Annotated in this window: 200 protein-coding genes, 4 tRNA genes, 1 pseudogene and 1 riboswitch (2 of these 206 only partly in view); of the genes and pseudogenes, 100 read left to right on the forward strand and 105 right to left on the reverse strand. The window is 41.3% G+C overall.

The annotated features are described in order from the left end of the window. Window positions 1-137, reverse strand: the 5' portion of a protein-coding gene (gene lexA / locus LY624_RS16240; RefSeq protein WP_062568348.1) for a transcriptional repressor LexA. Its footprint begins 481 nt before the window's first position; the window shows 137 of its 618 coding nt (coding positions 1-137); the start codon lies at window positions 135-137; its stop codon lies beyond the left edge, outside the window. A gap of 161 nt (window positions 138-298) precedes the next feature. Here lexA and LY624_RS16245 point away from each other — a divergent pair, with 161 nt between their 5' ends. Then, a complete protein-coding gene (locus LY624_RS16245) occupies window positions 299-739 on the forward strand; it encodes a PaaI family thioesterase (RefSeq protein ID WP_062568349.1) in 441 nt (146 codons plus the stop codon). Window positions 740-744: 5 nt separating this feature from the next. On the opposite strand, the gene LY624_RS16250 is transcribed toward LY624_RS16245, so the two are convergent. Next, entirely contained in the window at window positions 745-1,125 is a 381-nt protein-coding gene (locus LY624_RS16250; RefSeq protein WP_062568350.1) for a hypothetical protein, read from the reverse strand. A 157-nt stretch (window positions 1,126-1,282) separates the two neighbouring features. Between LY624_RS16250 and LY624_RS16255 the strand changes: the two genes are divergently transcribed. From LY624_RS16255 to LY624_RS16270, 4 genes are all read left to right on the forward strand, one after another. Continuing rightward, window positions 1,283-2,002 (forward strand): hypothetical protein, encoded by a 720-nt coding sequence (locus tag LY624_RS16255; protein WP_341803482.1) that lies wholly within the window; start codon window positions 1,283-1,285, stop codon window positions 2,000-2,002. 150 nt (window positions 2,003-2,152) lie between these two features. Further along, entirely contained in the window at window positions 2,153-2,791 is a 639-nt protein-coding gene (locus LY624_RS16260; RefSeq protein ID WP_062568352.1) for an endonuclease, read from the forward strand. 112 nt (window positions 2,792-2,903) lie between these two features. Continuing rightward, window positions 2,904-4,529: a S41 family peptidase gene (locus LY624_RS16265; protein ID WP_341803483.1), complete on the forward strand. Its 1,626-nt coding sequence runs from the start codon at window positions 2,904-2,906 to the stop codon at window positions 4,527-4,529. Beyond that, a complete protein-coding gene (locus LY624_RS16270; RefSeq protein WP_130149187.1) occupies window positions 4,522-4,896 on the forward strand; it encodes a hypothetical protein in 375 nt (124 codons plus the stop codon). The genes LY624_RS16265 and LY624_RS16270 overlap by 8 nt, the downstream gene beginning before the upstream one ends. Window positions 4,897-4,929: 33 nt before the next feature. Here LY624_RS16270 and hmpA read toward each other — a convergent pair whose 3' ends face one another. Together hmpA and LY624_RS16280 are read right to left on the reverse strand one after the other, a co-directional pair. Further along, entirely contained in the window at window positions 4,930-6,093 is a 1,164-nt protein-coding gene (gene hmpA, locus LY624_RS16275) for an NO-inducible flavohemoprotein (protein ID WP_341803484.1), read from the reverse strand. 29 nt (window positions 6,094-6,122) lie between these two features. Continuing rightward, on the reverse strand, window positions 6,123-7,355 hold the full coding sequence (locus tag LY624_RS16280) for an NnrS family protein (protein WP_341803485.1): 1,233 nt from the start codon (window positions 7,353-7,355) through the stop codon (window positions 6,123-6,125). Window positions 7,356-7,511: 156 nt separating this feature from the next. On the opposite strand from LY624_RS16280, the gene norR reads away from it, so the two are divergent. After that, window positions 7,512-9,074, forward strand: coding sequence for a nitric oxide reductase transcriptional regulator NorR (gene norR / locus LY624_RS16285; protein ID WP_341803486.1), 1,563 nt, complete (start codon window positions 7,512-7,514; stop codon window positions 9,072-9,074). Here the strand turns inward: norR and LY624_RS16290 are convergent, their stop codons facing one another. Next, the gene (locus tag LY624_RS16290) at window positions 9,075-9,968 is read right to left on the reverse strand and encodes a LysR family transcriptional regulator (RefSeq protein ID WP_341803487.1); all 894 of its coding nucleotides are present in this window, start codon (window positions 9,966-9,968) and stop codon (window positions 9,075-9,077) included. Window positions 9,969-10,082: 114 nt separating this feature from the next. Here LY624_RS16290 and LY624_RS16295 point away from each other — a divergent pair, with 114 nt between their 5' ends. After that, a complete protein-coding gene (locus LY624_RS16295) occupies window positions 10,083-10,652 on the forward strand; it encodes an NADPH-dependent FMN reductase (RefSeq protein ID WP_341803488.1) in 570 nt (189 codons plus the stop codon). 17 nt (window positions 10,653-10,669) lie between these two features. On the opposite strand, the gene LY624_RS16300 is transcribed toward LY624_RS16295, so the two are convergent. Further along, window positions 10,670-11,116, reverse strand: coding sequence for a tellurite resistance TerB family protein (locus tag LY624_RS16300; RefSeq protein ID WP_130149208.1), 447 nt, complete (start codon window positions 11,114-11,116; stop codon window positions 10,670-10,672). A 136-nt stretch (window positions 11,117-11,252) separates the two neighbouring features. Here LY624_RS16300 and LY624_RS16305 point away from each other — a divergent pair, with 136 nt between their 5' ends. After that, entirely contained in the window at window positions 11,253-11,618 is a 366-nt protein-coding gene (locus tag LY624_RS16305) for a hypothetical protein (RefSeq protein WP_341803489.1), read from the forward strand. 2 nt (window positions 11,619-11,620) lie between these two features. On the opposite strand, the gene LY624_RS16310 is transcribed toward LY624_RS16305, so the two are convergent. The 7 genes from LY624_RS16310 to fabR all read right to left on the reverse strand — a co-directional run bounded on the left by LY624_RS16310 (window position 11,621) and on the right by fabR (window position 19,073). Then, window positions 11,621-12,214 carry a hypothetical protein gene (locus tag LY624_RS16310; RefSeq protein WP_341803490.1) on the reverse strand — a complete coding sequence of 198 codons (594 nt, stop codon included), beginning with the start codon at window positions 12,212-12,214 and terminating at the stop codon, window positions 11,621-11,623. Window positions 12,215-12,306: 92 nt separating this feature from the next. Next, window positions 12,307-13,293, reverse strand: coding sequence for a hypothetical protein (locus LY624_RS16315; RefSeq protein WP_341803491.1), 987 nt, complete (start codon window positions 13,291-13,293; stop codon window positions 12,307-12,309). A 111-nt stretch (window positions 13,294-13,404) separates the two neighbouring features. Further along, on the reverse strand, window positions 13,405-14,004 hold the full coding sequence (leuD, locus tag LY624_RS16320; RefSeq protein ID WP_130149196.1) for a 3-isopropylmalate dehydratase small subunit: 600 nt from the start codon (window positions 14,002-14,004) through the stop codon (window positions 13,405-13,407). After that, window positions 14,004-15,404 (reverse strand): 3-isopropylmalate dehydratase large subunit, encoded by a 1,401-nt coding sequence (gene leuC, locus LY624_RS16325; RefSeq protein ID WP_341803492.1) that lies wholly within the window; start codon window positions 15,402-15,404, stop codon window positions 14,004-14,006. The genes leuD and leuC overlap by 1 nt, the downstream gene beginning before the upstream one ends. Before the next feature lie 59 nt (window positions 15,405-15,463). After that, window positions 15,464-16,540 (reverse strand): 3-isopropylmalate dehydrogenase, encoded by a 1,077-nt coding sequence (gene leuB / locus LY624_RS16330; protein ID WP_063702500.1) that lies wholly within the window; start codon window positions 16,538-16,540, stop codon window positions 15,464-15,466. Then, entirely contained in the window at window positions 16,537-18,084 is a 1,548-nt protein-coding gene (leuA, locus tag LY624_RS16335) for a 2-isopropylmalate synthase (RefSeq protein WP_130149199.1), read from the reverse strand. Before leuA ends, leuB begins: the two co-directional genes overlap by 4 nt. Before the next feature lie 362 nt (window positions 18,085-18,446). Beyond that, window positions 18,447-19,073, reverse strand: a complete 627-nt coding sequence (fabR, locus tag LY624_RS16340; protein ID WP_062568368.1) for an HTH-type transcriptional repressor FabR — start codon at window positions 19,071-19,073, stop codon at window positions 18,447-18,449. 116 nt (window positions 19,074-19,189) lie between these two features. Here fabR and LY624_RS16345 point away from each other — a divergent pair, with 116 nt between their 5' ends. Together LY624_RS16345 and sthA are read left to right on the forward strand one after the other, a co-directional pair. Further along, entirely contained in the window at window positions 19,190-20,323 is a 1,134-nt protein-coding gene (locus tag LY624_RS16345) for an acyl-CoA desaturase (RefSeq protein WP_062568369.1), read from the forward strand. A gap of 13 nt (window positions 20,324-20,336) precedes the next feature. Then, a complete protein-coding gene (gene sthA, locus LY624_RS16350) occupies window positions 20,337-21,767 on the forward strand; it encodes a Si-specific NAD(P)(+) transhydrogenase (RefSeq protein WP_237120363.1) in 1,431 nt (476 codons plus the stop codon). Between the two features lie 50 nt (window positions 21,768-21,817). On the opposite strand, the gene hemE is transcribed toward sthA, so the two are convergent. Further along, window positions 21,818-22,882, reverse strand: a complete 1,065-nt coding sequence (gene hemE, locus LY624_RS16355) for a uroporphyrinogen decarboxylase (protein WP_054562901.1) — start codon at window positions 22,880-22,882, stop codon at window positions 21,818-21,820. A gap of 608 nt (window positions 22,883-23,490) precedes the next feature. Between hemE and LY624_RS16360 the strand changes: the two genes are divergently transcribed. Together LY624_RS16360 and LY624_RS16365 are read left to right on the forward strand one after the other, a co-directional pair. Beyond that, window positions 23,491-23,961 carry an Rsd/AlgQ family anti-sigma factor gene (locus LY624_RS16360; RefSeq protein WP_062568372.1) on the forward strand — a complete coding sequence of 157 codons (471 nt, stop codon included), beginning with the start codon at window positions 23,491-23,493 and terminating at the stop codon, window positions 23,959-23,961. A gap of 146 nt (window positions 23,962-24,107) precedes the next feature. After that, window positions 24,108-25,154, forward strand: coding sequence for a S66 peptidase family protein (locus LY624_RS16365; RefSeq protein ID WP_341803493.1), 1,047 nt, complete (start codon window positions 24,108-24,110; stop codon window positions 25,152-25,154). 54 nt (window positions 25,155-25,208) lie between these two features. Here the strand turns inward: LY624_RS16365 and fkpA are convergent, their stop codons facing one another. Beyond that, complete coding sequence (gene fkpA, locus LY624_RS16370) at window positions 25,209-25,964, reverse strand: FKBP-type peptidyl-prolyl cis-trans isomerase (RefSeq protein ID WP_062568374.1); 756 nt, start codon at window positions 25,962-25,964, stop codon at window positions 25,209-25,211. Between the two features lie 203 nt (window positions 25,965-26,167). On the opposite strand from fkpA, the gene LY624_RS16375 reads away from it, so the two are divergent. Together LY624_RS16375 and LY624_RS16380 are read left to right on the forward strand one after the other, a co-directional pair. Beyond that, window positions 26,168-27,166 (forward strand): WD40 repeat domain-containing protein, encoded by a 999-nt coding sequence (locus tag LY624_RS16375; protein WP_062568375.1) that lies wholly within the window; start codon window positions 26,168-26,170, stop codon window positions 27,164-27,166. After that, the gene (locus LY624_RS16380) at window positions 27,153-27,365 is read left to right on the forward strand and encodes a SlyX family protein (protein ID WP_062568376.1); all 213 of its coding nucleotides are present in this window, start codon (window positions 27,153-27,155) and stop codon (window positions 27,363-27,365) included. Before LY624_RS16375 ends, LY624_RS16380 begins: the two co-directional genes overlap by 14 nt. Before the next feature lie 19 nt (window positions 27,366-27,384). On the opposite strand, the gene LY624_RS16385 is transcribed toward LY624_RS16380, so the two are convergent. Beyond that, window positions 27,385-27,588, reverse strand: coding sequence for a YheV family putative zinc ribbon protein (locus tag LY624_RS16385; protein ID WP_062568377.1), 204 nt, complete (start codon window positions 27,586-27,588; stop codon window positions 27,385-27,387). Window positions 27,589-27,717: 129 nt separating this feature from the next. Between LY624_RS16385 and LY624_RS16390 the strand changes: the two genes are divergently transcribed. The 7 genes from LY624_RS16390 (at window position 27,718) to LY624_RS16420 (ending at window position 34,048) form a co-directional block, all read left to right on the forward strand. Next, the gene (locus LY624_RS16390) at window positions 27,718-29,637 is read left to right on the forward strand and encodes an ATP-binding cassette domain-containing protein (protein ID WP_341803494.1); all 1,920 of its coding nucleotides are present in this window, start codon (window positions 27,718-27,720) and stop codon (window positions 29,635-29,637) included. Further along, window positions 29,624-30,040 carry a TIGR02444 family protein gene (locus tag LY624_RS16395; protein ID WP_341803495.1) on the forward strand — a complete coding sequence of 139 codons (417 nt, stop codon included), beginning with the start codon at window positions 29,624-29,626 and terminating at the stop codon, window positions 30,038-30,040. Before LY624_RS16390 ends, LY624_RS16395 begins: the two co-directional genes overlap by 14 nt. 237 nt (window positions 30,041-30,277) lie before the next feature. Further along, complete coding sequence (locus LY624_RS16400) at window positions 30,278-30,418, forward strand: DUF3149 domain-containing protein (protein WP_074989877.1); 141 nt, start codon at window positions 30,278-30,280, stop codon at window positions 30,416-30,418. 142 nt (window positions 30,419-30,560) lie between these two features. Beyond that, the gene (locus tag LY624_RS16405; protein WP_237120369.1) at window positions 30,561-31,541 is read left to right on the forward strand and encodes a hydrolase; all 981 of its coding nucleotides are present in this window, start codon (window positions 30,561-30,563) and stop codon (window positions 31,539-31,541) included. Then, window positions 31,538-31,795 (forward strand): YheU family protein, encoded by a 258-nt coding sequence (locus LY624_RS16410; protein ID WP_341803496.1) that lies wholly within the window; start codon window positions 31,538-31,540, stop codon window positions 31,793-31,795. Before LY624_RS16405 ends, LY624_RS16410 begins: the two co-directional genes overlap by 4 nt. Before the next feature lie 59 nt (window positions 31,796-31,854). Beyond that, window positions 31,855-33,048, forward strand: a complete 1,194-nt coding sequence (locus LY624_RS16415) for a dipeptidase (protein ID WP_062568382.1) — start codon at window positions 31,855-31,857, stop codon at window positions 33,046-33,048. Window positions 33,049-33,172: 124 nt separating this feature from the next. Beyond that, window positions 33,173-34,048, forward strand: coding sequence for a hypothetical protein (locus LY624_RS16420; RefSeq protein WP_341803497.1), 876 nt, complete (start codon window positions 33,173-33,175; stop codon window positions 34,046-34,048). 77 nt (window positions 34,049-34,125) lie between these two features. Here LY624_RS16420 and tuf read toward each other — a convergent pair whose 3' ends face one another. The 8 genes from tuf to murB all read right to left on the reverse strand — a co-directional run bounded on the left by tuf (window position 34,126) and on the right by murB (window position 38,666). Beyond that, complete coding sequence (tuf, locus tag LY624_RS16425) at window positions 34,126-35,310, reverse strand: elongation factor Tu (RefSeq protein WP_062567544.1); 1,185 nt, start codon at window positions 35,308-35,310, stop codon at window positions 34,126-34,128. 136 nt (window positions 35,311-35,446) lie between these two features. Next, window positions 35,447-35,522: transfer RNA gene (locus LY624_RS16430), tRNA-Thr, on the reverse strand. Between the two features lie 12 nt (window positions 35,523-35,534). Beyond that, a tRNA-Gly gene (locus LY624_RS16435) sits at window positions 35,535-35,609 on the reverse strand. Window positions 35,610-35,653: 44 nt separating this feature from the next. Then, window positions 35,654-35,738: transfer RNA gene (locus LY624_RS16440), tRNA-Tyr, on the reverse strand. A gap of 40 nt (window positions 35,739-35,778) precedes the next feature. Next, window positions 35,779-35,854 (reverse strand) — tRNA-Thr (locus LY624_RS16445). A 117-nt stretch (window positions 35,855-35,971) separates the two neighbouring features. Further along, entirely contained in the window at window positions 35,972-36,670 is a 699-nt protein-coding gene (locus LY624_RS16450; RefSeq protein ID WP_130150986.1) for a type III pantothenate kinase, read from the reverse strand. Continuing rightward, window positions 36,667-37,659, reverse strand: coding sequence for a bifunctional biotin--[acetyl-CoA-carboxylase] ligase/biotin operon repressor BirA (gene birA, locus LY624_RS16455; RefSeq protein WP_341803498.1), 993 nt, complete (start codon window positions 37,657-37,659; stop codon window positions 36,667-36,669). The genes LY624_RS16450 and birA overlap by 4 nt, the downstream gene beginning before the upstream one ends. Continuing rightward, window positions 37,656-38,666: a UDP-N-acetylmuramate dehydrogenase gene (murB, locus tag LY624_RS16460; RefSeq protein WP_341803499.1), complete on the reverse strand. Its 1,011-nt coding sequence runs from the start codon at window positions 38,664-38,666 to the stop codon at window positions 37,656-37,658. The genes birA and murB overlap by 4 nt, the downstream gene beginning before the upstream one ends. Before the next feature lie 145 nt (window positions 38,667-38,811). On the opposite strand from murB, the gene LY624_RS16465 reads away from it, so the two are divergent. Next, window positions 38,812-40,656 carry a M1 family metallopeptidase gene (locus LY624_RS16465; protein WP_341803500.1) on the forward strand — a complete coding sequence of 615 codons (1,845 nt, stop codon included), beginning with the start codon at window positions 38,812-38,814 and terminating at the stop codon, window positions 40,654-40,656. Window positions 40,657-40,710: 54 nt separating this feature from the next. Here the strand turns inward: LY624_RS16465 and LY624_RS16470 are convergent, their stop codons facing one another. Beyond that, entirely contained in the window at window positions 40,711-41,328 is a 618-nt protein-coding gene (locus LY624_RS16470) for a DUF2057 domain-containing protein (protein WP_341803501.1), read from the reverse strand. 104 nt (window positions 41,329-41,432) lie between these two features. Between LY624_RS16470 and LY624_RS16475 the strand changes: the two genes are divergently transcribed. The 4 genes from LY624_RS16475 to LY624_RS16490 all read left to right on the forward strand — a co-directional run bounded on the left by LY624_RS16475 (window position 41,433) and on the right by LY624_RS16490 (window position 45,316). Continuing rightward, window positions 41,433-41,804, forward strand: coding sequence for a histidine triad nucleotide-binding protein (locus LY624_RS16475; protein WP_062567538.1), 372 nt, complete (start codon window positions 41,433-41,435; stop codon window positions 41,802-41,804). A 230-nt stretch (window positions 41,805-42,034) separates the two neighbouring features. Next, window positions 42,035-42,691: a helix-turn-helix transcriptional regulator gene (locus LY624_RS16480; protein ID WP_062567537.1), complete on the forward strand. Its 657-nt coding sequence runs from the start codon at window positions 42,035-42,037 to the stop codon at window positions 42,689-42,691. Window positions 42,692-42,800: 109 nt separating this feature from the next. Continuing rightward, window positions 42,801-44,957, forward strand: a complete 2,157-nt coding sequence (locus tag LY624_RS16485; protein WP_341803502.1) for an ATP-binding protein — start codon at window positions 42,801-42,803, stop codon at window positions 44,955-44,957. Window positions 44,958-45,052: 95 nt separating this feature from the next. Next, on the forward strand, window positions 45,053-45,316 hold the full coding sequence (locus tag LY624_RS16490; protein WP_193987982.1) for a hypothetical protein: 264 nt from the start codon (window positions 45,053-45,055) through the stop codon (window positions 45,314-45,316). Window positions 45,317-45,379: 63 nt separating this feature from the next. Here LY624_RS16490 and LY624_RS16495 read toward each other — a convergent pair whose 3' ends face one another. Genes LY624_RS16495 through LY624_RS16505 form a run of 3 tightly spaced genes read right to left on the reverse strand, consistent with a single transcriptional unit; the run spans window position 45,380 to window position 48,773 of the window. Beyond that, window positions 45,380-46,813 (reverse strand): mannose-1-phosphate guanylyltransferase/mannose-6-phosphate isomerase, encoded by a 1,434-nt coding sequence (locus LY624_RS16495; RefSeq protein ID WP_341803503.1) that lies wholly within the window; start codon window positions 46,811-46,813, stop codon window positions 45,380-45,382. 56 nt (window positions 46,814-46,869) lie between these two features. Further along, window positions 46,870-47,643, reverse strand: a complete 774-nt coding sequence (locus LY624_RS16500; protein WP_341803504.1) for an amidohydrolase — start codon at window positions 47,641-47,643, stop codon at window positions 46,870-46,872. Further along, window positions 47,631-48,773, reverse strand: coding sequence for a methionine aminotransferase (locus LY624_RS16505; RefSeq protein ID WP_341803505.1), 1,143 nt, complete (start codon window positions 48,771-48,773; stop codon window positions 47,631-47,633). Before LY624_RS16505 ends, LY624_RS16500 begins: the two co-directional genes overlap by 13 nt. A gap of 99 nt (window positions 48,774-48,872) precedes the next feature. Between LY624_RS16505 and LY624_RS16510 the strand changes: the two genes are divergently transcribed. Genes LY624_RS16510 through LY624_RS16525 form a run of 4 tightly spaced genes read left to right on the forward strand, consistent with a single transcriptional unit; the run spans window position 48,873 to window position 51,067 of the window. Next, window positions 48,873-49,502 (forward strand): methylthioribulose 1-phosphate dehydratase, encoded by a 630-nt coding sequence (locus tag LY624_RS16510; protein ID WP_130150976.1) that lies wholly within the window; start codon window positions 48,873-48,875, stop codon window positions 49,500-49,502. Beyond that, entirely contained in the window at window positions 49,499-50,185 is a 687-nt protein-coding gene (mtnC, locus tag LY624_RS16515; protein ID WP_341803506.1) for an acireductone synthase, read from the forward strand. Before LY624_RS16510 ends, mtnC begins: the two co-directional genes overlap by 4 nt. Next, on the forward strand, window positions 50,182-50,724 hold the full coding sequence (locus tag LY624_RS16520; protein WP_130150974.1) for a 1,2-dihydroxy-3-keto-5-methylthiopentene dioxygenase: 543 nt from the start codon (window positions 50,182-50,184) through the stop codon (window positions 50,722-50,724). The genes mtnC and LY624_RS16520 overlap by 4 nt, the downstream gene beginning before the upstream one ends. A 1-nt stretch (window position 50,725) precedes the next feature. Then, complete coding sequence (locus tag LY624_RS16525) at window positions 50,726-51,067, forward strand: gamma-glutamylcyclotransferase family protein (protein ID WP_341803507.1); 342 nt, start codon at window positions 50,726-50,728, stop codon at window positions 51,065-51,067. Between the two features lie 40 nt (window positions 51,068-51,107). On the opposite strand, the gene mtnA is transcribed toward LY624_RS16525, so the two are convergent. Continuing rightward, window positions 51,108-52,133 (reverse strand): S-methyl-5-thioribose-1-phosphate isomerase, encoded by a 1,026-nt coding sequence (mtnA, locus tag LY624_RS16530; RefSeq protein WP_341803508.1) that lies wholly within the window; start codon window positions 52,131-52,133, stop codon window positions 51,108-51,110. A 132-nt stretch (window positions 52,134-52,265) separates the two neighbouring features. Between mtnA and mtnK the strand changes: the two genes are divergently transcribed. Continuing rightward, window positions 52,266-53,483 (forward strand): S-methyl-5-thioribose kinase, encoded by a 1,218-nt coding sequence (gene mtnK / locus LY624_RS16535; protein WP_130150971.1) that lies wholly within the window; start codon window positions 52,266-52,268, stop codon window positions 53,481-53,483. A gap of 28 nt (window positions 53,484-53,511) precedes the next feature. On the opposite strand, the gene LY624_RS16540 is transcribed toward mtnK, so the two are convergent. Both LY624_RS16540 and LY624_RS16545 read right to left on the reverse strand, forming a co-directional pair. Beyond that, the gene (locus LY624_RS16540; RefSeq protein ID WP_130150970.1) at window positions 53,512-54,993 is read right to left on the reverse strand and encodes an FMN-binding glutamate synthase family protein; all 1,482 of its coding nucleotides are present in this window, start codon (window positions 54,991-54,993) and stop codon (window positions 53,512-53,514) included. 111 nt (window positions 54,994-55,104) lie between these two features. Then, entirely contained in the window at window positions 55,105-56,880 is a 1,776-nt protein-coding gene (locus LY624_RS16545) for a DUF885 domain-containing protein (protein ID WP_341804419.1), read from the reverse strand. A gap of 401 nt (window positions 56,881-57,281) precedes the next feature. On the opposite strand from LY624_RS16545, the gene LY624_RS16550 reads away from it, so the two are divergent. The 11 genes from LY624_RS16550 to hemB all read left to right on the forward strand — a co-directional run bounded on the left by LY624_RS16550 (window position 57,282) and on the right by hemB (window position 67,016). Further along, window positions 57,282-58,268, forward strand: coding sequence for a GGDEF domain-containing protein (locus LY624_RS16550; protein WP_062567552.1), 987 nt, complete (start codon window positions 57,282-57,284; stop codon window positions 58,266-58,268). 114 nt (window positions 58,269-58,382) lie between these two features. Then, window positions 58,383-59,138: a bifunctional demethylmenaquinone methyltransferase/2-methoxy-6-polyprenyl-1,4-benzoquinol methylase UbiE gene (gene ubiE, locus LY624_RS16555; protein WP_341803509.1), complete on the forward strand. Its 756-nt coding sequence runs from the start codon at window positions 58,383-58,385 to the stop codon at window positions 59,136-59,138. Between the two features lie 11 nt (window positions 59,139-59,149). Next, complete coding sequence (locus LY624_RS16560) at window positions 59,150-59,755, forward strand: ubiquinone biosynthesis accessory factor UbiJ (protein WP_341803510.1); 606 nt, start codon at window positions 59,150-59,152, stop codon at window positions 59,753-59,755. 17 nt (window positions 59,756-59,772) lie between these two features. Continuing rightward, window positions 59,773-61,374, forward strand: a complete 1,602-nt coding sequence (gene ubiB, locus LY624_RS16565; RefSeq protein ID WP_341803511.1) for a ubiquinone biosynthesis regulatory protein kinase UbiB — start codon at window positions 59,773-59,775, stop codon at window positions 61,372-61,374. A 78-nt stretch (window positions 61,375-61,452) separates the two neighbouring features. Further along, window positions 61,453-61,692 (forward strand): Sec-independent protein translocase subunit TatA, encoded by a 240-nt coding sequence (gene tatA / locus LY624_RS16570; protein WP_341803512.1) that lies wholly within the window; start codon window positions 61,453-61,455, stop codon window positions 61,690-61,692. A gap of 5 nt (window positions 61,693-61,697) precedes the next feature. Continuing rightward, window positions 61,698-62,030: a Sec-independent protein translocase protein TatB gene (tatB, locus tag LY624_RS16575; RefSeq protein WP_341803513.1), complete on the forward strand. Its 333-nt coding sequence runs from the start codon at window positions 61,698-61,700 to the stop codon at window positions 62,028-62,030. Between the two features lie 50 nt (window positions 62,031-62,080). Beyond that, window positions 62,081-62,821: a twin-arginine translocase subunit TatC gene (gene tatC, locus LY624_RS16580; RefSeq protein ID WP_130150963.1), complete on the forward strand. Its 741-nt coding sequence runs from the start codon at window positions 62,081-62,083 to the stop codon at window positions 62,819-62,821. A 1-nt stretch (window position 62,822) separates the two neighbouring features. Next, complete coding sequence (locus tag LY624_RS16585; RefSeq protein ID WP_341803514.1) at window positions 62,823-63,359, forward strand: hypothetical protein; 537 nt, start codon at window positions 62,823-62,825, stop codon at window positions 63,357-63,359. Further along, entirely contained in the window at window positions 63,359-64,141 is a 783-nt protein-coding gene (locus tag LY624_RS16590; RefSeq protein ID WP_341803515.1) for a TatD family hydrolase, read from the forward strand. The genes LY624_RS16585 and LY624_RS16590 overlap by 1 nt, the downstream gene beginning before the upstream one ends. A gap of 1 nt (window position 64,142) precedes the next feature. Continuing rightward, window positions 64,143-65,990, forward strand: coding sequence for a sensor domain-containing diguanylate cyclase (locus LY624_RS16595; protein WP_341803516.1), 1,848 nt, complete (start codon window positions 64,143-64,145; stop codon window positions 65,988-65,990). A gap of 12 nt (window positions 65,991-66,002) precedes the next feature. Beyond that, window positions 66,003-67,016 (forward strand): porphobilinogen synthase, encoded by a 1,014-nt coding sequence (gene hemB / locus LY624_RS16600; RefSeq protein WP_062567514.1) that lies wholly within the window; start codon window positions 66,003-66,005, stop codon window positions 67,014-67,016. A gap of 92 nt (window positions 67,017-67,108) precedes the next feature. Here the strand turns inward: hemB and fusA are convergent, their stop codons facing one another. The 12 genes from fusA to LY624_RS16660 all read right to left on the reverse strand — a co-directional run bounded on the left by fusA (window position 67,109) and on the right by LY624_RS16660 (window position 80,927). After that, window positions 67,109-69,196 (reverse strand): elongation factor G, encoded by a 2,088-nt coding sequence (fusA, locus tag LY624_RS16605; protein ID WP_130150958.1) that lies wholly within the window; start codon window positions 69,194-69,196, stop codon window positions 67,109-67,111. Between the two features lie 210 nt (window positions 69,197-69,406). Further along, window positions 69,407-70,135 (reverse strand): response regulator, encoded by a 729-nt coding sequence (locus LY624_RS16610; RefSeq protein ID WP_130150957.1) that lies wholly within the window; start codon window positions 70,133-70,135, stop codon window positions 69,407-69,409. Window positions 70,136-70,172: 37 nt separating this feature from the next. Further along, window positions 70,173-71,795: a sensor histidine kinase gene (locus tag LY624_RS16615; protein ID WP_341803517.1), complete on the reverse strand. Its 1,623-nt coding sequence runs from the start codon at window positions 71,793-71,795 to the stop codon at window positions 70,173-70,175. A gap of 14 nt (window positions 71,796-71,809) precedes the next feature. Next, window positions 71,810-73,348: a tripartite tricarboxylate transporter permease gene (locus LY624_RS16620; protein WP_130150955.1), complete on the reverse strand. Its 1,539-nt coding sequence runs from the start codon at window positions 73,346-73,348 to the stop codon at window positions 71,810-71,812. Between the two features lie 3 nt (window positions 73,349-73,351). Beyond that, complete coding sequence (locus tag LY624_RS16625; protein ID WP_130150954.1) at window positions 73,352-73,816, reverse strand: tripartite tricarboxylate transporter TctB family protein; 465 nt, start codon at window positions 73,814-73,816, stop codon at window positions 73,352-73,354. A 13-nt stretch (window positions 73,817-73,829) separates the two neighbouring features. Next, window positions 73,830-74,795, reverse strand: a complete 966-nt coding sequence (locus LY624_RS16630; protein WP_130150990.1) for a Bug family tripartite tricarboxylate transporter substrate binding protein — start codon at window positions 74,793-74,795, stop codon at window positions 73,830-73,832. Between the two features lie 18 nt (window positions 74,796-74,813). Next, window positions 74,814-76,055: an OprO/OprP family phosphate-selective porin gene (locus LY624_RS16635; RefSeq protein WP_237120251.1), complete on the reverse strand. Its 1,242-nt coding sequence runs from the start codon at window positions 76,053-76,055 to the stop codon at window positions 74,814-74,816. A 219-nt stretch (window positions 76,056-76,274) separates the two neighbouring features. Beyond that, complete coding sequence (locus LY624_RS16640) at window positions 76,275-76,934, reverse strand: CoA transferase subunit B (protein ID WP_130150952.1); 660 nt, start codon at window positions 76,932-76,934, stop codon at window positions 76,275-76,277. An 11-nt stretch (window positions 76,935-76,945) separates the two neighbouring features. Beyond that, window positions 76,946-77,653 (reverse strand): CoA transferase subunit A, encoded by a 708-nt coding sequence (locus tag LY624_RS16645; protein ID WP_054552327.1) that lies wholly within the window; start codon window positions 77,651-77,653, stop codon window positions 76,946-76,948. A gap of 9 nt (window positions 77,654-77,662) precedes the next feature. Continuing rightward, window positions 77,663-78,424 (reverse strand): 3-hydroxybutyrate dehydrogenase, encoded by a 762-nt coding sequence (locus LY624_RS16650; protein ID WP_130150951.1) that lies wholly within the window; start codon window positions 78,422-78,424, stop codon window positions 77,663-77,665. Between the two features lie 4 nt (window positions 78,425-78,428). Next, window positions 78,429-79,616, reverse strand: a complete 1,188-nt coding sequence (locus LY624_RS16655) for an E22 family MetX-like putative esterase (RefSeq protein ID WP_130150950.1) — start codon at window positions 79,614-79,616, stop codon at window positions 78,429-78,431. Between the two features lie 9 nt (window positions 79,617-79,625). Then, window positions 79,626-80,927, reverse strand: coding sequence for a GntP family permease (locus LY624_RS16660; protein WP_054552324.1), 1,302 nt, complete (start codon window positions 80,925-80,927; stop codon window positions 79,626-79,628). 295 nt (window positions 80,928-81,222) lie between these two features. Between LY624_RS16660 and LY624_RS16665 the strand changes: the two genes are divergently transcribed. The 7 genes from LY624_RS16665 to LY624_RS16695 all read left to right on the forward strand — a co-directional run bounded on the left by LY624_RS16665 (window position 81,223) and on the right by LY624_RS16695 (window position 91,637). Then, complete coding sequence (locus LY624_RS16665) at window positions 81,223-83,514, forward strand: TonB-dependent receptor (RefSeq protein ID WP_341803518.1); 2,292 nt, start codon at window positions 81,223-81,225, stop codon at window positions 83,512-83,514. Between the two features lie 112 nt (window positions 83,515-83,626). Further along, window positions 83,627-84,289 carry a response regulator transcription factor gene (locus LY624_RS16670; RefSeq protein WP_130150948.1) on the forward strand — a complete coding sequence of 221 codons (663 nt, stop codon included), beginning with the start codon at window positions 83,627-83,629 and terminating at the stop codon, window positions 84,287-84,289. Between the two features lie 153 nt (window positions 84,290-84,442). Continuing rightward, complete coding sequence (locus tag LY624_RS16675) at window positions 84,443-85,720, forward strand: efflux RND transporter periplasmic adaptor subunit (protein WP_341803519.1); 1,278 nt, start codon at window positions 84,443-84,445, stop codon at window positions 85,718-85,720. Next, entirely contained in the window at window positions 85,717-86,469 is a 753-nt protein-coding gene (locus LY624_RS16680) for an ABC transporter ATP-binding protein (protein WP_341803520.1), read from the forward strand. Before LY624_RS16675 ends, LY624_RS16680 begins: the two co-directional genes overlap by 4 nt. Further along, the gene (locus LY624_RS16685; protein ID WP_341803521.1) at window positions 86,469-88,919 is read left to right on the forward strand and encodes an ABC transporter permease; all 2,451 of its coding nucleotides are present in this window, start codon (window positions 86,469-86,471) and stop codon (window positions 88,917-88,919) included. Before LY624_RS16680 ends, LY624_RS16685 begins: the two co-directional genes overlap by 1 nt. Before the next feature lie 63 nt (window positions 88,920-88,982). After that, window positions 88,983-90,359: a sigma-54-dependent transcriptional regulator gene (locus LY624_RS16690; protein WP_341803522.1), complete on the forward strand. Its 1,377-nt coding sequence runs from the start codon at window positions 88,983-88,985 to the stop codon at window positions 90,357-90,359. Further along, the gene (locus LY624_RS16695) at window positions 90,360-91,637 is read left to right on the forward strand and encodes a sensor histidine kinase (RefSeq protein WP_341803523.1); all 1,278 of its coding nucleotides are present in this window, start codon (window positions 90,360-90,362) and stop codon (window positions 91,635-91,637) included. On the opposite strand, the gene LY624_RS16700 is transcribed toward LY624_RS16695, so the two are convergent. Both LY624_RS16700 and ylqF read right to left on the reverse strand, forming a co-directional pair. Then, entirely contained in the window at window positions 91,638-95,090 is a 3,453-nt protein-coding gene (locus LY624_RS16700) for a PAS domain-containing hybrid sensor histidine kinase/response regulator (protein ID WP_341803524.1), read from the reverse strand. It abuts the gene before it with no gap. A 736-nt stretch (window positions 95,091-95,826) separates the two neighbouring features. Beyond that, complete coding sequence (ylqF, locus tag LY624_RS16705) at window positions 95,827-96,771, reverse strand: ribosome biogenesis GTPase YlqF (RefSeq protein WP_341803525.1); 945 nt, start codon at window positions 96,769-96,771, stop codon at window positions 95,827-95,829. A gap of 92 nt (window positions 96,772-96,863) precedes the next feature. On the opposite strand from ylqF, the gene LY624_RS16710 reads away from it, so the two are divergent. Then, the gene (locus tag LY624_RS16710) at window positions 96,864-97,400 is read left to right on the forward strand and encodes a YaeQ family protein (protein ID WP_130150940.1); all 537 of its coding nucleotides are present in this window, start codon (window positions 96,864-96,866) and stop codon (window positions 97,398-97,400) included. An 8-nt stretch (window positions 97,401-97,408) separates the two neighbouring features. Continuing rightward, window positions 97,409-98,011 carry a DUF7379 domain-containing protein gene (locus LY624_RS16715; protein WP_237120242.1) on the forward strand — a complete coding sequence of 201 codons (603 nt, stop codon included), beginning with the start codon at window positions 97,409-97,411 and terminating at the stop codon, window positions 98,009-98,011. Between the two features lie 7 nt (window positions 98,012-98,018). On the opposite strand, the gene LY624_RS16720 is transcribed toward LY624_RS16715, so the two are convergent. Then, on the reverse strand, window positions 98,019-98,228 hold the full coding sequence (locus LY624_RS16720; RefSeq protein ID WP_130150938.1) for a hypothetical protein: 210 nt from the start codon (window positions 98,226-98,228) through the stop codon (window positions 98,019-98,021). Window positions 98,229-98,600: 372 nt separating this feature from the next. On the opposite strand from LY624_RS16720, the gene LY624_RS16725 reads away from it, so the two are divergent. Next, the gene (locus tag LY624_RS16725; protein ID WP_062567494.1) at window positions 98,601-99,074 is read left to right on the forward strand and encodes a Dps family protein; all 474 of its coding nucleotides are present in this window, start codon (window positions 98,601-98,603) and stop codon (window positions 99,072-99,074) included. Between the two features lie 448 nt (window positions 99,075-99,522). Here LY624_RS16725 and LY624_RS16730 read toward each other — a convergent pair whose 3' ends face one another. Further along, window positions 99,523-102,453, reverse strand: a complete 2,931-nt coding sequence (locus tag LY624_RS16730) for a TonB-dependent receptor domain-containing protein (protein ID WP_341803526.1) — start codon at window positions 102,451-102,453, stop codon at window positions 99,523-99,525. A 216-nt stretch (window positions 102,454-102,669) separates the two neighbouring features. On the opposite strand from LY624_RS16730, the gene LY624_RS16735 reads away from it, so the two are divergent. Beyond that, complete coding sequence (locus LY624_RS16735) at window positions 102,670-103,401, forward strand: LytR/AlgR family response regulator transcription factor (protein WP_341803527.1); 732 nt, start codon at window positions 102,670-102,672, stop codon at window positions 103,399-103,401. Window positions 103,402-103,464: 63 nt separating this feature from the next. On the opposite strand, the gene LY624_RS16740 is transcribed toward LY624_RS16735, so the two are convergent. From LY624_RS16740 to LY624_RS16760, 5 genes are all read right to left on the reverse strand, one after another. Beyond that, complete coding sequence (locus tag LY624_RS16740; RefSeq protein WP_062567492.1) at window positions 103,465-103,875, reverse strand: hypothetical protein; 411 nt, start codon at window positions 103,873-103,875, stop codon at window positions 103,465-103,467. Window positions 103,876-103,931: 56 nt separating this feature from the next. Continuing rightward, window positions 103,932-106,007 (reverse strand): S9 family peptidase, encoded by a 2,076-nt coding sequence (locus tag LY624_RS16745; protein WP_341803528.1) that lies wholly within the window; start codon window positions 106,005-106,007, stop codon window positions 103,932-103,934. A 109-nt stretch (window positions 106,008-106,116) separates the two neighbouring features. Continuing rightward, window positions 106,117-106,686 carry a chitin-binding protein gene (locus tag LY624_RS16750; protein ID WP_237115283.1) on the reverse strand — a complete coding sequence of 190 codons (570 nt, stop codon included), beginning with the start codon at window positions 106,684-106,686 and terminating at the stop codon, window positions 106,117-106,119. A gap of 113 nt (window positions 106,687-106,799) precedes the next feature. Next, window positions 106,800-106,890, reverse strand: a riboswitch (cyclic di-GMP riboswitch). Window positions 106,891-107,013: 123 nt separating this feature from the next. Further along, a complete protein-coding gene (locus LY624_RS16755; RefSeq protein ID WP_341803529.1) occupies window positions 107,014-110,151 on the reverse strand; it encodes an efflux RND transporter permease subunit in 3,138 nt (1,045 codons plus the stop codon). A gap of 9 nt (window positions 110,152-110,160) precedes the next feature. Beyond that, a complete protein-coding gene (locus tag LY624_RS16760; protein WP_341803530.1) occupies window positions 110,161-111,336 on the reverse strand; it encodes an efflux RND transporter periplasmic adaptor subunit in 1,176 nt (391 codons plus the stop codon). A gap of 254 nt (window positions 111,337-111,590) precedes the next feature. Between LY624_RS16760 and LY624_RS16765 the strand changes: the two genes are divergently transcribed. Then, window positions 111,591-114,101: a zinc-dependent metalloprotease gene (locus tag LY624_RS16765; protein WP_341803531.1), complete on the forward strand. Its 2,511-nt coding sequence runs from the start codon at window positions 111,591-111,593 to the stop codon at window positions 114,099-114,101. A 50-nt stretch (window positions 114,102-114,151) separates the two neighbouring features. Here the strand turns inward: LY624_RS16765 and LY624_RS16770 are convergent, their stop codons facing one another. Beyond that, the gene (locus tag LY624_RS16770; RefSeq protein WP_341803532.1) at window positions 114,152-114,766 is read right to left on the reverse strand and encodes a hypothetical protein; all 615 of its coding nucleotides are present in this window, start codon (window positions 114,764-114,766) and stop codon (window positions 114,152-114,154) included. A gap of 271 nt (window positions 114,767-115,037) precedes the next feature. Here LY624_RS16770 and LY624_RS16775 point away from each other — a divergent pair, with 271 nt between their 5' ends. After that, complete coding sequence (locus LY624_RS16775; RefSeq protein ID WP_341803533.1) at window positions 115,038-116,177, forward strand: tetratricopeptide repeat protein; 1,140 nt, start codon at window positions 115,038-115,040, stop codon at window positions 116,175-116,177. Window position 116,178: 1 nt separating this feature from the next. On the opposite strand, the gene LY624_RS16780 is transcribed toward LY624_RS16775, so the two are convergent. The 5 genes from LY624_RS16780 to LY624_RS16800 form a co-directional block, all read right to left on the reverse strand. Next, the gene (locus tag LY624_RS16780; RefSeq protein WP_341803534.1) at window positions 116,179-119,001 is read right to left on the reverse strand and encodes a TolB family protein; all 2,823 of its coding nucleotides are present in this window, start codon (window positions 118,999-119,001) and stop codon (window positions 116,179-116,181) included. 77 nt (window positions 119,002-119,078) lie between these two features. Then, window positions 119,079-119,321, reverse strand: coding sequence for a hypothetical protein (locus LY624_RS16785; protein ID WP_130150926.1), 243 nt, complete (start codon window positions 119,319-119,321; stop codon window positions 119,079-119,081). 79 nt (window positions 119,322-119,400) lie between these two features. After that, window positions 119,401-120,933: a PH domain-containing protein gene (locus tag LY624_RS16790; protein ID WP_130150925.1), complete on the reverse strand. Its 1,533-nt coding sequence runs from the start codon at window positions 120,931-120,933 to the stop codon at window positions 119,401-119,403. Beyond that, window positions 120,926-121,459: a PH domain-containing protein gene (locus LY624_RS16795; protein ID WP_130150924.1), complete on the reverse strand. Its 534-nt coding sequence runs from the start codon at window positions 121,457-121,459 to the stop codon at window positions 120,926-120,928. The genes LY624_RS16790 and LY624_RS16795 overlap by 8 nt, the downstream gene beginning before the upstream one ends. Window positions 121,460-121,513: 54 nt before the next feature. Beyond that, window positions 121,514-122,365: a D-hexose-6-phosphate mutarotase gene (locus tag LY624_RS16800; RefSeq protein ID WP_130150923.1), complete on the reverse strand. Its 852-nt coding sequence runs from the start codon at window positions 122,363-122,365 to the stop codon at window positions 121,514-121,516. Window positions 122,366-122,695: 330 nt separating this feature from the next. Between LY624_RS16800 and LY624_RS16805 the strand changes: the two genes are divergently transcribed. The 10 genes and pseudogenes from LY624_RS16805 (at window position 122,696) to LY624_RS16850 (ending at window position 132,285) form a co-directional block, all read left to right on the forward strand. Continuing rightward, a complete protein-coding gene (locus LY624_RS16805) occupies window positions 122,696-123,184 on the forward strand; it encodes a MarR family winged helix-turn-helix transcriptional regulator (RefSeq protein ID WP_130150922.1) in 489 nt (162 codons plus the stop codon). A 102-nt stretch (window positions 123,185-123,286) separates the two neighbouring features. Continuing rightward, the gene (locus LY624_RS16810) at window positions 123,287-124,612 is read left to right on the forward strand and encodes a porin (RefSeq protein ID WP_341803535.1); all 1,326 of its coding nucleotides are present in this window, start codon (window positions 123,287-123,289) and stop codon (window positions 124,610-124,612) included. A 148-nt stretch (window positions 124,613-124,760) separates the two neighbouring features. After that, window positions 124,761-125,240 carry an RNA polymerase sigma factor gene (locus LY624_RS16815; RefSeq protein ID WP_341803536.1) on the forward strand — a complete coding sequence of 160 codons (480 nt, stop codon included), beginning with the start codon at window positions 124,761-124,763 and terminating at the stop codon, window positions 125,238-125,240. An 11-nt stretch (window positions 125,241-125,251) separates the two neighbouring features. Then, window positions 125,252-126,190, forward strand: a complete 939-nt coding sequence (locus LY624_RS16820; protein WP_341803537.1) for a FecR family protein — start codon at window positions 125,252-125,254, stop codon at window positions 126,188-126,190. A 79-nt stretch (window positions 126,191-126,269) separates the two neighbouring features. Continuing rightward, a complete protein-coding gene (locus tag LY624_RS16825; RefSeq protein WP_341803538.1) occupies window positions 126,270-128,903 on the forward strand; it encodes a TonB-dependent receptor in 2,634 nt (877 codons plus the stop codon). Between the two features lie 76 nt (window positions 128,904-128,979). After that, a complete protein-coding gene (locus LY624_RS16830) occupies window positions 128,980-129,570 on the forward strand; it encodes a biliverdin-producing heme oxygenase (RefSeq protein ID WP_341803539.1) in 591 nt (196 codons plus the stop codon). A gap of 146 nt (window positions 129,571-129,716) precedes the next feature. Beyond that, window positions 129,717-130,097: pseudogene (locus tag LY624_RS16835) on the forward strand (YbaN family protein); the annotation flags it as partial. A 203-nt stretch (window positions 130,098-130,300) separates the two neighbouring features. Further along, window positions 130,301-130,933 carry a PepSY-associated TM helix domain-containing protein gene (locus tag LY624_RS16840; protein WP_341803540.1) on the forward strand — a complete coding sequence of 211 codons (633 nt, stop codon included), beginning with the start codon at window positions 130,301-130,303 and terminating at the stop codon, window positions 130,931-130,933. Beyond that, window positions 130,933-131,433 (forward strand): DUF2271 domain-containing protein, encoded by a 501-nt coding sequence (locus LY624_RS16845; protein ID WP_341803541.1) that lies wholly within the window; start codon window positions 130,933-130,935, stop codon window positions 131,431-131,433. Before LY624_RS16840 ends, LY624_RS16845 begins: the two co-directional genes overlap by 1 nt. Before the next feature lie 9 nt (window positions 131,434-131,442). After that, the gene (locus LY624_RS16850) at window positions 131,443-132,285 is read left to right on the forward strand and encodes a DUF4198 domain-containing protein (protein WP_063700888.1); all 843 of its coding nucleotides are present in this window, start codon (window positions 131,443-131,445) and stop codon (window positions 132,283-132,285) included. Between the two features lie 26 nt (window positions 132,286-132,311). Here the strand turns inward: LY624_RS16850 and LY624_RS16855 are convergent, their stop codons facing one another. After that, a complete protein-coding gene (locus LY624_RS16855) occupies window positions 132,312-132,848 on the reverse strand; it encodes a hypothetical protein (protein WP_341803542.1) in 537 nt (178 codons plus the stop codon). Window positions 132,849-132,976: 128 nt separating this feature from the next. On the opposite strand from LY624_RS16855, the gene LY624_RS16860 reads away from it, so the two are divergent. Genes LY624_RS16860 through LY624_RS16870 form a run of 3 tightly spaced genes read left to right on the forward strand, consistent with a single transcriptional unit; the run spans window position 132,977 to window position 135,270 of the window. Further along, on the forward strand, window positions 132,977-133,402 hold the full coding sequence (locus LY624_RS16860; RefSeq protein WP_341803543.1) for a DoxX family protein: 426 nt from the start codon (window positions 132,977-132,979) through the stop codon (window positions 133,400-133,402). A gap of 59 nt (window positions 133,403-133,461) precedes the next feature. Further along, window positions 133,462-134,328: a pirin family protein gene (locus LY624_RS16865; protein WP_341803544.1), complete on the forward strand. Its 867-nt coding sequence runs from the start codon at window positions 133,462-133,464 to the stop codon at window positions 134,326-134,328. A 54-nt stretch (window positions 134,329-134,382) separates the two neighbouring features. Then, entirely contained in the window at window positions 134,383-135,270 is an 888-nt protein-coding gene (locus LY624_RS16870) for a LysR family transcriptional regulator (protein WP_341803545.1), read from the forward strand. On the opposite strand, the gene LY624_RS16875 is transcribed toward LY624_RS16870, so the two are convergent. The 4 genes from LY624_RS16875 to LY624_RS16890 form a co-directional block, all read right to left on the reverse strand. After that, window positions 135,265-136,149 carry an SMP-30/gluconolactonase/LRE family protein gene (locus LY624_RS16875; protein ID WP_341803546.1) on the reverse strand — a complete coding sequence of 295 codons (885 nt, stop codon included), beginning with the start codon at window positions 136,147-136,149 and terminating at the stop codon, window positions 135,265-135,267. The genes LY624_RS16870 and LY624_RS16875 overlap by 6 nt on opposite strands. A 27-nt stretch (window positions 136,150-136,176) precedes the next feature. Continuing rightward, window positions 136,177-136,884, reverse strand: a complete 708-nt coding sequence (locus LY624_RS16880) for a sulfite exporter TauE/SafE family protein (protein WP_130150908.1) — start codon at window positions 136,882-136,884, stop codon at window positions 136,177-136,179. A 128-nt stretch (window positions 136,885-137,012) separates the two neighbouring features. Continuing rightward, window positions 137,013-137,792, reverse strand: coding sequence for an SDR family NAD(P)-dependent oxidoreductase (locus tag LY624_RS16885; protein WP_105173867.1), 780 nt, complete (start codon window positions 137,790-137,792; stop codon window positions 137,013-137,015). A 45-nt stretch (window positions 137,793-137,837) separates the two neighbouring features. Continuing rightward, window positions 137,838-138,560, reverse strand: coding sequence for a FadR/GntR family transcriptional regulator (locus tag LY624_RS16890; RefSeq protein ID WP_130150906.1), 723 nt, complete (start codon window positions 138,558-138,560; stop codon window positions 137,838-137,840). 260 nt (window positions 138,561-138,820) lie between these two features. On the opposite strand from LY624_RS16890, the gene LY624_RS16895 reads away from it, so the two are divergent. Next, window positions 138,821-140,449 (forward strand): sodium:solute symporter, encoded by a 1,629-nt coding sequence (locus LY624_RS16895; RefSeq protein WP_237120223.1) that lies wholly within the window; start codon window positions 138,821-138,823, stop codon window positions 140,447-140,449. 43 nt (window positions 140,450-140,492) lie between these two features. Here the strand turns inward: LY624_RS16895 and LY624_RS16900 are convergent, their stop codons facing one another. After that, a complete protein-coding gene (locus tag LY624_RS16900) occupies window positions 140,493-141,521 on the reverse strand; it encodes a glycoside hydrolase family 43 protein (protein ID WP_341803547.1) in 1,029 nt (342 codons plus the stop codon). Window positions 141,522-141,654: 133 nt separating this feature from the next. Here LY624_RS16900 and LY624_RS16905 point away from each other — a divergent pair, with 133 nt between their 5' ends. Beyond that, window positions 141,655-142,629: an arabinan endo-1,5-alpha-L-arabinosidase gene (locus LY624_RS16905; RefSeq protein ID WP_445936745.1), complete on the forward strand. Its 975-nt coding sequence runs from the start codon at window positions 141,655-141,657 to the stop codon at window positions 142,627-142,629. An 82-nt stretch (window positions 142,630-142,711) separates the two neighbouring features. Here LY624_RS16905 and LY624_RS16910 read toward each other — a convergent pair whose 3' ends face one another. The 4 genes from LY624_RS16910 to LY624_RS16925 all read right to left on the reverse strand — a co-directional run bounded on the left by LY624_RS16910 (window position 142,712) and on the right by LY624_RS16925 (window position 150,114). After that, window positions 142,712-143,137 (reverse strand): FKBP-type peptidyl-prolyl cis-trans isomerase, encoded by a 426-nt coding sequence (locus LY624_RS16910; protein WP_341803549.1) that lies wholly within the window; start codon window positions 143,135-143,137, stop codon window positions 142,712-142,714. A 10-nt stretch (window positions 143,138-143,147) separates the two neighbouring features. Continuing rightward, window positions 143,148-145,592 (reverse strand): glycoside hydrolase family 127 protein, encoded by a 2,445-nt coding sequence (locus tag LY624_RS16915; protein WP_341803550.1) that lies wholly within the window; start codon window positions 145,590-145,592, stop codon window positions 143,148-143,150. A gap of 77 nt (window positions 145,593-145,669) precedes the next feature. Beyond that, window positions 145,670-147,007: an MFS transporter gene (locus LY624_RS16920; protein ID WP_062567467.1), complete on the reverse strand. Its 1,338-nt coding sequence runs from the start codon at window positions 147,005-147,007 to the stop codon at window positions 145,670-145,672. 269 nt (window positions 147,008-147,276) lie between these two features. After that, window positions 147,277-150,114 carry a TonB-dependent receptor gene (locus tag LY624_RS16925; protein ID WP_341803551.1) on the reverse strand — a complete coding sequence of 946 codons (2,838 nt, stop codon included), beginning with the start codon at window positions 150,112-150,114 and terminating at the stop codon, window positions 147,277-147,279. A gap of 597 nt (window positions 150,115-150,711) precedes the next feature. Here LY624_RS16925 and LY624_RS16930 point away from each other — a divergent pair. The 3 genes from LY624_RS16930 (at window position 150,712) to LY624_RS16940 (ending at window position 156,000) form a co-directional block, all read left to right on the forward strand. Continuing rightward, window positions 150,712-151,674 carry a glycoside hydrolase family 43 protein gene (locus tag LY624_RS16930; protein WP_054562986.1) on the forward strand — a complete coding sequence of 321 codons (963 nt, stop codon included), beginning with the start codon at window positions 150,712-150,714 and terminating at the stop codon, window positions 151,672-151,674. A 342-nt stretch (window positions 151,675-152,016) separates the two neighbouring features. Next, window positions 152,017-155,439, forward strand: coding sequence for a LamG-like jellyroll fold domain-containing protein (locus LY624_RS16935; protein WP_341803552.1), 3,423 nt, complete (start codon window positions 152,017-152,019; stop codon window positions 155,437-155,439). Window positions 155,440-155,583: 144 nt separating this feature from the next. Beyond that, window positions 155,584-156,000 carry a hypothetical protein gene (locus LY624_RS16940; protein ID WP_062567461.1) on the forward strand — a complete coding sequence of 139 codons (417 nt, stop codon included), beginning with the start codon at window positions 155,584-155,586 and terminating at the stop codon, window positions 155,998-156,000. 67 nt (window positions 156,001-156,067) lie between these two features. On the opposite strand, the gene LY624_RS16945 is transcribed toward LY624_RS16940, so the two are convergent. The 6 genes from LY624_RS16945 to LY624_RS16970 form a co-directional block, all read right to left on the reverse strand. Beyond that, window positions 156,068-158,014 carry an RICIN domain-containing protein gene (locus LY624_RS16945; RefSeq protein ID WP_341803553.1) on the reverse strand — a complete coding sequence of 649 codons (1,947 nt, stop codon included), beginning with the start codon at window positions 158,012-158,014 and terminating at the stop codon, window positions 156,068-156,070. Between the two features lie 12 nt (window positions 158,015-158,026). Continuing rightward, a complete protein-coding gene (locus LY624_RS16950; protein ID WP_341803554.1) occupies window positions 158,027-159,238 on the reverse strand; it encodes an aldose epimerase family protein in 1,212 nt (403 codons plus the stop codon). A gap of 71 nt (window positions 159,239-159,309) precedes the next feature. After that, window positions 159,310-159,894, reverse strand: a complete 585-nt coding sequence (locus LY624_RS16955) for an HAD family hydrolase (RefSeq protein WP_138599120.1) — start codon at window positions 159,892-159,894, stop codon at window positions 159,310-159,312. A 136-nt stretch (window positions 159,895-160,030) separates the two neighbouring features. Next, window positions 160,031-161,530: an L-arabinose isomerase gene (gene araA / locus LY624_RS16960; RefSeq protein WP_055198523.1), complete on the reverse strand. Its 1,500-nt coding sequence runs from the start codon at window positions 161,528-161,530 to the stop codon at window positions 160,031-160,033. A 23-nt stretch (window positions 161,531-161,553) separates the two neighbouring features. Beyond that, window positions 161,554-162,249: an L-ribulose-5-phosphate 4-epimerase gene (locus LY624_RS16965; RefSeq protein ID WP_063528078.1), complete on the reverse strand. Its 696-nt coding sequence runs from the start codon at window positions 162,247-162,249 to the stop codon at window positions 161,554-161,556. Further along, the gene (locus LY624_RS16970) at window positions 162,246-163,898 is read right to left on the reverse strand and encodes a ribulokinase (protein ID WP_063700831.1); all 1,653 of its coding nucleotides are present in this window, start codon (window positions 163,896-163,898) and stop codon (window positions 162,246-162,248) included. The genes LY624_RS16965 and LY624_RS16970 overlap by 4 nt, the downstream gene beginning before the upstream one ends. Before the next feature lie 231 nt (window positions 163,899-164,129). Between LY624_RS16970 and tal the strand changes: the two genes are divergently transcribed. Beyond that, a complete protein-coding gene (tal, locus tag LY624_RS16975) occupies window positions 164,130-165,083 on the forward strand; it encodes a transaldolase (protein WP_341803555.1) in 954 nt (317 codons plus the stop codon). A gap of 123 nt (window positions 165,084-165,206) precedes the next feature. Here tal and tkt read toward each other — a convergent pair whose 3' ends face one another. From tkt to LY624_RS16995, 4 genes are all read right to left on the reverse strand, one after another. Then, entirely contained in the window at window positions 165,207-167,207 is a 2,001-nt protein-coding gene (gene tkt, locus LY624_RS16980) for a transketolase (protein ID WP_341803556.1), read from the reverse strand. Window positions 167,208-167,353: 146 nt separating this feature from the next. Further along, a complete protein-coding gene (locus LY624_RS16985) occupies window positions 167,354-167,716 on the reverse strand; it encodes a hypothetical protein (protein ID WP_237120208.1) in 363 nt (120 codons plus the stop codon). A gap of 195 nt (window positions 167,717-167,911) precedes the next feature. Then, the gene (locus LY624_RS16990) at window positions 167,912-169,057 is read right to left on the reverse strand and encodes a DUF1624 domain-containing protein (protein WP_341803557.1); all 1,146 of its coding nucleotides are present in this window, start codon (window positions 169,055-169,057) and stop codon (window positions 167,912-167,914) included. After that, a complete protein-coding gene (locus LY624_RS16995) occupies window positions 169,047-171,128 on the reverse strand; it encodes a TonB-dependent siderophore receptor (protein WP_341803558.1) in 2,082 nt (693 codons plus the stop codon). Before LY624_RS16995 ends, LY624_RS16990 begins: the two co-directional genes overlap by 11 nt. A 292-nt stretch (window positions 171,129-171,420) precedes the next feature. Here LY624_RS16995 and LY624_RS17000 point away from each other — a divergent pair, with 292 nt between their 5' ends. Then, entirely contained in the window at window positions 171,421-171,666 is a 246-nt protein-coding gene (locus LY624_RS17000) for a DUF3297 family protein (RefSeq protein WP_130150987.1), read from the forward strand. Window positions 171,667-171,714: 48 nt separating this feature from the next. Here LY624_RS17000 and LY624_RS17005 read toward each other — a convergent pair whose 3' ends face one another. From LY624_RS17005 to LY624_RS17015, 3 genes are read right to left on the reverse strand one after another with little or no spacing between them, the layout of a single operon-like run. After that, window positions 171,715-172,125 (reverse strand): MerC domain-containing protein, encoded by a 411-nt coding sequence (locus tag LY624_RS17005; RefSeq protein WP_237120205.1) that lies wholly within the window; start codon window positions 172,123-172,125, stop codon window positions 171,715-171,717. 44 nt (window positions 172,126-172,169) lie between these two features. After that, a complete protein-coding gene (locus LY624_RS17010) occupies window positions 172,170-172,637 on the reverse strand; it encodes a Fur family transcriptional regulator (RefSeq protein ID WP_341803559.1) in 468 nt (155 codons plus the stop codon). After that, entirely contained in the window at window positions 172,634-173,140 is a 507-nt protein-coding gene (locus LY624_RS17015; protein WP_341803560.1) for a ZrgA family zinc uptake protein, read from the reverse strand. The genes LY624_RS17010 and LY624_RS17015 overlap by 4 nt, the downstream gene beginning before the upstream one ends. A gap of 135 nt (window positions 173,141-173,275) precedes the next feature. Between LY624_RS17015 and LY624_RS17020 the strand changes: the two genes are divergently transcribed. From LY624_RS17020 to LY624_RS17065, 10 genes are all read left to right on the forward strand, one after another. After that, window positions 173,276-175,687 (forward strand): TonB-dependent receptor, encoded by a 2,412-nt coding sequence (locus LY624_RS17020; RefSeq protein ID WP_341803561.1) that lies wholly within the window; start codon window positions 173,276-173,278, stop codon window positions 175,685-175,687. A gap of 27 nt (window positions 175,688-175,714) precedes the next feature. After that, on the forward strand, window positions 175,715-177,097 hold the full coding sequence (locus tag LY624_RS17025) for a 5-methyltetrahydrofolate--homocysteine methyltransferase (RefSeq protein ID WP_341803562.1): 1,383 nt from the start codon (window positions 175,715-175,717) through the stop codon (window positions 177,095-177,097). Window positions 177,098-177,248: 151 nt separating this feature from the next. Further along, window positions 177,249-180,464 (forward strand): S41 family peptidase, encoded by a 3,216-nt coding sequence (locus LY624_RS17030; protein WP_341803563.1) that lies wholly within the window; start codon window positions 177,249-177,251, stop codon window positions 180,462-180,464. 210 nt (window positions 180,465-180,674) lie between these two features. After that, complete coding sequence (locus LY624_RS17035) at window positions 180,675-181,238, forward strand: diguanylate cyclase (RefSeq protein WP_130150880.1); 564 nt, start codon at window positions 180,675-180,677, stop codon at window positions 181,236-181,238. After that, window positions 181,235-182,344 (forward strand): beta-ketoacyl-ACP synthase III, encoded by a 1,110-nt coding sequence (locus tag LY624_RS17040; protein WP_130150879.1) that lies wholly within the window; start codon window positions 181,235-181,237, stop codon window positions 182,342-182,344. Before LY624_RS17035 ends, LY624_RS17040 begins: the two co-directional genes overlap by 4 nt. Window position 182,345: 1 nt before the next feature. Next, window positions 182,346-183,032, forward strand: coding sequence for an iron-containing redox enzyme family protein (locus LY624_RS17045; RefSeq protein ID WP_341803564.1), 687 nt, complete (start codon window positions 182,346-182,348; stop codon window positions 183,030-183,032). Beyond that, window positions 183,022-183,846 carry a DUF6999 family protein gene (locus tag LY624_RS17050; protein ID WP_341803565.1) on the forward strand — a complete coding sequence of 275 codons (825 nt, stop codon included), beginning with the start codon at window positions 183,022-183,024 and terminating at the stop codon, window positions 183,844-183,846. The genes LY624_RS17045 and LY624_RS17050 overlap by 11 nt, the downstream gene beginning before the upstream one ends. Before the next feature lie 336 nt (window positions 183,847-184,182). After that, window positions 184,183-184,431: a hypothetical protein gene (locus LY624_RS17055; RefSeq protein ID WP_341803566.1), complete on the forward strand. Its 249-nt coding sequence runs from the start codon at window positions 184,183-184,185 to the stop codon at window positions 184,429-184,431. A 16-nt stretch (window positions 184,432-184,447) separates the two neighbouring features. Beyond that, window positions 184,448-184,831, forward strand: coding sequence for a hypothetical protein (locus tag LY624_RS17060; RefSeq protein ID WP_341803567.1), 384 nt, complete (start codon window positions 184,448-184,450; stop codon window positions 184,829-184,831). 232 nt (window positions 184,832-185,063) lie between these two features. Next, a complete protein-coding gene (locus tag LY624_RS17065) occupies window positions 185,064-185,252 on the forward strand; it encodes a hypothetical protein (RefSeq protein WP_341803568.1) in 189 nt (62 codons plus the stop codon). Here the strand turns inward: LY624_RS17065 and LY624_RS17070 are convergent, their stop codons facing one another. Together LY624_RS17070 and LY624_RS17075 are read right to left on the reverse strand one after the other, a co-directional pair. Beyond that, on the reverse strand, window positions 185,253-186,431 hold the full coding sequence (locus LY624_RS17070) for an alpha/beta hydrolase-fold protein (protein ID WP_341803569.1): 1,179 nt from the start codon (window positions 186,429-186,431) through the stop codon (window positions 185,253-185,255). Window positions 186,432-186,517: 86 nt separating this feature from the next. After that, window positions 186,518-187,030, reverse strand: coding sequence for a MarR family winged helix-turn-helix transcriptional regulator (locus LY624_RS17075; RefSeq protein ID WP_341803570.1), 513 nt, complete (start codon window positions 187,028-187,030; stop codon window positions 186,518-186,520). 101 nt (window positions 187,031-187,131) lie between these two features. Between LY624_RS17075 and LY624_RS17080 the strand changes: the two genes are divergently transcribed. Further along, window positions 187,132-188,013, forward strand: coding sequence for a haloalkane dehalogenase (locus tag LY624_RS17080; RefSeq protein WP_130150873.1), 882 nt, complete (start codon window positions 187,132-187,134; stop codon window positions 188,011-188,013). A gap of 729 nt (window positions 188,014-188,742) precedes the next feature. On the opposite strand, the gene LY624_RS17085 is transcribed toward LY624_RS17080, so the two are convergent. The 14 genes from LY624_RS17085 to LY624_RS17150 all read right to left on the reverse strand — a co-directional run bounded on the left by LY624_RS17085 (window position 188,743) and on the right by LY624_RS17150 (window position 205,409). After that, window positions 188,743-189,981 carry a type II toxin-antitoxin system HipA family toxin gene (locus tag LY624_RS17085; RefSeq protein ID WP_341803571.1) on the reverse strand — a complete coding sequence of 413 codons (1,239 nt, stop codon included), beginning with the start codon at window positions 189,979-189,981 and terminating at the stop codon, window positions 188,743-188,745. After that, on the reverse strand, window positions 189,971-190,366 hold the full coding sequence (locus tag LY624_RS17090; protein ID WP_341803572.1) for a helix-turn-helix transcriptional regulator: 396 nt from the start codon (window positions 190,364-190,366) through the stop codon (window positions 189,971-189,973). Before LY624_RS17090 ends, LY624_RS17085 begins: the two co-directional genes overlap by 11 nt. 239 nt (window positions 190,367-190,605) lie before the next feature. Beyond that, window positions 190,606-190,746 (reverse strand): hypothetical protein, encoded by a 141-nt coding sequence (locus tag LY624_RS17095; protein WP_341803573.1) that lies wholly within the window; start codon window positions 190,744-190,746, stop codon window positions 190,606-190,608. A gap of 300 nt (window positions 190,747-191,046) precedes the next feature. Beyond that, the gene (locus tag LY624_RS17100; protein WP_341803574.1) at window positions 191,047-191,760 is read right to left on the reverse strand and encodes a hypothetical protein; all 714 of its coding nucleotides are present in this window, start codon (window positions 191,758-191,760) and stop codon (window positions 191,047-191,049) included. Beyond that, on the reverse strand, window positions 191,757-191,999 hold the full coding sequence (locus LY624_RS17105; protein ID WP_341803575.1) for a hypothetical protein: 243 nt from the start codon (window positions 191,997-191,999) through the stop codon (window positions 191,757-191,759). The genes LY624_RS17100 and LY624_RS17105 overlap by 4 nt, the downstream gene beginning before the upstream one ends. Window positions 192,000-192,071: 72 nt before the next feature. Then, complete coding sequence (locus tag LY624_RS17110; protein ID WP_341803576.1) at window positions 192,072-193,673, reverse strand: N-6 DNA methylase; 1,602 nt, start codon at window positions 193,671-193,673, stop codon at window positions 192,072-192,074. 142 nt (window positions 193,674-193,815) lie between these two features. Continuing rightward, window positions 193,816-194,403: an HNH endonuclease gene (locus LY624_RS17115; protein WP_341803577.1), complete on the reverse strand. Its 588-nt coding sequence runs from the start codon at window positions 194,401-194,403 to the stop codon at window positions 193,816-193,818. Continuing rightward, entirely contained in the window at window positions 194,396-195,061 is a 666-nt protein-coding gene (locus LY624_RS17120; RefSeq protein ID WP_341803578.1) for a hypothetical protein, read from the reverse strand. Before LY624_RS17120 ends, LY624_RS17115 begins: the two co-directional genes overlap by 8 nt. Window positions 195,062-195,065: 4 nt before the next feature. Continuing rightward, window positions 195,066-197,558 carry a sensor histidine kinase gene (locus LY624_RS17125; RefSeq protein WP_341803579.1) on the reverse strand — a complete coding sequence of 831 codons (2,493 nt, stop codon included), beginning with the start codon at window positions 197,556-197,558 and terminating at the stop codon, window positions 195,066-195,068. A gap of 160 nt (window positions 197,559-197,718) precedes the next feature. Beyond that, complete coding sequence (locus LY624_RS17130) at window positions 197,719-199,344, reverse strand: Tn7-like element transposition protein TnsE (RefSeq protein WP_341803580.1); 1,626 nt, start codon at window positions 199,342-199,344, stop codon at window positions 197,719-197,721. Beyond that, window positions 199,331-200,845, reverse strand: a complete 1,515-nt coding sequence (locus LY624_RS17135; RefSeq protein ID WP_341803581.1) for a TnsD family Tn7-like transposition protein — start codon at window positions 200,843-200,845, stop codon at window positions 199,331-199,333. Before LY624_RS17135 ends, LY624_RS17130 begins: the two co-directional genes overlap by 14 nt. A 1-nt stretch (window position 200,846) precedes the next feature. Further along, window positions 200,847-202,517, reverse strand: coding sequence for an AAA family ATPase (locus LY624_RS17140; RefSeq protein WP_341803582.1), 1,671 nt, complete (start codon window positions 202,515-202,517; stop codon window positions 200,847-200,849). Next, window positions 202,514-204,598, reverse strand: coding sequence for a Mu transposase C-terminal domain-containing protein (locus LY624_RS17145; protein ID WP_341803583.1), 2,085 nt, complete (start codon window positions 204,596-204,598; stop codon window positions 202,514-202,516). Before LY624_RS17145 ends, LY624_RS17140 begins: the two co-directional genes overlap by 4 nt. Then, on the reverse strand, window positions 204,582-205,409 hold the full coding sequence (locus tag LY624_RS17150) for a TnsA endonuclease C-terminal domain-containing protein (protein ID WP_341803584.1): 828 nt from the start codon (window positions 205,407-205,409) through the stop codon (window positions 204,582-204,584). The genes LY624_RS17145 and LY624_RS17150 overlap by 17 nt, the downstream gene beginning before the upstream one ends. A 167-nt stretch (window positions 205,410-205,576) precedes the next feature. On the opposite strand from LY624_RS17150, the gene LY624_RS17155 reads away from it, so the two are divergent. After that, window positions 205,577-205,786: a hypothetical protein gene (locus LY624_RS17155; RefSeq protein ID WP_341803585.1), complete on the forward strand. Its 210-nt coding sequence runs from the start codon at window positions 205,577-205,579 to the stop codon at window positions 205,784-205,786. A gap of 143 nt (window positions 205,787-205,929) precedes the next feature. Here LY624_RS17155 and glmS read toward each other — a convergent pair whose 3' ends face one another. From glmS to LY624_RS17180, 5 genes are all read right to left on the reverse strand, one after another. Beyond that, a complete protein-coding gene (gene glmS / locus LY624_RS17160) occupies window positions 205,930-207,750 on the reverse strand; it encodes a glutamine--fructose-6-phosphate transaminase (isomerizing) (protein ID WP_341803586.1) in 1,821 nt (606 codons plus the stop codon). 95 nt (window positions 207,751-207,845) lie between these two features. Continuing rightward, complete coding sequence (locus LY624_RS17165; RefSeq protein ID WP_341803587.1) at window positions 207,846-208,616, reverse strand: DeoR/GlpR family DNA-binding transcription regulator; 771 nt, start codon at window positions 208,614-208,616, stop codon at window positions 207,846-207,848. A 164-nt stretch (window positions 208,617-208,780) separates the two neighbouring features. Beyond that, on the reverse strand, window positions 208,781-209,425 hold the full coding sequence (locus LY624_RS17170; RefSeq protein ID WP_341803588.1) for a helix-turn-helix domain-containing protein: 645 nt from the start codon (window positions 209,423-209,425) through the stop codon (window positions 208,781-208,783). Window positions 209,426-209,438: 13 nt separating this feature from the next. Continuing rightward, window positions 209,439-209,609 (reverse strand): hypothetical protein, encoded by a 171-nt coding sequence (locus LY624_RS17175; RefSeq protein ID WP_341803589.1) that lies wholly within the window; start codon window positions 209,607-209,609, stop codon window positions 209,439-209,441. A 120-nt stretch (window positions 209,610-209,729) separates the two neighbouring features. Beyond that, window positions 209,730-211,784: a winged helix-turn-helix domain-containing protein gene (locus LY624_RS17180; protein ID WP_341803590.1), complete on the reverse strand. Its 2,055-nt coding sequence runs from the start codon at window positions 211,782-211,784 to the stop codon at window positions 209,730-209,732. Between the two features lie 204 nt (window positions 211,785-211,988). Here LY624_RS17180 and LY624_RS17185 point away from each other — a divergent pair, with 204 nt between their 5' ends. From LY624_RS17185 to LY624_RS17240, 12 genes are all read left to right on the forward strand, one after another. After that, on the forward strand, window positions 211,989-212,183 hold the full coding sequence (locus LY624_RS17185) for a hypothetical protein (RefSeq protein ID WP_130150869.1): 195 nt from the start codon (window positions 211,989-211,991) through the stop codon (window positions 212,181-212,183). Next, complete coding sequence (locus LY624_RS17190) at window positions 212,183-213,313, forward strand: hypothetical protein (protein ID WP_341803591.1); 1,131 nt, start codon at window positions 212,183-212,185, stop codon at window positions 213,311-213,313. The genes LY624_RS17185 and LY624_RS17190 overlap by 1 nt, the downstream gene beginning before the upstream one ends. Window positions 213,314-213,381: 68 nt before the next feature. Continuing rightward, window positions 213,382-213,570, forward strand: a complete 189-nt coding sequence (locus LY624_RS17195) for a hypothetical protein (RefSeq protein WP_130150867.1) — start codon at window positions 213,382-213,384, stop codon at window positions 213,568-213,570. Window positions 213,571-213,634: 64 nt separating this feature from the next. After that, window positions 213,635-214,669 carry a radical SAM protein gene (locus LY624_RS17200; RefSeq protein WP_130150866.1) on the forward strand — a complete coding sequence of 345 codons (1,035 nt, stop codon included), beginning with the start codon at window positions 213,635-213,637 and terminating at the stop codon, window positions 214,667-214,669. A 3-nt stretch (window positions 214,670-214,672) separates the two neighbouring features. Next, window positions 214,673-215,368 (forward strand): hypothetical protein, encoded by a 696-nt coding sequence (locus LY624_RS17205; RefSeq protein WP_130150865.1) that lies wholly within the window; start codon window positions 214,673-214,675, stop codon window positions 215,366-215,368. Between the two features lie 10 nt (window positions 215,369-215,378). Further along, window positions 215,379-217,493 (forward strand): peptidase domain-containing ABC transporter, encoded by a 2,115-nt coding sequence (locus tag LY624_RS17210; RefSeq protein WP_341803592.1) that lies wholly within the window; start codon window positions 215,379-215,381, stop codon window positions 217,491-217,493. 33 nt (window positions 217,494-217,526) lie between these two features. Beyond that, window positions 217,527-218,753 carry an efflux RND transporter periplasmic adaptor subunit gene (locus LY624_RS17215; RefSeq protein WP_237120182.1) on the forward strand — a complete coding sequence of 409 codons (1,227 nt, stop codon included), beginning with the start codon at window positions 217,527-217,529 and terminating at the stop codon, window positions 218,751-218,753. Window positions 218,754-218,757: 4 nt separating this feature from the next. Continuing rightward, the gene (locus LY624_RS17220; protein ID WP_130150862.1) at window positions 218,758-219,486 is read left to right on the forward strand and encodes an ABC transporter ATP-binding protein; all 729 of its coding nucleotides are present in this window, start codon (window positions 218,758-218,760) and stop codon (window positions 219,484-219,486) included. After that, a complete protein-coding gene (locus tag LY624_RS17225; RefSeq protein WP_341803593.1) occupies window positions 219,480-221,870 on the forward strand; it encodes an ABC transporter permease in 2,391 nt (796 codons plus the stop codon). Before LY624_RS17220 ends, LY624_RS17225 begins: the two co-directional genes overlap by 7 nt. Further along, the gene (locus tag LY624_RS17230) at window positions 221,863-224,235 is read left to right on the forward strand and encodes an alpha/beta hydrolase family protein (RefSeq protein ID WP_130150860.1); all 2,373 of its coding nucleotides are present in this window, start codon (window positions 221,863-221,865) and stop codon (window positions 224,233-224,235) included. The genes LY624_RS17225 and LY624_RS17230 overlap by 8 nt, the downstream gene beginning before the upstream one ends. A gap of 224 nt (window positions 224,236-224,459) precedes the next feature. Then, window positions 224,460-225,356, forward strand: a complete 897-nt coding sequence (locus LY624_RS17235; protein WP_130150859.1) for a pepsin/retropepsin-like aspartic protease family protein — start codon at window positions 224,460-224,462, stop codon at window positions 225,354-225,356. Between the two features lie 3 nt (window positions 225,357-225,359). After that, entirely contained in the window at window positions 225,360-225,890 is a 531-nt protein-coding gene (locus LY624_RS17240; protein WP_130150858.1) for a sugar O-acetyltransferase, read from the forward strand. A gap of 117 nt (window positions 225,891-226,007) precedes the next feature. Here the strand turns inward: LY624_RS17240 and LY624_RS17245 are convergent, their stop codons facing one another. Genes LY624_RS17245 through LY624_RS17255 form a run of 3 tightly spaced genes read right to left on the reverse strand, consistent with a single transcriptional unit; the run spans window position 226,008 to window position 230,372 of the window. Next, window positions 226,008-228,404 carry an ABC transporter permease gene (locus tag LY624_RS17245; RefSeq protein ID WP_341803594.1) on the reverse strand — a complete coding sequence of 799 codons (2,397 nt, stop codon included), beginning with the start codon at window positions 228,402-228,404 and terminating at the stop codon, window positions 226,008-226,010. A gap of 1 nt (window position 228,405) precedes the next feature. Continuing rightward, complete coding sequence (locus tag LY624_RS17250; RefSeq protein ID WP_063528939.1) at window positions 228,406-229,107, reverse strand: ABC transporter ATP-binding protein; 702 nt, start codon at window positions 229,105-229,107, stop codon at window positions 228,406-228,408. Between the two features lie 11 nt (window positions 229,108-229,118). Continuing rightward, window positions 229,119-230,372, reverse strand: a complete 1,254-nt coding sequence (locus LY624_RS17255) for an efflux RND transporter periplasmic adaptor subunit (RefSeq protein ID WP_341803595.1) — start codon at window positions 230,370-230,372, stop codon at window positions 229,119-229,121. A gap of 230 nt (window positions 230,373-230,602) precedes the next feature. On the opposite strand from LY624_RS17255, the gene LY624_RS17260 reads away from it, so the two are divergent. After that, window positions 230,603-230,686, forward strand: the 5' end (the start) of a protein-coding gene (locus tag LY624_RS17260) for a sigma-54-dependent transcriptional regulator (RefSeq protein ID WP_341803596.1). 1,320 nt of this gene lie beyond the right edge of the window; the window shows 84 of its 1,404 coding nt (coding positions 1-84); its start codon is at window positions 230,603-230,605; the stop codon falls past the right edge of the window.

Raw genomic sequence — 230,686 nt, forward strand, 5'->3', positions numbered from 1 at the left:
TGTTCTTCAGCAGCATTGGCACTTTTAAAACCAAGCGTTTGAGCTATTTCGGCACGAGTTGGCGGCATGCCCGTATCTTTAATAAATACTTTAATAAGTTCTAATATTTGCGATTGGCGTTTCGTTAATGGGCGCATACAACTGGTTTTCCATACAGTACATTTAACTGTGAGTATATACAGTTATCTGAAAATCGCAAATTTAAATTAGCCACCTCATTTTGCTACAAAACTAACATTGAACAGCACAGTTATATGCAATATGGTAGTAGCTTTAATTAGCTTGCTAAGGAAATACCATGAGCATTTGGCACCAGCCAATCACTTTAGAGCAATGCCAGCAATTTGCACAAGGCATTACAGGTGAAGGAACTTTAATGAAAACCATGGGCATTGAAATAACCGAAATTGGTGATGACTACCTAGTTGCCACCATGCCCGCTATACCAGCCCACCATAATCCAATGGGGATGGTACACGGAGGCGCAAATGTTGTGCTAGCTGAGACTGTGGCCAGTTATGCGGCAAATTTTGTTGTTGACTTCGAAAAGTTTTATTGTGTCGGCCAAGAGATAAATGCCAATCACCTCAAAGCATCACGCAAAGGCGTACTTACAGCAATTACACGCCCTATTCATCTAGGGAAAAGAACATCGGTTTGGGAAATTAAAATTAGTAATGCGGCAGGTGAACTGTGCTGCGTATCACGTATGACCGCAGCAGTGGTAGAACGAAGATAGCGAGCTTAGCTCTGAACTGGGTAAATGGTAATTTCGATCCCTGCGCCAATGGCTGAAATACGTAATAAGGTATCTGCGTGCAGGGCTTGATTAAAACATTTTGGCGAGTCACCTGACTCAAAACCAATATCAAATGTTCGTTTTGAACACGAAAGCCACTGTTTCAATGCATTGCGTGAACATGACTCAATTAATTCGCATAATTGATTAATTGCTTTATCTGGCGTGCTAATGTCGGCTGTTGCTTCAATACGAGCAAGTTGACGATATTCATCTTTGTCATAATGTAAGACCATGGCGTTTTTCTTTAAATCAGCCACCAGTGCACTTATATCGTGTTTTGATTCAAGCTCCAAGTCTACATTTAAAAATTGAATTTCCGACATACCTTCGTTTTACCCTCTATTAATAGCGATTGGAACTTTAACGCAGTTTTGTCTATATACCAAATCTAGAATACAGTTAATGCGACATTATGCCGCATTGGCAGCCTAATTTAAGCTTTTACAATAGCACCTATACAAAAATAACAAGTGGTTTTCTATGAATAAACGTATGTTCAAATATGCCCGCAAAGTGCATAAATGGTTAGGTTACTTGCTCGCCATACAAATCTTTTTTTGGCTGCTGGGTGGCTTGGTAATGAGCGCCATTCCACTTGAAAAAGTACATGGCAAACACTTAGCTAAACGCAGCCTCAGTAATCCATTTAAAGTACATGATTACATGGCATCAATTGATGCAATAACAGCTCAGTTTGAGCAAATTAGTGATATAAAATACAGCCACTTACTCACAAAACCCACTATTGAAATTGCCACTTTAAACGGTACATTTACCTTTGATGGTATAACGGGTGAAGTAATGGCTAGGCCAAGTGAATCTGAGATTATTGAAAATGCTAAAGCACACCTACTCATTAGTGCAAAGACCTCTCAAGTACAGCTTTTAGCAAAAGGACCCAGAGAAATTGCATACAAAGCGAATGTTTGGCAAGTCAGCTTTGATGACTGGCTGACAACTACCCTGTATTTAGATAGCGCTACAGGTAAGGTCATTACAGTACGCAGCACTATTTGGCGTATTTTCGACTTTTTCTGGATGTTGCATATTATGGATTACGACGAGCGCGAGGACTTTAATAACCCCTTACTTATAAGCTTTGCAGCCACCAGCGTACTGTTTTGTCTTTCTGGCATTTTATTATTACTACAAAACCTACGTATAAAACGCCGTAAGTCAATTTCAATTATCAGTAAATAATCCTACCAGCATCGGCACCACTGTTTTGGTGCCTTGCTTATAACTTGTCGAAGTTTGAATTGTCCGGACTGATTATCTCGATAACAATCAAACTCTTTTTCTTTTAGAGCTATCACTCTACAATAGCAAATCCTGTAGTTCACACATGTGATGGATATGCGTTTATTTTTCTCTTTACTATTTTGCCTTGGGGTTTGTTTTACTGCCTCTGCGGAGCAATTTTCTAGCTTTTCTAGTGCCAAAAAATATCTAATAAAGACCTTACCAAACGACACCAAGAGCCTATATTGTGATTGTGATATAAAACGTGAAGGTAAAAAGTTAGTGCCTGATCCAACGCGATGCGGCTACCTGCCGCGAAATGCTGTCACTCGTTCTGGTAAACAAAATATACGGGCACACCGTATTGAGTGGGAGCATATTGTACCTGCTTGGGAGTTTGGTCATCAACTGCAGTGCTGGCAAGAAGGTGGTAGAAAAAATTGCCGAAAAGTGAGTAAAAAATTTCGTCAAATGGAAGCTGACATAAATAACTTAGCACCAGCCATCGGTGAAATTAATGCTGATCGCTCTAACTATCGTTTTGGTATGGTAGCCAATAACATCAAACAGTACGGAGCATGTCCTGTTAAGGTTGACTTTAAACAGCGTGTTGTTGAACCGCCAGTTTATGCTCGAAAGCGCATTGCAGATACTTACTTCTATATGCAAAAAACCTATGGACTCGCTATTTCAAACAAACAACAGAAGCTCTTTGAAGCATGGCAAAAACTTGAACCTGCAGACTGACATGATGCGCTGAAAATTTATACACTTATTTACACTATTTAGATCGCCCTTTATTGTCATCGCGTATACTTACTGATACTTTTTCAACAACTGTTTACAGGAAAGTAATCTCATGTTTAAAAGTAACAAACTCGCGCAGGCGACTTTTTTTCTCTTTTCAAGCCTTTATTTAACGGCTTGCGGTGGGGGCAGTTCGTTAGACTCTGACACAGATACAGTAACTCCACCTCCCGCTAACTCTTCCACTGTTTGGACAGCCGGTACATTTGCGCCATCCAGCGAGTTTAAAGATCAATGCGCCGTCCCTCGCACAGGAAATGATCCATTCAATGAAAATCAGCCTTACCCCGACACTGCTGGTTCTGAGTTTACAGAAAAAATGTGGTTACGCTCATGGAGTGATGAAACATACCTTTGGTACGATGAAATCGAAGACAACAACCCTAATGACTTTAGCTCAGTTGCAGCCTACTACGCTCAACTGAAAACATTTCAAACGACAGACTCAGGCGCTAACAAAGACAACTTTCATTTTAGTCAGCCAACTGAAGATTTCTTCAAAGAGTCGCAATCTGGTGTTGTATCGGGCTACGGAATTAACTGGGCTTTTCTTAGTAACACACCACCTCGAATACTACGCATTGCCTATTTAGAGGATGGCTCACCTGCCGCCAATGCGGGTTTACAACGCGGTGATACGGTTTTATCGGCGGATAATATAAGTATTAACGACAACACCGAAGCTGGCATTGAAATTTTGAATGAAGTACTGTTCAACCCCACAGCTGGCAGCACCCATAACCTTAAACTACGAAGCAATGATGGTACTGAAAAATCAATCAATGTGGTAGCAGGTAATATAACCCAAACCCCTGTGCAAAATGTGAATACACTGATCACTGAAAATGGCACCAAAGTTGGTTATATGCAGTTTAATAGTCACATAAGCATCGCCCAGCCTGAGCTTATTAATGCTGTTAATAAGTTCAAAACCGATATGATCGATGAGCTTGTGATTGACTTTAGATACAACGGTGGTGGCGTATTGGCTCTTTCTGCACAACTTGCTTACATGGTTGCAGGCCCTGCCAATAGTAGAGGTTTTGACTATTATCAAACCATTAGAAACGACAAACAACCCAATGATACGCCCTTTCCATTTATTGACTTTGAAATTGATTATTCAACTTTTCAAGCGACTAACAACACACTCCCCGATTTAAACTTATCAAAAGTGTATGTGCTTAGCACTGAAGGAACTTGCTCGGCATCAGAAGCATTTATTAATGGGCTCAAAGGCATCAACGCAGAGGTTATTCTAATTGGTGATAAGACTTGTGGTAAACCGTACGGGTTTAATCCAACTCATAACTGTGCAACAACCTACTTTACTATTCAATTTTCAGGAGTGAATGAAAAGGGGTTCGGTGAATATTCAGATGGCTTAAAACCGACTCCTACTCCGCAGTTTGACGCCGACGTGCAAGGTTGTCTGGCTGCAGACGATTTTAACCATCAGTTGGGCGATAAAAACGAAGATTTATTATCTACAGCACTTTTCCATATCGCGAATAATCGCTGCCCTATTTCAACTCAAACAGCAAAAATCAAACAGCCCAACATCTCAGTCAATGCGTTAGCGGATACAGGCTTACCACTCGTTCCTAAACAACCGCTATATAAAGAGAATATGGACTTAACACGCCCCTTACCAACAAAAGGAAATAGCGATGAGTAAAAAATACCTCTTTATTTCATCATTGCTGATGAGTTTAACTGCGTGTCAAAGTACCCAAGCAAAACAACCGCTAGATGCGACGTTAACTCGCATCAACCCAGGCGTGATTACCGAGTTACAACAGGCCATTCAATCAGCTAAAGGGGGGGCTTTAGTGACCTTAGCTGATGATGTGTTCACCAAAAGTGCTGTGCTTTTAATTGATCATGGTACAGGTAAAGGACCTGATGGATTGCCAATAATGGGCGCTCATTCAATTCCTTCTGAGAAGTTTCTGTTGCAAAAAGCAGGCGAGCAATGCCTGCTTTACTACCCCAAAAAAGAGCGCCGTATTCCACTTCCTAATGTAGAGTGCGAAGTTAACTAACAATCAGGCGCAGCACAGGCTGCGCCCTTATCATTATAGGCTTTGATGAGGGCCAAACACCTCATAGTGAATGCGCTCACTTGCAACCCCAATACTTAGCAGCTGCTCTTTTATCATTGCCATAAAGGCGATTGGACCACACAGGTAAAAGTCACCTTTGCTAATTGGTAAGCTATCAGCGATGTGATTTACATCCATCAAGCCCGCAAAATCTCCCCCCTTGCCATCTTTTAACCACGTAACACAATGCAATGAAGCGTGCGCTTGTTGTTGCTTTATTAAATACTCTTTAAAGGCAAACTGCGCCTCACTGTCGCAAGCATGTAGGTAATGGATTGACTGATTAGGTTGATTACCTAATAGTGTTTCTAGCATCGCCATCATTGGGGTTTGACCAACACCCGCTGAAATCAATACGACAGGCGAGTCGATTTCGCGAAGTACAAAGTCGCCTGCTGGAGGATAAACTTCAATTACCTCGCCTTCGCGCAAGCTATGTAAATGGTAGGAGACTAAACCTTCTTGCTTTACGCTAATACGGTAGTTTTCGCCATTACTTTGCTGCGAAATAGAGTATTGGCGAATTTGAGTATTATCACTGTTTTCAGGTTTAACTTTAATACCCAAATATTGCCCAGGTAGATGTGACACCACCGCTTTACCGTCACAAGGAGTCAGAGTAAAACTACAAATATGCTCTGACTCGATATGCTTATGTGAAATAGTAAATAAACGTGTACCAAACCAACCCCCTTGGGCTTGCTTAGTTTTGTTGTATAGTGCCATTTCTTCTGTAATACAGACATCTGCAAGCAGTGCATACGCTTCTCGCCATGCATATTCAACCTCAGCGGTAAACTGCTCAGGCAGCAACTCCTTAAGCGTTGCAATTAAGTGACTACCTACAATCGGATAGTGCTCAGGTAAAATGTGATAACTAGTATGCTTATGATTTATACGCGCTAAAGCGTCTTTCAAAACAGCAAGATTATCAATATTTGTAGCATAGGCAGCTAACGCATTAAACAACGCAAATTGCTGAGAGCCTGATTGCTGATGGGTCATATTAAAAATATTTTTTAACTCTGGATTATAACTAAACATACGATCATAAAAGTATTCAGTAACCTGAGGGCCCGCCTCTGCTAGCAACGGTACTGTACTTTTAACAATCTCGATCGTTTTTTCAGACAACATATAGTTTCCTCTATTTATAAAGGGAGTAATTAACCCACGCGGCCATCTACACGACGTTTAACTAAAATGGGCACGCAATGAAATAAGAACAATAAAAAGCCAGCTATCCACAGCATTGCACTCAGTTGCCATGCCAAGTGGTGACCTATCAAAGATACAAGGAGAGCGCGTATAATCGCAGCAACGGCAATACACACAAATGCTAAGGTAATGATAAATGGCACTTTTAGGGGGCGGCCGGTATGACCATGAGACACACGAACCATCATAGCTAAGATCATTAAGCCAATCGTACCTACGGTGATAAAATGCAGCGCATCTTTAAATAAAATGAACGAACTATAGTTGCTCAGTGCAATTAGGAGTAAACCTATGCTCAAAGCCCAATATGAAAGGTGTAGTGACCATAACAGAGGTACTTTTAGTATCCCCTTTTGCCACCAAGCGACACTGCGATAAAAATGCAAACAAGCAAGCCAAGCAAAAACCCAACCTACGCTCATTTGATTAAAGAATAATTGACTAAAGAAGAACCAAGCAATAGCAAATAAAGAACTTACAACAACCAGTTTATCAAACCTTGGTAGGCGAACTTGCTCGGTAAGATTCAACCCTCGCGCGGTGAAAAATGGCACAACACGGCCTGCAACAATACCAACCAATAAAGTCATCACAATCACCGCGGTATCCGCAACACTGAGCGCAAAGAGCATATTTTCAGCAATCACCAATGCCAAAAAAATAATATTAAGAGCACATAGCATGGAGGCAATAGTGATAAACACGTAATTCTGCTTACTACTTGCTTTGAGCAACATATTACTAAGGGTAATAATGCCGGCTAACCACCATATAAGCTGAAACACTCCCACCACATATAAATTAAAATTCGCTGTTATTATGGCAGGTAAAAAGAAACTCAAACGTGCTAATAACCACACACCTGTCATTAGACAAAGCTTGCTGCCACTGACACTAGGAACACCAGTCCAGGTTTGCGCTGCTGTCAGTAAAAACCCCATAGCAACAACACCTGAAAAACCAAATAGCATTTCATGGGCATGCCAAAGCGTAGCTGGTACAGTTAAATGCCAGTTGGCATAACCGCTTAGCATGAGTAACCAATAACTCATAGAACCCACGGCTAATACACCAGCAACCAAAAAGTAAGGCCTAAACGCCAATGCCCAAATAGGCCATTGACTGACTTGATGAGCCTTTACTTTTTTTGGCATTGGCTCTGTTAAATTAATGACTTTCATTACCACTCTCAGCGTTTAATTTCCCCAGCTATTGCACAGTTCAAGCCAAAAATAAAAGCCATTAAATATCAGTCAATTATATTTAACCGCTTGATAAAAAAGTCAAAATGACACACCATTAAAAACATCAATAAAACACATTCAGGTCAAATTGACATGGCGATCAAAAAATCCCTTCTTGATGTTGCTCTTGCCCTTACCAAAGCAAGCAGTGTTGATTACAATTTCAACTATTTATTGAATTGCATTAATGATTGGCTTGAATGTGATGCAGTTGCCTTATTATTGAAACAAGGTGATGTGTTAAAACCTGTAGCCCTACATGGATTGTCGGACGATACGTTAGGAAGACGCTTTAAAATAGCGGAGCATCCTCGCTTATTTGAAATATGCCGTGGCAGTGAGCCGCTAAAATTTGCCAAAGATTGTGGCCTACCCGACCCCTACGATGGTTTATTACAAAGCCAGCATGGCGACTTTCCTGTTCATGCCTGCATGGGTGTGCCGCTGCAGAGCAGTAAAGACAACAGCGAACTCCTCGGTGTTTTAACCTTTGATAGTTTAGATGAACATGCCTTTGACGCTTTAGCAATGAACGAGCTCAATCAACTAAAACAGCTAGCAGCAGGTTATGTTGAGCATGCCCTAACCTTGCAGCATTTTATGCAACATGCACAGCACAGCCATCAAGTTGCACAACAGCTTAATCTTGAAGCGCTGACGCGAGAAGGTGTCGAAATTATTGGTAATAGCCAAACAATGCTGACCCTTAAAAATGATATCCAGCTGGTGGCTGCCTCAGAATTCAGCGTATTGATACAAGGCGACACAGGCGTCGGTAAAGAGCTTGTTGCCCGCAATATTCACTTAAATTCAAAACGCCGCGAACAGCCTCTTATCCATCTCAACTGTGCTTCATTACCAGAGAACTTGGCTGAGAGCGAATTTTTCGGCCACAGTAAAGGGGCTTTTACGGGTGCACATACAGCTCGTCAAGGAAAGTTTCAACTCGCCGATGGCGGTACGCTATTTTTAGATGAGATTGGCGAGTTACCCCTTGCGATGCAAAGTAAACTACTACGCGTATTGCAAAGTGGTGAAATACAAACTGTGGGTGAAGATCATACTCATTATGTCGATGTAAGAGTGATTGCTGCAACAAACCGTGATTTAAAACAAGAAGTTGCAGAGGGACGTTTTCGAGCAGACCTATTTCATAGGCTGAGTGTTTACCCGCTGAATGTGCCAGCGCTGAGGGCTCGTGATAACGATGTTATTTTACTTGCTGGTTTTTTCGTGGAGCAAACTGCACGTAAGCTTGCGATAAAACAACTAAAGCTAAGTGTAGACACCCAAGTATTATTGCGTCAATACGATTGGCCTGGCAACGTCAGAGAACTTGAACACGTTATTAGTCGCGCAGCATTAAAAGCAAAGCAACAACAGTGGCAGCAGGATATTATTACTATAGAGCCTGCTCACTGCAATATCGAGCAGCTATCAAATAAGGAGAGCCATACAGCAATAGAACACAAGAATGCGCTACCAGAGCTGTCGCTAAAAGAGGCTACTGAGGCATTCAACTACCAACTAATTATGCAGCAACTTGAGCGGCATAATCTAAATTGGGCAGCCACAGCACGCACCCTTAAAGTGGATAGAGCCAATCTAGTGCGACTCGCGAAACGCTTAGGTATCAGTGTTAAGAAGTCACTCTAGCTAGCCTGTTGTCTTTTTAAAGTACGCTTTTAGTAGCTGACTAAAAGCTTGCACTTTGGCAGTACGGTGCACCAAATGATGTGTCACCAGCCAAAGATCTGTTGGCCAGTTTAGTTCTTTATGAAGCACTGGCACTAAATCAGAGTACTGCTCTGCCACTTCGTGCTGCAAACCACCAATACCAAGCCCCCTAACAATCGCCCGGGTTGCTTCTGATGTTTCTGATACTCTTAGTTTAATTTGTGCTGGTGCTATGTGCTCATCGACCCAAGCAAAATAAGGCACTTTACCGTTGTAGCCAGCCACCCCAGAAACAAAACTATGCTGCTCTAGCTGCTGAATACTCTTTGGCATACCATATTTTTCAATATAGCTTTTTGAGGCATAAAATCCAGATGATAGCTCCGCTAAGTGCTGGGCAATATAATCACCTTCATCAGGGCGCGGGCCCGCTCTGACAGCAATATGCGCTTGGCCATGGTCGAGTCGTAGACGATTTTGGTCAAGAATAACCTCAAGCTGCACTTGTGGGTGTAAACTTTGGAACTGCTCACAAACTTCACTGAGCACATCAATAAAACCACTCACCGTAGTTAATAATAAACTGCCTCGCAGTTGGCTATCAGCGGCAATAATATCGTTGTGAAGTTTTTCAAGTTCTGCATTAATCGATTTAGCAGTGGCAAACAACTTAGCGCCAATTTCTGTCACTGTATAACCACGGGCATGGCGGTGAAATAACCGTGCATCAAGGTTATCTTCTAAATTGTTGATTCTTCTTAGTACTGTGCTGTGGTGAACACCTAACGATTCGGCAGCAGCGGTTAACGTGCCGAGCCTTGCCACCTCATAAGCGACTTTTACATCTTGCCAATCATCAAATTGAATCGCCATAACGGCTCCTTGTGTGCGTATACGCACATAAGTTTTGCGTTTATTTGGCTTTTCTGCAAGCTGTTTTTTGCTACAGTGAGTATATCAACAGTGAAGCTTAAAAAGGAATCCCTCATGACAGCACCAAAAATTATTGCCCTCGCAGGCAGCCTACGTAAAGACAGTTTTAACCAAAAACTAATTAATGAAGCAGCGCGCTTCGCCCTCGAAAGTGGTGCTGAAGTGGAAGTACTCAAACTAAGCGATTTAGATTTACCACTATTCGATGAAGATATAGAAGCACAAGGTACGCCTACTGGCGCACAGTTGTTAAAAGATAAGCTTCGTGCTGCTGATGGTATTTTATTAGCAAGCCCAGAATATAATGGCTCAATTACAGCACCACTTAAAAACGCTATCGATTGGGCATCTCGCACTGAGCAAGGTGCAGTACCGGCATTTCGTAATAAAGTAACCGCTTTGTATGCTTCTTCGCCAGGTGGTTTAGGTGGCTTACGCGGTCTAAACCACGTGCGTGATATTTTATCAGGTATTGGCAGCTTAGTACTTGCGGATCAGTTAGCCGTACCTGCCATCCACACTAAATTAGATGAACAAGGCCGCATTAATGATGCCGATACAGCCGAACAAGTTGCCAGCCTAGCCCGACAACTTGTTAGTGTGGCAAGTAAATTAAATAAGTAAGCCTGATTTAATAGCCCTTAGTTGAGTTTTGTCGCTGCCAGTTTTGCAGCGATAAAATCTTCATGAGTCACATACAAGAGGCTAGCAACACGGCGAATCACAACCTCTTCATGTTTATCTAATTCGCCATCAGCATAGGCTAAGCGCCATAACAGCTCGATAATATCAATACGCTGCTCGGCACTACACTGCGCATTTATTTGCTTCGAAAACTGAAAATAATCAATCGCTTCATCTAAATTTTTAGCAGCACTATCAACGAGCTCCTGAACTTCATCATCTGTTAAAGAAAAATACTTCTTTAAGGTGTCATTCAGTGTTTGTTGCTCATCATCTTGTAGCTCACTGTCGGCGCGCATAACCTCGATTAATAAAGCGGCAACCGCTGTTTTTAGGTCATGCTCACTAATATTTGATTGAGTATCGTCCATCGCTGAAAATAGCTGTTTTATTTTATTGAGCATCACATTTTTACCTTTTGAGTGTTAGACTAGGTATAAGATATAAACTAACGTTACCCTAGTTTGACTGTCGAAGCTAATTCATGGTTCAACAACACGCGCTAGAATTATTGCATCAATCACATGGAGTTAGGTGTTTATGAACAAACCCCGTTCGATATTCGCATTATCAATCAGCGCCCTTTTACTCACCGCTGGTTTTCCCGCTGCATACGCCGAAGAAACCAAAACAGAAAAACTTTTCGACTTTGATGAAGAAGTCCACTACTACCAAACTAAATTAGCCGATGGCCGCTACCACCTCGAAATTCAGTCTGATGACTATAAGCACTTTCGCAATCAAAGCGTATTCTTACTACGCCATGCAAGTCGCTTGTGTAGAGATAAACCGTTTATGCTTAGAGTGACTGATGGCGTACAGGAGTATGAACGCTTTCCCACTAAACCACGTGCCTATCAGCCACCTTTAACGGTTGTTCTACAGTGTGAAGACGAAGCTAAATAGTACTAGTCTTCATATCCCCACGGCGCGCTTGGCGGCGTAATAGGTTTAGTTAAGTCAAAATCAACGCGAAACTCACGTCCTTCACGCACTAAGCGATACGTAAATTGCTTTGGATAAATATACATTTGCCACGTATTACCCATTGATTGTGGAATACCTTGGTTCACAAACAACTCTTTTGAATATTGATCAGCTGGGAACGACTGCGCATTAGCAAAACCAGCATCAAGGGTATGGCCCCCATACATGGTTGAGTCGTCATCGCTACCATCTTTATGGCGATGATCGTGCTTTAAACTCAGTCCACTGCCTGTTTTTGTGATGATCCAAGTACGAGACGCATCGTCACCTACATGAAATGGCACTTGCAATTCACGTTCATTACAACGACGCACATGCATCACTAACTTTTTACCCGCAAATGAACTGGGGCCTGTCGCGTTATCAACGCTAACTTTACCTTCGTAAGCTTTACCACAATAGGCAGCAATATTATTAAAAAAGCCATCATGGCTTGGAATAGATACTAACGGCGCTGGACGCGCAGCCGCTACTGATGACGCTGCTACGAGCATCGATGCCACTAAGTATTTCATGGTGTGTTCCTAAAATAAAAAATTTAACCCTAGCCTAGCGATTTAAAGCTAATAAAGAAAACAATCACGATAAACTGCTTGTCTAAAAATAATCAAGACGGGTTTGTAGCTAGTTGTATGTCATGTTCGGCGCGCGATTTCATGAACTTCAGAAGTGATTTGTGAAAATCCTGAAAGATCACCTCTCCCCACACTCGCGAATAAATGCCAAAATTAGTGTTATCAAGTACAGTCGTTTTTAGGCTTAACAGCGTTTGATTCTTGCCACTTACAACTAATTCATAACCGCCATGTAACGGCGAAAAATATTCACCGCCCAATTTCACATGCTGATCGAGCGCCTTATCAGGAATTAAGTCTGGGTCTATATCAAACTTATAAAGCATTTTCTCATTCGGCTTCCACTCAGTTATCACTTCTTTGAATACAACATTTTTTTGCCACTGACTGGTTCTTATTGTACCTACCCCATCACCACTCATATCAGCTCGAATTGGTCTAGGAATACCAATTAATTGCGAAAATGAGCTCGGATACTCGCTCTCGTGGATTTGGCTAACATTAGCTAATTGTTGCCACACAACATCAACAGGCGCATTGATAACAATCGTATTTTTAACTTCGTAAGTTTTCGATAAGTGTAAAAAGTTGAGTTCTAAAGGAGAAAGGATCAACGGCAACAAAGCTACCGACATCACTGCTTTGTTGCTTTTCTTTGCCCAAAGGCGATGACATAGCCCTGCTAACATACCGCCAATACTAGCAAAAAACATAAACGCAGGGAGTGCCATTGCAACGCAGATGCTGCCCTCTAAAAGAGTAATAACACTCACAAATAAGAAGATAAAAATAGGCTGCCAAGCGATCACTGCCATTCTTCCGTATGTCATCACAGGCACCTGATTGTATTCAAAATGTACCCGTATAAACCCGATAGCAACAGGCACTAAAAACATAAACGAAATAGTAACAAGGCTACCGAAATTAAACGTTTCGCTAACTTCAAGAAAAATGCGTATGCTGATGCCGTAAAGAACACCCATCACGATGCCGATAGATTTAGGAGAAAGAGGCCACATAGTTATTTATTGTTTTCGTTATTTTGCCAACCAAATTAACAACTTTCTTTTTTAGAAACAAATAAAAACGCGACTTTCGCCGCGTTTAGGTTCCACATGTAATAAAACCTTTTATTGCCAAGGGCGCTCAGCTTTAAGCTTAGTTTCAAAGGCATCAATTTGGCTGTTAAGTGTTTCAGTCACACCGATAAAGTCCAAGCCGCTTAATAAACGCTCTTTAATGTCATGACGAATATCAAAGTCAATAGTGTCAAACTTATCGCTACGAAGTTGTTGGTTTTCTAAATCAACTTCGATATGAATATCGTCATGCTGTTCACTCAACACAAATAATTGCTCAAGCGTTTCTGCTGGTAATGCGATAGCAAGCATTTGGTTATTACCGCAGTTATTAAAGAAAATATCGGCAAAGCTTTGTGCTAAGATAACTTCAAAACCATATTGCTTTAATGCCCATGGCGCGTGCTCACGCGATGAACCACAACCAAAGTTGTCGCGAGTTAACAGAATTTGCGCACCTTGGTAACAAGGACGATTCAAAATAAACTCAGGGTTTGGCTCACCGTTATCTAAATAACGCCAATCGTAAAAAAGCGCCGCATCAAAACCATCACGGCTGGTCGACGTTAAAAATTGCTTTGGAATTATTTGGTCAGTATCAACATTGTTTTTATCTAACGGGGCCATTAAGCCACTAAAAAATACACTCATTAGGCTTCTCCTCTGATATCAACAAAACGACCATGAATTGCCGCTGCCGCAGCCATTGCTGGGCTCACTAAGTGAGTGCGTCCACCGCGACCTTGGCGTCCTTCAAAGTTACGATTTGATGTCGACGCACAGCGTTTACCGGCTTCTAATCTGTCGTCATTCATTGCTAAGCACATTGAACAACCTGGCTCACGCCATTCAAAGCCAGCTGCTTTGAATATATCAGCAAGGCCTTCGTCTTCGGCTTGTTTTTTAACAAGGCCAGAACCTGGAACAATCAGTGCTTCAACACCCGCGGCAACCTGCTTACCTTCAACAATTTGCGCGGCAGCACGTAAGTCTTCAATTCGGCTATTGGTACATGAGCCAATAAACACGGTATCAACAGTTGCTGAAGACAATTTATCACCGGCTTTTAAGCCCATATATTTTAGTGCGCTACGAATCGCATCAGCTTTGATTAAATCTGGTTCTTGCTCAGGGTCTGGAATGAATTCATCGACGCCAATCACTTGCTCAGGGCTGGTACCCCAAGTAATTTGCGGTTGAATATCAGCAGCCTCCAATTCAACAACATGATCAAACTCTGCGCCTTCATCAGTTTTTAGTGTTTTCCAGTAGGCAACGGCACTATCAAAGTCAGCACCTTGTGGTGCAAATGGGCGACCTTTTAAATAATCATAAGTTGTTTGATCTGGTGCGATTAAACCCGCTTTTGCGCCCATTTCAATACTCATATTACAAAGTGTCATGCGCGCTTCCATAGACAGCGCTTCAATTCCTTCACCACAAAATTCAGCAACATAGCCAGTACCACCCGCAGTGCCTAATTTACCGATCACAGCCATGATTAAATCTTTGGCAGTAACAGTTGGGCGCAGGCGACCATTAATTTGAATTTTTAACGACTTGGCTTTTTTCTGCTGTAGTGTTTGAGTGGCTAAAACATGCTCAACTTCTGACGTACCAATACCGTGCGCTAGTGCGCCAAATGCACCATGGGTAGAGGTATGGCTGTCGCCACATACTATGGTTGTGCCCGGTAAGGTAATGCCCTGCTCAGGCCCCATTACATGCACAATACCTTGGTTAATCGAATTTAAATCATAAAGTTGAATACCAAACTCTTTGCAGTTTGCATCCAGTGCCATTAGTTGGTTTTTCGACACTTCACTGGCAGCATCTAATGAACGACTTTTCGTTGAAACGTTATGATCCATGGTCGCAAAGGTTTTTTCTGGGCAACGTACTTTACGGTTTTTCTCACGTAAACCAGCAAAGGCTTGCGGTGAGGTAACTTCATGAACTAGATGACGGTCGATATAAAGTAAATCGGTTTGATCGTTAATGTTGGCGACTACATGAGCTTGCCAGATTTTATCGTATAAGGTTTGGGCCACTTGCTATTCCCTCATTTTAGTTACGCTGAGTGACGAGCTCAGCGCAAACAACTTTTTAATTAAATACGTGCCACAATTGCCGCAGCAACATCACTAGTGGTGTACCCTGCATTTGGGTAGATATCTGGCGTACCAACACCGGCTTCAACCGCTTCTGCTACCGCTTTTTCAATAGTACGCGCCGCTTCATCTTGCCCTAGTGAATAACGCAGCATAAGCGCAGCACTTAAAATTTGTGCGATCGGGTTTGCAACCCCTTTGCCAGCGATATCTGGTGCTGAGCCACCAGCAGGTTCATACAAACCAAATCCAGACTGATTTAAGCTCGCTGATGGTAATAAGCCCATAGAACCTGTGATCATCGCGCACTCATCAGACAAAATGTCACCAAATAAATTATCGCAAAGTAATACATCAAACTGACTTGGCTGTTTTACTAACTGCATCGCCGCGTTATCAACATAAATGTAATCAAGGCTAACTTCTGGGTAGTCTTTACTGACTTCAGTGACTACCTCTCGCCAAAGTACACTTGACGCTAACACATTCGCTTTATCAACCGAGGTAACATGATTACTACGCAGCTTAGCGGCTTCAAAGGCAAAACGAGCGATACGCTCAATTTCTTTACGTGAATATGTTTGTGTATCGAAAGCAACTTCTTGCTCACCTTCGCCACTACGACCTTTTTCACCGAAATAAATACCGCCTGTTAGCTCACGCACACATAAGATATCAAAGCCTTGTGCGCTGATATCTGCACGCAGCGGTGACGCAGCACTTAGTGCAGGTAATAATTGTGCTGGGCGTAAATTACAGAACAAACCAAAATGCTTACGCAGTGGCAACAAAGACGCTCGCTCTGGTTGCTCATTCGGTGGTAAGTTTTCCCACTTAGGACCACCAACAGAGCCAAATAAAATCGCATCGGCATTTTCACAGGCACTTAATGTGCTTTGCGGCAAGGCCTGACCAAACTCATCAATGGCAGCGCCACCAATCGCGTGGTGATGACGAGTCAAAGTAAAACCAAATTTTTCGCTTACAGCATCCAAGACGGTTTCTGCTGCTGCCATAACTTCTGGACCAATCCCGTCGCCTGCTAATACTGCGATACTGTAATTCGATTGACTCATCCTGCTTTCCTCTGTTGTTTTAAATCAGACACTTTTTGTGCACGATAAATTAAGTTATACACGCGGATCATGGCGCGTACCGACGCTTCAACCACATCCGCTGCAATGCCCGCGCCGTGATAAGGGCGACCATCGTATTTAGCGATAATATTCACTTGACCAAGCGAGCTGGCACCTTGGCCTGTTGCTTCTAGGTTATATTCAATCATTTCAACCGACATACCCGTTAAGCGCTCAATTGCTAAGAACGATGCTTCTACAGGGCCATTACCTGTTGCTGCCTCTTGCTTAGACTCGCCATCAATTGTCATGCCGATTGTTGAGCTCGCCACTGATTGCGAATTAGACGTAGAGTTAACAAACTCAAGCTGGTACTTCTCGTCTTTATCTTTGATTTGATTAAAGTAAATCATCGCTTCTAAGTCGTAGTCATACACAGTGCCTTTTTGGTCTGCTAATGCCAAGAAGCTGGTGTATAAGCTATCCATATCGTAATCAGATTTTTGATAGCCTAGCTCTTCTAAACGATGCTCAATAACATGACGACCTGAACGCGAAGTCATGTTTAATTGGTTATTGGGTACACCGACACTTTCTGGCGACATAATCTCGTAAGTGTTTTGCGCTTTTAATACGCCGTCTTGGTGGATCCCTGAGCTGTGTGCAAAGGCATTTTCACCAACAATTGCTTTGTTTGGTTGTACTGGCATATTACAAATCTTCGCGACTTGACGCGAAGCACGGTAAATTTCTTCACTGCGAATATCGGTATGCACTTTTAAGTGATCTTCACGCATTTTCATGATCATCGACACTTCTTCAAGCGAACAGTTACCTGCACGCTCACCAATACCATTAATGGTACATTCTATTTGGCGAGCACCGGCTTGTACCGCTGCGATTGAGTTAGCAACCGCTAAACCTAAATCGTTGTGGCAATGCACACTTAAACGCGCCTTGTCGATGTTTGGCACATTGTTCATTAAGTGATGGATCATCGCAGCGTATTCGTCTGGCGTTACATAACCTACGGTGTCAGGTAAGTTAATTGTTGATGCACCCGCATCAATAGCACTTTCAACGATGCGGCATAAATCCCAATGCGGTGTACGACCTGCATCTTCACACGAAAACTCAACGTCATCCGTGTAGTTACGCGCAAGCTTAATCGACTTAACAGCCATCGCTGTTGCATCGTCTAAGCTCATTCGTAATTTGTGTTCAAGGTGTAATGGACTAGTTGCGATAAAGGTGTGAATACGGCCTTGCTCAGCAGGGCGAAGTGCCTCACCACAGGCTTCAATATCTTTTGCTACAGCACGTGCTAAACCACAAATAATCGGCCCTTTCACCTCAGTTGCAATACGCTGTACTGAGCGAAAGTCTGCGGGGCTAGATACCGGAAAACCGACTTCCATTACATCCACATTTAAACGGCTAATGGTATGCGCAAGCTGAATTTTGTCATCTTCGGTTAGGCTTGCTTTTAATGCTTGCTCACCATCGCGTAACGTTGTATCAAAAATCCAAACTTTATCTTTCATAAATTGTCCTCGTTCCCAATGACCCATTAGCGAGATAAAAAAAACCCCGCGTTTGCGGGGTTTTATAATATTTACAAATGCAAATACACTAAGCCCCACCTACTTGCTTAAGCAGTAAGAGGTTCAGTGTTAATGTAATTAAACGTGTCATTTGCATCTTAATTTTCTAAATGTGTGTTCAGTGAGCTGTATTTTTAACACCCAGCACACACTCTTGCAAGCATATTTTTTTCACTAAGAACAATATAAAGACGCAAATATAGAAATAAAAATTCACAAAACAAACAAAAAAAGGATAAAAATAACAATTTAATGGTTAGTTGTCGTTAGAAAAAGTACTTAACGCTTACGGCCTGCTTAGATTAACTTTTTTCATTTCCACCGTTATCCCTAACATACAATAATGCACCACGCGCTATATAACGTAATTGCCAAATAACACGTTCTACCAACTCTTCACGTTGCTGCCCTTCAATATCAAGCGCCTCTGCCCCTGCGTTAAATACTAAAGTGACCATCGCTTCCGCTTGTATATAGGCATGGGTGGCATCGCATGGCGTTTCACTTTCAAGGTAATGTGCAAGCTCCAAGATGAAATGTTTTATCTCGCGAGCAACCGCGGCACGAAACGCTTTTGAAGTACCTGAGCGTTCACGCAATAACAACCTGAATTGATTACTTGAGTTATCAATAAATTCCATGAAAGTGACAATCGATGTAGTAATGACACTGCCACCACTTTCAATACGCCGACGTGCTTGGCGCATTAACTGGCGAAGCGTTAACCCCGCTTCATCAACCATGGTCAAGCCAAGTTCATTCATATCTTTAAAATGGCGATAAAAAGAGGTTGGCGCAATCCCTGCTTCACGAGCAACTTCACGTAAACTTAAATTAGAAAAGCTATGATCGGCACTCAATTGATTAAATGCAGCTTCGATTAGTGCTTGTCGTGTTTTTTGTTTCTGTTGCGCTCTAACACCCGACATGAAAACTCCCAAGGTGAACTTTTAATGATTTTTAAGTTAATGAGACAGTCTAATACTTGACGCGAAGAGTTTGAAACACTATTTTAGCGTACAACTGTACGCCGAGATTTATTATGATGAAGAAACCACCGATTATTTGGACCAATGTGTTATTTTTTAGCCTGACATTTTTGGCCGCAATTACACTTGTTCCTTGGTATGGATTTAGTTACGGATACACCACTGTGCAATGGATAGCTTTTGTTGCTTGCATGTTTTACGCAGGATTATCTATCACCGCAGGTTACCACCGCTTATGGGCACACAAAGCCTATGATGCACACCCTGTGATTGAATTTATATTCGCCCTTGGTGGTGCATTTGCGCTGCAAAATAGTGCGCTTCACTGGAGTAGCGACCACCGTATTCATCATGGTCAAGTTGATGATCCAATCAAAGACCCTTATGCCGCAACAAATGGCTTTTGGTACAGCCATATAGGTTGGATGCTGCGAGACTATCAAGGAGAGGAATACGGAAATTATAGTAATTGCCGTGACTTACAGAAAAATAAAGTCGTTATGTGGCAACACCGCCACTACATGAAATTAGTATTAGCGACCAATATTGGTATTCCTCTTTTACTTGGGTTAATGGTCGGTGATGTGTGGGGGATGTTACTACTTGCAGGGTTGTTACGTTTAGTATTAAGCCAGCATTTTACCTTTTTTATAAATTCAGTTGCCCATATATGGGGGTCTCGTCCATACACCGAAAAAAATACCGCACGCGATAATGGTTTTTTAGCGTTATTCACTTATGGTGAGGGCTATCATAATTTCCACCATATTTTTGCCAGTGACTATCGTAATGGTATTAAATGGTATCACTATGATCCAACCAAATGGATGATCCGCACGCTCGCATCTGTCGGTCTTGCATCAAAATTAAAACGTACACCAGTCGAGCGCATTGAAAAAGCCAAAGCAGAAACCTTGATGAATAAAACCCAAGGCCGCCTTGCAAAATTGCCTTTAGCGCAAGATAAGCTTACATTATTACAATCTGAGTACGATTTACTGCTGAAAAAACTGCAACACTTCTGTGCCCTGCAAAAACGCGTGTTAGAAATCAAAAAGAATAACATGATGAAACAATGCGAAAAATCAGCATTAATGACACAATATCATGAGCTTGAAGCCGCTTGGGAAAACCAAAAGCAGGCTTGGCTTGCACTAAATGCGAGGTTATTAAAAGCCTCTTTTAGTTAATATAGGAGCGGCTGTGGCCAAACAACAAGTAAAGCAAAAAGATACTCCATCTTATCAATATGATGCGATCATCATAGGGACAGGTCCTGGCGGTGAAGGTACCGCCATGAACCTATCTAAAAGTAATAAGAAAGTCGCTGTCATTGAGCGCCAAGAAGCAGTAGGCGGCGGCTGTGTGCACTGGGGCACTATTCCGTCAAAAGCATTACGTCATTCTGTAAGCCGTTACATTGAATATAAAGCAAACCCGCTATTTAATATTAGCGAACGTCCGAACCGCTTAACTTTCCCTGATATTTTGCGTCACGCTAGTAATGTCATATCTAAGCAGTCAAGTTTACGTAGTAGCTTTTATGACCGTAACCGCATTCATATGTATCAGGGTGATGCTGAGTTTGTTGACAAGCACACAATTAAAATTACACACCTTGATGGTTCGCACGAAACACTCACCGCGCAAACAATTGTCATTGCTACAGGCTCTCGCCCATATCGTCCACCTGGCGTTGACTTTAATCATGCACGTATTTACGACAGTGACACGATTTTAGGCCTTGAACATGACCCACATCGCGTACTGATTTATGGTGCAGGTGTGATTGGCTGTGAATACGCTTCTATTTTTAAAGGCTTAGGCGCAAAAGTTGATCTAGTAAATACCCGCGACCGCCTACTTGCCTTTATGGATGCAGAAATTTCAGATGCACTAAGCTATCACTTTTGGAACAGCGGTATTGTTATTCGTCATAACGAAGAATTTGATAGAGTAGAAACTCGCGATGATTGTGTTGTGATGCACTTAAAATCAGGCAAGCGAGTTAAAGCAGACTGTATTTTGTTTGCTAATGGTCGTACGGGTAACACCGATACATTAAACCTTGATGCTGTTGGCCTAAAAGCAGATGGTCGTGGCCAGCTTAAAGTGAATGAAACTTACCAAACAGAAGTCGATAACATTTATGCTGTTGGTGATGTTATTGGCTATCCAAGCCTTGCTAGTGCGGCATTTGATCAAGGGCGAATCGCCGCTGATGCTATTGCCTGTGGTAACTGCGAAGAAAAATTGATTATTGATATACCGGCAGGGATTTATACTATTCCTGAAATGAGCTCAGTGGGTAAAACCGAGCAAGAGCTCACCGCAGCTAAAATTCCATACGAAGTGGGTCGTGCCCAATTTAAACATTTAGCGCGGGCACAAATAGCAGGCACTGAGGTAGGTAGTTTAAAGATTTTATTCCATGTTGATACCAAAGAAGTGCTCGGTGTGCATTGCTTTGGCGAGCGTGCCTCTGAAATTGTTCACATCGGCCAAGCGATTATGGAGCAAAAGAACGGCGGCAATAACATTGATTACTTTGTGAATACCACGTTTAACTACCCAACTATGGCTGAAGCCTATCGCGTAGCTGCATTAAATGGTTTAAATCGTTTGTTTAAGTAAATAAAAAAAGCCCGCTTAATAACGCGGGCTTTTTCGTCATTAGCTTTTGCTTATTTGTGGTATTTACCACTGAATTCATGAACCGCGTTGATAAATACACCTGCGTTTTCTGGGTCAACATCAGGTGTAATACCATGACCTAGGTTAAATACATGGCCAGAGCCTGTACCAAAGTCTTCAAGAATAGTCGCTACTTCTTGGCGAATACGCTCAGGCGTACCATGTAGCATGGCGGGGTCCATGTTCCCTTGTAGTGCTACTTTATCGCCAACACGACGCTTTGCATCACCAATATTAATTGTCCAATCTAGACCTACAGCATCACAGCCCGTCGCCGCGATTGCTTCAATCCACTGACCGCCATTTTTAGTAAACAGTGTTACAGGTACTTTGCGACCATCATGCTCGCGAATTAAGCCATCAACAATCTTATGCATGTATTGTAATGAAAACTCATTGTAATCACGTGGGCTTAATACTCCACCCCATGAGTCAAATACCATTAACGATTGCGCACCCGCTTTAACTTGCGCGTTTAAATAGTCAATGACTGAGTCAGCTAATTTATCAAGTAATAGGTGCAGTGTTTGTGGCTCAGCAAACGCCATTTTTTTGATTTTACCGAATGTTTTGCTGCTTCCGCCTTCAACCATGTAAGTGGCAAGTGTCCAAGGTGAACCAGAGAAACCTATTAGCGGTACTTCACCTTTTAATTCGCGACGAATCGTACTTACCGCATTCATCACATAACCAAGCTCATCAGTTGGATCGATATTTGGGATTTTTTTAACATCAGCTAATGAAGAAATCGGGCGCTCAAATTTAGGACCTTCACCCGTTTCAAAATACAGACCTAAACCCATTGCATCTGGAATAGTTAAAATATCACTAAATAGAATTGCAGCATCAAGCGGATAACGACGTAAAGGCTGTAACGTTACTTCACAAGCAAGTTCAGCGTTTTTACATAAACTCATAAAGTCGCCTGCTTGGGCACGTGTAGCACGGTACTCAGGTAAATAACGGCCAGCTTGGCGCATCATCCATACCGGAGTGACATCAACAGGTTGTTTTTGTAGTGCACGTAAATAACGGTCGTTTTTTAATTCGCTCATGCGTATAGATCCTAGAACTGAATGAAATTTTGCTGGTGATTGTATCACCATATTACGCGCCCCACTATGGATAGATAACCAAGCCTAGATATAGATCACGATTTTTAGGCTCTGCCCAACAAATAGAGCAGGTTTTATACGAAAACAAAATATTTTTAAAACTTTCCATTAATAAATTTGCAACAAAGAAAAAAGCTTGGTATAACTTATCCCGCGTTAACAAAAACAATAATAAAAATCTTATAACAATAAGAACAAAAATCTTCCCATAACAATAAGAAAGCTTGTTTTAACAAGTCTAGAAAAAGAATTAAACCACCAATTTTGGTGGTTTTTTCTTTTCTGAATCATTGATTTATACAATCACCTCAGTATTTTCAACGTTAAAAATTAACACTAGTAGTTTTTAATTATTTCCCATACACTGCTGTTAAAGTAAAAATTAACCTAACCTATTACGGCACGCATTTCATATAGCAACATGCTGTCTTATGTTTCTAGGTTGGCTTTTAACAGTTTGTTGTAACTAAACACGAAGAATTAGTTGATCTTTGTGTCATATTTCCTTTTTATATAGAAAGGAAACCAACTCAGCGAGGAGATGAAATATGCTGACGCGTTTGGAAAAAGCTCAACAAAAATGGGGTGGAAGCCACTCTGTTATCGATAAGTGGCTCACAGAGCGCCAAGAGCTACTTGTGCTGTTCTGCCGTATAGCGGGCTTTTCACCGTATGAAAAGAAAGATCATGCCCTTCCAGATCAACTACAAATCCAAAATTTTTGTCAAATTTTAATGGACTACTTATCTGCTGGTCATTTTGAAATTTACGATGACATTGCAAAAGCATGTGAAGAGAAAGGCCCAGAAAGCCAAAAGCTTGCCAGTGCACTTTACCCACGTATTTCAGAAACAACTGACATTGCTCTCGACTTTAACGATAAATATGCTGAAGTAGATAAAGATGATTTACTGGATGAGTTTGATAAAGACTTATCTGCCCTAGGCGAAGCACTTGAGCTACGCTTTGAATTAGAAGATGAGTTAATCGATAACTTATATTCAAATCATACTAGCTAGTGCAACTTCATAGCAGCAGAGAGTAAATTCTCTGCTGAATGCCTCTTTTTGCCTTTCTTTAAAGAATCAATTATTCCATTCAGATAAAAATATTTGAAATAAATATTTAGATGCGATACTCATACTATAAAAACATGAGGTTCGCCATGCATAAACGGTCATTTTTAAAGTCACTTTCAATTCTTGCAGCAGGTGCAAGCCTAACATCAGCTCCCCTAATTGGCGCACAGAATAGCAGTGGCCACACTTTAATTAAGCCAAAAGCACTCACAAAGGGAGGCACTATCGGTGTCTGTAGTCCTTCTGCGGCAACCGCCGAGCATGCTGATATCATACTAGCAAAAGGGGTGATTGAAGCACTGGGTTATAAAGCAAGGCTGGCACCTAATATTCTAGCAAGACGAGGGCATTTAGCTGGAACAGATGCTATGCGAGCCAACGATCTAAATAACTTGTTTAGCGATACGGATGTCGGTGCTATTTTTTGTTTGCGTGGTGGTTCAGGCGCAGCCCGTATTTTACCTTTGCTCGACTACACCATGATCCGCAACAACCCTAAGCCGCTCATGGGCTACTCAGATATCACCGCTTTACATAACGCACTGCTTGCCAAAACTGGCATGATTAGTTTTCATGGTCCAAACGCATCTAGTGAGTGGAATCCATTTCATGTAGAGCAATTTAAAAGCCTGTTCGAAGCACGAAAGCACATGCATTATCAAAATTTACCCAAAGCAGACGATGAGCTGGTAAATACCAAGTACCTGACTCAAACTATCACAGCAGGTAAGGCGACGGGTCGCTTAATCGGTGGAAACTTGACAGTACTCACCGCTTTGGCGGGTTCTAATTACCTTCCCGACTTTAACGGGGCCATTTTGTTTTTAGAAGATATTGATGAAGCACCGTATCGAATTGACCGTATGATGAGCACATTAAAGCTCATGGGTGCACTTGATAAGATTGCGGGTTTTGTATTTGGTGATTGTAATGAGTGCAAGCCTGGTCGTGGTTATGGCTCGTTAACACTTGATGATATTTTTGCAGACTATATTAAACCATTAGGCATTCCCGCTTATCGCGGTGCAATGATAGGCCATATTAAACGCCAATTTATTTTACCTGTGGGTGCGTTAATTGAACTTGATGCTAACAAGGGTACGCTTAAAATGAGGGAAGCTGCATTTAGCTAGATGAGTAAAAGTACAAAAAAAGGGCCATGAGGCCCTTTTCTTCTGAGTAATAAATTACTCTGCAGCAGCTGCTTTTTCTTCGTCTTGGATTTCAAGTAATTCTACTTCAAAAACCAATGTTGAATTAGCAGGAATCTTACCAAGATCACGCTCACCGTATGCAAGTTCAGATGGGATTGTGAACTTGTACTTAGAGCCAACTGGCATTAATTGTAAACCTTCAGTCCAACCTGGGATCACACGATTAAGTGGGAAAGTTGTTGGTTCGTTACGTGAGTATGAGCTATCGAACTCAGTGCCATCAAGTAAAGTACCTTTGTAATGTACTTTTACAACGTCAGTTGCTACTGGCTTTTCGCCTTCACCTTCGGTGATCACTTCGTACTGTAAGCCAGACTCAGTAACAGTAACACCTTCTTTCTTCGCGTTTTCAGCTAAGAATTTTTCACCTTCGGCTTTGCTTTTTTCAGCTTCTACTTTTGCTTTTTCTTCTTGCTTAGTACGCATGCTTTGATCAAGCGCAGTTAACACTTCACGAATTTTTTCATCGTCTAGTTTAGCGTTACCAGCAAGGGCATCTTCAAAGCCACGCTTTAATAGCGCTTCGTCTAACTCAATACCTAGCTCTTTTTTATCAGCTAAATCTTGGTTTAAGAAGTTACCAACAGATGCACCGATACCGTAGGCTTGTTGTTGTGCTTCAGTCTCTAGTTTAACTTCAGCTTGCTGTTCTTTTTTTGCTTCTTGATTACAAGCTGTTAGCGCTAAAACTGACGCTGCAATCAATGACAATTTAATCGTCTTTCTCATTTTATATCTCCGACACACTTTGCAGTTGTCAATTATTGTATTATTACTAGTTAAAGGTTAACGACCTATTATGGTAGGCTGCTTGTCTAATAACTAAACTTCATGCAAACGCATAATCTAGTGATTAGACTAACAACCTTGGCTTTTAACGAGCCCTAGTCTAACCTCTCAATCACTAAGAGTTAAGGGGAAATACCTGTAATATGTCGATATTTCGTACTTTTTTATATCTACTAAGCTTTGGCTTAGTTGTTGCGTGCACTGAGCAACATGAGCAATCCGCTGAACGATATGAACATGCGGCTAAAGGTGCGTTTGCATCTGCTCTTTCGCATGATGGCAAATACAGCTTGATCTCATCAATACACCATGGGGTCGCGCTGTGGGATAATCAACAGCAGGTATTAAAATACCAATGGTTTCAACAACAAGCTCAAGATAGTCTTGTTCATACAGTGGCAATCTCTTACGACAATAGCCATGCAGTCACCGCTGAAAAGTCCACATTTGCAGTGTGGGACATTAGCACTGGTGAAAACACGGGCTACTATAAGATACATGCCTCAACTATTAGAGATATCGCCATAAGTAACCAAGGGCGTAGCGTTTTATATGGCCGCGCCGACGGTGTAGTCGTTTACCTCGACTTAGAAACCGGAAGGCGTATAGAGTTCCTCGGTCATCAAGAAAAAGTCAACGTTGTTGATCTATCTCCCAATGGCCACTATGCAATTAGTGGCTCAAATGATTACGTAGCTTACTTTTGGGATACTCGCACAGGGCAAGTAATCCACCGCTTTAATCACCCAACTCGTGTCACTCAGGTTGCGCTTGATCCACAGGGTCGATATGCATTTACAGCAGATAGTATGAAGCAAGCAAATGTATGGCAACTGACTACAGGTGATCTTGTTAGCAAACTGGCGTATATTGCGCGTCAGAAAATTTTTACCGCTGTGCGTTTTAATGATCAAGGCACTTTAATTGCAACCGGTTCACCGAATCGACTCGTGGATTTATGGCAACTGGACTCAGGTAAAAAATTACAAACGTGGCAAGTACTCCCTCGGGAAGGAAGTCGCCCGAAATCAGCCGTGGTGTTAGATGTTGCGTTTACTGATAACAACCAAGCGTTATTAACCGAAAGCTCCAGCGGATTCGCTGAAAGTTTTAATTTAAGAGAATCGAATGAATACAATTGAAGATCGTCTCATGGAACTTGAAGCGAAAGTCGCGTTTCAAGATGAAACAATTGAAATATTGAATGATGAGCTTAAAGCGCACCAACAGCAATTGGCAAAAATGAAGCGCCAAACCGAGTTGCTCGCAGAAAAAATTAAAGAGGCGCAACAGCCTTCTCTTATGTCACAGTTACAAGAGCCGCCTCCGCCACATTACTAAGCATACAATAATGGCCGGGTTAATCACCCGGCTTAAATACCCCAATTACCTGCTCAAATTGACGTGTTGAAGCTTGCACAGCCTTCTCTGGCTGGGTCATTTTATGGCCACACTGTACGCACTCCACTTTTTCGACATCATGCTCTTTATAAAGCATCATGGTATCCATAGCCCCACATTCTGGGCATGACGCACCAGCAATAAAGCGTTTTTTTTGTCTCATAAGTGATCTCCCGTGGCATGTAGGCCGCTATTTTAGCCTAATAATTCTCTGTTTGATACGATTGCGAAGCCTTATAGGATCCGTGTTATGATAACGCAACTTAACTAGGACTCAGCATAGTATTTTTCAATGATCCAAATCTCAGAAATCGAACTACTTCGTGGTGGTAAAGCACTCCTTAAAGGAGCCAGCGCCACACTTTTCCCTGAACATAAAGTTGGTCTTGTTGGGGCTAATGGTTGTGGTAAATCAACACTGTTTAGTTTGCTAAAGTCTGAGTTGCAGCTCGATGCGGGTGAGTGCAGCATCCCTAAAGATTGGTCCATCGCCTCTGTTAAACAAGAAACACCGGCACTGGAAATAAGTGCGCTTGATTATGTTTTGCAAGGCCACCCTGAGTATTATGCGCTCAGAATCGCACTCCGCGAAGCTGAAAAAAATGACGATGGCGCAGCACAAGCCAAAGCGCATATCGGCCTTGAACATATTCAAGGTTATAGCATCGAAGCCAAAGCTGGTGAACTGCTACATGGCTTAGGCTTTAGTAATGAGCAAATAGGCAACCCTGTCAGTGCCTTTTCAGGTGGGTGGCGTATGCGCCTAAACTTGGCTCAAGCACTTATTCGTGACGCTGACTTATTGCTGTTAGATGAACCAACCAACCACTTAGATCTCGATGCCGTATACTGGTTAGAGCGCTTTTTACGCGCCTATACTGGCACCCTAGTACTGATTTCTCACGACCGTGAATTCTTAGACGCGGTGGTTGATCAAATTTGGCACATCGATCAGCAAAAAATTAATGTTTACAAGGGCCACTACTCGCAATTCGAACGCCAAAAAGCGGAGCGTTTACTGCAACAGCAAGCTATGTTCGAAAAGCAACAAGAACAAATAGCCCATCTAGAAAAGTTTATTACACGCTTTAAGGCCAAAGCGAGTAAAGCAAAACAAGCACAAAGCCGCGTAAAAGCCTTAGAGCGAATGGAAAAACTAGCGCCTGCGCATGCCGATTCTCCTTTCGATTTTGAATTTGCAGAACCCACTGCGCTGCCAAACCCGTTAATGACACTCGACCAAGCCAAAGCGGGCTATGGCGACATCACTATTTTACATAGTATTAAGCTAAACCTAGTACCTGGTAGCCGTATTGCCCTGCTTGGCCGAAATGGTGCAGGTAAGTCTACACTTATCAAGCTGTTAGCAGGTGAACTTGACCCACAAGCGGGCGAAGTGTTCCAGCATCAAGGTTTAAATATTGGTTACTTTGCGCAGCACCAACTGGAGTCTCTTGATTTAACAGCCAGTGCTGTTACGCATTTACAACGTTTAAATCCGCAAGCAACAGAGCAATCACTGCGCGACTTTTTAGGAGGCTTTGCCTTCATTGGTGATAAAGCCCTTGAGCCAGTTGCGCCATTTTCGGGGGGTGAAAAAGCACGTTTAGTGCTGGCGATGTTGGTATATCAAAAACCCAACTTACTCTTACTGGATGAGCCTACCAACCACCTTGATTTAGAAATGCGACATGCTCTTGTAATGGCACTGCAAGGATTTGAAGGTGCGATGGTTACCGTATCGCACGACCGCCATATGCTAAAAAATACCGCCGATGAGTATTACCTTGTTGATAACGGCGAAGTCACACAATTTGGCTACGACCTTGATGCTTATTACCAGTGGCTTCTAAATGCGAATAAAGAAGCGGCGAAAACACCAGAAGATAATGCAACAAAAGCTCATTCAAGTGTAAACCGCAAGGAACAAAAGCGCTTAGAAGCTGAATTTAGAAAGTCAGTGCAGCCATTAAAAAAGCTAATCGACACGCTTGAAAAGCAGCTCGATAAGTACTCAACAGAACTTAATGAAGTTGAAACCGCACTCGGCGACAATGATTTATATAATGACGACAATAAAGCAAAGCTAACAAAGTTACTAACGAAGCAAGCTGAGTTAACCCCAAAACTAAATGCCGTTGAAGAAGAATTATTGATGGCGCTGGAAGAACTCGAAGAAAAAGAACAGGCCTTTGCCGATGAAACCGCTTAATAGCGAAGCATTTTGGCAGTTTGCGTGCCGGCTTTATGATGAAGAAGGCATGCAAACACGGCTGTTAGATTATCAAAGCCAGCAAGGCAAAAATGTGAATTTGTGCTTGTTGCTTTATTATTTAGACTCTCTTGAGCTTGCTTTAAACAAATCTCAACTTAATCAGCTTGAATTATGCATTGTTGAGTTTGACGAGCTGGTATTAAAACCTCTACGCACGGCTCGCGGCTATCTAAAAGCCAATCAAGTCGACATTGCTGACTACGCCACGATTCGTAAAGAATTACTCAGTACAGAACTAAAGCTCGAAAAACAACAGCAGCAAATGCTCATTGATAGCGTGAATACTTGCACACTTACATCAAACCCAAAAGCAGATAATTTAAAGTTGTATATAAGATAAAGGTGATTAGCAAACCCAACTCATATCACCACTACCTTACCCCATAAAATTTCACAGCAATAAAATAACGCTCTCGCTCGAATAAAGGCGAGTACTAATAACTCAGACTCAGCAAACTTGATCCAAATCAACTTCTAAATCGCCTTGTGTAGCTTCAGGAAAATAGCTTGATCTGGATCATGTCAGGCTATGCCAAGCCAGCCTATGATTAACCCATAGACATTAGGAGGCACAACCATGAACGTATTCTTTAGAGATTTTTTTAGCGACCCAGTCTTATTTATGTCATTTGGCATTTTGGCAGTTGTTATCGTTTTATGCCTTTTTTACGTCGGGTATTTCATTAAAAAAGTACACGACGCTGAAGTTCCTAAGTAAGAATTAAGCACGACGCACAAAGCCCCTATCCAATTTTATTGTTTAGGGGCTTTTTATTTGCATAAGCCAAAATCGTTAAACTGTTCTAAAAAAGCAAAAACTTGCTACAATAGGCGCTTGTTTTGTCTTTAAAGTGTCAACTATGTTACCTGAGTTTAAACCTGCGTGGTGGATGCGCAATCGCCATTTACAAACCATAATGCCGCGCTTTTTTCGCCCTTTTCATAAAACACGTTACAACTTATCGACACTTAACACTCCAGATGGTGATTTCTTAGAACTTGCATGGGCACACCCCCACAATGACCAAGCACCACTGGCAATTGTATTGCACGGGCTTGAAGGCAATATAAATAGCTTTTATGCCAAGGGCATGATGAAAAAACTAAAGCAGCAAGGGTTTGCGGTTGTGCTTATGCATTTTCGCAACTGCTCACGGGAAGTTAATCGATTGGCTCGTGCCTATCATAGTGGTGAAACTGAAGACCTGCGCTTTTTTATTAATTATTTGAAAGGTAAATTTCCTTCTCGCCCATTATTTGCCGTCGGCTTTTCTTTAGGTGGCAATGTCTTAGCTAAATACTTAGGTGAACAAGGCAAATCCTCACACTTAACTGGCGCTGCGGTAGTATCGGCGCCATTTGACTTGTCTGCCTCGTGTGAAATTATTCGTAAAAGTTTGTGCAAGATATACCAAAAATACCTGCTTGATCGCATGAAAAAATCAATGCAAAGAAAGTTGCCACAAATTCAGCAACAAATAAATCTCACACCTGAAAAGTTAAAATCAATTAACGACTTATGGCAGTTTGATGACATGCTAACCGCCCCCTTACATGGCTTTTCAGGGGCAGAAGATTATTATCAACAAGCCAGCGCTAAACCTTATCTAAAAACAATCGCAACACCGACCCTAATTGTACATGCTAAAGATGACCCCATGCTATCAGTAAAAGCTGTGCCTAATGGTACAGATGTCAGTGACTATGTTACTCTGCGAGTGTCAGACAAAGGCGGGCACGTAGGCTTTATTAGTGGTAATAACCCATTTAAGCCTGTTTATTGGTTAGAGCACATAGTGCCTAGCTACTTCACACAGATCGTTAAAAAAGAGCAGTTATGATCATCCCTCATGAACAAATTGATAAAGACACGCTATATAACTTAATTGAAAGTTATGTGCTACGTGAAGGCACCGATTATGGTGAGCAAGAGGTAAGTATTGAAAATAAAGTTGCGCAGGTTCATCAACAGCTTAAAAGTGGTGAAGCGATGGTGTTTTTTTCTGAGTTACATGAATCAGTAACAATAATATCGAAAGCTGAATTCGTTGCTCTGCAAGCTGATCCTGAGTGTCAAGCGTCGTTTAACGACTAAACTTGTAAGTTATACTGTAACCCTTCACAATGGCTTTTTAACTTAAAGAGCCATTAAAAATGAAAAAACTAAGCTCATTGGTTGCCGCCGTTTCGCTGGCTTTAATTAGCCAAGCACACGCTGAACAGGCTACTGCATCAGACAAAGCCATAAAACTGGCAAAAGACACTATTTTAATTGACACCCATATCGATGTGCCTTATCGCATTCATAATAAGTGGGCTGATGTAACAAAAGCCACCGATGACGGCGACTTTGACTACCCACGCGCAGTACAAGGTGGTTTAAACGCTCCTTTCATGTCGATTTATATTCCAGCAAACCTAGAATTTGAAGGCAAAGGGAAAAGCTACCAACTTGCTAATCAGCTGATTGATAGCATGGAAGCCATTGTGCAACGTGCCCCTGATAAGTTTGCTATTGCAGATTCAACCGCTGATATCAAAGCACAGTTTAAACAAGGCAAAATGTCGATTGCAATGGGTATGGAAAACGGCTCGCCGATTGAAGGTGAGATGAAAAACCTTAAGCATTTTTATGATCGTGGTGTGCGCTACATCACCCTTGCACACTCACAGAGCAACCATATTTCTGACTCATCTTATGATATCCGCCGTAAATGGAAAGGCCTGAGCCCATTCGGTAAAGAGTTAGTCAAAGAAATGAATAACATAGGTATGTTGGTAGATGTTTCACATATTTCTGATGATGCATTTTATCAAGTAATGGAAATTTCAAAAGTACCTGTGATTGCATCACACTCTTCACTGCGTAAATATACGCCTGGCTTTGAGCGTAATATGAATGATGACATGCTATTGGCACTGAAAAAGAATGGCGGCGTTATTCAAATCAACTTTGGTTCAAGCTTTGTGACAGCACAAGCTGGCTCTTGGTATGACCAACTAAAATCTGCAAAAGCCGATAAGAAAAAAGACGGTACTAAGCTAAGCAAAGATTTTGACGCAGCTTATCGTGCTAAAAACCCATTCCCTTATGCAAGCCTTGAGCAGGTGCTAGATCACATCGACCATGTCGTTGAGCTCATTGGTATTGATTATGTTGGTATTGGGTCTGACTACGATGGTGTAGGCGACTCTCTACCTACTGGCTTAAAAGATGTAGCAAGCTACCCTAACCTTGTTCAAGGGCTTATGGATAGAGGCTACAGCAATAAAGATATTAAAAAGATTCTAAGTGGCAATATGCTACGTGTTTGGCAACAAGCTGAGGCGTATGCAAAAGCGCACTAACTTTTAATCACTAATCAAAGCGCAGTACTCACTGCGCTTTTTGTTTTTATCCGTACAAGTGATTGATAATACTAACTGCCTGCTTTAATCTGCTGGTATTACAAAGCAACTTGGATGATGTGATATGTCGACTTGGCAAGGAAATATTGCACTTGTTTTGGCAAGCACTGCGCTTGGACTAACGATTTACAACCATTTCAGTGTGGATAAGCAACGTGCTTCTAGTTCACTTCCCTTTACTATCGATGATTCAATTATTCCTAAACAAGATAGAGAAAACCTCGTTGCTCTACACGGATATATTCTTGACTTAGAGACACGCATTAACGAGCTTGAAAATAGTACGCCCACGATTGAGCCTTCGTTTATCGAATCAAAAGTAAAACAAGTCATCGAAGAGCGTGAAAAAGCACGTATCGCAGAAGCAACGAAAAGAAATCCTTCCGTAAATTGGTTCCGACAACTACCTGAAGATTATCGACAGCGTATAAAAGCCGATCCGAACTACGCGAATAAATCGATTAATGATGCATTTACAGCGTTATTAAACATGAGTAATACCGACGATGATCGCCTAGCAGCTTATGGACAACTCAGAATGACCTTAGGTATGCTGAGACGAGACCTGGATGATACACAGGAATCTTCGGCCATTGATGCCATGATAAGCATCAGTGAGTATACAAACGAGCCTAAGATACGCATTCAAGCATTGGAGAATTTATCTCACTTAGATGCAGTTTCACCTAAACTAGCCGACTATTTTCAAAAGCTATTATTAAATGATGCAAATGAGTACGTTAAAAATCTTTCAGCGAGTGCGTTGGTGGCGCAATTTTTCCGCGCCAAGCAGTTGGGAAAAACCCAATTAGCGACGACTCTGGCACAGCGCATCCAAATGCTAGAATCCAATGGTGATAGTAAAGTGGCGAATGCTATGACTAATAACCTCAAACCCTCGCACTTAAGAGATGAGCTCAATAAATTTATCGAGCAGTAGCCAAAACTTTCTGTTAGGCATTAAAAAAGGCCGCCTAGGCGACCTTTTTATAAGCTGTGAAGCTCTATCTGTTGATATTACTCAACGATAGTTGCAACAACACCAGCACCAACTGTACGGCCACCTTCACGGATAGCGAAGCGTAAACCTTCGTCCATCGCGATTGGAGCGATTAATTCTACAGTCATCTTGATGTTATCACCAGGCATTACCATTTCAACGCCGTCTGGTAACTGTACGTCACCTGTTACGTCAGTTGTACGGAAGTAGAACTGTGGACGGTAACCTTTGAAGAATGGCGTGTGACGACCACCTTCATCTTTAGAAAGTACGTATACTTCTGAAGTGAACTTCGTGTGTGGAGTGATTGAACCAGGCTTAGCTAGTACTTGACCACGTTCAACGTCTTCACGCTTAGTACCACGTAGAAGTGCACCGATGTTCTCACCCGCACGACCTTCGTCTAGAAGCTTACGGAACATCTCAACACCTGTACACGTTGTCTTCGTAGTTTCTTTGATACCTACGATTTCAACTTCGTCATTCACGTTGATGATACCAGCTTCAACACGACCAGTTACAACTGTACCACGGCCTTGGATTGAGAATACGTCTTCGATAGGCATGATGAATGGCTTATCGATGTCACGCTCTGGCTCTGGGATGTAAGAATCTAGTGCTTCTGCAAGCTCAACGATTTTGTCTTCCCACTCTTTCTCACCTTCTAACGCTTTAAGCGCAGAACCTTGGATTAGAGGTAGGTCATCACCTGGGAAGTCGTACTCAGAAAGAAGTTCACGAACTTCCATCTCAACTAGCTCAAGTAGCTCTTCGTCGTCAACCATGTCACATTTGTTCATGAATACGATGATGTAAGGTACACCAACCTGACGAGAAAGTAGGATGTGCTCACGAGTTTGTGGCATAGGACCGTCAGTCGCAGCAACTACTAGGATTGCGCCGTCCATTTGAGCAGCACCCGTGATCATGTTTTTAACATAATCGGCGTGTCCTGGACAGTCTACGTGTGCGTAGTGACGAGTTGGTGTATCGTACTCAACGTGTGAAGTTGAGATTGTGATACCACGCTCACGCTCTTCTGGAGCGTTATCGATTGATGCGAAGTCTTTCGCTACACCACCGTATACTTTTGCAAGTACGTTAGTGATTGCTGCAGTTAGGGTAGTTTTACCGTGGTCAACGTGGCCGATTGTACCTACGTTTACGTGCGGTTTTACGCGTTCAAACTTTTCTTTTGCCATGACGGAACCTATCAGTTTTGTGTATCTAGATTACATATGAAAATAATCCACCGAGGGTAGATTAATTTAATTTTTTCAAATTTCAAATAGTTTTTTCTGACAGATAAAGGAAGAAATTAAGATGAGTTCTCGATACTGGTGCTGATAGGCAGATTTGAACTGCCGACCTCACCCTTACCAAGGGTGCGCTCTACCAACTGAGCTATATCAGCAACACCAGAGTCTGGAGCGGGCAGCGGGAATCGAACCCGCATCATCAGCTTGGAAGGCTGAGGTAATAGCCATTATACGATGCCCGCATAGAAACCTGTTCTTAAACTACCTCTAACCGTCAAGAATAAAGTGGTGGAGGGAGCTGGATTCGAACCAGCGAAGGCTGAGCCGTCAGATTTACAGTCTGATCCCTTTGGCCGCTCGGGAACCCCTCCACGAAAATTCTTTACTAAGTCACTTCCGGTAAAAGGAAAGTGGTGCCGACTATCCGAGTTGAACGGATGACCTACTGATTACAAGTCAGTTGCTCTACCAACTGAGCTAAGTCGGCACTGCTTTAGTACGGGGCGAGATTCTAAGGTAAGGTTTATTGTGATGCAACAATAAAATTAAAAAAAGTGTGATTTTATGTGTCAAACGCTCACTATTCAGGCAAATTGCCGCTTTTTTACCGTTTTGTTGTCAGTTCTCGCCAATAATTAAGGCCCTTAAAAACCAATAAGCTATCAAATTGACTGTGAGAAAATGAATCAGCTAGCAATTTTCCATAACCGCCGGCAAACAACAAGGTAACTGATGCATCATTGATATGCTGCTTAGCTTGTTCAATAGCACCTATCGTGGCCACCAGCGCACCATTTTTTAAGCCATTCGGTGTATTACAGCCTAATTCAGAACTAAAAGGTATTTGTGCATCATCAAACACCCGCTTAGTGTTTTGGGTCAACGAGGTCGTCATTAAATCAAGACCTGGTAATATCCATCCCCCTAAATGCGTACCTTCAGAGTTAAGTACATCAATCGTTGTAGCTGTGCCGGCATCAATAATAATGCAGTTTTGCTGAGGATACTCTACAAAAGCAGCAATCACTGCTAACCAACGATCGATCCCTAAATTTTGATACTGCTGATAGGCGCAGCTTAAGGTGGTAAGCTTAGCAGTGACCACCGCTTCAAAGTTAGGAATGGAATGTTGTTGTGCTTGTGCTAATAAAGGCTTGAGTAACTCAGCGCTACCCACACACGCATAAACCAGTTCTTGTATTTGTGACCAAGGTATCGCGTTAAGTTCGCATGCCTGATAATGGTTACCATCAAACAAAACCGCTTTAATTGCGGTATTACCTACATCAACTAACAGTTTCATAACTCAGCCTTACGCAATGAAATTTCTCCACCATAATAGCTTTTCACTTCGCCATCTTGACGAATACGAACGCCACCTTGGCTATCAATTCCTTCACAAATACCACGCCAACTCCGATGCCCTGTATTAAGCTCAACGTATTCATTCGCAAATGCGTTTAACTGATTCCACGACAGATACATATCATTTAAGCCTGTTTGTTGATACTGCGCTAAACGTTTTTCTAAATAAAAGCATAGGTAAGCCACCAGCTTACTTTTATCAAGTTCCTGAACATGTTGACTTAAGTCTGTCCATGCTTGGTCGATATGCTGACTGGCACTTTCTGGCATATGTAAATTGATACCTATACCTATTACAAGCTGACAAGGCCCCTGCGGCTGACCATCAAGCTCAACTAATACACCCGCCAGTTTTTCACGGTTTAAGTAGATATCGTTTGGCCACTTAAGCTCTACATTCAATTGATATAAGGCTTTAAGCGTGTCGTAAACAGCAAGCCCAACAGCAATAGATACGCCCATAGCCGCTTGCAAGCCATCATCCAAACGCCAAAAATAGCTAAAATATAAATTTGCACCAAACGGAGACTGCCAAACGCGCCCACGGCGACCTCTTCCTGCTTGCTGCATTTCTGCAACGAGTACGGTGCCGGACGTGAGTGGAATATCGCTTTGTAAGCGACGCATTAGCTCACTATTGGTAGAATCTATAATTGGCTGTACTTCGACATTAGCGGTGCTGCCACCCAGCTCATTATAATGCTTGCCAATTTTATCTTCGTTCAGTAAGCCCGCACTATTATTAAGGCAATACCCTTTACCCGTGACCTTGAAAATATCGAGCCCCATTTCCTGCAAAGAGTGAATATGTTTACCCACTGCTGCGCGGCTGATACCGAGCTGCTCACCCAATTGCTGACCAGAAATAAAACCACCGGTATTCAGAGCATGTAAAATAGCGAGCTTATTACCATCTGGCGCTTTCATGATGAAGCTCTCAATTCAATATGGTATTCATGTTCGGCGTTAATCAGTCGCACTTCGTGTTGCAGAGCAATTTGATATTTTTGCCAGACCTGCTGCTGAATATGTTTCACCATTTTAATTAAGTCATCACCATTACTATTACCGTGATTTACTAACACCAATGCTTGCTGCTGATGAACCTCTATCCCTGCAACTTTATAGCCTTTTAACCCTGCCTGCTCAATCAACCAGCCTGCGGCAACTTTATGATGCTCAGAATCGACAAAATAATGAGGCAAGTTTGGGTATTGTTGTAACAATAATGCTAGCTGCTCATTACTGATCACTGGGTTTTTGAAAAAACTGCCCGCATTCGCAAGTTCGCTTGGGTTGGGTAATTTACTGTTTCTAGTCGCAATGATTTGCTCAAACACTTGTTGTGGAGAAGGTTGTGTAAGTTTTTGCAATGGCCCATAACTTAGTACTGGCTGCCATTTTTTAGGTAAGAGTAATCCTACTTGAGTGATCACCGCTTTATTTTTAAGTGCATGCTTAAAAATAGAGTCACGATAGCTAAATTGGCACTCGTCTTTGGCTAAACGTTTAATCGTCTTTGTCGCAATATCAAAGTATTCAACATAGCTAACAAACTTTTCCAGCTCTACACCATACGCACCAATATTTTGCACTGGTGCAGCACCAACAGTCCCGGGTATTAAAGCAAGGTTTTCAAGCCCAGGCATGCCATTAGCAATAGTCATAGCAACTAATTGATGCCAATTTTCTCCAGCTGCAATGTGCAATAAAAAGCCATCGCTTTGTTGCTCTATATCTATGCCCTTCGTATTCATGTGGATCACAGAGCCTTGGTAGTCAGATAAAAACACCGTATTACTGCCTTCACCTAAAATACAAAATGGCTCAGAAAAGTCTGTGCTTAAAAGCTGATTCACTTCATCGATTTGATAGATGTGCTGGCATTGGCTTGGCAAAGAAAAGGTATGAAAAGATTGCAGGGACTGAGCCACAAAACGCCTCAAAGGTTACCGGTAACTAATCGCATTAGTGTAACCTATCGTCGCAAAATACGCATTAGATTGTAAAAATCACTCAACCCACTGCACTAATCATGTTATAAAACAGGCTCTTTTTCATTACCGTTCTAGGGTTATTATGAAGTTTAAACCATTACTTTTAAGTCTTGCTATGGCCGGAGCTTGCTCTCAAGCAACTGCTGACGCAATCAGCCAGCACACTTACGCAAACTTAGATGACGTAACAACCACTCACCTATTACTAGATTTAGATGTTGATTTTGATGATAAGCAATTAGAAGGTTTTGTTGAGCATACGCTAGATTGGCATAATGCAACCAGCAAAACGCTTGTTCTTGATACCCGCGATTTAGATATCGACAAAGTCATGTATCAAGATGACAAAGGCAGCTGGCACAACGCTGACTTTACCCTTGCTGCACGTGATGACGTAAAGGGCTCAAAATTAACAATTAAATTTAAAAGCCAAGCGGTTAAGGCGCGTATTTACTACAACAGCCGCCCAGAAGCTTCAGGTTTACAGTGGTTAACACCAGAGCAAACAGCCAGTAAGTCACACCCCTTTATGTACAGCCAATCACAAGCAATTCATGCTCGTAGTTGGATCCCAGTACAAGATACGCCAGCAATGCGCGTGACGTACTCTGCTCGTATTCACACACCAAAAGATATTCGTGCGGTAATGAGTGCAGACAACAAAGATGCGCTCTATAAAGATGGTGACTATTTATTCAATATGCCACAACCCATCTCACCATACTTAATCGCAATTGGTGCGGGTAATCTAGAATTCAAAGCCATGTCTAAGCAAACCGGTATTTTTGCTGAGCCAACCATTTTAGATGCATCTGTGGCTGAGTTTGACGACACGCAAGCGATGATCGATAAAACGAACGCGATGTACGGCGAATATGCATGGGGGCGCTATGACTTATTAATGCTACCACCAAGCTTCCCATTTGGTGGCATGGAAAACCCGCGTTTATCATTCATCACTCCAACGGTCGTTGCTGGCGATAAGAGCTTAGTAAATCTAATTGCTCACGAGCTTGCTCACTCTTGGTCGGGTAACTTAGTGACGAATGCAACGTGGGAAGATTTATGGCTAAACGAAGGCTTCACGTCTTACGTTGAAAACCGCATTATGGAAGAAGTATTTGGTCGTGACCGTGCTGTGATGGAGCAAGCGCTCGATGCCGCTGGCTTACGTAAGCTAATTAAAACGTTACCGGCACCAGATACACGCCTTAACTTAAAACTTAATGGCCGTGATCCTGATGATGCATTTAGTTCAGTGCCTTACACCAAAGGCCAGCTTTTCTTAATCTACCTAGAAAACAAGTTTGGTCGTGATAAATTCGATCCATTTGTAAAAGCTTACTTCGATGAGTTCTCATTTAAGTCTTTAACAACAGCTCAGTTTGTTACTTACTTAAAAGCCAACTTAATCGAAAAGTATCCAGGCATTGTAAGCATGGATAAAGTAAATGAGTGGATTTTTGAGCCTGGTTTACCAAGTGATGCGCCAAACCCAACGTCTGATGCATTCGATAAAGTCGACGCAGTTACAAAAACATGGTTAAACGGTGAAATTAGCGCAGCGGACTTACCAACCGCGGATTGGTCTGTTCATGAGTGGCTACACTTTTTAAATAATCTACCTCGTGATTTAAGCATTGAGAAAATGACTGAGCTTGATAACCAGTTCAATCTAACGCAGTCAACTAATGCTGAGCGTGCTTTTGCATGGTTTATGCTAGCGGTAGGTAATGGTTATCAACCTATCTATCCTGCGCTTGATAAGCACTTATCTGGTATTGGTCGCCGTAAGTTAATTGTGCCACTTTATAAAGCACTAATTAAAAACGGTAAAAAAGACTGGGCGCATGATGTGTACTTAAAAGCCCGTGCGGGTTATCACCCACTTGCACAAGGTACCGTTGACGGCTTATTCGCAAAATAATAAGTCAAACACAAAAAAGGCGCTGAAAATCAGCGCCTTTTAATTTTCCAATTATTAGTTCGTCACTTTATCTAAAAATGCACGACGCTCTTCAGGGCTGGCTTGTTGCCACCAAAACTCAAGCATTGCCGCTGCATTTGGGGTATTTTTCAAGCTCGCCTGTCCACCAGGTACTTTTGCTGGCAAAGTTACAGGTGCAGTCGTTGCCGGTTGACTACTTGATGCAGCAACAGGCGCACTCGCCATGGCTTGAGCAGGTGCTGCACGATAGCCAATGATTGATAATGGCATAGCAAGCTCACTGCCTTTTGCTTTTAAACTTACTTGCGGTGATTCAGCAAACACTTCTGCTGCCACCGCATTGCTGGCACGATTAAACACTAAATCATAGTTTTTGCCGCTTTCAACCGTTACTTCAACCCAAAAAGGCTCAGACTCAACAACTTGATGATCGTCATAACCTTGTTCATAAAGGTCAGTGTATTTTAACTTTAACTGGTAAGTCCCAGGTGCAAGCTCAACATCGTCAACTCGACTAAAAAACGATTGTTCTATTAAACGTTCACCTACCTGTAAAGGCACAAACTCTTCTGGAAAGTGGATAGTTTCAGCTAGACTGCTGGCACTATAAAATAGTGCAAACACACTACCTAGTAATACTGACTTACGCATGATCACTCCTTGGTTGTTTAACTTGCGGCAGTTTCAGTTTGACACTGCAAATAAAGTTTGTCATTAGTGTGCGGTCAATTAACCACGAATTAAGAGAGCTAAGTATGAGCCAAGAGACTATTTTTACAAAGATAATTAACCGCGAAATCCCTTCTGATATCGTGTATGAGGATGATTTAGCACTCGCCTTTAAAGATATAAACCCACAAGCGCCGTTTCATGTATTAATTATTCCAAAAACGCCTATTGCAACGATTAACGACATCACACAGGAGCATGCCCCTCTTGTTGGTCATTTATATGTAGTGGCTGCAAAACTCGCGAAACAATTTGGTTTTAGTGATGATGGTTTTCGTGTCGTTATGAATTGCAATGACCATGGCGGCCAAACCGTGTACCATATCCACCTACACATGCTTGCAGGTAAAGAGATGGGGTGGCCTCCTTATCAAGATAAGAAGAAACAACAAATCTAATACGTTTTAATGTTAATAATTGTAAAAAACAATACAAATTAACTAATACTGTCTATTATAAATAGATATCAGTGAGTTAACATAAATATTAAGGTTAACCAACGGTATTTTTTGAAACAAAATAGACACAAACTGTACTTTTCCTGCGCAAGACTCAGAAATTTCTAATACGAAAGGGGTGGATGGCATGGTAGGATGCAAGAGTCAACTTTATTCAAGAGTGTATAAATATGAGTAGTTCAGCCTTTTTACTATTAGATTCGGAACCGGTTAACACAATTGGCATTAATGTCTTAGAACCTTTATTAAAGACTCAAGGCCTTGCGGTTACATCTGGTACTGATATTTCTGAAGTTCCGGAAGGTACACGCTTGTTATTCATTGAAACATCAAGCACCGACGCGTGGGGAAAACTTAAAGAGCAACTGGTGAATCTTCGTATTAAATGCGACATTGTATTGTTTAATCTTGATGAAAACCCAGAACTTGCGAATCGCGCTTTATTAACGGGTATTCGTGGTGTGTTCTACACAACTGATAATGCCGACGTGTTAATGAAAGGCATTCGTCTATTGTTAGAAGACCAACTTTGGTATCGCCGTGAAATAATGTGTAACGCATTAAATCGCATGTTGCAGTTCAACAAAGATGCATTACATAAATTGACTGATGGTGATATTGAACCTGTTAAACTAACTAAACGCGAAAAAGCGATCATTTCGCTAATGAGCAAAGGTTCTAAAAATAAAGAGATTGCTGAGGACTTAAGTATTAGTCCGCACACGGTGAAAACTCATCTATACAGTGCATTTAGAAAAACTAAATGCCGTAACCGTATTGAGCTTTTATCTTGGGCACAGCAAAATATTCCTGACGAAATTCGTTAAGATTTATTCTCTAAAAAACAGACGCACATTGCGTCTGTTTTTGTTTCTGGTTGCTAAACATAACAATAGACTTTATTCTCAAGCTGTTCATTAATGCCTCGGAAATACAATGCTCGACTCAGCGACCCTCTACTATGCAAGCGCAGCCATGATGGCTGTAATGACATTACTTAGTTATCTCACGTGGCGAACCAACAAAAATACTCCAGGCACCTTACTTTATATTTTTTACCCATTGGTGATGTTTATTTCAGTTATGAGCTTTGCACTGCATGGTCATATCAATAATATCGCGAGTATTTCTATTGCTAACTCATTTATGTTTAGCGCATCAATCATCCACGTTCTCGCAATTTGCCAATTTTTTAATGCGAAATGTATTGGCTTGAGAATCTTTATTGGCATAACTATCACGCTAGCACTAACAATGATTTACCTTGCCACAGACAATACCGAACTGCGTAGTCGAATACTCGTCTCAGATTTACAGCACATTATTGAATCATTATTTTTGCTGGCTCTGTTTATTCGTAATGGTCGTAAAAACTATCCGAATGGCAGCATTGTATACATCATGATTTTAATAATTATTCTTGCGGTATTCACTGGTCGCACGTTAATGATGGGTGATGTCAGTACAGCCAATTTATTATCTGAGAACTGGTTTAGTATCACGCTGTTTATCAATGGTGTCATTGCACCTATGTTTTACGCCACTGGCATGGCTTTACTTTGTAATGAAAGACGCGAGCAGAATTTAAATCAGCTCACCGAAAAAGCGCATAAAGATCTCGAAATCAGAGGGTTATTTTTATCAACTATCAGCCATGAAATTCGTACTCCTTTAAACGGTATCTTAGGCAGTGCGCAGCTAATTATGAACCAATCTAGCGATCCTCGAGATAAACCTTATTGCGAAGCGATTATTAACTCAGCTGAATCCCTTAATTTACTGGTCGATAAGGTACTTGATTATGCAAGTCTCGACCAGCGAGACGAAGCCCTCTACGAAGAAGACGTTGAACTAAAAACATGGCTCAATAACTTGTGCCTATTGCTGAGTCCTCTGGCTGAACAAAAGCACTTAAAGTTTGAACTTATTTATGATCTTCCTGAGCAAGCATGTTACTACTGTGATCAACAAAAGCTCAGACAAGTCATCATCAATCTTGTCGGTAATGCGATTAAATTTACAGATCACGGCTCAGTCAAAATTCATGTAAAACTACTTCAAGAAGGTCAGTTTGAAAACCTACTTCGCATCAGTGTTATTGACTCAGGCCCTGGCATTGAAGATGAAGAAATAGCATATCTAACAGAACCCTATGTACAAAGTAGCGCAGGAAAAGAAAAAGGCGGTACAGGCCTTGGCCTTGCGATTACCAGTCGCTTGCTTGAAAAGCTCGGCAGTAAATTAAATATAGAGAGTGAGCTGTCAAAAGGCAGTACGTTTAGCTTTGATATTAACCTTGCTGTTGGTGAATTAAGCCTTGTAGAACAACGCCATCAATCTAAAGATTATGTCACCGGCTTGGATGTTTTGTTAGTAGAGGACCTCGACTTAAACCAAAAAATTGCGATTGAATTTATGGCTGATGACGAGCATAAAATTAAGCTGGCAAAAGACGGTAACAGCGCAATTGAGCTGATGCAAAAACACCACTTTGATGTCGTACTTCTCGATATGAATTTACCGGATCTCACAGGCCAAGAAGTACTTAAAAGGCTCAAGGCGATGGACCATCTAAACCAACGTACTCCTGTGCTTGCTTTTACTGCAAGCCTCAGTCCTGATGAAATAAAAGAATACTTGGCTCTAGGTATAAAAGACATCGTTGGCAAACCAATCAAACAGCAAAAGCTGCGCCAAGCGCTTAGTGACTCACAGTCAAATCAAGCTGCGAGCATCGCAGTCGAGCTTCGAGATACTCTTTATGATGAAACAGCTGCCGCAGCACTTATTAGTTCATTCAATGAAGATGAAGTATCCTCTATTTATAATGAATTTGTTTTATCAGCCCGTAACAAGCTAATTCGCTGCCAGCAACTCGTTGAAGATGATAAAGAGCAATGTATAAAGCTATTGCACCGCCAAGCAAGTACTGCATTACAGCTTGGCTTTAACCGCTATGGCTTAGAGTTAAAAAAAGTAGAACGTAAATTACTCGATAATAAGCCCCTAAAGGAATCTCTCACCGGTGCGCTAGGCCTTTGGCAAGAAAGCTTGCAGGCATATTTGGCACATGTAAGAAGTGAGCTGAGCTAAATTAGGTGCCGTTTTTACGGAGTTAATTAAATATACAAAGTGCCGTTACTCAAGTAATGATAATTTAAAGCACTCCAGAACCAAGGATAGGACTTATGCTGATTTTTAAAATTTTAATTTTAGTTGCATTATTAAAGCTGTTAATAAATACCGAACGACCCAGTTTATGTGCGGGTATTTACACAGCTATTGTGTTGTTGTTTAACCTAATGTTCGGCCTTGGTTTCATTACATCCATTGTTGGTGCTGCCATTTCTGGGGTATTAGCGTTAATTTATTTTTGGCTGTTAAACCATTTCAGGGATACTGCTATTTTTTGGCTGGTACTCATTTTAGGGCTCGCTATTGGTTTAGTTTAGCTTGCCCTCTGTGGCTCCCCTTGAGTAAAGAACATAATAACGTTTTCAGTAAGTGCAACTTACTTAAACATCAGAGTTGTGGCCATTTCGGCCATACTCATCTTCAAAACGTTCAATATCACATTCATCTAAAATACCTCCGGTTTGCACCTCAATAACAATAAGTGGCTCATGGTAATAGTTAGCTAAACGATGTATTTGCTTTGCTGCAATATAGCAAGACTGATCGGCACTTAGTTCAAATTCATCATCACCTACACGTACACTTGCAATACCTGAAACCACAACCCAATGCTCTGCTCGATGTTGGTGCCGTTGTGTAGACAGCTTAGCGCCACTATTGACACTAATTTTTTTTACTTTAAAGCCAACGCTTTCTACCAATGTGCGATAGTTACCCCACGGCCTAAATACGACCTGATGGTGCGTTAGTTTATCGCTTGCTGATACAGCAAGTTGTTTGAGTAATTCAGGGAGTTTATTAAGGGCATTTTTATCAGCCACTAAAGTCGCATCATGGGTATGTATAATTGCTTTATTAGTCACACCTAACGCGGCAATTGTATGGTCGGCTTCGCTTATTAGTAGATTATTGTCGCTATCAACGCTCACCCCTTGTGAGCTTAAGTAATTACCAAACGGGTCTTTATCAGCAAGTGTCGAAAGCGCAGAAAAGCTCCCTATATCACTCCAATGTAAATCAACCGGGATCACTGCGACATTGTCGCTACGCTCTAAAATAGCATAATCAATTGAATCACTTGGGCATGTACTGAGTACTTTATCATTCGGCCTGAGAAAACCTAGATCTTCTTTAAATTCAGCAGCTTTAGTGACACTGTGTGCTATTTTTGGTGCAAAGCGATTAAGTTCGTTTAAATACACATTAGGTAGAAACAAAAACATGCCACTATTCCAGTTATAGTCACCACTAAGTACGTATTGCTCAGCCAACTTTTGGGCTGGCTTTTCTTTAAACTCTGCAACTTTAAAGCACCCTTCACGGCTCAGTTCTTCACCTTGGCGGATGTAGCCATAACCGGTATGGGGTACGGTCGGTTTAATTGCAAACGTTATTAGTTGCTGCTGTTCACAAAGAGCAATAGCGTCATCTAATCGCGCTATTAACTTTTCAAAATCACTAATATGGTGGTCAGCGGGCATGACTAATAGCGGATCCATTAAACCATTTTGCACTGCATATTCAGCGGCTAGTGCGATAGCTGGTGCCGTGTTTTTACCTTCTGGCTCAAGTAGCAAAGTAAAGTCATCAACGACCTCTGATACCTGTGACTTCGCAATAAAGCGGTGCTCTTCATTACATACCAAAATAGGCGGATTGAAGCGCGAGCTTGTCACTCGTTTCAATGTACTTTGTAGTAGTGACTCATCACTAAGCAAAGATAAAAATTGCTTAGGCATTGCTTTACGCGACAATGGCCATAGACGAGAGCCGATGCCACCAGCAAGAATAACAGGCGTGATTTTGTAACTCATGATTGCTTACAGTAAAAAAACCAACCATGAGTTTAACAAACTTTTAAGAGTTCGGCTTAGAGTAACTGAAATTGATCAGCATCTAAGTGGGCAGGAAAAGTACGGCGAAAATCCTCCAGTGGTGATTTTTCTAAATGCTGAATAATGATACCCGACTGATTATCATCGAGCTTAGCAAGTGTTTCCCCTTTAAAATCATAAATTGCTGTGCCACCACTGTGAGCAACATCATTGCCATCTTCTCCGACACGATTGACACCTGCAACATAACAAAGGTTTTCCATCGCTCGTGCTTTTAATAATGTGTCCCATACATGACGTCTGGCTGCTGGCCAGTTTGCGATATTAATCATTACATCATAATCATCATTGTTACGCTGAAACACGGGAAAGCGTAAGTCATAACACACTTGTGGGAGAATACGAAAATCATTGATGGTAAACACCTCACGCTGTTTCCCTGCAATAACATAATCGCCTTCGTTACCTAAGCAGAATAAATGGCGTTTATCGTAAAATCTCACTTCACCATTTGGCCAAACCCAATAAAAGCGGTTTGCCTTTTTGTCTCCTTGCACAACCAGCACAGACCCAGCAATCACGGCATTCTTTTGCTTTGCAGTGGCTTGTAACCAATTTAGTACTTCACCCTGCTCTGGCTCACTGCAATCAAGATTAATCGCAAAACCCGTGGCAAAGGTTTCTGGTAATACAATTAAATCAACTTGCTCATTGAAGCTATTAAGCTGCTCAGTAAAGCGTGCAAGGTTAGCGCTTTTATCAAGCCAATGCAGTGATGACTGTACTAAAGCTAAGGTTAAAGTTGACATAAAATCTCCGCGGCACGTTTTAACGTGTCATCATTTTTGGCAAAACATAACCGTATCACTTTATCGTGACTCTGAGTGCTGTAAAACACACTCAATGGAATTGCCGCCACACCTGCTTGCTCAACTAACCAATGACAAAACTCAACATCATCCAAATCAGACACATCACTGTAATCAAGCAATAAGAAATAGGTTCCTTCACTTGGCAAAATAGTGAAACGGCTTTCTTTTAATGCTTCACTTAGTAAGTCACGCTTTTGCTGGTAAAATTCATTTAACTGTTCAACATGCTCAGGTTTTAACTCTAACATATCAGCGAGTGCATGCTGCGCAGGAGTAAAACTAGAAAATGTCACGTATTGATGAATTTTACGAAACTCCTTCATTAACTCACTCGGTGCCACACAGTAACCCATTTTCCACCCCGTACTGTGGAAGGTTTTACCAAAGCTTGAAATAACAAAGCTGCGAGCAAACAATTCTGCGTCTGTGAGTACACTTAAATGAGCTTCTTTATCGAAAATAATATGCTCATAAACTTCATCACTGATGACGTATAAATCATGTTTTTTAACAAGATCCTTAAGTGCTGAAACGTCTTCAGCTTTAAGCGTTTTGCTACTCGGGTTGTGTGGTGTATTAATGATAATAGCACGGGTTTTTTCACTAATCGCATTTGCAACAGCTTGCCAATCAATACAATAATCAGGAGCCTGTAATGCCACATGAACCGAGCGCCCACCAGCCAGCTCAATCGCCGGTTGGTATGAGTCATAAGCGGGATCAAACACCACTACTTCATCACCCTCTTTTACAAGCGTTTGAATGGCAACAAATAATGCTTCGGTTGCGCCTGATGTCACCGTTACTTGTTGCTCATAATTTATGTTGTTATGGTATTTTCTAGCTATCAGTGCCGCAATTTGCTGTTGCAGGCGCACAATGCCACTAGATGGTGCGTATTGATTAAAGCCCTCTAACACATAATGGTTGAGCTGTTTTTTTAGCAGTTCAGGCGCATCGAATTCAGGAAAACCCTGAGATAAATTAATAGCTTGATGCTGATTTGCCAAAGCTGTCATTTGACTAAAAATACTGGTGCCTAAGTTTGGCAATTTACTTTCAAACACAGAGATTCCTTAAAGATGGTTTTGCGCCCGAAGCGATGCTATCATTGCTTAAAACAGATGTATAGCCGTCTAAAAAATTTTTAGAATGTCGAGGAATGTATGCATAACAATACCGCTATTTCAGAACTAATTGAAGCTGGTAAGTGGGTAAGCCAACGTGGTTGGGTTCCTGCTACTGGTGGTAACTTCTCAGCACGTACAGAAAGTGGTTATGTGGTCACCGCCAGTGGTTTTGATAAAGGCCAACTTGGTACCCATGCATTTATTGAGTTTGATCATAACGGAAACCGCACTAAGGGCTCAGGTAAACCATCCGCAGAAACAGAGCTTCACTTGAACATGTATAAGCTGATCCCGTCAGCAAAATTTGTTCTTCATACCCACTCAGTAGCTGCAACAGTATTATCTCGCGTAATCAAAGGTCATGCTATTCATTTGCATGGCTATGAAATGCAAAAAGCCTTGAGTGGTGTAAAATCACATCTAGATACACTTAGTATTCCTATTTTTGATAATGACCAAGATATTGACCGTTTAAGCTTATTGGTCAGTGACCATCACTTACACACACCAATTGAACATGCAGTGCTTATTCGTGGTCATGGTTTATACGTTGTAGGCAGAGACGTTAAAGAAGTTTTACGCCACTTAGAAGGGCTAGAGTTTTTATTTAGTTGTGAACTCGAACGTCTAAAACTAGAAGGCATTCAAGCTGGAGTGCAGCTATGATCAAAGCAATTTTAACCGATATTGAAGGCACAATTACCCGCATCTCGTTTGTCAAAGATGTGTTATTTCCTTATGCTGCAGGGCAACTCCCTGAGTTTATTAAAACACACAAGAACGACCCTGACGTTGCCGAGCAGATAAGCGCAGTCAAAACGCACATTGAGCAGCCAGAGGCTGACTTAGAAACAGTAATAAATACCTTGCTACACTGGATTGCAACAGATCAAAAAGTCACACCATTAAAACAATTACAGGGTTTAATTTGGCAAACAGGCTATGAAAATGGCGATTTTACAGGTCATATTTACCCTGATGCTTATGATTTCTTGCAAGCTCAAAAACAAGCAGGAAAAAATCTATATGTTTACTCTTCTGGCTCAGTAAAAGCGCAACACCTTATTTTTGAGTTTTCTGATTACGGCGATATTAGACCTTTGTTCAGCAACTACTTCGACACTAAAGTTGGCGCTAAACAACAACAGCGCTCGTACGAGAATATTATTGCAGAATTGCCATTTGACGCCGCAGAGGTGTTGTTCTTAAGCGATGTGGAAGCAGAACTTAATGCTGCAAAAGCCGCAGGCCTTCGTACCTTACACCTTGTTCGTGATGGCCAACAAGTGAGCGACGCTCATCCATACATTAATGATTTTACGACATTTAGCGCGGAGCTTTTAGCATGAGTCAATTAACGATTTTTAATGATAACAACGCTGACGATGTATTGTTTTATAGTGAAGACTTAAGTGCCATTGCAAAAGAACTTAAAGCAGTAGGTGTACGTTTCGAGCAATGGAAAGCAACTCAGCATATTGATGAGAGCACCAGTCATGACGCGATTTTAGCTGCCTATGCTAACGATATAGAACAGCTTAAGACTGAAGGGGGCTATCAAACTGTCGATGTTATTTCGCTTGCTAAAGGTAACCCTAATGCAGCGGAATTACGTAGCAAGTTTTTATTTGAACATACTCACAGCGAAGATGAAGTGCGCTTTTTTGTAAAAGGCCAAGGGTTATTTTGCTTACATTTAAACGATAAGGTCTATCAAGTGCTTTGCGAGCAAGGTGACTTGATTTCTGTGCCAGAGCTTACCCCTCACTGGTTTGATATGGGGAGTAATCCTGAATTTACAGCAATTCGCTTATTTAATAATACCGAAGGATGGGTTGCTAAAAGTACAGAATCAGCAATCGCTAAAAGTTTCCCGTTACTGGATTAATATGGAAAAGTTGTTTTCATATGGGACGTTGCAATACCCTCAAGTTCAGCTAGACACTTTCGGGCGCTTACTCGAAGGTCAGTCAGCCACCTTATTAGGTTATGTCATTGGCGAAATTGAAATTACTGATGCGGCAGTTTTAAAAAGTAGTGGGCAGCGTTTTCATCCTGCCCTACTTTACACTGGGAATCAAAACGACACAGTTAATGGCACAATTTACGCAATTACAAAGCAAGAGCTTGCCCAAGCTGATGAGTATGAGGTTGATGATTATCAACGGATTGCACAGCAGTTTAAGTGTGGAGCAAATGCGTGGGTTTATGTGGTGAAAAGCTCCCTTTAAAACCAGTAAAGCGCTTATAAGTAAGCGCTTTCCCAAATCGCTAGCTTAACTCTGTTAATGCCCCACGCGCAATGTCTGCTTGATTATAAACGCCCGTATCAAGTACCCACCCTGTTACTAGCTTAGCCGGCGTGACATCAAAAGCAGGATTATAAACCCGTGCATTATTAGGGGCCCACAAGGCTTCGCCAAAGCTGCCACTCACACCACGCACCTCAATGGGGCTGCGCTGTTCGATTTCAATATCATCACCGCAGGCTGTTTTTGTATCTAACGTAGTGAGAGGCGCAACAACATAAAATGGGATATTATGAAAGTGAGCTAAAACAGCAAGATTGTAGGTGCCTACTTTATTGGCAAAATCCCCATTAGCGGCAATGCGGTCTGCTCCAACAAAGATTTTATCGACTTTACCCGCTGCCATTAGACTTGCAGCCATATTATCGCAAATTAATGTGTACGGTATTTGCCAACGTTCAAGCTCGAATGCAGTAAGACGACCACCTTGTAATAAAGGCCTTGTTTCATCAACCCATACATGAATATCACCGTGGCGTTGTTGTGCTTTATATATCACGCCTAGTGCAGTACCAATGCCCGCAGTAGCTAATGCACCTGTATTACAGTGGGTAAGAATGTTATCGCCTTTTAATACAAGGTTTGCACCATGTTCAGCCATGCTATCGCAAAGCGCTATATCCTCATTAAATAACTGCTCTGCTGTTTTAACTATCTCTTCAACAAAGTCACTTTTTGCTAAAGCCTCTCGCAGCTTGGTCATGCAATGCATCAGGTTCACAGCCGTTGGTCTGGTAGACTCTAACTCATCAATCGCATCTGCAAGCGCTTCTTTACTCATGCCTTGCTCAGCCAAGTGAGCTACAAGCAAGCTCGCTCCAAGACCAATCAAAGGTGCTCCACGTATTTTCAACGTTAAAATCAGATCTTTCATTGCTGCAACATCGTGACATACATGCCAATGTTGTTGATGAGGCAGTAAATACTGGTCAAGCACTGTTAAAGTACCACTTTGATATTTAATGCTATTTGCGATGAGGTCTTTCATAGTAAGTCCAAGTTACTTAATTAGCAGATTGCTATTCTACAGCAGTTTTTACAACTAACAAGCTGGATGTATGGACATCTAAACGCATGAAGGTATAGAATGCTTAAAGTTACTTTTCAATGAGATGAAACCATGGCGAACTACATAGCCTTCACTGCAGAACATGCTATTGATTATATTAAAGAAATCATCAAAAAAGAGTTGATTACTGTTTTCGCTGATAATGCAGAGCTCAACGCTTATGAGTTTGGTGATGGTAATTTAAACCTCGTTTTTCGTATCGCAGATCAAGATGGTAACAGCGTAATTCTCAAACAAGCTTTACCCTACGCCCGCTGTGTTGGTGAGTCGTGGCCATTATCATTAGATAGAGCTCGTATTGAAGCCGAAGTACTTATCAATCATGGTCAATTATGCCCTGAGCATACCGTCACAGTTTTGCATCATAATGCTGATTTAGCATTAACGGTTCTTGAAGACCTGGGGCACCTACAAATATTGCGTGGTGCACAAATCAATGCAGAACAATTTCCAAAGCTGGCAAGCCATGTCGCACTTTACCTCAGCTATACAAGCTTTTATAACTCTGATTTTTATTTATCTGCAGAAGAAAAAAAGACCAAAGTCAGTCAATTTATTAACCCTGACTTGTGCAAAATTACAGAAGATTTGTTCTTTACCGATCCCTATATTGAGCATGAGCGAAATAACTTTCCTACCGAACTTAAAAGTCATGTAGAGAGTATTCGTAATAATCAGGCTCTAAAACTCGCAGCAGCCAAGTTAAAAGCTAAGTTCCTATCGAGCCCACAAACTTTATTACACGGTGACATACACAGCGGCAGTATTTTTGTGGATGCAAACACCACCAAAATGATAGACCCCGAGTTTGGCTTTTTTGGCCCTATTGGCTTCGATATTGGTTCTTTTATGGGGAACCTGTTACTAAACTATTGTGCTCAAAATGGCCGTATTACTGAGCTTGCAAAGCGCCGTCAATATCAAACACATTTATTAACCTGCTTACAAGATTGCTATAACCAGTTTGAACAACACTGGCTACGTCTTGCTAGTAGCGAAACAACTGATATTAGCTTTGCAAGTAACGCATTTACTGAAGATTATTTACACGATGTATTGCGTGACGCGATTGGTTATTGTGGTGCTGAGCTTATTCGCCGCACGATTGGCCTCGCACATGTTGCTGATATTGATGGTATAGAAGATGAGCAAGCTCGACTGGCTGTACAACAACAAACGTTGGTACTGGGTGAACAACTCATGCTCAATGCAACAAGTTGCACCTCTAAAGATGAGTTTTACTCATTACTTGTCAGCTTATTAAATTAAATAAAGGCGCATAGAGCGCCTTTGTTCTTTACTGATAATGTTCGTACATTTTATCAAGCGGCTCTGATAAGCCATTCTCTTGCACCACACGTACATGATGGCGAGCAAGCTCTCTGGCACTTGATACTCCACAAGAATGAGCAATGAGCCCTGCACCGTAGTGAATATATTTATTATAGTTAGCGACGCGCTGTGCTTTGTCCGTTACGTCTAAACCTCGTTGTAAGCGTTCATTGTGCGTTGTTATGCCAGTAGGGCAAGTATCTTTATTACATTGCAGTGCTTGAATACAGCCCAATGAAAACATATGTCCGCGCGCCGAAACAATAAAATCAGCACCCAGTGCAAGAGCCCATGCAACCTTTGAAGGTACAATTAACTTTCCAGAAGCAATCACTTTAACACGCTCTCTCAGACCATGTTTTTTCAATAAATCAACCACTAAAGGTAGGCTTTCCTTAAGCGGCAAACCAACAGAGTCCATTAAGGGTTGTGGTGCAGCACCTGTACCACCATCCGCGCTATCAATTGTTATGAAGTCGGGTGCTGACTCCATCCCACGATTATTAATTTCACTAAATAAAGTTTCCAGCCACGCATATTCACCAATCACAGCCTTAAAACCTGTTGGTTTACCTGTTGTCGAGCGCACGGTTGCGATCATATCAAGCAAATGAGCGGGTGTTTTAATTTCGGGATGACCATTGGGGCTAATAGAATCATGCCCTTCTGGGATCCCTCGAATTTTAGCAATTTCAGCTGTGACTTTACGGCCAGGCAGCATCCCGCCTTTACCGGGTTTAGCGCCCTGACTCATCTTTATTTCAAACATCTTCACTTGTTCATGCTCAGCGATGGTCTTTAGCTTTTCGAGACTAAGTTTGCCTTGCTCATCTCGCACACCGTATTTAGCTGTACCAATCTGAAATACTATGTCAGCCCCACCTTCAAGGTGATATGGGCTCAATCCCCCTTCCCCCGTATTCATCCAACAACCAGCCAGTTTAGCGCCTCGCGATAATGCTCGCACAGCAGGTTTAGACAGTGCCCCAAAACTCATGCCAGAAATGTTAAATAACGAATTAGTAGAATATGGCTGCTCACAATATGGGCCTAAAGTGACATGGCTAGGTTCAAGCGCTTCTTCATCCAACGTTGGAAATGCACAGTTCATAAACATTACAGTGCCTGTTGTTTCTAAACTTTGTGTTGATCCAAATGCGGTCGTGCGATCCACATTTTTAGCTGCTCGATACACCCAGCTACGTTCTGCACGGTTAAAAGGAAGCTCTTCCCTGTCCATTGCAAAAAAGTACTGACGAAAGAACTCACCTTGGCGTTCAAAAAAATAACGAAACCGTCCTATCACAGGATAATTGCGACGAATAGCTTGCTTAGACTGGGTTACATCACTAATGTAAAAACAGATTATCACCAGCAATCCAACGCCAAGTAAAAAGATAAATAAGCTGGCAAATACATCAATACTGAAAATTATAAAATCACTCATTCAAGGCCCCTTTGTAGTGACGATTTCCTGCAAATCATATAAGTAGTTTAAAATACACGCAATAAACAAAAAGGCGTGTTTTAAACACGCCTTTTTTAAACTCTCTGTCTGTTACGCTTTTTTTGCAAGTTCAGCGTTAATATAAAGCTGAATTTGCTCTTCAAGTACAGACATAGGAACCGAGCCATGACGCAAAATTTGATGATGGAACTCTCGCACATCAAAATCCTGCCCCAGTGCTTGTTCCGCTTCATGACGCAAGCGCTTAATTGTTAGCTCACCAATTTTGTAAGAGAGCGCCTGTGCTGGCCAAGAAATATAACGATCGGTTTCCGTTTTAACGTTATGTAATGACAGTGCAGTATTTTCACTCATAAACTTCATAGCCCGCTCACGGCTCCAGCCATACATATGCATGCCAGTATCAACAACTAAACGTGCAGCTCGCCACATTTCGTAAGTTAGGCGACCAAAGTCACTGTAAGGGTCTTGGTAAAAGCCAGCTTCTATGCCTAAAAACTCAGAATAAAGTCCCCAACCTTCACCAAATGCCGACAAATATGCATTTCGACGATAGCTTGGTAATGACTCAAGCTCAGCATTGAGTGATATTTGTAAATGATGACCAGGCACAGCTTCATGGAGTGTTAACGCTTCTAGTACATAGAGTGGACGTTTATCCAGTGCATACGTATTGACCCAATAGTAGCCGGCTTGATCATCACGACGCGAACCCGAGTATCGTCCGGTCGTATACTTAGGAGCAATACTTTCAGGCACTGGCGCAACGCCATAAGGCATTCTTGGTAAGGTATGGAATAACTTAGGCAATTGTGCATCCATTTTTTTCGCAATATAAGATGCTTCTTTCAATAATTCTTTTGGTGTTTTTGCATAAAACTGCGGATCGGTACGCAAGAAATGTACAAATTCAGCAAAACTACCTTCAAAGCCTACCTCTTTGATTATTTCATCCATTTCTGCACGAATACGCGCCACTTCCTTAAGGCCCAACTCATGGATTTCTTTTGGCGTCATATCAGTCGTGGTGTAGTACTTTGCACGGTTTTCGTAAAATGCTTTACCGTTTGGCGTACTAGAAATACCAATTTCAGTGCGTGCACCTGGTTGGTATTCATCATTAAAGAAGATGAGATAATCTTTATAAGCAGGAATAACTTGCTGTTTAATAATTTTTTTTGCTTGCTGTTGTAAGTTCACGAATTTGCTATGACTCACACCAGCAGTATTTTTTAAAAATGGTTTGTAAAACTCAGACTGAGTGGCATCATCAACAATATAAGCAGTAATTGAATCTTGATACCCTTCTAAAACCGCCTTGGGCTGTGTTAACCCTACTTCAAGGCCTTTACGCATCCAACCAATGTTTTGTTCAAAAAAGCGTGGTATTTGCTGTAATTTTGCTAGATATAGCTCGTAATCACTTGCTTTTGTGTAGTCTGAGCTTGAAATCATAAACGACAAACTTGAGTGAAAACCATACTCAGATGTCAGTGGCATATAATGCGTATTAAAGACATATTCATCGACACTATTTTGTACTTGCCCACGTAAAATCGTTAAATTTATGCGATTTTCTTCCGACAGCTTATCGCGGTCAATTGCATCTAACTCAGCAAGTAATTCAGTATTTTTTTGATATTTTTTCTCAAGAAATGAGGCTGAAAGGTTCTCTAATAAATAACCATCAACACCTTCGGCCTTACCATATGGGTTAATACTCGCTCGATAATCAACAATGTGTTGCGCAACTTGAGTAAACTGCTGATCAGCATCCACTTTTGTTATTTGACATGCGCTTAAGGTACAGGCGAGTGCAACAGCAATCAGTGAATGATTTAATGTTCTAGATAGGGTTTGTCTCATGGGCTTCTTATTCATTTTAATCTTTATCGATAAAGTAGCGTAGCATGTGAAAAAACCCAAACAAATGCGACCAAGCCCACCTAAAGTACGGTCAAATAAACACCATTGCAGAATCAACAATGTACAGTGTTTATACAGCTCTCAGTTACACTTGTTAAAGTTGCTGATAAAATCAACTAATGGACCCAAACGAAACAAATTTATGTTCCAAAGTTAGCGATTTTGCTTTTAAATAGACTCATTACAGATTACTGTAGACTAATATACCCAAATTAATTGAACACAAATTATCAATATAATTTGCGGATTATTGCTTGGAAGCAAAAGAAACCTTACGGAGGAGATGATTTTATGGTTGTTATGCGTATTTAGTGGTATTGAAAATGATGTTCCATGATTCCATGGTAATTGCCCAAGAAAAAATGACGAAGGTGTGTATCTTTTTAGAACATCACGCATTACCGCCGTCGCCGCTAAATTACCAAGTAGTTTACACTTACGTCAGCCAAGTAAACCCTAAACTCAATGCCACTCTCGACCGTGCAATAGCCCAAAAAGTCTCTATCGATTCAGTTTATATAGAACAGCTTTATTTTGATTTCATTGAGCAAGGCCACAAAATGAAAACGGCCATTGTTCGCAACGTTGACTCTGTTATTAATTCCTTATCTCGCGGCGCAAATAATAATGAACAACACATTGTTCGTTTTGCCGAGCATATAAATGATTGTGTTCATGCAATTGATGAGAACAACAAAGAACAAACACGCCACGCGTTAAAAATGCTGAGCAAGCAATCTGAGCAACTACTTGCTCAACATCGTCAATTTAAACAAGAAATAGCCAAAGCCAAGTCGTTACAAGAGAAAACACAAAAACAGCTCACTCAATTACGTAAGCAACACATAACTGATCAGCAAACAGGTTTATACAAGCGTCATTATTTAAACCAACAGACACAGTTATGGCTCGGCCAAAACAAAGCGATATGTGCAATTGCGATTCATATCGAAAACCTTGACCATTTTATTGATAATTATGGTGATGTCATTGGCGAGGTTATTTTGAATAAAGTCGCCAAGCAAGTACAAAAATATGTACTTGAAAGTGGTTTACCTGGCCGTACAGGCAAAGATGAATTTACTATCTTACTTGCCGACATAGAGCCTGAAACGGCCAATGTCATTGCTGAAAAAGTCCGTAATGGCGTTGAGAAGCTTCGTTTTGTTAGTTCAAAGAATGGCACTAAATTACCTCCAATCCACTTAGCCCTTGGTATTGCCAAATATGAAAACGAGGGTGACTTTACCAATCTTGCCCGCAAAGCATCTCATGCAGCAGCGAAAGCTAAATCTCTGGGTCAAAGCAGTTTCATCGCAGGCCAGTAACCCTGCGCTTAATCATAAAAATAATCGCTAATCTGGTGATTTAGTTATAATCAAATTGCACCCTACAGCCACAATCAAGTACACTAGACTTTATTGCCACGATAGAGATTAATCATGAACGAGAATCGAGAAAAGACCACGCATTTTGGCTATAAAACCGTTGCTGAAAACGATAAAGCATCCATGGTTGCAGATGTATTCCACTCAGTTGCAGCAAAATATGATGTAATGAATGATCTCATGTCGTTTGGTATTCATCGTTTATGGAAACGTCAAACCATAGCAAGCTCAGGTGTTCGCAAGGGTCATCGCCTATTAGACCTAGCCGGTGGCACAGGTGATTTAACAGCTAAATTCAGCCAGCTTGTCGGTGATACAGGACAAGTCGTTCTTGGTGATATTAACTCTTCAATGCTTAAAGTTGGCCGTGAAAAACTAAGAAACCTAGGCCACGTTGGCAATATTGAATATGTGCAAATGAATGCCGAAGCACTGCCATTCCCTGACAACAGCTTTGATTTAATCACTATCGCATTCGGCCTGCGTAATGTGACCGATAAAGATAAAGCACTACGTTCAATGTATAGAATTCTTAAGCCTGGTGGCCGTTTATTAGTACTTGAATTTTCAAAGCCTGAACAAGAAATTCTCAGCAAAGCTTACGACTTCTACTCGTTTAACATCCTACCTAAAATGGGCCAACTTGTTGCTAATGACAGCGAGTCATATCAATACCTTGCAGAATCTATTCGCATGCATCCAGATCAAGAAACACTCAAAGATATGATGGAAGACGCAGGCTTTGAACAAACGAGTTACCAAAACCTAACAGGCGGCATTGTCGCCCTGCACCGCGGCTTTAAATACTAAAAGGCATAATTATGTTAGCAAATGCTCTATTATCACTGGTAGAACGAGTTGTTAATCATGTCTTGCAGCTAGATACCTCTTTGAAAGATAGATTAGCTGCTATTGCCGATAAGCAATTGCTCATAGAGATCCGCGACTGGCAACAGCGCATTTTGTGCGTTTACAGCAACGAGCAAATGCATTTATACAGCACTGAGGAACTGAGTTTTGATTGTATGATCAGTGCTGATATAAATACACTTTTAGCACTCAAAAACCCCGCAATGCTGACTCAGCTAATTCGCCAAGATAAATTAGACTTACAGGGCGATTTAAATATAGCGCAAGGGTTCAGTAATGCGTTTGCAGAGCTTGATATTGATTGGCCAGAGCATTTCTCACGTTATATTGGCGACGCGCCTGCTCAACAACTATGGCTTTCATTACAAACGCTCAAAACACGTGGCGTGCAAATAAAAAGCAAACTTGAAAAAACACTCACAACGTTATGCCAAGATGAGCTAGCCGTTACAATCCACCCGCTTGAATTAGCAGAGTTTAAACAACAAAACCGTCAATTAAAAAGCCAAGTATCTCAACTGGAGATGCGAGTCAATGCGCTATTGAAATCATGCTAGTTTGCTAAGGATATTGTGTGTCTACTACACGTCTATATTTCATCACTAAAACATTACTTTGCTACGGCCTTGATGAGCTCATCCCACAAAAAAAAGTACCTTGGTTTGCCAAACTTGCCCGCGGTAGTTTATTTTGGTTGCGTAACCAACATAAAGATAAACCTGCAGGGATGCGTTTGCGTTTAGCCTTGCAAAAACTCGGCCCTGTATGGATTAAGTTTGGACAAATGCTTTCAACCCGTCGTGATTTACTCCCTCACGATGTCGCTCTAGAATTAGCGTTATTACAAGATCAAGTCGAACCATTTGAAGGTGAGCTTGCTCAACAGCTGATTGAAAAAGCACTTGGTATTGACGATATTAGCGAATTATTTAGCGATTTCTCGCAAACACCACTGGCATCCGCTTCCATTGCACAAGTACATACTGCCACCTTAATTGATGAGCAAGGTGCACCACAAGATGTGGTGATCAAAGTGATCCGTCCTAACATCAAAGAGCAAATTGATGCCGACTTAATGCTCATGCAAAAAGTAGCAAGGCTGGTTGCCAAGCTACTAAAAGAAGCAAAACGCTTACGTCCAATAGAAGTCGTAAACGAATACAGAAAAACACTGCTTGATGAACTTGATTTAATGCGTGAAGGTGCAAATGCGATTCAGCTGCGCCGTAATTTCGAAGAATCTGACTCACTCTATATTCCTTTTGTTTACAGTGACTATAGTCGCAGTAATGTGCTGGTTATGGAACGCATATATGGTATTCCTGTATCTGATACAGAGGCACTACTTGCACAAAATACCAATATGAAATTACTCGCTGAGCGAGGCGTTGAAGTATTTTTTACACAAGTGTTCCGTGACAGTTTTTTCCATGCAGATATGCACCCAGGTAATATTTTTGTCTCGCGAGAAAACCCGCACAATCCGCAGTATATTGGCATTGACTGCGGTATCGTGGGCACTTTAAACCGTGAAGATAAACGCTATCTTGCAGAAAACTTTATCGCCTTTTTTAACCGTGATTACCGCCAAGTTGCACAGCTGCATGTTGATTCAGGCTGGGTGCCCGCCGATACCTGTATTGAAGAATTTGAGTTTGCTATTCGCACTGTATGTGAGCCTATTTTTAATAAACCACTGGCTGAAATTTCATTTGGCCATGTGTTGGTCAATTTGTTCAACACAGCTCGTCGCTTTAATATGCAGGTTCAACCACAATTAGTGTTACTGCAAAAAACCCTGTTGTATGTTGAGGGACTTGGTAGACAACTTTATCCTCAACTCGATTTGTGGAAAACCGCTAAACCATTTTTAGAAGACTGGGTCAAAGAACAAGTGGGCCCGCTGGCTGTCATGAAAAAAATGTACGCAAACCTACCATTTTGGGCTGAAAAAATGCCCGAATTACCAGATTTAATCTATCAAAACTTAAAGCGTCATCAACAACCTGTACAGTTGCCGCCACAGCCCTCGCCAAAACCTTTACTTTTAAGTATTTTTGCGGGTAGTTGCTTTATTGTATCAGGCCTGTGTTATTTGCAGGATGACCTCATTGCTGCGGGTATCACAACAGCGCTTGCAGTTGTTGGTTTTGCTGCTGCATGGCGAAGCGCATAAACTAAGTGCTATTTATGTTTTGGCGAGTATAATCTAAACAAGTAAATTCATTAAATTTGACAATAATTGGAGTAACCCATGGGTTTTGGTGGTATCAGTATTTGGCAATTAATCATCATCTTAGCAATCATCGTTTTGTTATTTGGCACAAAAAAATTACGTGGCATCGGCGGTGATTTAGGCAGTGCTGTTAAAGGCTTTAAAAAAGCAGTATCTGATGATGAACAAGCAAATTCAAAAAGCGAAAAAATAGAGCAAGCGTCTAATACGCAAAACAAAGAAACCACAGAGAAAAGCAAAGACGACCATAAGGTTTAATCAGCATGGGGATGTGGGAACTCGTTGTTGTAATGATAGTAGGTCTAATTGTTTTAGGGCCTGAGCGTTTGCCTGTGGCGATTCGTACGGTAAACCGCTGGATAAAAACACTAAAGTCAGTGGCTAACTCAGTCAAAGCTGAAGTGAATGAAGAGCTTCGTATCCATGAACTTCATGAAGACTTAAAAAAAGCAGAGCAACAAAACCTACAGGAGCTTTCTCCTGAATTGAAAAGCTCAGTGGACGAGCTGCAAAAAGCAGCCCAATCAGTAACTCACAGTTACAAGAAACGTGCACCCGAACAAGTAGAAACGAAGAATAATGATGAAAAAAAGTGAATTTAATTTCTGCTTTTATGGTCAATGATAATGAAGATGAATAATAAACTATGACCGAGCAAGCTCACACAGGCTTTGTTGGCCACTTAATTGAGTTACGAAATCGACTCATGAAAGCGTTGTTAAGCATTTTACTAATATTTATCGGCTTGGTGTATTTTGCCAACGATATTTATAGCTTTGTTGCAGCGCCATTAATCGCAAATTTGCCTAGCACAGCCACCATGATCGCAACGGATGTAACAGCACCGTTTTTTGCTCCGTTTAAACTCACTTTATTTGTCGCCTTGTTTGCTGCTATTCCAATGATATTGCATCAAGTTTGGAGTTTTATAGCACCGGGCTTATATCAACATGAAAAGCGTATGCTCATGCCTATTCTAGCATCTAGCATTTTGCTATTTTATAGTGGAATCGCATTTTGCTACTTTGTAGTGTTGCCTATTATTTTAGGATTTTTCACTAGCACGGGCCCTGATATGATGACATTAGCGCCTGACATTAGTAGCTATTTAGGCTTTGCTTTAAAACTGTTTTTTGCATTCGGCATTGCGTTTGAAATACCTGTGGCTATTATGCTGTTATGTTGGAGTGGCGCAACAACAACAAAAAGTTTAAAAGAAAAACGACCTTATATTGTGGTAGGTGTATTCGTGATTGCCATGTTTTTAACACCGCCTGACGTACTGTCACAAACATTACTAGCATTACCTATGCTGCTATTATTCGAACTAGGCTTAATTTTGGCTGCATTTTACACTGCCAAGCCTCAACAGGAATCAGAGGAATAAAATGAAAAAACAACTCATTCCCATCGTTGCACTATTAACGATTACTGGCACTGCACACGCTAACGAAGTAAATATCCAAGCACTTCAAGCCTGTACTTTCGTTGAAAATGATTTTAATCGCTTACTTTGCTACGACAACATCATGGCAGGTAAATCACTAACAAAGCCTGTAGCCAAAAAACAGCTAGAAAAACCTGTCGCAACCAGCTCTTCTGCTACGGATACTAAAGCGGTTGTAGCGGCAGCACCTACTCAACAACCTATCCAAGCGAAAAATGACAGCTTTGGTTTAGAGCACAAAGAAGTCACAAAGGTCAACGATGACGAAATCAGCGCGGTCGTTAAAAGTGTTGAACAAGCTGCTTATGGTGAACTCATTATTGAGCTTGATAACGGTCAGCAATGGCGTCAAGTAGGCTCTGATCGTATGCGCTTAAAAGCAAATGACACAGTGATAATTGAACGTGGTGTTTTCAACTCTTTCTTATTGAAAATCAAAGGTCAAAATCGCTCTATTCGCGTAAAACGTACCAACTAATGACTATTGAGCTTGTTGATGCTGGCGTCAACTTAAGCAATCATCAATTTGATGAGCATCATGATGAAGTGTTACAACGTGCAGCTCAAGCCGGAGTGAAACAGATGCTATTGATTGGCTGCGATATACAGAGCAGCCAAGCATCATTACAACTTGCAAAACGCCACTCCCTGCTGTGCACCTCAGGTATTCATCCCCATGATGCAAAAACGGCTGATATATCTTTAGAACAGCAACTGACCTTACTAGCAAGTCACCCAGAAGTCGTTGCCATTGGCGAGTGTGGACTCGATTATAACCGTGACTTTTCACCACGCGATGTACAACGTGCCGTATTAAGAAGACAACTCGCTCTTGCTGAAACACTTAATATGCCTGTCTATTTACACGAGCGCGATGCGAGCAACGATATGCTCGCAATACTCAATGAGTATAATGTAAAAGGAGTGCTTCACTGCTTTACGGGTGATGAGCTTGCACTTCAACGTTACTTAGAGAAAGGTCTTTATATAGGCGTTACTGGCTGGGTGTGTGATGAGCGCAGAGGAGAGCAATTACAGTCATTAATACCAAGCATACCACTAGAGCGTTTATTAATTGAAACAGACGCGCCTTTTTTACTTCCAAGAACAATAAAACCGAAACCAAAATCGCGTCGTAATGAACCCAGTTATTTAACCTATGTTTGTCAGCAAATTGCTGATTTAAAAGGCTGCGAATTTACTGAGGTGGCAAAACAAACTACACTCAACTTTCAGCAATTATTTTCCGTTAGGGGATAAAATGACACGCCTATGGTCACTGTGTAGCGTACTCTTTGTTGTTTTATTTAGTCCCTATTTAGTGGCTAATCCTATTAATGTTGGCATTGATTTCAAGTCTCAGCAGCTTTTAAATGTTGAGTACACCCTTGCGCCTAGCACTGAACAACAGATTCTTAATAACAATCAAATAGAGTGGCTAGACAGTGATGGAACATCCCTTAATTTGGGCATGAATTTAACCCCTGTCTGGGTAAAACTCGCAATAAATAATACTTCCCTTACAGATATCCCCGTTATTTTATCTATTGATAACCCCCTCTTAGATGAAGTTAACGTACTTCATACTCAAGGCAGTAAAACTATTTTTTTCACAAAGATAGGCGATGCATTACCGCTTGCTAATCGGCAAATAAAGAGTGAATCTTTGCTAGTGTCGCTCACACTCCCTAAAGCAAGCCATACTACGGTCTATTTACAAGTAAAGAATGATGCAGGACTACGTATCCCTTTAAGTTTATGGTCACCAAACGAGTATCTAAAACATAAAACGAAGTTTAACTTACTCTATGGTTTGCTGGTTGGTTTTATCTTGTCGCTTGCAATAACAAACTTTGTTTTATATGGTTTTTCTAGACGACATTATTTTGCTTATACAGGCATATTGCTCACTTTGCTTTGGCTTACACTCGCTTACCTATACGGCTATGGCTATCGCTACTTACAGCCTGATGGCATATCATTCCAGCAACTCGCCATTCCTAGTTTACTGTTTATAAGTAGCACTTTATTTGCACCGCTGCAACAAACTATTTTTGGTCCAGCTAAGCGCCGGCTTATACATGGGTTAGGGTATACAATAGTACTACTCAGCCTGTTTTCGTGGTTTCTACCCGTTCATATTGCTCTGTCGTTATGTTTATTGAGTTTACCCATTTTTCTTAGCTTAATTGCTGCCGTGTCAGTTAAACACTATAACTATCATTACAAGCAGCCTTCTATAGCTTACTTAATTGCAATCAGCGCTTTTTTCTGTGCCATTATTTACAGCGCCTTAGGTGTATTTAATCCCTTTGATTTAAACATTGGCGTGTTATCGCTCACTTTTGTGTGCTTTTTAATATGTAGCCTTAGCTTGAGTTACGCCGTGATAAAAATGTTTTTAATGCAGCGAGACGCTGAAGTAAGTGCACAGCAAAATGCCCTTGCAGAAAGTAAAGCGCAAGACACCCTCATGCGTGAGCGTTTAGCGATACAAGAGCAAGCGAGGCAAGACTTAGAAAGCAACATTGAAGAACGTACATTTGAGCTGCAAGTAACATTAAGAGAGCTTGAAGAGAAAAACCGAGCTCTCGAACAGCTCAATATGGAAGATGCATTAACAAAAACAAAAAACCGTCGTTACTTTGATAAAAAGCTATTGATGGATATACGTCGCTCAAGACGCGAGCAAACCCCCTTAAGTATTATAATGTTCGATATTGATCACTTTAAAGCGATTAATGACAACTATGGACATTTAACAGGGGATCAAACAATTCAGGCTGCTGCAAATATTATAAAAACCCACTTAAAACGTCCTCTTGATGATGTAGCAAGATATGGCGGGGAAGAATTTGTTGTACTGTTGCCCAACACCCCTCATCGAGGCGCATTAGAAATTGCCGAGCAAATACGCAAAGCTGCTCAGAACACTGATATAATAGTCGCCGGAACAACCATTAAATTTACATTAAGTGCAGGCGTTTACAGCGCGATTGCTGAAGATATAAATAACCCAAATTTATTCACTGACTATGCCGATAAAGCCCTTTATCATGCCAAGCAATCAGGCCGAAATCGTGTAGTTAGTTATCCTCTACCAGACTAGGAGCATTAAAGAATGGCCCAATCAGGACTCGACCTCTTTCCTTATACCCGCATGCGCCGTATGCGCCGTGATGATTTCTCTCGTCGCCTAATGGCTGAAAACCAACTTACCGTCAATGACCTTATTTTCCCTGTGTTTGTATTAGAGGGTAAAAACCGTCGTGAAGCGGTTGAATCGATGCCTGGTGTTGATCGTCTCTCAATTGACCTATTACTAGAGGAAGCCAAAGAACTAGTGGACCTAGGTATTCCAGCGGTTGCTATTTTCCCTGTAACCCCAAGTGATAAAAAATCTCTGCTAGCTGAAGAAGCTTACAACCCTGATGCACTTGCGCAACGAACGGTACGCGCATTAAAAGAAGCATTCCCAGAGCTCGGCGTTATCACCGATGCTGCGCTTGACCCTTTCACGGTGCATGGACAAGACGGTATTATTGATGAAAATGGCTATGTCATTAATGACGTCACGACTGAGATTTTAGTAAAACAAGCCTTATCTCACGCCGAAGCAGGTGCTGATGTAGTTGCCCCATCAGACATGATGGATGGTCGTATTGGTGCGATTCGTGAAGCACTCGAAGCTGAAGGTCATATCCACACACGTATTATGGCTTACTCTGCGAAATACGCTTCAAGCTACTATGGCCCATTCCGTGACGCTGTTGGTTCTGCAGGGAACCTAAAAGGTGCAGATAAGAAAACATACCAAATGGACCCTGCCAACTCAGACGAAGCAATTCGCGAAGTTGCACTGGACCTTCAAGAAGGTGCAGATATGGTTATGGTAAAACCAGGTATGCCATATTTAGACGTAGTTCGCCGCGTTAAAGACGAATTCGGAGTTCCGACATTTGCTTATCAAGTTAGTGGTGAATATGCGATGCATAAAGCGGCTATCGACAACGGCTGGCTTGCAGAAGAGGCAATCATCATGGAATCGTTACTTGCATTTAAACGAGCAGGTGCAGACGGTATTTTGACTTACTTTGCTAAGCAAGCAGCAACATGGTTAAAGAACAACCAGTAAGATATTTAACCAAGCTGCGATTAACATCTGCAGCCTAAAAACAAAAAACCCGCAACGAGTGCGGGTTTTTTTATAAAGGTCAAAAGGCTAAATTATTTAGCAGCTTTTTTCTCTTTTTCTGCAGCGATTACAGTTTCAGCTACGTTCTGTGGACATGGTGCGTAGTGTGCGAACTCCATAGAGAACTGACCACGACCAGACGTGATAGTACGTAAGTGGCCGATGTAACCGAACATTTCTGAAAGTGGTACTTCACCCTTGATGCGAACGCCCATTGCGCCTGCTTCTTGGTCTTTGATCATACCACGACGACGGTTAAGGTCACCGATTACGTCACCTACGTTGTCTTCCGGAGTGAATACGTCAACTTTCATGATTGGCTCAAGAAGTTGTGCACCCGCTTTAGGGATAGACTGACGGAAAGCGCCTTTAGCAGCGATTTCGAACGCGATTGCTGATGAGTCAACTGCGTGGAAAGCACCGTCGAAAAGCTCAACTTCAACGTCTAATACAGGGAAGCCAGCTAGAACACCTTCTTCCATCATAGACTTGAAGCCTTTCTCAACTGCAGGCCAGAATTCCTTAGGAACGTTACCACCAACAACTGAAGATGTGAATGTGAAACCTGAGTTAGGCTCACCTGGCTTGATGCGGTAATCAATCTTACCGAATTGACCAGAACCACCAGATTGTTTCTTATGCGTGTAGCTATCTTCGATTTCTTTCGTGATAGTTTCACGGTAAGCAACCTGAGGTTGACCAACAACTAGCTCAACACCGTAAGTACGCTTAAGGATATCTACTTTGATATCTAAGTGAAGCTCACCCATACCTTTAAGGATGGTTTCGCCTGAATCTTCATCTGTTTCAACTTGGAATGAAGGATCTTCTGCAACCATCTTACCGATCGCAATACCCATCTTCTCGTTACCACCTTTATCTTTAGGTGCAACAGCGATTGAGATTACTGGATCAGGGAAGATCATCGCTTCAAGTGTACATTCGTGCTTAGGATCACAAAGAGTGTGACCAGTTTGAACGTTCTTCATACCAACAACAGCGATGATGTCACCTGCTTGCGCTTCAGAGATCTCGTTGCGGTCGTCAGCTTGCATCTCAACCATACGGCCGATACGCTCTGTTTTACCTGTTGCTGAGTTAAGTACTGTGTCACCTTTTTTCATGCGACCAGCGTAGATACGGATGAACGTAAGTGCACCGAAACGGTCGTCCATGATTTTGAACGCAAGCGCTTTAAGTGGCTCATCAGCAGAAACTGTAGCAACTTCACCAGTAGGCTCACCTGTTTCAGGATCAGTTAGAGGTTGTGGGTCAACTTCTGTAGGCGAAGGTAGATAATCTACAACAGCATCTAGTACTAACTGCATACCTTTGTTTTTGAATGCAGAACCACAGTATGTTGGGAAGAACGCAAGATCACGAGTACCTTTACGGATACAACGTTTGATATCTTCTAAAGAAGGCTCTTCACCTTCCATGTAAGCCATCATTAGGTCTTCGTCTTGCTCAACAGCAGACTCAACAAGCATTTCATGGTATTCATCAACTTTGTCTACCATGTCAGCTGGAACGTCTTGTACTTCGTAGTTTTCAGGAAGACCAGTGTCATCCCAAACGTATGCTTTTTTCTCAAGTACGTCTACAACACCGCAGAATTGGTCTTCGATACCGATTGGTAAAGTCATAACTAGTGGGTTAGCACCAAGTACTTTCTCAACTTGACCTACAACGCGGTAGAAGTCAGCACCCATACGGTCTAGTTTGTTTACGAAGATTACACGTGCAACTTCTGATTCGTTCGCATAACGCCAGTTAGTTTCTGACTGCGGCTCAACACCACCAGAACCACAGAATACACCGATACCACCGTCTAGTACTTTAAGTGAACGGTATACTTCTACTGTGAAGTCAACGTGTCCCGGAGTATCGATAACGTTTAAGCGGTGGCCTTTCCACTCACAAGTTACAGCTGCTGATTGGATTGTAATACCACGCTCAGCTTCTTGTTCCATGAAGTCAGTAGTAGACTCACCGTCGTGTACCTCACCAGTCTTATGAATTTTACCCGTAAGCTTAAGGATACGCTCAGTGGTGGTAGTTTTACCCGCGTCAACGTGGGCGAAAATACCAATATTTCTGTACTTCGATAAATCTGCCATTATTTTACTCTTAATAAAGTCGAAAAATTATTCGGCGGGAGTATAGCATTACTTAAAGCGAACATCACCATCGAAGTCGCTTAAAATGCAATCAATTTTATAAAATTTTTCTATGCTAAAGATAAGTGGGACTTTTTAAAGTATCTTGAAATGATTTTACGCTGTAAAAATCACATAAAATCCGCGAACACGCTAATAAAATACCGCCATCTAACCAGTAAGCATTTTATAACAACGTTCAGGTCTACCAATACTGCCATAGCTTTGATCGGCACTGACTTTTTCTGCTTCCAGTAAATATTCAAGGTATCTACGAGCCGTTGAGCGGCTTACCCCAACTAAATCACCCATCTGCTGGGCAGTAAAATCCGTTCCTAGGTTCGCTTCAAATGCTTTTAAAATTTTTTGCAAAGTAAGCTGATCGACACCTTTAGGTAATCTAACTGGCGCTTTTTGCTGCTCTTGTGAGCCAAAGAGGGTATCAACCATAGATTGCGTGACTTCATTTGCATCTGACAAACATTGCTGCCTTGCTTCAAAGCGCGCTAAAGCTTGATCTAAACGATTAAGCATAAGTGGTTTAACTAAAAAATCGCATGCACCAAGTTGCATGGCTTTTTCCAATGTTTCGACTTCTTTTGCCGCAGTTAACAGCATCACTTCACTTTTTAGCTCATTACGACGTAACTCATTTAACAGCTCAAGACCATTACCATCAGGAAGGTGAATATCAAGCAGAATTAAATCTGCATCAACCGCCTGCAATAATGCTTTAGCTGTCGTTAAATTACCGGCAATACCAACCACTTGATATTGTCCTTGGCGCAAAGTTTGACGCGTTCCTTGTTGACCTGCAATACCATGAGGGAGCAATAAGTATTGCGCTAACAGCTGTGCAACCTCGACTTCATCTTCAACTATGACAACCGAATAAGTCATCTTCTTTACCTTTTATATTATAGGCTGATCATTTTTATTATTTTGGAATGTAGACACTTAAGCGTGCCCCCATTAGATCAGACTCACCTATTTCTAAACTACCACGACACGAATCTAAGTTGGTTTTAACTAAATAAAGACCTATGCCATGCGCTGCCCCTGACTTAGAACTGTATTGTGGTGTAAATATCACATCCTTGTCATCGCCTAAACCAAAACCGCTGTCTTCAACATCAAACAACAAGGTTTTACTGGTTTCATCAACCGTAACACGAACCTTCGGGGTACGTGTATCGCTAGCTCGAATAGCGGCTTCAATTGCGTTATCAATCAAATTGCCGAGTATAGAGACAACCCGTTCCAGCATATCCTTACGGGTGATCGATCCCAATAAACTATCTGGGTTAAGCTCAAGTACTACGTTTAGTTCACGGGCTTTATGGTATTTACCGACCAGTAATCCAGCAAGTACCGGATCTTGGATCCTTTCGAGTAAATGATGGATCTGCGCTTGTGAGCCTTTGCTTTCTTGTCCTATTAACTCAATAGCTTGATCCGTTTGCCCCATTTGAATTAACGCACCAATTAAGTTTAGCTTGTTTGAATAATCATGCGTTTGCACCCGCAATAACTCTGCAAAGGCTTGCACTTTGGTTAATTGCTGCGATAAATATTCAAGCTCATCAGCAGGGCGCATACTCAACAAAATACCATCAGCCTGACCTTGCACCTGTAATGCATATCGCGACAACACAATGCGTTTATCGGCAGCAAATAATTCAAAGCCAACAATCGGGCGCTGCTGGTTATGCATTAAAAACTCGGTATGTTCAGGAAGTAAGTCTTCAAGCTTTAATGGTTGATGGATACAGCTAGTCGGTTTGCCAAGAATTTCGCAGGCTCGTTGGTTTAAGTTACGCACATTACCTTCTGGATCAAGGGCGATAATACCGCTACGAACGGTATTCAAAATAGCATCTTGCTCAGAAAAGAGCCGTGCTATTTCATCTGGCTGCAAACCAAAAATAGCATTACGAACCCGTTGACCAATATACACCGCAGCCAAAATGCTCAACCCCACTAACAATAAGCCCCAAAGCATGATTTCGGCGCTTCGAGCACGAATTAGTGGCTCAATCGATTGCACCAAAAACCCCACTGAAACAAGCCCTATTATCTCATCTGATTCAGAATAGACTGGCACTTTTCCGCGAATTGACTCACCCAAGCTGCCTTTCGCAATAGACACATAGCGCTCACCTCTTAGTGCAGCTTGGCTATCACCCCCAACCATGTGCTTACCCAGCTTATTAGCATCAGGATGAACAATACGTGTTGTTTGGCTATCGCCAATAACGATAAAACTTGCTTCCGTTAATTCACGAATTTGCTCTATTTCAATATTAAGCTTTGCGTGGTCTTTTTGTGTTAGTAACGCTTTTTGTACATCATCTCGCGATGCAATGCTCGTTGCTAACGCCAGTGCCTTGTCACCCATGTGACTATGTAGACTCTGCGCTGTGATCTGATACACCAAAGCGCCAAACAACACAGCTTGTAAAACACATAGACCAGTAACCCAAATAATGAGTCGTGTTTCTAAGCGCTTTGGCTTTTTAACCATATGCTGAAATGGGTTTAGCTTATTGGTGTATCTCATCTTACCGCCTTGTGCTACGCATGCTGCTGTGCTTGCGTGGCTGCTTTTTCTTTACGACGTTGGACAATATAATCTTTCAATGGGAACAACAACACTAAGATTGAAATTACGAAAATACTGAGTGTTAATGGGCGGTCCCATAAAAAGCTCAGCGAGCCATCTGAAATCATCATCGCACGACGGAAATTTCGCTCAATCATATCGCCAAGTATAAAGCCAAGTAACAAAGGTGCCATCGGGAAAGCTAACAATCGAAGCACCAAGGCCACCAACGCAAAGCCCACCATCATAAATAAATCAAAGGTGTTAAACGACACTAAATAAACGCCAATTAAGCTAAAGAACAAAATCATCACGGTGAGCACCGATTTAGGCATAGCCAGCACTTTAGCAAAATATGGGATCAACGGCAGGTTCAGAATAAGCAGTACGATATTGCCAAAATACATACTGACAATGACTGCCCAAAACACGCTTGGGTTTTCTTGCATTAACATAGGACCTGGTTGAATACCGTAGGCGATTAAGGCGCCTAACATAATCGCTGTCGTGCCAGAGCCCGGAATACCTAACGTAAGTAGCGGTACAAATGAGCCTGTACAGGCTGCATTATTAGCCGATTCAGGGGCTGCTAAGCCACGCATCGAGCCCTTACCAAATTTATCTTTCAGTGCCTTTGGAGCAAGGTTACGTTCAGTGGCGTAGGCCATAAAGCTGGCAATCGTCGCCCCTGCCCCTGGTAAAACACCGACAATAAAACCAAGTAAAGATGAGCGGCCAACCACTGGAGCCATGTCTTTGACTTCTTCTTTAGTCAGTTTTGTTGAACCAATTTTTGGCGTATCAGGATCATCCAATTTTTTATCTGGCTCAGCTTCAGGGCGCGCCACATTAATCAGTGCCTCAGCCAACGCAAACGTTGCCATTGCCACTAATAAAAAACTAATGCCATCTAATAAATCGGCTTGGCCAAAGGTAAAACGTTCAGTACCCGAAGACGGATCAATCCCTACCGTTGCAAGCATTAAACCAAATACCGTCATCATCATAGCTTTTAAAAATTGCCCTTTATTAGAGAATGCGGCAATGGCCGTTAAGCCTAAAAACATTAGTACAACATAATCAGGTGATTGGAAACTTAATGATACTTTCGCTAATAATGGCGCAGCCACCATCAGTAAAATGGCGCCAATGGTCCCGCCAATAAAGGACGCATAGGCTGCAATAGCCAGAGCTTTACCTGCCTTACCTTGTTTTGCTAGCGGGTAACCATCAAACGATGACGCTACCGTCCCCGCAACCCCAGGCGCATTAATCAAAATAGAAGACGTAGAGCCACCAAATATAGCGCCGTAGTAAACACCGGCCATTAAAATCATGCCCGAATCAGCACCAATGCTGTAAGTGATCGGGATCATCAATGCAATCGCAGTAATTGGACCAAGTCCAGGTAGCATACCGATGAAGGTGCCAACAAAGCAGCCAACAATCACATATAACAAGTTGTTCCAGTCGAGTACGGTCGACAAACCTAACATAATTCCATCAAGCATAACTTAACTCCACAGGTTGCCAGGTACTAAGTAAATGCCCAGTACTTGTGTCATTAAAAACCAAAAAACCACGGCCACAGGCACAGAGGCAAACAACAACACCGTTTTACGGCGTTCGCCCATAATAAAAAAGCCAGCAATTAAAAAGGCACTGGTGGCAATTAAAAAACCAAACGGCTCGAGCATGGCGCTATAGGCAACCATTAACACTAACAGTGCAAAGGTACGTAGTAAGTTGCCCTTACTAAGTAGCTCTGCTTTTTCTGCTGGTGCTTGCTTTAATAAATTGGCACCAATTGATAGTACACACACCACAATACCGAATACGGCATACACTTTAGGTAAGGTTGCAGAAGTAACGCTTTCGTACTCTTCAAATGGCATGAGTGGAATTTGCCAAGCCACAAGGGCGTAAAGGGTAAAGAGGACCAAGAATAAACTTGGTCCAATTAGTTCACGGTTTAACATTAAAAAGTCCCAACTAACCTAGTCTACGAATAAAACCAAGCTCTTCCATGACCACTTTTAGCTGTGCTTCCTGCTGCTCAAGCGCTTTAATAAACGCTTCTTTCTCTTGAAACAGGTTTAACCAACCATTACGCGCACGAACCGCTTCCCACTCAGGTGTTGCTTGTAATTTACGCAACTTTTCTGTGTACTGGGCTAGTTTGTCTGCTGGTAAATCTGGGGTTGCAAAAAAGCCGCGCCAGTTTACGAATTCCATGTCGTAACCTAGCGACTTTAAGGTTGGAATTTCAGGATAATCCGGTAAAGCATCTGCTGAAGTCACAGCTAAAATACGCGCTTGACCGCCATTGGCGACTTCGAGTGCTTCACTTAAGCCCGTTGAAAGTAAGTTGACCTCACCCGACAACAAGCCTGCTTTCGCTTTACCACCCGCATCGTATGGAATGTAACGTAATCGACGACCATCAATACCCGCCGCCTTCACAGCTTGTGCTGCCACTAAGTGATCCATACTGCCGCGCGCTGAACCTCCCGCCACTTTTACAGAGCCTGGATCTTTTTTCATTGCATCAATGACGTCTTGCCATGTTTTATAAGGCGAATCATTACGTACAACAAACGCGCCGTAATCAGCAATCATGCTGGCAACTGGCGTTAAATCACGATAGCTGTAAGGAATTTTGCCTGATAATGCGCGCAGAACGATAGGCGTTGAGTTCACCATCAACATATCGCCTTTTTTAGTGCCCGACTCAATCAAATAAGCAATCGCACGGCCACCGCCGCCACCCGACATATTTTGAAACGACGCATTATCTTCAATCCCCGCTTTTACCATGGCTTCACCCACACCACGGGCAGTGGTATCCCAACCCCCACCTGGACCACCAGGTACTAAAAAGTGTAAGTCAGCTAACGCCAACGGGCTGGTTACTAATAACGAGGCTGCTAATAAAGAGCTCTTAATTGATTTAAACATAGTCATAATGCACAACTCCTAAAATAAGTACTGCATACGAGCGCTGATGCCCATACCTGAATCTTCATCACCTACCAGCGAAGAAGCGCCTGCACCATCAACATCGCTGTAAATCAGGTTGCCCATAAACTTAATATCGCTGCTTAGGTAATATGATGTGCCTAACGTATAAGTAGTTACGTCTGTGCCTTGGTCTTTACTGCTGGCATTCATTTGTGAAACACGAGCCACCAGCTCCCATGCATCTTTAATCCCTTTTGGCTGAACAAATAACGCAGAGCCCGCTTTGTAATTGCGCTGCTGACCACCCAAGAAGTAACTGGCAGAAACATGAAAACCATCAAAGCGCTCACCATCTAATACATTGCTACTATCCACCGTATCGAGGTAACGGCTGGCATATTCAGCCTCTAGCGTGAATGCATTCGCTTGGTAGGCAAATTCAAGGCCTGTTTGCGACATACTATCTAGCGCTGCCGTTTCACCGCCTACCGCGTAATCCACTAAGCGCACATTGGTTTCACGCACTTCACCGCGGGCAAAACGAGCGCTTAAATCATTACCGCCCATATCGCGATAAGAGTGCCAAGCACCTAAATGAATCACATCACCAGGCGCCGCACTTGACCACGTTAAGCGACCTGTTACAGCCAATGTGAGTTTGTCGTCTTCGTCATGGCCTGATGCACCAAACGCATCATTTTTGTAAACACCTACGGCATAACGTAAGCCTGAGTCCTTAAAGTATTGATAAGCTGAAATACCCCAACGGAAGAAAGGTGAGAAGGTATTAGCAAGGGTGCTGCGCTCAATGGTGTTAATGTGCTTAGAACTGGTTAGTGCATTGAGCGACATGTCTTCACGAATTTTACCGGCTTTTACTTTTAAGCCGTTGTCGAATGCATAACGAACACGGGCTAAAACAATTTCAGCCGTGCCTTCTGCAAATTCGAGTAATAGTTTGTGATCCCAGTTACCATGTTCACTTTCAACATAAGTACGGATACGTCGAGGAAAGAAGTCGCTGCCTCCAGCGCCATCATTGTCGGCATTGTAAGCGCCGTCAAAATAGTTGTAATCAAGCTGTACGCGACCACCAAATTCTAGGTTAAAGCCGCTAGATGTTTTTAATGAGTCCACTTCTTTTTGAAGTGCATCGAGTTGTTGCTGTAGTTGTTCAGTGTCGCTTTGTGCGAATGCTGATGTACTTGCTAACGCCGCTGCAACGGCTAAAGCGAGCTGTGTGTTACTTGCTTTCATGAATTACTCCACACCAGATTATAATTATTTGTTGTCGTTGATCGGCCGACTGCAAATGGCGATCTGGTTTGGAGCTTAGTGTTAACGATAGATTAACGAAATGTTTAGGAGGTAAGTTGCATTGATGATAATAAATGGCTTTTTGCTCATAAAATTCATGAACAAAAAGCACATTACTAGGGTTTAGTATAAAATTCAGTCAAATTAGGAGCTTAATTGCTAACTAAAGGTCATTTCAGGTACATCTTCAGAGACAATAAGCTTACCTTGTGTCTTGGCTATAATCTCATCGACTGAGACTCCTGGGGCACGCTCTAATAAATAAAATGCACCGTCTTTAATTTCTAACAATGCCAAATCGGTGATCACTTTATTGATACAACCAACCCCAGTTAGCGGTAAACTACATTCTGTCAGCAGTTTTGACTCGCCATGCTTGTTGGCATGGGTCATAGTACAAATAATGTTTTTAGCACCGGCCACTAAATCCATTGCACCGCCCATCCCTTTAACCAACTTTTTCGGGATCATCCAACTGGCAATGTTGCCGTTTTGGTCCACTTCAAACGCACCAAGCACAGTTAAATCAACATGCCCACCTCGGATCATGGCAAAGCTTTCTGCGGAGCTAAAAATAGCCGCCCCCGTTGCAGCGGTGACCGTTTCTTTACCTGCGTTGATCATATCGGCATCAACTTGGTCTGCACTTGGGTATGGCCCCATACCGAGTAAACCATTTTCAGATTGCAGCATCACTTCGATGCCATCAGGGACATAATTAGCGACCAAGGTTGGAATTCCTATACCTAAGTTAACGTAGTAACCATCCTGTAGTTCCATCGCCACGCGTTTAGCGATTTGTTCTCGTGATAATGCCATCAGCGTGCTCCTTATTGATTTTCTTGCTTAGTGGTAACTTTCTCGATGCGTTTTTCAAATTCACCTTTAATTACCCGGTCAATATAGATACCCGGCGTGTGAATTTGGCTTGGTTCTAGCTCCCCTGGCTCAACAATTTCTTCAACTTCAAGAACCGTAATTTTGCCTGCGGTTGCTGCCATCGGGTTAAAGTTCATCGCCGTATGACGATAAATACAGTTACCGTAACGATCAGCTTTCCACGCTTTAACAATCGCAAAGTCGCCAGTAATACTTGGCTCCAATAAATAGTCACGGCCATTAATATTGCGTGTTTCTTTACCGTCAGCTACTGGGGTACCGACACCAGTAGCGGTATAAAATGCAGGAATGCCCGCACCGCCAGCTCGCATTTTTTCAGCGAGAGTGCCTTGCGGTGTGAGCTCAACTTCCAGTTCACCATTTAATAGTTGCTGCTCAAATAGCGCGTTTTCACCAACGTAAGAGGCAACCATCTTGCTAATTTGTTTGTCTTCAAGCAGCACGCCTAAACCAAAACCATCAACACCACAGTTATTCGATACCACCGTTAAGCCACGGGTGCCTTGACGTTTAATTTGCGCAATCAAGCCTTCAGGAATACCGCATAAACCAAAACCACCGGCTATCACAGTCATGCCATCTTCAAGGCCAGCCATTGCTTCGCTGTAACTTGTAACTACTTTATCAAACCCTGCCATTGGCTCCTCCTATTGTGCAGTCCAACCGCCATCAATGGCGATTGCTTGGGCGGTAATATTGCGTGCTGCATCGGCCATTAAAAAGCTAATGGTATGCAGGATCTCATCTAAGCCAATAAATGCTTTTTTCGGCATCGGTGCTAGCATAATCGTGTCGATCACTTGTTGCTCAGAAATGTCATGCTCTTTAGCTTGCGAAGCAATTTGTTGCTCCACAAGCGGCGTTTTTACATACGCAGGGCACACGGTATTAATGGTGATATTGGCATCATTAGTTTCAAGTGCCATGGTTTTAGCAAAGCCGATTAAGCCATGTTTGGCAGCGACATAAGCCGACTTATATTTAGATGCCACCATGGCATGAATTGAGCCAATATTAATGATGCGACCAAAATCTTGCTCACGCATGCGAGGGAGTACGGCCTTGGTCATCATCGCAGGGCCAACGAGCATAACTTGTTGCAAGAACTGCCATTTATCTGCCGGAAAATCTTCAAGCTTTGCAACGTGCTGAATACCCGCATTATTAATAAGTACATCAATTGGCTGATTAAGCTCAGTGAAAAACTGCTCTATTGCATCACTATCAGCCACATTAAGTGCATACCCTTCGGCGCTGCCACCTTGCTCAACAATGCCTGCCGCCGCTTGTTGTGCTGCTTGCTGATTTAAATCAGTAACAATAATAGTGTGACCTTGCATCGCCAGTTGCTGTGCAACATATAATCCAATACCACTGGCTGCACCGGTAATTAAAACCGTTCTGCTCATCGGGCTACTCCTCTAAAAACTCACTGATAAGCTGCGCTTTAGGGGCTATTGAGAAGATGCCATCAAGGTGTCCCCAGCCCCCTTCAATTTCTGAAATCTCAACGTCTTTACCTGCCGCTTTCATGGTGTCAAACACTGTACGCATGTTTTCAGGGCGAAGCAGTAAGTCGTTCGTTGCGGGTAGCAATAATGTTTTGGCAGAGACATTTTTAAGTGCCGTTGTTAAATCACTTTGCATGCCAGCGGTAAATAGTTGTGATGCCCGGACCAAATAAAGTACATGGTTGGCATCTTGCGTTTTCGCTCGTGCCATTGCCCGCTCAGCTAATACTTGGTTTAACTTAGGCAAGGTACGAATATCTTTTAATGCGCCTTCATCTAATACGTTAAAGTCAGGGAAGCTCGCGTTATAAATAATGGGATGCATCGCATCTTGCGTAATATTAAGCATGGTTGCCGCTAAGCCATCTAGCGGGCGCTCTTTGCCGTAGTAATTACCTTGCTGCCAGTTTTTATCTAAACGAATTGGTAACGCCCATTTTTCAAGTGCAGCGACTGTCCATGCATCCATCGTTGCAGCGCCAATCACATGAATTAAACGCTCTACTTTATCTGGATAACGTGTTGCCCACTCAAGTGCTTGAAACGACCCCATTGATGCGCCCATCACAGCATGTAATTTAGTGATACCTAGGCTGTCGAGTAAACGCTTTTGCACATTAACAAAGTCAGTAATCGTGACCACAGGAAAATCTAAACCGTAAGGTTTGCCTGTTTTTGGATTAGTTGACGCAGGACCTGTGGTGATTACATTTTCATCATGCCAGTTGGCATTCACTAAGGTATCTGAGCTAATCACATAATATTTATTCGTATCGATAGCTTTACCTGGGCCGATAATCGCATCCCAATAACCCGGTAGGGCGTCATCCGCTTTATATTTACCTGCGGCATGAGACGTACCAGAGAAGTAATGAGTGATTAAAATCACGTTATCTTTATTGGCGTTTAGTTTTCCGTAACTTTCCCAGCCAATGTCCACTTGCTCTAAGGTCACACCAGACACAGTGGTAAAATCTTTTGTTGTAAAATGCTGTTTTTCCACCAGCATGGTGTCGGCTTTGTTTGCAGCGCCAAACGCGGTGCTACTAAATACAACCAGCCATAGCAAAATTATTAATTTGGTTTTCATTGCTGTTCCTTAAAAGAAAATAAAGAGTCCGAGTGCCAATGCGACACCGATAAGCGGAATGACCGCAGTCAGCGCTGCCATTGACCAATACGCTCGTTGATGCGTTTCTTTACAGATAGCGCGTATCGTTGTAACCACATAGCCATTATGTGGCAAGGTATCGAGTGCTCCAGAACTAATCGCCACCACACGGTGTAGTTGTTCAGGGTTTACACCCATGTCTAAATAACCCGGTGCGACAAGCGGTAATGCAATGGCTTGCCCGCCAGAAGCAGAGCCTGTTAAGCCGGCAATCACACTAACCGCAACCGCAGCACCAACCAGTTCATTCCCCGGCATATGGGTCATCACATCGACAGCGGCAGTAAATGCTGGTGACACTTTCGCCACAGCGCCAAAACCAACCACGGCAGCGGTATTACCGATTGCCACTAAAGCACCGGTTGTACCCACATTAATAGCATTACCCATATCGTGAAAATGCTTAAAGTTGATAATCACAATACTCAATACACCACCAAGTAAAGCGACAATCAGCGCTGTTTGCTGCAGTACATCATGTAACGTAAATGATAAGAGTAGCACCACGATTAGCGGGATCACGCCTGTGATTGGATGCGGACGACGACGCTCAATAATGACAGGATCATCATCACGCGCTTCAAAGGTTTCGCCATTAGCAACGGCTTTTTTGATCATCTTGTTCAACCAAAAGTAACCTGCTGTCGCCATGAAAATAGCGACCACTAAGCTCACTTCCCACGCTGCATAGGGTGACGTACCAAGGTGCTTAACCGGGATCCAGTTTTGAATTTCTGGCGAGCCAGCTGAGGTCATGGTAAAGGTCACCGAACCAAATGCTAGCGTTGCTGGAATAAAACGGCGCGGTAAGTTTGCATCTTTGAATAGACTTAATGCCATTGGGTAAACAGAAAACGCAACGATAAAGACGCTCACGCCACCATAGGTTAAAACAGCACAGGCAATCACAACCGCAAGAACGGCGTGCTTCATACCTAATTTACCCACAATGTAGCTTGCAACACTGTCTGCAGCACCGGTGTCTTCCATAAACTTACCGAATAGCGAACCCAGTAAGAACATAAAGAACCACGCACTTAAGAAGCCTGCAAAGCCATCCATATAGGCGTTAATAAAGTTTGTATCTGCCGATACAGGGAAAATGGCCATGCCACTACTAAGTGCAACTAACAGTGCACAGATTGGCGCAGCGATAAATAAATTTACCCCACGCAGCGTTAAAATGATCAGCAGTATTAAACCGCCTAACAGTCCTATCATGCTCAGCATAGACATTCCTATAATTATTGTTATTACACAGATGAGGTGACATCGGAATAATGCTTTTAGTCTTACCTTAAGCGTTCTAAAAATACATAACACTAAGGTACTATCTGCTTTAAAAATAGCTTAATTGCTTGATAAATAAAGGGCTGTGGTGGGTATAGCACTATGGTACTAATTCAATTTTTGCAACTATCTTCTACATTAACTGACAGGTGACACGGGCAAATCTTATTCAGTCTTCGGCAACATCGATGTGAGTGGCCATAAGACTAATGACAACAATAACAAGGAATACAACATGATAAAGCTTAACCCAAAAGTCGCGCCACTTACTCTGGCTGTATCACTTGCTTTGGCAGGTGTCAGTGCTCAAGCGGCAGAACAAGCCGAACCTGCAGCAAAAAAAGGTGAACTTGAACGTATTCAGGTAACAGCACGTAAAACCGTTGAAAATCTGCAAGAAGTGCCTGTTGCTGTCACTTCAATTGGTGTTGAAGAACTGGCAGAAAACGGCATCGTCGTCATGACCGAAGTTCAGCAGTTTTCACCCAATACCACCTTGCAAGCCAGTCGTGGTACTAACTCTACCATTACTGCGTTTATTCGTGGTGTAGGTCAGCAAGATCCTCTTTGGGGTTATGAGCCAGGCGTAGGTATTTATATTGATGATGTCTACCTTGCTCGTCCACAAGGTGCCGTGCTTGACCTACTTGATGTGCAACAAATCGAAGTATTACGCGGCCCACAAGGAACGCTTTACGGTAAAAACACCATTGGTGGTGCAATTAAATACGTCACCAAAGAAATGAGCGGTGATGCCACGTTAAATGTACAGGGGACTGTGGGCAGCTATAACCAGAAAGATTTAAAGATTACCGGCCAATTACCGATTGTTGACGAAAAACTTTACGTAGGCTTTGGGTTTGCAACGCTTAACCGTGATGGCTTTGGTGAGTTTTTAACATCGGCTCTTGATAACCAAGACCGCGAAAACTACAACAAAGACGTGACCGCAGCACGTGTAACACTCGAATATACACCGACTGATGACTTATTCTTTCGCTTAGCGTGGGATAAAACAGAAGACAAATCAAACGCAAAAGGTGGCTACCGTTTACTACCAAGCCTACTAACCGATGCGCCAGTTCCAGACAGCGTGTATGACTCATACACGAGCTTACCAACATGGAACAAAGTTGAACTTGAAGGCTACAGCCTGACTGCTCGTTGGGATATAACTGACTACACCAGCATTAAATATGTCGGTTCAAGCCGTGAGAGCTACTCACCAACCAACATCGACTTTGATAATACTTCAATTCAAATTTTCGATGTTCCTGCAATTTACGATGATGAGCAAACCACTCATGAATTACAGCTAAACCATCAAGGCGATAACTATAAACTGGTTTCGGGTCTTTATTACTATGACGGTGAATCATGTGGTCAATTCCAAGCTATCTTGAAAGTATTAGGTCAGGCATTAGGTGGCCCAAGCTTAACCCGTGAAACCGGTGGCTGTAGTAACTCAACAAGTAAGGCGGCTTACATCCAAGGTAGTTATGACTTTAACGAACAATGGTCAATGACATTGGGCGCGCGTTACACCAAAGACAAAAAAGAGGCGAATGTTTATAACGGTTTAATTTTTGATACTGTTTATCCAGAATCAGATTGGATCTCAGGTTACACTCGCCCAGAAGGCCAACTTGTACCGACGGTACTCGATGATGAGGAAGAATGGTCACGCTTCACACCGCGTGCAGGTGTTGAATACCAGTATTCAAACGACATCATGTTCTTTGCAAGTTACGCGCAAGGCTTTAAGTCAGGTACGTTCAACCCTCGGGCAAGCACAGCAGAGCCCGCTGCAAAACCAGAAATTGTTGATTCATTCGAAATCGGCATGAAGAGTGAGTGGAACAATAACTTACGTGCAAACGTCACCTTATTCTCACTCGACCATAAAGATCGTCAATATATTTCTGTGTTACCAGGTGAAACAGATGCAGATCTAAACCAACGCTTAGGTAACATTGGTGAGTCAACATCTGATGGTATTGAGCTTGAGCTTAACTATGTAGCATCTGAATCGCTCAGCTTTGATACATCAATAGGTTATATTGACAGTAACTTCGATAACGTGATTGATTTTGACCCTGTAACAGGTGAGCAATTCGATAAATCAGACCGTTTTACAGTATCAAACACACCTGATTTAACCTTTAATCTGGGTGCAACGTACCGTATGTACACAGAAATGGGCGACTTTGTTATTAATGGTAACTATTACCACAGAGGCGACTATGCGCTATTCGAAGAAGATAGTCTATTAACGCAAGATGCTTACGGTATCTTTAACATGGGTATTACTTGGTACAGCACAGATGGTCACTGGACTGCGGGTCTTTACGGTAAAAACTTAACGGATGAAGAGTACATGATTGGTGGTTACCAGTTCGTGGCACCTGATCCAACAGACCCAACAGATACCAGCAAATACACCCCAGGTTTAGGTGGTGATAATACGCTAATTGGTTACTACGGCGACCCTCGCACTGTAGCCTTCACTGTTGGTTACCGTTTCTAAAATAGAATCTAGATCCTTGTGTGAGAAAGGTTTGTCTGACACTTCCCCTCAGGCAAACCTTGTTTCAAAAGGCAAAATCACTTATAACATAACGCATTGGAGAATCGAGGGAATGTCTTTAGCTGTGAACACCATAATCGCCGATGATCACCCGTTATTTAGAAGTGCGCTGCGTCAAGCTGCCGCGACATCAGTGCCAGAAGAACATATTAAAGAAACCAGTGACATTGAGGGTTTGTTTACACTGTTAAGCGCTCACCCTGAGATTGAACTGATATTTTTAGACCTTACGATCCCAGGTGCAAATGGCCTACAAGCCCTCTCGCAACTGCGTAACCACTACCCAGATATCTTAGTCATCATGGTCTCTGCCAATGAGACACCAGCTATAATCAAACAAGCTATGAGCCTTGGCGCTGCTGGTTATATTCCGAAGTCATCTTCTTTAGATGTCATCAGTGAAGCAATTAGCCATGTACTTAATGGCGATACGTGGTTACCACCTGAAGTAGATTTAACCGATGTGGTGATCAACGACGAACAAAGCGAATTTGCTCGTAACCTTGAAAAACTAACCCCCCAGCAATACCGCGTACTAGCGATGATTGCCGACGGTTTATTGAATAAACAAATCGCCTTTGAAATGTCGATTCAAGAAACCACAATCAAACAACATGTGTCAGCGATTTTACGTAAACTCAATGTCTATAACCGCACCCAGGCAGGCATTTTGTTTAATCAACTTTCGCAGGTTGGCAAAATCGAAGAAAGCTAATTTAAGCATTCACTCCCAGTTTTAAAACTCGCTTTCCCAGTAGTGGGAAAAGTTCACGCTCCAAAAAATAACAAGCTGTTATTTTTCAATACCTTAACAATTGGCACAAAACTCGCCTTAGCTATTCCATGATTATTTAAATTTCTCAGTATCATGGATTTAGACAGCACACTAAAACGCAAACCTCAGCAATCAAAAGCTAAAAAATGGCTTATGGCTGCAGCCATGGGCGTGTCGGCTCTTGGCGCTTTAATGGTGTATCAATGGGCGACACCCACTGTGGTTGCTGCAAGCCAACTACAAATAGCGACCGTAGAACAAGCCGACTTTGTGGTAAAAATACGTGGCTTTGGTCGTTTAAAACCAAAGTATCAACGTTATTTAACCAATACCGACACCGCAATGGTCGAAGCTATCCATGTTTACCCTGGCACTATCGTTAAAAAAGACACGGTGATTTTAAGCCTCGTCAACCCACAGCAAGCACAGCGTTTGTCGGTCGCTCGACTAGAACTTGCTCGCCAAAAAGCCAGTGTTAATGAGCAAAAAATTAACCAGCAAAGCGAGCTACTTGAGCGCCAAGCGAATCTCGCCATTTTGAAAAGTGAGCTGCAAAGCGCAGAGCTCAGAGTCGATGCTGAAAGCAAACTGATCGAGCAAGGGATTGTTTCAAGCCTCGATTACAAACGAAGCGTGCTTAACGTTGCACAGCTTACAGAGCGCGTAAGGATCGAGCAGCAACGCCTTGCACAGCTTAAAGAAATGCATTTACAACGTAGTAAAATACAGCAAGAACTATTAAGCCAATTTGAGCTTAATTATCAAGTTGAGCAACACGCTTTTGATCAGCTGCAAATAACGGCAGATATCGATGGCATGCTACAAGAATTGAATGTTGAACTTGGCCAAAACCTCGTGCCGGGTACCCGCCTTGCGGTAGTTGGCTCAAACAAAGCACTAAAAGCAGAGCTAAGCGTTAAGCAAGCTGACGCCGAAAAAGTGGCACTCAATATGGCAGCGAAAGTAAACACTTTTAGCCAAGCAGAGCAAGGTGAAGTTGATGCCAAAGTCACCCGAATTGACCCTATCGTTACCGATGGTCGAGTTATTATAGAGCTTGATTTACAAGGCACACTGCCTGCCAATGCCCGCCCCGATTTAAGCATTGAAGGCTATGTGGTTAGCAACATTATTCCCGATGCGTTAACCATTAACGTGCCACAAAAAGCACAAGCACACAGCAAAGCTACGCTGTTTAAACTTAATCCAAATACCCAGTTAGCAACGCCAATCAATATCGAATTTGGTACACTCAGTGACAATCAAATTCAACTTTTGAGCGGTGCCACCGTGGGCGAACAGCTGATCATTTCAGACCTTTCTAAATGGCAGCATTTGGCAACAATAAAAATCGAACAGGACAGTTTATGAAAACCAACACGCTTATCTCATTAAACAAAATCGCCAAAGTTTATCGCGGCCAAAATGTTGAAACCTACGCATTAAAAGACATCAGCCTGAATATAAACCAAGGTGACTACATCTGCATTAGCGGCCCTTCAGGCTGTGGTAAATCGACGCTGCTGTCATTATTAGGCTTACTCGATAGCCCAACTGCTGGCGACTATTTCATTAAAGAAGTCGACACAAAAACCCTCGATATGGATCAGCAAGCTGAACTAAGAAACCTTCATATTGGTTTTATATTTCAGTCGTTTAACCTAATTGATGAATTATCGGTTTTTGACAATGTGGCACTGCCGCTCACTTACCGAGAGCCAGCCATGAGCCCAAGCGAAATAGAGCTTGCGGTAAAACAAGCCCTTGATGAAGTTGAAATGGGCCACCGTGCCCAACACAAACCCAATCAATTATCTGGTGGTCAGCAACAGCGTATTGCCATTGCCCGCGCACTGGCTGGTAAGCCAAGCATTTTATTGGTGGATGAGCCGACCGGTAACCTAGACTCAAAAAATGGTGATGCTGTCATGGACTTGCTTGATGAGCTGAATAAAAAAGGCACCACGATTTGTATGGTAACCCATGATTTACGTTATGCAGGGCGCGCTAAAACGCAACTTAAGTTGCTAGATGGTGAAATTGTTTCCTACTCTGAAGCTCGCCAATCACCTAGCAGCGACACTGCCGAGCATGCACTCGAAAGCGCTGAGGTGATGTAATGAAATTAACTAAAACACGCGCTCAACTGAGCTTAGCATGGGCATCATTAATGAATGCACCGGGCTTTGTCACTGCGGTTATCGCAACGCTTGCTTTAACACTGGCAACCTTGTTTGTGGTGCTTAGCCTTGTTAACAGCTACTTTTTAAAGCCCCTTGATGTGTACGATGAAAGCCGCATGGTGGTGGTTGAGCAATCTCTTACTTATGATGACTACGATGCCACCGGCTTTCAAAGCTATCAATCGATGGTGCATTGGCTTAAGCATAATCAAAGCTTTGAACAAAGTATGATGATCAATGCGGGTGAGCAAATCTTTGCAAACCTTGATGGCGAGCCTAAAGAGCCTGTGCTGTATGTTGGCGGCAACTACTTTGACTTATTAAACACGCCATTTTTAATGGGACAGGGTTTTGACCTTGGAGAAACGCTAGAAACACCTGATGACCGCGTTGTTATCTCTGCTAACTTTTGGCGCAAGCATTACAACAGCGACCCGAACATTATTGGTAAAACACTTTCAGTCATGGCGGGTGAAACCGATTACGTTCACCGTATCGTCGGTGTTGTTGATGACTCATTCAGCCCACCTTACATGTTTAAAGCAAGCGATGTTGAAGTATGGTTTCCATCAAGTGCTGACCGCCGTTACTTTCACAATGATGATTGGCAAAGCCCGTGGACAAACACTTTTAAAAACCTAAAACTGATTGCAGTTTTAAAGCCTGGGGTCACCATAGATCAAGTTAAAGTCGATTTAAAACAGCAGATTGATACGGTTAAATCAGAGTGGCTAAACAACGGGGGGATCACCGATGTAAAACCTGAAGTAACTCCTTATCGTGACGTTGAGCTGGGTAATAACGATGACTTAAGCTTAATGATGTTAGCCGGTGCAGTAGGGCTACTGATTATTGCAGTACTTAACGTCAGTACTTTATTCTTCTCGCGCGCTCTTGCTCAACATAAAACCCTCGCCTTGCAGGCGGTGTTAGGTGCTAAACGCAGCACGTTATTTAAAAGTATCTTTTTACAGTCACTAATTTTAATGACCTTATCGGTAAGCATTGCACTGTTTTTATCGGTATGGGGCATACGTTTATTTAAAGTATTGGCAGAAAGACGATTACCACTGGTTAACAGCTTGGCGGTTGATAGCACGTTGGTCATTGTTGCCATCATACTGTGTATTGCTCTTGCTTATATTTTCTCTGTAATTACAGCGCGTTTGGTGAATTACAAAACCCTAAATACGCAAATGCAGAACAGTGGAAAAGGCGGGGTTTCGCAGGTATCTGGCCGTACAGTGCGTATTTTAATTGGCTCACAAATGTTTGTTGCCGCGCTGCTTGTTAGTTTTTCGGTGATGGTAGTCAGTAAAGCCATGGGCACGATTAACCGCCCACTCGGCAGTGATACCGAAAACCTGTATTTTGCCAACCTGTTCCAACCAAATAATCAAATGTCATTGGCGGAGCGCTACGAACATATGCTGCAATACAAGCAGGTTTTACTTGATAGCCAAGGCATTGATGATGTTGCTCTGGGTCACAGCCCAGTATCAGCAAGACAAAATGCCAACACCCTGACTGATGTAAACGGTAAAAGCTCAATTTTCTTCCCTAGTCAGTGGGTAGGGCCTGATTACTTTGCGTTAGTTAACACCAAAATTCTCGCTGGCCGCACCTTTAGCGAACAAGCTATACGTGGTGAAACCAACGAGATACTTGTCTCGGTCAGCGTTGCAGAGAACTTATTACCAAGCCAAGACTATCGAAAAATCATCGGCAAGAGCTACCAAGGCTTAGAAGAAAAGATGTATGAAGTGGTTGGTGTAACCGAAGATTTTAATCACCCTAAATACTACGATGAGTCGTTTGGTCGTCATATTTGGTGGCCAGCAACACCGTATAGCTACATGTTCACTATCAAAGCTTCTGAAGGCGTTAAGCTAACAAATAAACAAATACTTAATACGCTAAAAGAAAAGAACAGCGATCTAACCATGTGGCAGTTTAATGACCTGCAACAAGAGTACGACAATTTACTGTATATGAGCCGTCTGACTGTGGTTCTGTGTAGTACCTTAGCGCTATTTACTCTATTATTAGCAGCAATTGGTATTTTTGGGGTACTAAGCTACAACCTAGGTCTGCGCCGTTATGAGTTTGGTATTCGTATGGCATTAGGTGCAAAAAAAGCACGCTTATTCAAGCTGATGAGTGTTGAAGCTATTATCCCTGTGCTCATTGGCTTTGCGGTTGCTCTCGCTGTGGTAATGATAGGTTTTTACATGTTGCAAGGCCAGCTAATGTCTTGGCTGATACTTGATGTAAGACTGCAATTACTTGCTTGGAGTATTACCTTATGTATTGCGCTATTCGCTTGCTTTAGACCTTTGGTTTTACTGCTTAAAGCAAAACCTATGGCCGCACTGCGTAACGATTAACAGCACAAAATGGCAGCTTTAGTTTTAGCTTAAGCTGCCTCAACAGGATAATAAGAAAACATCATGGACAAAATCTTAGTCATAGACGATCAAGCTGATGTACGTCTGGCTGCTACTGTTGCATTACAACAATTGGGCTTACACTGCCTTGAGGCCGAAGGCCCTGAACATGCCCTTGAGTTATTAAAATCAGAGCACATTAGCCTGATTTTGCTCGATATGAACTACAAGCTCGACACGACCTCAGGTGAAGAAGGGTTACGCTTTTTAAAGCAACTAAATCAATTAGGTTCGACCATACCTGTCATTGTGATGACCGCATGGGCCAGCATTGATGTTGCCGTTAAAGCCATGCAATTAGGGGCTGTCGACTTTGTTGAAAAGCCATGGAATAACTTACGCTTAACCGCCGTTGTGCAACAACAACTAAAACTTAAGCAAAGTAATCACGACAACGCGTGCTTAAAGGCACTTACCAGTGACTCACAAGCACATTACATAGCCCAATCAGAAATCATGCAGCTGTTACTCGCCAAAGCTGAGCGCGCTGCAAAAACCGATGCCAGTATTTTAATTACTGGCGAAAATGGCACAGGCAAAAGCTTATTGGCACATTATATTCACCAGCATTCACTCCGATGTGATAAACGCTATGTAAGCGTGAATGTTGGCGCCATTGCCCCAACGCTATTCGAAAGCGAATTATTTGGTCATAAGAAAGGCGCTTTCACTGATGCCAAAGAAGACCGCTTAGGACGGTTTGAAATTGCCGAAGGCGGCACCTTATTTTTAGATGAAATTGCGACTTTAAGCCTTGAACTACAAAGTAAAATGCTTCGTGTGCTAGAAAGCAAAGAATTTGAAGTGCTCGGCTCAAGCCAAACCAAAACCGCCGATGTGCGTATTATTTCTGCCACCAATAGTGAATTAGCTACGGCCATTGAGCAGGGTGAATTCCGCCGTGACTTATTATTTAGACTCAATACCATTGAACTGCACATTCCACCGCTTCGCGACAGAAAAGACGATATCGCTCCCTTAGCAGAACACTTATTATTGGTGCATGGTAAAAAATATCAACGCGCGAATATGGCGCTCAGTGATGATGCCCTAAAGGCGCTAAAAAATTACAGCTGGCCAGGTAATATTCGTGAGCTAAGCCACTGCATTGAACGTGCGGTGATCATGAGCGATAACAACAATATTCAAGCCAATGACCTCATTTTAGATCAACCAAGTTGCGAGCAAATGAATAGTAATGCAGAACAAGCTTTGCCACTATTGCCCCTTGAAGAGCTTGAAAAACAGATGATTCAAAAAGCGCTGCTGCAATTTAATGGCAATGTTATCGCCGCAGGAGAGTTTTTAGGGTTAAGCAAATCGGCGATTTATCGTCGCATTGATAAACATCAGCTCGATTTAAAAGAAGTAGAACGCTAAATGAGTAGCAAGTTGTCGTTAGAGCAGCGTATTCGACGCTATTTTTATATGGTTATAGCAGTGCTATTAACGCTTGGCATTGCCCTTTCGCTCAGCTTAAAATTAGATTGGTTTGCCAGTATCAGCCTATTATTGCCGTTTATAGGGATAAGCGCTTTTGCTTTAATTAAAAGCTACCGAGTGATCACCGATGTGGTTGAACGATTTGGCCTGCAACTAGATGCACTGGCAAATGACGAAAGTAATAGTTGGCATTTAGCGCCTTACCAAAGTGGACGAGTCGCAGCGCTCAAGCAAGATTTTGCCAAGCTTAGCAATAAAATAGCCAAGAACAAACGCCATTATATGCAAACAGAAGAGTTTGTTTTTGAGTTTGCCAGCATGTTGGACTTACCCATCGTTATCCTAGACCCCCATGGCTTAATTTACTTTAGCAATAAGGCGTTTAAAAACAGTATTAACCATCGCCAGATTGAAGGTAAATCGGCCAGCGACTTAGGCATTGCCCTGCATGATGGCGAGTGGCAACAAAACAGTGACTCACTGTTTAAACAACGCTTTCAAATCTCATCGCAGACTTTTTGGCGGACTGGCAGAAACTTTGAATTACTAACCTTCTTTTCAATTGAGCAACAGCTTCGCGATAACGAACAACTTGTTTGGCAACGGTTAATTCGCGTGTTAAATCATGAAGTGCGTAACTCACTCACGCCGATTTATTCAATGAGTCAGTCATTGCAAACCCTTAAACGCCAAGGGCAAATAAGCAGTCACGATGATCTCGCCCAAGATATGCTGCAAGTAATAGAAAAACGCGCTCAGCACTTGCTTGATTTTGTAGCCAGTTACAGTGCGTTTGCCAAGCTACCCCCCGCACAAAAACAGGTAATCAGTTGCGAGCAATTAAACACTCACTTAAGCGCTATCTTTCCTGAACTAGTAATAAATAGCAGCGAAGAGTTACATTTTAATGCCGACTTAGGTCAGCTAGAACAAGCGTTGATCAACCTAATAAAAAATGCCTTTGAAGCAGGTAGCGATTCAGCCCCAACCCTCACTTGGTCAAGGCAAGGTGATAACTTAAATATTGAAATTAGCGACCAAGGCTGTGGCATTCAAAATCCTGATAACTTGTTTGTACCATTTTACTCAACCAAGGCAAATGGTACAGGTATAGGACTTGTGATCACCCGAGAACTTGTGCGCAACCAAGGCTTTGAATTATCAATAAACTCAAAACCCCAGCAAGGCACGCAGGCTCAAATTACTGTATTCTGATCAAGTAAGTCGCTTAATCATGCGTTTTAAGGCGGGTGCTTTCAGAGGCTTATAAAGCAATGGGTAGCCCGCATCGAGCACTAACTCACGTATACCTTCATCATGATTCGCGGTATTAACGATGGCCGGTAACGCAGTAAGGGCTGCTTGCTCAATCACTTCAAGGCCCGTTACCCCATCATCCAGCTGATAATCGATAATCAGTAATTGCGGTAGTGCTTGGCTTGCCTTTAACTGCTCAAGGTCTGCTAAATTAGTGGCTGTGGAGATCTCGCAGCCCCAATTTTCTAGCAACTGCTTTAATGCCTCTAACACATTTCGGTCATTATCAAGCAGCCAAATACGCAGTTGACCAAGCTCTGTTTCTTGCTGCGCTTCTGCGCTTTGCTCTTTACTCGCTTGACGGCTGACCTTACATGGCAGTGTTAAAGTGAACTGTGTTCCTTTTCCAAGCTCAGAGCCCATCACTAAAGGGATTTTTAAGAGGTCGCAAATACGCTTTGTGATTGCAAGTCCTAGCCCTAACCCTTCAGCACTTGGTTTAGCACCAAGCTGTTTAAACTCTTGAAAAATGGTTTGCTGATCACTTGCAGCAATGCCTATTCCTGTATCTTCAACAATGAATGACACATGATCATCATCGTCATGATGCATTTTTAAGCGTACTTCGCCTCGCTCAGTGTAACGAATGGCATTACTGAGTAAGTTTCGCAATACTCGGCGTAACAACGCTTTATCTGTGTGCAAACGCACATCACAAGTCTCAATTATAAACTTTAGGCCCTTATCAGTTGCGAGCGCTTCATAATCATTGCGCAGCGGCTCTACAAGTGAGCTGGCTGCAAACTCGCTCATTTGTACTTTAAACGAACCTGAATCGAGCTTCGTTAGTTCTAAAATACTCGATAACAGTTCTTCAGCGCTGCCTAATGAATTTTTAATATTCATCGCTAATTCTTTAAGCTCAGTGCTTTGTGCTTTTTCATTCATTAATGAACAAAACAAACTCGCGGCATTGAAGGGCTGAAGTAAATCATGACTCGCAGCAGCAAAAAAGCGTGTTTTACTGACTGTTGCTTGTTCCGCCACCTGTTTTGCCTTTGATAGCTCTTGATTTGCTTGAGTAAGTGCTAATGTACGTGCTGTTACTTTTTCCTCAAGGCTAACATTGGCTTCTGTCAGCGCTTTCTGTTGCTTAACAAATTCAGTAATATCTGTATAGGTTGTTACAAACCCTCCCCCTGGCAGTGGATTACCTTGCATCTCAAAGACACGGCCATCATTGTGCGAACGTTGGTATTTATATGCACTGCCTTGGCGTAAATACGCTAAACGTTTTTCGACTTCGCTGGTCACACTTTCGCCCCTGAACAGGCCACGCTCAGCATTAAAACGAATAATATCAGCCACTGGACGCCCTATATATAGAGCATCGTCAGGGTAAGCAAACATATTCTTATAACCTTGATTCCACGCTACAAGTCGCAGTTCACTGTCGACTACACTGATCCCTTGTTGGATGTTTTCTATGGTTGATTGTAGTAAATCACGATTAAATTTAAGAACTTGACTTGCTTCATCAACAAACTCAGCAACTTGTTCTAATGGCTGGCGCTGCTCATTTTTAGCTACATCTAAAATAAGCCGTGCCGATGCCCCGCCAATCACCGCTGACATCTCACGCTCAACCAGTAGCTCTAATTCAACATTAGCAGGGCGTTTCCACTTACCTTTATCATCAGGGAAATAATGGTTTACCAGAGATTGCGCGGCCTCTTTCTCGGCAAATCGCTGTAATAAAGCTCCTAAATCATGATAACTAAGTGGATGTAGGTGGTTGCTGATCCGTGAGTCACTTAATTGAGAAACAAATTTATTACTCTGCAAGCGTTCAGCCAAAGTTGCACGACTAAATAACGGCACCAAAAAGTACACTAAACAGTTCGCACCTAACGATAACAGCAAGGCTTGGCTGATGCTTTCCATGCCTAATGAGAATAAATTGGTGGGTGCAAGCCAGCTAATCCCCCAAGGCCCATTCACGAGCCACAAGCTATCGTTACCTAATCCGCCTGCTAGGTTTGGCAGTAATAGTGTGTAACCCCAGATGATAAAGCCACTTAGTATACCAAGCTGCGCACCTCTACAAGAGGCTTGTCGCCACCATAGACCAATAATCATAGCTGGTGAAAATTGTGCAACCAAGGTAAACGACATTAAACCAACATTAGCAAGCGTTGTGCTCTCGCCCAGTACCCGGTGAGTGAAATAGCTAAGTAATAAAATGAGTACGATAACGATTTTACGCGCGTGTAGAAGGTTATTTTTATCGAGTCCACGGCTACTCGATGTAAGCTGCGAGCGGCGTAAAATAAACTGATTTATAAAGTCATTGGTTATCATCACAGAAAGTACAATTGATGACACAATTACCATACTGGTTGCAGCTGAAAAGCCGCCTAAAAATGCCAGTAATGCTACAAAAGCATTGTCAGCTGCCATAGGAAGTGCCAGTACAAAGGTATCGTAGCCAACTTCTTGATCTTGAAAATAAATTAATCCGGCGTATGCAATCGGTAGAATAAACAGATTGATAAGTAATAAGTAAATCGGAAATAGCCAACGTGCCGAAGCCAATTCTTTATCGTTATTTTTTTCGATAAAGCTCATGTGAAACTGCCTTGGCAAACATAGGGTTGCCAAAATACCGAGTAATGTATGGGCAACATACACATAGGTTGGGCTTTGTGTTACAGCTACTTGCTGATCGATATTCAGCGCCTGTGCTTTTTCAAACAGTGCCATGGGGCTGTCAAATAATGCAAAGCACACATATAAACCTACTGCAACAAATGCCAATAACTTAACCACAGATTCAAAAGCAATACTCGCAATAAGGCCGGGGTTATGCTCACTGGGTTTTAGCCGCCTTGCACCAAACAAAATAGCAAATAACGCTAAAACAAGCGTGATGTAAAAAGTGCTATCGGCCCACACTTCATGGCTTTGTGTGACGGCTCTGTCGGTAAGTAAATTCATACTTTGTGCGGTCGCACTAAGCTGTAAAGAGATATAAGGCACAATCGCAATCACAGAAATAAGTGATATTAGCCCTGATAAGCTTGAAGATTGTCCGTAGCGGGTGGCAATAAAATCTGCCATCGACGTTATTTTTTGCTGCCGACAAATATGTGCAATGCGACAATATACCTGCCAGCCAAAAATAAACAGTAAAATAGTGCCAGCATAAGTCGGTGCTAACCACCAGCCATTATATGCTGCTTGTGCCGTGGTGCCAAAAAACGCCCAAGAAGTACAATATACCCCAAGCGATAAACCATAGGTTAAGCCTTTAAAAGGCAGTACTTTTCTTTTATCAGCCCAGCCTGCAACAGCAAATAGAATTGCTAGGTAAACAATCGCAAGTAGGCTTATTGACCAAATTGAGAACATCGCATTTGATTATTTTAATTATTATAGCTTCAGCATAGTTTTTATTAGTCATAATTTACAGCCCAACTTTAGTGCTAATGCATTGTATTTGAGGAGGTTAAAAAACAAACATAAAGAAATGAGAATTATTTCCAATTAGATGTTGACAGATAGCTAAATCTAATTGATAATCACTATCAACAAGTCAGCAACGCTTTATGACTTGTTCGGAATAAACTGATTTGTTTCTCGACCCTGAAACACGTGTGGCCCACGATAAAGCTAAGATCGCCTGTTGCTGATCGCAACGCCCCTTGATGTTGGCAACAGGTGATCACCTACTTGCTACATTGCTCATATCGGTGACGGTAGATATGAAACTAAAAAAGCCCTTGCAGGGCTTTTTTTATGTCTGAAACAAAGTAATCAATGTGTCGAAAAATAAAATATAGAAATGATAATTATTTTTATTTGCATATTGACAGCTTATTAAATCTAACTGATAATCAATATCAACAAGACGGAAGAGCATTACGACTTGTACGGGATAACCTGATTGTTTCAAGACCCTGAAACACGTGTCGCCACGTTAAAGCTTAGCTCACATATTGCTAGCCGCAACGCCCCTTGATGTTGGCAATATGTGGGCACCCCTACTTATTTTACTTGCTACATTGCTCATATCGGTGACGGTAGATATGAAACTAAAAAAGCCCTTTCAGGGCTTTTTTTATGTCTAAAAATTAACGTTTTAATTTTAACGACGGTTTTTACGCGCACGGGCACGGCGCTGCTTTTTCTCTTCTTCTTTAGCAGCTTTTTTTGCCTCTAACGCGGCGCGAAGCTGTGCAACCATTTGCTCTTCTTCTTCACGCATGGCTGGTGTTTCCATAGTAATGCGACCAATAATGCCATCTCGTAATTCATTAATAAGAATTTCAGACATTTTATAAGTATCGATCTGATTTCCACCACGAATACAGCCACGCTTTTTGCCTGCCATTTCAACAAACTCCCAGTCAGATTCTGGTAGCTCATCAATTTTATAGCGACTTTTTAAAAGCTCAGGATATGCATGCAGTAAATATTCGGCGGTGTAACTTGCCACCTCTTCATAATCAATGGCCGTATCACGAATTGCACCCGTTGCCCCTAAACGGTAACCTGAGTTTTCGTTTTCTACTTTTGGCCATAACATGCCTGGCGTGTCGTAAAGCATAATGCCATCACCAAGTTTAATTCGTTGCTGAGCTTTAGTTACCGCAGGTTCATTACCCGTTTTTGCTACAATTCGGCCTGCTAGGGTATTAATTAGTGTTGATTTACCAACATTGGGAATACCCATGATCATGGCTTTAATTTGTTTATCAGCGCCCACTTTATGCGGCACTAATTTTTTACAAAGCTCATTAATACGATGTACTTCACCTGCTTTATCATTCCCAAAATCAATCGCTTTAACGCCACTTTTCTGCTCAAAGTAGTCTTTCCACGCTTGCGTTAATTTAGGATCTGCAAGGTCAGCTTTATTCATGATTTTAATGACCGGCTTATCGCCACGCAGCGCTGTTACCATAGGGTTTTCACTGCTGTAAGGAATACGGGCATCAAGCACCTCAATGATCACATCCATTTGTGGCATAATTTCTTTGATTTCATTACGGGCTTTATTCATGTGCCCTGGGAACCACTGGATGGCCATATTTTACTCCTAAAAAATAAATTGCATGCTATTTTAACTGGCTCAGCTTGGAATTGCGCTATAATGACGCAAATTTTTTCAAGTAAGCAGTTATGGCTCTTAAATCAACTATTATCAAAGCGCAAATATCGCTAAGCGATATGGACCGCCACCTTTATCAAGATTTCAATCTAACCCTTGCACAGCACCCATCAGAGACCGAGCAAAGGCTGATGATCCGCCTACTCGCTTTTGCACTAAATGCGCGTGAAGGTTTAGAGTTCACTAAAGGCTTATGCGCTGATGATGAACCCGAACTTTGGCATGTAAACTACAGCGAAGAAATTGAGCTTTGGATTGAGCTCGGCTTACCAGATGAAAAGCGCTTGAAAAAAGCCTGTAATAAAGCCAAACAGGTTGTTTTGTATACTTACGGCGAGAATAACCAAACTATTTGGTGGCAAAAACATCAACCTAAGTTGTATGATTTTAAAAACTTGCGTATTTTTAGTCTCGATTATGCAGCGACTCAAGCATTAGCTGCACTGGCAGATCGCAATATTAAGCTCACAATCACTATTCAAGATGGCGAGGTGTGGGTAAGCTCAGATACAGCAAATATTGAAATTAAACCTCAGCAATTAATGTAAGGTATGCGATGGCAATTAGACAAGTTGTAGTGTTACATGGACTTTATATGTCAGGTTTTGTCATGCGCCCCTTGTGTACACGCCTTGAAAAGTCTGGGTTAAAAATACTTAATTTGACCTACAACACGCTATCCCCTAATAGAGCGGCTATTTTTGATAAAATTGATCACTTCATTGGCGACAAACCAACAGCCATGGTGTGTCACTCTTTGGGGGGGCTCGTTGCACGCGCTTACCTTGAAGCGAATTCTTCGCAAAGCAAGTATGTAGAAAAAGTTATTACGCTCGGCACTCCACACAAAGGCAGCCATATTGCTAAACAGATACAGCAAAAAGGATTCGATATGCTACTTAAAAATAGTGTCGAGTTTTTATTGTCTGAAAACGGCGACTGGCCATTTAAAGCGAAACTTTACAGTATCGCTGGGGATTTACCTATAGGACTCATGCCATTAATTTCTAAAGGCAGTGTCTCCGATGGCACAGTGCTAATAGATGAAACCAAGCTCAATGGCATGGCAGAGCACAAGGTGTTTCATTTAAGTCACACCAGTATGATCTACTCACGCCAAGTAATGGATTACATTATAAAGCTTATCAACAAAGACTAGTTGCGCCTTATTTTTCAGCACTTGCTGCCACTTTGTATGAAATCAGTACGATAATACCCAGAATAAGCGGGATAGGCGCAGCGATATAGCCAAAGGTATCAAAATTTGCAAAGCTAGCACCTGCTAAATGCCCTACTAAGCCAATAACAAAGGCAAGTAATGCAATCACTACAACCACTATTTCAGCTTTGTTTTCTTTCGCTGTTTTACCGTCCATTTTTCTTCTCCTAAATAAATGCGGTAAACTCATTATGCGCTTCTGAAATGTTGTTTTTTTGACCTAAATCAATTTCTAAATCAGCCTAGTTGCTTGCCAATCTAAACCTTGTTTTAGATCATGTTATCTGCCTTATTTTAAAATAATCACGCTTTTAGGTAGATTTTTTGCTCTCTCGCCCCAAACCTATGTAATAGGTCGTCCAATCTTATATTGATAGTGTGAAAATTAACTAAAACAGCCATTGATAGACTTAACCTATCACTATGTTCGAATTAAACCATTTTACAGATTACTGGAAATGGCTAATACTTAATCTCACGCACTAGCAAGTAAAGTAAAATATTAACAGCTATTTTTAAGGAGCAATCTATGTCACAGGTAAATGCAATTGGTTTAAACAGCGCAAAAAGTGAAGATATCGTAAAATCACTAAACTCTTTATTAAGCTGCTACCAAATTCAATACATGAACGCACGTGGCTTTCATTGGAATATCAAAGGTCGTAACTTTTTTGAATTACACCTTAAATTTGAAGAGATTTATAACTTATTACTTGAAAAAGTTGATGAAATTGCGGAGCGTATTCTGACTTTAGGCGGCACACCAGTACACGCATTTTCAGAGTACATTGAAGCAAGTAAAATAAGCGAAGCAAAAAATATTACTGAAGGCACTGCTGCAGTAGAAAACTTATTAGCAGGCTACAGTACACTCATCCAAATGCAACGCGATATTTTATCTCAAGCAGGTGATGCTGACGATGAAGGCTCTGCGGCGCTGATGAGTGACTACATTAAAGAGCAAGAGAAACTAGTTTGGATGCTAAAATCTTACTTAGGTTAAATATAAAAGCCCTCTAGGAGGGCTTGCGTAGGAAATATAGTTAAATAACGAATAACTCATTTTCTACATTAGGCTCTGAGTATCCATACAACAACGCCACTGTTATTAGTGGCGTTTTTATTGGGCTTAACGGGTTGCATTCATAAAGTGTATTTTAGCCTGCTCGCTATATCCTTTTTTAAATCAAACTAGATGGCCTAATAACTTTTAAAATATGCAATTAACCGTCATTCATATTACTTGGTGACATTACGTAAGTATGAGTATTTATAGAGTCGATATGATAAAGCTTTGAGCAAATAAAAAGCCCTCAAAAGAGGGCTTTACGTAGGGAAAATCGTTAAACAACAAGCGATTCATGATCTACATTAAAGCCTCTTATTCGATACAACAACGCCACTGTTATCAGTGGCGTTTTTATTGGTATAAGTGGCATTAAATCACTTATTTAAAACTTACTTCTAAAACCTACATAGACAGTTCGACCGATAGGATCATACGTACCTGCATCAGTTTCAGCTCCTGTATCTGAGCCAGTTACACCTGAAATGATACGTGGTGGTTCTTTATCAAATAAGTTATTTGCACCTGCATATAACTCTATTGAGTCAGTTAAATGGTAGCTTGCCTGAACATCATGGTAAGTAACGGAACCAACTCCCACAGAGCCTGCTGGAATGTTATCAAACGAATTTAAGAATTGATCATCAAAAGCAGCATCACCAATAAATGTTAAGCTCCAATTAAAGTCAAAATCATTATACTTGTAGCCAAAGTTCCAGTTAGCCTTATGCTCAGAAGAGCCTACTTCACCAGCAAATTCATCTTTATCGGCACCCGGTAGTGGAATTGTGTAACCATCAATTAGGTAAGTATACGCTAAACGCGTTCTGAATTGACCAGGACCGATGTCGCGAGAGTAAGTTAAGGTTAAATCAACCCCTTCAGTACCTAAGCCACCACTATTTGATACTCCACTGTCAATAAACTCAAGTGAGCCAGCACTGTTATTACCTGCTGCTGTACTGCGACGAGTAATAAAGTTACAGAAGCTGTCGTCACCGCCACCATAACACTGCGAAAGTATAAATTGGCGTGGTGTAGAAACAATCGCATCCGTGACTTCAATATCAAAATAATCGATTGTGATATCTAAGCCAGAGATTAAGCTTTCAGGTGTAAACACTACACCCACGGTTACGGAATCACCCACTTCCTCTTTTAAATCAGGATTACCACGATTGAAACCACTGATACCCTGTAAATCTGACTGGTTTAGCGTAAACTCACCATTTGTCGCGATGTTATTTGCAATACCAACATCGGCACGACACGCATCACCCAGAGCGCCATCACCCGTACTAGAGACACCTACACAAGGGTCATTTAAGCCACTAGGGAAAGTTTGAGAAGGCGGTGAAAATAGTTCATCAATATTAGGGGCACGAGTAGAACGAGCACGTGTTGCACGAAGACGTAAATCCTCAGTAACTTCCCAATCAACACCCACATTCCAACTTTCTGTGTTTCCTACTGTTGAATAATCAGACAAACGAATTGCTGCATTCATGGTAACAGATTCAAGTACTGGAATATTAGCCTCTACATAATACTCTGTTACATCAAACTCACCTTCTGTAGCAGGAATTGCATTACCTGCATTTAAGCCAGCTTGTTGTAGTGCATCAAACTCACTACGTGAGAACTCTTCACGGTATTCAAAACCTGCTGCAATACCGACCATACCGGCAGGTAATTCAAATAAATCACCAGTAATATTACCGCCGATAATCTCTTGCTCTACAGAAGTCGACAACATACTTGGCGCTCGAACAAAGTCTATTGCACTTTGCGACATAGAGTTAAAACCAAAAATATTGACTGGAGCACAATTAAAGCTTCTCGCAGTGGCATCTAAACAAATTGCTTCGTTGGTAATTCCATCATTGTCTAAATCTTGGCTATCAATAACAGCCTCTAAACCTCGGCGAAAGCTTTGTACATTAACTAAACCACTAGAAAGCTGCGCTTCTTTTGTTTTACCGTATACATAGTAGGTGTCATAAAACCAACTATCGTTAATTTCACCTTGGAAACCAACTGCTAGTCTGAAAGTATCACGCTCAGCTCGTGCGCCGCGATTACCAATATCGGAGAGTCGTTTTGCAAAGAAAATATCTCTTAAACCATCACCATCAGTGTCTGTTGCTGCGTTATAGATTTCATCCGGTACAAATGCATTGCGCAGTAGCTCATCATTAACCAAAAATTCAATAGGAACACGCCCGTTAGCATAAATATCATCTGAAGCAAAAGGGAAAGGCTCTAGCTCAGATTGAGTTGATGTTGATGCATATGTACCTTCAAAAAAGAAAGTATGTTTATCGGTAATATCGTAACTGCCGTTAGATGCAAACAAGTAACGCTCTGTAGGAATTGCGAGTGCCCTTACACCATTTCGGTTAAAGCCATTTGCTTCAACACCGTCACCACCATTGGTGCTGAATGAGTCTTGTAAGACGTTGTTACTGTTATACGTAAAGCGCGTGTCACCCGCATCAAATCGTCCCTGTGGAGGAAACGATGAGAAAAATGGACGTACAGCTTCAAAAATATCACTCGCTTGACCTGTTTCGCTATTTTCAAAAGCAATTTGAGCAATTTGGTCAATAGAAGAGCGTGAACGGTCTCGAGCAAAAACACCACCTTGGTCAGAATAACCTAGGTGAAACATCACTTTCCCTTTATCATCCAAGCCACTAAAGCCAGAAGTCACTGAGAATTGTCTAGATTGATCATCCCCTTCTTTAGACTCACCATACTGGCCTTCAAACTCAATTCCTTCAAAATCATCTTTGAGGACAAAGTTAACTACACCCGCTACAGCATCAGAACCATACACCGACGATGCGCCACCGGTCATAATTTCAACACGCTCAATAAACTGACTTGGTATGGTATTTAAATCAACGGCTGAGCTACCAGGAACACCGGCGACATAACGTCGGCCATTCACAAGTACAAGCGTTCTGTTCGAGCCTAAGTTACGTAAATCTACCGTCGCAACACCTGCACTTGAAGTATTGAAGTTTGAGTTTGTACGACTAATTGCCGGTGTACCAAACGCTGGGTTTTCAAGTAATAAGTCTTGAATGTTTAATGAACCTGAAGCATCAATAGCCGAGCTATCAACAACTTGAATAGGGGCTGAAGACATAGCTTCTGCAGAGCGAATTCGCGACCCTGTCACTTGAATACGCTCAACCTTTTCTAATTCTTCATCCTGTGCCACCGCATTTACCGACACGCCTCCCATCATTGCCATCGCAATTGCAGAATAGACAAATAATGGACGTGGATTTTTTTCGTTTTTTATCATGGTAATTCCCCTGAAAATTATTTGTAACCACTTAGTTACAGCTCGCCACATTATTGGGCTTTATGCATTTCAGATAGCTGCATTTTGTAAGCGGATTAAAATTAGGGATAAGCGGAATATTTTGAGGGATAACTAAATTGTAAAATAATTTGAATAGAAAATAGGAACAGACACGGTCTTATTGTTTTTAACAGGTACGCTACATTCGGAGCTACAATGCAAAGCATTTTATTTAACAGCATAATAAATATAACTGAGCCGCAATTTGCACAAGTGCTTGAAAGCGCAATAACACGGCATCATAGCTTTAACGCCGTCACTGTTATTAATAGCATTAGTAACTTTAATTTTGAAAATACTCACGTTGCGTTTTATCAACTTAACTCGTCACCTATTTCACTTGAGTTGCTACAACTAACGGAGCTAGCCAAGCATTTAAAGCTCGTTATTGTTGCTGACTCGGCGCAATTAGCTAACTTAGCTTATGAAATAGGCGCTATTGACTTTATACTTACGACTGCAAATTCTATGCGTATAAACCAATGTTTTGAAAAGCTTATTCACTTGTGTCCGCTTGTCAACGCACATCATCAAAGGTACTTAGAAGAACAAGAAAACTCCCATTTAATCGTTCGGGATGTAGGCAAAGTGAGGCTCGTAGATATTGAAGAAATCGTATGGATAAATGGGGCTGGTAACTATGTAGAGTTGCATTGCCAAGATAGTCCTCGCCCAATTTTACATCGCGAAACGATGAAAAACTTAACAGAGAAGCTGGCAAGTAAAGGGTTTATTCGTATTCATCGCTCTACTTTAGTTCGTAAAAAAGCAATCAGTGAGTTGATACCGACCGACTGTGGTGATTATAAAGTCATTTTAAAAAGCAATGCGATTTTAAATTTATCGCGCCGTTTTAAAATGAATCTAGAAGGTATTTTAGGGATCTGAGCTATAACCAATTAGGTACTTTGCAGCTCATTTAATAAAAGCCCAAATGGGCAGGCTTATAGTTTATGTTGCTGACTCTAACCAAGCTCGCATTTCTTCACATTGCGGATTAATTTCAAGGAAGCTATTTATATCTTTATGGAAGGTCACCCTGAGTCCACTGTCTTTCCAAACAGACTCTATCAAACTTTGAGCCACACTATTAGGCGCCACATAATCAACTTGTTTATAGCCACGTGATTTAACCGTTTCAAAATAAGCTTTTGCTATATGAACGCTTTCTGCTGTGGCTAATTCAAACTGCTTAACGTTTATAATTAAATGATGAAGGTTTTTTATTGAGTTACCTGTTATTTCGTCTGCTATTTTATTCGTGAAGTCAACAAACGCCTCTTTATTAACACAGCCTCTAAACTCAATAAATACGCAAGGAGGGCTTATTTTATAAAACCACTCCCCATGGGGCTTAAACATAACCAAACATCACTCTTACTACGTTTTAGGTAATATTAGCTTTAAAATGGTTATTTTCAACCTAATAGAGCCATAAAAAAGGCCATCTCAAGCGCTTTTTCTTCCAGGCTTTTAAAGCGTCCAGAAGCGCCTCCGTGTCCGGCATCCATATCCGTTTTAAACACAACAATATTGTCGTCTGTTTTTATCTCACGCAGTTTCGCAACCCATTTCATCGGCTCCCAGTATTGTACTTGCGAGTCATGAAAACCCGTTGTTACTAATATATTTGGGTAGGCTTGAGCCGTAATATTATCGTATGGGGAATAAGCGTTAATGACCTCATAAAAGTCGGGATCATTTGGATTACCCCATTCATCATACTCATTTGTTGTAAGAGGAATACTCTCATCAAGCATGGTTGTCAGCACATCTAAAAAAGGTACGTGACAGCCCACGCCTAAATAAAGCTCTGGTGCTTGATTTACCACAGCCCCCATTAATAAACCGCCAGCACTTCCCCCTGAGGCAAACACCTTCTGTGGATGTGCATAGCCTTGCTCAGTGAGTGAGCGAGTAACATCAATAAAATCATTAAAGCTATTTTGTTTATGCTGTTTTTTACCTTGTTCATACCAATGACGACCTAGCATTTCACCGCCACGAATATGGGCAATGGCATAAACAAAGCCACGATCAAGCAGGCTCAATGAACTACTAGAAAAACTCGGATCAATGGTAATACCATAAGCTCCATATCCATATTGCAACAAAGGGTTAGAGCCATCTTGCTTAAACTTATCAATACGATACACCAATGACACTGGTACTTGCTCACCATCTCTTACGGTGATCATTAATCGTTCTGAACGATAGTGCTCTGGGTCAAACTCACCAAGTACTTGCTGTTGTTTTAATAACGTTTTGTTACCCGTTTTTAAATCAACATCATACAATGAACCTGGTGTTGTTAGACTTGAGTAATAAATACGTGCAAAGCGAGTGTTAGGCTCAGGGTTCATCGCTATTGCGGCATAATAACAAGGGTCATCAAACTCTAATGTGAGTCGCTCTTCCTGCTTATCAACAACCACAAAGCGGGTTTGACCAAGCTCTCGCTCAGTTAAAACAAGATAGTCATTGAATATTTCGACCCCTTCCAATAGCACATTATGACGGTGCGCAGTATGCTCCTGCCACTGTTCTTTTGTAGCAATTGTGTCGGTTGTGGCAGTCATTAAACGGAAGTTTTTGGCTTGCCAATTTGTGACTATATAAAAAGTATCGCCAAGCTTATCAACGTCAAACTCATGGCCTTCTTCACGCGGCATTAACGCGCTGAATTCTCCCTCGGGATTGTTAGCGTCAAGTACCCAAGTATCGTTCGTTTCAGTCGTAGCTAAATCAATAATAATTAAGCTTTCATCTCGACTCTTACCAAGCCCCAGAAAAAAGCTTTTATCCTGTTCTTCATACACTAAAACATCATCTGCTTGTGGGGTACCTAACACATGGCGATACACCTGAAAACCCAATAAAGTTTGTAGGTCTTTTTTGACATAAAAGACTGTTTTACTGTCATTAGCCCAAACAATTTGCCCTTCCGTGTTTTCAAGTACATCGCTAAACACTTCGCCACTGGCAATATTTTTAAAACGCGCGGTGTAAATACGGCGGCCTTCGGTATCTTCAGAATAAGCAAGTAATTGCTCATCAGGACTAATTGCGACTTCACCTAGTTCATAAAATTCGTAATCACTGGCTAATTGGTTTACATCTAACAATAACTGCTTGTCGTGGGCTTCGATTGAACTACTTCGATAATGGCGCGCATATTCATCATCACCACGAACTTCTGAGTGATACCAGAACAGGCCATCCTTTACAGGAAAGGTATTATCATCCTTAACTATCCGCTCTTTTAGTTCGTTAAATAATACTTCTCGTAGCGGTTTAATACTGGCAAGCTGTTTTTCACAATATTCATTTTCTGCATGTAAATGTGCCAACACGTCTACATTCTCGCGCTCATCATCACGCATCCAGTAGTAGTTATCAGTACGAGTTAATTGATGAGCTGTTAGTTGATGAGGTTGTTTTTTAGCTACAGGAGTAGGCGTTAATAAAGACAAAGAATAAGAGTTTTGCGACACAGGAAAAACCACGATTAAAAACGAATGACCCGAGTCTAACACAGAAATAAAAAAGCCCACTCAAATTGAGTGGGCCAAACAATGCTAAATAGCATTTAGGGGGAAACTATCAATGTGATACTTGCTGCCATGCCATGGGCCAACTTTTACCCACACCAGGTTCATAGAGTGGGTTGTGTGATTCTTTCACACGACAAAACTCTGTATACGGCCAAGGTTTACACATATAAATATGGCCAGTCTTTGGTTGTAGTACTTTTACACCTGAGCTGTAAGCATTGCATGCTTGCGGATAAACATAATCATACTCTTGATTTTTATCCTTTATTTTCTTTTCGCACTTCGCAATACAGTTAAACGCCACTTTTACATGGGTTATACCCGTGCTTTCTAAGGCATAAATCTGATTGAGCCGATATGCAACGATGAGACCCTGCTCTGTTATTTTTCCTGCTCGAATCATGGGCATATGCACATTTATATGCTCAGCAATTGAACGAGGCCAATTATGAGGCTCACCCTCATCAGAGCTAGTGATAGGGTACTGAAATGACAAATCAGCTAACTCACCTTGTGCATCATAAAAAGTCACGACCACCTTATCCCCAACAAAAAGCTGAGTATGATGATTTAAGCAACCTATCGGCAACCACTTTCCAGAAGCCAGTGACATATGCATAAACAAAGTAACACCCTAAGAACAGCTAGTAGGTACTATCCAATAACAGCCGTACAAAATAAATACAATTTTAGTTTGAGGCAATAGATCCAAAGCACGAAGAATGTGCGCTTTTCAGCGGCCCCGCTATCATAGTTTTGTAATCAAAACCTTAGACCGGAAACTTTGCGTCCTAACCTTTCGGTTAGTTTGCCAAAAACTGAAACGAGTATAATCCTCAGTTGAAAACAAATCAAACAAAAGAATGTAACCGAAAGATATGCATAACAAGCAATTACTAGTCACAAATAAGCTATAAAAAAGCCAACCCGAAGGTTGGCTTAGTTATTAATCTCTTACCGCACGTCGATTTGGTATGAGCTCTTTCACTGAACGGAAAAAGCGTAAGAACACATGGCCTACATCACTCATCACGATATACAGACAAGGAACAAGTACCAATGTAATTAGAGTTGCAAACATCACTGCAAAACCAAGGGCCACTGCCATAGGAATAACAAACCTTGCCTGCAAGCTTGTTTCAAACATAATAGGAAGTACGCCAGCAAAGGTTGTAATTGACGTTAAGGTTATTGCTCTAAAGCGTGCACAACCTGCTTCAATAACAGCTTGGCGAGTTGACATTCCCTCTCGTCGAGCTTGGTTCACAAAGTCAGTCATAACTAAAGAGTCATTGATCACCACCCCAGCAGCAGCAATTAAGCCAAAGCCTGACATTAAGCTAATATCTAAATCAAACCAATAATGCCCCCAAATAGCACCGGTCAAGCTAAACGGAATCACCGACATAACGATCAATGGTTGTGAATAACTTTTTAGTGGCACCGCAAGTAAGATATACACTAAGAACATCCCCGCAGCGAAAAACATTAATTGCTCATTCGCCTGTGCTTGCTGCTCTTCAATGGCACCGCCTAATTCAGTTTTCACTGATGGAAATTCTTCTTTGAGCTGTGGCAGTAGTACATCGTCGACCTGCTTGACCACTTCACCTGGTTCTATGGTTTCTTCGTCAATGCTGCCGTAGATATACACAGTGCGATAGCCACCTTCACGGCGAATATAACTAATCCCTGGCTTTTCAGTTAGTTCAACTACATCACCAAGCAGTACTTCTTTGCCAGCAGGTGTCGTCACTACCGCATGTTTTAAAGAAGCAAATGCTTCGCGCGTTAATTTAGGATAACGCACCATTACACGAACTTCTTCACCACGGCGAATTACACGCTGTGCTTCTCCGCCGTAGAAACTTGCACCAACTTGATTGGCAATTGTAGCAAGGTCTAAACCTAAATCATAAGCAACAGGTTTTAAGCTAAGTTGGACTTCTTTACTAGCAGGGTCAATTGTCGAGCTAATATCAAATAAGCCTTTTTGCTGTTGCAGCAACTGAATAAAGCGACGACCCGCATCATTTAAAGTATCAACATCGGGCCCATAAAGCAGGTATCCAAACTCGCCATCATTGCCGCCGCCATTTACATCGTCGTAGATTTGCAATGATTTAACACCGGCAATGTTTGGCATCTGCTCACGCCAACGTCGCGATAGCTCAAAAGCATTATATGGACGCAAGTCCTCATCTACCAATGGTGCTAAAATTTGTGCTTCAGTACGCCCTTGATTAAAGACCAAAATATCACGTAATAATGTGTGACCAAACTCGCGTTCTGTCTCTTGATCAACCTTTTTAACCATGGCTTCAATTTCACGAATTGCTTCAATGGTCTGTATATCAGACGCATTTTCATTCATTTCCAGATTAATTTGCGGAAAGTCATGCGGTACTTTTGGTGTTGGTACAACACGTACTTGATTTGACGAAATTAAAGCGAATGTCAAAATCAAAAGGCCAATAAATGAGAATAACACTAACCAACGCCATTCAACACAACGCTCAATAAAGCGTTTATACGGACCATTCACAAAATTAAAGAAGCGCTTGTTAAAACGAGCTCGCCAACTCTCAGGATTGATAGGTGGAAAGTGAGTATGTGCAATGTGCGCAGGTAAAATAAGCTTTGATTCTATTAAACTAAATACCAGACATAAAATAACAACGACCGCGATACCGTAGAAAAATGCACTCTCTGGGCCACTTGATAAAGTAAATGGCGCAAATACAGCAATCGTCGTTAATACCCCAAACGTTGCCGGAGTTGCTACACGTTTGGCACCGTTCACAACGTTAACGACGCCGCCTCCTTTTTTCTCTATCTCAGTGTAGGCACTTTCCCCTATGACAATTGCATCGTCAACGACAATCCCCAGCACCATAATGAACGCAAATAGGGATACAATGTTAATAGTGATACCAAAAACAGGCATCATCATCATTGCACCTAAGAAACAAATTGGTAAACCAATCATTACCCAAAGTGCTAGTTTAAATCGCAAGAAGATAGACAACATGATAGCCACTAAGATAGCGCCTTGAAAAAGGTTACTTTTCATCATGTCTAAACGCGCATTCAAGTAATACGTCATGTCCATTAGTGGCTCTAGACGTAAACCCACTGGCAGCTCTTTGTTCTTTTTATCTATGTATGCTTTCACCGAGTCCGCAACGGGGATCATATTTTGCTCTTTCGTTGCTTTAACCGATAAATACACTGCATTTTCGCCATTGAATTTAAAGTAACGCTCACCCTCTGTGAACTGATCTTTAATAACAGCAATGTCTTGTAACAAGACTTTTGCACCGTTAGCTCCCACCTTTACAGGGATTTGACGGAACTCATCACCACTGTAATATTGGTTTTCAACACGTACAGAAATAATCCCTGCATCAGTGCGTAATTGACCTGCTGAAATATTCGCTGAGTAGCGGCGTACGGCATTAGCAACATCGCTTAATGTTAAGTTATATTGGCGCAGAGAATCTGGATCAATTTCAATTGCAATTTCATCAAGCGGCACATCATTTTGCACCAAAGACACATTTGATAACTGCAATAACTCATCTTCAATTTGATTAGCTATTGGCTTTAATTCTGTGAGTGGCACATCACCGACTAATGTCATCCCAATAACATCTTGACGAAACTCAACCTGATTAATAGTCACCGGCTCCATCCCCGCAGGAAAGGTCGCAATTCCGTCAACGCGAAGTTTTACTTTATCAAGAACGTCGGTTAATTCTGCATCGGTATTAATTTCTAAGCTAGCACGCCCATTGTTACGAAATGCACGGTAAACACCACGTTTAATTTCGGTCACATCTTTGAGCGACTCTTCAATTTTAATCAGAATACTTTCTTCAATTTCTTGTGGTGAGGCCCCAGGGTAATTAGCTTGCACCTCAATATAATTGATCTCAATATTCGGAAACATCTGACGCTGAATGGTAAAGTAGCTTAGTATCCCCATAGCAAGGATAAAAAACATCATTAAGTTTGCAGCGACCGAGTTATTAGCAAAATAGGCGATTAAACCAGACTGCTTCTGTGTTGTTGTATCACTCATACAGCCACCTTACAGCTTTTCGACAGCAGCAGTTTCACCTGCATCGCTTGTCATTTCTTGCATACCGGCTACTTTTACTTCCATACCCGCTTGCGGGTACTCAGGCAGTGTCAGTACAAGCTGATCATCAATATTTAAGCCATCGCTAATATAAAAATATTCACCTTCTTCGCGAACTACAGTCACTTTACGCGGCTCTAATTTTTGTTCATCGTTAACCACCCAAACGGTTTGATTGTTTACCAATGATTGCGGTAGGCGATAGATATTTTGCAATGTGGCGCCGGCAAAATTAACCTGCACATAAGCGCCAAATTTAATGGGTTGTACATCATGTTTTAAACCATATGGGTCATCGACACGAACAACCAAGTTACTCATACGTGTTGCGTTATCAACGACACCCAAGTCACGGTCCACCACCGCTTCACGGGTAAAGCTATTTAAGCCTTTATTGATAATCGTGGCCTTAATGCCTTTAATACGTTTAGGTAAGAACACGCTGTCGAATCCTGCGATAGGCACAATAATTTCAGCACTTTCAATATTGTTTAGCTCGGCAACCTGATTGCCCACATTAATATATTGACCCACACCAATTTCACGACTTATCACTAACGCATCATAAGGTGCTTTTACTTCGCATCGAGCTAAGTCTCGCTCTGCACGTTTCAGTGCAGCTTGAGCCGATTTAACCGCAGCTTGCGCACTTAAAACTTGTGGTTTTCGTAGGAATAAGTCAGTACGCTCACGTTCTGGATAACGCTTGGCTTCATCAAGCGCTACCTTTGCTTGCGCTTGCTCTTCAATTAATGCAGCTTGAGCACTCGCCAATGAAGCTTCAGCTTGTAATACGGCCGCCTCGTAATTGTCTTTTTCAATCGTGAATAACACTTCTCCGCGAGCAACAATGCCACCCGCAACAAAATTTGGATGCCAGCTTGTGACTTCACCCGCAACTTGAGATGCAAGCAAAGTACTTTCGAGCGGTCTAACCTCACCATAACTGTTAATAATAACTTGATGGTCATCACTTGAGATAGTTTCCACTCTAACAAGAGGTCTGGAGTCAACCACCTCTTTATCTTGTGGCTCTTGGGCAATAGCATTAATACCTACAAAGCCAGCAATACCAAGGACTAAAGCAGCAAATGGTAACATCCATTTCAATACATTCGTGCGCATAACTTACACCTTTTAAATTTTTACTGCCTTTATCATACCAAAGCTGACAGAAACATTAATGTGACATTTGTAAGTAACTGTTACAAAAAGAGCCAAATATACCATCAGCAGCTAAAAATAATTTGTTACTAAATAAAACTCTCAACTTTTCATGGCATTAGAGATAGTGCTTTACACTTGTTAACAAACAAACTTCTATCAATTAGCAATTTCATTAAACTCGTGCCTGAAAAAAACAAATGGAACGACTAAAAATGAAAATAACCAATATTGCTTTGGCGTTAAGCATTGCTTTTGCCATAAATGGGCATGCACTTGCAGCCAAGAAAGAAGAAAAAAAGCCTGAAACACTGGCTGAAATGATTAAAGATAAAACCGAATACTCAGGTATTTTTACTCTTTATCAAGATAAAAAAACCGGTGAAAACCTAATGGTCATAGACCGATCACAACTTGATACACCCTTTGTCTATTTTGCACATACCGTAGATGGTGTGACCGATGCTGGTCACTTCAGAGGTGCGTACCGTGAAACAAAACTCATTGAGTTTAGAAAATATTTTGACCGTATTGATATTATAAGCAAAACCCCTCGTTATAAATTTGATCAACACTCCGCTCTTGCTCGCTCTGCTGATGCAAATATCAGTGAAGCAGTGCTAGCTAGCATCAAAATTGAGAAAGAAGAAAACGATAAAATAGCATTTAATGTTGATAAACTGCTTATAAGTGAAGCATTACACAAGATATCTCCTTGGCCAAATCCAGACGATAAAAATGCTAAAAAGCGTTTCAAATTAGGAAAATTAGACGATAAAAAATCGCGCATTGTTCAGCATCGTCCTTACCCAAACAATTTAGATATCACTGTCGATTATGTGTTTACCAATGCCAATCCTAGCGTACGTGGCTCTGAAGCAATAAGTGACCCTCGTAATGTATCGATTAAAGTACAGCATTCCTTTGTCGCTTTACCAAAAAATAATTATCAGCCGCGCCACGATGATGCACGTATCGGTTACTTCACAAACCAATTTGATAATATGACTTCTGCTGACTGGGCACCTTACGAGGACGTTATCAAACGTTGGGACTTACAAAAGAAAGACCCTACAGCTGCACTTTCTGAGCCAGTCAAACCAATTACTTGGTGGATTGAAAACACTACCCCTATTGAGTGGCGTGATACGATTCGTGACGCAGTGCTTGCATGGAACCCTTCATTTGAAAAAGCGGGCATTAAAAACGCTATTCAAGTAAAAGTTCAACCTGACGATGCAGATTGGGATGCTGGCGATATAAACTACAACGTATTACGCTGGACAGCCTCTCCACGCCCACCTTTTGGTGGCTATGGACCTGCCCTTGCTAACCCATTAACCGGTGAGATCTTAGGCTCTGACATCATGCTAGAGTATGTTTTTATGAAAAATCGCTGGATGTATGAGACCTTATATACGCAAGGCGCAGCCTCATTAACCTCTGATGAAAATAATCCTAACTTACACTGTTCATTAGGTCACACTATTCAAGAAAACATGCTACTTGCAAGAGGGTTAGGTGCTGGAGCCAGTATTGAAGATAAAGAAATTTTACGCCAAGGTTTAACCCAGCTTATTCTCCATGAAGTAGGTCACACACTGGGGTTAAACCACAACATGAAGTCATCGATTTTATGGGATGAAAAAGAAGTTCACGACAAGAGTAAAACGCAAGGGATCGTGACAGGCTCGGTGATGGATTATGCACCGGCCAACATTGCGCCTATTGGCATGCAACAAGGCGATATATTCCAAACTAAGCCTGGCCCTTATGATGATTGGGTGATTGAATATGGCTATAGCCAAGCACTAGCCGATGAAGATGCCGAGCAACAACGCCTTGAAAAAATTCTCGCTCGCTCATCAGAGCATGCACTCGCATTTGGTAATGATGCTGACGATATGCGTGCACCGGGTCGCCATATCGACCCTCGTGTAATGATTGGCGATATGTCATCGAATCCTGCCGCTTATGCTGACGATCGCATGGCTCTTATCAATAAGTTATTTACTGAACTTAAAGACAAAGCCACCGTTGAAGGTGAGTCATACCAACAACTTGTTACCTCAGCGAACATTCTATTTGCTAGCTACAGAACACAAGCTGGCGTGGTATCACGTCAAATAGGTGGTGTTTATGTAGAACGCAATGTCGTAGGTGATGATAGAAATGGCGCACCATTGACTCCTGTGTCACTTGAACGCCAACAACAAGCAATGCAGATTTTAGCCGACAAAGTGTTCTCTCCACATGTACTTGCTAACATGCAACCGCTTTATAACTACCTACTACAACAGCGCCGCGGTTTTAATCATTATGGTAAAAATGAAGATCCTAAACCACATGGTATGATTTTAGGCATGCAAAAGCTGGTACTTGCTCAGCTATTACACCCGGCTGTGATGCTGCGTATTTCAGACAGTGCTATGTATGGTAATGAGTATTCACTTAACCAATTTATGAATGACTTAACAGCAAGCATTTTTGTCGACGGCAAAAAAGCAAATACATTAAGCCATAACTTACAAGTTGAGTATGTGAATCAACTGATTGCCATTGCCGGTTTAACTAAAGCCAGCAAGCACGATAATCTCGCTAAAGCTGCGGCTCTTTATCAACTTAACCAAATTGCTGATATCAGCACTCCTTGGGGAGCAGATACTGCTGCTAAAGCGCATAAACAATATATTAATCGCTTAATTAGCAAAGCATTAGACGCTTAACCAACAGTAAAAAGGCTGCCAATTGGCAGCCTTTTTACTCATTGTTTCGCCTATGCCATTGCAGGGCGTGACTTGTAATATTGGATACAACCAAGTTGTGCCGCGTTTGTTAGTAAGATCATCACAAACGTTAAAATATGCGATACACTCGGTGCAGCCATCGACAGCTCAGCGCCAAGGCCACAACTACCAGCAACAAATTGCAGACTAAAGTAACGAGCACTTAAATTACTAATATCACCACTTTTAATGGTTTTATAAGTTTGCGGCATAACACGAATCGAGCTCATCACCAAGCCAACATAAGTTAACCAGTTAAGCACAGTGGCCATATCAAGCGTCGGACTGAGCAGCAAAGTAAATGGTACAACACACAATACTAACAATCCTGCTAACTGCATTCGCTGCTGGCGAGCTGCGTTATATCGAACAAAGTAATAGAGAATTAAACCGCTGAGCATGCCCGTTACAATAAACGGCAGTATCATGTAAAAACGTTGAAAATATAAATTGTAAGTAATGAAGTAGATGCTCTGCGCGACACCAAAACTCATCATCAACAGTGATACGCCCGACACACTATGATTTTTACGAATCTTATTTAATAGCGGATAAAAGCTAAACGCTAGAATAAAACATGAAATAATCGGCAAAAAGTGCGCCAAAACAACCCCCTCTCGTTACAATTTGGTTAATAAGTTAGCAATTTATCAATCACTGCTACTAAACATGTAAACAACTGTTTTTTAAGTGATTTAAAAGAGCGCGGCATTTTAATGAGGCCCACAGAGAAAGCAACGAGGTAGAAAAAACAGCCAAGCTGTAAGTGGCAAGATTTCCGTACAGGGTGTTTATAATCAATGACACTAATTCGCAACTTGAATAGTTACTCGAATCTAGGTACATTGAATAAATAATGGCCAGGAGGGCAGTTCTATGAAGTCAATTTTATTTACACTTGTTCTAAGCGCTTTTTTAGTAGGATGTAAGAGTACAGAGCAACAGGCCCCTACTCCTCCAAGTGTTGCCAGTCTATTAAACGCAGCAAATTTTGAACACATTGAACTAACAGATCCAAAGTTGTTTGCATTGCCTGATGATGAGCAAAAACGTTTCCTTGATTATTTTACCAAACGCCAAGGTAAAGGTTTAAGAGACGACCAAATTCTTTATCATTACTTAGAAAATAAGCTCACCAACTTCAATTACTTTAGCGCTACACTCAACGCCGAACAGACCCTTCAAGAGCATGAAGGGAACTGTATTAGCTTAGCTATTTTAACTCACGCATATGCGCAACTAGTAGGGCTAAAAACAGGTTTCCAAGCGGTGTCGAGTGAACCTGTGTACAGTAAACAAAATAACATCGTGTATGTATCGGGCCATTTTCGCACCAAAGTCTATGCCCCTTTGAATGAAGATGATAATTACCTTGTACCACCTGGCAGTATAATTGATTATTTTCCGTCTCGTGGTAGCTTTTATTCAGGCCATGCTGAGCTCAAAGATTTAATCAGCCGCTATTATAGTAACTTAGCTGCACAAGCTCTGGCCTTAAAACAATTCGATTTAAGCTACAGTTATATTTTAAAAGCCAATGAATACACACCAAATGCACCCTCGCTTTATAATTTAGCAGCTGTTTTACATCGTCAATCAGGTGATTTAGCTGGGGCAAAACATATTTATCAAACAGCGATACAATATGGTTTTAAAGATACTAATTTACTACATAATTACGCAGTACTTGCCAAACAACTAGATGATCACTCATTAGCAGAACAGCTCAATTCACAGTTAGCGATGCTAGAGCAGGATCCATTCGAATTACTCACAACAGCGATTAACGCTCGTAATAATGGCCAGTTTTACAAAGCAAAACAGCAGCTGGAAGATGCTATAGCACTAGCCCCTTATTTATCAGAACCTTATGTGGAGTTAGCGATTATTAGTTACCAACAAGGTAATGAACAAAGCACTAAGGAGTGGTTAGAAAAAGCCATTGAGATAGAAAATAAAGACGAAAAACTTGCGCTATACCACGCCAAGCTTTTCGCCTTAAAAGACCAACACTAAGTTATAGCGAGTAGTAAAAACTTAGCCAAGCGCGTAGATCATTTTCAAAGTCGTCGCTTTCTACTCGGGCGACGCCAAAATCAATATTTACATCATTCAAACCCGCAGGTCCCAGACCAAAGCTAAAGTCTCCTCGCCACTTGAGGCCGTAGCTTTGCGCATAGACCCGGTTATCAACTTGATGCTGTTGGTAGTAAAGCCAAGGTAATGAATCTTTATAACTAATCCCCCCGCCATAACCTTTATAACGGTTACCAAGCTGGCTAAAAAATGGCAATTCAGGTGCACTAACAAAGCCACTTTGCGTGTCTTTATTAATTAGGTTTGACTCATAACCGCCAAGCGCAAGGGTACTGTCATCACGATATTGCTGAGCAAAATTAACATAAACCGGAATATCAAAGGCATAACCGCTTAGTACGGTGGCAAAGTTATAGCCCTGCCAATTGCTCGAGTCAGCATCACCGGATAACCATTCAGCTCTCAACGACTGACCAAAACCATAACGCTGTCTATCATGTTGCCATTGCTGCTTAAGTCCTAGCTTTAGCCATTGATCGTCACCTTTAGCATAATCACTGTAGTTGTAACTTAAGGTCGGTGTGATATTTAACTGCTGAAACTGCATCGGGTAACTCATGGCAAAATGTGCCCCTGTATTACTGACATTTAGCGGCGTGTTTGAATGGTACTGTTTTGCTGATTCAAGGTCGTAATCAAATAGCAGCGCTTTAAATTTTAAATCAAACGCTGAGTATTTAGCTGCCGCGAACACTCCCTCTAGTGCTTTATCATGTAAATCAACACTATAGCCTGCTTGTAAATCGAGCTGTTTTAAAAAGTCGTTACTTTTTATCCCAAGGGTAAGAAGCGAAGATGAAGCCGAATAATACTGAGATGACAGCGAAAAGGTGGATTTTTGCTGCCATATATCATAATTGGCTGGTTCTATTGGGCTTTGCTTGTAAATCTTCGCTTCAGGTAACACTTCGCTCGTTACTTGCCCTCGCGGTGGCGCTGTATTACTTGCCAACTCAGCAACCTCTAATCCTTGTGGTTGCTCTGCAAAATGCTTTATATCTGGCCCTTCAGCAGTGATCGATAAATATAAAAGTTCACCATTATTCATTGCCATTGGGTATGCAACGGCTTCTTGCCCTTGTGTTAATTGGCGTAGTGAGTTGCGGCTAAGATCATAATGATACAAATCGAGAGCGGCATTCTTACCAGCGACAAAATAAAGCCCTTTGCCATCTGCTTGCCAATTAGGTTGTGACACATACTGATAGCCCTCAGGCATAGGCACAGCTATTGATTGCTGGGAGTTCATGTCTTGTATATACAACTGCCAATTTGCATTCAGTGCCACTTTTAAATATGCAAGCTTAGTTTTATTAGGACTTAGTAATGGATAGTCATAAACCGTTTCTAGGCTCTTCTCAAATAAAGGCGTAGAGACACCCGTATTGAGATCAAAACGCACCAACTCCGAGAAGCCATGCCTAGTTTGCTCAGCGTAAACAGTTTGTCCGTTATCGCTAATTGTAAACCGACGCAGCCCCGCACGATGGGTTAATGCACTTATCTCACCAGTTTCGATATCATAGCGATATAAGTCCGAGATACCCTGAATTGAGCCTTTACCAACGGTTGTTGTGGCGGTAAAAAACAGTGTATCTTCGTCTAACCACTGCGGATTCTTTATACCCTGCTTATTGATTTGATGAAGCACGTGCTTTTGTTTACGTTTAAACACACTCGGTGCTCTATCGGCAATATCTTCAGGATCGTCATCGAGTAGCTGTTGTTGCTGCTTCGCAAAATCATCTGCTGCTTGTTGATTATCGGCTGTACTATAAATAACTAAGCGCGTTTCATCATCTTTGTTTCGCTCTACAATAGCGAGTTTACTATTATCTAAACTTAAAGCTGGGTTTGATGCATATAAATCAAGCTCTAACCAAAGCTTGCTTGTAAGTGTTTGCTCACTCACCTCTTTAGCCATTGCTTTATATGTATATTCAGCAATAAAGCGACGATAAAGCCGCTCAGGTGGGTCGCCAAATACACCGCTAAAAGCGTCATTAAAATCGCGCGATTTAACCGCTTGCATGCGTGTCCACACAGCATCAAGGGTTTTTGGAGAATAGTTATCTTCTAACCAAGCGAGAAAGCGAGCGCCCATTAAATACGCCATTGATCCGGCCATATAACGGTCTTCAGTACGATTTAATTGGCCATAGCTTGGCAGTGCGCCTTGCTGTGCAAATTCAACCAGTATCGCTTCTGAAAGATTATCGTATAAACGGCCACGCCCCGTCATTTTTGATTCTAACAGCGTCGCATAACCCTCAGCAACCCAGCGAGGCATATCGCTTTGTGATAAATCGTAGAGATCCCAAATATTTCTAATTGCTTGTCGAGGTAAGCTGCGCGTAGGCTGAGCCAAATGAACCAAATGGATGTACTCATGCAAAATGAGTAATTGCTGCCAGCTATCTGTATTGGCAATCATCGAATCTGATTGTGGAGGTGTCGTAAATAAAACCATTAAGGGCTTTATTGTAACCGGTAAAGCAAAGCCATTAGATGCGTTAAATGGATCAAAAACAACAACATCAATCACTTCATCCAACGCGCGGTTTTGTTGTTTTAATACCTTATTGCGAACAACTTCCAGCTCGGTTGCCGCTGATTGAGCCCATTGCTGATTCTCTGTACTAAAATGGACATTGAAATGCTCAGTATGAATTGTTTGCCATACTTCTTGACTAAACGCTTGCCCAGCAACAAGTAAAGTACCAATCAACAATGCTTTTATCATCTTAATCCCTGACTTTGTTATTTCAGGATTAGTATGCGTTGCTTTTTGGCAAGTGGGTAGTTAAAAAATGTAAGAAACTATTCAATTTTAATCGGGCGAACCAAGCCTAGTAATTGGTAAACAATAAATATTGTCGCTGCAAACATAATACTGCTTCTAAGTGCCCCCAGACCCGCAAGAGCCATCGCGCCTGTTACAAGCAAAGCAATACAAGTCACTGCACAGCTTACGCAAAGGCCTTTACACTCCTTCTTGTTGCGAGCATAGCAAAGTAAGCCGACAATACCTGTAATGGCTAAAATAGGCAGAAAATATATCATCGCGCACCTCCTTCTGTAGCTTTTGAGAAAGTATACTCAAAAACCCAAACAGGTCAATGATATTGAGAATTATTTTCATTTAAAACCAATTCCGCTCAACGCCTTCTATTTCATATAGGGCAAAATCAGCAAACTGCTCAGCCAGCTCTGCTTTTAAGTAAGGCATTGATACAGAACCAGAAGCCAGTTGTATATACAAGCTCTTAAGCTGTGATCGGCGCATTACATAAGTGCTTATTGTGGTGACGCTTTGCGCTTTATAGATTTCAAAAACACGATACTGCACACCCAGTATGCCGGTTTTAAATACGGCAAAAAAACGGCCGTCATGTTGATACATAGCCAGACCCGTTTTTTGATAATTCAAAAACACACCGATCATCAAAACTAAGCCCACGACAATGCTCCACAACATCGTAGCAGCATCAAATAAAGCATTGAAAATTAAAGCAGAAAATACAGTAGGTAGAATTACATATAAAAACGTATTTTTATAAAGTAAAGCTCGCTCAGGCTTAATAAAGCTAAGCTCCGTTAAATCAACAAACCATGGAAATAACCAGCCACATACGGCTTTTACTTGCTCTTTGGTGATTACTGGCATCACTAACGTTTGTTTATTTTTATGTGCCGCAACCCCAGCTGCCACACCACCACTACTCACTTGTGGGCAAATTAAGGTATAGCGATTAAGGAACTTGGCAATAATATTTTGTTTAATTTGCACACTTTGAATTTTCGACACGCTGATCGAGAGTTGCTGGCGCTCAAATAAACCTGCCACACGCTTAAACTTACCGTCTTGAAAGTACAGCTGAAAGTTAAAAAAGCGCACTAATGCCATGACAACAGAAAGTAAAATGGCACATAAAACAATGGCTACAACCATAATTAACACAGTGATTGCAGCCGCACTGCCAATGAACGCAGCTTGCTCATTCAGTATGGTCTCTAGGCGGTTTATGATGGTTTTTTCGAGGTACTCAAAAATCACATTCATAAATGGAGCAAGTGCAGCCAATGCCAATATTGCCATGTTCGACATCAAACCAAACTTAGCAATTTCAGCATTGCTGATCGTTAAGGTTGTCGGTTTATCTGTTACTTCGCCCTGCTCAATAGGTAGCTGCTCTTGCTGTTGTAACTGAGCCTTAAATTCCATAACTTGTTCGCGCACTTGCTCGGCGTAGCTAAGCTTTACTCCCGGGATCACAGCTTCTTGAGCACTACTACCGGCGGCATCGAAAATACAATTAACCAAATTAACCGGCTGAAAATAAAAAGGTTCGGCTATGTTTACGTTCTGTACGCGAGCAAATTTTAGGGTTAGCCGTTCTTTTTTGAATACCCCTTTATTGAGCAGTATTTCGTTACCATCCGTTATGCGATATTTAAAATTACGATAATAAGCAAAGGCATACAGCACTAAAACTAACGAGGCCACGGTAACGGCTATTTGCCCCCAAAACAGCTTTTGTTCAACTTGCGTAACAAATAACACCAAAATTGGCAGTAAATTAAGCAGCCCATCTTTTATGAAGCGCAGTGCAAAGTGAACAATAAAGTACAGTAGTGCCCATGGCGACACGCGTTGCCATTGTTGATCACTCATCGGCAAGCTCATTTTCTTGAGTTGCTGCATTATCACCATAACTTTGCACGAACTGGCGGACATCATTGCATTGTTGGTCAGTTAACCCGCTGATATGTAAGTCAGCACTCATGCCACCTGCACTGTAAAGCCTGAGTGTTGCAAGTCCTAACTTTCGCTCAATTGGGCCGCGATGAATTTCGGTGTGTTGCACGCGAGAAATTGGCAATAAGGTGATTTGTTGCCAAATTAGCCCCCGCTTAAAGGCAATATCATGCTCTCTTACTGCCACCCCTTTAGCGCGAACGCTGTAAAGGTTGTAAACCATCGACAGTATTACCAACAATGGCAAAGCCAGAAGCCAAGGTAAAGCAATGGCTTCGCTAACGGCAGGATTAAAATGCCGTACAGCAATAATCACGGCCATTAGAGGCACATAAAACAACAACCAATTTAGTTGTACATGCCATATTGCATTATCTGCAAGTGATTGAAATTGTATGCGCTGATGCTGTGGAAGGGTTTCTATTTGTTGATTACTAAACACGATCGTTCCTTGTTAAGGCCAGTTTTAACTGACCTTACTCATACTCGGTACTTTTTATACCCAGCGAAGAGAGGTAGCAAGTGTATGCTTGTCACCCGGCGCTAACTCAACGCTATCTTCAAGTACATTGGCGGCTTCTAAACATAACATCACGTGATATTCATCATCGGCAAAATTAGATAGCCTTTTTGATTTATCAATCCACGGGTTCCATAACACACATGACCGCGAATTTTCTCGGCTTACTTCAATGATCCCATCTGGCGTAATGATACGTTGTGTATCTTGTGCTTGGGTATAAACCATGTCGGTTTCACGAGCAAATGAAACCAAATCATGTTGCTCAAATGGACCTTCACCAAATTCTATATATTTAGAGCCCTGTAAACCATCAACTTTGGTTTCTTCAATCGCAGGCGTAGGGAAATAAGTATGTAATGCCTGCGTAAAATTAAGTGTTTCATTATCAAGGTTCGTTGTTGTTAAACGCACTTCTAAACTCGTTGATAAAATAAATTCCACCAATAGTTTAGTTTTGTGTGGCCAATACTTTTCATCAATTTGATTCATTGGCAATGACAAGCTGATGTAGATCGAGTTTTCCTCTTCTTTCACCTGTTCAGCACGCCAAAGTCCCGTACGAGCAACACCATGAGCAGGCCAGCCTTCATGTTGGCTCACACCAAACCACGGCCAACAAATTGGAATGCCACCACGAACGCCCTTACCTTCTTGATAATCTTCCTGCTGAGAAACCCACAGTAATGGCTTTTTACCTGTCGGTGTAAACTCTGTAATTTGCGCACCTTGTAAAAAGATAGTGGCATCACAAAACTCACTGGCTACTTTAATAAACTCAAGACCAGTCTCACTTTGCTCAATCGTAACTGATGGCGATAGCTTCATAATTCGTCCCATTAAATGAAAGAAAAGAAATAGTTAAATAACCCCACAATACCCAAAGCCATAGTAGTTAGTAAATAATATTTAGTTATTTGATGAAATTGTTTACTACTTTGTGCGTGTGCAGGCGAAAAGCGCTATTTAATTATAAAGAACATCTACATTATTATGTGATACACCAAACGAGATTTAATTACTACTCAAATAAAAATCTCCTCTGAAAATTAGGCTATTTATAGCAAACATAGCCACAAATTATTTGAACTCAATTTATTTGATGTGTAATATTTCGCGGCTTCGGTCGTTCTAGGCCGCCTTTAAAGAGACAAAAACATGCAAAAGTATGACGAACTACTTGTGTCATTACGTAAAGTAATCAGAGCAATCGATCTGCATTCTAAGCAGCTCAACAAAACGTCTGGGTTAACAGGCCCGCAATTACTTATCATGAATGAAGTAGCACAAACAGACGGCATCACAGCAAGTCGTATTGCTCAAAACGTCAACTTAAGCCCTGCAACTGTGACCAATATTCTTGACCGAATTGAAAACAGAGAGCTTATCACCCGTGTGCGCAGTCAAATGGATAAGCGCCGCGTCAGCTTGTATTTAACAGAAAAAGGCAAAGCACTTTTAGAGCAAGCTCCTCAGCCATTGCAAGAGCACTTCATAGAAAAATTTTCAGCCCTCGAAGAGTGGGAGCAAAGCTTATTGCTTTCATCAATGCAACGTATTGCAGCAATGATGGATGCTGATCAGCTTGATGCATCACCACTATTAGAAGTTGGCGCCATAACAAAATCACTCGATCACAATAGTTAATTGCAAAACTGGTTGATTAATATTAATTTTTTGTGGCTACCCTTGGGTTGAGTGTGAATATCAACTATGCTAGTAGTACCCATTCCAACACTAGCGAAAATCATGCTTAAACTTTCAAAGTTAGCCCTCGCAATCGCCTTGGGCACTACTTCTAGTCTTAGTCAGGCATCTGAAATAGATGACCTTCAAAAACAGCTGCAATTACTTAAAGAGCAAATGCAGCAACTCCAGAGCAAGCTTGATGCTGCCGAGGAAAAATCGCAGCAACAAGCTGATAAACAAGCGCAGATTGATGCACAGGTTGCAAGGCAACAAAAGCAACTTGAGGAGCAAACTGCTGCTGTTGAAACCGTATCAGACAAAAAAGAATCTGGTATTCATGTTGGTGGAGCTGTGCGAACAAACTACAGCTATACCTCGTATGATGACGGTAACAAAAATCGTGGCGGTGACTTCGACTTCGATATCTTTAGACTGAATTTTTCAGGGGATGTCGGTGATGTGCAACTAAATGCTGAAATTCGTTTCTTTGACTATATGACAGCAGTTAAATATGCCTATGCAGCCTACGACTTTGCCGAAGACTGGCAAGTGCAGGCAGGTATAACCAAAGTTCCTTTTGGTAACTGGCCATATAATTCACACAACTACTTCTTTGGAACAACCTATTATGTAGGTTTGGAAGATGATCACGATTTAGGTGTGCTATTAAAACGAAAAATTGCCGATAACTGGCAAATTGATCTTGGCTTTTTCAAAAATGATGAGCTAGGTGGTGTCGACGGTTATGTTGATGATCGCAGCGATCGCTACTCATACGATGTAGTTGGTTTCCGTTCAGCAGACGAAGGCATTTATGCCGAGCCAGGCAATGCTATTGGTGAATACAACACCTTCTCTGGTCGTTACGGCTATCACTTTGAGCATGAAGGTGGCAAAACAGAGCTAGGTGTATCAGCCCTATCAGGCGGCCTACACGATGGTGAAGACCGTGCTGGTGACTACTATGCTTGGGCGGTCCATTTAAATAGCACTATTGGCCCGTGGAACTTCCAACTGCAACATGGCGAATATAATTACGATATTGATAATGTAAATCGTATGGCTGTCGGAGCTTATGCTTTTTACGATAGCATCGCAGCTGAAGCAACCATGACTAATGCCAATATTGCCTACAGCCTCCCTGTCGAGTGGGGTCCTGTTACAGACCTACAGTTTTACAATGACTACGGCATTATTTATGACAAGTCAGACAATAGCGCCGATACTTGGATGAATGTAACTGGGGTGTCTGTTGCAGCAGGTGGCTTATTCACCTACTTTGATTTTGTTCAAGCGAAAAATCAGCCATTTGTAGGCGGCTCAGTTGCTGGTGACAGCGACGAAACAGAAACTCGCTTCAATATCAACATAGGTTATTACTTCTAGTAACCACTGATAGTAAATGAAATATTAAAGCCCAGTTTTTAACTGGGCTTTTTTGTCACACCTCAAACCAGTAAAAAATGAAAATAAAAATCATTGCTGTTACCTATTTTAGTAACTATTATGCGCATCCTTTTTTAACTATCTAAAAGTGTGTATCTTGGAACGCTATTACGCTGAAGTTTTAAATTATATTTCTCGCTCTATTGGCTGCAGAGAAAAAGCGCAAAATATAGTTCAAGAAGCCTATTTGCGGTTATTGAATCATACGACTAAAAACCCAGATCATAATTCAACCCAACACCGCGCTTTATTTTTTACAACCGCGAAAAATATCGTCATCGATCATTATCGAAAAAATCAAAAGATCTCAAACGATGAAGAACAAGAGTTAATCGCCCCCGTTGACTACGAGCCAGAAAAAAAATTAGCAGCACAACAACAACTCGACTTGCTGTATAAGTCGATAGAGCAACTGCCACAAAAAACGAAACAAGCATTTGTGTTATATAAGTTTAAAAATTTGAGCCAGCCACAAATTGCAGTACAAATGAACATCTCTGTTAGCATGGTAGAAAAACACCTAGCCACAGCCATGATGTTATGCCGTAAAGCAATGAATAGAAAATAGGATTAAGTCAAATGGACCGTCAACAAATACGTTTGCAAGAGCAAGCGAACCAGTGGCTTGAACAACAAAAAAAGGGCTTCACCGCAGTACAAGAGCAACAGTTTCAGAAGTGGCTTACGGCAAATCCAGAACACTTAACGTGTTTTGAACAAAGCAAGCAAATAGATGGCCTATTAAATCAGTTTTCTGATCATCAAATTGACGCTCTATCGAATTCAAACAGTGTTAGTTTTACACATTCGCGCATCTGGATTGCAACTGCGGCATGCTTCGCACTATGTATGCTAAGCCTCATTAGTTATACATTATGGCCACAATCTAACGATTACAGTGCGCAATACAATTCTCAGATAGGCGAGCAATTTGACGTTACCCTGCCTGATGGATCGCAACTGAGCTTAGACGCCAAAACAAAGTTAAGCATTAATTTTAATGACGATAGGCGCTTAAATACCTTAGTCAAAGGGCGTGCATTATTTGATGTTTCTAAAGACGCTAAACGCCCTTTTATTATTAACACTGGCACAACTAAAATCACTGTACTCGGTACTAAATTTACTGTCGATAAAAAAACATCGAGTACACATGTTAGTGTTGAGCATGGTCGGGTAAAAGTTCAAACGAACACCCATGCTGTAGAACTGATTCAAGGACAGCAAGCCCAAATAAATAAAGACGGCATCACCGTTGAAAACATTGATTTAAATCGTGTGGATGCTTGGCGACATGGACGCCTCATTTTTAACAACACCCCGCTTGATGAAGTGTTAGCCGAATTTAACCGCTATCATGCAATCAATGTCAAAATTACCGATGATAAAGCAAGTCAACTTCTTGTCTCTGGTACATTTTTAGCTCATGAGTTTGAAAAGTTCTTAGCCTTGTTGCCTCATGTACTTCCAGTAAAAATCAAAAGCTCTTTAGATCAGGTAGTTATAGAAAAAGTTTAATTTTTTAATATTTTTACTGAGGGATTCTCATTCTCATTCGTTTTCAACTTAGTTTCACTTAATGCTTGGAAATATAAAAATGAATAAGTCTCGCCTTTTTGCAATGAGGTTATCTCCTTTAGCGCTGGCACTAGGATTAACCTTAAGCGCCCCGATTGCCGCCCAACAAACCACTGTTTATACATTTAATATTGCAGAGCAGCCACTAAGTAACTCATTAAACCAACTTGCGCAGCAAGCAAACATGAACTTAATTGCTGACGCTAAGCATTTAAAAGGGCTTGCAGCACCGGCCATACACGGTCAAATATCGATATACGATGCGTTAGATCATGCTCTAAAAAACACCACGATGAGTGCTGAGGTTATCGATAACAATATTATTATTAAACCCTCACAAACTACTAAGCACTCCCTCCCACTTTCTGCCGATAATTCTGTATCAACACCGAGTCCAACTAAAGGTAAAGAAGATATTGAAGTTATCGTTGTTAAGGGCACACAGTTACACCTCACCCGTGCAGATATGGACAGAACAAGTGGACTATCTAACTCAGATATTTTTTCTACATTTTCAGGCATTGAAGCTAATAACATTCGAAATGAGGCTGGCGCTTTAGATATAGGTATACGCGGGGTTCAAGGTGAAGGTCGCGTCCCCATTTTTATTGATGGTAGCTTGCAATCGACCCATACCAACCGCGGTTATATGGGTACTTCTGACCGCACTTATATAGATTCTGATTTGATCAGTACTGTGAATGTAGAAAAAGGTCCTGCGGCTAAAGCTTCTCCATTTAGTGCTGGTGCTATTGGCGGTACAGTCACCATGAGTACACTAAACCCTGCAGATATTTTAAAAGAGGGGCAAAGTTTAGGTGCATTGATAAAATTAAAAACTTACAACAATAACTCAATGCCAAGTGTGAGTGATGACCCTGTAGAACAAGAGTATTACCAAGTATCACAAGGCCATAACACCACAGACTTTGAAAACGGCGCAATGGTTTTTGCTACTGCCTATAAAAGCGATGACTTTAGTGCTGTATTAGCTTTTAGTGACAAAAAAGTGGGCAATTACTTTGCTGGTAGCCATGGTTACAAAGACTTTGTTGAAACTGTTGAGGGTTGGCGAGGTACGTATGAAATCCACCCGCCTGTTAGTCCTGGGGCAGAAGTTGTAAATACAAGCTTTGAAAGCGAGTCATATTTAGCTAAGTTTAGTTATGACTTTTCTGATGAGCACACATTAGAAGTTAATACACGTCACCACCAACAAGCAGCGGGTGAAATGCTTGCTACTTATTGGCATAAGTATAAAGAAGGTGATTACAAACGTTTACCTGATGGTAAATGGGTAGAAATTCAAGCTGGTGAAGAAGCCATGCCACAGTGGCAACTTGGCACAGCACATGTAAATAGTGTAAGCGCAGTTTACCATTACTTACCGACCGCTAACCCTGTTATTGATTTAAAGGTAAATGTTTGGAAAACCCATGCAAAGCTGGATCAATATAATGCATTGGCTTCAAATTTAGGCTCAAATGCACTGCAATACACACATCAATACTCAAATGAGCGCGCAGGTTTTAGTGTGCTAAATGTATCAAGTTTTAAAATTGCAGATCAAATCCCTACAACGTTGACTACAGGTTACGCATGGCAATCTGAAGAGTTAAAACCAAAAGAGGGCTATGAGGAAAACTTTCATACTAAGTACCCCACATCAAGAGATGGAAAACGTAGCTCAAACAGTATTTTTGCTAATACACAGTTAGATTTCAATGATCTAGAGCTACTGCTAAATCTGAATCTGCATGACGCTAAGATTGACGACCATCAGGCCACACTCACGCATGACTTTGATGCAAAACTAGACTTAACCTTTCAAGCTTCATACTTGCTAAGCAGCAATACAGTTGTGTCGGCAAAGTACAGTAAGGCATATAGAATGCCGAGCTTGTACGAGGGCACAGTATCGAATGAAGTTTTTTCTTACTCACCTGACTACCCTATTGGTCCAGAGCAAACAAACTCATACGAAATTAACCTCGAAAGTTCTTTTAACGAGGTATTAGTCGCTAATGACAGCTTTTCTTTAAATCTAAGTCTTTTTCATACAGAAATTAAAGATATGCTTGCCACAGCTAACATGCCGAAAACCGATCCTAACGCATATTCATGGCAACGCACCTACGCGTTTACAAACTATGACTCATTCACCCTGCCTGGTTTTGAGTTAAAAATGGATTATAAAAACCAATACTTCTATGCATCAGCATCAATGATCAATTACCAAGATGTTGAAATGTGCTCAAACGCATTAGCAGATATCGGTGATGCACAGCGCTGTAACAGTGAAGGTTTCTTGGGTGGATTAACACCCCTGCGTATCCCACCTAAAAAAAGCTATATCGCTAATATGGGCGTCACCTTACTTGATGACGCCCTTGATATTGGCTTGATTTATAAAAAGCATACAGAGAAGCGCCATCCGGGTGGATTTTTGTCAGCAACGGGGGTGGATGCGCTTGAGTATATTCCTTCTGGACACCAGCTCGATTTTTATCTTGATTATACATTTAATGAAACCCTCAAAGGCTACGCCTCTGTGACTAACTTAACTGATCAATACAAGGTATCAACCGGTTCAATTGTGGCAATGCCAGAGCCTGGGAAGACCATTACTCTTGGTTTAGAAATCAAGCTATAAACATTTTTTATCTCCTGCATTACATTGACATCTCCTATCAATGTAATGCTTTTTTCGTTTACTATTTGGAAAAAACATGACCATTACCGCCTCTCAAGTGTCGCGTGCGCATAATTTAAAAATTACTACAGCCGATGTGCATGACAATGTAGATAAAAGCATTATGGCTCAAGATCCTTTTACTAATACAAAAAGCTATTTAGCATTCTTAACCTTACAGTATTACTTTTTAAAAGATGTAAGTGCTCTTTACACCCATCCTGAACTAAAAAAATACATCGACGATTTATCATCTCGTCAAAGACTAGCAATGTTAGAACAAGATTTTGCTGACTTATCGACACCTTTACCTCAAATCTATTTAGTGCCCTGTATTAATAACAACACTGACTTCGCTACAGCCCTTGGCTGGCTGTATGTTGTAGAGGGGTCAAAAGTAGGCGCTGCAATGCTCGGAAAACAAGTGCAAGCTAAATTAAATTATAACGCCGAACATGGAGGTAGATACTTAACAGGCCCAGGAGCAGGACGTGGCAGCGCTTGGCGAAACCTTATTCAAGCAATTGATAATATGGAATTAACAAAAACACAAGAAACGGCCCTTATTGAGGGGGCTCGCCAAGCATTTTCTCGATTCCAAAACTTTTTAACACACGTCTATCCATAACTAATCTCACCAATCAAAACACTAATTACGTGTTTTGATTGGTGGCTCTTTTATCTTAATTATCAATAACGGCTTGTTAAGAAAGGATAAGCTAAGCTAGAGTTAAATAAGCACTTACGTATTATATTTTGGGCTAAATTCTATCAATGAATGTTAAAACACTATTGGCTGCATCTAAAAACAGCTGCTATCAAGCGGTTGGTCTATTAATGGTAGCGCTTGGTATCATAGGTATTGCTTTGCCTGTCATGCCAACAACAATTTTCTTTATTTTAGCCTTAGCTTGCTTTACACGTTCTTCGCCCAAACTCTCTGCTTGGCTCCTAAATCACCCTCGATACGGAGAGTCACTTAGACACTGGCAAGAGCATAAAATTGTACCAACCCGTGCTAAGTTTTTAGCTGCTTTTGGTATGGCATTAGGTTATATATTTTTATTACAAAGCGCTGCGCCTGTTTGGATTATGTATTTAGTTGCCGTGATTGAAGTAGGCGTATTGGGTTATTTAATAAACCGCCCGTCAGCTACAAATAACCCTCCATTTATCCGAGTAAACATGTCTTCACAAGTGCGCTTGACGCTACTTACTTGCTTTCTTTGCACACAAGTCGCCATCATGTTTTACCTCGCTATTCACTTCTAAAACACAAATGTAAAGAACGTAAACTCACTTGTTATCATTAATGCAAATCATTATCATATTTGTATCTTTAACGAATTGCCTGTTTTATGTTTTCTATTAATAAGCGCACGTTTTATAGCGTTAGCCGTGCTTTGCATATATACCTTTCAACTGCATTGTTTTTTTTGCTAATTCTTTTCTGTGTTAGCGGTATCATCCTTAACCATGTTGACTGGCTAGAAAACGACAAGCAAAACGGACAAAACCAACTTCTAGTTTCTGCAGAATTATTCGAAAAAGCACAAGCAAACCTCGACACGTTACCAAGCCTCTATCCCGAGATTGAAGGTTACATGCAGCAGCAGTTTTCACTCAGCAATGTAAAAAGCATTGAATGGGAAAAAGAAGATGCCTTGGTAATGCTCGACTACCCGCTTCCAGCAGGCTTTGCCTATGCCGAAATCGATTTTCAAACCGGTGAACTTAATATTGATTATCAAACCGGTGGCTTTATGAGTCTGATTGGTGACTTACACAAAGGCCGCCATACCGGCGAAGCATGGAGCTGGGTCATTGATATTTCAGCTGTTTTGATGATTCTGTTTGCCATCACCGGATTAATTATTCTCTTTCAAAACCGTAAAAAACGTGCCGCAGGTCTTTGGTTAACCCTCCTCGGAGTTGCCACGCCTTTGGTCATTTATCTAGTTTGGGTGCCTCAACTTAAAGGAGTATCTTAATGAAACAAGCCCACTTACTCGTTGCTCTACTAATTAGCTGTTTATTCAGTCCTCTGAGCTTTGCAAAAGACGCCAACCTCACTGTTGAGTTCACTTTACCTGAACTAGATGTTTCCCCATATCATCGCCCTTATGTGGCGCTATGGCTAGAAACACCTGAGCGTAAACACGTTACTACGATTGCACTTTGGGTTGAGAAAGCAGAGTGGTTTAAAGACTTACGTCAGTGGTGGCGAAAAGCTGGTCGTAGCAACGACAACGTTGATGGTGTTACAGGTGCAACAAAACGCCCTGGTACTTACACCATTGAGTGGCAAGGTAAAGATTTAAAGGGCAATCCAGTTAAACCTGGCAGCTACCTACTTAATGTTGAGGTTGTACGTGAAGAAGGTGGTCGAGATTACACCCGCGTTGAAATCGACTTAACGAAAGACGGCAAAGTCACTATTAAAGGCGAAAAAGAGTTCGCGACTAGCTTTGTTACCATTACCAGTCATTAAGGACAAACAATGAAATTAAAATTATTAAAAACAGCGCTGATCGGCGCTGTGACCTTCACCGCACTTGCATCTGGCTATGCACAAGCACATGCTCGTTGGTTAATGCCATCTCACACTTCTTTATCAGGTGAGAAAACTCACTATGTGATGATCGATGCCAGTATTTCAAATGAGTTATTTAGCCCAGATAAAGCATACCGCCCGAAAGAAAAAGGCGCTGAGTATGACGACAACCTATTAATTGCTCTTGCTCCAGATGGTAAGCCGGTTGAAGAAACGATTCGCGCATACTACTTAAAACGCAAAAATTCTGCGGCAGTAAGTTTAACGCAAGACGGTACTTACCATATTGCTATGCAGCAAAAACCAATGCTGATGACTTTCTATAAAGATAAAGACGGCAATCGCGGTCGTGTGTTCGCAGGTAAAAAAGAAGCAGATCTACCAGCAGGTGCAACTGAGGTACGTACTGTAAAATCAATCGCAACTGTTGATACCTTCGTTAGCCGTAATGGAACTTCTAAGCCAACATTACTTGGTCAAGGCCTAGAAATTTCAGGCCCTACTCACCCGAACGACCTATTTGCTGGTGAAGAAGCTAAGTTCCAATTATTAATGGATGGCAAACCAGCCGCTGACGTTGAGCTTGCTATTGTTCGTGGTAGTGCACGCTACCGTAATGAACGCGACGAAGTGAAAGTAACAACCGATAAAAAAGGCTTCTTTACGGTGACTTTCGCGCACGCTGATATGTACCTGATTGAAGCCTCTGTTGATCAAAAACCAACAGAAGCCGATATCGATAACGTACGCTACTCATTATTCACAACGCTTGAAGTAGCGCCTGAATAATAAGCTGATTAGGCCTCAATAAAGGCCTAATTCGACTTTCGAGGAAGGCTGTAGTCAACCGTATGATCGCAACTGCCGTCTTTCTCGCAATCATTAATCCCATCACCATCGACATCCCAGCTTGGGTGCATGCCTTTTAATGTACTTTTTACGACGCTAATATCGGCAGTAAATTCACTTTGCTCATCACGGCGTGCGGCATTGCGCATCAAAAACACCCGAATCATATAATCGCCATTATCAGGAATTGTAAGCTCAGCATGATCACCTTTTGCAGGGCCAACAAACAAAGCGGTTGGGTTGCCTTGTGGTAAAATATTAAAGTAGTTGCTTGAATTTGATGGATCAAAATCAACCTTTAAAGTAGTGCCTTTATTAAGGTTAATTTGATATTCCAGCATCTCATAACCTTTAATTGTGTCTTTAACTTGCCAGCTTTGCTGCACCGCAATATCTGAAGCTAGCAACTCATAAAGACGACTATTTGGTAAATTTTGTTCGGCAAACACCAAGCTACTCGTAACCACCGAAAAACAAAACCCTATTAATAACAACAACTTCATATTCAACCTCCCTTTAAATTCTTTTTTAAAGAATGATAAATGCTAATTTTACAATTTTTAATTCTTTTAAAGTGAACTTATAGTTACTCCATCGCAGACACACTGCTTAACTAAAAAGGATACCTACTATGAAACTTTTTACTTTAATCTCAGCTCAACCACAATTACAAAATATTAGCACTTTATTGGCACGTATTGGTTTATCAGCGATCTTTTTACTAACCGGCTTTAGCAAAATAGAATTCTTTGATGCAACGGCTCAGTACATGGCATCAGTAGGTTTACCAGAGTTCTTACTGCCGTTTGTGATTGCCTTTGAAATTGTTGGCGGATTATTTATTTTACTAGGCTTTTTAACACAACTAACCGCTGTCGCTTTTGCTGGTTTCAGCCTAGTGAGTGCTTTGTTATTCCACTTTCAACTTGATGATCAAATGCAGTTTTTAATGTTCTACAAAAACATTGCAATGGCAGGCGGCTTTTTAGCATTAGCCAGTGTTGGTGCAGGCAAAATCAGTCTAGATCAACTAGTGTTAAAACGTAGTCAGGCATAACATTTATCCCAGCAAATAACCTAGGTTGTTGGCTGAATTTGTTTTTAAGGGGCGCAAATATGGCAACGTTATTAACAGCAACCAGCCACGATATTGGTGGGCTCGATGTAAAACGCATCTTGCCGCATTTTGACAAAAAAATGGTTGGCCCATTTATCTTTTTTGACCACATGGGGCCAAATCACTTTCCTCGCGGTGAAGGCATAAATGTGAGGCCTCACCCTCATATTGGCTTATCAACGCTCACTTATTTATTTACTGGCAGTATTTACCATCGCGATTCGCTAGGTAATAGCCTGCAAATAGAACCCGGCGATGTTAACTGGATGACCGCAGGTCGCGGTATAGTTCACTCAGAAAGAGAAAGCCTTGAAGTGCGGGCGAGCGAGCACGACATTAATGGTCTGCAATGCTGGGTTGCTCTACCTGAGAGCATGACTGAAATAGCACCACGTTTTGAACATATCAAAAAACAGCAACTGCCTGAGAGAATCGAAAAAGGCGTGCTGATGCGACTCATCGTGGGGGATGCCTATGGCTTAAGCTCCCCTGTGAAAAACTACTCACCAATGTTTTATGTAGATACAGTAGCCGAGCAAGGTAGCCATATAACTAAACCGCATCCTCATCATGAAACCGCCGTGTATGTTATTTATGGTGAAATTAGTGTGGGTGATACTCGCTATACCCAAGGTAACTTTGTGCTACTTGATGACAGCGAACACGAAATAACGACATTGGTCCACAGCCGCTTTATTTTACTTGGTGGCAGTAAATTTAATAAAGTTCCGTATTTACACTGGAATTTTGTCGCTTACAGCAAAGAGCGCATCGAGCAAGCAAAACAAGATTGGCAAGCACAGCGCTTTGCAAGCATTCCTGGTGATGAGCTTGAGTATATTGAGTTGCCCACTGCTAAAAAGTAAACTTTTTCAGCATTTACAGGTACTATTAGGCAGTTAAGTAAGCAAAGGAACATCATGCTAAGAATTACGCTAGAACAGTGGCGCATGTTTCGTGCTGTTGTTGAATTTGGAGGCTTTAACCAGGCCTCACAAGGCATTCATAAAAGCCAATCGAGTATTCATAATGCGGTTGGTAAAATTGAATCTGCACTCAATGTAAAATTATTCAGCATTCAAGGCCGCAAAACCGTGCTCACTGAAGCCGGCGAAATGATGCTACGCCGCGCCAATTACTTACTCGATGAAGCCGCTAAGGTTGAGGCCATTGGGCAAACCTTGGGTGAAGGTATCGAAAGTAAATTGCGCATTGCTGTTGATGCTATTTTCCCACAACAATTGCTTTATAAAGTACTTAACGACACGTCATCGCAATACCCGCAACTGCGTATTGAGTTGCATGAGTCTGTACTAATGGGGGGCAATGAATTGCTCGCAAACGATCAGGTTGATATTGCTATTACCGGCTTTCCAATTGCGGCAAACTTTCATGAAGAATTATGTGATATCGAGTTTATTGCCGTCGCCCATCCAGATCACCCTTTGCATGCGATAGAGCGTGAAATCACCCTCGAAGATTTAAAATCACATCGCCAAATTGTGGTTCGCGATTCAGCGAATAAGCACAAACAAGATGGTGGCTGGTTAGGTGCCGATCAGCGCTGGACCGTCACTCATATGCGCACGTCGATTGATATGATCAGTAATGGACTGGGCTTTGCGTGGTTACCAAAAGTCGCGATAGAAAAACAACTTGCGACTGGGCAAATGAAAGCTCTTAATTTAACCCATAACAGCAGTCGCAGCGCTAAATTACATTTGCTCTTTAAAGACGGTGATAAACTGGGCCCGGCAGCACGCGCATTTCTTGGCGAGTTGCGTTATCAAGTAATGGAAAACCTATAGCTTCAAAGGCGTTTCAGCAATGCCTTTAACGCCCGGCTCGAGAATAAACACGCCACCACTGTGCGGGTAATCAGCGAGTACCGAGTTTTCGAGCCCTACTGCCGCAGTTGTCACCGCAAGGTGCGTAAGCTCTTCACCAACAAATGCGACACTGGTAACACGTGGTGCAGGCAAGCGAATAAACTGCACTTGCTCACCGCTTGGCGCAAAACGATACACGCCATAACCATTCCATGCAGCAACCCAAAGATGATCTTCGCTATCAACGGTCATGCCATCAGGAAAACCCATATTGTCAGTAAAGCGAATAAATTCTTGTTTATCAGCAAGCTCGCCTTGTTCACTCAGAGTAAAGCGGTAGATTGTTTGTTTATCTGAATCTGTAGAATATAGAAACTGACCATTTTTACTTACCGCAGGGCCATTACTAATGGTGTAGTCATGATCAACGGCTATCGGAGCTTGACCATGGCCAAAACGATATAGCTTGCCACTATTGGTTTGCTCTTGAGAGTCCATTGAGCCAAAAAAGCCAAACCCTTGGCGAGACGTTTTACCATCGTTTAAGCGGTTTTGTGAAGGTTCGTGGTCAATTGCATAAAGGAGTTCGCGGCTAAAGTCTTTGCTATTTAGCGTATAAACGCCTTTGGCAAAGCCTGCAACTAACTCTGCTTGCTCGGTTTCCATCACCCAACAAATAGGTTCTGGCATGGCAAACTGGCTAACGCGCATCGATTGGCAGTCTAAACGAAACAAACGCTGCCCTAAAATATCGACCCAAAATAAACAGTTATGCGCCTTTGCAAAATAGGCACCTTCGCCTAATTGGCATTGGCTAGAAATGATTATTTTAATGGTGTCATCGAGCATTGGCTTCATTACACAAAAAGCTGAACTATTCTCATTCTATCTGTGTATGAAAATAAGTGCTAGACCAGATAAACCAGCCACCAGCAAGATGATGCCGCGAATGGCCTTTTCATTGAGGTTATTATTAATCACAAAAGATAGACCCCAACCAGTTAAAATTGCAGGTAAACATAAGAAAAACAGCTTCACATCGCTGATATCAGCAGAGCCTGTAAGCATTAATACAATAATGCCAAACAGGTTTATGAATACGAAAAAGGCACTCAGATTCGCTTTAATTTTGTCTTTATCTTCAGCTTGATAAAGTAACCCCATCGGCGCGCCACCAGCGGAAGTCGTGGTCCCTAAAAAGCCCGATGACATTGACGCAAGCAAGCTAGTGATTGTGGAGATTTTCGGTTTCATACCTATAACAGATAAAGCTACCACGACCAAAATACTCACCCCGAGCAAGAGTTGATACTGCTTGGCATTGACATACCACATCACCACAGCGGCGAAGATAACCCCCACTGCACCACCGATTATGGATATGCCCGTTTGTTTCATGTCTATTGCACCACGGTGTTTTATCATTAACACCGACGTTAAAAACAGCGCATTCAAAATCATAGGACCTGGTACCAGTTCTGGCATTAGCCAGTAAAGGACAGGCACACATAACATACCTAACCCAAAGCCAATAACACTTTGTAGGCAAGCGCCAATAATCAAAATTAAATAAACAAGAACAAAGTCGGTCAAACTTTCTTACCACCTTCCTAAGTATGAGCTCTGCTGATTCTATAACCCATATTTTATTATTATAGTACCATTTGAATTACATAAAAAATTTTATCGCAAGTTAGCTATTTTGCAATCGCTTTGAAAGATTAAGTCCAACCTGCATCTACTATCAGTGATTGTGCTGTCATCATGCAGCTGTCATCAGCGGCTAAAAACAACGCGGCATTGACAACATGGTCTGGTTGAATTGTTTCATTAATACATTGACTTAAACGAACATCTTCAATCATTTCTGGGGTTAGCCAATGAGTGATTTGACGCTCTGTCATCACCCAACCTGGTACCAATGAATTTACACGAATATTATCTTTACCATATGAAGCAGCTAATGAACGGGTTAAACCTTCAATCCCTGCTTTTGCTGTTGTGTAGGCAGGCATGCCAGTTTGCTTAATACGCCAGCTTACCGACCCCATATTGATAATGCTACCACCACCTAAACGCTGCATGTGTTCAACCACTGCTTGTGATGAAAAGAAACACGGGCGTAAGTTAACTGCAAACTTGTCTTCCCAATATTTCACATCCATATTTTCCGCGGCATGACGGGTGTCATCGGCGGCGTTATTAATTAACACACCAATGTCACCCTGTTGCTGGCGAGTTTGCTCAATGGCCGCTTTTAAGGCTTCGACATCACGTATGTCACAATGAATAAATTGTGGATCAAACTCATATTTACCAGCTAATTTTGCGCATAAAGCATCACTTTGCTCGGTTGCAATATCAACAAAGGTGACTTTCGCGCCCTGCTCACAGAACCGCGTTACCATTACTTCACCAATTCCCGATGCACCGCCAGTAATAAACACACTCTTACCAGCGAGGCTTGGGTAAACTGTTTTTAGCTCGTTTGAATTTGGCATGATAACCTTTTGTTTTAAAGTAATTACAACGTCAAGAAGCGATACTTATTGAGCCGCTTCTTTATCAGCGATTTCTTTTTCAATAAACGCCATTGCTTCATCAATCATGTACGTCATCATGTTTTTAGCACGCTCAGGGTCACCGCTTGCAATTGCGTTATACACTTTAAAGTGTTCTTCAGCGATAGCCTTCTTATTGCCTTTAGCGGGTGTAGTATGTTGAATACTCACATGTAATGCGGTGCGAATAAAGTCACGTAATTGATAGAAAAAACGGTTACCACTGGCGTGTAAAATTGCCGTGTGGAAGGCAAGGTCTGGCTCATGCATTACGCCTTCAGGCTCTTCTGCTGCCGCTTGCATTTTATCGAGTGCAATTTTAATTTCTGCGATGGCTGCTTGATCGCCTTTTCTTGCAGCAAGTGCCGCTGCTTGTGGTTCAATCGCCAAGCGAACCTGCAAAAACTCTTTTAATACATATAATGATGGGCTGCTCTCAAGCAACCATTTCAATACGCTTGTGTCGTATAAGTTCCAGTTCTCCGCTGACTCCACACGAATACCTTGTCGTGGACGAGAAGAAATCAGTCCTTTTGCAGCGAGCATTTTCACTGCTTCACGAACAGCTGTGCGACTAATACCATACACTTCACATAATTGTGCTTCGGTTGGTAGCCCCGTTTCAGTATTGTAATCACCAACAATGATTGCTTTACCAAGCTCATTGGTAACTTGTTGTGATAGGTTTAAATTCTCTAAACGCGCCATAAGTGTTCCTCAAAAGATCTGGGTATATGATACATTTATATACTGCTTCCGTCATCCTGCAAATTATTCTTTATAATCAATAACAAAGATAAAAACACCCAGAATAATTGAACAAAAACCGAGCGTTTAAGTCACTATTTTCTGTACTGGCTGTCACCTTATTTTAACAAATCTCTTTAACTCAACCCATTTATAATATAATATTTTTATTTGACAAATATAAAACAATATTCACTTTTCATAATTAGGTGGAACACACAATGGTCGAACTGAGTACCTTAGACTGGACAGTGCTGGCAGGATTTTTTGTCCTGTTACTAGGCGTTGTCGTGATGTCTATGCGACAAAAAGAAGAAGACACCGCTGATTACTTTTTAGCGGGCCGTAATGCAAGTTGGTTAGTAATTGGTGCCTCTATTTTCGCATCAAACATTGGCTCGGAACATTTAGTGGGCCTTTCAGGTTCAGGTGCACAATCGGGTATGGCACTGGCTCACTGGGAGATGCAATCGTGGATCATTCTACTACTCGGTTGGATTTTCGTGCCTTTCTATTGGAGTAGTAAAGTCTACACCATGCCAGAGTTCCTAGAGCGCCGCTTTAACTCTAAATCACGTACTTTCTTATCTGTAATCTCATTGATTAGTTATGTATTAACTAAGGTAGCGGTGACGGTTTATGCCGGCGGTATTGCATTTAAAACAATCTTAGGTATCGAGAGCATTTGGGGTATAGACTTCTTCTGGATCTCAGCTATTGGCCTTGTGGTGATCACCGGTATTTATACGGTGCTTGGTGGTATGAAAGCCATTATGTGGACTTCAGTGCTGCAAACTCCAGTGCTCATTATTGGCTCCTTAGTCATATTAGTGGTTGGTCTAGATAAAGTTGGAGGCTGGGCAGAAGTTGAGCGTATCAACGATGCTAATATGCACCTTATACGTAGTGCTTCAGATGCTGAATTCCCATGGCCAGGCATTGTATTTGGTTCATTCATTATTGGTTTTTGGTATTGGTGTACAGACCAATACATCGTACAACGTGTTTTATCTGCAAAAGGCATTAAAGAAGCCCGTCGCGGTACCATGTTCGCAGGTTACTTAAAGCTACTTCCTGTATTTATCTTCTTAGTACCAGGCATGATTGCATACGCATTGAATGTTAAGGGTATTATTAGCTATGAAAGTGCTGATCAAGCCTTCCCTACTCTCGTTGCTGAGCTATTACCGGCCGGCGTTAAAGGAATTGTAATTGGTGGTTTAGTCGCGGCGCTTATGAGCTCGTTAGCATCATTATTTAACTCATCAGCGACCTTATTTACCATTGATTTTTATAAGAAATTCAAACCTGAATCATCTGAGAAGCACCTTCTTAAAGTAGGCCGTATTGCCACTATCGTAATTGTTATATTAGGCCTATTGTGGATACCCGTCATGAGCTTAATTGCCGATGTGCTGTATGAATATCTACAAAGTGTGCAGTCGCTTATTGCACCAGGTATTGCAGCAGTATTCTTACTCGGTTTATGTAGTAAACGCATCACTCCAACAGCGGGTTTTGTGGGCTTAGTGTCGGGTTTTGTACTTGGTATGATCCGCTTAGTGTTACTGCCATTTAAAGATGATTTAACAGGTTCATCATTTGCGTGGATCACCACAATGAACTGGTTATATTACTGTATTCTGCTATTTGTCGTGGTCGTTGCGATTATGATTGTGGTGAGTATTTTCACCAAGCAAGCAGACGAAGAACAATTGAAAGGTCTGACTTTCTCAAGCCTAGATAAAGCAACCATGAAAGAAGTGGCTGCTGGCTTAGATAAGTGGGATTACATTCATACCGCAGGTATTATTGGTATTACTGCCTTTATTTACTACCGCTTCTGGTAATCGTTCATTCCCAAAGTTGTAGGGCGCCAATTGGCGCCTTTTTTTAATCAGCGAGTTCTAGTGAAAACACTGGAAAGCCGTTTTTATCCCACGTAATAATGCGTGCTCGCGCATGGCGATTAGGATCTGTAAGCGGTGTGCCTTTCAGCTCTTTATAATCACGACTGTGATAAATCATTAAATCAGTTACACCATCTTCAGCTTTTACAAAACTGTTGTGCCCAGGGCCAAAACGTCCTAGCTCAGCATGGGTGGTAAACACCGGCTCAGCTTTCTTATGCCAACTAGCAGGGTCAAGTAAATCAGCATTCACATCTGCCCATAGCAAACCCATCGCATACCGATGATCGGTGGCACTGGCTGAATAAGTGACAAATATTTTATCGCCATGGGTGATGACTGCTGCACCTTCGTTTACCTTGTAGCCTTGCACTTCCCAATCAAGGGTTGGCTCTGTAATCGCGATAATGGGCTCTTTAATTGATGTTGGTGAGTCCATTTCAGCTAACCATAAAGCTGAGTTATAAGTTGCAGGCTGGTTCTGCTGCGCCCAAATCATGTAACGCTTACCCTTGTGCGTAAAACTTGTGGCATCAAGCGAAAAGCTATCAAGGTGGCTGGTGACTTGCCCCATTTCTTGCCACTCACCTTGCATCGGGTTAGCACTGTCGTTTTTAAGTGCATACATGCGAATACTGAATGGCTTTTCGATATCACCTGCGGCAAAGTAGATATACCAACTGCCATCAATCTGATGTAGCTCTGGAGCCCAAATATTGACACTCATTGGGCCTTTATCACGCTTTTGCCAAATAACCTTTGGCTCAGCTAATTTTAAATCGTTTAAACGACAAGCTTGGCGCAGCTCAATTTCATCAAATTTCGGCGAACTACCAATAAACGTGTAACAGCCACTTTTATCATCACGAACTAACCAAGGATCAGCACGTTTGAGTACTATGGGGTTGTCAATTGGCGCTAAAGCCTTGCTACTATTAGCATCAGCAAGGGCTGACAATGGTGAGGCGCTTAACGCACTAAGAAGCGTTAGCCGAGATAATTTTTTGAGCATAATGTGTCCTGTAATTCGTCTCGATTTTATTGTTAATATTGTATTACATATTATATAGTAGCTGAATGAACACAAGAGTTAAAACAACAAAAGGTATTCAAGCATGAGACCCGTAAGTAACGTGACACAAGTAATGAAGTGGCTTTCAACAGGGCTACTTTTTTCTGCCGCAGCCGTATCTGCAAAGCAAGTTGAAGTACACGATCCGGTAATGACCAAAGAAGGCGACACGTACTATGTCTTTAGCACAGGCCCGGGCATTACCTATTATGAGTCGAAAGATTTAACCAACTGGAAACTCACAGGCCGCGTTTTTAAAGATGAGCCAAGTTGGGCAAAGCGTATTTCACCAAGTTTTGATGGCCACTTATGGGCACCCGATGTGTACGAGAAAAATGGTAAGTTTTACCTTTATTACTCAGTCTCTGCATTTGGCAAAAACACCTCAGCAATTGGTGTAACGGTTAACGAAACCCTTGACCCATCATCACCTGATTACAAGTGGATTGATTACGGCATTGTGGTTGAATCAGTGCCTGAGCGCGACGATTGGAACGCTATCGACCCTGCAATTATCGAAGATGACAATGGTACACCGTGGATGAGCTTTGGTTCGTTCTGGGGTGGTCTTAAACTAGTACAACTTGATGATGACATGGTGCGCTTAGCAAAACCTGAAAAATGGCATCACATTGCGAGTCGCCCAAACACGGAACATGGCCCAATTGAAGCACCTTATATCTTTAAAAAGAATGGCTATTACTACCTGTTTGTTTCGTTTGATAAATGCTGCCGTGGCGTAGAGAGTACTTACAATGTACGCGTAGGCCGCAGTAAAAACATCGAAGGCCCATATTTAGATCAACAAGGTCGCTCTATGGTTGATGGCGGTGGCAGTTTAGTTATTGAAGGTAACAAAGATTGGGCAGCCCTTGGCCATAGTGCTGCATACACCTTTGATGGTAAAGACTATTTAGTATTACACGCCTACGAAACAGCCGATAACGGCGTGCAAAAGCTACGTATTTTACCTATGAGTTGGAAAAACGATTGGCCGGTTGTTAACCCCACCGACCTAAATAAGCTCAAAACCAAGCTTAAGAAATAATTATTCAAACCAAAAAAACCTGCATAATTGCAGGTTTTTTATTTACTTAAGTGATCTATTTTGAGATAGCAAGTTGGTATTATTAACTAAAATCAACCAAGGTAATATCAACAAGCATAGGGCTTTGGGAGCCTTGTTGATGCTTTTCTTCAATAAATACGCTGTACATATCGCGTGCCAGATGCGCAGGGATTAAAACTTCAAAGCGACTGCCTTTATTCATTAATTGCAGTGCTTCTTGCAAGCCCACTATCGCCTCTGCAATTTCGTACTCTACAGCAGCACCTTGCTTGCGAGTATCAAACAACACACGTCCATTTTTAAGGGTAAGGCGTTGATGCACAGTCACTGTGGCATCCCAACTTGGTTTATCCCCCTGACCTTGCTCAATTATTCGATAACCAAGTCCTGTGGGTGTTTGGTAAAAACTGTGTTGCTCGGCGCTGTTATCTAAAAGCGACGGTAAAACATGCTCTTTAGCCGTCGCAAACGCATTGTTGCTTAACATAGCCAACTCTTTATTGTGCGTTGATTAAACGAATACCATAGATACCACCGGCAACAGAGTCTTTGTCGGCAGCAAAACGTAAGGTCAGCGTTGTCGACTTTTTCATTGCCTCTGTTAATGGGTAATCAATGGTGTAGAACTCATCCGTTGGTCTACCTACAGGCAAACTAACTGCAGCTAATTGCTCACCATTTAAATTAATAGAGAAGTGACGGTTCACATCGCCAATAAAATAGCGAACACGCAAAGCAACCGCTTTTTGTTCTGGGTTACTAAGCTGATACTCAAACCAACCTGTTGCATCGCGCCAATGGTAGCCATTATTGACACCTGCACGGGTTCCTTCACCTTTAAAATCGTGTTCAACTTCAGGTTGTTGCTCACCCGGCGTAATTTGATCAACGGTTAATAAACGAAGCTGCTCTTTCGCTTGCTCAGCCGCTTTTGCATCGGCAACAAATTGCGTGAACTCAGCTTCGCTTTGCTGCGGCCAATACACTTGATAACGACTATCGTGTAAGCGAAAGAACGGAATTAACTCTATGCTTTTGGTGTTATCGATACCTTGTTTAGCAATCGCCACATTTTTATCGGCGATAAATGCGAGCTCTTGGCCTGGCTTACGAGTGAGATCGGCAATAAACTTTTCTGGCTCACTCAGCATAATTGGCAGAGCTTCTGGCGGACAAGTCGGCCCTGCGGCAATGTGGCCCATACGGCTATTATCGGCAACAAAGTTAAGCTTTTCATTTGCAAAAGCGTGTACTTTGGTAGCCATGACAACAGGTCCGTACATCACCGAATAATAATGCTGACCATCAGGTAGCTGCTCAGTATAAAGCTTAGGGCTAAGTTCAAAGGCAAGTTTGTCACCGCTTTGCCAAGCATGGCTGATGCTGTAATAACCGTCTTTTTCGGTTGCGCTTACAGCTTGTCCATTTAGAGTAAAGCTCAGCTCACCTTGTTGCCAAGACGGTTTACGAATGTGAATTACCGACTCAGTACTTTGCCCCTCAGACAAACGATTTACGGTCAGTGAGACCTTGTTATCATCTGGGAATTGGCTGTCTTGGGTGATCTGTAAACCCTGTTGTTGCCAATTTAACGTGCTCGGAATAAATAAGTTCACCCATAACTCTTTACCGGTATTGCTATAAATCAGCTCACCATATTTGCTGTGATTTTCAATACCTGAGCCTACGCAACACCACATTGAATCTTGCACTGATGAATACATGCGGTAATGCCCAGGGCGCATTGAGGTAAAGTAAACAAGACCACCATGCTCTGGGTGTTGTGACGATAAAATATGGTTATATGTGGCGCGCTCATAATAGTCTAAATAACGCGTATCACCGGTTTTTAAGAACAATAACTTACTAAGTTTCATCATGTTGTAAGTGTTGCAGGTTTCTGGGCCTTCAACATCTTCAACCATTGGCGTGAAGTCACTTTTATCGTGAAAATGCTCACGTACAGAGTTACCGCCAATTGATACTGAGCGCTCTTGGCTGACTGTTTTCCAGAAAAAGTCAGCACCTTGCTGCCATGCTTTATCATCGCTGGCATTAGCCACTTTCAACATACCAATAATTTTTGGAATTTGCGTATTGGCATGCAGGCCCGTTAACTTATCTTCTTTGTGTAATAAGGGTTCAATAATGATGTTATGAGAGAACTGGCGAGCTAGTTTTAAGTAACGCTCATCGTCACTAATAAAGTACATATCAGCAAACACATCATTTAAGCCACCATGCTCTGAGTACAGCATTTGTTGAACTTGCTCATCAGTTAGCTTAGCAGTGGTCGCTAAGAACCATTCGCCTAACTTAAATAACATTTGTTTTGCTTTATCACTGCCGGCTACGTCGTATGCATCGCGCAAGCCATGAAAGATTTTATCGATGTTATAAAGCGGCACCCAGCGGTCGTTTAAGCTGAATAAATCAGCTTTGATTTCACCCTTTTCGATCTGCTGCCACATTTCATCGCCATTTGGGATACCGCCTAAGTAACCACCTGTGGCTTGTTGAGCGCGATCCAGCTCGCTTAGCATGTAATCTAAACGCTGCTTTAATTCTTCGTCACCCGTGGCTGCCCATGCAAGGCTCAGGGCTGAAAGATAGTGACCACCAATATGGCCATCAAGGCCTGTGCTTTCCCAGTTACCATAGTTAGGCGCTTTTGGTTCAAGACCGGCTTCACGCAGGTAAGGAGCAAGTAGCTGATCAGGATGAAGTGCTAATAAATAACGCACATTAATTTGCTGCGCATGTAAAAACGGGCTGGCACTTAAACTGACTTGGTTTAGGGCAAATAAATGTTGTTCGCTGGTATGTTCAGCATGCTCTACAGAAACCGCTTGTTTACTGTCTATTGGCAGCTCACTGCAACCGCTCACAGTTAATATTGCAGCGCAAACGCTTGCTAAATAGCTAACTTTGAATGTGTTCATACTGTTGTCTCCCAGCGAATTGTTATTTTAAAGAGCAAAGCGCACACACTTTTTAAGTGTGTGCGCCTAAAGGATGGTTAGTGTGGTAGGCGCTTATGAATGACCATATTCGTGTAGTATTCATCGGTGATTTTGTATTTTTTTAAGATCAAACCAAGCAGTGCATGAAATACACCAGGAATGATAGTTAGCATCAGTGCTAAGCCCATTAGGGTGAATTCGGTTTGCTCAACGTTAGGCTTGTACTCAAAAAATGCCAGTAATAAACCACCCGCTAAGCCAGCTAAGCCACCCCCTGCTTTTTGACAGAATGAAATACCACCAAACGATAGGCCTGATGCACGAACACCGTCTTTAATTTCACCGTAATCGACGGCTTCTGCAATCGCAGACCAGAATACTGGCGCGTGTAAATCAACCACAAATGACAAGATGATATACAGCACAAACGCCATCATTACATCACCCGGCTGCACCACAAAATACATTAGCAATGAGATGAATAGCACAGCAATTTGTGATTGACGGAATAACTTCATTTTACAGTAGCGCTGGGTGATCCAGGTGCTTGCTACCATAGAGACAATAGATGCTGCAATACCCGCACTGGTAAAGGCACCTGCTAAATCAGGCACGCCTAAATAATAGGTTGCGTAATACATAGCAACACTGCCGCGAATCGCATAACCAAGCGTACCAAGTACACATGCCGCACACAGTAGTAACCATTGATCGTTTTTAAGTAGCACTTTTAATTGCGTAAGCACACTTTCTTTTTGCGGCTCGTGAGTAATACGTTCGCGCGTTGTAAAAAAACAAAATAAGAACAGTGCAACGGCACATGCCGATACCAACGCCATTGCCAGTTTATAACCATACGACAAGCTGCCATCTCCCCAATATGATGCAAGCAGCGGCACTGAAAATACAATCACTACATTGGCAATCTTAGCGAAAAACATACGGTAGCCGTTGGCTGACAAACGCTCTTTTGGATCGGCGGTTAAGACACCAATGTAAGAAATATAAGGAATAGCGACACCGGTAAACATTAAGGTTGCGAAAAGGTAAGTCGCATAGGCCCAAGCTAGTTTCATGTTGTAGTCAAAATCAGGCGTAGTAAAGAGTAAAATCACCGACAGACCATAGGGCACAGATAAAAATAAGAACCAGTGACGGAACTGACCCCAACGCGTTTTCACTTTATCGGTGATCACTCCCATTAAAGGATCGGTAAAGGCATCAACAAAACGCGCCACTAAAAACAACACACCCATATCAACCGGATCAAGTCCGTAAATATCGGTGTAAAAGAAAGACATAAAATAAAATAACGCTGCTACCATGACATTCACTGCCATGTCACCGGCACCAAAGCCGACCTTTTCTACAACGGATAATTTTTGAGATTCCATACAACAACACCCTAAATGGTCAATAATGAGCCACGCTCACTATTTCGAGCAATGATGACAAGCCTTCAACACTGCGTATTAAATAAATTTACAGCCTTAGATAGTACACAGCTTGGCCATTGCGTTCGTTATTTTTGTAAATTTAATGCTAATTTAATTAATAGTATTATCATACTAATTAAATCGCAACTCTTTTCGACCGATAGCAAACACTCGCTTTACGAATAAAAAACCCCAGCAGAGCTGGGGCTTTTGGGTCTAATTAAGAATTAGAAAGAATAACGTGCACCCAATGCAAATGTGCGTGAGTAAATACCATTACCAAAGTTAAATAACGTGTCATTATTTTCACCGTAATGGCTTTGATATACATCATCAAGAATATTTGTTGCATCAAAGGTCACAACAAAATCTTCATTCACATTGTAGCTAAATTGAAAATCTAAGCTTTGCTCTGGACGATTCCAGAACTGTAAAGGATTAGCAAAGATTGCAGCTTCATTACCGGTGTAAAACTCTGAACGCCATACATAAGATAAACGCATATCGAACGCATCACGCTCGTAGATACCCACGATACTGTAAGACTCGTCAGAAACACCGGCCATTTGTGAATCAACATAGCCTGAAATTTCACCTAGCTGATTGAATTCAGGTGTATCTTGTGATGAATCAAGCATGGTGAAACTAGCTTGCACACCTAAGCCATTTAAGTATTCAGGTAACGCTTCAGGGAAGTAAACTAAACCAACTTCTAAACCAGACAGCTCACCATTAGAAGCGTTAACGGGTGCACTTAATACGTATGGACGTGTTACGCCATCATCACCTTCGCGTACAACCTGCTTACGACCCGCAACAACCAAACCTTCAATTTCACGATTAAAATAAGCGGCATAAAGCGAGCTTGTATCTGCAAAGTACCATTCAAGTGATACATCGTAGTTCTTTGATTCTGTTGGTTTAAGATCTGGGTTACCACCGTTACCAGTGCCATATGTCGCCCCTTCAGTAAGTGGATCAAACCAGTACTGTAATGCATTTAAATCAGCGAAATTAGGCATACGCAGCGTTTCCGTATACGCCACACGACCCACTAAATCATCTGTGATATTCCAGTTAAGTACCAAGCTTGGTAATAAGGCATCGGTATCTGCGTTTGCTGAACTTTCTTCGAATACATTTGAGTTCATGCCACCGACTTCAGCAACAAAATCCATATCTTGCTCATAGCTGACATAACGTAGCCCGAATTCACCGCTGATATCTTCTGTAATGAAAAAGTTAGTCGTAGCATAAAGTGCGTATGAGTTTTCTTCGATATCAAATGTTTTGTATACGTCTTCTGCTTCCATGCCATATACACTACGAACAGCACTACCATTATCTAGCATGTAACCGCCATCAGCTGTGACGAAGCTGTCAAACACATCAGCACGACCATCAAAGTAGTCATCAACTTGGAATACAATGCCTGAACCATCGCCAGCTCCACCTGCTGCTGCAATTTGCTCAATTAAACTCGCAACAGAAGTAATAATAGGCATTCCATTTTCATCTCGAATAATGGCATCTTGAGCACGAGTGTACTCTTGTGCCGTACGTTTTTCGTAACGACCACCAAATTTAACTTTATCGAAATATGTGCCACCAATTAGGTATTCTGCATCAAAGGTAAAAGTCAGCGCATCACCAGCATTACCGCCGCCGTTGTCGTAAACAGTACCTGCATTCCAGTTAGCAATTGCAGCCATATCAGCTTCATTAACCGCAGTGTTTGGATCGTCCCAAAATGAAATACCTGGTACACCATCTTTATCATTAAAATCAACGTCAAGACCCGTCGCTACACGGTCAAAGCGCATTGCGAAGAAATCTGTTTCGTATTCACTGTCTTGGTAAACAACTTCAGTATTAATTGTTAAATAATCACTTGCTTGCCACTGGGCACCTAGTGCATATAAGTAGCTGTCTGTCTTACCGTATGAGAAGTCACCACTTTGGAAGCCACCTGCGCCAATTGCCTGCTTCTCTTTAATCACATTAGTGCCATCGAAAACAATTGGCGTATCAATATTACCATTGCCATTTTCAAAGGTGTTTGAGAACCACATCGCATTTTGTGACTCATTTTCGTAACCGGTATAAAAGCCTTCTGCAGTAATTTCAAGTGTATCGACTGGTGCCCATTGCAAAGACACTGAAGCCGCTGGTCGCTTACGAAGGCCTGTGAATGAAGTACCAAATATTGCATCACGTGCTAATAGATATTCGGTCGGTTCTCCATTAACATCTAATGTCGATCCTGAAGCTGTAGGAAGACCAGACTCTGTACCTTGTGGCCAAAACTCATTTGGTACTCGTGAATAGGGTGAGTAATTGAATTGAGGTTTGTCAGTAAAAAATGGAAATGCAGCACCCGCCGTCATTGTGTCGTCGCGATAATGAGTCTCTGCATAAGAGATATTAACGAGTGCTCCAACCTCACCCACACCGTCGATTTCCCAACGGTTAGATAATAAAGCACTAATATTTGGATCAACTTCATCAGGCTGATCAGAATAAATTGCACGCGCTGCTAAAACGACTTTTTCGCCTTCAAAGTTAAAAGGACGGTGCGTTTTAATGTCAATAGCCCCAGCAATACCACGTTCAATCTGATCTGCTGAACGCGTTTTATAAACAGTGACGCCTGATAAAAGGCTCGCAGGAATGTCTTGTAGTGATACGTCACGGCCCGCCCCTGTAAAAATAGCACGGCCATTAACGGTTGTATTTACATCGGTTAAGCCACGAATTGAAACTTGACTCACTTCACCCGCACCACGGCCAGTTGTTTGTACACCTGTTACACGTTGTAATGCTTCAACTACGTTATTATCAGGAAACTTACCAATATCTTCAGCAACAATAGCATCGACTATCTGAACGCTTGCACGTTTTTCATCTAGCGCTTTGTTTAAACTGCCGCGAATACCAGATACCTGAATCACTTCCATTTCATCAGCGCTATTCTCAGGAGTGTTTGGTGTTTCCTCTTGAGCAAAAGCAAATTGACAAGTAAATGCCATAACTACAGCACTGGCTATGTGTGTTCTTTTAAACATAAGCGGTGTTCTCCAAATTATAGTTATATCGGTCCGCTGAACTTTCCCCATTCAGTTACCGAAGCGAGATCACTGTGTTGTGCATCGTGTGTTGTCAAAACGGTGCGCGAGTGAATCTACGTTTTTATGTTAATACTTTGCTGCCTGAACTTTAATCATATTGTATGACTATTTAACAGTCAACTCAAAATGACAAATTAAAATAAGTGTCGCTATGTTTACAAAAACGCTTTAATTATAGCACGTTACAAATATATGAAAGACTGTTCGCCAATATAAAAAGCTACATAAAGGTCATAATAATCATTAAGATATAGATAAAAGACACATTACCTCAATTCAATTTTAATTTATAAGAAGCAACAAAAAGAGCTAACAAGTTATTTACCCAGCAAATTTTGATGCTACTATTATTGAAATACAATAATACAATATCAACTTGCTTTTTGCTGCACTTAGCTGAATTGTTGCGATGTAAACAATCAGTTACCCAGTATAATTTAACGTACAGTGCGTATTACTTGGGCCGTTTAGGTTAGATTTTAGTGTGGACAAAGCAATAGCTCGAACAACAATTATTAGTCAAAGAGGACACTCATGAAGAAACTCAAAGCTTTAGCACTGCCTTTACTTTTCTCAAGCAGTTTAGCCGTTGCACAGAACCCATTATTTACTGATGTATTTACTGCCGATCCTGCCGCACTTGTACACAACGACACTGTATACCTTTATACAGGTCATGATGAAGCCCCTAATAATGATGTCTTTTTTGAAATGCATGACTGGCTGGCTTTTTCTTCTACCGATATGGTGAATTGGAAAAAACACGGCCCAATTATGAAAGCCACTGACTTTAAATGGGCTAAAGGCGAAGCATGGGCTTCACACATGATTGAGCGTGATGGCACTTTCTATTTCTTTACCACAGTGCGCCACAATGATACAAAACCCGGTTTTGCAATTGGTGTTGCAACCTCTAAATCACCAACAGGTCCATTTAAAGATGCCATTGGCCATGCGCTTGTGACCGATGACATGACCAAACATACGCCAAATGATTGGGACGACATCGACCCTGCTATTTATACAGAGGAAAACGGCGATACTTACATGTTCTTTGGTAACTTAATGCCAAAATACGTTAAGCTAAGCGACGACTTACTGTCTCTTGATGGTGAAATTAAAACGCTAGACCTGCCTAACTTTACCGAAGCGCTATGGGTTCATAAGAAAAACGACAACTACTATGTTTCGTACGCGTGTGAGTTCCCTGAGAAGATCTGTTATGCCATGAGTAAAAGTATTCACGGACCTTGGGAGTATAAAGGAATCTTGAATGAAATAGCGGGTAACAGCGAAACAAATCACCAATCAATCATCGAATACAAAGGTAAAGACTACTTTATTTATCATACTGGTGCAGTGCCACCGATTGATGGCAAACCAAGTGGCGGACGTTTTCGTCGTTCGGTCGCTATTGAGCCACTTTACTACAACGAAGATGGCACGCTTAAGCGCATTATTATGACCACTGAAGGCCTCAGTAAACAAGACAAATAATTTCAAAAAAGGGCTCTTTAAGAGCCCTTTTTTATTGTTTAAATGTAATACAAATAAACACATTCCTCGCCTTCTTTTAGCTTAATATTAAATTTAAAAAACTAAATATAGCTCATAAAACATCAAAATCAGCCTCTCAAAAAATTAAAAATACGCCTGTAAACATTGTAAAACATGAAACCCTGCGTTTACATCTTAATTACCTTTGCAAAAGTATTTGCACATTTCAAATCATACTATAAAATTACAATACTACGTTCTTATTAGTTTGATATAGGCACGCGGCAATTTTATTGACAACAATCGAATAAAAATAATCCCAGTTTCAAGAGGACACATAAAATGAAATTAAATAAATTAGCCATGCTCATAGCTTGCTCTTTGGCTGTTACAGGTTGTGGTAAAGAAGAGGGTACTAAGCTTGACTCATCCCCTGCGGTTGCCGAGCCACAAAGCGCAAAACCAAGTGTAAGCAGCAGTGTTCAATACACTGAATCTGGTAGCGTCATGGTGGCTAATGTAAGTGTGCACGATCCTTCAGTCGTTAAAGTTGACGACACCTATTATATTTTTGGCTCTCACCTTGCTGCCGCTAAATCAACTGATCTCTTGAACTGGGAAATGATTTCGAGCCTTTCAGCTAACGCAGCCGTTAATGAAAGCCCATTATTCGATTACAACTACACAGGTGAAATTGCCGAAGGTATTGAATGGACAGACGGTTTTACAGGAAACTGGGCTGCCGATGTAATCAAAGCGCCAAATGGCAAATTTTGGTTCTACTATAACCACTGTGCACAAGATAACCCAGATACCGCAGATGTGGTTGATGAAGTGTGCTGGAACCGCTCTTACCTTGGTTTAGCTGAAGCTGACAATATTGAAGGCCCATACAAAAACAAAGGTATTTTCTTACGCAGTGGTTATCGCTCAGAAGCTGAATTTACAGCTTACCCACTTGATAACGGCCAAACGACATGGAATGGTGCCGTTGATCCTAACGCCATTGACCCTGCAACTTTCTATGATGCTGACGGCAAACTTTGGATGGTTTACGGCTCATACTCTGGCGGTATTTTCGTGCTAGCAATGGACGAAGAAACAGGTATGCCAGAAGCAGGTCAAGGCTATGGTAAAAAACTAGTAGGCGGTGACTTCCGAGCAATGGAAGGTGCATTTGTGATGTACAGCCCCGAAAGTGAATATTACTACTTATTCTACTCAGTAGCTGGTTTTGCGCTAAACGATGGTTACAACATCCGTGTCGCTCGCTCAAAAACACCTGATGGTCCATACCTAGATAACGCAGGTAACGACATTGCTGCAATGGGCGGACTGGAAGTGGGCGAAAAACTAATGGGTGGCTTTGAGTACACGCAAGAACTTGGCGAAACAGCACCTGCATGGGGCTACCAATCACCAGGTCATAACTCTGCTTACTACGATGAGACGACAGGTCGTCATATTTTAGTAACGCATACACGTTTCCCGCAAACATCGACTGAGTTCCCAACCATTTCAGAAGCGCACCAAGTTCGCGTACATGAAATGTTCATTAACTCATTAGGTTGGCCTATGGCTTCACCGCAGCGCTATGTGCCGCTTGAAGGCGACAACATGGTTGTGGCAGATGAACTTTATGGTTATTACAAATTTATCAACCATGGTAACGATGTAAATACAGATGCTATTCGTTCAATGCATATTGCTTTAAACGAAGATCACTCTGTAACCGGTGATGATCCAGGTATCTGGTACATGATTGATGACTCAAATATTAAGCTTGAATTAGATTCTGGTACGTACTTTGGTGTGGCTAAATGGCAATGGGATGATGCAACTAAAGCGATGGCGGTCACTGTATCTGCAACATCAAGCGAAGGTGCAACCATTTGGGCAAGTAAACGTGATGAAATCACAGATACAGCTAACGTACTAGGTACTGTTCAAGAATCGCTAGATATTAAAACTGAATTATCAATTGCAGACGAAGGCTACTCATTACCGACAAAAGGTAAAGATGGTGCAGCAATTAACTGGGAAAGTAGTGATGAGTACTACATCACCAGTGAAGGCTCAGTATTTATTCCAACGCCAGATCGCGGTGATAAAGCAGTTACGTTAACGGCTAATATCTCATTAAACGGTGAAAGTACAACCAAAACTTTCAATGTAAACCTTGAAGCACGCCCTGAGTTTAAAAATGCGATTGCACACTATGCATTTGAAGATTCACTCAGTGATGGCTTAGGAAACCTTGATGATGCGGGTGTAACAGACAACAGCATGCTAAATGTGGGTGCTGGTACAGCAGCCTACGCTGAAGGCCAAACAGGTAAAGCCTTTAACTTCGATGGTGCAACGGGTGTTCGTTTACCTGATGATCTTGTCACTGGCGATGAGTACACCATTTCATACTGGCTAAAACCAACGGTTTTAACTGACTTCTCACCAACGTTTTTTGCGGCAACATCGGATGCTCGCTGGATGAGTCTAATTCCGGGTAATACACACTTTACCTCAACACCCATGCTATGGAGCCGTTATCAAGAAGAAGACGGCACAGATAACTGGAATCAAATAATCTCAGCAACACCAGCAATGATGGATTGGAACCATATCGCCATTACCTATGCAAATGGTACAGCAACACTATACCGTGATGGTGAGCTTGCAGGTAGCATGCCGCGCCCTGACTTTTTTAGTACACAAACGGGCAACTTTGCGCTAGGTGTAAACTATGGCTGGGACTTACCGTTCCAAGGTCAAATTGATGAGTTTATTGTGTATGACTACGCACTCAATAGCTTAGACATTAACGGCGCAGCGATTAACAACTTAACTGATTCAACTCAGTTTGAAGGCTTTATCACAAATGCCCTTGATTTAGGTGACTTATCTGCAGTACGAGAAAGTTTCGAATTACCTCGCGTTGGTCCGTTTGTATCAGGTATTAGCTGGACATCCAACAACGAACAGTATTTAAAACCTGTCAATGGCACAGCTATTGTCACTCAGCCAAGTGCGACAGCTGGCGACCAAGTTGTGACATTAACGGCCACTATTCGATATAAAGACTTCACTGATACCAAGTCATTCGATGTAACCTTAAAATCACTTGCACCAGCTGAATACAGCTTTGAAGGTGACTTAAGTGCGCTAAATGATGCCTACGCAGCTGGCAAACCAACTGGTGGTTTAATTAATAATACTGGCGGCAATGTTACTTATGTAGATGGTATTATAGGCCAAGCCGTATTTCTTGACGGTTCGGGGGTTCGTTTACCGGATAATCTAATAACCACCAATGACTACTCTGTATCTATGTGGCTTAAACCAGAAACCTTCACTGATTACACGACAGCATTCTTTGCAGGAGCAAGTGCAAATTCATGGCTAAGTTATGTTCCATCAATGTCTGGAACTGCACTTACCCGCTTATGGGCAAATAACGGCGCATTCTTCGATAATGCTGAGTTAGATAGTCGCATTCCTCTTAGAGAATGGACACATGTTGCATTCACAGTCGACGGTACGAATGGTAATGCTTTAAAAATGTACGTGAATGGTGAACTGCAACTAGAAACAAATGGTTTTCCACGTGTATTCACAGTCCCTGGTGAAACCAACGAGTTTGCACTCGGTGTTAACTACTGGGATACCCCCTACAACGGGGCTATTGATGAACTGAAAATTTTCAACGGTGCAATCAGTGCTGAAGAAATAAAAGCACTCTTTGACGCAGCTTCTGCACAAGAAGAGTAACGGATAAGGTGAGCTGTCTCACCTTACTTATGTGTTGTCAGGAAAGGCCGGGTGAAAACTCGGCTTTTTTATCTCAAAAATTAATGCTAAAGAAATAGTACCCATTGCCGATACTAATTTATCCTTCACTTATACTTAACCGCGATGAATATTAACTCGTTAGCGCATGCCCTGAACATAGATAACCAAAAATCGACGGCAAAAGACGATACTACATCCGACTATCGTTTCTCTATTGCTGAGAGAGCAACTCTTTCTGGACAACAAACAGCAGAAACAAAAGCGCAAGAAAAAAAGAGTGAACTGCCAGCTGCAATTCAAAAAATGCTCGCCCAGTTAGAACTTTTAAAAGAACAACTTGAGCAAGCAAAAGAGCAACTTGCAAAACTACAAGCCTCAGAAAACCAACAAGATGATGCAGTTAAAACACAAATCGAAATACAACTTGAAATAGTCATGGGGTTACAAAACCAAGTTATGTCACTAAGCCAAGCTATCGCAGATGCAATGAAAGAGGCCGGTATCAGCGATCCAGGGGTATTAATTAGTGCGCTGGTGTGAAAATGAGCGCAAAAAAAGCCACTCATAAATGAAGTGGCTTTGGTTGAGTCGATTTTTTACTTATAACTTAATTTGGTTCACGCAGATGGAACACTTGGCACTTATTACCTAAATCAGGTTGTTGTGCGAAGTTAGTGTTTTCAGCTAAACCACAGTTACTTAAACCAAGCGCTTGTTTTGTGTAACGGTTGATAAGCATCACACCACCACCTTCTACCGGAGCAATACGCCACTGTGCTGTTTTCGCTGCACAGGAAGCCATTTCTACGTTGGCACCAGGTACTAAGGCGTTATCAGCTACCGCAGCACAGAACTCGCTGTCAGCGCTTTGTTTAAGGCTTACATAGCCTGTATCTGTTGGTGTGAAGAACCATTGCTGTGCATCTTTATGCGTGTAAGCTTGTTGCTCAACATTAGTACCTGCTTTAACTGTATCTGCCACGCTAAGTGCTTTACCACTTTGTTGACTTAATACAACAACACTGCCCATTGGGCGTAATTGCCAGTCACCACACGCTGTTGCGTCGCTTTGCTGTAAAACCGCTTGGTTTTGTGCGGCAGAACAACCAGCAACCGCTAATGGCTTGCCTGTGTAACGGTTAGTAATAGATACATTACCATCTGTACTTGGTGCTACTTTCCATTGCTGGCAGAAATTATTGCGCCATGCTGCAGATTGTACTTTAGCGTTATCTGCGTCATTACAGCTTTCAAGCTCTAAGAACTTGCTGTCTTCACGGTTAGCTAAACGAACAAAACCATCTGTTGTTGCATCAATAACCCATTGACCATTGGTGCTTGCACACTGACGTTGAACTGCACGTGCATCTTGTGGATCAGCTGCAATGTCTAAACATAAGCTGCTTGTTGCATTCACTAATTGATAACGTTGACCTTGCACTCGCGTTACCAGTGGGCCGTATTCACCTGATGGCGGAGCTACTTCAACGCCTGGTGTTAATGGTTTACCAAAGCTTGGTGTGCCATCGTCGTTCCAAGTGAATTTTTGCGCACGTAATGAACGCGTCGCACTACAACCGTGCTCTACCGAATCATTACCGTGATAAACTAACCAATCTTCTGTGCCGTCTGGCGATGTGAAAAAGCCGTTGTGACCAGGGCCAAACACTTCTTCTGTACGCTCAAATACTGGCCTTTCGTATTTTTTCCAGCTGCTCGCTTTAAGCGGATCGTCACCAACAAGCTCAAGCATACCTAGTTTGTAATCAGGAGTATTACAGAAGCTTGCTGAGTACGTCATAAACGTACGGCCATTGTGCTGTAAAATTTCAGCGCCTTCAGTTACTTTGCGACCACTGATTTCCCAATCTAACTCAGGACGCGTGATCACCGTATGCGGTGAGTTCTTCTTCAGAGTCCATGGGTTTTCCATTTCAGCAATAATGTTTAATTGCTGATCACCCTGCCATTGTGAGTAGATCACATACAACTTATCTTTGTACGTTAGGTAGTTACCGTCGATGTTCCATACGTTAGGCATTAATGCGCCCTTGTATTCGTATGGACCCATAGGATCGTCACCAGCACTTTCTAATACGTTTAAGTGTTGGTTATCTAAAGTGCCATCAGTACCCGCCGTGTACATCATGTACCAACGGTAGCCGTTTGGTCCTTTTAGGCGATGGAATTCAAACGCCCAGAAGTTACAGCAACGTTCAGGGTTTGAATCAGACCAAACATTGATAGGTGTTGCATCAGCAAGGCCCGCTAATGTTGGTGATTTACGCATCACTAACTCAGAAGTCCACGTTGTTGTAGTTAGGTAATAGTTACCATCCCAATACTCAAGCCATGGATCGGCGCCATTTGGGAAAAGAGGATTAGTAAAAATACCATTATCTTGGATTGGCGCTTTTGCTGTGGCTGCGACATCTGCTTTGGCTGTGTTGTCTTCAGCCGTAGTCTGACAGCCCGTCAGAGCGCCAAACGACAAGGCAAATAGGCTAGCTAAACCAGCCTTTTGCATTGCGTTTTTAAGCTTTGTTGTTTTCACGTTTGTGTTCCTTTATTTTGTACCAAATTCGTACACGATGCGTGTTGAATACACGTCACTTGGCAGTAATGTTGTGCTTGGGAACGTTGGCTGATTAGGTGCATCAGGGAAATGCTGTGGCTCTAAACAAAAACCACTTCTAAAATTATGCACTAAGCCAGACGCTTGCTGAGTACTACCGTCTAAGAAGTTACCTGAATAAAACTGTACTGCAGGCTCTTCTGTGTAAACTGTTAACGTACGGCCAGAGTTTGCTTCGTAAACCGTCGCTGCTTCAATAAGTTCATTGCTTGGCGTGTCTTTAAGCACAAAGTTATGGTCATAACCTTTACCAAGTTTCAGTTGTTCGTTACTTGCTTTGATATCTTGACCAATTACTTTAGCTTTACGGAAGTCAAACGGTGTGCCAGCCACATCCATCAACTCACCAGTTGGGATCAAGCCGCCATCCACAGGCGTAATTGCTTTTGCGTTAATTTGCATTTGGTGATCAAGAATGTCGCCTTTACCCGCTAGGTTAAAGTAGCTGTGTTGCGTCATATTGATGATGGTAGGCTTGCTTGTCGTAGCAATAAACTGCATATCTAACGTGTTGTTATTCGTTAGCGTGTAAGTCACTTCTGTCGTCACTTCACCCGGGTAACCTTGGTCACCATCAGGGCTCACTAAACTTAAGGTAACACCTGCGCTGTTTTGCGTCGTGAACGGTGTCATGTTCCATACTTTCTTATCAAAGCCTTGCACACCACCATGTAAGTGGTTGTCACCGTCGTTGGTTGCTAATTGGTATTCAGTGCCATTTAACGTAAATTTACCGTTTGCGATACGGTTACCAAAACGCCCGATGATTGCACCGTAGTAAGTTGTCGCTTTTGTGTATGCTTCTAGGTTATCTAAACCCAGTACAATATTACCCATTTCGCCTTTTGCATCTGGCGTTTCAATACGCGTGATAATGCCGCCGTAGTTGATCACATCAACGCTAATACCATTGCTGTTAGTCAGCGTTACTTGATTAACTGGGGTTTGATCAGCAAGTACGCCATAGGCCGTCATTGATGCTGAAGGGGAAGTCGTCATGTTGTCTCCTTGATGAGCACACGCTGGTGTAAGGGCAATCCCACATGTCACCAACAATGCATAAAGCCCGCGCGACTTTTTCGTGTTCGAACTGGCTGTTTGATGAGTTGTTTTTAAACCTTGGAAAACACATTGCAATGACATATGAATAACCTTTTTGTAATTTTATTTATAGTTTTATAATACAAATGTAGGTGTCATTGCAAATTTAATCGCTAAAGTTGGATTTTGCCGTCTTTCACCATGATGCAATCCATCCCCGCACTTTTGGCGGCTTGGTAGCCAATTTGCGTGTCTTCAAACACCACACATTTACTTGGTTCAACACCTAAAAGCGCTGCCACTTTTAAGAATGTTTCTGGGTTCGGCTTGCCTTTACTAACATCACTGGCAGTCACTAAGGCACCTATTTTATTAATTAAATTCGTATCTGTTAGATGATCAATTGCATGTTCGCGATCAGCCCCCGTGCCCACGCCCATTGGCAATACACCATGGTACTTTTCAAGTACTGCGACGGTTTCGTCAATCACCAGTGGTTGGTGCTGTAAATCAACCCAAAACTGGTGTTTATCTTTTGCCACAACTAGAGGGTCGTGTTCTAAACCAAATTTTTCGTTAAGCATTTCAATTGTTTTAACGGTCGGAATGCCACCTAAGCTGTACATATAGTCGTAATCGAATGGGTAGCCATAGGCTTCGCAAGCTTTTTGCCATGCCTGTAAGTGACTGCCCATTGAGTCAATTAAGGTGCCATCCATATCAAAAATAATGCCTTGGTAGGCGCTTAAATCGATCATATCTACTCCTAAAAAGTTTCGCTTCACAATAGCATAAGCCAGCGAAGAGCGTGGCTCATCACTGGCTTAATCGACAACAAAATTTGGGATGAACGTGCTCACACACAGCACGTTCTAGTACATAAAGTACTAATTCTTACAGGCCACGTTTTAGCATGTAGTAAGCTGCGTTATGACGAAGCTCTGTTTTGAAACCACGGATCGTCGTATCGTTATCGATGATCATAGTTTCAACGCCAGCCATTTCAGCAAAATCGATAATCATATCGGTTGTTACTGCTTGGCTGTATGCAGTGTGGTGTGCACCACCGGCGTGGATCCATGCAGCTGATGCTACAGATAGATTTGGTTTTGGTTCCCAAAGCGCTGAAGCAACAGGTAAGTGAGGTAAATCAGCTGGCGGAGCCACTGTGTCTACTTCGTTGATTAAGATACGGAAACGGTTACCCATATCAATTGGTGATACGTTGATTGCAGCACCCGGTTTTGCAGTAAACAATAAACGACCTACATCACATTTCACACCGATAGTGTGTTGGTGAACTTCAAGGCGTGGTTTTTGTGCTGCAATTGAAGGACACACTTCTAACATGTGCGCGCCAAGTACTTGGTCAGTCTCACCCATGTTGTAAGTGTAATCTTCCATGAATGAACAACCGCCGTCACGGCCTTCACCCATTACTTTCATGATGCGAACCATAGCAGCTGTTTTCCAGTCACCCTCACCACCGTAACCATAGCCTTTCGACATTAGGCGCTGTGTAGCAAGACCTGGAAGACCAGAAAGACCTGATAAGTCTTCAAAACAGTTAGTGAATGCTTTAAAGCCGCCTTTCTCTAAGAAACGCTCCATACCAAGCTCTAAACGTGCTTCGTTGCGTAGCATTTTCACTGCGTAATCGTCTTGTAGAGTCTCGTCAGCAATTACGTAGTCTTGCTTATAAAGCTCTAACTGTGCATCAACTTCTTCTTCAGTGATAGTATCAACCACTTTTACAAGCTCAGCGACACCAAACGCGTGTACTTCATAACCAAAAGTAATTTGCGCTGAAACTTTGTTACCTTCAGTAACTGCAACTTGACGCATGTTGTCGCCAAAACGCGCAACTTTAAGTGTTTGGCTTTCTGCCCAACCTTTTGCCGCACGACACCAGTCATCTAACTGCTGTTGTACGTCAGCACGTTGCCAGTGACCTGCAACAACTTTACGCTCTTTACGCATTACAGTACCGATGAAACCGAACTCACGGTCACCGTGTGCACTTTGGTGCGTATTCATGTAGTTCATGTTGATGTCAGACCAAGGAAGGGCTGCATTGAACTGAGTATGTAGGTGTAACCAAGGCTTACGTAATTCGCTTAGGCCAGCAATCCACATTTTCGCAGGTGAGAAAGTGTGCATCCATAATACTAAGCCAACACAGTTAGGATCCGTATTTGCCGCTTGGCAAACAGCGTGAATTTCTTCAGGTGACTTAACGGTAGGCTTACATACCAAGTTTACTGGTAGATTAGCTTCGCTGTTTAAGCCCGCTACAATTGCTTCGCTGTCTTTGGCAACCGTTTCTAACACCTTAGGACCATAAAGATGTTGTGAGCCGGTAACAAACCAGACTTCTTTCGTCATCGTCGTCATGTTAATAATCCTCTAAATTCTTGCTATTTGCTCTGACCGTAATACGCGTTTTTACCGTGCTTACGTAGATAATGTTTATCCATCACTGCTTTTTTAAGTTCAGCTGCGTGTGGATCTAAAGTGCGTGTTAAATACGCCATGCGTGCAATCTCTTCGAGTAGCGCGGCATGGTATACAGACTGAGCGGCATCTTTACCCCACGTGAAAGGCGCATGACCCGCAACAATCACCATAGGTGCAGCTTTCGGATCGCGGTCTTGATACGCATCAGTAATTTGAATACCGGTTTCTAATTCATAATCGCCATTCACTTGCTCATCGGTTAGCTCACGAGTACAGGTGATGTCACCGTGTACATAGTCAGCGTGAGTTGTGCCAAGACAAGGAATGCTTTGCTTTGCTTGCGCCCATGCAGTTGCATAGGTCGAATGCGTGTGTGTTACACCGCCAATTGAATCAAAGTGGCGATATAAATGAACATGTGTTTTAGTGTCAGAAGACGGACGCATAGACCCTTCAACAATGTTGTTTTCAAGGTCGACGATTACCATGTCATCGGCTTTCATTTGGTCGTACGATACACCACTTGGTTTAATCGCAATTACGCCTTTGTCGCGGTCGATTTGCGATACGTTACCAAAGGTATAAATCACTAAGCCACGACGTTGCAGCTCCATGTTCGCTTCATAGACTTCACGTTTTAGTTCAGTAAAACTCATGCTTTGTCTCCGTTTACATAGCTTGCAAGTGCTTGGTAGTTAGCATAAAGCTCGTCATACACAGCAACGCGCTCAGGGTTTGGTAAGTACTGATGACATACTGACGACGCCATTACTTTTTGAGCATCTGCCACTGTTGCGTGCTCACCTGCAGCAACCGCAGCCATAATTGCCGCACCCAATGCACAGCTTTGCTCACTTTCTAAAACGTCGATTGGACAGTTCCAAACATCAGCACAGGTTTGCATTACGTAGTCTGATTTTTTAGAAATACCGCCGATAACGACCACAGACTCGATTGGCACGCCTTCACTACGGAAACGCTCAGTGATAGCACGTGCGCCAAACGCAGTTGCTTCAACAAGCGCTTTGAAGAACTTAGGTGCATCAGTGCCCATTTTTAAGCCTGTTAATGCCATGGCTACGCTTTGGTCAGCATCTGGCGTACGACGACCATTTACCCAATCAAGCGCCGTTACATCGTTGCTTGTTACAGGCAATGCAGCTGCCGCTTTTGATAACTCAACTAAGATTGAGTCTTCTAGCTTGTTAACTAACGCTTGCTCAGCGTCAGATAAATTTGTAAGTTGGCGAGTTGGCCAAAGTACGAGGTTCTTGAACCATGCGTATAAATCACCAAACGCAGATTGACCAGCTTCTAAGCCAACCATTCCAGGGATCACTGAGCCGTCAACTTGACCACAAATACCTTTAACGCAAGTATCACCTAGCTGCTCTTGAGACGTTACAGTGATGTCACAGGTTGAAGTACCCATTACTTTGGTTAGAACACCAGGGCGAACATTGGCTGCTACTGCGCCCATGTGACAGTCAAATGCACCGTAACCAACAACAATACCTTGTGGTAAACCTAGCTTCTCGGCCCACTCAGCAGTTAAGTTGCCGGCAACTTGGTCGCTTGGCTCTGTGGTTGCATTTAACGTATCAACAACACCATCTAATAGTGGGTCGATATTGCTGAAGAAGCTGTTTGGTGGGAAACCGCCCCACTGCTCGTTCCACATTTGTTTGTGGCCCGTTGCACAACGCCCTAGCTTTAATACTTCAGGGTGTGTTGTGCCGCACATTAGCGCGGTCATCCAATCGCAGTGCTCAACCCATGAATAAGTGGCTGCTTTTACACTGCTATCAACGCGGAAAATATGTAATGCTTTGGCCCAGTACCACTCAGAAGAGTAGATACCGCCCATATGTGAAAGGTAGTTCACATCGTTGTTAGTGGCAGCTGCAGTGATTTCATTTGCTTCTTTAATAGACGTATGGTCTTTCCACAAAATGAACATTGCATTTGGGTTTTCTGCAAATTCTTCAGTTAATGCCAGTGGTGTACCTTGGCTATTAATTGCCACAGGCGTTGAGCCAGTTGTATCAAAGCTCATACCCACGACTTTGTCTGCAGTACCCGCTGGAACTTGTGACCATAGACCATTTACTACTTCTACAAGGCTATCAATATAGTCTTGTGGATGCTGACGAAACTGATCCTTACTTGGGTCACAATATAAGCCTTGTGCCCAGCGCGGGTAGTTTACTAAATGGCTGGCAAGTTCTTCACCAGTCGCAACATCAACGAGTAATGCTCTTACCGAGTCTGACCCGTAGTCTAATCCCAACGTATAACGAGACATAATTACCTTTCACTAATTGCTTACTAACATTGTTAGTCATTATCTTTATTTGTATGATAATATCAACAATACCAGATTGTAAAGGTATTATAAAAATATTATTAACAGGATTATTTGCTGCTGGCGGGCGATTTATTGCGCAGTTTCTCTGGAAGATTAGATTGTTTTTTCAGCACAAATAATAGGTTAAAGCCACTACATTAACTTTTGTATGATAAGAATGGGATAACTATGTCTAGTCAATTAGAACAACTTAAAGCAGTGACAACCGTTGTTGCTGACACGGGTGATTTTGAAGCAATCAACGAATATAAACCGCAAGATGCAACAACAAACCCATCACTAATCTTAAACGCGATTCAAATTGAGAAATATCGCCCACTTGCTGCCGAAGCCGTATTATGGGCAAAAGCACAAAGCAGTGACGCAGCTGAAGTTGTAACAAAAGCAGCCGACAAGCTAGCGGTATTAATTGGCTCTAAATTAATGGAGCAAGTGCCGGGTTTAGTTTCAACAGAAGTGGATGCGCGTTTATCATTTGATACTCAAGCAACCATTGATAAAGCACTTGAGCTTGTTGCTCTATATAAAGAGCAAGGTATCGACACATCGCGCGTGTTAATCAAAATTGCTTCAACATGGGAAGGTATTCAAGCGGCTAAAGTACTTGAAGCGCAAGGTATCCGTTGTAACCTAACGCTGGTATTTGCATTTGCTCAAGCACGCGCTTGTGCCGAAGTAGGTGCTTACCTAATTTCACCATTCGTTGGTCGTATTCTTGACTGGTACAAAGCACAAGATGCAAGTGCTGATTTCGACGGTGCTAACGATCCGGGCGTTAAGTCAGTCACGCATATCTACAACTACTTCAAAAAGCACGGCTACGACACGATTGTAATGGGCGCAAGCTTCCGTAACATTGGTGAAATCCAAGAACTAGCAGGCTGTGACCGTTTAACTATCAGCCCTAAGTTACTTGCTGAACTAGCCGCAACTGACGCACCTTTAACTCAAAAACTATTACCAGCAACAGAAAAAGCTGAAGCGCCAGCAGCCATGACTGAGCAAGCTTTCCGCTGGGAAATGAATGAAGATGCTATGGCAACTGAAAAGCTAAGCCAAGGTATTCGTCAATTCGCAATTGACCAAGAGAAACTAGAGTCAATCTTAAGCGAACTAGTTTAAACCGATTGTTTAAGCAGCAAAAAGCCCGAAAACCAAGGTTTGCGGGCTTTTTTTATTACCTACACATCATCACAAAGGCAGGCTTATCGTGTTGCGATTACGATAATTTTTTCGCCAGTCACATTATTCAGCAAGCAATGCGTTTGCTTTTGCAACTAGGTTTGCCACTGTGAAACCAAAATGCTCAAGCAATACCGCGCCTGGCGCTGACTCACCAAATGTGTCCATGCCTAGTACATCACCATCTTGGCCAACATACTTGAACCAGAAGTCACGGTGTGCCGCTTCAACAGCAATCTTTGGTGTACCAGCTGGTAGCACGCTTTGACGATATGCTTTGTCTTGGCTGTCAAACTGATTCGTTGATGGCATAGATACCACGCGAACTTGCTTGCCTTGTGCTTTTAGCTCAGCAGCAGCATTCACAGCTAGTTCTACCTCAGAACCCGTTGCAATAAGAATAAGCTCTGCAGCTTGTTCGCTATCAACAAGTACATAACCCCCTTTTGCAATATCAGCAACTTGCTGTGCATCACGTGTCATTGCTTTGGTACCCTGACGGCTGAAGATCAGTGAACTTGGGCCTGTTTCTTTTAATAACGATTGACGCCAAGCTACTGCTGTTTCAGTTTCATCACACGGACGCCATGCAGTCATGTTTGGTGTCATGCGAAGGTTAGCGATTTGCTCGATTGGTTGGTGAGTTGGGCCATCTTCACCTTGACCGATTGAGTCATGGGTATACACAAAAATGCTCTGTGCTTTCATTAATGCTGCCATACGTACAGCATTACGTGCGTATTCCATAAACATTAAGAAGGTTGCGCCAAATGGAATGAAGCCACCATGTAATGCAATACCATTCATGATTGCGCTCATACCAAACTCACGTACGCCATAGAACACGTAGTTACCATCAGCAGCATCTTGTAAACCTTTTGCTTCTGGCCATAAGGTTAAGTTAGAACCGGCAAGGTCAGCAGAGCCACCCATTAATTCTGGAAGCTGGTTAGCAAAGAAAGTGATCGCATTTTGTGATGCCTTACGTGTCGCAATGTTTTGCATGTCGGCTTGGCATTTAGCAATGTACTCATCAGCTAATTCAGCGAAGTTAGCTGGTAATGCTTTTTCAAGAACACGACGTGTATATTCTTTTGCAAGTTCAGGATGTGCTTTGCTATAAGCTGCAAACTTTTGCTGCCATGCACCTTCAAGCTCTTGGCCTTTTGCTTGGGTATTCCACTCGTTATAAACCTCTTGTGGAACTTCAAATGCTGGGTGTGGCCAATTTAGCTGCTCACGTACTGCAGCGATTTCGTCGTGACCCAGTGGTGCACCGTGACAATCGTGGCTACCTGATTTATTTGGCGAGCCAAAACCAATCACTGTTTTACAACAGATTAGTGTTGGTTGCGTAGTATTGCTTTGTGCCGCTTCGATTGCACCGGCAATTGCATTCATATCGTGACCATCAACATCACGGATAACTTGCCAGCCGTAAGATTCAAAACGTGCAGGCGTATCGTCGGTGAACCAACCTTCTACTTCACCATCGATAGAGATGCCATTGTCATCCCAAAATGCGATTAGCTTGCCTAGACCTAACGTACCTGCCAGCGAACATGCTTCGTGCGAGATACCTTCCATTAAACAGCCGTCACCCATGAAGCAGTAAGTGAAGTGATCAACAATATCAAACTTTGGCTTATTGAATTGCGCGGCTAAGGTTTTTTCAGCGATGGCCATACCAACTGCGTTAGCAATACCAGAACCTAATGGGCCTGTCGTTGTTTCAACACCCGGTGTGTAACCATATTCTGGGTGACCCGGTGTTTTAGAGTGAAGCTGACGGAATTGCTTAATATCTTCGATGCTTACGTCATAACCGCTTAGGTGTAACAATGCATATTGAAGCATTGAACCATGGCCATTTGATAACACAAAGCGGTCACGGTTAGACCAGTCAGGATTTAATGGGTTATGGCGGTGAAAGTTTTGCCACAATACAGCTGCAATATCAGCCATACCCATAGGCGCACCAGGGTGGCCAGAGTTGGCTTGTTGAACGGCATCGACAGCAAGTATGCGAATAGCATTTGCAGATTGAGAACTAGGCAGGGTCATCTTTTAGCTTCCTGTTAATATTATAATATAAATAATATCGCAAAAAGTGACTGATAAGGCAACTTAATAAACGCTTTATTGTATAAGTGAATACTAAATAGGCTGGTACAAGCCAGCCTATTGAATCGATCCGTAAGATTTAAGTTTTAACGACCATCTTCAAAAGAAGCTGTCGCCGACACTTTGCTCCAGCGGCCATCTGCATACAGAATTGTCGCTTCCGCTTTACTTGGTCGAAATGCTCGGATTTGGTATGAACAAGACGTACCTGATGTTCCACACGATGATGCATCATTAGACCAAATAACACTATCAATCGTTGAACCATCTCCTACTACACGAAACACTGCTGTTGCATATGTTTGACCATATACTAGTGCAAAACAACGATTTGGTGTGTATTGATCATATGCTTGCGTATCGACATAACATTCCATTGTATCTGCGCTTGCATGAACTGAAAAAACACTAGCGGCGAGTAATCCTATTGATGTTAATACTTTTTTCATTTTACTATCCTTATTTTTCTACCAAAAGTGGTACAAATAACATACAGTAGTGAAGAAGTATTAAAAATACGAATTTGATATTAATTTAACCAATATTTTACCTTTTGATAACTTTTCTAATTTTTACTTTAAACAATTTTAATCAACAGTTCCTAAGAAATGCCAACATGCATAGGCATGTCGGCATTGATGAGTTTATAAATATTTAAGCCAAGGTTTGTTAGCCTTACGCTTATATTCACTAAACTTCTTAGTTGGCCAATAAAGCCCAACGGCTAATACGATAGTGATAAGCCAAATACCTGATATATCATTAACACCTAAATGTTGCCCTTGGTTTGCCCCCCACACCTGAATACCTATTTGATACATCACTAGCAATACATAGAGATGTAAAATATAAAAGAACATAGGTACAGAGCCATACACACGGAGTGCATTGGTGATGCGATTAAGTGGTCTTTCAAATACCCATAAACCAACAAACATACCTGCTAAAGTGATAAGCAAAAAGCTCAGTGACGGCGGATATTTAGTGACATTGAATACCGACATCATGGTTTGTGTTGCGGTGCTAAAGGTTTGCCAAGGTAGGGTTTCACCATAGATATTAAAGCCACGCAGCACAGCAAATAAGCCTACACATAATACTGCTAACAGCAGCAGTGCTCGTTTACGAGACTGCGCTTTTTGCGTATGTGCATATAGTGGCCCTGCGCAATAACCCAGTAAAATCACACCAATCCAAGGCAGCACTGGGTAGCTAATTTTTATATCGATTAAGCCACCTTGTAATAGATAGCCTCGATCATGCAAAATCGTCCACAGCGAATAACCAAACTCATCAGGCGTAAAACTGATTGGGGTAAGTAAGTTATGACCAAACACAATAGCTAAACCAAGTACTAATAACACATTACGTGGCAGTTTTATTAATAACGCTAAGACCAGCATGCATAGACCAATCGCCCACATCACTTGCAGCCAAATAGTGTGGTAGTAACCCATCCACGAAAAACAAATGAGAGTCACTTCTAAGGCGATTAAAAACAGCCCTCGCTTAACCAAGAAGCTTTGCGCTGAGCGCGCTACACCACTTGCAGGGTGACTATAAAGCCACGCCGATAAACCGGTTAAAAAGATAAAAGTTGGCGCACAAAAATGTGCGGCAAAACGACTCCAAAAAAGTCCTGGTGACGTGGTATCAACTACCATAGGATCGGCTACCTGCATGTGCAAGAAAAACCGCTCTCGCACATGATCAAGTAACATCAATAGAATAACGACACCACGCATGATGTCGATACTGTGAATACGGCTTTTAACTTGCTCAGAAGTCATAGCTCACACCCAGTTTAAATTGCGTAGGCGCACTAGGGTAGGCCCACAAGGCATTGTATGAGCTTGCAATGTACTTTTCATCAAACACATTATCAACATTCAGTGATACCGTTGTGCGTTCTGTTGCTCGCCATTTGGCAAACAAGCCTACCGTTTGATAACTCGGCAAACGGAAGGTTAAATCAGCAGGGTCACCTAAACGGTCAGACACATATTGATAATGACCACCAATCTTTATGTCTTGTGAAAATACACTTAAGTCATGGTTTAAACCAATCGAAAGATTATTTTTTGGTACGTTCACAAGAGGGCTGCCTTTAGGAATTGGCACTAACCAATCAACATTTAAGCTGTCTGTTGCTGTCTCAGCGTCAACATAAGCATAAGATAGGTTGTACTCAGTGTTATCGCCCAATGAGCCTGTTAGGTCTAACTCAAAACCTGTACTATTTGCTTTACCTACAGGCGTTGAATAACCGACATTTACAGGGTCCGCCACCAGCATATTGCTCTTACTCGCATCAAAATAAGCAAGGGTACCGCTGATATTGGCATAGCTAAATTTAACTCCCACCTCAAACGAGTCGCTTTCTTCAAAACCGAATGGCTTACCCTCAGCATCGGTACCACTTAGTGGTAAGAACCCTTCTGAGTAGCTTGTGTAAACGTTAATGTCGTTATTAATTGTATATACAACCCCAAAACGAGGACTAATGCGGTTCTCTTTACTGTTTGAAGCTATAGCCGACTTAGTTTCGAAAATGTCTTGCTCAATTTCATCAAAGCGTAGACCTAGCATGACTTTTAAGTTATCGGTTAGGTCGAGCTGATCTTGCACATAGATACCGAAAGCTTTTTGCTCTTCGTTATTTTCGTATTGCATAGCCACTTCTGGACCTTCACCAGTGCTGTAATCAGGCTCATGGATATCAATTGTATAAGTGCCATAACCACCACGGTAACGGTATAACCCCGTACGTAGCTCATAATCATACGCATCAGCACCTATGAGTACGTGATTAGTAATACCCGCAATATCAAAATGACCACTTAATTCGAAACGCACCGAGGTATCTTCAGACTCATAATCACGGTATCGGTGTTGGCGAGTTAAGGTTCTGCCATCATCAAACAATGACTGACGAGAAGGTGATAATTCAGCGTCTGAAGACTGCCCTGTTAGCGTTGCAGCACGATAGTTAGCCCCTGCCAGCAATGACCACTGACGATTAAAATCGTAGTTATAGTTAATTTGATGACCGCGAGAATGTACCTTGGTTGGTGCATCATTTGGGTTACCTAAGAAGCGCGACTCTGGCACGGTATCAAAGTCACCATTTAACACCACAATGCCACGGTCATACATTTGCTGTTGGTCAACATATTCAAATTCATACGTCAGCGATGATTTGTCATTAACTTGATAATAGAGTGATGGGGTGATCACAAATTTATCGTGATGCACATGATCTCTGAAGCTATCGCTGTCTTGCCAAGCACCATTTATGCGAAACGCTAAATCATCAGTCAGGCCATTGGTGTAATCGCCTTGAATACGTTTGTGGTCATCGCTACCCAACTCGGCTTGAAGTTGCCCTTGCTGATAAAACTGTGGCTTTTTAGTAATAATGTTTACGGTACCACCGGGCTCTGAGCGGCCATACAACGCAGAGCCAGGCCCTTTTAATACTTCAATATATTCAATGTTTGAAACATCACGAGGGCCTGCAAATCCTTTACCACCACTAAAGCCATTGATTAAGTAGCCTGATGGCATATTCTCATTACCCGACAAACCACGAATTGAGTAGCTGTCCCACAGCGCCCCACCATTATTTTTTCGGCTAATGCTGGCAGAAAAGTCCAGCGCATCACGAAACTTGGTAATACCATTATCAATCATCATGTCTTTACTTAATGTGGTGATCGACTGCGGTAAATCTTTTGTTGGTATATCACCACGAAAGGCTTGCTTGTGTTCAATTGTGATTGTTTCGATATCGCTGTTAGAAGCGTGTGTAGTTGTAGCAAACGCCGCTGCTAAGGCAAGAAATAGGGTTGAATACTTCATAAGTTGATTAGCTAAAAATATTGATTAAAATGATTTGTTATAAAATAACACAATAGGCAAATTTGATATAGTATAACAAATCATTAAATTCTATTTTCTGGCTACTTATTTTAGTGTAGCTACCGCAAAAGTATTGAGTTTTGAAAGAGTGCTGCGAATTAAAGTGCACTTAATAACAGCACTATCGTAGGTTCAAAGCTCGGCACAAAACAAATTTGCACTGTTCTTACTTGAGCCCATGCTTGGGATTGCCTACAATGGCGCACAATTTATTCAATACAGTATTGCAATCATGACAGATACAAATAAACCAGAGTTACCAAATCAATTATCGATTAACCCTCGTAGCAAGTTCTACGTAGAAGAAGTATTCGAGCATGAAATTGGTGTAAAACTTAACGGCAAAGAGCGTTTTGACGTTGAAGAATATAATATCAGCGAAGGCTGGATCAAAATCGCTTCTCCAAAAGCGCTTGATCGCCGCGGCCAACCTTTACTATTAAAAGTAAAAGGTACTGTAGAAGTTTTCTACAAATAAGCGAAACCAATACCGGTCAAAAGATATGTGGCCGGTATCACCTCTTATTCAAACAGTCTGCTGGCATGATTGATGTTTACCGTCTATTGTTTTGCATGAGCGAAAGTTAAGCCAGTGACCTAAAATAATAAAACTTGATCCTAATATTGTTAAAGCCGTTTCACCAACTTCTCCTAGTCTTCCTGCACCAAAATAAACGGCTATCACAAGCAGTAAGAGACCAACCACACCAAACATAAAAAACCGATACTTTTTATGCTTTTTGCAACCCAGAACTAATGCAAGTAAGCTACTAGGAAGTACCGCGGCAAGCATCCAAAAATGAAACTGCTCGTTACCTAAACCAAGCACAGCAGTGCTCGGTAATAACACGAGTAACACAGGCACAGCTAAGCAGTGAATAGCACACATAGCTGATAACCCGATAGCAAACTTGTCCATCATTAATTGTAATTTCATTGAATAATCCCTACAAAATAGAACACATGAATAATAAAAGTGCATCAAGCAATTTTTGCTTGGCACTCATTGCATACTCCCATCATTTCAAATTGCGTTGTTTGTGAGGTAAAACCCACCTCAGCAAAATGAGGGAATAGCGTTGCAACATCGTTCTGTGAAACAGTAAGTGTTTCAACCTTTTGGCAATGACGGCAAATTAAAAACAAAGAAAGATCATCGTTGAAACTCTCACTGCCAGCATCGTAAGCGATGTATTTGTTAGCACTATTAAGCCTGCGAACAAGGTTTACCGACTCTAAAAAGCTCAAGATGCGATAAACAGACATAACAGAGACACTCGAGCTTGTACGCAGCTTGTAGCAACTGACCAGTTCATAGGCTGATAGCGGCACGTCTGTGGTTAGCAATATTTGCAGTATCTGTTTGCGTTGAATCGTGAATTTTCTGCCATGTTCAAGGCAAACCTGCTTTGCTTTATTAAGTGTGCTGGTTAATCGCTGCTTATTCATAGCGGCCACTCAATATAAGGTTTAGCTGCCGTCAGCTCTTCGATTCCTTGTGCTTGCTCTGTGATCCACTGCGCTTCGATAACAGATATCGTTTTAGCCCATTCAAATAAAGTGACTGTGACTGTAGAAACGGACTTTTCACAGCTAAACGAATACTCAACTTCAAGATCGTTATGTGAATGATGAGTGTGTTGTTCAAATGGGTTTTCAACGTTTGAATCAATAAGCTCGCACTGGGTGTTAAATGTCACTAACTGCTGTGAATTTTCTAATTTGGCTAATGTTTTTTTAATGACCTGCTTTTGCTGGGCTGTTTCGGGCTGATGTTCAAAACCAAAAATATCTCCAGCTGGCAAAATAAACTTAACCTGCCATTTATCTTGATCATGAACCACAAAAAGCACTCCCTCACCATGTGAATGGTGATGGTGTTGATGCCCTTGAGCTGAAAAAACGCATCCAACTATAAAGCCTATCACTGCTAATTTTGCTGCTTTGATCACCCCACCCACTTCATTACCCCGCTATCAACATACTGTTACAAAAAAGAATGAAACTCATTCATCGATTCACACTTGATACATTATAACATTTAAAGCACAATTGATACATTATAACGTACTAAAGAGTGGTAACTAATGAATAACATCTCAAAAATAGCTGTCGTCATAGCGACGTTATTACCTGCCAGTGTCTTGGCGCAATCAATCAAAGGCGTTGTGTTAAATAACCAAGGTAAAGCGATTGCTAATGCAACAGTTGACCTTGAAGGGTCTGATCAAAAAGTAACAACTAACGATAAAGGCGAGTTTGAAATCAGCGGCTTAAATAACGGCTTAAAAGAGCTGCATATTTCAGCGCCAGGTTATGCTCACTTACATCGTGATATTACGCTTGCCAATGACCAAGACCACAGCGCAACGTTTAATTTAAAACGCTCGCCAATTGAAGTGATTGATGTTGAAGCAACGCCGATTCATATGTCTGCAATGGAGTCAGCTTCTCCTGTTAGTGTGTTATCTGGCGAACAATTAAGACGCCAACAAGCATCAACACTAGGTGATAGCCTTGAAAAGCTACCAGGCGTTAACACAAACTTTCATGCCAAGGTTGCCAGTACTCCTGTGATCCGTGGTTTAAGCGGCCCACGTGTGTTGATAACACAAAATGGCTTAGATGTAAGTGATGTATCACGTGTCGGTCCTGATCACTCAGTGGCCTCTGAAGCGTCAACCGCAAAACAAATTGAAGTATTACGTGGTCCCGCCACTCTTTTTTATGGTAGCGGAGCCATTGGTGGTGTGGTCAACGTGGTTGATAGCCGCGTACCAACAGACAACACAACCCGTGGTGAATGGAATTTAGAACACAACTCGGTTGATGAACAAAAAACAGCTTCATTTAATGCCACTACTGGTACTGACTCATTTGCCTTTTATGCTGATGCTTTTTGGCGAGAGTCTGATGACTACCGTGTACCTGTCGCTGCAAATATTGAAGATATTGAGCACAATGATGATGATATCGTAGCCAACAGTAACGAAGACTCTGACGGCTTCACACTTGGTACCAGCTACTTATTCGAACAAGGCTACATTGGCGTTGCGGTTGAGCAATTTAACCGCCAATACGGTATTCCTGGCCATACTCATGGTGAAGAAGAGCATGACCACGAAGAGGAACACAGCGAAGAAGAAGCCGTATTTGCTGATCTTGACCAAACCAAAGTGCAATTACTTGGCGAATACAATATCGACAGTGAATGGCTAAGCAAAATTAACTTACGTGCAGGCCACACAGACTACGAACATGCTGAAATAGAACATGGTGCAGTAGGTACAACCTTCAAAAACGAAACCAATGAGCTGCGCGTTGACATTCTGCATAGTCAATTTGATGAGTGGAATGGTGGCATCAGCTTTCATTATAAAAAAAGTGATGTAGAAGCACAGGGCTCTGAAGCCTTCACTCCTCCTTCTATTACTGAAAGTATTGCTTTTGCAATGATGGAAGAAAAGCATTTTGGTGATTTTTTAGTGCAATTAGGTGGTCGTGTTGAACGAGTAACAATTGATGCTAACAATGTGCTTTTACCAGAAATCGACGCCCATACCCATGATGAAGACGGCGATGAGCACGACCATGGTCATGAACACGAAGAATCAAACTACACACGTGTATTTGATGTAGCCCAAGAGTTTACACCGGTCAGCTTATCAACAGGTGTGGTATGGGATTTTACTCCAGGTTATAACCTTGGTTTATCGGTATCGCGTTCTGAGCGTGCCCCGTCTGCTTCTGAGCTTTTATCTTTCGGTCCACACATAGGCACTGGAACCTATGAAGTTGGCACGTTATTCGATACTCATGATGGTCATTTTGAACTTTCAAACAAAACTATCGATTTAGAAACGGCAAATAATATCGATCTGACATTTCGTAAAACCGAGGGCGATATTGGCTTTATCTTCAATGCTTTCTATAACCAAGTAGATAACTATTATTACCAGATCAACACAGGCCTATACGCTGAAAGTGGTCATGATCACGACCATGGCGATGAACATAATCACGAAGATGAGCACGATCATTCATCTGAACTGCCTGTTTATTTATTTAAAACAGACGACGTGGTTTTACACGGTTTTGAAGCGCAAGTTGCTTGGCAGCTAACCGACGAGTTTAAAGTCGATTTATTCTCAGATTATGTACGCGCGCGTCTAAAAGACGGCGGAGATTTACCGCGCACTCCTCCACTGCGTTTTGGTACTGAGTTTAGCTATCAAACCGAAAACCTAACAGCAAATATTCACGTAACACGCTATCAAGAACAAGACCGCATAGCGCAAGAAGAAACCACAACAGATGGCTATACCCTCGTTGATGCCAGCATTTCATATGACTTATCGGTATTGAACCAAGACCTATCGCTTTATTTAAAAGGCACAAACTTAACGGACACAGAAGCACGCGTACACAGCTCGTTCTTAAAGAATATCGCGCCACGTCCGGGGCGCAGTTTTGCAGTGGGTATTCGCGGCTATTTCTAAACAAAATTACAATTAAGGAAAATCAATATGACACACTTATTTAGACTAAAACTACTCGCTCTTGCAATTAGTAGCACCTTGATCACCGCGTGTGGTGATGCAGAAACAAACATTGTTGAAAAAGATCCAATTGAAACACCTGACGACGGTCATGATCATGGCGATGATCATGATCACGGTGATGACCATGCTATTGATTCTATGGGTCGCTTAGCGGTGTTAGCTGCGAACAGTAACGAAGCAAATATTTTTGACTTAGATGATAACTCGCTACTCGAGTCGTTTACACTGACTCATGATTCAAATTCATTAAATGTATCACCTAGCTATCGCTATGCGGTAATTGCAAATCGCAATCAAGACTACTTGGGCTTTATTGATAGTGGCTTATGGCGTGAAGATCATGGCGATCACCTACACGACTATAAACAAAGTCCAGCTTTTAGTGACTACGAATTAACAACCGGTAGCCGCCCAACTCACATCGTTAAGCACGACGGCCAAATGGCTGTATTTTATGATGGCAATGCCGATGCAGGTACGGCTGCCTCTGTTGAAGTATTAACCGATAACGACATTGCAAACAAAACCGCCACACTTGCAGGCATTCAGTACGACATTAATATGCATGGTGTTGCAGAACCACGTGGCGAGCACCTAATTGCAACCTTGCGTCGCGATGATAGCGAGAGCACTTCAAATGCTAAAGTTTTGCCTGATCAAGTTGGCGTTTACCACCTTCATGATGGTGAATATGAGCTTGAACAAACATTTGAACTAACCTGCCCCGATTTACACGGTGCAGCACAAAACCATGATTATGTAGCGTTTGGTTGTGGCGACGGTGTGTTAATTGCCCACCAGCACGACGATGAATACCATGCAGAAAAAATCGTCAACATTGATGCTTTAGGTGATACACGCATTGGTACACTATACGGCCATGAAGGCAACGAAAGCTTCATTGCTATCGCATCAGGTGTATTTGTAAGTATTAACCCAAGCGAAGCTGAAATGGAAGTGCTTGAGTGGCAACTTGATGAAGGTGCAAGTGCCGTATCTTACTCATTCTCAGGAAGCGGAGAGCACTTTTTAGTACTTGATAGCTTAGGCTTTTTAAACGTGCTTGAAGCCCATGAGCATGACGGCCACATGCATTGGGAGCTTGCAGGTAAAGTAGATATTACTGAAGAAGATGTAACAACTATGCCAGAAGGCATGAGCTTCAGCATGACAGTATCACAAAATAGTGAGTTTGCTTACGTTGCCGATCCTATCGCTCAGCACGTACTAAAAGTGCACATTGAAGATCTCGAAATTGAAGGTGATTTAGAATTAGCCTTCGCACCAAGCGCAATTACGTGGCTAGGTATTGCAGAGCAAAGTGAAGAGCATAATCATGAACATTAGGTTTTAAAGTTCAACGAATAGCGATTAAAGGTTGGTATTTAATGCCAACCTTTTTTATTCATATTTTGTAACAGTGCTTTCATCGCATCTGCATCGCTATTTTTAAGCGAATTGTTATGCTGTTACAGTTCCCAAAATAGGATGTAATCCCATGAAAAAACTAACAACGTTGGCACTGGCCATGGCTGCGACACTGGCACCTTGGGCATCAGCTTACGAAACTAAAGACACGCGCTTACTGCGCTTTCCTGATATTCATAACCAAAACGTTACCTTTGTGTACGGTGGCGATATTTACATTGCTAATACGCAAACAGGCGAGAGCAAACGCTTAACCGACCATATTGGCTTTGAAACTTTCCCTAAGTTTTCACCTGATGGTAAACGCATTGCCTTTGCAGCCGAGTACAATGGCAGCCGCCAAATTTATGTCATTAACAGCGATGGCTCTGGCTTAAAGCAACTGACTTACTACAACGATGTTGGCCCAATGCCACCACGCGGCGGTTTTGATTATCGTGTTCTCGATTGGACAGCGGATGGCAAAAATGTGGTATTTCGTGCTAACCGCACACCGTGGGGTAAACGTATGGGTCGTCCATACATGGTACCTGCTGACGGTGGTCTTGAACAGCCTCTTGCTATTCCTGAAACCGGCGGCGGGATGCTTTCGCCAGACGGTAGTAAATATGTTTACACGCCAATTGACCGTGAATTTCGTACTTGGAAGCGCACCCGTGGCGGTCGTGCACAAGATGTCTGGGTTTACGATCTAAAAAACAATACCTCAGAGCAGCTAACCAGTAACCGCGCTACCGATCAGCAACCAACCTGGGTTGGCGACAACATTTACTTTGTATCTGACCGTGATTACACCCTTAATCTGTATCAGTACCAAAAAGGCGCTGAGCCGAAAAAGCTAACCAACCATAAAGACTTTGACGTACTGTGGCCATCAGCAGGGCCAACTGCAGTTGTCTATGAAAATGGTGGTTACCTTTATCGCTTTGATCCAAAAACTCAGAAAAGCACTAAGCTGAGCATTAACATTGCTGGTGTGCGTCAATATGCGATGCCGTACACAAAAAATGTCAGTGACTTTATCGACTCAATGTCGATTTCTCATGATGGTAAACGTGCACTCTTTACTGCCCGCGGTGAGTTATTTAGCGTGCCAGTTAAACAAGGCCCAACACGTAACTTATCTTACACAGCAAAAGGTCGCGAAATTGACGCAAGTTGGTCGCCAAATGGCCGTTATATTGCTTATATGAGCGATGAAAGTGGCGAATACGAAATTTACTTAAAAGACCGCAGTAAAAATAATGCCACCAAGCAGCTAACCAGCAACGGAACTATTTGGCGTTTCACGCCGATTTGGTCACCAGATAGCTCAAAACTATTATTTGCAGATAAAAACCATACTCTGTGGTGGATAGATGCAAAGTCAGGTAAACAACACAAAATTGATACCAGCATCTACGATGAAGAAGGCATTCGCCAGTATACTTGGTCGCCAAATAGCGAAGACATTGTGTATGTGAAAAACAATGAAAACCGCTATGCCTCACTGTGGCACTACAATGTTGATAAAAAGAAAGTGACTCGCTTAACGGATGAAATGACCAATGAGCAAAACCCAACTTTCTCTCCTGATGGTCAATACCTGTATTTTAGTTCTGAGCGCGACTTTAACTTAGCCTTTAGCAGCTACGAGTTTGACTACATGTTTAATCGTGCAACGCGTATTTATGCCGCAGCCGTAAATGACAGCATCAAACCACTTATCGCACTACAAAGTGATGAAACAGCGATCGTCAGCGACAAACAAAAAGATGACGATAAGAAAAACAGTAATCGCCTGCAAAGCAGTGACTTTATGCAACGCGTTACCGCTTTAAATGCCCCAGCTGGAGATTATCGTGGTTTAACGGCAGTAAAAGGTGGCGTGCTAACACTGGCTAATGGTGGCCTACAATTGATAGGCACAGCTCACGACAGCGAGCTTGAAACCGTGGCTAAAGGAGTCAGTAATTACACAATTTCGAGTAACGGTGAGCACCTGCTTGTTCATGCAGGCAAGGATTACAGCTTAATTGAGCCAAAAGCCAAACAAGACTTAGCGGCGAATAAACTCGATCTCAGTAAAATGACCTTAAAAATTGAGCCACAAATTGAATGGCAGCAAATGTATGTTGAAGGCTGGCGTACATTACGTGATTGGTTCTATGATGAAAACCATCACGGCCAAGATTGGGACGCAATTTTAGCTAAGTATCAACCTATGGCTGATGCTATCTCACACCGTAGTGACTTAGATTACATTCTCAGTGAAATCGCCGGTGAAATAAACGCAGGCCACATTTATGTGCAGTCGGGTGATATGCCAAAAGCAGAGCGTAAAAAGCATGGTTTATTGGGTGCAAAACTTGCCAGCGATCCATCAGGATACGTAAAAATTGAGAAAATCTTCCAAGGTGAAAACTGGCATGAAGACTTCCGTTCACCACTTGGCACAACAGGGATAAAAGCACATAACGGCGACTACATCATTGCCGTAAATGGCCGCTCAGTAAAAGACGTAGCTAACTTCTACGAATTACTAGAGAACACCCAAGGTGAACAAGTAGAGCTTATGCTTAATAGTAAACCGCGCAGCAAAGGTGCATGGCAAGTTACCGTTAAGCCTGTCGCCAGCGAACAGGGTTTGCGTTATTTAGACTGGGTTAACTCTCGTGCAGCCTATGTTGATAAGCTATCAAATGGCCGTATTGGTTATGTTCACTTACCCAATACAGCGTTTGAGGGTAACCGCGCCATGTTCAAAAACTACATGCCGCAAACTACCAAAGACGCCATGATTATTGATGACCGATACAATGGCGGCGGCTTTATTCCTGAGCACATGATCACGTGGCTTGCCCGTAAACCGCTTAACTATTGGAAGCGCCGCGGTGTTGAGCCAACGAAAACACCACAATTTGCTCATGATGGTCCAAAAGCCATGCTGATCAATGGTTACTCAAGTTCAGGCGGTGACGCTATTCCTTACTACTTTCGTCAGGCGGGGTTAGGTAAGCTTATTGGTACCCGCACTTGGGGTGGTTTAATTGGTATTTCAGGTAACCCAAGCCTTGTCGACGGCGGCCAAGTTATCGCGGCAACATTCCGCATTTTAGATAACGATGGTAACTGGATCATCGAAAACGAAGGTGTCACCCCAGATATCAAGGTTGTTGACCGCCCAGAGCTTATCTATCAAGGTAAAGATCCGTCGATTGAACGTGCCGTAGAAGAGCTGTTAAAAGAGCTAAAAGACAACCCGAAAAAGCCACTCACCGTGCCACCCGCACCGACTGACTTTTAATTTTTAACTCTGTAAAAAAGCAAAAAACCCCGCAGCAATGCGGGGTATTAAACACTGCACAGCGACCCTATCTATCCCTCAGTTTCTAGCCCTTTATTAATAGGCCATAATAACAAATTATAATTTGCCATGAGCTGTATTATGAAAAGTACGCTTTGACTAAAAAATCATAACCCCCTACTATGCATGGTAAAAAAGGAACAAACGAGAATGGATACCTCTTTACTACTAATAAATGCATTGCTGTACTTTTTCTTACCGCTGTGGGGAATAGCTGGATTTGTTGATTGGTGCTGTCACCGCGCAACTAAGATAGAACACACTACAGGCATTAAAGAAACATTAATGCATTCCGTCATGGGAATTCAGATGGGGCTACCCATCGTGCTCTGCCTTATATTTGATGTCAATGCACTCATTTTACTTATTTGTATCATAACTTGGGTTTTGCACGAGCTCGTTGCCCATATGGATGTTGCCTATGCATCCCCCATAAGAGAAATCTCTATTTGGGAAATGCACGCCCACACCTATTTAGGATCCTTGCCCCTGTATATGCTAACCAGCATTATTGTCATCAATTGGGATCATTTTTTAAAATTAATTACCTTAGATCTCAATGGAGAAATGACATTTACATTACTTGAAAACCCATATGGCACATCTAGCTACCTACCTGCTTATTTAACATTTATGGCTATTGTATGTGTGTTTCCCTACATGGAAGAAAACCTTCGCTGTATTTATGCTTACTTTAAAGGAAGAAAAGCGTGAACGTATATATAAATAGTACTGGTCGCTACTTGCCAGGAAACCCAATCGATAATGACGAAATCGAAGCTGTACTGGGCTTAATAAATAACAAACCCAGCCGCTTAAAAAATAAAATTTTAAAGTCGAATGGTATAAAAACACGCCACTACGCCATAAACACAAAGCAGCAAACAGTTGAAAGCAACTGTGACCTAGCTAAGAAGGCAGCTATAAGCTGCATTGAAAACAGTTTTCTACCGCGCAGTAAAATCAAGCTGTTAAGTACTGCAACCAGTCAAGGTGATATGGTTTTACCTGGGTTTAGTAGCATGTTACAAGCCGAGCTTAATATTCCTGAAGTAGAAATAAACACCAGCCATGGTATTTGCTCAAGTAGTATGATGGCGCTCAAATACGCATTCGCTAATATCAAAGCAGAATTAAGCGATAACGCATTAGTGGTAGCAAGCGAGCTTGCCTCTCGACTATTCAAACACTCGCGCTATGAAGTAATTACAGATAATGCCGTAGATTTTAATGCCGAGTTTTTGCGCTGGATGCTCTCAGACGGGGCCGGCGCCCTACTGCTCGAAAATATCCCTAGACCTAACACCACAAGTTTAAAAATCGAATGGATAAAAAGCTTTTCTCACGCTGACGTATACGATACCTGCATGTCATTAGGCAAAAGTAAAAATGAGGATATAAAAACCTGGCAAGACTACCCAACCTACGCTGCAGCAGAAAAAGCTGGCGCATTATTGCTCAGGCAAGATGTTAGGCTATTAGATAATATCGTTACCGTTGGTGTTAATGGATTTTTAAAACTCATAAATGCAGGTGATGTCGACGTTGATAAAATCGATCATGTACTTTGCCATTTTTCATCACACTATTTCAAAGGCAAAATTTTTGAAATGCTAGAACAAGCTGGCACTTTTATTCCTGAAGAAAAATGGTACACAAATCTCTATGACAGAGGAAATACCGGCTGCGCTTCATTATTTATCATGCTGGATGAGTTTATAAAAACGCATACTTTAAACTCAGGCGACACGATTCTGTGTATGGTTCCTGAGTCAGGCCGATTTAACTGCGCATATATGCTGCTAACAATAGAGAAATAACATGGAACATTACATTCAAACTGAGCTTGGTAAGAAATGCCTACAACAGTTACTACAAGTATGGCTTGATTTTGATCGCAATCTGTCAAAAGTGCCAATAGTAAAACGATTAGAAACGGGTAAATTAAGCCAACAAGATTACCGTCATTTATTGCTCAATATGCGTCAACAAGTGATTGAAGGTTCAAGGTGGATAAGCCGCAGCGCATCCAGTTTTGACCGTAATTACAGTGATGTTCGCTCTAGCGTTATCCATCATGCCCACGAAGAACACCGCGACTATTTGATGATCGAGAAAGACTACCTAGCAGCCGGTGGCAACCTTGATGATATACAAACAGCCGACAGAAATTTAGGCTCAGAGGCGCTGCATGGTTACCTAATGTACAGCGCCAGTAAACCCAACCCAGTTGCGCTCATTGGTGCTATGTGGATCATTGAAGGGTTAGGAAACAAAATGTCACTCAAGTGGGCCAAGCTGATTAAAGAGCACTTACAACCCACAGCAAACATCACTCGTTTTTTAGAATATCATGGCAAAAATGATGTTGAGCACCTAAAAGAACTTTATCAACTCATTGATCGCGTCGCATCCTCAAACGAAAAAGTGGCCACCATCGTTAAAACAGCTAAGGTTGTAGGGCGTTTGTATTGCTTGCAACTAGAGGAGATTGATAATGAGCAATAACCAAAGCGCCTACCTAAGGGCACTAAAAAATGATGACTCTCTGCCTATTGAGCAACAAGCATTAACACTTTGGCACAAAGATTTAGAAAATCGCTTTCGCTGGACACTAAGGCCCATTTTGCAGTTTGTATTTGCTATTTTATTGCATCTGATTTGGTTTTTAAAAAGGCTGCCATTACCACAATTTAGTGCGCATACATTTTTACAAAAAACCATTTGCTGGTTTTGTAAGTACTTTGTTTCGCCAGAGGCGAATATGCTTATTCTTAGGCACTTTGCCACAGAATCAAATATTTTAAATTTCCTTTCAGAAAACACAGATCACAGTTATAGAGTGAATCTATACCCTAAAACAATAGACGACATGCTACACAATAGCTTTGTTGATCACGACCAAGAATTGTTTGAGTCCTTCGCACAACTCGGCAATGCTCAAACACATATTAATAAATCCAATCGATATAATTGGAAAAGTTGGCAACCAATTAATATGAAAGATTTTTTCATCGAAAAAAAAGCCACGCAAGTCATTGATTTTGAAACCGCACATGCCTTATTTATGTGCTTGTTTTGCTTATTATTAAAACGTGATGAATATCGCGATGCCATTAATGGATTCAACCTAGATCACAGCATCGCAATTAGAATAGGAAAAATAATCAACGATAGCTCATTAACCGAGTACGCATATAATAAATACCCGCATTACCTCGTAGGCCCGTGGAATTTAGGGCAACGATTTTTAATGCACGGCTTTTTTACAGAACATATGTACGCCAAACTCGAAGCAATGAGAAAACAGCAAATCGCTTAATGTGTTGGAAATAAAGGCTAAGTTATAACTCTTACTGCCTTAATTAACTTACATATACTCATTACAACGCCGTGCAGCTATAGAAACAACAGGGCTTGGACCACAGTGACTGCAAGTGTCAGCATTGCTATTACCATGAGCCCTGTTAGGTGGGTGATTCTTTAGAACAACTTATATCTGGCGCTGTGTATGATTTAAGTTCAAGTGTTGACTGGTTTTAATATGTTTATAATACCTGAGTTCATTTTTTTTATAATATCACTTCCTGTCGTGATAGCATTCTTGGTTTCAACCCTGTGCTTCACTCGTATTTCAATGAAGCACATTGAGAGAAAAATGCGCGAAGAAGGAATACACGAGCCTCTATGGGATAAAGGCATAGGTATAAGGGTGACTATGTATGGAAAAGTTATTAGGCGACAAAAACCTGCAAAAGCTACTGTTGTTAATGATGAAGCAATTTTACGGCACGCCAGACCTATTGATTTAATTTTAGCTCGCGTAATGCATGTATCATTTTTAGGTTTGATGTTAATAATTGCCTATGGTTATTTTGCGTATGATTTAGGGGAAGGCGCTTACTAAACAAGGTTACTTTTAAATGTTTACTATACCTGAAAATATTTTCTGGATTTTAGCTGGACCATCATTTATTGCTTTTTTAATCTCAACTCTAGGCTTCACTCGCATTTCGATGAAGCATATTGAGAAGAAAATGCGTGACGAAGGAATACACGAGCCTCTTTGGGATAAAGGAATAGGCATAAGAGTGACCATGTATGGCAAAGTAATTCGTCGTCAAAAACATGCCCAAGCAACCATCGTTAACGACGAAGCGATACTTCGTCACGCACGCCCGATTGATCTTGTACTCGCTCGAGCGATGCATTACTCTCTCATTATTATGATGATCTTTGCGACCTATGGTTATTTTGCGTATGACTTAGGGGAGCGCTTATTAAATTTATATTGGATTAGTAAGTAGTCGTAATACTGATAAATCATGATGTACTCTCGACTCTTAAATGAATTGAACTAAAACGATGTATATAATACCCGAGTTCATTTTTTTTATAATATCACTTCCAGCATTTGTCTCTTTTCTCATTTCAGCCTTGTGTTTCACTCGCATTTCAATGAAGCACATTGAGAGAAAAATGCGCGAAGAAGGAATACACGAGCCTCTATGGGATAAAGGTATAGGTATCAGGATTAATATGTACGCAATAGTAATTCGTCGTCAAAAACCTGCCAAAGCAACCATCATTAACGATGAAGCAATACTTCGCCATGCACGCCCGATTGATCTTGTACTCGCTCGAGCCATGCATTGCTCATTAGTTGCTATGATGATCTTTGCGACCTATGGTTATTTTGCATATGACTTAGGGGAGCGAGCTTATTGATTATAGCAGCCCTTGCAACCTCGTTTTTGTCTCTTTTAAGTAATTAAGGTAAGGGTAAGCGTCATCGGCAACTGCTATTGCAGCCTCAATGTGGACTAATGCTTGGCGAGTATTACCTTGCATTTCATAGCCATATGACAAAGCTGACAAGGCGTACGCTGATTTAGGATAGTTTTTGATATTGTACTTAAACACCTCAATCGCGCGCTCAAATTGCTGGTTATCCGTTAAGCTGTAACCAAGTAACCTAACGGCACGGTCTGGTGGCGCTATTTGCTCACCCCATTGCTGGGATAAACGTTGATAATAGGCATCAATCGATGAAACATCATCGCCCAGTGCACTCAAAGGCATATGTTTAGATAAAAATAAACCATGGTAAGCATTAAATGCCCCTGCAGCTGAGGTTAGGTTATGCGAAACACCTGCAAAGGCATCACTCTTAAAGCGCAGATTTTGCACCTTACTATTTTGCATCGTTTGCTGCATATCATCGTATCTTTCGCGCATAATGCCGGCTTCTTCGCCGATATTCATATATACATAGCTGTTGATACTGTTGGCTTTAGTAATAAAGGTTTTTAAGCTATTAACTGGGGCACCATAGTTCCACCATACCGCAGGGCTATAAGCAATATGTGCTTGAAATAGCTCGGGGTTAGCCTGCATTGCGTAAAGAGCAAATACACCAGCCGCGGAAGCTCCTGCAATAACTCTATAATCATGAGTGCGATACTGCTTATTAACCAAAGGCATCAGTTCTTGTTCTACGAAAGCTAAAAACTTTGCTGCACCACCGCCTTCGCCAACGGGCCCTTGTGGTTCTTTGTTCACTGTGGGGTAAAAATCTCTAAGTCGATTGGTGCTTTCAATCGCAACAATAATTGCCTCTGGCGCTTGATCATTTTGCTGTAAGCGCTCAAGCACAGCATTTATTAATGGCACATTATCAGCCCCATCTAAACGATAGATAACAGGGTATTTCTTATTTGGATGAGCCAGATAGCTTTTTGGTAATTGCACAACGACAGTGCGTTGCTCATTTAAAATGGTCGATTTAAAACTGTGGGTTTGCTGGGTATAATTAGGGGTTTGCTTTTTAATTTCAGACTGCGCCAACGTATTTTGGGTACACAAAAGAAAAAAGCTACTTAAAAAAGTAATTGATAAAAAGCGCATGGCTAGTCCCTTAGAGAAAAAGTACCCTAAAGCTAACAAACTTTTAGAGATAAAAGAAGACACATATAGCAAAGTCTAATTAAATATTAACTAATTGATTTTTCGACCGGACAGCCCACTTTTCTACAAATATCTTCATTGCATAAACGGCACACTCTTTGTGCCTTTATTTTTTGGTTAGTAAAGTTACCTAAACACACTTCAAGTAAGGTTATCAGCTGCTGACGGCTTTCATCATCATAATGACTCAAAAGATCAGCGGTCACTTTTTCGCGGGCCGCTAACACTCTACTCACTCGAGAAGCTCCTTGTTCCGTAATCGTAAGTACAACCGAGCGAGCATCTAACTTACTTTTCACACGTTTAACCAGCTTTTCAACTTCAAGCGTGTTAATCAAACGCACAGCACCTGAATGAGTCAGCCCTAGCACTTTACTCAAGACATCAATCGTTTCTTCAGGGTGATTATAAATAGCCACCAAAGCTGCTTCATGATTTAGGCTTCGACCACCCAAATTTAAAATTTCATTCTCTATTCGACTCGAGACCTCTGTAGCAAAGGCGCCAAGTAGGTTTGCGATGTATTTATTTTCGTTCATAACTCAAATTATATGTGATTCGATCATAAAAAAATATAGACATGATAAAATTCCACATTATTATATGACTCAGTCATATAATAATGTTAGAGGAATACAATATGAAATCAGAGACACTCCAATATGCGAAAAAATATTGCAATGTATTAGGCAAACGTATGGCCTATATAGACGAAGGAAGTGGCGATCCGATCGTATTCCTTCATGGCAATCCAACTTCCAGCTATCTTTGGCGAAATGTAATGCCTTATTTATCATCAAAAGGACGTTTAATTGCAATCGACATGATCGGCATGGGAGACTCAGACAAGCTCAGCCAAACAGATGACAGTAGCTACTCTTTATTTGAAAACAGTAAATATACTTTCGCTCTTTTAGAGAAACTTGAGATTAAAAACAATGTAACACTAGTACTACATGACTGGGGGTCAGGAGTTGGCTTTCATTGGGCTAAGCAAAATCCGCATGCCATAAAAGCTATCGCATTCATGGAAGCCATAGTAACGCCATTTCCGTCATGGGAAGATTTTCCTGCTGATTTACATGGCCCTATTGGAGCACTACGTTCTGATGAAGGACTAAAGATGGCATTAGAAGACAACTTTTTTATCGAAACATTGCTTCCAGCTGCGATCTTACGTCCTTTAAGCGATAAAGAGCATGCAGAGTATCGTCGTCCATTTTTAGAAAGTGGGGAGAATCGAAGAGCAACACTTGCAGGGCCTCGCCAGTTACCTATTGCTGGTGAACCGGCGCAAACCGTAGAAATAGTACAAAGTTATGCAAACTTCCTCGCTAGCTCAGAGGATATTCCAAAACTATTTATTAATGCTGAACCTGGCGCTTTTCTCGTTGGCTTTGCAAGAGATTTTGTAAGGACCTGGCCAAATCTAAAAGAAGTCACTGTTAAAGGAAGCCACTTCATTCAAGAAGATTCCCCGCATGAAATAGGCAAAGCGATTGCTGAATGGTTACCTAACTAGATTAAAGTGAAATACGGTCTAATAAAGTAACGGTAGTTTATTGGAAAGCTAATTGGCTCATCTTTTAAAAAAAATCAAGTAACCTCTTAAAATAATTACGATTTTGAGATGATTTCTAGCGGTGTGAGTTTTTACTTTCGCTATAAGCGAATCAAGTTACCATTAAGCAATCGAGTAGAACAGCGGCTTATTTTCATTGCCAGCATGTAATTAACTGTTAACTCTATTGCTGAAATAGAACGTTCATACTTAAATACTAAGTATGAACGTTTATTATTGCTTTTAACATGTGTCGCCCAGCAATATAGTTTCATACTGAATGGGGCTGTAGGGCCCGTGTTTTGGCTTTGAAATTTTAGGCTGTAAAAATAGAGTTTCATACTGGACTTAGGTAACAGCTTATATTCTTGCTCGATTCAAATAATAAAGTTTCATACTAAGCCTGAAATATTTACCACCTTAACGAAACAAAACAGTGAAAAACTAAAACAAATTACTTGTTTCGTAGAACAAACAGCAAGAACTGGTAAAGTTTTACTGCTACAAGTCGCCACCTAGCAGTATGAAACTTTATTGTTCATCCACAACAGTTGATTTTTAACAAAACAATAAGCAAGGCACGCCTTGCTTTTTCCTTACAAATGTCACTGCCGCCTCCTGTATCTAGGCAGTTCTAAGCAACCAAAGTACTAACTAACAACAGACAGATAATAGCTGTCTGTTGTTATCTTATTCGAATTTTCTTTTTTTTCTATGCGTGTAACCGGTTGAAGTGTACACACCTACCTTTGCGGTGCTTAAGGACTTCTCAATCGACTCCCTTAATCCATCCATTAATCTTACTTCCTCACTAATCTTCAAATAATCAGCAATCGTATCGGCAAATTCTTCTATTATTTGCGCTGGTTTGGCAATACCAAATTTATCACCAAAATCAACGAGCTCGGCGTGAGATGGCCACACTCGATTACCATTAATTTTTAATGCAGATTCATCTGCGATATCTGGATAAATTGGAGTGTGTGTGATGTCATATGGGGGGGCAACAGTTACATCGGCCATCATGCCATCGTAAGTTAGCGCGAAGTTTTTTAAGTGAGCGTCGCCATTGCCAATCAACATGCAAAACACAATATATGAGTACATCGTTCTTAGTTCACGCGGGTTACCCCCTGTGTATTTTGCTGTAAAATTCATTACATTTTCATAGCTTGACTGATATTTAGCTTCCTGAGTATTTGCAGAACCCATTAGCACAGTGAAGTCTTCAACCCCAATTTTTCGCTTTAGCTTTATATCAAACCGCTTTACAGCGTAGGTTCTCAAATCCTGACTCAAGTAACAGGCTGGTGGGTTTAGGCCGCACGCCTTTGCTGCTTGCATACACACAAACTCATTCACCGTGAGTAGCGGAAAATCATCGTCGAATGTTTTCACAATGTATTCATCTGTTTGAACTGTAGCTCTTTCCCCTGTGTCATTTGTCGCAGTTGCAGGAATGAGCACCTTGGGCTGCATTCCAGAAGCTACACCATGTAAATAATAACGATCTAGGAGGCTCGCAAAAATACCATCTTTACCTTTATAAGTAAGTACGTCCTCAAGGCCAATCGGCTCCGCTTTAGCTTGGGTAATATTGCTACCGTAGGCCAAGTGTCCTATTGCGTTACTAAATTGAAGCGCCAACATATACATATCATCAAACCTAATATCCTTATTTGCTTTGATAAGCCGTTCGCATAGGTAGGCACGAATTGCACCTTCCGGCAAATTTTGAGTAAAAATTGGGTGCAATGAACCATGATTAAAAACCTTTTTTTCAACAGGCATTGTTAAGCTAATTCTATTAGCTGATGAGTATGTAAATCGATGCTCTGCGGGTTTTTGTAAAACCCCTGCATTTTCACCAAATGACTTAACACCAATTGTCTTAATTTGATTAGGGTAGTGTGCGTTTTTATTTGTCATTACTATCACCCGAATTTTTAAATAACAAATCAACAAGTGAATCTAATTCATCCATACCTGGTAATACTGCTGGTTTTTTCTTTGCTATTGCAGCGCTCGAAGACTGATATGTTGCCCTTTCCTCATTCTCTGGGTAATTCTTATCATCGGGTATATAACTATATTCATCATCGTTTACCCAGCCGCTCGTTCCTTTGATTATGTCAATCTTTAAGTTCAATAATGATAAGTACTTAAGGAAGTACTTTAGACCCCCATCAAAAACACCGTTTTCCATTTGTGAGATTTGTCTACGGCCTATGCCGAGTATTTTACAAACGTCTGCCTGAGTCAGCTCTTGCGCTTTACGCGCCTTTTTTAAGATTTCACCATCATATAGCTTCATACGTTCACCTAACTCACCTGTAATGTTACTACATTATAACAAACCGACCAAGAGTTACTATATAGTAACCTTAAACCCCCAACGATACTATATAGTAACATTAGTGTATTTTGCTCTAATATAATAACAAAATACTTGAGCGTTATTATATAGTAGCAGTGAGGGCAAGGCTAAACGCTGGGGTCTTTTTTAGCGGTATGTCACTAACTTGCTAATGTGGTTAATGCAAAGTGGTTAATCTATGAGGTTGTTTCAACAAGAAAGTCACTTGGTAAGTATTGGTCAATACCTCGAACATTTGGATATTTGATGCCAGTAGATTCAGCAAGCTCTATTGTTATATTGCGTTCAAGCGGAAACTGCTCCTTGACTTGCAGCACATCTTGCCGCCACTCAAGCAAGTAGAACATGGATAGGTCAAGATCGGATAATAAGTGGTGTGTTCGTTTGGATTTATAACCAAAGGCTCTATGTACACGACCATCGGATGGCGCATCATAAACCGTTAACCACAGCTTGTGATCCTGATACTAGCCAGTACCACGCCCCTCTTTAATCCACTTACGATATTGCGCCTCAGTATGGCCAATCTTCCTAGACATAATATACCGCTATAACTGATTGAAATTTCAGCATAGCGTAAATACACAGAAAGCTTCAACTTAAGAGTGGGAAAGCGTCTAGTTATCAGGTTTTTCGTAAATATATAGATACTCTAAATTAAGGTTGATGATCTGGTTATATTTCAAAATTAACCTTTCACCCTTTATTTGGTAGTAGCGTTCACAACCAGAGCCATCATCGTCATCTTTAATATTTCTTCGATATACATCAAACAACACGATTCTATCTAGCTGCCCATCACTATCCAGATAAAAATCATCTAGATATCCATAATACAGATAGGAACTCTCTTTTGTGTCTAATAAACATGATACTTTAATTATTTGAGCTGAAGACTCTGATGACAACTTACCTTTTAATTCGTAGTACCAAGGAGTATCAAATGAAAGTAATGATGATTTATACGGGTTGAATTTAAAGACTATTGCCTGCGCCAACTTACCGCAGAGCCATGATGAAAAATACAAAACTAAGAAATACATCCCAATATGGCCAACATCAGGTTGTAAAGAATCAATATCATTTTGAGCAAGCTTTACACCTATCAGTAGTTTAATACAGATATCGAAATCAATGCTTTTATAAAAAGTATGAATAGAGAATGCAAAAGGAACCTGTATACACAAAGCCCAAAACAAGCTGCTTGCGGAAGACGCTTCAAATGGTTTCTTGTCTAGGGACGTGTTTTCCTTGCGCTCGTAAGCGCTAGTAAAAATGAAACCTGGGAGAATAAGTGCAAGCAAAAAGAAAGCAGGAAAAGCAATGTTCATGCTGTGGTTTCTGACTCTTTCTCATCCTCAGTGGTTCTTTTTTCACTCGTTATTACATAAGATTTGCCATTAGACAGTTTGATGACCCTAGAATCCTCTCCACTTCCAACAAACTTCTGAAGCTCAATTCGGCCTTTAATATCCTTGCGAATCTGTTTCGCTATATTGCCCATAAGTGCTTTCATTTTATACCCTCCAGATAGTAAACGAAGTCTAATGTCTAATAATTGTTCAGTCAATATATTGTACCTAATGGACACAACTCCAACATATAAAAAAACATTAAATCAATGTTTAGTATGAAACCACAGTTAACTAAACTGAGATTTACTTATACTCAGACGCCGAGCCATTAATATCTCACGTATTTCCCTCAGAGAAGCTACATCACCTCGGCTCATTCCAAGGTGATTGATCAATAAAACCTCGTCATTATCGGCCAAAACATCTTGGATTGATTTCTTCTTGTGAAATGACTCAACAAACTCATTAAACATTTCTTCATTAATTGACATATAAGGAATTGGCAAGGATTTAAACTCTAAAGGTGTAAGCTCCAATACCCCCCCTCCATAATATCGCCCTTGGACCTCGGATAGAGCCAGTGTAAGAGAATTATAGAAAGAAAAGATAAGTGAGCGAATATCGTATTCACCCTTCATTTTTATCCTGTAAGACGCATCCGTTACTAAAGCATCTGCATCATTGAAAATTAACTTTGGATAATCATGACATCTTTTAAAGAAAAACCCTTCTGGTACCCAAGCACCAGGAACCTCATACCACTTATCTCGTAATGTGCACTTATAGCGCTGATCAATTTTTCGTTGAGTGCCAATATTGATGTAATTTTGGTGTTTCTTATTGGCTAAATCTGCTTTTGATAAATCTAAAAAGAAAGCAGGCTTCCCGCCCTCAACTAAACTGTTAAATTTTTCCTTTGACAATTTAACGCAACCGTTAACAAAAACGCCTTTTTGGACAATTGGAGTAGAAATCCCTCCCAACTCAAATTCATCAACAACAGATTTAGAAGCAATAAAATAGTCATTAGCCGCAGTTACTATACCGGGAATGGTTTCACAATAAGATAGAATGGGAGGTAGGCACTTCTTAATGTGAGTTATCTTATTGATATGCTTCTCAAGTAATGGATATGCACTCCATTTCAATTTCATAGCTTCAAGAGAACGCTTTCTTTTTAGCCTAAATTTTCTCTTAATCAAACAACTAGAGCTATCTATAGTTGTAAAGTACAAACCTTGTTCTTTGCTGTTTTTGAATAAAAACAAAATAATAGTATCTTGCTCTATATTAGGAAAAACGTTCTTTGAGAAGGTAAAAACCTCAACCCTTTGAAATTCTTTGAGTAGTGCTCGCTGAATCTTTTCACCAAATTTAACTTTCAGCAGTTCAGCGGGAAGGACAAAAGCCATTGCACCATTTTCTTTTAGTCGGCTGATACCATCACACAAAAAAGCGGTCCAAATATTGTGAATTTCACGACCAAACTCTGTATTTTGTGAGTGAATTTTCCTGCAATTTTCTCTTTGCTCTTCCGTTAAGAGTTTTTTCGATATATACGGAGGATTACCGATAATAAAATCGTATCTAACATCATGTTTGAAGCACCATTCAAGGTAATCCGCATTGGTAACCTTATATACACCATGAAATGTATCCAGCAGCGGAGTTACTTTTTCAATAGCACTCTTATCTAAATCGACAGCTTCTACGATTAGCTTTGTATCTACAAAGTTATTACTTAGAGCCTTAAGAAATACACCATCACCACAACTAGGCTCTAAAACTTTCAAGCCTTGGTTCGTACTGTAATATTTGTCTCGCATATACGAAACCATGAAGTTTGCCACACTTTCAGGCGTATAATACGAACCGCTTTTTTTACTCATTTTAGTAAGTTCATTCCACTAGTCATTAAAGCTGCTGCAAAAAGTAAATGCTTAAGCATCAACATTTCATCCTAGTGGTGAAGGTTAATGTATTTTGTAGCTTTTGTCTGCAGCTACATTAAAATTTCTGATTATATACCTCTTATCTGCATGCCCATGCAAAGTATTTCTCATATTCGACCATAAGCTTAACAATAGCTTCAAGTAACTCCTCTCGGCTATTTGAGCCTTTGGGTACCTTATCCAATAATTCCATTAATTTTAGGCGTTGCGTCCTTAATTTTCTTGCCTTCCATAAATATTCATGCCTCATCAAACCTAAATTTAACTCTTTGATGATATATGAACCTAATGTCGTTTTGGACAAAATCATACCTTTAATGTCACGGTAGATATGCTCATCATAATCTTCCTTGCATGGGTCTATGAAACCTCTTTCACCATCATGGGAAGTAAGGTGGTCTCCCATCACCCACTTGTTAGACTTAGCAACATTACAAAACCTGCAGCTATATACTAGGTTTTCATAATCTAACTCTAATGCTGGAAACTTAGATTTGGGAGCAAAGTGATCAATATGGAATGTAGATTTGTCCTGAAATTCATCTGCATCATCACAATATCCACAAGAGAAATTAAAGTCCTTTCTTAATTCATTACGATATTCTTGATACCTACTTTTTGTGCTGACTTTACTTCTTTTTGGTGCTATTTCTCTCACTCTAAACATCAAGTGTATTCCCATCGAGTTTAGATTCAATTTCACTAATTAAGTTGTCAGTAGATTCCATTAATTTATCAAATTTATCAAGCGCAATTCGTTTAACTTCGCTAGGAGTTTTCTGCTCTGCTGACAGATATGACTCTAATATGTCATCAAGTTCAATTAATCGCTCCGTTTCAATACTACTAAGCCCTTGCTTAGACAGTTTATCCCTTAAAGAAAAATGCTCTTGCTGCATCTTATGATACATCCGATTGTATGATTTTACTTGTGCTGCAACCCTCTGGAATAAGTTGGCCTGAGAATGAAGATTCAAACTATCTGCTTTTACATACACTCGGTTGACATCAGATGAATGTGAAACGGCATCATCTTCAAATGAGGTACGCAAAAAACAAGGAAAATTGTGCCTTACAGACTGTATAGCATTCAGCAGTTGATCTCCATTGTAATCAACTATTGCAGCTTCATTTAAAGCAAAATCAGAAATCACGGCATCGACTTTTAGAGTCAATATTTCATCAACCATTTCGGCCAAATTTTGGCGTGGCTCTATGGTAAGCACTTGATCAAATAAATCAGAAAGCTCAGCATCAGCTTGAAAATCAGCAAGCTGATCGGTTTCTTCATCCACATATAAAATACATATTTTATTACTGTCCATAGAACTACTCCGCTATAGGGAAATCAATTCTTAAATGAAACCCCTTTGTATCCGAATTTTTTATAATTACCTTACCTTTGTAATCATCTACGATGGTTTTCATTATCCACATCCCAATCCCAGTCCCGCCATCGTCATCACCTGTGTTCTTAGTGGACTCACCATAAATAAAGATGTCTTCCGGTTTTCTAAATGATTTTGAGATTCCAGGTCCCGAATCATGATATTCGAGAGTTATATAACCTTGCGAAACTCCTTTCACTTCAATTGTAATGTTTCGAGGTCCAATCCAAGGAGCTTTTGGATTGGTAAATATTTCAACAGAGTTAATAATCAGGTTAAAAAACACACTATCCAAGTCTATTTCATGAGCCATAACAGAGAGTTCATCTTTTACTGACTTATTTACTGTTAACTCTGTCTTTTTATCTTTTAAATAATTTTGCCAATGTCCTGCTAAATTATCGAAATAATCATTAAGTTCAATTAGACGACGACGCCTTTTTTTTGCTTTTACTGACGACAGAGCAAAGTCAACCCAGTGAGAAACTTTTGAGTCCTCACGTTGCCATCTTTCAAGCATGTTATACGGATTTAAACTCTGAGACACTTGCCCAAGCTTTTCCTCATCTACGACTTTATTTAATGCCCCAGCCATTCGTAGCGTTCTATTATTCATTCCAGCTTGTATTTGCTTAAGCTCATGTGAGAAAGAAACTAGTACAGTACCTAAAGTTGCCAACCCTCTCAGCAATTGATTGTCATCTCTTAGCTCTTTTTTCTCTGCTTCGTTAATTTCAATAGTCTGAGCCATATCTAATACTTGCTCAGGTGACATACCTTGCCCTCCACTGAATCTAGCCTTAGTCGCGGCAGATTTTCCCTTTTTCTTTTTTTCTTCTTCTGGGTTATCAATTTTATAAGCCTGATCCAAATGATGAAAAATAATACTCCGGTCTCTTTCAAACTCATTAATCAGCGCTTTAAGAATCCCAGTGAACAATGAGAATGCCCCTGGGTTTGCAATGCCTTCTCGGTTCGATTGATCACCTAAAAGAGGGTTTGTATCTTTTGAAATATTAATGGTTCCAGCTATATTTTGAGGAGCTACTTTCCATCCACCGATTCTTGTTACTGCTGCGGGGTTTGACGCAACGCGCTGACCAAGTAACAACCAGTCATAAGCATGAGTTTCAGGTTCCCCATAAGGCCTAACTCTGAAGTTATCTCGGTAAAGCCTTATTCCACCCGAATTACTTAACCACTCAGCTCTACCTTTAGTATCATAGTTTTTGTATGGGAATCGCTTTAGATTTTCTTTTGTGGGCATTTTAAGTTTGAAAAAGTACAAGTTTAACGAAAACGGACCAATCGACATATAGTCAGCTAACACTTCATCATTATCGATCTTTAAAAGCTCACTTAACGCCTTATTATAACTAAAATAACCTTTTTCCAAATCTTCCTTGGAAAACCCATCTTCTTTCATTTGGTCAAGAGTGAATAAAGTTGGTGTTATTTGCGATACATCAAACTCGTGTCTTCCGATCTTAATTAACACATCTCCAGTATGATCAACGGAAGCACTAATAGAGTAATCACATTCATCCGGAATATCTCTTTCAATCCAACAATCAGAGCTATCATCTGTACGTGCATCATACAAATATATGTTAAAGTCTTTTTGTTCCTTTGGTGGAATGAGTGATGACAGCGTTCTCCGCAATATTTTGAAACTCTTATCAGTCCATCTATCACGCATAAAACTAATATTAATTGCCGTCCCTGTTGAAAAGTTGATTGGGGTACTTTCAGCTTTATCACTAGGCTCGTATAGCGGTATTAGTTCTTCTAATTGGTATTTCATAAAAAGCGCTTGAAGATCACAGTCCTTTATTGAATCTAAATCAGCTTCAACGTCTCCTAAAACTTTTCCCCTACCTTCAAAGTCTGACCATTTAGCTTGCCAATGAATAAGCCCCTTCTCTGAATGTGAAAATAAATCACACTTGTTTCCTAGCCGATCTAAAGCAAACCTACCAATTCCCTTTGCACCATTGACAACTCTTCTTTTTGGAGATTTTGAACTAGTTTCTTTATTATCTGTTCCAATCACCATCCAGTTTTTTTTAATGGTGTCACTACACATTCCGTGCCCATTATCTATAATCCACATTTCGACAATTTCTTTCAGGATCTCAACAAGCTTGTATCTTTGTTCCTCATCTAATGCCACTAGAACATAGCTTTCACCACGTTTACTATAATATTTCTTTAAAGCTTCTTGTGTATATTCATTCAGTTGAACAAAATCTTCTTCTTTAATTAGCTCTGGAATATTTTTGTAAACAGGAAGCAGAAGCAAGATGCAACTTGTTGCATCTGCATCATAAGTATTTTTCACTAGTTCAGTGATAGCCCCTTCGACAGAAGACACATTTTCACGCCCTATCAGGCGAGCAGCTCTTGCTGATACTTCAAATGGAATTTTTGCCATAAATATCCTTGATTTGATAATTCCCTAAACTAACAGCCAATAAAATAACTAATTGGTCAAAAAGTACCTTTATTTTCATCAGATTAGACACATTAAGTAACTGAGACTGACACAAAGAATAACCTATAGGGATGCTTTAATGTCCCTCTCAGTATACCACTTATAGCTTATCAATTAGATTACAAATAAATCGCCTGACCCACTTATCAATATCTTCCTCACTCAACCAACCTTCGTTCTTAGACTTTTGGTGCGACACACTCTTGTGATTACCTTCCCCAACCAGCCCATCAAAGTATGTCTTTGGCCAGCTAAATTGGTTACTAAGCAAACCTTGATCTATCTCCGATATAAAGTCTCGCAATTGGCCTTTTAATGCTAATGCTCGAGCTGAAATGACTTTAGTGGCAATGGAAGCTCTGCCATCAGAGGTATCCACCTCTAAAAAGTAATAACCTTCGTTTTGATACTCTATTCTTACAATTGCCATACATCTAGGTGACCTGTCAGCCATTAAATGGCTTCTACTACGACCAACGGCTGGCAATTTGCGAATAATTGCCTTATTTTGTTTAATAGCATGCTCTTTTTCTAATATTTCTAGCATTTTGAAAAAACTATCAAATTTATTGATATATAAGTGGGCGTTGTTAGTTAAGTCACCTAAACCATCGATGGCTGCTCTAGGTGTATCACCTCGAGAGCTTGGGTCATCTGTGCTTACGTCAGGTGGCAAGGTGCTAGATTTGTCTTCGTCTTCTTTACCACCAGGGTTTTTTCTAGGTTTAGCAAAGACTTTACGGGTGCGAGGGACTCGGTTGTATATGCGCTGTGTCACATCACAGAATATCAACGCGGACTCGTTATCTTCGCTACCATCACTTTCTTCGCTTATTTCCCGCTGTGTAGGTAACTGTGGGTAGGTACCGCTTTTCCCTTTACCCGAGCCTGACTTGTTTTCAGTTGAGCTTGGGTGTGAATAGCCTATATCCGAAATATCAGGGAAGAACAAACCATCCAATAATTCTATGCGATTGATAAACCATGTGCTTTCATCGGGTGACTTCCAACCTCTTGCAGTTACTTTTACGCTCTCAAGCTGAGGGGGATCGAATCGAAAAGTCCACCGCTGTAAATTAGGTGCTGAAATTAGCTCTTGAGCAAAGTGCTGATAAATACTGTTAAACGAGTTTTTAATATCACTATTTAACAGTATCCAAGCTATTTGATGTTTGAACCCTTCATTATCAAACAATACTTTTGGACATAATGTTGTTGGTAATGCGTTGATTACTAAATCAAGAGGGAAATCTTTATCATCGTTAATGGGCTTGCTGTCAACGTAAAATTCATAGTCGAGTGCATTATTAACTAATGCAGCATTTGCAAGGTAGTTGTTCGTAAAGAATAAAGCTCTGGCCAATTCAAGCTGAGGTAGGTATATCGTTCTGCCCGCACTTTCAAATACAAAGCACTTTTGAAATTGCTCATCACTAGCTTTAAATTTAACTAAACCACAGTCTTTTATCGTAGTTGTTTGCCAAAATGCACGATCAGGTAAGCTAAATTCAATTGGAAAGCCCAGAGGTATTGCGGCAGCCGTTTGGTTTAGTACGACTTGTCGACTTAAATAGGGGAGTTGACTAAACTTAAGTGATTTGCGAGTGGAGTTTTCAATCCGAACACCTATATCCCAAGTTTTGCGGTTATTGTATTTAAAAAGATTGCCCAACGCCTGTATTCTGGCGTTGTCTGGTAGCGTTTTAAATCGATCAACTTGGTACATACTTTACTGCAAATCCTAGCAATTGCGACGCGAGTGGTCGGGTCCTTTTCTCGTTTAGCCCTGCCATGCGTTCAATTCGCCAAGTTCTGAGTATTTGATGTTTTGTAATACAACGAATACATGCCACAGCGATACGACGGCATTGGTATTCCTCTATAGTTTCACAATATTTATTAAAAAACAATTTACATAAAGGTAACTTTTCTAAGTTCTTGATCTGAGACAAAGGGATATTTGCATGAATACAAAACCACGATCTAGTATTACGTCCAACATTTAGCTGCATTTCAAGCTTATTCCTGAGAAATATTAATCGCCTAGCATATCGTTTATCCCTTATTGGCCAATCAGCTTTATTAGTTTTAATAACTGTTAGCTTTGCTGAGTTTTGGTTAAATTGCATTAGCCAAGTATTGTCGTGCCGATATAACCACGTATATAAACCCGCAAAGCCTTTGGTTCTGGCTCCTTGAACGCCAAACTTAGCCACAACACGTTGCCACTTTCTGCGACGAGTTTGGTCAACAACCACAGGCTCAGTACTTATAGGTATATCTTCGTAAGGAGTATGTGGTAATGCTGAAGCAGTACTGAGTATATTTGCTATATCCAACTTCTGCTCATAACACGCTTGCCATATCAATAGGTGCTGAAGGTAGCTAAATGATTTTCGGTGTTTTCTAAACAAACACGTTAACCAATTAGTATCTTCCTTGCTTACAGCGATCCCAAAGCTGCTTAGGGTATGACTGCCCCAATATCCTAACACCAAGTTTGCAATCAACTCATGTAATACGTGTTTACCCCGAACAAACCCTAGCTGATACGCCAAATCTTGATAAAAATAGCTCCATTGCGCTGGATGTATAAGGCGTTCAGCCAAGTTAAGTAACTGCTGAGCATACGCCGTTATCATCGAGATTTTACTGTTTGTTAAATTTGGAGTTGAATGTAAAAGTACATTTGGGCTTAGTGCAGTAAACTGATGCCTATGCGCTTCGCTGATCAAAATAGGGCTGTTTATCAACTGCGCGCCATGCTCTGCACATACTGATAAGCCAGGCAGCTGCCAGCGCCGTGTCCAAAAGGGTTCTCCATATTGCTCAACTTGCGCTGTAACACAGAAAGGGCAGTAACGCAGATAGTGAGGGCTTTTAACTTTGGATGCTGCTTTACCTAGCTGTACTTCTGCCGAGTGTCTGCAATCAGTGAGTAGCTCATGTTTAGCTTGAGCTGCAATGTTGGGGTGCACAAAAGATGAGTACAACGAGAAAAGCGTATGCCCCTGTAACAGCTTGTATGGTGTTAAATCTGCATTACCTTGATAATGAGCGGAGATCTGCGATAAATGCCCTTGAAAGGCCACAGAAGCGATTATCTTACGATTTTGGAATACCTCATCAAGCAGTTGCTTAGGTGAGGTTATACCTGCATACACGCCATACCTTGCGATTACGCTATACAGCAGCTCATCTGGGTAAGGTACGGGTAAACAGGCCATGCTACACGCTTTGTTTTAGCCAAACGGTCATATCAAAAATCTTTCCTTGTTGTTTGTAGTATTGGTAAAGCTCATTCGATTGCTTTTTATGTTGAGAATAGCCAAAACGTAAATCGTCACTAGGCAATGTATGCCAGTCCTTGAGCTTGATGAGTACCGGCTTTTCTTTTGGCCCCTCCACTTCGTTTGGCATTTGCTCATACCATTCAAGAACGAGTGGAATAAGCCCTCTTACCTGTAGGTTTGGATAATCTTTAATGGCTTTTTGCACTAATGCTACCAATAACTCTGATTCACACCCCATGCCTAGCAAAAGGTTATAAAGCCTCATGGCTTCTGAGTCGCTCGCAAAAGGGAGTGTGTCTGACTTAGCAGCAGCAACTTCGGAGATCTGCTGGCTGAGCTCCAACAACCGCTTATCAATCTCTTTGTATTGTAAGTCTGAATATTTGGCGATGCTGTTAGCTTTACCCGATTTAAGAGCTTCAATCATGGGATGGATCGGCTGTAATTCAGACTCAAATACCTTTATGAATAGTTTTGAAGATAGCCGTTCAACGCCAGTAATAATGGCGCGTAGTTGTGCAAGCACAAATAGCTTAACCACAATATCTAACACACCTTGAGACAGCTCGAACCAAGTATTGCGGATCTCTTCGGTGAGTGGTTCATCGCGGTGAATAAGCCACTGGAACTGCCAAAGCTTGTCGGTCAACAATCGCCACTCTGTGGGCTTTGGCTTACCCGTTACTTTATCTATTCTATTTTTGTGTTGTAGCAGGGGCTCCCATACCATAGAGCTGATGCCTGTACTGCGCCTTGCTGATTGTAATTCAAGCTCAAATATCGGCCTTGCTTTGGGAGTACCAACTAGAATCACCGGCACACCAATAATATTCACCAAAGCCACAAAGAACTCTAGCATGCGCTCTTGCCCTTCTTTTTGTTTGCGGCCTAAACGCTGTATTTCATCAATCACTAATACACCAATGGCATATTGGTTGGCGACTTGTCCCATGAATGAAAGTAGTACCTCAGTACTATGACGTTTGCGCCCATACCTTTCAGTGAGATCGGTGTGCAGATGTTTATCAACCTCCTGAAAGAAATTTAAGCAGAGGCTTTTTAATGACCCATCCACTGGGTACTCGATACGTAAATAAGTGAGCTGGTAAGTATTATATTTTTCGTGATAAATAGCCTGTGGATAGGTGGCCAATATTCGCAGCACACTGGAGCTTTTACCGCATCCAGAGCAACCGATAAGTGATAAGCAACGTGCAGTAGAGGGCGCTTCGGCAAAGCGAAAACTACTGATGTCACCCGACATCAAGCGTTCGTAGCCGTTTTGTAAATGTTGCTGTAGCTGACCAGTTGCAATGTTTCTGGCAACATAGCCGCCGCGGATCATCAGCGCTATTTTTTCCTCAAGAGCCACATGTATCGACAAAGGTTGAAAGAAGTCATCAAGCAAACCACATAACTCATGAGCACGTTCTCTGGCGTCAAAATAACCTGCTGCGGGGTTGTATTTTACTTTGCCCTCCAGCTTAGTTTTCAGCTCTTCTACTTTACTCACCCTGGGCAGCGCTTCAATAAACGGGTTGTCTTTATAACGCTCGATCTCAGATTCCTGATACACCGCACGGAAGATGTTAGAGGGTAAGCTCATACGTCGTCATCCTCCTTAAACAATTGATCTGAAAAGTCAGGAAAGTCCAAATCGTCATCGGGCTCAGAAAGATAATGCACTTGGGCTGATTTACTGGTGTCGATCTCCACAGGTTTATAGGCGCGTTCTTTACGCTCTTTCCCTTTTTCTTTTGCTCGGTTGTCACGAATATTGCGAATACGTTCTGCATCCGGCAAACCAATGTGTTTTGGCGCGGCCTTTTCTGCTTGCTTTACCACCTCTATCACTTGTCGCTCCAAGGCTCGCTTTTGCTCATCAGCAACCAATTTTGCATCAGCATGCGTCTGTTTTAACTCTTCATTTTGCTGCCACACATCCCAAAAGCTTGCGCCTGAAAACTGTCGTGAACGTGTTGCCAACTGACACACAAAGTAGTCATTACTGTTAGGGCCATGATAAATATAGATATGATCTGCTGTTGCTAAGTCATATGCAACTTCCACACTTTTAGGGCGCTTCACTTCCTTACCTCGGTGCATCCAACCTAATTTTAAAAGCTCTGCGCTGGTGTAATACACACCAAATATACAGACCCCAGATTCAGATATAGTTGCCCGAGTTCTTGGCATCAATGCCACACGAAGATGCTCAGCTGCTGGCTTTTTCAATCGACCGGTACGATGCTGCAAGCCCCAATTCCATATTGCTAGTGGGTTATTTGGTAAATCCGTTGGCATATCAGCGGCTTTATCGTAGTCTTCAATTACGTGATATTGGTTGTGATAAAGTACTGAAGCTAAGATGATTCGAGTAAACTCTTGGATCGTAAGCTTGGCATCTAAGCGGTAATCTCTATCGCCTTGTTTTTTAATTTTGGTACCAGTGACCACACCAGCTGCAAACGGTTTGAATGCTTGTTGAAAGGTGAGAAACGCTCGTTCGACAACCCCTTTGGCCTCGCTTCTAAATGGTGGCGTATTTTCAACGCGCACACCAAAGCCCTTTTCAAGACATTCAATTTGATGGCCCATCAGCTCGCCTCTATCGGCTAACAGTGCTGAAGGCAAGCCAATACACGGCCATTGCTGTGGGGTTATATCAAAACCAAATTGTCGGCAGTAGTCTGATTTATCCGTCGTGGCCATATGTATTGCCTGAATGGCAGCAGCATATGAAGGGTTTTCAAAACCAACATAAAACCCAGCCACCATACGGCTAAATACGTCAATAACCATGTAAATCACTGGGCGACCGACGATGTTGCTTCTTTGAGAGTCAGACACTAAATAGATGTCTGCAATTGTGGCGTCAATTTCATATCTCATACCTGGGCCCAAGACATCTGCGGCGGCGGTACCAGTTAGTGGCCGAATATCTTTCTTTCGCTTTATTTCACCTGCCTGCGCTTCAATTTTGTCTACTTGGCGATATTCGCGTTTGTAGAAATGCTCCATTTGCCAATAGGTAGGTAACTCTTCTTCAGGTAGATCTGGAAAGTACTGACTATAGATATCTTTTAAACGATTATGTGCATAGCGAAAAGTTTTACCTTTGTCGGTTAATAGGTGTCTCTCAATCGCTATGCGGAAAAGCTTCTCCGCAAAATCATCAATTAAAGCGCCAGTACCTGGCATGTATTTGCGCGGCCGCCCTAACTTTGTTGTAGCTCGACGCTTTTGGCCCTTGGCACCTGAGTTTTTATAATCGGGTAATAATGCATTGGGGATCTGGCCGCGCTGCCAGTATCTACGGGCAAAACGATAAATAGACTGTTTGGTTTTACCTGTCTCAGTCATTATTTGATTAACAACTTTGCCACGCGCTTTCGGTTCATAGCAGTTATCAAGCTCTACCAATGGCTTAATTGCAGTATAGTTTTCATCACGTTTTAACTGAGCGGTAGAGCCTGTTTCTGGAATAACAGTAGCAATGTCGCTATATGGGTCGGCTGCACGTTTTAGCACTTCATCTTGAAAGCCCTGTTCTAACTCAGCTATTTCAACAAGCTCAGGAAAGGCTTTGTCATCGTGCACTTTTATCCAAAGCACGTAGTAATCAAATACCATTAAAATGCGATACAAGGTTTGTTCGTATTGCAATACTTCATTGATTTGAAACACGAAATACCTCCTGAATTTGCTCAACGTTACCTAGTTTAAGATGACCAACTTGTAGCTTTTGGACTGGCGTAAAAATATCAAAGGTAAAGTAACGGTCAGCCAGCAACGCTCTTATCTCAAACAACGACTCTCCTAAGTCTAGCCCATAGGCGGTATCTATCTCTTTGCAGGCATTTATAATGCTTTTAGCTGGGTGTTTTGTAAAGTAATCAGCATAGAATCTAGCTTGCTCAATGGCGGAGTCTGAAGCTTCTTCATGCTCACCTTGCAATGGATAAATCCATTCAATATTCGCTTTAACGACTTTTGGGATCTCTTGCTCTGTGACTATTTGCCAAGGGATCTGCTTTTCATGCCAAAAGCGTTTCTCGAGCTCAAGTATTTCTATCTTGCGCTGTTCTTCAAAAGTGCTGACATATTTGGCCTGTAGCGCAAAATAGGGGAGATCTCGAGAGGTTGTTTCAACAAGAAAGTCACTTGATAAGTATTGGTCAACACCTCGAACATTGGGGTGTTTGATACCTGCGGATTCGGCTAACTCTTGTGTTATCTCACGTTCAAGCGGAAACTGCTCTTTGACTTGCAGCACATCCTGTCGCCACTCAAGCAAGTAGAACATGGATAGTTCAAGATCGGATAATAAATGATGGGTTCGTTTGGATTTATAACCAAAGACTCGATGTACACGGCCATCAGATGGCGCATCATAAACCGTTAACCACGGCTTATAATCTTGATACTCGCCAGTACCGCGCCCTTCTTTAATCCACTTACTATATTGCGCCTCAGTATGGCCAACCTTCCTAGACATAATATACCGCTATAACTGATTGAAATTTCAGCATAGCTAGAGTGAAAGTGTGATGCAAATTTATTACTTTGTTATTTTTTGCTTGAAAATTAGCCAAGTAATCACCACAACAGACCTAAGGCGGCTCATTCGAGATGCTGCTTTATTTTTTATAGAAGGATATTTAAATGAGCATAAGTGATCATGACTATGTAAACTTTTCTGAGGATTATGAACTTAATCACCACCTCAGAAAAGTTGACAAGCGACAGACAGAATCAAACCGAGAGACCTTAAAGGTGATGGGCAAAGAACTAAAAGCAAGTACAGGAAAAGCCAGATTACAACACGGTGAATTCCACACATACGTTTCAAAACAAAAAGCTCGCCTCGAGTAATTAAGAAACCAAACAGAAAGCCGACTTGCATCGGCTTTTTTAGCTCACTCTAGTATGAAACTTTATTACTTAGGGTGATACTTTAATACTTGGGATGAAACTATATTCCTAAGTCACAACATGAACGTTAAAATCTACAGGCTTTATTCAACAGTTACACTTTTAGCTAAATTTCGAGGTTGATCAACGTCGGTGCCTTTAATAACCGCAACGTAGTATGAAAGTAGCTGTAATGGGATTGTATATACAACTGGGGCAATCACGTCATCTACATGGTTTACGTTAATTACACGCATTGTTTCATCAGATTCAAACGCTGAGTCTTTATCTGCGAATACATAAATAATACCGCCGCGGGCACGTACTTCTTCTACGTTTGATTTAAGCTTTTCTAGTAGTTCGTTGTTTGGCGCTACAACAATGATTGGCATGTCAGCATCAATCAACGCTAAAGGACCATGTTTAAGCTCACCCGCCGCGTATGCTTCAGCGTGAATGTATGAAATTTCTTTCAGCTTAAGTGCACCTTCCATCGCGATTGGGTATTGTGAGCCACGACCTAAGAAGAGTGAGTGGTGTTTATCAGCGAACTCTTCAGCTAAATCTTCAATACCTTCTGCAAGCTGTAATGCTTCTTCTAACTTGTTAGGCAGTGTTTTAATTGCATTGACAATCGCACTTTGATCTAAGCCTTTTTCTTGAGCAATAGACGCCGTTAGCATTAATAAGCCAACAAGTTGTGTGGTGAACGCTTTAGTAGATGCAACACCAATTTCAGCACCTGCTTTAGTCATAAAGGCTAAGTCAGATTCACGCACCAGTGACGAACCTGGTACGTTACAAATGGTCATTGACGCCATATAACCTTGCTGTTTTGCAAGACGAAGTGCAGCAAGTGTATCGGCTGTTTCACCAGACTGCGAAATGGTCACAAGTAAGCTGTTTTCATGTACAAATGATTCACGGTAACGAAACTCAGAGGCAATCTCTACGTTACAGCTCACGCCTGCAAACTGCTCAAGCCAGTAACGCGCAACCATACCCGAGTGATATGAAGTACCACAGGCAATAATTTGTACGTGCTTTACGTCTTTAAAGATTTGCTGAGCACTGTCACCAAAGGCATCAATTGCCACAGTATCATTGTGAAGGCGGCCATCAAGTGTGTTACGTACAGCAAGGGGCTGTTCGTAAATTTCTTTCAGCATGTAGTGACGATATTCGCCTTTACCTGATGCATCTTGCGTGATGTTTGATTCAATCACTTCGCGCTCGACTGCCTCGCCGTTTGCATCAAATATTTCCACACTGTCACGGGTAATACGAGCAACATCACCTTCTTCAAGGTAAATAAAGCTACGAGTAACAGGTAATAGAGCAAGTTGGTCAGATGCAATAAAGTTTTCGCCAAGACCTAAACCAATAACCAATGGGCTACCTGAGCGCGCTACAATGATTTCGTTGTCGTTCGCTTTATCAAAAACAACGGTACCAAATGCGCCTTCAAACTGCTTAACAGCCGCTTGTACTGCTGCCAATAAAGAAGTGTGTTGCTGACGAAGTTGGTGGATAAGGTGCACCATTACTTCAGTGTCAGTTTCTGATAAAAACTCATAACCATCACCTTTTAGCGCATCACGCAGGCTAGCATGGTTTTCGATAATACCGTTATGAACGAGTGCAATTTCGCTATTCGAAATATGCGGATGTGCATTCGCTTCAGTTACACCGCCATGTGTTGCCCATCGCGTATGTGCGATACCTGTCGTGCCTTTAACATTTGCCGCATTAAGGGCTGATTCTAAATTAGCAACTTTACCCACTGCTTTTACTGTATTTAATACATTGCCTTCAACGAGGGCTACACCTGCTGAGTCATAGCCACGGTATTCAAGACGCTTTAAGCCTTCTACAAGAATTTTATTTACTGGGCGTTCTGCAACAGCCCCTACGATTCCACACATAATCTCTCCTTTTGCACATGCCAAAGTGTTTTACTTTGGGCGGTATGTGTTGTCATAAATGATGCGTAATAAGGTGTTGTCGGTCTTATTACGGGTTATTCAATTTCTGCACAGATCAGCTGTACACCACATGCTGTTATCGCCTCACGCTTATCTACGCTTAGGTGGTTGTCTGTTATAACAGTGGTAACACGCTGCCAAGGCAGTTCTAAATTCGGTATTTTTCGGCCAATTTTTTCTGATTCAACCAGCACTACCACTTCACGGGCAGCTTCAGCCATCACTTGGCTAAGCCCTACTAATTCATTGAAGGTTGTAGTGCCTCTATCAATATCAATGCCATCGGCACCAATAAAGAGTTGGTCAAAGTCGTAAGAGCGTAGAACATTCTCTGCAACTTGGCCCTGAAACGATTCTGAATGCGGATCCCAAGTCCCACCGGTCATCAAAAGTGTTGGCTCATTTTCTAATGAAAGCAGTCGGTTAGCGACATTAATAGCATTGGTCATCACCACTAAGCCACGCTTACTGGCAAGTTCAGGGATCATCGCTGCTGTAGTGCGGCCGCTATCAATAATGATACGGTTATGGTCTTTAATAAGCTTTGCAGCCGCCTGCGCGATTGCCATTTTGCGAAGCGAGTCGCTTTTCTCGTTGCTATTTGCAACGATTTCTTGCGGCAATGCAATGGCACCACCGTAACGGCGTAGTAATAAGCCACTTTTCTCAAGTGCCGTGAGATCTTTACGAATCGTTACTTCTGAAGTTTGAAACTGCTCAGCCAGCGCCTCTACAGCGACCTCGCCGTACTCATTAACTTGGCTTAAGATAGTATGGCGACGTTGTTGAGTGTTTCGTTTTGTCATTTATATGATCACATAAGTTTCGTTTCGAAAGTTTTGAGATTTTAAACGAAACAACATAAATGGCAAGTGAATGTTTTAAATTAAAGTGAGGGAGAAAACTTATCATTCTATTAAGTTCACACTAGGTACAAATAAGCCACCATAAAAGGTGGCTCTTGCTGGTGTTAGGCAAGCAATTCTCCGTTTAAGATACACTTCACGATAGCTTGCTGTCGATTAGTACTACTCGTTTTTTTTATGCAGTTAGACAAATGAAAATCAACCGTTCTTTGACTGATATTAAGTATTTGACTAATTTCCCAGGATGTTTTGCCTATTGATGCCCATTTAATACACTCTTTTTCTCGCCGTGTAATTTTTACTGCTTCTGTACGCGTTGAACGTCGGTAGGCTTCAAACATTTCGATTAAAAAGATTCGCCAATAATCTCCTAGCATTTTTGCTTTGTGCGGTTCAGTACTTAAATTAGGCAACTCAAGTACCAAACAAGCAAATTTATTCTTATGTAAACCTGTAGGAACAATTAATACTGAATCATAATTGCCATTTATTTCACTAAGCATCAGCGCTTTTGTTTCATTAAGACAATAATGAATTAATTTTTTACAGGAATGAACCTCATCTAAAAAAGAGTGCTCAAATTCTCCAAAGTAATTAGTATCAAATCTAAATAAGTCAGAGAAATCAAAAGTAATAAATCCTACCTGCGTATAACTATAAGTATTTTTTATATCTTTAAAAAATTTATTAAAGCTATCTATTGAATTTATACACTCAATTCTAGAATGAAGTTCATTTATATTTACCATAACAAAGTCTCATTTAATAATCATCATCGCAAAAAATGGGACTGATGGTACACAAAGAATTTGGTGTATCCCCTCCGTCAGCAATAGCGCTGTTGTTATTTATGTGTAAATCACCAGAACTTGCAATGGTAAGAAAAATAAAAATAGCTGTATTGATAAATGATGTTTTAAGTAAGTTATTCATGGTCGTGTAGCCCCTAATTTTGTTGTAGTTATTTTGTTCACATTAAATTTGAGCTAAAGAGTGGATATTATCAATAATAAAAAGATAACTTTTTTATAACTTTAAAAAATAAACTTTAAGCTATTGAATACTAATGGAAACTATTTCACTATGCCTATTTCCTTTACTCTTAACTACAATCAAGCTATTAGTTTTGTCCACGTAAAACCTTGGTCTAATCACACCAAAGTCAAATGTTTTTGACTCTATACTCAAAGTATCAGCATCATATAAGTCTACTTCATTAAAGATGGTGCTTTTTAAGTTATGAGTGCTCCATACAATCTTATTATTAATGATTTCCCAGTTTGTATTTTTCTCTGTAGATATATTAACTAACATTGGAGCTACCATTTCTTTTTCCGTATCGAAGCGTGATAGCCTTCCCGTATCGTCACCTAAAACATATCCAGCATTGAATGGGCGAATAAAACGATAACCATTAAAGATAATATTTTGCTTTTTCTTTCCTATGTCATACATAAAAACTTGCCATTCGCCATTATTTTTACGTGTATATAAAACAGACTTTTCGTCTAGTGAAAAAGCAACATCGCCAATCAAATCATCAGCTTTAGTGAGATACGTCAGGCTATTATCAAATGTATTAAGAATTGTTATGCGCTCTTGGAGCTTTAGTAAAACATACTGTCCAGATGTCGAGGAGCTTATTAACTTAAGTGGCTTTTCAGTACTCATTAAAGTCACTTTTTTATCAACCTTTGCTTTTTCATAAAAAACCAAAGAGTTTACTCTACTCTCGTTTATAACCATCCAGACTTTATTGCCAATGGGGTGGTAGGCTTCAATGATGCCTTGCTTTGATTGTTTTTCTTGGATCATTTCAATATTTTTAAAGTCACTCAGAGGCAGCTTTTTCTCTATTAAAGTATTAATAGTATCGTTATCTTTAATAGCTAGTAATGTATTTATGCTGACCCTAGAGAGGGCTATCAGGCGATTTATGTTCACCGTAATTCTCTGTGAATCACCAGTTTTAATGTTAATTTTAGTTAGCTTTTGACTATCTAATAAAATGATATGCTCTTCATCAAACCATAAAACATCGTAGATAACAGAATTTTGAGTATGATTGAAAAGCATTCTACCTGATTTTAAGTCGAGCACTCGAATAGAACTACGCTTGCGATCTGAGTAGGCTCTTAGCACAGCTAACTTTCCTGAGCCAGGAGATATACTACCTTGAGTATCATACGCTCCTTTTTGAGCAACCGATGTGATCTCCTCCAAATCACCCTCAAGATTGAGCTTATAGATAAGCATTGCGCTTTGTTGGCTTTTTTGCCCAGAAAAGTAAACGACATTCTCTTCACTACTATCAGTAAATACATCTGCAATGAAATAAAAGTCAGACACTAATGTATTTGTTTTATGTGCCTCATCTTTTAAATCAACCAGCTTTAGTAGCGCAACACCATCTACGTTATCAGAAAAATACAAATGTCTATTATCGTTTGAAAAAGCTAGTCCTAAAGGCAATTTAGTATTATCTACTAAAACCTTTACAACTTCGTTTTTCTGGTTTTTCAAGTAAATATGATAATCCTTTTCATGGCTAAATTTACTTGTAAACGCGATATATTTGCCATCGTTCGAAACCGTTAATGTTTTTTTATCGGATATAACAGAATCAATCACTTTTGTAACGACATGTACTTCTTTATCAATATTTTTATATATGAAGTAGGTCAATGAAAACAAAAAGAGTGTGGCAATTACAATGAATAAAAAACGCTTATTTTTCTTTGCATCGTTATTCTTTACAGATATTGGCTTTTCAGTTTCCTCAGACGTAGATGTTTCTGCTATTTGTGATACAGGGCAAATTAATTTATAGCCACGCTTGGGAAGAGATTGAAGGTAAGTAGGCTCTTTGTGATCATCGTTCAACACAATACGTATTTTACTTATAATTCGCCTAACAGCGGCATCTGAAACACATCGACCTTGCCACAGGTTTTCATGGAGCTCTTCCATCGAAATATAACGATCATTATGCTCAATAAAATACATTAAGACAGCAAAGACTTTTGGTTCTAATAAAATTGATTGCTCATTTATACGAAGAGACATCTCTTGCGTATTTAAATAACACTCACCAATCTTAAAAAACATACCGCTTAGCCACTCACAAACTTAACACTCCCTTAACAACAACTATAGTACCGCACTGTAATTAGAATTACCACTCAATCATAACCACTTGATTTATAAGAAAGTCACAACTTAGTTACAGATATATCAGCGTTAAATCATTGCAAATCAGCAGGCTTATTTTAGGTTTATCTTCAAGTCCGAAAAACTAATAAGGCATGTTAAATGAGAAACAATATGAAATCAGAAAAACACTCGATAGCAGCTCGAAGAACAAACGATGGCTTTATTGAAATTACCAATCTCGAATTGCTTGATGCACTCGTCGGTGGTTATATCGATCCTGAAGAGGTCTATTGCAATGTAAGTGATAATCAGGAACAACGTAGCTCCTTCTCAGATTCCGAGGGCATTAGCTAATGCCAGAAAATATCTCGACAAGCTACAAACCTCATTTAAAGCGCTTCACTGAAAAGCGAGATTTGGCAGCTTTATATAATATTGAGCAGTGGTGTGAGAACATGTGCGTTGCTTTTGATAGAGATGTAGCAGGTCAAGAGATAAAGTTTAACAGAACATTGCGATGGCTAATCAATGCATACCCATTAGTTTTAGCCTACCAAGGAAAAACAAATGAAAGTGAGCTGTTTTTAAAGAAAGCAATCAACTTTTGGAGCCAGTCATATAGCAATGACAAAGATAATCAAAATCTCGTAAACCTTATAGATCCCACGATTAACTTACTTAGACTTTACAAGCTAACAAAAAGAAAAACCGAATTTAACTCATTATTAAATGGTATATCTCCTTTTTGTGGAAACTCAAACATTTTCTTAGGAGGAATAGCCGTGAAAAAAGCAGATCTGGGTGAAGGGTGGGAGATTCTATATCGTGCGACACTTGACGAATGCTTAAAAAATTACACTTCAAATTCCGATTTCGATGCAGTTATCTCACTTCAAAATAAGATACCAGAGAAATATATTAATAATGACATATACATTGAATCAAAAATAATTTCACTAATTAACTTAAAAAATTTTGATGATGCTTTAAAAGCTTGCTTTCAACAAATAAAAAAGTACACATGCATAAAAAATGGAATTTATAGCTATCGACTTTATGAATTATTCAAATGCACAGACAATGAAAGCAAGTCAAGAATAGTGATGGACCATCTTATATCTAGCTTAAAAAAGACAAAAATAGAATCACTATCTTCTTTAAACTTCGCATCACATATAATTATAGAAAGCAAAGCACCATACAATTCGTCACTTGTCATGAATACGTTAAAAAAATACAAAGAAATAGATGATGAGTTCAATTATGGGATGACAGCTCTAAACGTTTATCGAAACAGTCCATGTAGAGAAATAGAAAGTGAAATTTTAAAAATATATGAAAAAACAGACTACTTCATCTTAAAAGAAAAAATATCAAGTAATTTAAATTTATTTGAAACTAAAAACAAAAGAGATAAAAACAGTAGTGATGAAATAGACAAAAGAATAAACAACATAATAAAACCCAGTAAATTTAACAGTTAAAAAATATAAAATTACAGCCATAATCATATAACCCATAAGGGTTAATAAAATAAACTTAAGGAAATAAAATGAGCAATAAATTTGAAAATATCAAAAACGAAGAAATCAAACTTAATGAGCTAGGTGAAGTTGAGCTAAGTGAAGAGTTAGCTGGCGTTGTAGCTGGTGGTTTCTCACCGGAAGAGGAAGATGAAGAAGGCGATACAGGTTGTGGTAACACGATCAACTTTGGCTGTGGTTCTAGCCTGGAAAAGTAGTTATTACTTTAGCCCAGATTATTCTTTGAAATAATCTGGGTTTATTAATTCAATAGGGAAAAAAATGAGTACTTCAAAAAATAAAATTAAGGGCTTTTCTAAACAACAATTAGTAAATAGCCTTAGCAATGAAAAGTTTCAACTTATTATCTTTCCAACTGAGCAATGCAACTTCCGATGCGTGTACTGTTACGAGGATTTTGAAATTGGCAAAATGCCTCGCTGGTTAGTCGATGCGACTAAAGTTCTTATCAAAAACAAAATGCCTAAGCTAGAGTATTTATCTTTAAGTTGGTTTGGTGGAGAGCCTCTATTAGCAAAAGATATTCTGTTTGAAATTGCTGAATACGCGCAATCTTTAGCAAGGGAAAATAACTGTAAAGTATATGGTGATTTGACTACAAACGGCTCTCTTCTCGATATAAAAACACTCACAAAACTTGTTGAGTTAAAACAAAATAGCTTTCAAATTTCTATTGACGGTGATAAAGAGTCACACGACACAACTCGATTAACGCGTAACGGAAGAGGCAGTTTTGATAAAATATGGGGTCGCTTATTAACAGCATCTGCAACAGATCTTGATTTTCATATAACTCTCAGAATACATATTACAGACTTAAACCATGAGAGTGTTTTAGCTTTTTGTGAACGCTATGATGAAGAGCTAAAAGAAGATAATAGGTTTCGGTTATTTTTTAAAGAAATATCTAATTTAGGGGGTGATAATCAAGAAAAAATAAATAGCTTAATATCTAAAAAGTCAGCCAAGCAACTAGCTCAAGAACTGACAGAACGCTATTCAGGTAATAGTAAAAAAATAGATGAATTAGGTCATTATATTTGTTACGCAGGAAAGCCAAACTCTTTAGGAATTAGAGCAAATGGTAATATCAATAAATGTACCGTTGCTTTAGATGATGACAGAAACAATATTGGCAAGATTAACCCTGACGGCACTCTCACTTTGAATAATGAAAAGTTTAGCACCTGGATAAAAGGCTTCACGACTCTTGATAGCTGGCAAATGGGATGCCCACTTAGTTATATGAACAGCAACACTGTTGTTGGTGACATTCCGATAAAGAAAGTTAGCTAAATCATGTCTATTGTTAATATGTTTAGAAAGGAAGCTCTTAGGAACCAATATAAATCAAGTGATATTGGCAAGTCGCTTATAAAGCAACCTAAAGTGATAAATAACTCTATATTATTTCTTATCTTTATATTTATCGCTTTCTTTCTTTTAATAAAAATAATCTCGATCCCATCAAGTAAGAGTCTTGCGATTAAGATATCTGCTGAAAATTATACACCACTAATTTATAGTGAAGTTGCCATTATAAAAAGTTATCTATCAAAAAATGGTGGGCATGTAAGAAAAGATCAGGCTTTGATCTCTATCTCTAAACTAAATAATGAAAGCAATTTAGAAAGTGATGTTATCCGCTCTCCCAGTGACGGTTTTTTCTTTCACTCAAAAATTGATAAAAATATAACCCAACCATACAAGCCTCTTGGTTATCTTTTGACCCCACCAGCCGATGGTGAATTATCTTTTTGGATATCAAACACCAAGAAAATCAATTTAAATGTAAATGACAAAGCAACTCTACATATTAACGATGAAAAAATAACTGCGACAGTCACTATGGTTATTAATGGAATATCAAGTGAAAAAGAACAAAAAGTTCATTTGAAAATCAAAGAAAATGATATAAAAAAATTATCACCTAACGCTGAAATAAAAATAGTACTTAACAAGCAAGATGAAAAGATTATCAATTTAATTAAATAGTGAAAACTAAATGCGACTCACCGATTATATAGACTTCAAATCATCTAAATTGCCTACTTTTTTACAAAGTGAAGTAGCTGAATGTGGGATTACTTGCCTTGCAATGATCGCATTTTATCATGGCTACAAAGTTAATATGCTTGCCATGCGACAGCGCTATCCGGTAGGAACACAAGGCATTACCGTTAAACATATTTTAAAAATAGCTGATGATATTGGCTTGTCTGGGCGTGTACTAAAACTAGAGCTTGGACAGCTATCAAAACTAAAAGGGCCAGCAATCCTTCATTGGAACTTTAATCATTTTGTAACCTTAGCGTCGGTCAGTAGAACGGGAATCGTTATTCATGATCCTGCCAAAGGGAAAGTTAAACTTGATTGGAAACAAGTTTCTGAAGCTTTCACTGGTATTGCAATAGAGTTAACTCCTTCATCGACATTTACGGTTGCAGATGAAAGAGTAAAAATGCCACTTAGAACATTTATAGGTAATATTGATGGGTTAGGCTCATCGCTGTTTAAAATTTTCGTTATTGCATTGATATTGCAATGCTTTTTACTCATATCCCCATACTATATAAGAATCGTCATTGACCATGGTATTCCACTTTCAGATAGCGGTGTGTTGGTCTGGCTACTGGCTGCATTTTTAGCAATCACACTATTAACTACGTTTAGTAATATTATTCGCTCAGCGGCAATATTATACCTAGATAAGAACTTAGGTTTTCAGGTAAAGGCTAATATACAACGCCACTTACTACATTTACCTCTATCATTCTTTGAGTCTCGCCATGTTGGAGATATCAAATCAAGATTCGAGGCCTTTAATGAAGTTCAGCGTATGATTAGCCGAGGCTTTATTGCCGCGATTGTCGAAGGCCTTCTTGGTATTACGACTTTAATCATAATGTATACCTATTCACCTACCCTTGCCTTGATATCACTTATATTTTTATCTATCACGTTAATGGTAAGGCTTTACTTAACAAAAAAAGAAAATAAACACTTAGAACAAGTTTTAGCGAAACAAGCAAAAGAAAATAGCCACTTTCTCGAAACAATTCGAGCGATAATGCCCATAAAGTGCTACGTCAAAGAAAGTACACGATTATCATCGTGGCTTAACTTATTTGCCGATACAACCAATGAAAATATTAAGCGAGAGAAAATATCTATTTCGGCTGAAATAAGCCAAGAATTAATAAGTAAAATAGAGTATTTAACCGTTATATTTTTTGGTGCGACATTAATCATAAACAATGCATTTACGATTGGTATGTTCATTGCCTTCTTAGCCTATCGTCAACAATTTTCAAGCAGCACTCAAACCTTAGTTGACCATATATTTCGATTTAAGTTGGCATCCACTTACCTTCGAAGAATGTCAGATATCGTCATGCAAAGCCAAGAACAAGAGAGTAATTCATTGGTCGTTGCAAAAGAGCAAACTAAGGGACATATCGAAGTACGCGATTTACATTTTAGATATTCTCCTTCATCTCCTTGGTTATTTAGAGGTATCAACTTTGAAATAAATGCTGGAGAGTCTGTCGCTATTATTGGCCGCTCAGGATTAGGCAAATCAACCTTACTTAAGCTAATGACTGGCCTAATTAAAGCCGAGCAAGGTGATTATCTATTAGATGGCCACTCAATCAATATGCTAGGGATGCGAAACTTTCGATCTATGTGCGCCACGGTTATGCAAAATGATCAATTACTGAATGGCTCTTTAATTGAAAATATCTCCTTTTTTGAACCCAAGCCAGATATCAATCAAGTGATTGAAGCTGCAAAAGGCGCAGCAATTTGGCAAGAGATTCAAGCCATGCCAATGGGGCTGCATACACAGGTGGGCGACTTAGGCAGTTCATTATCTGGCGGTCAAAAGCAACGCTTACTTTTAGCCAGGGCCCTTTACAGCCAACCTATTGTTTTATTTTTAGATGAAGCAACGAGTCACTTAGATGCTGCTACAGAATTACAAGTGAATCAGCATTTAAAATCAAAAAAAATAACCAGAATTAGTGTCGCCCACAGGCAAGAAACGATAAAAGCAGCAGACAGAGTAATAGACTTAGAAAAGTTAATTAATGGTCAAGCCCTGTCAGAGGTGATCTAACTAAAGATTGCTCATAAAGCAAAGGAAAAAATAATGAAACTCACATCTAAACTTGTTTATCAGGGGTTAATTGGTTTGTCAGCCATTATGCTTTTATCTGGTTGGCGGTTAGGGTTTGCAGATAATGCAGAAGTAATCTCACTTGAGTCTGTAACGATGGCAAAAGTAGAACGAGGTGACTTTTCTATTAAGGTTGAAGGTTATGGCTCGCTACAATCAATTAATAAAAGACTACTCACAGCCACTAGCAATGCGGTTGTCGACGAAATAAAGCTAAAAGCAGGGGCTGTTGTAGAGCCTGATACAGTGATTCTGACATTAAACAACCCTGAGCTTGAGAGTAAGCTGCGCTTAGCTTTAGCGAAGCTCAAAAATGCAAAGACACAGAAACGTCAAACTTTGTTAGTGCAACAACGAGAGCTGTTAAACAATGAATCAAGTATCTCTGAGTTAAAAGCACAAGCAGAAATTGCCATGCTCCAAGTAGAAGCCGAACGCTCTTTAGCTAAATCAGGAATTGTTTCTGGGATTAGTGCTAAAAAAAACGAATTGGAAGCGAAGCAGTTACTCAAACGTATCAGCCTCGAAGAATCAAAATTAGACAAGCTCACTGAAATGCAAAAAGAAGCACTTTCGATTCAAGATGATCTTATTTCTCAAGCTGAAGATGAGTTCAACGTCGCAAAACTTATGGTCGAGCAATTATCTGTAAAAGCAGGAATGAAAGGGGTCATACAGCGTCTTCCTCTCAGTTTAGGGCAAAGTGTAACAGCAGGCTCTGAGCTTGCGCTCATTGGCAGCCTCTCGCCATTAGTTGGGGAAATAAAAGTTCCGCAAATTCAAGCGCACTTAATTCAAATGGGCATGAAAGCCGACATTACAACACTCAATGAGCAAGTGCATGGACGAGTCGTTCGTGTTGACCCTGTGATCAATGATGGTGCTGTACAGGTTGATATTGAACTTGAAGCAATTGAGCATGGCAGCATGAAACCGATGCAACAGGTTGATGCAACCATCTACGCTGACGTGCAAAAAGATATGAACTACATAAAGCAACCCAGTGATGCTAAAGAAGGTGGTTATGGTTCACTATTCAAGCTAACAAGTGATAACAAGGCTGTTAGAGTTGATGTGCAATATGGCAAAACATCAGGACAGCTAATTCAAGTGCTATCAGGCTTAGAGCCTGGCGAGCAAGTTATTATTTCCACCTTAGACATTCCTGCTGAAACAAAAGTTATAAAAATAGAGAGCTAGAAGTATGAACACTGAAATTTTAAGGGTTAATAACTTAACTAAATCCTTTACCAATGGCGATCAAGTTAGTCAAATTTTAAAAGGAATTAGCTTCACTGTTTATGATGGCGAATTTATTTCTATTTCAGGCCCATCAGGGTGCGGAAAATCAACACTGCTGAATATTATGGGATTACTCGACACCCCACAAAGTGGTGAATATTACATCGACGGCTTACTGGTTTCTGATATGGACTCAACGCAACGCTCTAAAGTTCGTGGAAATAGAATCGGCTTTGTATTTCAATCTTTTAATCTGATAGATGAAATGACCGTCTTAGAAAATGTAGCACTGCCTTTAAAATACAGAGGGGATTCGCTTTCAACGCGCCATGCACGTGCTTTAGATTGCTTAGAAAAAGTAGGCCTTGCAGATAAAGCTGATTTATACCCTAACCAAATATCAGGGGGTCAACAGCAACGCGTTTCCATTGCTCGCGCTTTAGCTGGTGATTCAGGAATTATGCTTGTCGATGAGCCAACAGGTAACTTAGATTCTAAAAACGGTGATGCCATCATGGCATTGATCAAAGACCTTAATCAGCAAGGCACAACAATCGTTTTAGTCACCCATGACCCGCGTTATGCCAACATGGCATCTCGTAATATTCAATTAAAAGATGGCTCTGTAATAGCTGAAAATGATGATATCAATACGCCAATAGAGGCAAATCGAGTTGCTCAGCCATGTTAAAAGTAGCCTACAATACCTTCAAACGTGCTAAACAGTACTATTTAACAACCGTATTTACATTAGCGCTTACTCTTTGCATGGTACTAAGTGCATTTAGCTTAGTGGATTTAGTCTTTTTCTCCCCCTTGCCTTATCAACAAAGTGATAATTTATATTTACTGGAAGGCACCGTAAACTCAAAAAGCTACTCAGGCCCTGCTAGTAATTCAAAAGTAATAAGTTATATAGAGAGTGAAAATACGCTCTTTACTGACATGGCTACCTACCATAAGTGGACCAGTTATAAATTATTAGACAGGCCAACTAGACCCGCTGTAGACGTTATTCTTGCATCTAATAACTTGTTTGACCTGCTTGGTGTAAAACCTGAACTTGGCAGATTATTTAATAAGACCGAGGCGCTCGGCAGTAAGCATATGTCTGTCGTTTTAGGCTATAGGGCATGGCAAGAACTTTTCCAGGGGCGAGGTGATATTATTGGTCAAAAAATACAGTTAAATCAACGCCGATTCACTATAGTTGGTGTAGCTCCAGATGATCTTGTTTTGCCCCACTACAAAAATATAAACGATGCAATATGGTTACCTATTGATGTCGATGAGGTATTTGATCCCAAAACAGCAAATGGATTTATGGGTGCATACAAAAGTATTGTTAGATTAAAAAATACAGTATCAGAATCTGCAATCACACAACAGTTATCAGACCTATCACTGAAAGGCGCTCAGCTCCATGCTCCTAACATTCTAAAGGACTTTACTGTTAACGCACGTATCACGACATTTAGTGACGCATTAAAAGGTGATAGCGGAAAAATAGTACTCATGTTGCTTTTAGGTGTTTGTTTGTTATTACTCATCGCACTTATCAACCTCTCTAGTATGCAACTTGCAAAAGCAATTACTCGTATAAAACCGATTGCTATAAGCTTTGCATTTGGAGCAAGTACAAAACAGCTCATTGTTGAAACACTAAAACACAACTTACTACTGATTAGCATTGCAGTCATACTGGCATTAACACTTACCCAAATAGGGTTTATCGTTATTCAAAACTTAGCCGAAAATTCTATACAACGGCTAGATACTCTTTCGTTAAGTATTAATACGCTCCTGTTTTCAGCATTTTTGATTATTACTATTGCAGCACTCTATTCATTTATAGAATTAAGTGTCGTAAAAGAAAAAAACTTAATAAGTAGCTTACAAAGTAGCGGTAAAGGCACAGGAAAACAAATGAGCGCAGCGACCAGTCATTTATTGGTTGGCTTACAGATTTTGTTCTCATTTTTAGTATTAACCGCAGCAAGTCACGTCGTGTTAGTAACACTCTCTGAAGCGCTCAGAGATAATGGTATAAACTCTCAGGGTAAATACTCACTTACAATAAATTACAGTAATATCGATAAGCCGAGTGAACGAATCAACCTTCATAAAGCCATTACGCAACAGTTATTAAACCTCGATAACGTGAGCAGTTTAGCACTATCATCAGAGCAACGCTTACCCGATACGGTTAATGTTAACCAAATATATGATGAATCTGGCCAGTATATTGCCCAAGCGCGTAATAGCTTAGTTTCCAACAATTATTTTGCAGAATTAGATCTTAAAGTAACAGGCAAGGGCTTTAGCAAAGGTGATGAAAAACTTAAAAACCCGCCCATTATTGTTAATCAACGCCTTGCGGATATGTTGGATAAAAACACACAGAATGTACTAAATAGTAAAGTCAGCTTTGACAGCAAAACGTTTTATTCTATCGTAGGCGTAGTCAGTAATACCTACGTACCAGGAAGGCCTGAAAGTGAAAACTTTGAAGTGTTCACACCCAAAGATTACCCAGGCTGGAGTCAATATACCTACCTTCTAACAATGAAAGATTCCGCATCAACATCGCAAATTCAGCAACTGATCTACGGGATTGATAAACGCCTAGATATACATACATTAGCGTCATTAACCACTCAATTTGATGACCAACGACAGCGTCATTTAAACGCTGCTTGGCTCGCTATTGTACTTGCATCAACATCATTACTCATGGTCTGCATAGGCATCAACGGCATTGTTAACTACTTAATTAAAGTACGCAGATATAGCTTGGGCGTTAAGCTCTCAATGGGCGCGGATAACTTAAGATTATTAAAAGAAAGTTTACTTGAGCTTATGCAACCCATAACGATGAGCTTGGTGCTCGCTTTTTCATTAGCATTTTTAATTATTGGTTATTGCTTTTCACTACCCAACGTCACCTTAACTATAAACTGGTGGTTAACATTATCTATCTGGCTTGGGCTGTTAGTTATGGCGCTTATCACAAGCTTTTTTCCCATCAATAAAACACTAAGACAAGATCCAATAAAGGCATTACGCAATGAATAGATTTCTTATATTTATAGTATTGCTCTTATCTTTCGCGATACACGCAAACACAGATGAGAATAAACCCCAATGGGAAAGTTATATAGATTCCACAACACAAGAGAATGTATCACTATCACCTAATGGGAAGCAGGCTCTATTTTTACATCAGATACGCTATCCATCGATTCACTATGTATCACAAGCACGCGTGCAATTAGCGGGCTTGGATTTTTATAGCAATCTATATAGCCGATTTGACACACCTTTATATAGCCATACAACACTTTTTGATATCAGCAATAGAACGAGCATAGACCTAACCCCTGATAACGGCGTCATTATCGACTATAACTGGTCTCCTGACGTTAAAAAGATTGCTTATTTAATTCAAAATGACAACACAATTAATTTATGGGTGTATGACGTTGAAGCTCAGGTTTTCAAACGCCTTTCTCAGGCCAATTTATCAGCGACATTAGGTGGCAGACACCTCAGATGGCTACCTGATAGCACAGCACTAATCGTTAAAAAAAGAAATACTAAAGTACACTCACCCATTAACGAATTAAAACAACCAAACTCTCTCTCATCTGAGCGACAAGTAGAGCAAGGGCGAACATATCAAAGCCTTCTAAAAAATAACAAACTTAAAGAGCAATTTAAAACTCTAGCACTTTCAAGCTTAGTTAAAATCGATTTAAAAGGTAATGTGACCTCTCTAACTGATAACATGCTATTTGATGATTTCTCTTTGTCTCCTGACGGAGAGTATGTGTTGTCGTCAACTCTACCCAAAGAGCTCTCCTCCTTTTTACCATACAAAAAGTGGGGCAGAGACTATCAAATTACTAACTTAAAAACCCACCACCAGCTAAATGTCTTACCCTCTTTAAATAACAAGGTTAACTTAAAGAAAGCCAAAGATAGCGTCCCTAATGGTGCAAGATTAGTTAAATGGCTTCCCTTTGAAGGCTCAACTCTCACTTGGACCGAAGCAATTGATAATGGTGATATGTCAGTAGATAAAAAATATCATGACAATACATATAAACTTGCCAGCCCGTTCAATCAAAACAAACAACTCATCCATCAGGCTAAGTGGAGAGTACATAATATTATATGGGGGAAGTCAGGTGCCGGAGTCGCTCAAGAGTGGCTTTATGCTAGCAAACAAGCAAAAGCTTCTTTAATTAGTGCAAATACCTCAGCAAGTGTCTTAATTGAACAACGAGACTATAGAGATAAATTTAATGACTTTGGCGATCCGCAAACCCTGAGACTACCTGAAGGGTATGAAGTGCTTGTTGAAGATGATTCAAATCTTTTCTTTTTATCTAATGGCCTTAGCGAAGAGGGCATCAGGCCCACTATAAAGACACTAAACAAAACCAATAACACACGAAAAGAGTACTTTATCAGCAGTGAAGAAAGCATTGAACTCCCTTTAAGAGTTGCAAATAATACGCTTATTATACAAACACAAAATGTACAAACAGCTCCTCAATATTTTGCAATTTCAAGCACTGATATGAATGAGCGAATCCCCTTATTAACGAACAAAAATAAGCAATATTTTGACAAGCCTCCTACATTTATAAATTATAAAAGAAGTGATGGGTTAAATTTAAGTGGTACGCTACATTTACCGAGTAACTACGATAAAGCACAAGGCAAAATACCTGCAGTCCTATGGATCTATCCGGATGAATTTAATAATAAAAAACTAAGCCAACAAAATACTGTAAAAACAAATATATTTAGGCAATTTGATCCATTAAGCCCTTTGGTTTTTCTTCATGACGGCATCGCAGTTTTTGAGTCACCATCCATGCCAATCACTGCATTTGACGGTCAAGAACCCAATGATGACTTTATCAATCAAATAAATCTTAATGCACAAGCAGCTATCAATGCACTCGAAGGTACAGGGTTGATTGATATCGACTCTTTAGCTGTCATGGGTCATTCATATGGCGCATTTACCGTAGCAAACTTGCTCGCACATACTGACTTTTTTAAAGCTGGTATTGCTCGAAGCGGTGCTTATAACAGAACATTAACGCCTTTTGGTTTTCAAGGTGAAAAGCGTACTCTATGGCAAGCAAAAGAGACCTATATTGACTTATCACCAATCATGTTCGCAGATAAAATTGATGCGCCATTGCTACTTATTCACGGTGAAAATGATCAAAATTCGGGGACTTACCCCCTACAATCAACAAGAATGTATCAAGCGCTAATTGCGAATAAAAAAACAACTCAGCTCATTATGCTCCCCTATGAAGGCCACTCTTATAGAGCGAAAGAAAACTTAACATATTTACTTAAAGAGCAATCAGCTTGGCTTAATAAGTGGTTAAAATCATCCCGAGCACAATTATGACGTAATACCATATGCTCTTTAGTAACCGCTATAGAGCATAAAATGCATTATTCTTATATGATCTCCTAAATTATTTACACTCAAAGTCCCTATACCATTTCACTTGTCATCATTGCGACACAAGGCTAGCCGTAACTGAGTCAACTTTGGGCTTGCATGGGTATCTGAATTACTTCACTATAAATAGCTTAAGCTATAAAAAACAATAAATTAAAGGATTAATAATGAAGTTACTTATTACACTGTGCTTAACTGTTTTAAGTTTTTGTAGCCACGCGGCGGTCACGCCTTGGCTGGATTTTCACTTAGAAAATGGTCACATCAAAGTGCCAGCAACTGTATCTGGTATACCGAGTAAAATTTTATTGGATACGGGCGCACAAGTGAATGGCATTAATCCTCACTTTATTAACAAAAATAAGCTTGATCTCGATAAAGGAGGCAAAACGCGAATTAAAGGCGTATATGGCACTGAAAATAAAACAACTTACCACAATGTGCCTATTAATTTTTTTGGTATGGACACTGAAGTTGATGATGCTGTAGAAATCAACCTTGGCTTTCATGATAACGCACTCCTATTTGGTGCCGGTTTCTTTCGCCAATTTGTTATACAACTGGATTACCCAAATCAAAAAATGCGTCTTATTACCCATGACTCAGTCAATTTAAATGACACCGAAAACATTAAAATGCTAAAACAAAGAGGCTCAGGTATGCCTATTGTAGAAGTGATGTTAAGTAATGAAAAATCAATATGGTTGGTGCTCGACACGGGTAACAATGGCGGTATGGTTGTTAAACGAAGTGTCGCTCAAAGCATGGGGTGGCTTGATGAGATAGAGCGCGAATCGGGAATAAGCACAGGCGTGAATACAAGTGGTATGACTGAAAGCTTTCGTATCCCTTGGCTAAAATTTGGTCCTTTTGAAATGGAAAATGTACTGGTGAGTATCCCCGCTAAAGGAGAATCTGCGAATCTTGAATCTCAATATAAAACAACGGGTACACATATAAGAGGAAAAAAAGTACAAGGCTTGATAGGCTACGATGTTCTCAAACATTTTTTAATCACTATTGACTATAAAAGTGGTCATGCACATATTGGGTTACCTGAATAAACGATGAGCATTTCATTTAACAGCCTAGAAAGGTCACTTATAGAACAACGAAAAAACACTCATGAAATTTGCCGTTTATTTGCCAAAAGCCCAAGTAAAGGCAATTTAAAACGACTAAAAGGCATGTTTGCTCACTGTGGCGAACAGGTTGTTATTGAAGCAGGTTTTCATTGTGATTATGGCAGTGGTATTAAAATAGGTGATCGCACCTTCATAAATATTAACTGTACTGTACTCGATGCACCGCTATCTGATGCGCAAATTACGATAGGCGATGACTGCTTAATTGGCCCTAATGTACAAATACTCGCGGTATCGCATGCAGTAAACCCAACCGAGCGTTTAGCAAAAGCTAATTTTGCAGCGCCGATTAGCATTGGTAACAATGTATGGATTGGTGCAGGCGCTATTATACTTGCAGGTATTAAAGTTGCTGATAATGCCGTGATTGGCGCAGGGGCAATAGTTACCAAAGATGTCGCGGCAAATACCCTAGTAGCAGGTAACCCCGCGGTGAAGGTTAAAGACCTTTAACTCTCATACCAACGCGCTAAAGCATGCCCTACGTAGGCGACAACCATCCTCAATAAGCATTTAAAACTAAAAAGCCCAGCTGTATTGCTGGGCTTATAGTTGAGAGTTAGTTAACTGTTATTCATATCGCAAGATAAGCGATGGTCTGGTGCTTGCGGCCTTAAAGGCTAAGCTTGCAACGGTAACCCAGGTAATCGCGGCCACCGCGACGGCGGCAACTAAATACACCCATACAGCTTGCTCAATGCGGTCATTAAAGTTCGCTAACCAATCACCTACCAACAAGTAAGTCACTGGATACGCAATAGCAATACTGAGCGCCACCAGCACTAAGAACTCTTTAGCAATGATATTGACGATACTGATGCGTGATGCACCTAGCACTTTTCGAACGGCCACTTCTTTTTGACGACGCACTGTTGCAAACGAAGCCAAACCAAAGGTACCTAAACAAGTTAAGAACACAGCAAGACCGGTAAAGATTAAAACGACATTCGAAATTCGCTCATCACCTTTTAACAGAGTTTTGTAGTTGTCTGCGAGTAAGTTAATTTTTGGCTCATAGATATTGGCTGTGCTTGCTAATACTTCAGCGATCTGAGCTTTAATATATGGTAAGTTTTGCTGATCAATCGTTAAAATTAGTTCTGATACTGGTGATAAAAAGTTAAAGCCACATAAGAACATAATATTTGAGTTGGCATCTTTAGCATTACCTACCTTTACATCCTCAACCACACCCACAACACGCATATCTACGCCGCGACCTGAGTCTTTAATTACCTTACCGATAATGTCACTCATGTTAGTGTAACCCGCTTGCCTTGCGACAGATTCAGTCACAATAGTACCCGTACTTGTTACTCCATTTGCACGGCTTGCCCAGTCACCGGCAAATTCACGACTAAAGTCACGACCAGCAACCAGTTTTAATCCTAGTGTTTTTACAACATCGTAGCTTGCGCCAACAACAGGCGTTAAGCTGCCAGACGCTTCACCATTTGGCCACGTTGGCATAAGTGTATTATTGATTGAAACGGTTAAACGGGTATCAATCACTGTTGTTTGCTGTACGCCTTGAATTGCACTAATACGGTTAACTAAGGCATTTTTTTCTTTTGTGAATACTTCGCCTACAGGTAGCTCTGAAATAACCAATCTTTGTGTTGTTTCATAGCCTAAAGGTAAGCTTTGTAAGTAAGTTAATTGCTTTAACAAGGTAATAGAGGCAATGATTAAACCTATTGCTAGTGAAGCCTGTAAGGTTAGTAAGCTCTTACGAACCCATATTGCTGTATTACCACGCTGTAAGTCTCCACTTAAAACGCGTTTTGCACTGAATGACGAAATAAAGAATGCAGGATAAAGCCCAGCTAATATGCCCACAGCAATTGCGACCACAATAATGGCAATGCCAAATTCAGAGGCATAATTCACGCCCAATTCGCGGTCTACTAGTTGATTAAAACTTGGTAAAAAAAGCTCCACTAAAGCACATGCAATCACCATTGAAAGCATTGATACCAATACAGATTCAGATAAAAACTGTGTTACTAATTGGCCTTTACTTGCGCCAAGCGCTTTACGCACACCCACTTCTTTTGCACGTTTAGTCGATTGAGCGACGGTCATATTGATAAAGTTAAAACCTGCAATAAGAATAAGTAACACACTTAAACCAACACAGATCATCACCACTTGTTTAGCACCACCCGCTTTCATCTCAAACGGTGATTTAGCCGTTAAGTGCAAATCAAGTAATGGATGCAGCTCTAATCTAACTTGCTCCAGCATCGAACCGCTAAAAAAGCGCTCTGTTAAGGTTTTAGCTAATGCATCTGTATCGGTGCCCTCTGCTAAACGCATATAAACATAACTACTGTTGATGTTTATATCGCTTGGATCATGCTTAACATAAACAAGGTTTTTAAAGGCAAAGTGAGTGTTATCTGCTAAGTCTGCAAACACAGCACGCACTGTGTACTGTCCTTGTTCATGCGTAAGTGTTTCCCCAATCACATCGGTGCGACCAAAAATGCGCAGTGCTTCTGACTCACTTAAAGCGAGGCTGTCTGGTGTACTCATTGCTGTTGTTAAGTCACCCGCAATCGTCTCCATAGCAATGAAATTTTCAATATTTGCAGTAGCACCATATAAGGCATTTAACTTATAGCCTTGATTGCGGTAACTCACATCCACCATGGCTTCACGGGTCAGCTCGACCATCGTTAATCCGAATACTTCTTCAACTTGGCTATAATCTTCGGCCTGCTTTGACTGCACATAATTAAAAATAGGCACCACAGATAAACCGAGTTTTGAGAAGTCTTGGCCAACGCGATAAACACGCTCAGCATGAGGCTGTTGGCTATCGTACGAAAGCTCATTTTTTGCAAACAAAGCAACTAGAATTGCCGCAGCTAAGCCCACACTTAAACCCAAAACATTTAAAATAAAATGCTGTTTTTGGTTTTTAAACGCACGCAGCGCGGTGATCAAATAACTTAAAATCATGTTATGCCACCTCTGCTGTTTGTTGAACACGGTTAGCTTTATCAACCATCACTTGGCCATCAAGTAAGCGCACTAAACGGTCAGCATAATTGCCTTCTTTTTCTGAGTGGGTAACCACAATTACCGTGGTACCTTCGCGATTTAGCTCACGCAGCATCGCCATGACTTCATCACCATTTTTTGAATCAAGGTTACCCGTAGGCTCATCCGCTAAAATAAGTTTTGGGTTGATCACAAGTGCTCTGGCTACTGCTACACGTTGCTGCTGACCACCCGATAGCTGCTGCGGTAAGTGATCTGCTCTATGGTCGATTGCAACACGTTTTAAGATTGCGTCTACTCGCTGCTTACGTTCACTTTTTGAGATATTTTGATACTGTAATGGCAGCTCAACGTTTTCAAATACTGTTAATTCATCAATTAAGTTAAAGCTTTGAAAAACAAAACCAATCGACGCTTTTCTAAGTGTCGCTAATTGCTTTTCACCAAACCCTGCGATGTCTTCACCTAAAAATTCAAAACTGCCTGCCGATGGCGAATCCAACATACCTAAAATAGAGAGTAATGTTGATTTACCACAGCCAGATGGCCCCATAATGGCAAGAAACTCGCCTTCGTTTACATGTAAGTTAATGTTATTAAGTGCTGTTGTTTCAACATCTTGAGTACGGAATACGCGTGATAAGTTAGTTAATTTAATCATTGTTATTATCCTTAAAATTGTAGTTGTTGTGCTTTATCAAAGTTGCTGTAGCTAGAGGTGATCACGCGATCTCCGGCGCTTAGGCCACTTAACACTTCATAATAGTTTTGATTCTTTTTGCCAAGACGAATGTCTTTTCGTACTGCACGATTGCCATCTTTTTCCATGACATAAACCCAGTTACCTCCTGAGCTGGTAAAAAATGCGCCGCGCTCAAGTAATAAAGCAGTACCTTTGCTATCACCTAGCATCAGCTGCACATCAAGACTTTGTCCGCGTTTTATGTTGCTCGTGCCGTTTGGTAAATCGACTTCAACCTGAAACTGTGATTGCTGAACACGACTATCAATTTTGCTAACTGTTGCCGCAATTTCGCCTTGCTCGTGTTCAATAAGCACTTGCATACCTGTTTGAACTTGGCTTAGGTAAAACTCATCTAGTCGCACAACTAGCTTGTATTCATTAGGAATATCAATTTGCCCTAGGCGAGCACCACGGCTTTTTGATTCACCAATTTCAACATCAAGCTCACTTAAATAGCCATCGGCAGGTGCTGTTACGAGTAGGTTTTCAAGGTTCTTACGCGCAAACTGTAGGTTTTTCTCTAGCATGTCGGCACTGTCTTTTAACTGAGCTACCTGAACTTCACGAATGCTGTTTTCTTGCTTTTGACGCTCAAGGGTTAGTTCTTTACGCGCTTTGTAATACGCTAAATCTTCTTTAATTTCAGATAATTGCTCTTGTGCTAACACACCGGTTTTCACTAGCGGCTGAGTCTGTTTTAAGCGACGCGATAAATGCGTAATTTTAAGATCGATTTCAAGTAAATCACGGCGTAAGTTTAAACGGCTGGTTTCCATATTCATTTGCGTGTTACGTAAAAAGTTCAGCTGCTCAGTCACCTGTGCTTCACGGCTCATTACATCAAGCTGCAAATTGGTATTGCTTAAACGTACAAGGGGTTGGCCTTTTTTAACAAACTCACCTTGCTCAACAAGTCGCTCTTCAACTTGGCCCCCGGCAATGGTGTCGAGGTAAATAGTAGTACGAGGCATAACCTGACCACGAAGACTTAAAGCATCAACAAATTCACCTTGTTGTACTGTGCTAATCGTTAAGCTTGTCGCGGTTACTTGCTGACTACGACCTGTTTGCTCAGTTTGTGTGAAACCATAAGCTGCTGCCGCAACAGCTAAACATGCTGCTGCAATTACTGATTTCTTAAAAAGTGCTTTGTTATTTGAGCGTGTAATTTTCTTATCCATGTTGACGCCTTTAAGTTATCTAGGTGCTAATTACCTATAGATAAAACAACTCTTGTGCCAATTTTTATTTTCATTAAATTACAATGACTTATATAAAAACCAATAAAAGTGCATATAATCAAGTGTCCGCTTATAGAACACTTCGAAAATCATATATAGTCCATAAATGGACACTGTTCCTCTTTTCAATTAGTCTTAGTGTTCTTAAAAAGGAATAATAATAAACAGCTATGAAACAAGCAGGATCAATTCTTATCGTGGATGATAACGCCGACGTACTTATCGCCGCACGACTACTTCTAAAACAACATTAT

It is taken from the genome of Pseudoalteromonas sp. N1230-9 (genome assembly GCF_032716425.1).
Classification (GTDB): Bacteria; Pseudomonadota; Gammaproteobacteria; order Enterobacterales; family Alteromonadaceae; genus Pseudoalteromonas.

Coding starts and splice junctions, on each gene's coding strand:
- LY624_RS16905 (WP_445936745.1), top strand. CDS start 141,655: ATGAAGTGGCTTTCAACAGGGCTACTTTTTTCTGCCGCAGCCGTATCT.
- LY624_RS16800 (WP_130150923.1), bottom strand. CDS start 122,365: ATGAAGCTATCGCCATCAGTTACGATTGAGCAAAGTGAGACTGGTCTT.
- LY624_RS16850 (WP_063700888.1), top strand. CDS start 131,443: ATGAAATTAAAATTATTAAAAACAGCGCTGATCGGCGCTGTGACCTTC.
- LY624_RS16755 (WP_341803529.1), bottom strand. CDS start 110,151: ATGAGTGATACAACAACACAGAAGCAGTCTGGTTTAATCGCCTATTTT.
- LY624_RS16360 (WP_062568372.1), top strand. CDS start 23,491: ATGCTGACGCGTTTGGAAAAAGCTCAACAAAAATGGGGTGGAAGCCAC.
- LY624_RS16970 (WP_063700831.1), bottom strand. CDS start 163,898: ATGTCTCGTTATACGTTGGGATTAGACTACGGGTCAGACTCGGTAAGA.
- LY624_RS16510 (WP_130150976.1), top strand. CDS start 48,873: ATGCATAACAATACCGCTATTTCAGAACTAATTGAAGCTGGTAAGTGG.
- LY624_RS17115 (WP_341803577.1), bottom strand. CDS start 194,403: ATGTTTAGAGTGAGAGAAATAGCACCAAAAAGAAGTAAAGTCAGCACA.
- LY624_RS16890 (WP_130150906.1), bottom strand. CDS start 138,560: ATGGCGCGTTTAGAGAATTTAAACCTATCACAACAAGTTACCAATGAG.
- LY624_RS16290 (WP_341803487.1), bottom strand. CDS start 9,968: ATGGCGATTCAATTTGATGATTGGCAAGATGTAAAAGTCGCTTATGAG.
- LY624_RS16475 (WP_062567538.1), top strand. CDS start 41,433: ATGAGCCAAGAGACTATTTTTACAAAGATAATTAACCGCGAAATCCCT.
- LY624_RS17035 (WP_130150880.1), top strand. CDS start 180,675: ATGGATACCTCTTTACTACTAATAAATGCATTGCTGTACTTTTTCTTA.
- LY624_RS16525 (WP_341803507.1), top strand. CDS start 50,726: ATGGAAAAGTTGTTTTCATATGGGACGTTGCAATACCCTCAAGTTCAG.
- LY624_RS16405 (WP_237120369.1), top strand. CDS start 30,561: ATGTTACCTGAGTTTAAACCTGCGTGGTGGATGCGCAATCGCCATTTA.
- mtnA (WP_341803508.1), bottom strand. CDS start 52,133: ATGAAAGACCTCATCGCAAATAGCATTAAATATCAAAGTGGTACTTTA.
- LY624_RS17195 (WP_130150867.1), top strand. CDS start 213,382: ATGAGCAATAAATTTGAAAATATCAAAAACGAAGAAATCAAACTTAAT.
- LY624_RS16520 (WP_130150974.1), top strand. CDS start 50,182: ATGAGTCAATTAACGATTTTTAATGATAACAACGCTGACGATGTATTG.
- LY624_RS17155 (WP_341803585.1), top strand. CDS start 205,577: ATGAGCATAAGTGATCATGACTATGTAAACTTTTCTGAGGATTATGAA.
- LY624_RS17055 (WP_341803566.1), top strand. CDS start 184,183: ATGCGCGAAGAAGGAATACACGAGCCTCTATGGGATAAAGGCATAGGT.
- LY624_RS16780 (WP_341803534.1), bottom strand. CDS start 119,001: ATGATAAAAGCATTGTTGATTGGTACTTTACTTGTTGCTGGGCAAGCG.
- LY624_RS17000 (WP_130150987.1), top strand. CDS start 171,421: ATGACAGATACAAATAAACCAGAGTTACCAAATCAATTATCGATTAAC.
- LY624_RS16265 (WP_341803483.1), top strand. CDS start 2,904: ATGTTTAAAAGTAACAAACTCGCGCAGGCGACTTTTTTTCTCTTTTCA.
- LY624_RS16310 (WP_341803490.1), bottom strand. CDS start 12,214: ATGAAATACTTAGTGGCATCGATGCTCGTAGCAGCGTCATCAGTAGCG.
- LY624_RS17090 (WP_341803572.1), bottom strand. CDS start 190,366: ATGAAGCTATATGATGGTGAAATCTTAAAAAAGGCGCGTAAAGCGCAA.
- LY624_RS16345 (WP_062568369.1), top strand. CDS start 19,190: ATGAAGAAACCACCGATTATTTGGACCAATGTGTTATTTTTTAGCCTG.
- LY624_RS16590 (WP_341803515.1), top strand. CDS start 63,359: ATGACTATTGAGCTTGTTGATGCTGGCGTCAACTTAAGCAATCATCAA.
- tkt (WP_341803556.1), bottom strand. CDS start 167,207: ATGACCCTGCCTAGTTCTCAATCTGCAAATGCTATTCGCATACTTGCT.
- LY624_RS16685 (WP_341803521.1), top strand. CDS start 86,469: ATGAAATTAACTAAAACACGCGCTCAACTGAGCTTAGCATGGGCATCA.
- mtnK (WP_130150971.1), top strand. CDS start 52,266: ATGGCGAACTACATAGCCTTCACTGCAGAACATGCTATTGATTATATT.
- LY624_RS16730 (WP_341803526.1), bottom strand. CDS start 102,453: ATGATAAAAAACGAAAAAAATCCACGTCCATTATTTGTCTATTCTGCA.
- LY624_RS16765 (WP_341803531.1), top strand. CDS start 111,591: ATGAAAATAACCAATATTGCTTTGGCGTTAAGCATTGCTTTTGCCATA.
- LY624_RS16650 (WP_130150951.1), bottom strand. CDS start 78,424: ATGAGCAGAACGGTTTTAATTACCGGTGCAGCCAGTGGTATTGGATTA.
- LY624_RS16295 (WP_341803488.1), top strand. CDS start 10,083: ATGACAGCACCAAAAATTATTGCCCTCGCAGGCAGCCTACGTAAAGAC.
- LY624_RS17110 (WP_341803576.1), bottom strand. CDS start 193,673: ATGAGTAAAAAAAGCGGTTCGTATTATACGCCTGAAAGTGTGGCAAAC.
- LY624_RS17050 (WP_341803565.1), top strand. CDS start 183,022: ATGAGCAATAACCAAAGCGCCTACCTAAGGGCACTAAAAAATGATGAC.
- LY624_RS16740 (WP_062567492.1), bottom strand. CDS start 103,875: ATGTTTAAGCCCCATGGGGAGTGGTTTTATAAAATAAGCCCTCCTTGC.
- LY624_RS16840 (WP_341803540.1), top strand. CDS start 130,301: ATGTTTTCTATTAATAAGCGCACGTTTTATAGCGTTAGCCGTGCTTTG.
- LY624_RS16750 (WP_237115283.1), bottom strand. CDS start 106,686: ATGCATATGTCACTGGCTTCTGGAAAGTGGTTGCCGATAGGTTGCTTA.
- LY624_RS16875 (WP_341803546.1), bottom strand. CDS start 136,149: ATGAAGCCAATGCTCGATGACACCATTAAAATAATCATTTCTAGCCAA.
- LY624_RS16410 (WP_341803496.1), top strand. CDS start 31,538: ATGATCATCCCTCATGAACAAATTGATAAAGACACGCTATATAACTTA.
- LY624_RS17245 (WP_341803594.1), bottom strand. CDS start 228,404: ATGATTTTAAGTTATTTGATCACCGCGCTGCGTGCGTTTAAAAACCAA.
- LY624_RS16925 (WP_341803551.1), bottom strand. CDS start 150,114: ATGTTTAAAAGAACACACATAGCCAGTGCTGTAGTTATGGCATTTACT.
- LY624_RS17070 (WP_341803569.1), bottom strand. CDS start 186,431: ATGCGCTTTTTATCAATTACTTTTTTAAGTAGCTTTTTTCTTTTGTGT.
- LY624_RS16760 (WP_341803530.1), bottom strand. CDS start 111,336: ATGCGCACGAATGTATTGAAATGGATGTTACCATTTGCTGCTTTAGTC.
- birA (WP_341803498.1), bottom strand. CDS start 37,659: ATGAAAGCGCCAGATGGTAATAAGCTCGCTATTTTACATGCTCTGAAT.
- LY624_RS16790 (WP_130150925.1), bottom strand. CDS start 120,933: ATGAGTGATCAACAATGGCAACGCGTGTCGCCATGGGCACTACTGTAC.
- LY624_RS17250 (WP_063528939.1), bottom strand. CDS start 229,107: ATGATTAAATTAACTAACTTATCACGCGTATTCCGTACTCAAGATGTT.
- LY624_RS17210 (WP_341803592.1), top strand. CDS start 215,379: ATGCGACTCACCGATTATATAGACTTCAAATCATCTAAATTGCCTACT.
- hemB (WP_062567514.1), top strand. CDS start 66,003: ATGGCCCAATCAGGACTCGACCTCTTTCCTTATACCCGCATGCGCCGT.
- mtnC (WP_341803506.1), top strand. CDS start 49,499: ATGATCAAAGCAATTTTAACCGATATTGAAGGCACAATTACCCGCATC.
- LY624_RS16415 (WP_062568382.1), top strand. CDS start 31,855: ATGAAAAAACTAAGCTCATTGGTTGCCGCCGTTTCGCTGGCTTTAATT.
- LY624_RS16420 (WP_341803497.1), top strand. CDS start 33,173: ATGTCGACTTGGCAAGGAAATATTGCACTTGTTTTGGCAAGCACTGCG.
- LY624_RS17215 (WP_237120182.1), top strand. CDS start 217,527: ATGAAACTCACATCTAAACTTGTTTATCAGGGGTTAATTGGTTTGTCA.
- LY624_RS17165 (WP_341803587.1), bottom strand. CDS start 208,616: ATGACAAAACGAAACACTCAACAACGTCGCCATACTATCTTAAGCCAA.
- LY624_RS16385 (WP_062568377.1), bottom strand. CDS start 27,588: ATGAGACAAAAAAAACGCTTTATTGCTGGTGCGTCATGCCCAGAATGT.
- LY624_RS16845 (WP_341803541.1), top strand. CDS start 130,933: ATGAAACAAGCCCACTTACTCGTTGCTCTACTAATTAGCTGTTTATTC.
- LY624_RS17225 (WP_341803593.1), top strand. CDS start 219,480: ATGTTAAAAGTAGCCTACAATACCTTCAAACGTGCTAAACAGTACTAT.
- LY624_RS16255 (WP_341803482.1), top strand. CDS start 1,283: ATGAATAAACGTATGTTCAAATATGCCCGCAAAGTGCATAAATGGTTA.
- LY624_RS16930 (WP_054562986.1), top strand. CDS start 150,712: ATGAAGAAACTCAAAGCTTTAGCACTGCCTTTACTTTTCTCAAGCAGT.
- LY624_RS16715 (WP_237120242.1), top strand. CDS start 97,409: ATGGCAATTAGACAAGTTGTAGTGTTACATGGACTTTATATGTCAGGT.
- LY624_RS16610 (WP_130150957.1), bottom strand. CDS start 70,135: ATGACTTATTCGGTTGTCATAGTTGAAGATGAAGTCGAGGTTGCACAG.
- LY624_RS16625 (WP_130150954.1), bottom strand. CDS start 73,816: ATGTTAAACCGTGAACTAATTGGACCAAGTTTATTCTTGGTCCTCTTT.
- LY624_RS16260 (WP_062568352.1), top strand. CDS start 2,153: ATGGATATGCGTTTATTTTTCTCTTTACTATTTTGCCTTGGGGTTTGT.
- LY624_RS16655 (WP_130150950.1), bottom strand. CDS start 79,616: ATGAAAACCAAATTAATAATTTTGCTATGGCTGGTTGTATTTAGTAGC.
- tuf (WP_062567544.1), bottom strand. CDS start 35,310: ATGGCAAAAGAAAAGTTTGAACGCGTAAAACCGCACGTAAACGTAGGT.
- LY624_RS16775 (WP_341803533.1), top strand. CDS start 115,038: ATGAAGTCAATTTTATTTACACTTGTTCTAAGCGCTTTTTTAGTAGGA.
- tal (WP_341803555.1), top strand. CDS start 164,130: ATGTCTAGTCAATTAGAACAACTTAAAGCAGTGACAACCGTTGTTGCT.
- LY624_RS16910 (WP_341803549.1), bottom strand. CDS start 143,137: ATGTTAAGCAACAATGCGTTTGCGACGGCTAAAGAGCATGTTTTACCG.
- LY624_RS16855 (WP_341803542.1), bottom strand. CDS start 132,848: ATGAAGTTGTTGTTATTAATAGGGTTTTGTTTTTCGGTGGTTACGAGT.
- LY624_RS17020 (WP_341803561.1), top strand. CDS start 173,276: ATGAATAACATCTCAAAAATAGCTGTCGTCATAGCGACGTTATTACCT.
- LY624_RS17085 (WP_341803571.1), bottom strand. CDS start 189,981: ATGACAAATAAAAACGCACACTACCCTAATCAAATTAAGACAATTGGT.
- LY624_RS16450 (WP_130150986.1), bottom strand. CDS start 36,670: ATGAAACTGTTAGTTGATGTAGGTAATACCGCAATTAAAGCGGTTTTG.
- LY624_RS17230 (WP_130150860.1), top strand. CDS start 221,863: ATGAATAGATTTCTTATATTTATAGTATTGCTCTTATCTTTCGCGATA.
- LY624_RS16985 (WP_237120208.1), bottom strand. CDS start 167,716: ATGAAAAAAGTATTAACATCAATAGGATTACTCGCCGCTAGTGTTTTT.
- LY624_RS16645 (WP_054552327.1), bottom strand. CDS start 77,653: ATGGCAGGGTTTGATAAAGTAGTTACAAGTTACAGCGAAGCAATGGCT.
- LY624_RS17060 (WP_341803567.1), top strand. CDS start 184,448: ATGTTTACTATACCTGAAAATATTTTCTGGATTTTAGCTGGACCATCA.
- LY624_RS16400 (WP_074989877.1), top strand. CDS start 30,278: ATGAACGTATTCTTTAGAGATTTTTTTAGCGACCCAGTCTTATTTATG.
- LY624_RS17235 (WP_130150859.1), top strand. CDS start 224,460: ATGAAGTTACTTATTACACTGTGCTTAACTGTTTTAAGTTTTTGTAGC.
- LY624_RS17045 (WP_341803564.1), top strand. CDS start 182,346: ATGGAACATTACATTCAAACTGAGCTTGGTAAGAAATGCCTACAACAG.
- leuA (WP_130149199.1), bottom strand. CDS start 18,084: ATGAAAGATAAAGTTTGGATTTTTGATACAACGTTACGCGATGGTGAG.
- LY624_RS17180 (WP_341803590.1), bottom strand. CDS start 211,784: ATGTTTTTTAAGATTGGTGAGTGTTATTTAAATACGCAAGAGATGTCT.
- LY624_RS17065 (WP_341803568.1), top strand. CDS start 185,064: ATGTACGCAATAGTAATTCGTCGTCAAAAACCTGCCAAAGCAACCATC.
- LY624_RS16465 (WP_341803500.1), top strand. CDS start 38,812: ATGAAGTTTAAACCATTACTTTTAAGTCTTGCTATGGCCGGAGCTTGC.
- LY624_RS16315 (WP_341803491.1), bottom strand. CDS start 13,293: ATGTGGCCTCTTTCTCCTAAATCTATCGGCATCGTGATGGGTGTTCTT.
- leuB (WP_063702500.1), bottom strand. CDS start 16,540: ATGAGTCAATCGAATTACAGTATCGCAGTATTAGCAGGCGACGGGATT.
- LY624_RS17205 (WP_130150865.1), top strand. CDS start 214,673: ATGTCTATTGTTAATATGTTTAGAAAGGAAGCTCTTAGGAACCAATAT.
- LY624_RS16470 (WP_341803501.1), bottom strand. CDS start 41,328: ATGCGTAAGTCAGTATTACTAGGTAGTGTGTTTGCACTATTTTATAGT.
- LY624_RS16670 (WP_130150948.1), top strand. CDS start 83,627: ATGTCTTTAGCTGTGAACACCATAATCGCCGATGATCACCCGTTATTT.
- LY624_RS17255 (WP_341803595.1), bottom strand. CDS start 230,372: ATGGATAAGAAAATTACACGCTCAAATAACAAAGCACTTTTTAAGAAA.
- tatC (WP_130150963.1), top strand. CDS start 62,081: ATGACCGAGCAAGCTCACACAGGCTTTGTTGGCCACTTAATTGAGTTA.
- LY624_RS16305 (WP_341803489.1), top strand. CDS start 11,253: ATGAACAAACCCCGTTCGATATTCGCATTATCAATCAGCGCCCTTTTA.
- LY624_RS16495 (WP_341803503.1), bottom strand. CDS start 46,813: ATGAGTTACAAAATCACGCCTGTTATTCTTGCTGGTGGCATCGGCTCT.
- fabR (WP_062568368.1), bottom strand. CDS start 19,073: ATGTCGGGTGTTAGAGCGCAACAGAAACAAAAAACACGACAAGCACTA.
- LY624_RS16245 (WP_062568349.1), top strand. CDS start 299: ATGAGCATTTGGCACCAGCCAATCACTTTAGAGCAATGCCAGCAATTT.
- LY624_RS17135 (WP_341803581.1), bottom strand. CDS start 200,845: ATGGCCTGTTTACCCGTACCTTACCCAGATGAGCTGCTGTATAGCGTA.
- LY624_RS16550 (WP_062567552.1), top strand. CDS start 57,282: ATGGTAATTGCCCAAGAAAAAATGACGAAGGTGTGTATCTTTTTAGAA.
- LY624_RS16785 (WP_130150926.1), bottom strand. CDS start 119,321: ATGATATATTTTCTGCCTATTTTAGCCATTACAGGTATTGTCGGCTTA.
- LY624_RS16695 (WP_341803523.1), top strand. CDS start 90,360: ATGAGTAGCAAGTTGTCGTTAGAGCAGCGTATTCGACGCTATTTTTAT.
- LY624_RS16810 (WP_341803535.1), top strand. CDS start 123,287: ATGCTTAAACTTTCAAAGTTAGCCCTCGCAATCGCCTTGGGCACTACT.
- LY624_RS17075 (WP_341803570.1), bottom strand. CDS start 187,030: ATGAACGAAAATAAATACATCGCAAACCTACTTGGCGCCTTTGCTACA.
- LY624_RS17030 (WP_341803563.1), top strand. CDS start 177,249: ATGAAAAAACTAACAACGTTGGCACTGGCCATGGCTGCGACACTGGCA.
- LY624_RS17190 (WP_341803591.1), top strand. CDS start 212,183: ATGCCAGAAAATATCTCGACAAGCTACAAACCTCATTTAAAGCGCTTC.
- LY624_RS16365 (WP_341803493.1), top strand. CDS start 24,108: ATGCATAAACGGTCATTTTTAAAGTCACTTTCAATTCTTGCAGCAGGT.
- LY624_RS16395 (WP_341803495.1), top strand. CDS start 29,624: ATGAAACCGCTTAATAGCGAAGCATTTTGGCAGTTTGCGTGCCGGCTT.
- norR (WP_341803486.1), top strand. CDS start 7,512: ATGGCGATCAAAAAATCCCTTCTTGATGTTGCTCTTGCCCTTACCAAA.
- LY624_RS16665 (WP_341803518.1), top strand. CDS start 81,223: ATGATAAAGCTTAACCCAAAAGTCGCGCCACTTACTCTGGCTGTATCA.
- LY624_RS16805 (WP_130150922.1), top strand. CDS start 122,696: ATGCAAAAGTATGACGAACTACTTGTGTCATTACGTAAAGTAATCAGA.
- LY624_RS16885 (WP_105173867.1), bottom strand. CDS start 137,792: ATGCCAAATTCAAACGAGCTAAAAACAGTTTACCCAAGCCTCGCTGGT.
- LY624_RS16545 (WP_341804419.1), bottom strand. CDS start 56,880: ATGAGACAAACCCTATCTAGAACATTAAATCATTCACTGATTGCTGTT.
- LY624_RS16630 (WP_130150990.1), bottom strand. CDS start 74,795: ATGTTTAAATCAATTAAGAGCTCTTTATTAGCAGCCTCGTTATTAGTA.
- LY624_RS16540 (WP_130150970.1), bottom strand. CDS start 54,993: ATGAGTGATTTTATAATTTTCAGTATTGATGTATTTGCCAGCTTATTT.
- ubiE (WP_341803509.1), top strand. CDS start 58,383: ATGAACGAGAATCGAGAAAAGACCACGCATTTTGGCTATAAAACCGTT.
- LY624_RS17175 (WP_341803589.1), bottom strand. CDS start 209,609: ATGAATAACTTACTTAAAACATCATTTATCAATACAGCTATTTTTATT.
- LY624_RS16640 (WP_130150952.1), bottom strand. CDS start 76,934: ATGGCATTATCACGAGAACAAATCGCTAAACGCGTGGCGATGGAACTA.
- LY624_RS16725 (WP_062567494.1), top strand. CDS start 98,601: ATGTCACAGGTAAATGCAATTGGTTTAAACAGCGCAAAAAGTGAAGAT.
- LY624_RS16300 (WP_130149208.1), bottom strand. CDS start 11,116: ATGCTCAATAAAATAAAACAGCTATTTTCAGCGATGGACGATACTCAA.
- LY624_RS16830 (WP_341803539.1), top strand. CDS start 128,980: ATGACCATTACCGCCTCTCAAGTGTCGCGTGCGCATAATTTAAAAATT.
- LY624_RS16900 (WP_341803547.1), bottom strand. CDS start 141,521: ATGCTCAAAAAATTATCTCGGCTAACGCTTCTTAGTGCGTTAAGCGCC.
- LY624_RS16380 (WP_062568376.1), top strand. CDS start 27,153: ATGAATACAATTGAAGATCGTCTCATGGAACTTGAAGCGAAAGTCGCG.
- araA (WP_055198523.1), bottom strand. CDS start 161,530: ATGACGACGATGACGAAAGAAGTCTGGTTTGTTACCGGCTCACAACAT.
- LY624_RS16915 (WP_341803550.1), bottom strand. CDS start 145,592: ATGAACACATTCAAAGTTAGCTATTTAGCAAGCGTTTGCGCTGCAATA.
- LY624_RS16480 (WP_062567537.1), top strand. CDS start 42,035: ATGAGTAGTTCAGCCTTTTTACTATTAGATTCGGAACCGGTTAACACA.
- ylqF (WP_341803525.1), bottom strand. CDS start 96,771: ATGGCCATCCAGTGGTTCCCAGGGCACATGAATAAAGCCCGTAATGAA.
- LY624_RS16710 (WP_130150940.1), top strand. CDS start 96,864: ATGGCTCTTAAATCAACTATTATCAAAGCGCAAATATCGCTAAGCGAT.
- LY624_RS16250 (WP_062568350.1), bottom strand. CDS start 1,125: ATGTCGGAAATTCAATTTTTAAATGTAGACTTGGAGCTTGAATCAAAA.
- LY624_RS17170 (WP_341803588.1), bottom strand. CDS start 209,425: ATGGTAAATATAAATGAACTTCATTCTAGAATTGAGTGTATAAATTCA.
- tatA (WP_341803512.1), top strand. CDS start 61,453: ATGGGTTTTGGTGGTATCAGTATTTGGCAATTAATCATCATCTTAGCA.
- LY624_RS16270 (WP_130149187.1), top strand. CDS start 4,522: ATGAGTAAAAAATACCTCTTTATTTCATCATTGCTGATGAGTTTAACT.
- tatB (WP_341803513.1), top strand. CDS start 61,698: ATGGGGATGTGGGAACTCGTTGTTGTAATGATAGTAGGTCTAATTGTT.
- LY624_RS16635 (WP_237120251.1), bottom strand. CDS start 76,055: ATGAAAGCAAGTAACACACAGCTCGCTTTAGCCGTTGCAGCGGCGTTA.
- LY624_RS17010 (WP_341803559.1), bottom strand. CDS start 172,637: ATGAATAAGCAGCGATTAACCAGCACACTTAATAAAGCAAAGCAGGTT.
- LY624_RS17100 (WP_341803574.1), bottom strand. CDS start 191,760: ATGAACATTGCTTTTCCTGCTTTCTTTTTGCTTGCACTTATTCTCCCA.
- LY624_RS16935 (WP_341803552.1), top strand. CDS start 152,017: ATGAAATTAAATAAATTAGCCATGCTCATAGCTTGCTCTTTGGCTGTT.
- LY624_RS16950 (WP_341803554.1), bottom strand. CDS start 159,238: ATGTCATTGCAATGTGTTTTCCAAGGTTTAAAAACAACTCATCAAACA.
- LY624_RS17005 (WP_237120205.1), bottom strand. CDS start 172,125: ATGAAATTACAATTAATGATGGACAAGTTTGCTATCGGGTTATCAGCT.
- LY624_RS16920 (WP_062567467.1), bottom strand. CDS start 147,007: ATGGAATCTCAAAAATTATCCGTTGTAGAAAAGGTCGGCTTTGGTGCC.
- LY624_RS17240 (WP_130150858.1), top strand. CDS start 225,360: ATGAGCATTTCATTTAACAGCCTAGAAAGGTCACTTATAGAACAACGA.
- LY624_RS17025 (WP_341803562.1), top strand. CDS start 175,715: ATGACACACTTATTTAGACTAAAACTACTCGCTCTTGCAATTAGTAGC.
- LY624_RS17200 (WP_130150866.1), top strand. CDS start 213,635: ATGAGTACTTCAAAAAATAAAATTAAGGGCTTTTCTAAACAACAATTA.
- fkpA (WP_062568374.1), bottom strand. CDS start 25,964: ATGAGAAAGACGATTAAATTGTCATTGATTGCAGCGTCAGTTTTAGCG.
- LY624_RS17080 (WP_130150873.1), top strand. CDS start 187,132: ATGAAATCAGAGACACTCCAATATGCGAAAAAATATTGCAATGTATTA.
- LY624_RS16375 (WP_062568375.1), top strand. CDS start 26,168: ATGTCGATATTTCGTACTTTTTTATATCTACTAAGCTTTGGCTTAGTT.
- hmpA (WP_341803484.1), bottom strand. CDS start 6,093: ATGTTGTCTGAAAAAACGATCGAGATTGTTAAAAGTACAGTACCGTTG.
- LY624_RS16390 (WP_341803494.1), top strand. CDS start 27,718: ATGATCCAAATCTCAGAAATCGAACTACTTCGTGGTGGTAAAGCACTC.
- LY624_RS16500 (WP_341803504.1), bottom strand. CDS start 47,643: ATGTCAACTTTAACCTTAGCTTTAGTACAGTCATCACTGCATTGGCTT.
- LY624_RS16720 (WP_130150938.1), bottom strand. CDS start 98,228: ATGGACGGTAAAACAGCGAAAGAAAACAAAGCTGAAATAGTGGTTGTA.
- LY624_RS17120 (WP_341803578.1), bottom strand. CDS start 195,061: ATGGACAGTAATAAAATATGTATTTTATATGTGGATGAAGAAACCGAT.
- LY624_RS16620 (WP_130150955.1), bottom strand. CDS start 73,348: ATGCTTGATGGAATTATGTTAGGTTTGTCGACCGTACTCGACTGGAAC.
- LY624_RS16870 (WP_341803545.1), top strand. CDS start 134,383: ATGCTAAGAATTACGCTAGAACAGTGGCGCATGTTTCGTGCTGTTGTT.
- LY624_RS16940 (WP_062567461.1), top strand. CDS start 155,584: ATGAATATTAACTCGTTAGCGCATGCCCTGAACATAGATAACCAAAAA.
- LY624_RS16990 (WP_341803557.1), bottom strand. CDS start 169,057: ATGACTTCTGAGCAAGTTAAAAGCCGTATTCACAGTATCGACATCATG.
- LY624_RS16995 (WP_341803558.1), bottom strand. CDS start 171,128: ATGAAGTATTCAACCCTATTTCTTGCCTTAGCAGCGGCGTTTGCTACA.
- LY624_RS16820 (WP_341803537.1), top strand. CDS start 125,252: ATGGACCGTCAACAAATACGTTTGCAAGAGCAAGCGAACCAGTGGCTT.
- LY624_RS16490 (WP_193987982.1), top strand. CDS start 45,053: ATGCTGATTTTTAAAATTTTAATTTTAGTTGCATTATTAAAGCTGTTA.
- LY624_RS16700 (WP_341803524.1), bottom strand. CDS start 95,090: ATGTTCTCAATTTGGTCAATAAGCCTACTTGCGATTGTTTACCTAGCA.
- glmS (WP_341803586.1), bottom strand. CDS start 207,750: ATGTGTGGAATCGTAGGGGCTGTTGCAGAACGCCCAGTAAATAAAATT.
- LY624_RS16595 (WP_341803516.1), top strand. CDS start 64,143: ATGACACGCCTATGGTCACTGTGTAGCGTACTCTTTGTTGTTTTATTT.
- LY624_RS16860 (WP_341803543.1), top strand. CDS start 132,977: ATGAAACTTTTTACTTTAATCTCAGCTCAACCACAATTACAAAATATT.
- hemE (WP_054562901.1), bottom strand. CDS start 22,882: ATGAGCGAATTAAAAAACGACCGTTATTTACGTGCACTACAAAAACAA.
- leuD (WP_130149196.1), bottom strand. CDS start 14,004: ATGAGTGTATTTTTTAGTGGCTTAATGGCCCCGTTAGATAAAAACAAT.
- LY624_RS16895 (WP_237120223.1), top strand. CDS start 138,821: ATGGTCGAACTGAGTACCTTAGACTGGACAGTGCTGGCAGGATTTTTT.
- LY624_RS16680 (WP_341803520.1), top strand. CDS start 85,717: ATGAAAACCAACACGCTTATCTCATTAAACAAAATCGCCAAAGTTTAT.
- LY624_RS16735 (WP_341803527.1), top strand. CDS start 102,670: ATGCAAAGCATTTTATTTAACAGCATAATAAATATAACTGAGCCGCAA.
- LY624_RS16615 (WP_341803517.1), bottom strand. CDS start 71,795: ATGAGATACACCAATAAGCTAAACCCATTTCAGCATATGGTTAAAAAG.
- LY624_RS17185 (WP_130150869.1), top strand. CDS start 211,989: ATGAGAAACAATATGAAATCAGAAAAACACTCGATAGCAGCTCGAAGA.
- LY624_RS16560 (WP_341803510.1), top strand. CDS start 59,150: ATGTTAGCAAATGCTCTATTATCACTGGTAGAACGAGTTGTTAATCAT.
- LY624_RS16675 (WP_341803519.1), top strand. CDS start 84,443: ATGGATTTAGACAGCACACTAAAACGCAAACCTCAGCAATCAAAAGCT.
- LY624_RS16965 (WP_063528078.1), bottom strand. CDS start 162,249: ATGAGTTTTACTGAACTAAAACGTGAAGTCTATGAAGCGAACATGGAG.
- LY624_RS16280 (WP_341803485.1), bottom strand. CDS start 7,355: ATGAAAGTCATTAATTTAACAGAGCCAATGCCAAAAAAAGTAAAGGCT.
- LY624_RS16865 (WP_341803544.1), top strand. CDS start 133,462: ATGGCAACGTTATTAACAGCAACCAGCCACGATATTGGTGGGCTCGAT.
- LY624_RS16660 (WP_054552324.1), bottom strand. CDS start 80,927: ATGCTGAGCATGATAGGACTGTTAGGCGGTTTAATACTGCTGATCATT.
- LY624_RS17220 (WP_130150862.1), top strand. CDS start 218,758: ATGAACACTGAAATTTTAAGGGTTAATAACTTAACTAAATCCTTTACC.
- LY624_RS16485 (WP_341803502.1), top strand. CDS start 42,801: ATGCTCGACTCAGCGACCCTCTACTATGCAAGCGCAGCCATGATGGCT.
- LY624_RS16955 (WP_138599120.1), bottom strand. CDS start 159,894: ATGATCGATTTAAGCGCCTACCAAGGCATTATTTTTGATATGGATGGC.
- LY624_RS16690 (WP_341803522.1), top strand. CDS start 88,983: ATGGACAAAATCTTAGTCATAGACGATCAAGCTGATGTACGTCTGGCT.
- LY624_RS17130 (WP_341803580.1), bottom strand. CDS start 199,344: ATGTACCAAGTTGATCGATTTAAAACGCTACCAGACAACGCCAGAATA.
- LY624_RS16585 (WP_341803514.1), top strand. CDS start 62,823: ATGAAAAAACAACTCATTCCCATCGTTGCACTATTAACGATTACTGGC.
- fusA (WP_130150958.1), bottom strand. CDS start 69,196: ATGGCAGATTTATCGAAGTACAGAAATATTGGTATTTTCGCCCACGTT.
- LY624_RS17125 (WP_341803579.1), bottom strand. CDS start 197,558: ATGGCAAAAATTCCATTTGAAGTATCAGCAAGAGCTGCTCGCCTGATA.
- LY624_RS16825 (WP_341803538.1), top strand. CDS start 126,270: ATGAATAAGTCTCGCCTTTTTGCAATGAGGTTATCTCCTTTAGCGCTG.
- LY624_RS17140 (WP_341803582.1), bottom strand. CDS start 202,517: ATGAGCTTACCCTCTAACATCTTCCGTGCGGTGTATCAGGAATCTGAG.
- LY624_RS17150 (WP_341803584.1), bottom strand. CDS start 205,409: ATGTCTAGGAAGGTTGGCCATACTGAGGCGCAATATAGTAAGTGGATT.